This is a genomic window from Agromyces cerinus subsp. cerinus (genome assembly GCF_900142065.1).
Classification (GTDB): domain Bacteria; phylum Actinomycetota; class Actinomycetes; order Actinomycetales; family Microbacteriaceae; genus Agromyces; species Agromyces cerinus.
This window is the reverse complement of the sequence record NZ_FSRJ01000002.1, coordinates 450934-681619: the sequence shown is the minus strand read 5'-3', so window position 1 is coordinate 681619 and position 230686 is coordinate 450934. Positions and strand designations below refer to the sequence as shown.

Here is a 230686-nt window from a genome sequence, read left to right as displayed (position 1 = left end):
GTGAACCTCGTGAGCACGAGGTCGTCCACCGTCCCCGACCGGGACACCTGACACGTCAGTTCACCGCTGATCCAGTTCGCGAACTCGAGCTCTTCGAGCCGGTACTCGGTACCCGCCACGAGGCCGGTGAAGACCGCGACGCCGGTTCCGGCGCTCGTCGCGACCGAGCCCACCATCGCCTCGCCGACGGGATCGATCGGCGTCAGCACGAACTGGAAGGTGCCGTCGCCACCGAGCGCGGTCTTGGTGACCGTGAGGTCGATCGGCTCGGGGGTGTTCGACACCGTGCAGGCGAGGCTGAGCCCCGGCTGCGCCTCGAACTGGAAGCCCGGCACCTCGGGGTCGAGGTCGACGAGCGCGCCCGCCTGGCATTGGATGGTGCCCTCGATCCACCCCGCGGCGTCGGCCTCGGTGAGGGTGTAGGTCTCGCCCGGCAGCAGTCCCTGCCACGTCGCCGACCCGGTCGAGGGCCCGGTGCCGGTGACGGCCTGCTCGGCGCCCGGCGTGACGCCATCGGCCGGATCGAGAGTGAAGTCGAAGCTCCAGTCGAGTGTGTCGGCGACCGCCGTCACGGTCTTCGTGATGGTGACGTCGGCCGGTGCCGCCGTGTTCTCGGCGGTGCACTGGAGGTCGAAGGCCGGCGGCCCGACGAACTGCCACCCTGCGGTGGCCGGATCGAGGTCGTCGAGGCCGGTGCACGAGAGCGTCGAGGTCCAGCCCTCTGCCGACACCTCGTTCAGGGTGTAGTTGACCCCGGGGGCCAGGTCGGTGAAGGTCGCCGTCGGATTCGCCGTGTCGACGGCGAGCGTCTGCACCTCGCCGCTGTCGTCGTTCACCAGGTCGAAGTCGAACGACCAGTCGAAGCCGTCCGCGATGCCGGTCGCGGTCTTCGCGACCGTCGCCTGCCCGGGCGTCGCCGTGTTCGTGAAGCGGCATCCGGCGATGCCGGAGTCGGGCAACTGGATCTCCGCCGTGCCGGCATCGAGATCTGCGGTGAAGCTCCCACCCGGGACATCGCAGGTGATGTCGGTGAGCGCCCAGTCGGGCACGCCCCCGAGCTCGGTGACCGTGTACGTCCCGCCCTCCAGCTGCGGACTCGCCCACGTCGCCTCGTCCTGCACGCCGGCGTTGAGCGTGAACGGCACCGGGGTCGGGTCCGCCTGCGACTCGAACTCGAAGCCGAAGTCCTGGTCGTACTCGAACGGCACGGTCTCCTTCAGCACGAAGATCTGGCCGGGCGACGCGTTCGTGAAGTAGCACGTCACGGTCTCGCCCGGTGCGAGCGTGAAGTCGGCGGTCGCCGTGCCCTCGAAGAAGACGTCCTGGCCGTCGATCGTGCAGAGGAGGGTGACGAGCAGCGTGCCATTGACCGTGTCCGCCAGCTCGGTGACGCTGTAGTCGCCGGGCTCCACACCGGTGAAGGTGGCGAAGTAGTCGATGCCGTCGCCCGTCAGCGCCTCGATCGAGAACTCACCGCCCGGCGGCAGCAGCGGATCCCCCGTCGTCCAGTCGCCGGTGAAGTCGAACGTGCCGCCCGGCGGGCCGAAGAGTTCCTTCGCGATGCGGATGTTGCCGAGCTGCGTGTTCGTGAACGTGCACGCGACGTCCTGCCCCGCCACGGTGGTCACCGTGGCGCTCGGCGCGTCCTCGTCGATGACCGCGGATCCGTCGGTGCAGGTGATCGTCGCACTGTCGAGCCACCCGGCCGGCACCGTCTCGGAGATGTCGACCTGGCTGCCGGGGGCGAATGCGAAGGTGGCGCTCTGCCCGTCGCCGAGCGAGGCCTGCTGCCCGCCGATGTCGAAGTCGAAGAGCTGTTCCGCACCGTCGGGCAGGGTCTGCTTCGTCACCGTCACCGTCGACGTGGCGTTGACGATGCGGCACTGGGTGATGGTCGACGGATACACCGTGAACACATCGGACGCATCGTCGAGCACGAACTCGACGGGCAGCCTGGTGCCCGGTACGAGCGTGGAGCAGAGCATCGACTGCATCGCCCACGGACCTGAGATCGTCTCGACCAGCTGATAGTCGGTCGCCGCGAGCACGCCCTCGTACGTGTTCGTCTCGCCGATTCCGATGTCGTCGACGATCTCGGTCGCGTCGGTCGCGGGAAGCACGATCCCGCCACCGGTGCGGTCGATGACCGTGTCGAAGCGGTCGTCGCTGTCGATGCCGGCGGGCAGCGTCTCCTTCGTGACGCTCAAGGTGCCGCAGTTCGCGATCGTGAGCGCGTCGGCGTCGGGCACGTAGTAGTCCTGCGTCTGGGCACCGAAGTCCGTGCCCGTGCGGGTGAGCATCGTCGACACCTGGAACGTCGTGCACTCCCCCGGGCTGAACAGGCCGGCCTCGGTGAGATCGACGCCGAACTCGCCGAAGGTCGCCTGCGGCTGGTTGCCGACGGGCAGCGGGCCCTCGGTGCGCACGCCGACGGCCCACGCGAAGTCGATCGGATCGCCCGTCGGCAGCCACGCGCCGGGTGCGTTGGGGTTGGCGCACGCATCCCCCAGGGCGGGCGCCCACCTGCGGAAGTGCACCGTCACGGTGGAGGTGTTCGAGTTGTAGTCGAACACCACGAGGATGTCGTCGCAACGCCCCAGCGCCGGCCCCTCGAGGAGTTGGAGCACGCTGACGCTGCCGTTGCCGACGAGCCGGGTCCAGTAGTTGTACAGCACGAGGTGCCGGACGCCGTCGTCCGTCGACACGACCTCATACGCCGACGCCGTGCTGCAGAGGTTGCCCTTGTCGTTGACGTTCGCCGGGCCGGGCGCCCACGGGATGGTGTTGGGCGTCTGGCTTCCGGGGGCGCCCGTGGCATCCGTGGTGGTATCGGAGCAGGATGCGGCGAGCGACCCGTTGTCCCAGTCGAACGTCGCGTCGAGGATGCCGGTCGAGGCGTTGCCGTCGGCCGTGGTGTACGGCCCGGTCGGCGTGAAGGTGTAGGCGCCGTTCGGCTGCGGCGGCGTCAGGAAGTCGTCCCAGTCGAACGTGTCGGGTGGGACGCCGGCCGACTTGTTCCCGTCGAGCTGGAACCCCGTCGACAGCCCCGAAGGAGCGAGCGTGGCCGCGTTCGCGGGTGCCGCCACCGCGAGCGGCGCCAGGGACACCGCGAGCAGCGCGCCGACGGCGACGAGCGAGACGCTCCTGATTCGGGCCATCACGTTCCCCCCAGCGTCGCCGCAATCGCGATCGACGCTCTCGAGCTGTGCTCTCGGACTCTATCGAGTCCGCACGGAAAACGGAATGATCCTCGAGATTGCGGTCGCCCCGCGCTCGCCCCCAGAACGGAGGTGGCGGTCGCCCTCGCGTCTACTGCAGCGCGGAGGAGAGACGCGCGAGGTTGTCGAGCACGGTCGAGCGCAGCGGCTGCTGCATCCACTCGTCGAGGGTCAGCTCGCGGCTGTCGCGTCGGTAGCCGTCTTCGACGGCGCGCATCTCGCGCACGAACGACGCCCCGCGCACGAGGAGCGAGATCTCCATGTTGAGCTCGAACGAGCGGATGTCCATGTTGCTCGACCCGATCACGGCGACGTCGTCGTCGATCGTGAAGTGCTTGGAGTGCAGGATGTACGGCGCCTTGAACATGTAGATCTTCACGCCGGCGCGCAGCAGCGCCTCGTAGTACGAACGCTGCGCGTGGTAGACGAGCGCCTGGTCGCCGATCTCCGACACGAAGAGCTCGACGTGGATGCCGCGCTGGGTGGCGCCGCTGATCGCGCGCAGCATCGCCTCGTCGGGCACGAAGTACGGGCTCGTGAGGATGATGCGCTCTTCAGCCGCGTAGAGCAGTGCGAGGAAGAGCTTGAGGTTGTTCTCGTTCGGGTACCCCGGGCCGCTCGGCACCACCTGGCAGTCGAGGTCTTGGGCCTCGCCGGGCTGGTCGAGCGATTCGGAGAGATCGCGCACCGGCTCCTCGCCGGTCTCGAGATACCAGTCGGTGGCGAAGATGGCATCGAGGCCGGCCACGATGGGCCCCTCGACTCGCGCCACGAGTTCCTTCCACTTCAGACCGCGACGGATGTTGCTGCGCTTGTTGTAGCTGCGGTCGATGATGTTCTGCGAACCCATGAAGCCGACCTCGCCGTCGACGACGAGGATCTTGCGGTGGTTGCGGAGGTCGGGTCGCTGGTACTTGCCCTTGAACGGCTGCACGGGGAGCATGAGCTGCCACAGCACGCCCATCGCGGTGAGTCGCTTGAGCGTCTTGCGGTAGCCCTTCACCCGGAGAGAGGCGACGTGGTCGAGCATGAGCCGGACGTCGACCCCGCGGGAGACCGCCTCGCCGAGGGCGTCGAAGAACGGCGCCGTGGTGGCGTCGAGGGCGAGGATGTAGAACTCGACGTGCACGTAGCGCTTGGCACCCCGCACCGCGTCGGTCATCGCGTCGAGCGAGCCCTGATAGTCGCCGATGAGGCTCGCGCTGTTGGAACCGATGAGCGGCATCGATCCCAGATTGCGATTCAGCCGCACGACGCCCTCGAACCAGGCCGGCCAGTGACCGGGGTCGCTCACCCGCTCGACGCCGTGCGTCGATTCGCGGATGTAGCGGTCGACCTCGGCCTGCTTCTCACGCCGATGCTTCGGCAGCTTGGGATTGCCGATGAGCAGGAAGAAGAACACCCCGATGAACGGGAGGAAGAAGATGGCGAGGAGCCACGCCATGCCCGCCGTCGGGCGGCGGTTGCGCGGCACCACGATGATCGCCGTCACACGGATGATCAGGTCGATGACGACGACGACCCCGGCGAAGGAGAGCGCCGCCTGCTCCGCGGTCATGCCGTCAGGCTGCCGGTCGGTGCTCGGCGAGCTTGGCCCGCTCCTCAGCCTCGATACGGGAGTAGGCCTTGCGCTCGTTGCGATCCGCGTGGATGACCGCACGCATCACGAACCAGAAGATGAGCCCGATGAGCACGGTCGGCGCAAGCGACCAGATCGCATTCGCCCAGAATTCGTCCATAGGACTCCAAGGATACGTTCTTTCCCTGAATTCGCCGCATGGGCCGGTCCGAGCCACGGATGTCGCGGCATCCGCTCGCTCGGCCGGCTGGCCGGTTCAGCCGCCGGCGACGAGGCCCCAGATGCCCGAGACGACCAGGTAGAGGCCGATCGCGCCGACGACGAGCCAGATGCCGAGCCGCATGTTCGACGGTCGCTTCGGATCCTTCTCGGGTTCGAGCTCATCCTTCGGCAGGTAGTCGTTCATGCGCGGTATCCGCTCTCTCGTCGAACTACTTGACCAAGGGGAAGAGGATCGTCTCACGGATGCCGAGGCCGGTGAGGGCCATCAGCAGTCGGTCGATGCCCATGCCCATGCCACCGGACGGCGGCATGCCGAACTCGAGCGCCCGCAGGAACTCCTCGTCGAGGCGCATCGCCTCGGGGTCGCCGCCGGCGGCGAGCTTCGCCTGCTCGACGAAGCGCTCGCGCTGCACGACCGGGTCGACGAGCTCGGAATAGCCGGTGGCGAGCTCGAAGCCGCGGATGTAGAGGTCCCACTTCTCGACCACGCCCGGGATCGAGCGGTGCTCGCGCACGAGGGGCGAGGTGTCGAGCGGGAAGTCCATCACGAAGGTCGGCCGCACGAGGCCCGACTTCACGTGGTGCTCCCACAGCTCTTCGACATACTTGCCGGGCAGCGGGTGGTCGACCTCGATGCCGGCCTCGTCGGCGAGCTGCTTCAGCCGCTCGACCGGGGTCGACGAGGTGATCGTCTCGCCGATCGCCTCGGAGAGCGAGTCGTACATCGAGATGCGCGCCCAGTCGCCGCCGAGGTCGAAGTCGGTGCCGTCGGCCCAGGTCACGACGTGCGAGCCCGACGTGGCGAGCGCGGCGTCTTGGATGAGCTGCTGCGTGAGGTCGGCGATCGTGTTGTAGTCGCCGTACGCCTCGTAGGCCTCGAGCATCGCGAACTCGGGCGAGTGCGTCGAGTCGGCGCCCTCGTTGCGGAAGTTGCGGTTGATCTCGTACACCCGCTCGATGCCGCCGACGACGGCGCGCTTGAGGTACAGCTCGGGGGCGATGCGCAGGTACAGCTCGGTGTCGAACGCGTTGGAGTGCGTGACGAACGGGCGAGCGGATGCCCCGCCGTGCATGACCTGCAGCATCGGCGTCTCGACTTCGATGAAGCCGAGGCCGTCGAAGGTGCGCCGCAGGCTCGCGTTGACCTTCGCCCGGTCGATGACGTTGCGACGGGCCTGCTCGCGCGAGATCAGGTCGAGGTAGCGGCTGCGCACGCGCATCTCTTCCGAGAGCTCGTTGTGCAGGTTCGGCAGCGGCAGGATCGCCTTCGAGGCGATGCGCCACTCCTTCACCATGATCGACAGCTCGCCGCGGCGGCTCGTGATGACCTCGCCGGCCACGAACACGTGGTCGCCCAGGTCGACGAGCTCCTTCCACTCGGCGAGGGACTCCTCGCCGACCTCGGCGAGCGAGACCATCGCCTGGATGCGGCTGCCGTCGCCCGCCTGCAGCGTGGCGAAGCACAGCTTGCCGGTGTTGCGCGAGTGCACGACACGACCGGCGACGCCGACCTGCTCGCCGCTCGCCTCGTCGACGCCGAGCCCGACGAAGCGGTCGCGCACTTCGGGGATCGTCGCCGTGATCGGCAGTCGCACGGGGTAGGCACCGAAGGCGCGGTCGTCGGATGCGGCGTTCAGCCGCTCGCGCTTGGCGAGACGCACGGCCTTCTGCTCGGAGATCTCAGCAGCGCTGATCTCCTCGGCAGTGGGCTCGGGCGTGGCATCCGTCTGATTCTCGGCCATCGTTCTCTCTCGTCGTGCGGCAGTACCGTCTGCACTGCGTGGGTGCGTGCACCAGCCTACTTGGGCGCGCACCGCGCCCGACTCTCGATCGTGGCCTCGGAGATCTGCGCGACTTCGGCGAGATCCTGCCCTCCGCTCCGATGTCGCGCAGATCTCCGAAGCCGTGGCGGGGCGTGCGCAGGCGGGATATCAGCCGAGCGTGATGGCGGCGTTGTCGATGAGGCGGGTCGACCCCACGCGGGCGGCGACGAGCACGACGGCCGGGCCCCGCGCATCGTCGGCCACGGGGAGGAACGTCTCGGGGTCGACGACCACGAGGTAGTCGAGGGTGACGTCGTCGTGGTCGCCGAAGGCGGCGGCCCCCTCGGCGAGCACTTCGGCGAGGCCGTCGGATGCCGCGGCATCCGCTGCCCTGAGCGCCTCGATCAGCGTGAGCGCCGCGGCCCGGTGGCCGGGGTCGAGGAAGCGATTGCGGCTCGAGAGGGCGAGCCCGTCGGCCTCGCGCACGGTCGGCACGACCTCGATCGAGGTGGGCACGTCGAGGTCGTCGACCATGCGGCGCACGAGGAAGACCTGCTGCGCGTCCTTCTGTCCGAAGACCGCGACGTCGGGGCGAACGATGTTGAGCAGCTTGCCGACGACGGTCAGCATGCCGTCGAAGTGGCCGGGGCGGGACGCGCCCTCGTAGAGCGAGCCGACCCGGCCGGCCGTGAGCGTCGTGCCGACGGCCCCGTTCGGATACATCTCGGCGGCGGTCGGCGCGAAGACGAACTCGACGCCGGGCCCGGCGAGTGCTTCGACATCGGCGTCGAGGGTGCGCGGGTAGCGGTCGAGGTCTTCACCCGGGCCGAACTGCAGCGGGTTCACGAAGATCGACACGACGACGACGTCGGCGAGTTCGCGCGCGTGCGCGACGAGTGCCAGGTGACCGGCGTGCAGGGCGCCCATGGTGGGCACGAGGGCGACGGATGCGCCGGCGGCGCGCCGCTCGGCGAGCTGCTCGCGCAGCTCGGCGATGGTCGGCACGACACGCACGCTCGACGTGGACCCGGTCACGCGCCACCCCCCAGCGGCCAGTCGGAATCGGCCTCGTCGATCGTATCGGCCCCTTCGGTGTACGCGCCGCGGTCGTGCCGCGCGAGCGCGTTCTCGACGGCGCTGCGCACGAGCGGCGCCAGGACCGCGCCGGGTCTCGCCACCCCGATGCCGTCGAGGATGCCGCTCGCCTGATCGACGATCGCGCTCGAGAACGAGACCGCCGTGTCGATGGCCTCGCCGTAGGCGGCGCGATCGCGCTCGGCCACGATGACCGGCTCGCCGCCCATCTCGACGACGAGCGCCTGGCCGATCGGCAGCACGGGCGCGGGCGCGGTGACGGCGAACCACGTGCCCGGCAGGCGCGCGAGATCGATGCTCGTGCCCGTGAAGCTCATCGCGGGATGCACGGCGAGCGGAATGGCTCCGGCGAGCCGCGCGGGGTCGAGCACGCTCGTGCCGAACCGGGCGACGGTGTGCAGCACGAGCTGGCCCGGCTGCCAGGCGCCGGCCTCTGCGAGGCCGGCGACGAGCGGGCCGAGCTCGGCCTCGGGCACGGCGAGCAGCACGAGTTCGCTGCGCTCGATGATCTCGGGGATCGGCAGCACCGGCACCGAGGGCAGCATGGTCGCCGCGCGTTCGCGGCTCTCTTCCGAGACTGCGGCGATGCCGGTGAGGGCGTGCCCGGCGCCGGCCAGGGCCGAGGCGAGCACGGCGCCGACGCGGCCGGCGCCGATGGTGCCGACGCCGAGGCGTCCGGGTCGATCAGACGACATGTCGGGGCTCCGTCTCGTCGGCGGGGGCGGCGGATGCCCCGGCCGGCGGCTCTGCCCGTGATGCAGTCGCTCCCGGCACGGCTTCGGCAGGCGCTCCCGGCGCCGCTTCGGCAGGCGCTCCCGGCGCCGTCTCGGCCGCCGCGTCGGGCGCGGCCGCGGCACCCCAATGATGGGAGGTGTCGCTCGCCGCGCGCTCGATCGCCTCGTGCGCGAGCCGCTCGAAGAGCGCCGTCGCGACCGCACGGTCTGCGACGGGCAGCACCGCCGAGACCGGACCGGTCACCGTGTGCAACCGCAGGGTCGCGAGGTCGAGCGCGCGTTCGATCGGGCCGACCGACCGGGCGACCGACTGCATGCGGGCGAGCGGCACGAGGCTGAGGCTGCGGATGAGCGCGCCCCGCCGGATGACCGCGACGCCCGCCGTCTCGGCGAGGCCGATGCGCTTCCACGAGAACGGGCGCAGCCACGCGGCGCGCTTCGGGGTGACGGAGAAGCCGCCGGCATCGCCCCGGCCCACGAGACCGGCGTCGACGAGCGTCTCGACCTCTGCGGCGGCGTCGGGCAGCAGCAGGGCGAGCACGCGGTGCACGTCGGCTGCGGTGCCGACCGGGAGCACGATGGTGCGCTGCGCGGCATCGCCTGAGGCGGAGACCGACTGGCCCGCGACGTTGATGCGCACCGACCACCAGCCGAACGGCCGCCAGAACACCCACTGGGTGGCCTCGACGGCATGCACCCGCCCCGGCGGGATCGTCTGGTTGCCCGTCGACAGCAGGCCGTGCCCGATGCGAACGCCGTCGGGCGTGCCCGCGATCGAGTAGCGCAGCGACTTCGTGATGCGCGACCACATGTAGCTCACGAGACCGATGGCCGCGGGCACGAAGCTGAAGAGCACCCACATCTGGCCGCTCGTGACGCCGACCACGATGATCGCGACGAGGATGATCGCCCAGATCGTCGACCCGCCGAGCACGGTCGATCCGATCACCCGGCCGATCGGCAGGTGCACGACCGACTCGGGCGGCGCGAGGTCGGGATCGAGCTCGGGGGCGAGGAACTCGTCGACGCGCTGGGTGACGAGCGCGCCGGCGCGGGCGCTGACCGGCGTGCGCTGGCCCGTGGCGCCATCGGCACCGGCCGCCTCCGCCGCGGGCTCCTGCACTGCGCCGGGCTCCGCCACGAGCCCGGGCGACACGAGCGCCGAGGCATCCGTTCGCCCGTCGGCTGCGGCGGGCACGGCCGCACCGTGCGCCCGCTCGGCCCTCGCGCCCGACGCGAGGCGCAGCACGTCGGCGCGCAGCGCGTCGGCGAGGGTGGAGCCGAGGTAGGCGAGCTGCACGTTCGCCGACTGCCCGGCGACCGAGATCTCGAGCTTCGCCGTGCCGAAGAGGCGCGCGAACAGCGGCCGGTTGACGTTGATGCCCTGGATGCGATCGAGCCGCGCGCTGCGGTGCGACCGGAAGAGGATGCCGCTGCGCACCTCGACCGCCTCGTGCGTGACCCGGAACGTGTGCATGCGCCACGACAGCCAGAATCCGATGACGACCGTGATGATGATCGCCGCGAGCGCGAGCAGCGCCCAGCCCACGAGGCCGTTCATCACGATGCCGCCGACCGGGTCGTTCGCCCAGTCCTGCTGCCATTCGCCGTACTCGGCGTCGATCGGCGCGCTCGACTCGGGCGCGAAGATCGCGAGGAAGATCTCGATGACCCGCTCGCGCAGGTTCGCGATGATGAAGCCGAGCACGGCGATGAACACGAGGCCGCCGCGCAGCAGCGGACTCGCAGGGTGGAGCCGGTGCCATTCGCCGTCGGCGAGGTTCACCACTCCCTGCGGGCGGGCGACTCCGCTCACAGTCCCGCCCGGCGCGACTCGGCGAGGGCGACGAGTTCGTCGCGGAGGCGATCGGCCTCCGCCATCGGCAGCCCGGGCACGGTGACCGCGCTCGACGCCGCCGCGGTCACGAACTTCAGGTCGGCCAGGCCGAGGGCGCGCGCGACCGGGCCGCGGGTGATGTCGACGAGCTGCATGCGCCCGTAGGGCACGGCGACCTGCCGCTGGAACATGATGCCGCGGCGGAACAGCAGGTCGTCGGCGCGCAGGCGGTACTGGATCGAGCGCACACGACGCGGCTCGAACGCGATGCCCACGAGCGACACCACCGCGATCGCTCCCGCCACCCACAGCGCCCACTCCCAGTGGAGCAGGAAGTGAGCCCCGAGGGCGATGCCCACGAAGATGAGCATGCCGACGATCGAGCCGACCACCTCGACGAGCACGTACTTCGGCGAGACCCGCAGCCAGCCGGTGTCGGATGCCTCGGGCAGCCCCGCCTCGTCGTGCACGCCGTCTTCGGGCTGGAGCTCGGGCGCGGGCGCCTCAGGCATGTGCGTGTTCCTTCTTCTCGGTGTCGGTGTCGTCGGGCGGCAGCGTGCAGAAGAACTCTGCGACGAGCCCGCCGGTCATGAGCAGGGCCGCGCCGATCGCCGTGGCGATGGCGAGCCAGACCGTCGCGGGCGACGGCATGACGCTGCGCGTCAGCAGGAACAGGGTGATGCCGAGGCCGAAGCCGAACATGAGCGCGCCGCTCAGGCTGCAGGCCTTCGCGAGCACCGCGGTGCGCATGGCCCGGAACGGGTCGAGGTGCTTGGTCGCCTTGCCCTTGACGGCCCGCCGGATGGGCCAGGCGAATGCCACGACGAGCGCGGCGACACCCGCGAGGGTGATCGGGAGCGAGAGCGGCGGCACGATCGCCTTCGACCCGTTGGAGACGATCGCGAGGTCGATGAGGTACCCGGCGACGATGCCCGCGAGCACGAAGGCGACGATGGTCGAGGGGTGCGTGCGCTTCATCGGCGCACCACCTCGTCGGTGGCCGCGGCACGCAGCGCGGCGATCGGCCCGCGCCCGGTGAGCTCGGCCTCGGGGTCGACGTCGAGCCACGGAGCGAGCACGAACGCCCGCTGCCAGGCGCGCGGGTGCGGCAGCGTGAGCCGCTCGTCGTCGAGCACGACGCCGTCGACGTCGATGAGGTCGAGGTCGAGCGTGCGGTCGCCCCAGTGCTCGGTGCGCACCCGGCCGTGCTCGAGCTCGATGCGCTGCAGCAGTTCGAGCAGCTCGAGCGGCTCGAGTGCCGTCACGACGACGACGACCCCGTTCAGGTAGCGCGGGGCGTCGACGTCGACGCCCGAGTCCTTGACGGCGGCGGTCTCGTAGACGGGCGACACCGCGACGAGGTCGACTCCGGATGCCTCGGCGATCTCGCGCACCGCTGCGGCGATCGTGGCCTCGCGGTCGCCGAGGTTCGCTCCGAATGCGATGACGGCGCGCGTCATGCCCGGCTCCGTACGATCGTGACCGCGACGTCGTCGAACGGCACAGTGATCGGCGCCTGCGGCTTGTGCACGGTGACCTCGACCTCGTCGACGGCCGGGAAGCCGAGCGCCACTGCGGCGACCCGCTCGGCGACGGTCTCGATGAGATCGACTGGGTCGCGCTCCACCGCTGCGACGACGGCCTCGGCGAGTTCGCCGTAGTGCACGGTGCGATCGAGGTCGTCGGATGCCGCTGCTGCGGCGAGGTCGACGGCGACCGTGACGTCGATCACGAACTCCTGGCCCTCGACGCGCTCGAAGTCGAACACGCCGTGGTGCGCGCGAACCCGAAGCCCCGTGAGGGTGATCTCATCGCCTCGCCCGCGATCGCGCCGTTCAGTCACGTCGTCCACTCTGCCATGCGCCGAGGACGTCGAGGGCGCGGCGCGTGCCCTGCACGTCGTGCACGCGCACCCCCCAGGCGCCCGCCTGCGCCGAGAGCACGCTGACGACGGCCGTCGGCAGGTCGCGGTCGGTGACGGAGGCTTCCTCGGGCAGCATCGCACCGAGGAATCGCTTGCGCGAGGCGCCGACAAGGATCGGCAGCCCGAGCCCGGCGAGCACGTCGAGACGACCGAGCAGCTCCCAGTTCTGGTCGCCGCGCTTGGCGAAGCCGAGGCCGGGGTCGAGGATGAGCTTCTCGGGGGCGACCCCGGCGGCCACGAGGTCGTCGACCCGCTGCGCGAGCTCGTCGCGCACCTCGACGGCGACGTCGGCGTACTCGGCGAGCGAGTCCATGCGGTCGGAGTGGCCGCGCCAGTGCATGGCGACGTAGCGTGCACCGGTCTCGGCGGCGATCGGGCCCATCGCCGCGTCGGCGAGGCCGGCGGAGACGTCGTTGATGATCTCGGCGCCCGCCTCGACCGCGGCCTGCGCCGTGGCGGCGCGCATCGTGTCGACGCTCACCCGGATGCCGCGGCCGGCGAGCTCCCTGATGACGGGCACGACCCGGCGCAGCTCCTCTTCGGGCGCGACCCTCGCGGCACCCGGCCGGGTGGACTCTCCCCCGACGTCGAGGATGTCGGCTCCGGCGGCCACGAGCTCGAGACCATGCGCGATCGCCGCATCGGCGTCGAACCAGCGGCCGCCGTCGCTGAAGGAGTCGGGCGTGACGTTCACCACACCCATGACGAGCGTGCGATCAGGCATTCGTCTGGGCCCCGATGAGCGTGATGATCTCGCTCCGGGCTGCGGGCTCCGAAAGTGCGCCGCGGCTCGCGATCGTCACGGTGGAGCTGCGCTCCTGACGCGAGCCCCGCGTCGTCACGCAGCGGTGCTGGGCGTCGAGCACGACGAGCACTCCCCTGGGGTCGAGCCCCGCGACGAGCGCGTCGGCGATCTCCTCGGTGAGCCGCTCCTGCAGCTGGGGGCGACGGGCGAGCGTGTCGACGACCGCCGGGATGCGGCCGAGCCCGACCACCCGGTCGCCCGGCAGGTAGGCCACGTGCGCCGTGCCGACGAACGGCAGCAGGTGATGCTCGCAGACGGACCGGAACGCGAGGTCGCGGAGCACGACCGCGTCGGACGTCGCCGGCACACCGGCATCCGTCGCCCCGATCGGTACCGTGTCGGCCAGGTGACTCTGCGGATCGACGTCGAGACCGCCGAAGAAGTCGGCGTAGGCCTCGGCGACCCGTTGCGGCGTTCGCTCGAGCCCCGGTCGCGAGGGGTCTTCACCGATCGCGAGCAGGATCTCGTGCACCGCGCGCTGGATGCGCTCGGCGTCCACTCCGGCCATGACTCCCCTTCTTCGGGTCGACTCGCTGCGGCCGCGGCTAGGCGGTCGCGGGGCGCGGGTTCGACTGCGGCGCGCGCGCCGGCGCCTCGTCTTCGACGGGCAGCTCACCGGAGTCGACACCGCCGTCGACGGCACCCTGATCGATCGGCATCTTCTGGGTCGGGAACGCGATCGGCGGACGGTCGGAGACCGGGCGCTTGTCGCTCGAGAGCCACAGCGGGCGCTCGGGCAGCTTCTTGACGTCCTTGAAGATCTCGGCGATCTGCTTGTGGTCGAGCGTCTCGTTCTCGAGCAGCTCGGCGGCCAGCTTGTCGAGGATGTCGCGGTTGTCGTTGAGCACCTGCCAGGCCTCGTCGTGCGCCTGCTCGATGAGGGCGCGCACCTCGAGGTCGACCGTCTCGGCGATCTCTTCGGAGTAGTCGCGCTGGTGGCCCATGTCGCGGCCGAGGAACACCTCGCCCCCCGACTGCCCGAGCTTGACGGCGCCGACGTTCGCGCTCATGCCGTATTCGGTGACCATCTTGCGTGCCGTCGAAGTGGCCTTCTCGATGTCGTTCGATGCGCCGGTCGAGGGGTCGTGGAAGACGATCTCTTCGGCGACGCGGCCGCCCATCGCGTAGGCGAGCTGGTCGAGCAGTTCGTTGCGACTGACCGAGTACTTGTCTTCGAGCGGCATCACCATCGTGTAGCCGAGGGCGCGGCCGCGCGGCAGGATCGTGATCTTCGTGACCGGGTCGGTGTAGTTCATCGCCGCCGCAGCGAGGGCGTGGCCGCCCTCGTGGTAGGCCGTGATGAGCTTCTCCTTGTCTTTCATGACGCGGGAGCGACGCTGCGGGCCGGCGATCACGCGGTCGACGGCCTCGTCGAGAGCGCGGTTGTCGATGAGCTGCGCGTTCGAGCGAGCCGTGAGCAGTGCAGCCTCGTTGAGCACGTTCGCGAGGTCGGCGCCGGTGAAGCCCGGGGTCTTGCGCGCGAGCACCTCGAGGTCGACGCCGTGGGCGAGGGGCTTGCCCTTCGAGTGCACCTCGAGGATCTTCTGGCGACCCTTCATGTCGGGGGCGTCGACGCCGATCTGGCGGTCGAAGCGGCCGGGACGCAGGAGCGCGGGGTCGAGGATGTCGGGGCGGTTCGTCGCCGCGATGAGGATGACGTTGGTCTTCGGGTCGAAGCCGTCCATCTCGACGAGCAGCTGGTTGAGCGTCTGCTCGCGCTCGTCGTGACCGCCGCCGAGGCCGGCGCCGCGGTGGCGCCCGACCGCGTCGATCTCGTCGACGAAGATGATGGCGGGTGCGTTCTGCTTCGCCTGGTCGAAGAGGTCGCGCACGCGGGACGCGCCGACGCCGACGAACATCTCGACGAAGTCGGAGCCCGAGATCGAGTAGAACGGCACGCCGGCCTCACCCGCGACCGCGCGGGCCAGCAGCGTCTTGCCGGTACCGGGAGGGCCGTAGAGCAGCACGCCCTTGGGGATGCGAGCGCCGACCGCCTGGAACTTCGCCGGCTCCTTCAGGAACTCCTTGATCTCGTGGAGCTCCTCGATCGCCTCGTCGGCGCCCGCGACGTCGTCGAAGGTGACCTTCGGGCTCTCCTTGGAGACGAGCTTCGCCTTGGACTTGCCGAACTGCATGACCTTGTTGCCGCCGCCCTGCATGCCCGACAGCATGATCCAGAAGAAGAGGCCGATGAGCACGAGCGGCAGCAGGATGCCAAGCATCGAGAGGAACCAGTTCGGCTGCGGCACCTCGTCGTTGAAGCCGTCTGCCGGGTCGGCCGCGTCGACGGCGGCGACGATGTCGGCGCCGCGCGGGGTGACGTAGTAGAACTGCACCTGCTTGCCGAGCTCGTCGTCCTCCTTCGCGAGCGTGAGGTCGACGCGGTTCTCACCGTCGACGATCTTCACGGCGGCGACCTTGCCGTCGTTGAGGAGGTCGAGGCCCTCTTGCGTCGAGACCTCTTTGAAACCCGATGCGGTGATGAGGCTCGACCCGATCCACACGGCGACGATCGCGAGCAGAATGTAGATGATCGGCCCGCGCAGGATCTTCTTGATGTTCATGGTGCTCACAGGCTACATTGCAGTCGCCGAATGCCGGCCGAGTGTTCGCTGTGGGCTATTCGCGGCGTGCGCCGGCAGCCGTCACTGAGCGGATGCCGCGCGGCGGGTGCCGCGCATTCCGAGCATGTACGGCAGCCCCGGCCCCACCGCGGCGAACGTCTGCCCGATGCGCTTCGGCCACGAGGGCACGGGCAGCGGAGCGGGCGACTCCTCGAGATCGCCGACGTCGACGAAGTACGCCCGCACGGTGCCGAACCCCTCGAGTTCGGGCGAGACCTCGCGCACCGGGGCCGTCACCGCGTCTTCGCCGGTGCGGTAGAGCTCCTCGGAGAGCAGCACGTACTCGGGGATGTCGACCGGGTTCTTCAGCATGCGGTGCACCTGGATGACGTCGATGCCCACGAGCTTGATGCGATCGCGGATCGTCTGGATGGCCACATCGCCGACGTGCGCCACGAACTTCAGCTTGAGGTCGGCCGCCCCCTTGCATCCCTTGCAGGGACACAGGTTCGCCGTGACGTACTGCCGTTCGAGGTGGAACGCGCGGTGCATCGCGACCGCGGCGTCGAGGATCTCGGGGATCGAGGCATCCGCTTCGCTCTCGTCGACCTGCAGCGAGAGGAAGGCGGCGTCGCCCTCGATCTCGATGAGGTCGAATCCGGGCGCGGCGTCGATCATTCGTTCGAGCATGCGGCCGGTGTTCACCTCGGCGTGCGCGAGGCTCATGCGATGGGAGCTCATGTAGTCGGTGTAGCCACCGATGTCGGCGATCAGCAGCACGGCACGGCCGGAGTCCATGCCTCACGATCCCATCAAGACGAGGAGTTCTCAACACCCCTGTTCGGAGGGGGCCGTCAGGAGGGCGGCTCGTCGAATCGCTCCTTCGGCGTGTAGCGGTCGAGCTGGCCGTCGACGACGACGGCGGCCTCCTGCGCGCTCGCCGTGTACCCGAGCACGACGGGCAGGAACCGGTCGGAGCCGAGCGCCCGCAGCGCGAGCACGCTCCTCGCCACGACCGAGGCCGTGCGGCGCGTGCGGCGCAGCAGGGCGATCTCGCCGAAGCCCTCGCCCGGGCCGAGCGTCGCGACCACCCGGCCGTCGCCGACCACGTCTGCCTCGCCCGTCTCGATCACGTAGTAGCGGTCGCCGACATCTCCCTGCGTGAACACGGCGGCACCGGCGGGCACCGCGACCGGCTCGAGCCCGCGAGCGAGCTGCTCGATCGACGGCAGCGGCAGGGTGCGGAACATCGGCACCTGCTGCAACAGCCGGATGTCGCCGTCGATCACGTCGACCGTGCGGTCCATGCCCCGCAGACGCGGGAGCGACACGAGCGCGAGCACCGGGCAGATGAGGCCGATCGCGATGAGCGCGGTCTGCACGCCGAACCACTCCACGAGCGTCGAGGCGACGACGGCGCCGATGCCGATGGAGACGGCGACGAGGCTCTCGAGCACGCCGAAGACCCGGGCGAGCACCTCGTCGGGCGCCATGCGGGCGATGAGCGTGAACCCGGCGACGTCGACCAGCGCGTTGCCGACGCCGACGAAGGCGAGCAGCCCGAGCGCCGGGGCCTCGAAGGGCGCGAGGCCGATGAGGGTGAACGGCAGCCCCCACAGCCCGATCCCCACGGCGAACCAGACTCCCAGGCGGCCGGTGCCGACGAGCAGGGATGCCGCGAGCGACCCCAGCACGGCGCCCACGCCGACGGCGGCCATCAGCGCGCCGACGCCCGGTTCTCCGGTGCCGAGCAACTCGATCGCGACCACGACCGAGAGCACCGTGAGCGCACCCCTGGTGAGCGCCTGCGCCGCGGCGAGCGCGAGGATGAGCGTCAGGTCGCGGTTCGCCACGACGGCACGCACGCCCTCGGCCGCCTCCCGCGCGAGGTTCGGTCGCTTCGGCGCCGACGGGCGCGGCGGGGCGTCGTACTTCAGCCGCGCGAGCAGGGCCGCCGCCCAGAACGATGCGGCCGCCGCCACGGCGAACACGACGTCGACCCCGGTGAACTGCAGCAGCACGGCCGCCAGCAGCGGGCCGACGAGCGTGGCCGCGGAATCGAGCAGGCCCCGCACCACATTGGCGCTCGCGAGCTCGTGCCCGGTGCGGCAGAGCGATGGGAGCAGCGCGGAGTGCGCCGGGCGGTAGAGCGTCGCGGCGATCGTGGACAGGATCGCGAGCGCGTAGATGACGGCCGGCGGCCCCGCCACGGCGGCGACCACGGCTGCCGCGGCGGTCGCGAGGCCGCGCACGATCGACACGATGATGAGCACCCGTTCGCGGCGCCCCCGGTCGGCGATGGGCGAGAGGAGCGGGGCGAGGATCGCCGACGGCACCATGCGGAGCAGCCCGACGAGTCCGAGCGCCACGGCGCCGCCGTCACGGTACGCGACGATGCCGAGCGCGACGGTGAAGGCCCACTCCGCCGTCCATGCGCCGAGGAAGCTCAGCTGGGCTCTGCGGAGGTTGGGATTGCGCCAGTTGCTCGTGAAGGCGGCCGCAGCGTCGCGCACCCTGCCGCGGCGCCGCCCTTCGCCCATGCGAAGACTCTAGGCCTGCGACCGTCGCCGCGCGAGGAACTTCAGGAGTAGACGTGCGGCGCCAGGATCGCGACATCCCGGAGGTTGCGGTAGTTCTCGGCGAAGTCGAGACCGTAGCCGACGACGAACTGGTTCGGGATGTCGAAGCCGAGGTACTTGACGTCGACCTCCACCTTCGCCGCGTCGGGCTTGCGGAGCAGCGCGCAGATCTCGACCGACTTCGCACCGCGCGATTCGAGGTTGCCGAGCAGCCAGCTGAGCGTCAGGCCCGAGTCGATGATGTCCTCGACGATCAGCACGTGACGGCCGGTGAGGTCGGAGTCGAGGTCCTTCACGATGCGCACGACACCCGACGACTGCGTGCCGGCGCCGTACGAGGAGACCGCCATCCAGTCCATGTTGATGTGCGGGCGCAGCTCGCGCGCGAGGTCGGCCATGACCATGACCGCGCCCTTCAGCACGCCGACGAGCAGCAGGTCCTCGCCCTCGTAGTCCGCCTCGATGCGGCGGGCGAGCTCGGCGAGCTTCGCGTGGATCTCGGCTTCGGTGACGAGCACCTCGGTCAGGTCGGCTTCGATCTCGTTCGCGTACATGGCTGCTCTCCTGGGTGGGGCGATCGGGGCACGTCGCCGTGGGTGCGCGGCGAACGGATGCATCGAGCCTACGCGGTGGTTCTTGCGGGTTGAGCCTGCCGAAACCCACAACCGGGCGGTTTCGACAAGCTCAACCAGCAGACTCTCTGCTCAGTGGTCGTGGGGAAGGATCTCCGTCGACCCGGTGGTGCTCAGCACGACGTGCCGGCCGGCCCGCGTCGCGAGCACGCCGCCCGGCAGGTCGATCGGGCCCTGGCCGTGCCAGTCGGTCACGAGCCGGGCGACCTCGAGGGTCTGCGAGCGCGAGAGCGAGACGCCGAACTCGCTGCCGACGACGTGGCGGATGATGCGCTGACGCAGCGCGGCGGGGTTCGCGGCGAGGGCGCCGATCGAGATCGCGATGCCGGCCTCGGCGGGTTCGCAGATCTCCTCGATGAACTCCTCGATCTGCTCGGAGAAGGCGGCCTCGTCTTCGCGGAGGTGCTCGGCGGTGCGTGCGAGCGCCTCGGCGATGCCGGGTCCGAGCTCGGCCTCGAGCACGGGCAGCACGCGTTCGCGCACCCGCACCCTGGCAAAGGCGGGGTCGAGGTTGTGCGGGTCGTCCCACGGGGTGAGCCCCGCGTCGAGGCACGCCTGCCGCGTGGCCGCACGTCGGATGCCGAGCAGTGGCCGTGCGTACCGGCCGGCGCGAGCGGGCATGCCCGAGAGGCTCGCGGCGCCCGAGCCCCGAGCGAGTCCGAGCAGCACGGTCTCGGCCTGATCGTCGAGCGTGTGGCCGAGCAGCACCAGCGCGGCACCGGTCAGGGCGGCAGCCGCATCGAGCGCGGCATAGCGGGCATCGCGAGCGGATGCCTCGGGGCCGCCCTCCCCCGCGACCTCGACCCGGCGAACGAGCACGGGGTCGAGCCCGAGTTCCCGCGCGGTCTCCGCCGCCGCGGCCGCAACCTCGGCCGATCCCGCCTGCAACCCGTGGTCGACGACGACGGCGCCCGCGCGCCATCCCGCCCGCGGCGCCTCGAACGCCGCGGCGGCCGCGAGCGCGAGTGAATCGGCACCGCCCGAGAGGGCGACGAGCACGAGCGGGCCGTCCGTCGACTCGGCCCCCGCCGGAAGCACGCCGCGCACGGCCCGACGCACGTCGGCGATCGAGGGTGTCAGTCGCGGTCGGCGAGCCGCGGCATCCGTCTGCTGGTCAGGAGGCATCAAGTAACCTTATTCCGCCGATCGCGCCCGATTCCGAACCGGGTCGGCCCGCGGGCCAAGCTTCGAGAAGCGCCTTCCAACACAAGGAGAACCAGCATGGGCGAGTACGCCGCCATCATCGAGATCCCCAAGGGGAGCCGCAACAAGTACGAGGTCGACCACGAGACCGGCCGGGTCTTCCTCGACCGCGTGCTCTACACGACCTTCGTCTACCCGACCGACTACGGCTTCTTCGAGAACACCCTCGGCGACGACGGCGACCCGCTGGACGTGCTCGTGCTGCTCGACTTCCCGCTCTTCCCGGGCGTGGGCGTGAAGGTCCGCCCCGTGGGCGTCTTCCACATGACCGACGACGGCGGCGGCGACGCCAAGGTCATCGCCGTGCCCGCGGGCGACCCGCGCTGGAACCACATCCAGGACGTGGACGACATCCCCGAGTTCACGCGCAAGGAGATCGAGCACTTCTTCGAGCACTACAAGGACCTCGAGCCCGGCAAGTGGGTCAAGACCGAGGGCTGGGCGAACGCGGCCGAGGCCGAGTCGCTCATCCAGAAGGCGATCGAGGCGTTCCCCGGTCACTGAGCCGGGCATGAACCGAGCGGATGTCGCGAGCTCGCGACATCCGCTCGCAGCAGGGGCGGGCCTCACGGCCCGCCCCTGCTGCGTGTCAGGACCGGCTCAACCGGCGGGGCGTGCCGCGGCGGAGGGGCTGCCCCAGACCGGCCATTCGCGCACGGGCTTGCCGTAGTCGGAGGCCTCGAGGATGCGACCGCCGCCGAGGTAGATGGCGACGTGGTAGTAGTCGCCGCCCGAGCCCCAGAAGAGCAGGTCGCCGCGCTGCACGTTGCCGAGCGAGACCGCCTTGCCGCGCGCCGCGAGCGTGTAGTACTGGTTCGTCGCGGAGTGCGTGCCGATGCCGATGCCCGCCGCGCCGTATGCCGCGCGCGTGAGGCCCGAGCAGTCCCAGGCGTCGGGACCGGCGCCGCCGAGCTCGTACCGTTCGCCGAGCTGCTGGCTCGCGAACCAGATCGCGGTCTCGACGGCACCCGCGTTCGGCGGGGCCGGGTCGGGGTTCGGTGCGGGCGTTCCGCCGCCGTTGCCGCCGCTGTTCCCGCCGCCGTCGTTCCCGCCGTTGCCGTCCGACGGGGGCGCCGGTTCGGTCGGTCGGCTCGCCTCGAGCGCCGCCTCGGCAGCCTCGCGCGCCTGACCCTCGACCCGCTCGCGCTCGAGGTCGGCGGTGGTGTCCTTGAGCGTCGCGAGCTGTGCGTAGAGCTCCGCCGAGCGCTGCTCCTGCGCGGTCACGGCCGCCATCGCGGACTCCGCTGCCGCGTTCGCCTCGTTCGCCTTCGTCTCGGCGAGCTCCGCGAGACGAGTGCGTTCCGCTGCGGCCTCAGCTGCCTGGGCTCGCAGTGCGTCGGCGGTGTTGCGGTCGGCGATCGCCTGCTCGTAGACGGCCTGCGACTGCTCGCCGAGCTTCGACGCCATGCCGAGCTGCTTCAGCAGGCCGTCGGTGTCCTCGCCCGAGAACACGAGCTCGGAGGTCAGGTCGTTGCCCGCGGTCTTCGCGAGGTGGGCGGCGAGCAGGCCCGCCCGCATCTTGGAGATCTCCGCGACGGCGTCGGCCTCATCCGCCTGCTGCGCGAGCGCGCTCTCGCGTTCGGCCGCACGATCGCGCTGGTCGACGGCGACGCGATACGACTCGGCCGCCATCTGCGACGCCTGGATCGCGGCATCCGCCACCTGCTGCAGGCCTGCCAGCAGGTCGCCGACGCGGGCGATCTCGGCCTGCTTCGTGGCCTCGTTGGTCTTGGCCTGCTCGATCTCGCTCCACGACGGATAGTCGGGCTCGGCCATGGCCGGGCCGCCGCCGGCCACCACCGATGCGGTGACCGCCCCGACGGCGACGGCGGAGAAGACGGTCGCGGGCTTCACGCGCGACACCGGCCTGGTGCGATTCTCAGCCAAAGTAGACCCCCCGGTCCGCCATGAACGGCACCGGATCGATGCGGCTCCCGCCGCTGTAGACCTCGAAGTGCAGGTGGCACCCCGTCGAAGCGCCGGTCGTGCCGCTCGAGGCGATGTTCTGTCCGGCCTCGACCCACTCGCCCGAGCCCACGAACCGGCCGCCGTCGCGGATGTGCGCGTAGCCGGTCGAGATGCCGCCGCCGTGATCGATCTGGATGAAGTTGCCGTAGGTGCCGGAGTAGCCCGAGAACGTCACCACTCCGCTGTTCGCGGCGTAGATCGGGGCGTCGCAGCCGGTGCCGAGGTCGACGGCGTAGTGGAACGAGCCGGAGCACCCGTCACCGGCGCAGATCGGCGAGCGAGGGCCGTAGTCGCCGGTGATGCCGCCCCAGGCCGGCTTCGCCCATCCCGACGATGCCGGGGTTCCCGGCGTGCCGGCGCGCAGGGCCTCTTCGCGGCGCTTGCGCTCCTGCTCCTGCCGGATCCGCTCGCCCTCCTCGTAGGCGGCCGTGGTCTTCGCCTCGGCGTCCTTGAGGAATGCGAGCTGGGCGTCGAGCTCGACCTTCTTCGTCTGCGACTCCGCGAGCGCCGCCTCGGCGGCCGCCTGCGCCTCCTGTGCGGCGACGAGCGCTGCCTCGGCGGCGATGCGCAGCTTCTCGCGTTCGGCCTGCGCGACCTCGGCCTGGTCGCTCAGCGCCTCCGCGGTGTTCTTCTTCTCCTGCGCGCGGTCGTAGATGTTCGAGGTGCGCTCGACCATCTTCTCCATGCTGCCGAGCTTGGAGAGCAGTTCGTCGGTCGCCTGCGCGTCGCCGGCGTCGAGGAAGAGGTTGACCCCGACGTCGCCGCCGCCGCCCGAACGGTAGAGCTGGGCCGCGACCTGACCGGCGTTCGTCTCGGCCGACTGCGCCTCGGCGGCGGAGGCATCGGCCTGCGCCTGGATCTGCTCGGCCCGCAGCACGGCCTCGTCGTACTGCTGCTGCGCCACGAAGAGCTCGTCGGTGCGTCGCTCGGCCTCGGCCCGCGTGACCTCCACGTTCACCTCGAGCTCGGCGATGAGCGCGGTGATCTGCTCGACCGCGGCGGCGCCGGCAGCGGTGTCCGCCTTCGCGGCCTGAAGTTCGTCCCAGCTCGGATAGGTCGCGGCGAGGGCCGGCTGCGAGGGTGCGACGACCGGACCGACGAGCGCCGCGGCGATGATCGCGACGACGGCGACGAGTCGTTGCGTCGTGCGCCGGCGGCCGGAGCTCCGCGCCGCCCGCGCTTCCGCGGGAACCGGGCTCGTTCGAACGCCGTCTGCGGGTGTTCGGTCTGTGGTGCGGTACATCATTCCCCGTCCACGCGGGCTCGGGTCCCCGCGCTCCTGACTCTCGGTTCGGGCATCGGCAGCCCCACGATAAGCGCGAGATCGGCGCATTCCGGGCATTTCAGACGCATGTCCGCGGATGCCGCGTGGCGGGTCCGGAGGCATTCGCGACCCTCGTTTTGCCATCTGCGCCGACTGCACGTATGCTTGGCTGTCGGCGGGCGTGACCCAGGTAACGCCCTCCGGCCCCATCGTTTAGTGGCCTAGGACACCGCCCTTTCACGGCGGCAGCACGGGTTCGAATCCCGTTGGGGTCACTGCACGACCAGCACGTATAATTGAATAACTCGGTGCCGAAAGGCATCACGAGGCCCTGTAGCGCAGTTGGTTAGCGTGCCGCCCTGTCACGGCGGAGGTCGCGGGTTCAAGTCCCGTCAGGGTCGCTCAGGCGACAAGCCCTTTCCCTTACGAGAGAAGGGGCTTTCTCCTTATTCGGAGTGTTTCTTCACTTCGAGGCTCTGTAGCTCAGTTGGTAGAGCGCACGACTGAAAATCGTGAGGTCACGGGATCGACGCCCGTCGGAGCCACCAATGAAACCCCCGGGTAACCGGGGGTTTTCTGGTTTCAGCGGGCGATCTCGCCAGAGCGCCGGTGAGGTTGTGCCATTAATGTGCCATTAACGTCGGCAGGGGCCTGCCGTGTCGTTCGCTGCGAAGGTTCGCCGGCTGCGTTCTTGAACGCGTCGTTCAGAGCCGCACCGGCGCGAAGTGCGACGCCCTCGCGGGCACGCGAGTAGCGCTCGGTAACCTGCAGGCTCGAGTGGCCGAGCGTGGCCTGCACGTCGGGCGCACTGGCGCCGGCATCGAACAGAATCGTCGCGGACGTGTGCCGGAGGTCGTGGATGCGCAGGTCGGGCCGGCCGATCGCCTCGCGAAGCGTCTCCCAGTCGACTCCTCGTCGCGCGTTGTGATTGGTGAGCCGGCCGCCGTCGGGTCCGGCGAACAGCCGGTCGTTCGTCTGCTTGCCTCTCGCGGCCACCTCGGCGTACGGGCGCAGCGCGTCGATCAGCGGGACGTCGCGTGACTTGTGACTCTTGGGCGACTGCTCGATCAGCTCGCCGTGCTGACCAGGGCTCAGCGACCGGCTGACGTGGATGACGCCGCGCCCGAAGTCGACATCGCCGACGCGCAGGGCCGTCGCCTCCCCCGCCCTCATGCCGGTGTAGACGAGCGCCGCGAGGTAGCCGCGATAGGCGCCCTCGGGAACGAGATCGAGGAGCGTCCGGATCTGGTCGAGCGTGAGCGCGCGCGAGACCGGCGAGATGGACTCGCGCATGCTCGGCCGCTTCACCTCGCGGGCCGGGTTGTGATCGATGAACCGGGAGCGTCGCGCGCCATCCAGCAGGCGTGAGAGCACCGCGAGCGCATCATTCTTGGCGGATGCCCCGCCCGGCCACGCCACCATCGCCGACTCGATCATCGGCGAGGTGATGTCTTCGAGCCTGTGCCGGCCCAGGCTCGGCTTCACCCGCAGCCGCCAACCCACACCGTAACCGCGCGCGGTCGCCGGGCGTATGGACGACTCGATCGCGGGCCAGTACTTCTCGTGCCACTGCTCGAGGGTCATCGACCCGTTCGGGTTGCGGCCGGCAACCGCCTTCGCGAGCTCACGCTTGGCTTCGGCGAGCGTCATGAACGTGCGCGATCGCTCGGCCGCTCCCCCGTCGACGCTCGGGCCGACGACGCGGATCTGGTACCGCTGCCGGTCAGCGCGCCAACGGATGCCCTCCGGCAGCGGACGACCCGTGCGCGGATCGACCCGGCTCGGGGTATCGCGGTTGGGCCGCCCGGCCATCAGTGCTCCGTGCCGCCCCGGGCGAGCAGCTCGTCGATCGTGTCTGCGCTCCAGAGCAGGTGCTTGCCCATGCGGGCGTCGGGCTCGGGAGTGAGCCCGTCGTGGCGCAGCTTGTCGAAGCTCGAGACCGGGATACGGCATCGTTCGGCCGCCTCGGCTCGGCTCAGATACTCGACCCTCAGCGCGACGTCGACCATGACGCTCCCCCTCGACTCATCGGCCGCCGGCGGGCATCTCGTGCATGCCGACCCACGCGCGGCTATTTGCAAGTATCTGAGAATAACATCGCTGCGCGCATTTCGGCAAGTACCTGAGTTGAGTGGCTAGACTCGATTCATGCCCGCCTCGACACCCCGCCCCGGCGACCAGTCCTACGACGGCCTGCTTGTCGCAGACGACCTGCCCGAGGGCTGGTACCTGCCCAGCCGGTTCCCCGGCGAGCGCGACGACGACGCGAGCGAGCAGATCGATGCCGTGCTCGGCTACGACGATCAGGGCTCGCCTGCCGACTCCGATCAGAACGAGACCACTGGCGGTCGGTGGCGCTACCTCGAGCACGAAGCCACGCACACGCGCGTGATGATCCGGCTGCAGCGACAGCTGCTCGCCGTGCCCGAGGAGATCCGCATTACTGGGGTGATCTACCTCCCCTGGCTGCCGGGCGACCCGATCACGAGCCAGCTCCTCCGCGAGCTGCCGACCGCCCGCATCGAGGCAGCAATCAACAAGCGCCTCTTCGCGATGAAGCGCACCGAGACCATCACGGGCGGGAAGATCGTTCTGCCGTCAGGGCGGAAAGTGAGCGAGCGGGATCTGCTGAAGCCGCTCGGCGACCCGAAGAAGGTGGCGGACTTCTACGAGCTGGTCGCACTCCAGCACGGCCGGCTGACCCAGCAGGGCGACGCGAACCCGAGCGCGACGATGGCGGAGGTCAACGGCGTGGCGCTCTCGACCGCTCAAGGATGGATCACGAAGGCCCGCGACCGCGGCCTGCTACCACCGGGTCGGCGTGGCAGAGCGGGCTAATGGACGCCGAGACAGAACAGACGTGGCGACGGACGGCGACCCCAGCGGCGCTGTTGATCGCCCATTTGCCGCCAATCAACGGTCTGCACTAGGAGCCGAGGAGCGACGGCAAGGAAACCAAGACAGCTGCGTGAGCGGGACAGGGCTCGAACCAGTCGCGTCTCCCATGATCTCCGGCGTGGCAATACTCGAACGGTCAGAACCGAGGAAGCAGGCTGATTCAGTGACGATAGAACGTTTTTGGGCACCGTCCGTGAAGGAAGTATCGTTCGACGGCGCGGGATGGCTCGTTGATCCGGCCAGCAGCTGGTTCGGAGGGACCAGCCGAAACCCTGAAGCGAAGACATCGCGAACCATTGATGAAGAACAGGCATTGGTCCTTCTCGGAGAGCCGGGAATTGGAAAATCATCAGAGTTGCGGTCCGACGTCCTAAATGGAACTCAATCTGGTTCCACTCGGGTCGCGCGATTCGACATGTCAGAGTTCCCGACTCTCGATCGGTTGGAAGACTTGGTGTTCGCTGGGCCAGAAGTAACGGCATGGCTGGCGTCTGAAGACACGTTATGCCTCATCCTTGACAGCTTGGACGAAGCACGGGCCCAACACAGCGCCGCTCATCGGCTGATCCTCTCCTACGTCCGTCGATGGCCGAAGGAACGGCTCGTACTCAGGATCGCTTGCAGGACTGCTGACTGGCCGCCCTCTCTACTTGACGGTCTCAAATCCGAATTTGGAGAAGTCGGTGTCTATGAGTTGCTGCCGCTGCGACGACTGGATGCAGAACAACTAGTTTCGGACGACCTCCGCGCCGCAACGTTCCTGTCAGCCATCGAAAGCGGGCGTGTAGTGCCGCTCGCTGCTCGACCGCTCCTCCTAAAGCTTCTCTGGCGTCAGTATGAAGTTGATGGCACCCTTCCCGATCAAGCCGTCGAGATCTACGAACGGGGTCTCCTCGCGTTGGCCGACGAGTCCGATCAAGACCGACGCGATGCCCGCAACGATCACATCTCAGCAAAGCGTCAACTGGATATTGCGTCCTGGATTGCGGCGGCTTCGGTCTTTTCGGGAAAGAACAAGTACTGGCTTGGTGGATTCGCTGATGCTCCCGTCGATGCTGCGTTGCCCGATGATCTGGCGGTGTCTCAGACATCATTTGGCGATGTCCAGAACTCAGAAATAGCCGCCGCGCTTCGCACTGGATTGTTCGCCGGCAACGGCTCTGGTCAGCTGGGGTGGGCGCATGAAACCTTTCTGGAGTTCTCGTCCGCGCGCTGGTTGGTAAGTCTCGGCCTCGATCAGCGTCGGCTTCGTGAACTTCTGTGCTTCGAAGACGGTCGAATCTACCCACAAGTTCGTAACACGGCGGTCTGGGCCGCAGCACTCGACGGCCCTGCATTCGGGTGGTTGATCGAGACGGATCCGGCTTCGTTCCTCGGAGGGATCAAGCTTCCGTCTGAAGACCTACGGGCTCTGGTGGTTAGCGAAGTTCTGCGCGCAGTACGATCAGGACGGCTCGCACGCGACTTCGACTTTGATTACTCCACGCTCAAGTACCCCGCCCTTAAAGCCGACCTAGAAGCGGGATTGCTCCTCGAACTGGATGACGTGGATCATGTGATCATCGATATCGCCCGCGGTACGCGGGAAGCATCGCTGGTTCCAGCGCTGACTCGGTTGGCTCTAGCGCAGCACCGCGAACGGTACCTTCGGACTGCCGCGATTATGGCCATCTACGATCTAACGAAAGACCAATCGGAACCTGTCGATGATTTTCTAGATCTCCTACGGAGTGACCCGTCGATTGACGAAGAGCTCCAGGCGGCCGCCCTCCTCGTGTCTTGGCCCAAGGCGATCTCCACGAACGAGGTCTTCGACCTTCTCGGGCCATTCGGACGCAAGAGCAACTTCGGCTTGAAGTACCTCTTTCTTACGCAGCTCGCCGCTGGAATCGGCCCTGAAGGCGTACTCTCTGGGCTCCACTGGCTGATCGGACAGTCAGATTTGGGAGAAGATTCGCGCCTCGAACAATTCACGCGTTCCCTTCTCGATCTCGCATTCGATCAACTCGACGACGATCTCGTCCTGGTGGCAATGGCGGGCGTCATTCAAGCTCTGCTTCAATCGCACGTTTCCTGGCTGGGTGAGCAGTTCGAAAGACTAACTCCATCGGCCAGGCTTCGCTTAGGCTTCGCCGTTGTTGCGGCACTTGCGGAGGAAGACACGTTCTATGCGCTGTACCCAACTTCCGGCAAGCCGCTATTCGCGCCCGAAGACTTTCCTTTTTTGGTCGGCGCCTACCCGAACCTTGCAACACCTTTGCGCCAGCGCGTGGGCGAAGTCATCAGCCAAGTCTTCCGACCAGACGATCCCGATCACTCCGAAATTCTGCTTTCCCTACCGCTTGATCACCCGGTAGTACAAGACGTGTTGGGGCGATGGACAGGGTCCGTTGACTTGACGTCCCCCGAAGCGACTGCGGCGAGAGAATTTCGTGCACAGCTGAGCGAACGCATGGCCAAAAAGGACGGAGACGAGGACGATCACTCCGGGTCCTGGATTGAGCAGCGGATTGAAGAACTCGTGGAGAGCGCCTCGCAGGGCGACTCCAACGCGTTCTGGATCGCGGTCCGGCTCATTACGGTCCGGCCAGGCACTGACCAATATTGGGACGAGCACGAGCCTGACTTGACGAAGCATGCGCGGTGGGGCTCGCTCGCTGACAAAACAAAGCGACAATTGGTCACCGCTGCAGCTCTGTATATCGCCGCTGGCGACCCTGATCCAGAGAGATGGCTCGGGACAAACACTTCGTACTTCCCCTCGCTGGCAGGGTACCGAGCGTTAGTCCTCCTCCTTCACGAATCTCCGGGTGCTCTAGATGAGATCGAGGGTGAGTACTGGCGCAGGTGGGCACCGACAATCGTCGATTGGGAAGCGCTCAGCGATGAGCACGCGCGCAATCTCAAGGCTGAGATCTTGCGACGGGCCGTCGTTCATGCCCGGCCTGATCTTGAGACGGCGGTAGTAGTGCTCATCGATGCGGCCTCCGCGTCTGAGAAGCGGTCCTTCTTGACTTTTGAGATTGGCGAACTCTGGTCACCGACGCTCGAACTGCAACTACTTGATCGTGTTCGAGCCGGCCTTGCACACGAGACGGAATCAGAGGTTCTCGACGTGTTCGACGCTAAAGCCCCTGCGTCAATCTCGAGCATCCTGATCGAGCGCCTATCTAACGACAACTGGCGTCGAGAAGGCAGGATCGACGCGGGCGCTCGGCTCATTCGCAAGCAGGCCGGCGCGACTTGGAACGAGCTGACTCGCCTCATGGATGACGAGCCCGACCTACTGGGCGAGATCCTGCTGGGTCTCGGCTATCACGCTCCAGTTCCAGATCTAGATGACTCGAGGGTCGCAGTTCTGTTCTTGTGGACCCTGCGTTGGTTTCCAATGAGCGATGATCCAGCCTTCGACGGCGCGCACATGGTTGGACCCCGGGAAGAACTGACGAGATGGCGGGATTCACTTCTGAATCACCTAATCAAGAGTGGGACCCGGGCCTCGGTGGAGGCTATCCGAGAGATCGCGCGCGACCGACCAGACCTCGAGTGGCTCTCAGTTTCGCTCCTTCAGGCTGAGGCGAGTCTCCGTCGTGAGAGCTGGATCCCCCTAACCCGAATCCAACTGCGGGATCTAATTGGCCAAGCAGATGCGCGGCTTGTCCGGAGTCCGCAGGATCTCCTGAACTTGGTGCTATGGGCTCTCGCGCGCATCCAATCGCGCCTGCAGTCGGACACGCCCGAGTCGCACTTGTTGTGGGACACGCATTCTCGGCGGCCAAAATCTGAAGACGAAATCTCCGACTACGTTCGCAACGCGTTGCTACAAGAGGTTGCTGGGAACGGAATAGTCGTCAACCGCGAGGTGCAAGTGCGACGCAATAGGCCGTCAGGCGTCCCCGAGCGAACGGATCTCCGGATTGACGCGCTCCGATCGGAGTCTGCGTCTGGCGATGCCACGCTGACCGTAATCGTCGAATCGAAAGGGTCATGGAACGCCGAACTGGTCGACGCACTCGAAGGCCAGCTGGTGGATCGCTATCTTCGAGATCACCCAGGGGCGGGTGGTGTTTACCTCGTGTTTTGGTTCGATGGCGACTATTGGTCCGATCAGGACCCACGTCGGGCGCCCGCTCTGTCGCGAACACGAGAACTCGTCGAAGCGCGACTCAGTGCCGCACATGCCGCGCTAGCGGATAGCGTCCGCGAGCGTGTTCGCTTGTACATCCTCGATGCGAGCTACCATCGGCCATCCGCCAACGATGCCAACGCCTTCTGAAATCACGCGCCGAATCCAGATGTCGACCAGGCTCCCTCTTGGAGCGCACCGGACGTCCAGTTGCCTGCCTCTGCTTCCAACGAAATCAAGTACGGCCCGTATGGACGTATGCTACCGTAGATAGTTGCAAGAACCTGAGCTAGCTCGGAGGAAGGCGATGCGAGGTGGAGTGATCCTGTACCGAGGTTCCGGCGCCGACGCGCGCCGGTACCTCGAGTCAGATCGCTCCCGCGCCGACGACTACTACCTCGAGGGCGGCACGGCGCTGGCTGAGTTCTCCGTCGTCGACGGCGATGGTGACCTGATCGGCGAAGGCGCACTCACCCCCGACCAGTACGCCCAGTGGGTCGACTGGATCAACCCGCTCACCGGCGAATCGATGGGCACCCCCCGCCATGCCGGCGACGCTCGCCATGGATCGCCACGGTTCGCCGAGATGGTCGTCAACGCGCCGAAGTCGCTGTCGATCGCCGCGGCGCTTCACCCCGAGATATCCGATGCGCTCGATGTGGCGCAGCGCGATGCGGTCGCCGAGATCCGTGTCTGGCTCGGCCAGCACTCGGTCACGCGTGTCGGCCCGCGCGGTGCGCAGCGGGTGGCGCCGGCCGAGCAGCTCGAGACGGTCGCGGTCTCGCACAAGACCTCGCGGGCAGGCGACCCGCACCGGCACATCCACTTCCAGATCGGCACGCGGGTGTGGGCGGATGCCGCGTGGCGAGGTCTCGACACCGCGGCGCTGTTCCGGCAGCAAGGCGCGATCCGCGCGCTCGGCACGGCGGTGATCGCGGCGCACCCGCGGCTCGCGGCCACGCTCGATGCGCATGGCCTCACGCTCCATCCGGTGACAGCCGAGGTCACCGAACTGCAGCCGTTCAACGCGGCGATGAGCAAGCGTGCCGAGCAGGTCGCGCGCAACCTGGCGCACTTCGAGAAGGACTGGCGCGCGGCGCATCCGGACCAGGAACCCGGGCCCGCCGCGATGTCGCGACTGACCGCGATGGCATGGGATCACGAGCGGCCGCACAAGAAGCCGACCCAGCTCGGCAGCGAGGAACTGTGGCGACGCGAACTCGAGGCATCCGGCTATCAACCTGATCTCGAACGCGTGCGAGGACAACGGGCCGTCGCGCTCGATGAACTGAGCGTGCAGGATGTCGCGTCCCGCGCGCTCGATCGCTGCGCGGCCGCCGCGTCGACGTGGACGGTGCACGACATCCAGGAGCACGTGTCGCACCTCGTCACCGAGGCCGGCGTGCGTGCCGACCCGACGCTGCTGCGCGAGTTCGTCACACTCGCCACGCGCCTCGCGGAGGAGGACTGCCTGTCGGTGCTGCCGCCCGACGGGCCGCATCCCGAGCACGTCGCACATCTGACGAGCATGCACGTCCTCGCCGTCGAGACCCGGCTGCGCGATCTGCTCACGGCGCGGGCCGAGCGGCCGCAGGTACGCACGCCGGACCTGTCGCGCATCGCACAACGGCTCCGACTCGACCCGGCACAGGCGCGCGCGGCTGCGGCCGTGGCATCCGCTCAATCGCTCGTCGTCGTGGAGGGTGCGGCCGGCGCGGGCAAGACGACGATGCTCGCCGCGGCAATTAATGCGGCGGCAATGCAGGGTCGCAGGACTCGGGTGGTCACGCCGACGAGGAAGGCGGCCGACGTTGCGCACCAGGAGCTCGGAGTTGCGGCCGACAGCGTCGCCAAGCTCGTGCACGAGCACGGGTGGCGGTGGAATCGCGACGGCGTGTGGACGCGGCTCGCGATCGGCGACCACGACCCAGATACGGATGCCGTGTACGCCGGCCCCGCGGCATCCGCTCGACTGTGTCGCGGCGAGCGAATCGTCGTCGACGAGGCGGGCATGCTCGACCAGGACACCGCCCTCGCGCTGCTGACCGTAGCCGACGAGGCGGGCGCCACTGTTGCTCTGGTCGGTGACCGCGCGCAGCTCGCCGCCGTCGGACGCGGCGGTGTGCTCGACATGGCCGCGCAACTACTCCCCCGCGCGTATCGCATGACGGCCGTGCACCGATTCGTCGACCCCGAGTACGCCGCGCTCACTGTGCAGATGCGGCGCGGGGATCATCCGGAGGCAGTCTTCGACCGACTATGCGCGCTCGAACTCGTTGCGATTCATGAGAGCCCGGATGGGCAGCTCGAGGCGCTCGCGCGCGAGTGGCGCGACGACTGCGCGATGACCGTTGCAACGAACGACGAAGCGCGTGAGCTGAATGCGCGGATTCGCGAGGAGCGGGTGCGGGCCGGCGATGTCGATGACAGCCGCACCATGATCGGGAGCGATGGGCTGAGCATCGGGCGCGGGGACGTGATTCAGACTCGGCGAAACGACTCCGGCCTGCGAGTAGCGAATCGTCAGGTGTGGGTCGTTCGGAGCGTCGATGGAGATGGCACGGTGTGGGCGACGGAGCACGCCGCCGGCCATCGGCAGAGATCAGTTCAACTGCCGGCCGAGTACGTTGCCGAGCACGCGCATCTCGCGTATGCGGCGACGGCCCACGGGGTGCAAGGCATGACGGTGGACGAGTCGCACACGGTGGTCGGCGATGCGATGGGGGCAGCGAGCGTCTACGTGGGGATGACGCGCGGGCAGAACGTAAACCGTGTGCATCTCGTGGCAGCGAATGCTGATGAGGCGCGGGAGCAGTTCGTGCTCGCGGCGGAGCGCGACCGCGCTGATCGCGGACTCTCTCACGCCATAGCCGCTGCGCGAAAGTCTGTGGATAGTCTCACGCCCGAGAGCTTGAAGCGACGGTACAAGTCAGGCCCAACAAGCTACACCTACTCCAGCCGAGGCACCCCATCCTCGAGATCGCGCGAAGTGGGCCTGGGCCGATGAAGAATTCGCTCCGACGAATTCACTCATGATGGCGATTGTGCGACGGACTGGCTGCTCCGGAAAGATTCTGGCCAAGCGCGCATACGGACCGAGGGTTCTCGGTTGTTGACAGGCGGCGCACCTGGCGTCCTGCTTGATTTGCACAGACCGAGATCCGGTGAGGATCGCCGCGCACACTGACCAATCAGTGTCGATCTGAAGGACGAGCCGTGCAAGGGAACCTAACCAGGCAACGCGCCAACGGCTTCACGGACCGCAACACGCAACTCACTGTTCTCCGTAATCTGCCGTCGTGCAGCTCGCTCGTAGAGCGCGAATGATCCGAAGCCCATGGCGCGCGCGACGGCCGCTCGCGCTGAACTGTCCCGAATCGAGACTTCCTTCACCATGCCTTCGTAGTCGCCTGACGCAAGAATGCTCTCGAGCTTGTCACGAATCTCATTGAATGGCGATGGCACGGAGATCTGGATGTCCTTCTCTCCGAGGACTTCAGGGATGTGGTCAACCACTTTTCGACGCACTTCCGCTAGAGCTAGCTTGCGCGCAAATCGATCGACAGTTTCCGGTTGGCTGAGCGATTGCAGCAACGCAGACTTTGCAGCGTCCATGAGCGACGTCGCGGATGCGTCGATTACCGCTGCCTGCGCTCCTGCGACCGCCTCCAGGACGCTTGAGAGGTAGTACAGACTCTCGACCTCGTTCACCGGTAGGGCGAGCACGCTCCTGCTTCGAAGCGCCGCGCGCTCGGCCTCGGATCTGCCGTCTCCATCGACGATTCCTACGGCACGCACCCAATGGAACTGCGAGCTCGCGCGGATACCGGCGACAGATTTGATTACCGAGTCGCAACCACCGGCTGGGGCGCAGGTCCAGTCGGGATATAGGACCCGGTATAGAGGTAAATCGAGACTCCCGACGTCACCCTCAATGAACATGACTTGCTTACGCCCACCGAGTATGGCTTGACGAGCGAGCTCCGAAACAACTCCGCCGTCGGCAACCAGATTTACCTCCCACGTGGCTACGGTTTCGCCCGACCACTCGCACCCAGTCAACGTGACGACTGTGCCGTGAGCCCCAAGTGCGGATGCAAGCTCGAGGTCATGCGTCAACAACACAAACGCTGCATCCGAGCGTTCAGCGACGATTGCATCCACCAGCCCTGCGGAGATGGATCTGTGAAGGTGCCTCTCGGGCTCGTCGATCACGATCACCTGCCCTACTGGCGCGGTTAGGACTTCCGCTGCCAGTAAGAGCGCGCTCTTCTCACCGTCTGACATGTGGAAGATCGGAAACTCGACCCCCAAGTCGGAATGGCGCGCCATGAAGGTCTGAGATGCGGTTAGCGCGATCGAAATGTGTAGGCCGGCGTTCGCAAGGATCCGGTTCAACTTTGGAAGGAGCCGTTCGCCAGCTTCGCTGAGAACCTCGTCTCTTGTTCGCCCTCCGTCGTACATCTCAACGGCTTTGCGGTTTTGATCGTTGATCATCCCGAGGAGGTCGAAGAGCGCAATGTTGGCTCGATTCCCATCGAGGTGATCCGCGTACCTCGAGTCGCTCCTTCGATCCCACTGTTCAGCGTTTTGACCGTGCCGCTCTCGCTGAGCGGGATTAATCTCTGGCCCCGACGAACTGAACCAGATCTTTCGGTGGGCAATAAGCCTCCGGACGGTGCCCGAGGGCATCTGTGCGACCAGCCATGTCGCGAGCGCAGACTTGCCGGCGCCGTTGGCCCCGACGATCGTCGTTACGCGCCCCGCGTGCGCCGTGATCGCAACGGCGGCGCTATCTCGGGCGGGTACCGACCACGTCATCACTGGTGGCACTGTCGTTTCCGGCATGTCTTGATTGGGCGCAGTCACAATGGCGATCGTACGGCCAACCACTGCAACTACTCGTCGCCCAGCGCCTAACCGCAACCCACCAGGACGGGGCGAATCATCGGCCCCAAATCACGACATCGCGCTGCAGACTGCCGGGTTTTTCGTCTTGCTCTTGGTCCGAGACTTGCTCCTGTGGGCCCTCATCCCCGTCGGGTTCATCGCGTGGCTGTTGACAGGCTGGATCGTTGGACGTCAAACTCGGCTCCGTCATCGGCTGGCTCGACCTGAATCTGATCGCCGTACTTCAGCGAATTCTGATTCGGGAACGAAGCAACGACAAACCGTCGGTGGAAAGTCGACAGTCTTCGAACGATTCGATGGGCATAGCTCGCTTCGGTCTGGCCTCCGCAACAGAGAAGCCGGAGGCAACCATGATCCGATGATCGTCGTCGAGATTCCGGCTGGACGTGCCTGGCAAGTTCCACGCGACTGATGCCGATCGCGGGTTATCCAAGTGCTCGATACCAAGCGTCAGAGGGGCTCGACAGACCCGCCTTCGAGCCAGACTTCAGCGCGACGGTTCAGCGCGTTGAGCAGCACAAGCCCATTGACCAGGTCCTCTCTTGGAATCTGCTGCCCGTGTGCGACGGCGTTGCGAAGGTCGCGGACGGTCCGGATTTGTGGCTCGAAGTCTGCAATGAACGCCCGTTGCAGGCTTCGAGTGCGTTGACGAACTTCCGCATCTAGCGGATCGTTCTCGCGGAGGCGACTTGGTCGAAGGTCAAGCCGTCCGCTGAGCGATTCCCACTCCCGGATGACCGTCGTCTGGAGCTTGTCGTCACTCATGTTCTCGAGCGGGCCGCGCCCACTTTGCGCTTCGGCCCCGAACTCACCTGCCTCAGCTGCCTGTCGCTGGATCCGTTCCGATTCTGTGGGCGTCCATTCGCGACCGAAGTAGATATTGTTTGACGCCGAGGCATTCGAGAACGCGAAGGTATCGATTCGGGCCTGAAGTATCTGAATGGTCGTGGCCAAACTTTCCGCTTTCTCCTTCGCATCAGTTGCCTTCTGGGCAGCCTCTGCGACTTTTCGCTTGAGAGTCACTCCCCCCACAGTGAGCTCTGTTAGGTCCGGCCAGAGGAGCAGGCCAACGAGTAGGAGGAGAAGGATGAGCGAAGCACTGGTCAAGGATGGCGGCGCACACGCGATCACAGTGGATATGTCACCGTTGGCGGCGGTCGTCGTCGTTTCTGAGCACTCTCGATATCTGGAAGCTATGACAGTGATCACGGCGCATATCGCCGCGACCGCGAGCGCCCATCTGATCCAGCGCCAAGCGGTTCCCGAGGATGACTCTCTCGTCGTGGTCTCGTCACGGGTTGCCTCATCGGTCACTGCGCAATCTTGGCCAACCCACCGGGGCCTTCGCAACCATGACATTCCGCGAGGAGCCGCGACTGTCGTCTGCGGAGAGCGACATCATGGAACCCCGAGGCTCCGCTAAACGAAATCATCATCGATAGCGGGGCTGCTGCCTCCCGAACTAGAGAAGCGCGAAGAAGACACCAACCACCGCGCCGGCGAGCGCGACAACGGCTGCAACGATGCTAAACGCGTGCTGGAACCGATCAATCTGGCGAAGGCTCTCTTTCGCCTTCTCATTGACGAAGTATGGGACTGGGATCGGCTCGCCACCGGCGAACGAAACAAGAATCGTGTCCAGATCCCGAGTTGACACGTCCTTGTACTCTGAGCCGCCTTCTGCGCGCAGCGTCTTCCGGCCCTTGCTTCGAGCGACCGCACGAATGACTAGGAGAAGGGTCACGTAAACGATCAGAACGACGAGAAACAGCCCAAATCCGATGAGGGCCGGGGCCACCATGTCCCAGGTTAGGACCCCGGAGAGTGCGGCCCAGATGAGCGCGGGCACGCCGACGATAAGGATTGTCAGTACGCCCGCGATGGTGCGCGCTGCAACCTCGCGCCAAAAGGCCCGCTCCACGGCCCACTCAGCTGGCCAGTTCCAAGCACTCGACTTGCCGGGCGGCTCGTTACTAACGGTCACCGCATCAGCGTACTGATCGCCCGCGTTGTACCGTCGCACAACGCATCCATACCGCAATGTGGACGGGCTCCGATCTCGCATGCGCAGTCACGCGTTGCACTCGACCGCCTCTTCTCGACCGACGACAGCACGAGAAGGCAGTGTGACGTGACAAGTCGACCGACGGCACGGGCACTCTCTCGTCTGTAAGCATCACCCGGCAACGGTAACTTCGGAGCATGGCGAAACCGCTCGGAGCCTTGTCGGGCTGGCTAAACGAAGACACCTGGCCTCGAGTGCTGTGCCCGGAATGCCTTGAAGGCACGTTAGCGCTCAAGTCGACGACCCAATACCCGGACGCGAGATCGCGCGCTCACATCGAGTTGGTCAGGCGCCACTTGGACGGCCCCGACGAGCTCGGCGGAAGCTTCACCGGTGTGCTCGAATGCGACAATCACGGCTGCAAACGCGAGGCGGCTATTGCTGGCGACTGGGCGTACTTATGGTCCTTCGACGACGTTCAAGAACGCGAACGTCTCACGGATTTCTTCGCGCTGCGTCACATCAGCCCCGCTCCGCAGCTGCTGCTCACGCCACAACGCACACCAACAAAGGTGGTCGAAGCCATCGCAATGGCGTCCTCAGTGCTCTGGACGAGTCCGGACTTGGCGGCTACCCAGCTTCGACTGGCCGTCGAGGAGTTGCTCACCGCGCGCGGTGTGAAGCGAACGTTCATCACCGCCAAACGAAAGCGAAAGCGACTTTCAGCCCAGGAGCGATTGGACATCTTCGCTAGCACCCACCCGGAAGTAGTTCACGCGCTCGAGGCCGTGAAGTGGATCGGGAACACTGGAACCCATGAGAGTGGGCTGTCCATAGATGATGTGGTGACAGGTGCGAAGTTTCTCGAACTTGCGTTACGACGTCTGTACGACACGAACGAGGCCGACCTTCTAGCGACGGCGAAGGACATCAACCGGCGGCGAGGATTGCCTCGGGTCCGATGAGGCCTGGTGTTTGGCGACCACGATCACGTGGGCCATGCGCCTCAATGTCGCGCCCGTTTAGGCACATGGAGGGCCTCGGAAGCGAGATCTTGTGCCATTAATGTGCCATTAAATGCGCGAAAACCATCTGAAACCAACTGTGACTGTTTTGTAGAACCCCTGATCAGCGCGATATCGCGACCATAAGAATTGAGCGAAAACCGCCCAGGCTCACTGAAAATCGTGAGGTCACGGGATCGACGCCCGTCGGAGCCACCATCGATTGAGAAAGCCCCCGGTTCGCCGGGGGCTTTCGTCACTTCCCCTCCAGCCGCAATACGGTTACGGACATGGACATCAGCCAACAGCTCATCCTCGCCTCCATCGCCGGCTGGGCTGCAGCCGCGCTTGGACTCGTCGTCAGCCTGCTGCTGCTGTACATCGTGATCCGCCAGGGAGTCTTCCACGGGCTCCGCGCACACACGCGCTGGATCGACAACGGCAAGCGATAACTCAGCGACGTCCGCTCGCGTACGCCGCAGCAGCCGCTGCGCTCGCCCAGCTCGCCTGGGCGGCGCTCGAGTCGGCGAGCTGACGCCCTCAGCCGGCGCGCTCGGGGACTCGTGAGGCGAGCGCGAGCGGGCCGACGCTCAGACGGCTGCCGGCCCACACGAGCGCGCCGGCAGCGAGCATCGCTCCGAGCAGCCCCACGACGTGCAGGGCAAGCGAGAGGGGTCCTCGTTCGGGGAGCAGGAAGCCGTACGGAACCCATCCGTCGGTGATGCCCCGAACGAGGACGACCCCCAGCCACGCGATCGGATACGGGAGCACGAGCCAGAGCTGGCGCCAGGGAAGAGGCGGTCGATCTCCGACGAGCAGCCAGTCGAGCACGACGACGAGCGGGAACACGATGTGGAGAACAGCGCTCACCCAGGGCGGCGCCGACCCCGTGCCCGGAACGAGCACGTTGTAGACGACCGCGACGACGACGAGGCACGCGGTCGCGATCCCGCGAACGGTCGACAGCCATGCCGGCACACGTCGCCCGAGCACGGCGAGCGCGCCCGAGCCGATCAGCACGACGCTCGTGAACAGGCTCGTCTGGTTGGTGAAGTATCCGAAGAAGTCGAGCGGGCTGCCGTCGCCGACCTCGATGCGCAGACCGTAGGCGTAGCCGAGCACGGTGATGCAGAGCACGCCCCCGACGATCCTGGCCAGCCCGACTGCATCGGTTGCGGTCGGGAACCGGCGGCCCTGAGTCATCCGGTCAGCCTAGCGATCACCCGCCGAGCCGGATCGCGACGATCCCCGAGACCGCGACCACCGTCGCCGTGAGCCGCCACCTGCTGAACGGCTCGCGGAAGACGAAGTAGCCGATCACCCCGGCCGCGAGCACGCCGGTCTCGCGCAGCGCGGAGACCACCGCGAGTGGCGCGAGCGACTGCGCCCAGACGACGATCGTGTAGGCGGCGAGCGAGAGGATGCCGCCGAGCGCGCCCATCGGTGCGTGCTCGCGCATGCCGAGCAGCATCTCGCGGCGGTCGCGCGCCAGCAGGAAGCAGACCAGCGGGATCGTGATGCCCTGGATGAGGAACAGCCACGACGCATAGCCGAACGGCTCCCCCGACAGTCGCACGCCGATGCCGTCGATGACCGAGTAGGCGGTGATCGTGACGCCGACGGCGACGGCCATGAGCGTTCCGGCAGGGCCGCCTCGACCCTTCGGCGACCACGACAGCGCGAAGAGCGCGATCGCGACGACGGCGACTCCGGCGATCTGGGCCGGCGTCATCACCTCGCCGAGGAAGGTCGTCGAGATCAGCGTGATGCCGAGCACGGCGATTCCACGGGTCAGCGGGTACGTGCGGCCGAACTCGCCCTTCGCATACGCCGCCGTGAGCAGCACGAGGTAGAGCGTCTGCACGGCGGCGGAGATCAGCAGGTACGGCCACACCTCCTGGGGCGGGAGCGGGAAGACGAGGCATCCGATCGCCCCCACCACCAGGTAGACCAGCCCGATCAGCGCCGAGGAGACGAGCCGGGCGGGGATCGCCTTCGCGATGGCGTTCCAGGTGCCGTGCAGCAGCGCGGCGCCGAGCACGGCGACGAGGACGGCTGCGCTCACGCGATGAGACCGCGGGAATCGTCGTCGTCGATGCGCACCGCTCGCAGCAGCACCGCCTGCTCGGGGCGGAGTCTCGGCATCACGACGCCGATCGAGTCGAGCGCCACTCCCGTGAGCTCGAGCGGCCCGAGCTCCCACCATGGCGCCGCGTCAGCCCCGTGCGGCAGCCCGCCGACGAGGGCGGGTTCGACCCGGTACGTCGCCGTCGGCAGCAGTCCGGGCAGGCGGATGCGTCCGGGGCTCGCCACCGACGCCCGCGCGAGCGACACATACGCGAACAGGCCGGCCGAGCCGTCCGCCGCGACGATGCCGTTGAGCGAGAGCGAGGCGTCGGGGTGGTCGAGGCGCACGAGCTCGCCGCCGTGGAGCAGCTCGCGGTTCGCCTTGTGCAGCCGGATCCATCCCTCGAGCTCGGCGAGTTCGGCCTCCCCCGCGTGGCGCAGGTCCCACTCCACTCCGAGGTGCCCGAACAACGCCGTGACGGCGCGGAACGAGAGCGCGTGGAGTCGGTTCGTCGTGTGCGAGGCGCCGGAGGCGATGTGGTTGCCCATGAGTTCGGGCGGCACCAGCTGGGTCGTCCATCGGTTCGACTGCTGGCGGTCGATGGGGTCGTTGTTGTCGGAGACCCAGACCCGGTCGGTGCGGTCGAGGGCGCCGAGGTCGACGCGCCCGCCACCCGACGAGCACGACTCGATCTCGAGCTCGGGGTAGCGCGCCTTCAGCTCGTCGACGAGCCGGTAGAACGCGAGCGTCTGCTCGTGCACGCCGGCCCGACCGAACGGCTGCGTGCCGGCGTCGACGAGGTCGCGGTTGTGGTCCCACTTGATGTACCCGATGTCGTACTCGTCGAGGATCGCGCACATCGCGTCGCGCACGTGAGCGTACGCCTCGGGAATGCCGAGGTTCAGCACCTGCTGGTGCCGTGACTCCACCGGCAGGCGGTCGCCCGTCGCCATGATCCACTCGGGGTGAGCGCGGGCCAGGTCGGAGTCGATGTTCACCATCTCGGGCTCGAACCAGAGGCCGAACTGCATGCCGAGGCCGCGGACGCGGTCGACGAGCGGATGCAGCCCGTCGGGCCACACCTCGCCCGAGACGGTCCAGTCGCCGAGGCCCGCACGATCGTTGCGACGTCCGCCGAACCATCCGTCGTCGAGCACGAACCGCTCGATGCCGATCTCGGCCGCGCGATCGGCGAGCTCGAGGAGCGTGTCGACGTCATGGTCGAAGTACACGGCCTCCCAGACGTTGAGCGTGACCGGCCGGACCGAGCCGGGGTGCTGCGGACGGGCACGGAGATGGCGGTGCATGCGCTTGGCCGAGTCGTCGAGGCCCGCGCCGTAGATGCCGTAGACCCAGGGGCTCTCGTACCGCTCGCCCTGCGCGAGGCGCACCTCGCCGGGCAGCAGGAGCTCGCCGCCGCCGAGCAGCTGCTCGCCGCTCAGCACCCGCTCGACCTGGTGCACGTGGTTGCCCGACCATGCGGTGTGCACGCCCCACACCTCGCCGTGGGCGAACCCGAAGCCCGGCGTGCCGACCGAGAGGATCATCGCCGCGTCGAGTCCGGTGCGGCCGCGACGCCCCTCGCGCCGGTGGGCGCCGATCGCCATGGCGCGACGCTGGGGCGCCCGCTCGCCCGCCCAGCGGCCGGCGAAGTCGAGCACCTCGCTCGCGATGGCCGGGGTCGGCAGGCAGAGCAGGAGCTCGTCGACCTGGTAGGCCTCCTCGCCGAGGTTCTGCACCTCGGCGCGCGTGCGCACGATGCCGGCCCGGCTGAGCTCGACCGTCAGGGTGACGGCCAGTCGGGCGTCGTCATCGGCCGCGGTGACGACGAGCGTTCCGGCGCCGTGGTTCACGACGCCGGCAGCGGATGCCCCGGCGACGACGGTGCCGTCGAGCGTGGCCCCCGTGACGCGCCAGAGCGGCGACCACGCGGCACCGCCCCTCGACCCGCTGAGCCCGGGGCGTCCCATCCAGCCGCGGGTGTGCTCGGGGAGGATCGAGATGCGCACCGGCACGTCGACCTCGCTCGGGGCGACCGGGAGCACCCCGGTCGCGAGCAGCGCCGAATACCCCTGCTGGTCGAGAGCGCCGCAGTCGGCACCCCAGTGCACGACGGCGGGCAGACCACCCTCGCTGAGGTCGAGTACGAGGGCGACGCCGCCCGAACGCATCACCAGGCCGAAGTCGGGGATCTCGGTCATGTATTGATTCCTTTCAAGGGAGACGGCTTCGGGGTAGTGTTTACGTCACCATGACGTACGCATCGAACGGTTTGTCCGGCCACGCATCGCAGCCCAGAGCACGGGCGTCGATCAACGACGTCGCCGTGCATGCCGGTGTCTCGGCTCAGACCGTCTCGCGAGTCGCGAACGGTCAGACCAACGTCCGGCCCACCACGCGCGACAAGGTGCTCGCGTCGATGCAGGCCCTCGGGTACCGCCCGAACAGCGCCGCGCGCAACCTGAAGTCGGGACGGTTCCGGAGCATCGGCTTCGTCACCTTCAACCTCGCCACGCTCGGCAACGAACGCACGCTGAACGCCGTCGCCGAGGCATCCGAGGCCGCGGGCTACACGACGACGCTGCTGCCGGTCATCGACCCGACGCAGCTCGACGTCGCCGGCGCCTTCGGCCGCCTCGAGGAGCAGGCCGTCGACGGCATCATCCTCGTCATGTCCTCCGAGGTCGGCTCGCTCGACGAGCTGGGCATCACGGCAGGCCTCCCGCTCGTGATCGTCGACTCCGACGCGAACCTGCCGTACACGATCGTCGACACCGACCAGGAGCAGGGCGCGAAGATCGCCCTGCAGCACCTGCTCGACCTCGGGCACCGAGACATCGTGCACATCTCGGGGCCGGCCGACTCGTTCTCGTCGCGCCGCCGCGCCGACGCCTACCGGCAGACGATGGCCGACGCGAACCTGCCGGCACGGCCCGTGCTCGTCGGCGACTGGCGTGCCGCCTCGGGACTCGCGCTCGCGCGCGAGCTCTTCGCGGCCGAGAACCCGCCGACGGCGGTGTTCGCCAGCAACGACCAGATGGCCCTCGGCGTCATGCATGCGATCCACGAACGCGGCTGGACCGTGCCCGGCGACATCAGCGTGGTCGGCTTCGACGACACCGAAGAGGCCGAGGTCTACTGGCCCGCGCTCACCACCGTGCACCAGAACTTCGACCAGGTCGGTCGTCACGCCACGACCCTGCTGCTCTCGCTCATCGACGGCGAGCCCAACACCAAGGAGAAGATCCTGATCACGACGCGTCTCGTCGTGCGCGACAGCACCGGCCCGGTGCGACCCGCCTGATACGGGCAGCACCGGCACGAGCCGCCGACGCGGCCGACGCCGCGTGAGCACGGTCACGCCTCGGTCTGGCCGAGCTCGGGACGAGCGACGAAGCGGACGGCCGCCGATGCCGCACCGACGGTCTCGAAGATCACCAGCTCGTTCTCGCCGGAGCGCACGACGGGCGCGGGCACGTACATCGTGCGCTGCGGCCCGCGGCTCCAGTACCGCCCGAGGTTCACGCCGTTCACCCACACGACGCCCTTGGTCCAGCCGGGCAACGACAGCTGCAGGTCGGCGGCCTCGTCGAGCGTGAACGTGCCGCTCGCGAACACCGGGCCCGAGAGGGGCGCCGCGCCGCGGGCGGAGTCGGCGACGGGCGCGGAGTCGAGCACCGCGCGAACGGGCTCGAGGTCGTCGAGCAGGATCGAGCCGGCCGACCAGCCGGTGAGCGGCACGCCGTCGAGCGTCGCGGGTGCGATGAGCCCCTTGGCCTCGCCGAGTCGGGGTCCGTAGTTCACCCCGCCGAGGTTCTCGACGAGCACGGTCAGCTCGCCACGTGCCCCGTCCGGCAGCGGCAGCACCCGCTCGTGCAGTTCGCGGTCGAGCGTGCCGACCAGTGCCCCGTCGAAGTAGACCTGGGCACGGTCGCGAACCTCGCCGAACGCGAGGAGGCCGCCGTGCTCGATGCGCGTCGAATAGCACGAGAAGCCTCGCGTCGACTCGAACTCCGCCGCGACCGGCAGGTGCTCGAAGGGCCGCGACGCGACGATCGGCACGGACCAGAGCGCGGCGCTCCGGTCGAGGAGCACGTCGAGCTCGGGGGCATCCGCTCGCTCGGCCGGCACCTCGTCGGGAACGGGCCCGTACTTCGCGATGACCTCGCGGAACCGCCAGTACTTCTCGGTCGGCGTGCCGTCTTCGGCGAGCGGGGCGTCGTAGTCGTACGACGTCGCGATCGCGCGGTAGGTGCCCTTGTCGTTCGCACCGTTGGTGAAGGCGAAGTTCGTGCCGCCGTGGAACATGTAGACGTTGACGGATGCCCCGGCCGCGAGCAACTCGTCGAGCTCGCGGGCCGATTCCTCCGCCGAGGTCGTGTGGTGGATCTCGCCCCAGCTGTCGAACCACCCGCACCAGAACTCGGAGCACATGAGCGGTCCGGTCGGCTGATGGCGCCGCAGGGTGGCGAGCCGCTCCCCGACGCGAGAGCCGAAGGATCCGGTGCGGTGCAGGCCGTCGAGGCTGCCGTGCTCGAGCATCTGCTCGAGCGGCTGGTCGACCGTGGTCAGCGGCACGTCGATGCCGTGCTCGCGCGTCAGCTCGGTGAGCCGGCGGAGGTAGTCCTTGTCGGCGCCGTACGCGCCGTACTCGTTCTCGACCTGCACGAGGATCACGGGGCCGTCGTGCTGGACCTGGCGCGGCTGCACGATGGCGTAGACCGCATCGAGGTACTCGGTCACGGCGTCGAGGTACGCGGCGTCGTGCGAGCGCAGCACGATCGCGTCGTCGGCGATGAGCCAGGAGGGCAGGCCGCCGTCGTGCCACTCGGCGCAGATGTAGGGGCCGGGGCGCACGATCGCGTGCATGCCCTCGGCGTGAACGAGGTCGAGGAAACGTGCGAGGTCGAGCTGGCCCGAGGTGCGGAACTCGCCGCGCGTCGGGGAGTGCTCGTTCCACGGCACGTACGTCTCGATGGTATTCAGGCCCATGAGCCGGGCCTTGCGGATGCGATCACGCCACTGGTCGGGGTGCACCCGGAAGTAGTGGAGTGCACCGGCGAGCACGCGGTACGGCGAGCCGTCGAGGAGGAAGTCGGTGTCACCGATGGAAAACGTGGGCATTTCGCTGATCCTGGTTCGAGAAACGGACCGCGGGGCAGCCGCCGTGACGGCGTCTGCCCCGCGGAGTGATGCGTTGGTGCTACTTGTTGACCGAGAAGCCCTGCTCGTTGCCGTACTCGACGAGCGTGTCCTGCCAGGCGACGAGCGCCTCGTTCAGGTCGCCGCCCGAGCCGAGCGCCTTGCCGACGGAGTCGGAGAAGACGTTGTTGGCGTAGCCCTGGTAGGGCAGGTACTGCCATCCGGTGATGACGGACTCGGCAGAGGCCGCACCGACCTGGTTGGCGGGCTGGTCGCTGTACCCGGGGAACGGAGCGTCGAGCCACTCGGGGTTCTCGAGGTCGGCGATGGTCGACGGGAAGCCGTTCGCGTTCAGCAGTGCACGACCGTCACCCTCGGCGAGGTACTTGAGGATGCCGGCTGCTGCAGCCTTGTGCTCGCTCTGCGAGGTGACCGAGAGTCCGCTGCCGCCGTTCTCGGCGGAGGCCGGCTGACCGTCCCACGTCGGCATCGGAGCGACCTGGAAGCGCCCTGCGGGGCCGTAGTCCTCCATGCCGCCGCTGATCATCCAGGAGCCCATGAGCAGGGTGCCCAGCTTGTCCTGCGTGAGGGCCTTGGTCCACTCGTCCGACCAGGTCGCGAGACCCGAGAGCTCGCCGGCGTTGAGACGGTCGCTCCAGAAGTCCGCGAACTTCTTGGTGCCCTCGTCCTGCAGGTCGATGGTGACGTTCTCGCCGTCGGTCTTGAACGGCTGGCCGCCCGACGCCCAGATCATGCTGGTGAAGAAGCCCGCGTCGCCGCTGTTCGCGATGTAGGCCTCGGGGTCTGCTGCGTGGATCGCCGCGGAAGCCGTTGCGAACTCGTCCCACGTCGTGGGGGCCTCGGTGATGCCGGCCTTCTCGTACAGGGCCTTGTTGTAGATCATGACCATGGGGCCGGAGTCGCCGGGCAGGCCGACGAGCTGGTCCTGCACGTTCACCGAGTTCCACGTCGACGCCGTGAAGGCGTCCTCGTACTCGGCGAGGCCGTACGGGGTCAGGTCGGCGAGGGCCTTGCCGAGGGTCAGCTGCGGCATCGTCTGGTACTCGACGGGCACGATGTCGGGAGCGCCCTTGCCCGCCTTGATGGCGTTCTGGAGCTTCGTGACGACGGCGTCGGGGTTCTCGAGCTTGACGACGTCGAACGTGACGTTCGGGTACACCTCGGAGATGGCGTCGGCCTGCTCCTGGGTGGTGTCGCTCCAGGTCCACCAGGTGAGCGTGACGTCTTCCTTGAGCGCCGCGTCGGTGTCGGTCGAGCCGCTGTCGGCGCCCGGAGCTGCGCCACTGCAGCCTGCGAGCACTCCGACGAGCAGTGCACCGGTGCCGACGACGGCCCCGAGACGCGCCCATCGGCGGGTGGTGATCTTTTCCATTGCTGTGATTCCCTTTCGCTTGGTGTGTGAGGGTGGTGCGCCGGACGGACCGGAGGTACCGGGTCGGGCCGGTGGTACCGGTCGAGCCGGACTACTTGACGCTTCCGGCGGTCAGACCCGACTGCCAGTAGCGCTGGAGATAGAGGAACGCCGCCGAGATCGGGATGACGGTGAGCAGGGACCCCGTGATGACGAGGTTCGGCACGGCCTGGCCGCCGATCGCGCTCGACTGCGCCGCCCACTGGGCGAGGCCGACCGGCAGCGGGTACCACTGCGCGTCGCTCAGCATGATGAGTGGGAGGAAGTAATTGTTCCAGGTCGCGACGACCGTGAACATCAGCACCGTGATCAGTGCCGGCGCGAGCTGGCGCAGCGCGATCACGAAGAAGATGCGGATCTCGCCGGCGCCGTCGAGGCGGGCGGCCTCGAGCAGCTCGTCGGGGATCGCCTCACGGGCGTACACCCACACGAGGTAGAGCCCGAAGGCGCTGACCATCGAGGGGATGATGACCGACCACGGCGTGTTCGTCAGTCCGAGCCCGCTGAAGAGCAGGAACTGCGGCACGGCGAGCGCGGAGGCCGGAATCGCCATGGCACCCAGGATGATCGCGAACACCCACTTGCGGCCCGGGAAGTTGTACTTCGCCAGCCCGTACCCGGCCAGCGTCGCGAGCAGGGTGGCCCCACCCGCACCGACGACGACGTAGACGAGCGTGTTGCCGAGCCAGCGCAGGAAGATGCCGTCCTTGTAGGTGAACGTGTCGACGATGTTCTGGAAGAGGGCGAACTCGCCGCTGAACCAGAAGGCGAAGGAGTTGTAGAGCGAGTCCATCGTCTTCGTCGAGTTCACCACGAGCCACCACAGCGGCACGAGGCAGTAGAGCAGCATCAGCGTCATCAGGATGCCGAGCGTCACGGAGGCGCGCTTGTGGCGGGGCGTGACCGTCTTCGCCCGCTTGGTCTCCGTGCGCGCGACCTTGCCGCTCGCGAGCCGGCTCGGTGCGCGGCCCGACCGGGCCGCCGTGTCGACGGCGCTCATGACTTCGTCTCGTTCTTCTCGCCCGCGAGCTGCACGAGGTAGGCGACGACCATGGTGATGACTCCCGAGACGATCGCGATCGCGGCGGCGTAGTTGAACTGCGAGCCGGCGAACGACAGGTTGAAGGCGTAGAGGTTCGGCGTGAAGTAGGTGGTGATCGAGTTGGGCGCGATCGTCTGCAGGATCGACGGCTCGTTGAAGAGCTGGAAGCTGCCGATCACCGAGAAGATCGTGGCGATGACCATCGCGCCCCGGATCGACGGGAGCTTGATCGAGAAGATGGTGCGGAAGGTGCCTGCACCGTCGATCTCGGCCGCCTCGTAGAGGTCTTGCGGCACCGCCTTCAGCGCGGAGAAGAAGATGAGCATGTTGTAGCCGACGAACTCCCACGTGACGATGTTGCCGATCGACAGCAGGATGAAGTTCTCGGCGAGCGGAGACGGCAGCTCGACGCCGAAGAAGCGGTTGATGTCGGCAACGAGTCCGAACTGCGAGCCGTACATGTAGCCCCAGATCATGACCGCGACGACGCCGGGCACCGCGTAGGGCAGGAAGATCGACAGGCGGTAGAACGGCACCCAGCGGAGCCGCGCGCTGTCGAGCGCCAGGGCAGCGAACAGCGCCAGCCCGAGCATGATCGGCACCTGCACGAGCAGGAAGATCGAGACCCGGAGCATGGCCTCCCAGAACTTCGGGTCGACCATCGCCTTCGCGTAGTTCTCGAGCCCGACGAACGAGTTGCCGCCCATGAGGGTCTCGCGGAACAGCGACAGGTACATCGCATACAGCAGGGGCGCGACGAAGACGAGCCCGAAGATGAGCATGAACGGGCCGACGAACCACCAGCCCGCCCAGTCGCGGCGCGCACGCCTGCGGCGACCGCCCTTTGACGCGGTGCCGGTCGTGGCAACCGTCGCGTACGTCTCGGTCGAGACACCTGCAGGGGGTTGGGCGTGAACATGGGCCACGGTCATCGGTGGCCTCGTCTCGCGCCTCGGGTAGGCGACGTCTTCGTCATGCGCGTACGCACTCCTTCGTGAATGTTTGCGTTCCCATCGGAGTATAGGCGAAGATGATGTTTGCGCAAACAGACTTGAGGAATCCAAAGGTCACAATGACGTCACGCAGCTCGCAGATCCGCGTGGCCACAGGGATCCACCAGCCTCCTCCGGCCTTGTTCTGCGATTGAATGACGAGTGGCGATTCCCGCTCGCCGCCACACCAGGTCCGTAGACAACCTCCGACACCGCCGTTTGGATGCACGCATGATCACCACCCTCCACGTCGTCTTCAAGACGCACCTCGACCTCGGCTTCACCGACACCGCCGCGAACGTCACCGACCGGTACGTGCACGAATACCTGCCGCGCGCGATCGCGCTCGCCGAGGAGCTCGAGCGCCGGGGCGGGCCCGCTCGCTTCATCTGGACCACGGGGTCCTGGCTGATTCACGAGGCGCTGCGCCTCGGCGACGCCGACGAACGCGCGGCGCTCGAGGCGGCGATCCGCGCCGGTCACGTGACCTGGCACGGCCTTCCGTTGACGACGCACACCGAGAGCATGGACGCCGGCCTCGTCGAACACGGCATCGCGATCGGCCGCAAGCTCGACGCCCGCTTCGGCCACCGCACGCTGGCGGCGAAGATGACGGATGTCCCGGGCCACACGATCGGCCTCGTGCCCTTCCTCGCCCGGGGCGGCCTCGACTTCCTGCACCTCGGGGTCAACGGGGCGTCCGCGGTGCCCGACGTGCCCGAGTTCTTCGTCTGGCGTGCCCCCGACGGCAGCGAGGTGGTCGTCAACTACGCGCAGAGCTACGGCGCCACCGAGCTCGGCGTGGCGGTGGTGCCGGGTGGCACGTCCGCCCTCCACCTCGCGCACACCGGCGACAACTTCGGCCCCCCTCCGGTCGAGGAGGTCGAAGCGCTCTTCGCCGAGCTCCAGGCCGCCTATCCCGGTGCGGAGGTGATCGCTTCGACGCTCGACGCCTTCAGCCGCGAGGCCGTGGCATCGCGTGCGAGCCTGCCGGTGCTCGAGCAGGAGATCGGCGACTCCTGGATCCACGGGATCGCCAGCGACCCGGTGCAGACCGCACGATTCCGCGCGCTGCTGCGGCTGCGCACCGCGTGGATCGCGGCCGGCGCGCTCGTGCCCGGCACCGAGGAGTGCGACGCGTTCAGCGACGGGCTGCTGCTCGTGCCCGAGCACACGTGGGGCGAAGACCTGAAGACCTACCTGCCCGACTACGTGAACTACGAGAAGGCCGACTTCCAGCGCGCCCGTGAGGCCGACGTCGTCGACCCGGCCGCGAACCCCGCCGAGTTCGACGAGTACGCCTGGGCCTACACCGAGCACCCGAGCCCGCAGGGGCTCGCGTACTCGGCCTTCGAACGCTCGTGGGCCGAGCAGCGCGCCCACCTCGACCGCGCACTCGCCGCGCTCTCGCCCGAACGCCGGGCCGAGGCCGAGGCGGCGATCGCCGGGACCGTCCCGCACGACGTCGACCCGAGCGCGACGGCGAGCGCCGAACCGATCGGCCTCGACGCCGAGCTGAGCGTCGGCCGCTTCCGCGTGCGCTTCGGCGACGACGGGTCCCTCGTCTCGCTGATCGACGGCGACGGCACGGAATGGGCGGGGCCGGAGCATCCGCTCGCCGCCTACCGCTACGAGACGTTCGACGAACGCGACGAGGCGCGCTGGATGCGGGAGTACTGCCGTGACATGAAGGCGAACGGCATGTGGGCGGTGCCCGACCAGTCGAAGCCGGGCCTCGCGATCGCCGAGACGCTGCCCGCCACGACGTTCGCGCCGCGCGTGACGTCGGCCGAGCGGTTCGACGACGGCACCGACACGGTCGTGGTGCTGCGCCTCGCGCTGCCCGACGCGGCGTGCGAGGCATGGGGCGGGCCACGCGACATCCGTCTCGCCTATCGCTTCCCGGCCGAGCCGGGCCCCATCGAGGTCACGCTCGACCTCCGCGACAAGGACGCCTCGCGTCTGCCCGAGGCGAGCTGGCTCGGCTTCCGCCCGCTCACCGAGCCCGGCGCGTGGCGGCTCACGAAGCTCGAGACGCCGGTCGACCCGCAGTCGGTCGTGCGGAATGGCAACCGCAGCCTGCACGCGGTCGCCGAGGTCGCGCACACCGCGGCGAAGACCTTCTCGCTGCGGCCCGTCGACGCCGCACTCGTCGCGGTCGGCCGCCCCGCGCTCTACCGGTTCGACAACACGGTGCCCGACCCGAACGACGGCATGCACGTGAACCTGCACAACAACATGTGGGGCACGAACTTCACGATGTGGTTCGACGACGACCTGCGATTCCGCTTCGTGCTCGACCTCGGCACCGGCGCCGGAGTCGCACGGTGACCGCCTCGATCGTGACCAGTCCCCCGGTCGTCATGGCGCCGCGCTCCGACGGCTTCGAGGTCGTCTGGGGCGTCGGCCGCCTGAGCCGAGGGTGGCTCGAGTGGGAGGCCGACGGGTCGCACGGCACCGTGACGGGTGATGCGTTCGGCATGGTCGCGCAGGGCGACCGGGTGCTGCGCGTGCGCTCGAGCGGATGGCCCGCCGGCACGTCGCTTCGTGTGCGCTCGATCACCGAGGCGGTCGAGGGGCCGGCCGAGCGCTACGAGAGCGAGTGGAAGACGGTGCGCACGTTGGACGCGGCGTCCGACACCGCTCGCTTCGCGGTGTGGAACGACACCCACCAGCGCGACGACACCCTGCAGGCGCTGCACGAGGCCACGCCCGAGGTCGACGTGCTCGTCTGGAACGGCGACCTCTGCAACGACTGGACGGACCCGGCGGAGTTCCCCACGACGGTGCTGAACCCAGCCGGCCTCGATGTGAGCGCGGGCCGACCCCTCGCGATCGTCGTGGGCAACCACGACGTGCGCGGCACGTGGGCGTACCAGCTCGAGGACTTCGTCGCCACACCGGAGGGGCGGCCGTTCACGGCCTTCCGCATCGGGCCGGTCGCGTGCATCGTGCTGCACACCGGCGAGGACAAGCCCGACGACCACCCGACCTTCGAGGGCCGGGTCGCGTTCGATCCGCTGCGCGCCGAGCAGGCGGAGTGGCTCCGCGAGGTGACGGCCCGGCCTGAGATCGCGGATGCCCCGTACCGCGTGGTCTTCTGCCACATCCCGCTGCGCTGGACCGACGAGACCGTGGTCGACTACGACGCCGACGGCTACGACTGGTTCAGCCGGAGGAGCCGCGATGCCTGGCACGACTCGCTCGTCGAGTGGGGCGCCCAGATCATCGTCTCGGGTCACACGCATTACCAGACCTGGCTGCCGGCGACCGAGGAGTTCCCGTACGCCCAGCTCATCAGCGGCGGCCCCGATGCCGAGACGACCTCTGACGAGGCGGCCGCGTGGATCGACGGCGAGGCGAGCGCCGACGAGCTCGTGCTCACCATGCGCGACCTCGGCGGCGCAGTGCTGCACGAGGTGCGCCTCGCGCCGCTCGCCTGACGGCGGAACGAGCAGGGGCCGGGTCGCAGCTGCGACCCGGCCCCTTCCGTCATCCGCCGATCAGCTCAGCGGCTTGCAGAGCAGCGCGTCGGGCACGCCGCCGTGGTTCCACCGGTAGGTGAACGCCACCCCGGCGATGTACTCGCTGTCCTTGCACTGGCCCTTGTAGTTGCCGGGGGCCCAATCGCTCGCGGTCGAGCCGCCACCGGCCGGGCGGTTGTCACCCTTGTCGAACCAGATCAGGCGGCCCTGGTTCGCCGGCAGCGCCGTGGTGCTCGTCGCGCAGACGAGGTTCCACATCGCGGCCTTGGTGCCGCCGCTCGTGCCGAGACTGTAGCCGACTGCGACCTCGCCCGGGTTGCACTGCAGCTTGCTGTAGCCCGAGGCCCAGTCGCTCGTGATGTTGCCCTCGCCGCTCTGCACGCGCGGGTTCGAGGTGGTGATGCCGCCGACGTCGGTGCAGAGCGCCCGGTTGGTGCTCCGCGCGATGCCCTGGAGGCGCTGGCTGTCGGGGCAGGTGCCCTTCCACTGACCCGGCGACCAGTCGCCCGCCTGCAGCATTCGCAACGACGACTGGCTGTCGACGAAGCTGCCGCTGCCGAGCATGTTCCAGCGCGGCACGGATGCCACGGGGCCGGTCTTGCCCGTCGAGTTCACGAGCTTCTTCCACTGCGGGTAGCGCCAGTCGTCGGCGATGCTCAGCTTGGTGCCGTCGGCCTTGTACGCCAGCAGCGAGAAGGTGTCGACGAAGCTGCCGTCATCCCTGGCATGCGCCACGAGCGGCCAGGCCGCGAAGTCGCTGTCGTTCTCGATCAGGATGTCGGTGAAGTTCGCCCACCACGCCTTCTCCTTGTCGTTCGTCTGACCGGCGCCGGTGGTGCCGAACTCGCTGAACCACACGGGTGCGGTGTAGTGCTGGTTGGCCGTGTTGACGAAGGCCGCCCCCTCGGTGACGGAGGCCTTCAGCTCGGCCGCGGTCATGTCGCGGTAGCGCGGGTCGGTGGTCTCGCCGAGTCCGGTCGCGCCGGTGTGGTTCGGGCCGGTGAATCCGTAGATGTGCGCGGCGTAGACGAGCTTGTCGGGGTACGGCAGCGCGTTGGAGAGATTCGCGACCGGCTTCAGGTGCGGCCGCTCGTGGGAGGTCAGGTCGGTCGGGATGCCCTGCCAGTTGATGCCCTCCATGATGACGAGCACCTCGGGGTTCGCCTTCTGGATGGCGACCCCGGCGCGCTGGTACGCCTGGTACAGGTCGTAGTCGTTGCCCCAGCCCCAGTTCGCGTCGTTCAGGATGTCGCGCCGCACCTCGTTGCGGAGGTCCATGCCCACCACGCGCGCGTTGTCCTGGTAGCGCGTCGTGAGCATGACCCAGTCGCTGATCCACTTCTCGGTGGTCTGGCTGCTGTTCCAGCGCTCGTTGCCGTCGTTGGTGCCGCAGCACCAGTGCGAGGTGGTCGTGTGGTTGTTCAGGATGACGGCGAAGCCGTCGGCGGTGAGTGCCGCGACGACCGCGTCGAAGACCTGCAGCGGCGTCTTGCCCTTCAGCTGGGGGTTCGCCGCCACTGCGACATCCGGAACCGGCGCCGTCATGCCGAGCATCTCGTTCGAGAACGACAGGCGGACGCTGTTGATGCCGACGCCGTGGAAGTCGCTCATGAGGGTCGCCATGGGCGCCCGGTCGAGGCCCATCGGGATGTCGTAGCTGATGCCGCTGTTGTGGTTTGCGGGGTCGTTCTTGTCGCCGCTGCCGCTCCAATGGCCCTGCGCGCCGTCCCAGTTCGCCGACTGGAGTTTGAACCGGTCACCGTCGGCGTCGACGATGTACCGGCCGACGGTGCTGAGCGGCCCCGTCCATGATGCCGCGAGCTCGGGACCCGTGAGCACGTCGATCGGATCCTCTGGCGTTGCTGCGTACACGGGACTCGCGACCGAAATCGCGAGGGCTGCGGTCGTGAGTCCGACCGCGACCCGTAGGGTACGACGATGCATTCTGCGAACCTCTCTGTTCTGCCGTTCGCGGCGCCCTTGCCGTGTTGCGAGGCCGCGGCTCCCGACGCTTGACTCCGGTCAGGCTATGGGCGGGAACGAGGCAATGTCAACGCAAACATTCCGTGTTAAGGGAACGTAAACATTCCGGATGCCCCTGACCCGTGCGTTCGTCGCACCGTCGACGTCCACTGGCGCGCAACCGGAGCTCGCCGCCGACTCGTTGACTGGTAAACCGGCGACGAGGATGATCGACGACATGGGCACGAGAACTGCCGCACGACGGCCGCCCCGGCGGCCGGAGTCGAGTCTGACCGAGCGATGGACCACGGTCGACGGCATCGAGCTGTTCTACCGCGAGTCGCCCATGCCACCGGATGCCCCGGCGATGATGCACCTGCACGGGTTCGGCCTCTCCGGCCGGTACCTGCTGCCCACCGCCGAGCGCCTCGCCGATCAGTTCCACACGTTCGTACCCGACCTGCCCGGCTTCGGCCGCAGCGGCAAGGCCGCCGACGCGCTCGACGTGCCCGACCTCGCGCACGCCGCGGCCAGGTTCCTCGACGACCGCGGCATCGAGAAGGTCACGCTCGTCGGCAACTCGATGGGATGCCCCGTCATCCTCGAGTTCGCGCACCACTACCCCGAACGCATCGAACGCGCGGTGCTCGTCTCACCGGCGGGCGGGCTGTACAACCAGCCGCTCCGCCGCGCGGTCGGACAGCTCACCCGCGACGGCCGACGGGAGCCGCCCCGCATGATGAAGGTCGCGGTACCCGACTACCTGCGCTTCGGCGTACCGAGCACATTCAAGATGTTCCGGTCGCTGACGCAGTACCCGACACTCGAGCGACTGCTCGAGCTGCACATCCCGACGCTCGTCGTGATCGGCGACCGGGACCCGTTGATGCCCACCCCCGCCCGCGTGCGGGAAGTCGCCGCCGCGACCGACAGCCACGTGCTGCTCGTGCGCATCGAGGGGGCGGCGCATGCCATCAACTTCAGCCACTCCGGCGAGCTCGCCCACCTGATCCGACTGTTCATGGCCGACCGGCCGATCGTCGACGATCCGGCCTCCCCGGGGCACGCGAGCCTGACCGAGATCCATCGCGGCAAGCACCTGCCGCCGTCGAACGACCCTCGGAACGAGGGCTAGTCGGCGCGCGCCGTGGTCACGCCGTCAGTCGCGCGGCCGTCGCGTCCGGGACATCCGACTGCGCGGTGCTGCGGAAGGTCCACCAGACTGCGACGAGGGCGAACAGGCCGACGACGAGGTAGAGGATGGCGGTGAGCCCGACCAGCGGGGAGGTCTCGCCGTAGCCCGACGAGAACGTCGAGAAGTCCCAGAAGCCGTGCAGCACCATCGCCCACACGAGGGACCCGGTCGTGCGCCGCAGGATGTAGAAGATCGTGCCGCCGAGGAACGCGAACCCGACCTGCTGGGTCGTCGGCAGGAAGCCCTGGCCGGCGAGCACGTTCACGTAGTGCATGAGGGCGAATGCGAGGGTGCTGAGCAACCAGACCCACGGCTCCGAGAGGCGACTGCGCAGGCCCACGAGCAGTAGGCCGCGGGTGGTGAGCTCCTCGGTGAACCCGACGAGCAGCAGCACGATCGATGCGCCGAAGAAGGCCACGTCGTACGCCGCCCAGTCGGTCACCGCGAGGTTCACGACGACCAGCACCGCCATCGCGATCGGGGCGATGATCGGCCAGCGGTGACGACTGCGTGCCGCATCGAAGAGGGCCGGGCGCCACCACCCGAGGAGCGAGGTCGTGATCGCGAGCAGCACGGTGCCGACGATGAGCGAGAGTCCGGCTCCGAGGAACAGGTTCTCGCCGCTGTCGCCGAGCTCGGTGTAGGGCACGCCGGTCAGCCGCTGCATCACGAAGATGACGAGGATGTACCCGACCCAGATCGCGAAGCCGATCCAGACCCGAGGGGTGACGCGCAGCGTGTTGGGCATACTCGAATCCTGCCATGGACGGCGGCACGTCTTTGCACGAGTGCCCAGCGACACCTCGCGCCGCCGCGTCAGCCGGTGACCGGCTCCAGCCGGAGCGTCGTCGCGACCACCTTCGGCCCGACGACGGTGCCGACGATCTTCGGCCCGTACCGGTCATACTTCGCGTGGTACGCAGCGTCGACGGCCTCGTGCACGTCGGCGGGCGGCTCGACGAACGCGACGTCGCGCTCGACACCGCCGGCCCGGATGCGACCGGTGCCGCTCGCCTGCGCACGGCGGAACCACGGGTTGCCCGGCCCGTAGGCGGAGCGCACGTACAGCTCGTCGCCGGCCCTGACGACCCAGATCGTCACGAACGGCCGGAGCGACCCGTCGGCGCGGCGGGAGGCGATCTGCAGCTCCTCGGCGCTGCCGACGCCGTCGAGTTCTTCGGTGGTCCAGGTGGCCATGGGGGTTCCTTCCTCCAGACATGGGGTTCCTTCCCCCAGAACGGATGTCGCGGTGCTCGTGTTCCATCTCACGCCGGAACCGACGCGCGCGGGAGTGACGGGCGTTCCGGGTACCGTCAGCGCCTCCCTGCTCACGCCCCGCGGTCGCGACTCCACTCGAGCAGCCGATCGACCGGCCAGGTCGTGACGATGCGCTCGGCGGGCACTCCGTTCGCCGCGGCCCGTGCGGCGCCGAGCTCGAGGAACGTCAGGTGCCCCGGCGCGTGGGCGTCGCTGTCGATCGAGAACAGGCAGCCCGCGTCGAGCGCGATCGCGATGAGCTCGTCGGGCGGGTCCTGCCGCTCGGGCCGCGAGTTGATCTCGACGGCGACGCCGCGCTCGGCGCACGCCTCGAAGACGGCCCGCGCATCGAAGGTCGACTGCGGCCGGGTGCCGCGCGCGCCCTCGACGAGTCGGCCCGTGCAGTGCCCCAGCACGCTCGTGTGCGGGTCGGCGATGGCGCGCAGCATCCGCTTCGTCATCTCGGGTGCCTCGGTGCGGAGCCTGGAGTGCACGCTCGCGACCACGACGTCGAGGCGGTCCAGCATCTCGGGGGTCTGGTCGAGGGCGCCGTCGAGCAGGATGTCGACCTCGATGCCGCGGAGCAGGCGGATGCCGCTGACCTCCGCCTGCACGTCGGCGATCGCCTGCTGCTGCGCGGTGAGCCGCTCGACGCTCAGACCGTTGGCCACCCGGAGGTTCGGCGAGTGGTCGGTGATCGCGAGGTACTCGAGCCCGAGCGCCTCGGCGGCGCGCGCCATCGTCTCGAGGCTCGTCGTGCCGTCGGACCAGTCGGTGTGGCTGTGCAGGTCGCCGCGCAGTTGCGCCCCGAGACCGGTGCGCGCGCCCTCGGGCGAGAGACCCGCGCGGGTGCGGAGGTCGGCGAGATAGTCGGGCACCGCGCCGTCCGCGGCCTGGGCGATGACGGTGAACGTCGTGTCGCCGATGCCCTTCGCGCGCTGCAGGCGCCCGTCGCCGACGCGCGCCGCGACCTCCTCGGCGCTGAGCGGCCGGATGACCTCGGCCGCCCGCCGGAACGCCTTCGACTTGAAGGCCGATGCACGGTCGCGCTCGAGCAGGAACGCGATCTCCTCGAGTGCCGCCACCGGATCCATCGCCCCATTCTGGCGCGTCGGGAGCGCCCCGGCCAGAGTGCGGCGTCGGCAGCGCCTCCCGTCACACGAGCCGGTGCCGCTTGACACGGCCGCTTCGGTGTCGGTATATCTATACCCCCTAGGGGTATTTAGAAAGGGAGTTCTCATGTCCGCATCCAATCCGCCGACGAAGCGCCGGTGGTTCGGCCTCGCGCTCATCGCGGCGGCCCAGTTCGTCGTCATCATGGACACGTCGATCATCGGCGTCGCCCTGCCCGACATCCAGGCCGAGCTCGGGTTCACGCCGGAGTCCCTGTCGTGGGTGTTCAACGCCTACGTCATCGCCTTCGGCGGCCTGCTGCTCCTCGGCGGCCGGCTCTCCGACGTGTTCGGCGCACGCCGCGTCTTCATCGCCGGCTGGCTGACGCTGGCCTTCGGCAGCGTGCTCGCCGGCGCCGCGAGCGACGTCGGCCTCGAGATCGCCGGTCGCGCCGTGCAGGGCGCGGGCGCCGCACTCATCGCACCTGCCGCACTCACCCTGCTCATGACGCTGTTCGGCGGCACGGCCGACCTCCCGCGCGCCTTCGCGGTCTACGGCGCCGCTGCGCCGATCGGCGGCACCGCCGGGGTCTTCCTCGGCGGCGTGCTCACGGAGTACGCGAGCTGGCCATGGGTCTTCTACGTGACCGTGCCGATCGCCCTGCTCGTCATCGTCCTGACGCCGTTCGCACTCCCCCGGGTCACTGGCGGGCGCGGCCGGGTCGACCTCGCCGGTGCGTTCACCGCGACCGCGGGACTCGCCGCGATCGTCTACGGCGTCGTGCGCGCGCCGGAGGTCGGCTGGGCGTCGGCCGAGACGGTCATCGCCCTCGGCGCCGGCGCCCTGCTGCTCATCGCGTTCTTCGCGATCCAGGCCCGCAGCCGCACGCCGCTGCTGCGCCTCGGCATCTTCCGGGCCCCGCAGCTCGGCGCGGCGAACCTCGCGCAGCTCCTGCTCGGCGCCGCCTGGGTGTCGATGTGGTTCTTCCTGAACCTCTACCTGCAGCAGGTGCTCGGGGCGGGCGCCTTCGCCTCGGGCGCCGCGCTCCTGCCGATGACCGCGCTCATCGTGATCGGCATGGTCGCGGTGGCGCCGCGACTGCAGGCGCGGTTCGGGGCGAAGCCGCTCATCGTCGGCGGGTTCGCGCTGCTCGCGGTCGGACTCGGCTGGCTCGCGCTCGCGCGACCCGACGGCAGCTACGCCGTCGATGTGCTGCCCGCCTCGCTCGTCGCCGCGCTCGGCATGGCGCTCGCGTTCGTGCCGTCGCTCGGCACGGCGATCGGCGCGGCACGCCCGGAGGAGACCGGGGTCGCTTCCGGTCTCGTCAACACCAGCTACCAGATCGGCTCGGCGATCGGCCTCGCGGTGCTGACGGCGGTCGGCGCGGCGGTCACCGGTGCGGTCGCGGGCGGGGCCAGTGGCGCCCCTGCCGGAGCAGCGGATGCCGCCGCGCTCACTGCCGGCTTCTCCTCGGCGTTCATCGGCGCCGCCGTGCTGGCGGTTGCGGGGCTCGTGACATCCGCTGTGCTGCTGCGCAGCGCACCCCGCCCGACGAGCGCACCGGCGGAGGAGCTGGTGGAGGCCTGACCCGGCCGCGTGCTCGTGGGGGCCGCCATCGGCCTCCACGAGCACGGCCCGTCATCAGTAGGTGGGGTACATCTCCATCGCGGTGTCGAAGATGGTGATCATCATCACGACGGTCCACACGACCACGCCGATCGTGATCACCACGGTGAGCGCGATCGCCGCGGCCATCGGCAGGTAGCCGCGACCGGCCTGTCGCCGCACCACGACCGAGCGGCCGATGACGTAGACGAGCGACGAGAGGAACGCCCAGGCCCAGTGGAAGCGGCGCTGGTAGCCCATCCGCGCGAGGGCCGCGTTGTCGAGGGCGGCGAACCAGACGGCGAGGCCGTAGACGATCCATCCGCCGAACGTCGCAGCGAGGTACCACGGGTCGGTGTACGGGCCGAGCGCGGTGAGCATCGGGTCCGTCGACGGCGACATCGACTGCTCCATGTACGCCTGGAAGTCCCAGAAGAAGAGCGGCAGGATCCCGAGCACGGGCAGCGCCACGATCAGCCAGATCCAGATCGTGTCGACCGGGGTGCCCTCGGGCACACGAGCCGTCGGCGCAACGCCGCCGTACGGCGCCGGCTGCCCGGCGTTCGGCACCTGCTGTGAGGCGTACGCCGGCGCGGAGACGTACGCGGGTGCGTACGCCGGAGTCACCGGGGCGACGTACGCGGGTGCGACGGCCTGGGGTACGACGACGGGAGCCACGACCGGCGGAACCGACACCGCCGGTGCCACCTGCTCGACGGGGGCGACGGGCGCCGCCTGCGCGACATGCTCCGTCCACTGCACCCCGTTCCACCAGCGCTGCGCAGCGGTGTCGCTCGGGTCGGGATACCAGCCTGCGGGGGTCGCACGACCTTCGCTCATCGATTCCTCCAGTGGGTTCTCGGACATGCTACGGGTACGCCCGCGGCCGGCCGACGAGCAGACGGATGCCGCTACAGCTCGACGACCGTCATGCCCGAGCCGGCGCCGCCGGCCGTGCCCATCGCCGCGAGAGCGGCGGGCACCTCGTCGAGCGTGATGCGCCGGCCGACGAGCTCGATCGGCCGGAAGTCGCCCGACGCCACCGCGCCGAGCATCGAGGGGTACTCGTGCGCGGCCATGCCGTGGCTGCCGAGGATCTCGAGCTCGCCCGCGATCACCGCGTCCATCGGCATCGCGGCGAGCGCGGAATCTCCGACCATGAGCCCGATCTGCACGTGACGGCCGCGCTTCTTGAGGCTCCGCACCGAGGCGAACGAGGTCTCCGTCGAGCCGAATGCGTCGACCGAGACGTCCACTCCCCCGCCCGAGGCCTCGAGGATCCGCTCGGCCGCACCCTCGCCGCCCTGCAGCGGCACCGCGCCGAGCCCCTCGGCCGCGGCGAGCGCCCCATCCGAGACGTCCACGCCGTAGACCTTCACGCCCGCAGCGACGGCGATCATGATCGCGGAGAGGCCGACCCCGCCGCATCCGTGCACCGCGATCTGCTCGCCCGGGGCGAGACGCGAGCGCGAGACGATCGCCCGGTAGGCGGTCGCGAAGCGGCAGCCGAGCGAGGCGGCTTCGACGAAGCCGAGCGACTCGGGCAGTCGGATGAGGTTCAGTTCGGCCTCGTCGATCGCCACGAACTCGGCGAACGAGCCCCAATGCGTGAACCCGGGCTGCGACTGCTGGTCGCAGACCTGCTCGTTGCCCGTCAGGCATTCGTGGCATCGGCCGCACGCGCAGATGAACGGTGCGGTGACGCGGTCGCCGACGGCCCAGCCCGCCTCGGGGTCGATCTCGGAGCCGAGCACGGCGATCTCGCCGGCGAACTCGTGGCCCGGCACGTGCGGCAGCGACACGGTGTCGTCGTGGCCCATCCAGGCGTGCCAGTCGCTGCGGCAGACCCCGGTGGCGCGAACCCGGATCACGGCGCCGCGCGGCGGGCACTCCGGCTCCGGCACGTCGACGAGTTCGGGGTTCTCACCGAAGGCGTTGAAGAGCACGGCGCGCACAGGAGTCCTTTCCGTTCCGGGTCACGGATGTCGGCGGCACTCACGGCATCGTCGCCGGATCGCGCGCGCGACATCCGCGAGCTTATCGGCCTGCGGAGGCGTGCTCGTACGGCGGCGGCAGGTCGACGCACCGTTCGGGGGCCGGAACGCACGTCCCGCCTCCTCCCGATCGTTCGAACTCCTCCTCACGGCTGGGGCCGGATTGTGTAACAATATGCCATGCGATTCGTGACCGCCGTGCTGCTCGCGGCCGTCTGCTTCGGCACCACGGGCACCGCGCAGGCGCTCGGGCCCGAGGCGAGCGCGGCCTCGGTCGGGGCGGCGCGAATCCTGATCGGCGGCGGCGCCCTCGGGCTGCTCGCGCTGATCCCGATCTTCGCCGGGCGCCGGCGCGGTGCGGCCGGGACACCCGCCGCGCCGGTGGCCGACGTCGCCACGCGGCATCCGCTGCCCGCCTGGCTGCTCGTCGCCATCGGCGCGGCGGGCGTGCTCGCCTACCAGCCGGCCTTCTTCGCCGGCACCGCCGCGAACGGCGTCGCGGTCGGCACGGTCGTGGCGCTCGGCTCCGCGCCCGTCATCACGGGCGGGCTCGACTGGGCGCTCCGGCGCCGCTACCCCGGTCACCGCTGGGCGATCGCCACCGCCGTCGCGACGCTCGGCGTCGGCATCCTCGCCGCGGCGACCGGCGGCGGAGGAGCCGCAGGCGCCGACCCGTTCGGCCTCGCGGCCTCGCTCGGCGCCGGCGCCTCGTATGCGGTCTACACCCTGGCAGCGAAGGCCCTGCTCGACCGCGGCTGGAGCGGAACCTCCAGCATGGGCGCGCTCTTCGGCACCGCAGCGGTCTTCAGCGTCCCCCTGCTCGCGACGACGGATGCCTCGTGGCTCGCGACCGGGCCGGGCCTCGCGATGGCCCTCTGGCTCGGCCTCGTCACGACGACCGTCGCCTACCTGCTCTTCGGCTACGGGCTCGGCGGACTCGCCCCGGCGACGGTCGCCACGCTCACGCTCGCCGAGCCGCTGACCGCCGGCGTGCTCGGCGTCGCACTCCTCGGCGAATCCCTCACCGTCGGGGCGGTGCTCGGGCTGCTCGTGCTCGCGACCGGCATCGTCGTGCTCGCGACGGCGAATCCGGGCCGGCGACCGCGGCTCGTCACGACCTGACCTGCGGACCCGTCGGGGGCTGCGGGGCCATCGCGGGCTGAGACCGGTCCGCGCGTCTCGGGCGACGCGAGTGCGATGCCGGGTGCCCGGGTGCATCGTGTGCCCGGGTACATCGTGTGCCCCGTTTTGGGTAAGGTGCGGATCCTAGCAGCCGAGTAGCGTCAGGGGCAACTTCCTCCCAGAGGAACAAGTCACCGGCTCGTCGACGTGGTTCAGTCGCGAGTCGGCACCGATGCCGGGGCGACCCGGCATGCCCCCGATCGCCCGTACCCGAAGATCGAACCTGCCATGCCTGCATCCCGCCGGCGTTCCCGTCGGCCCCGTAGCGGCCTCTCCGCCAACAGAGAAGCGTCGTCGCGCTCATGACCGGCGTCCCCTCACCGGTGGAACCGCCCGCGAAGAACCTCGCGCGGTTCGACGGTTCCGGTTCGCCCGTCGCCGTCGCCGTCACCGACCATGCGGTCTCGACCTCGGGCATCCGGTGGGTCCGGCAGTATCGCGACCGTCTGCGCGTCACCGACGCGATGATCGTCGCCGTCGCCATGCTCATCGCCGTCGCGGTGAGATCGGCCATCATCGGGCCGGACATCCTCCATGAGGCGGCGACCGAGCGGATCGGAGCCCCCGTCGCCATCGCGGCGGCTTGGCTGCTCGCCCTCGTCGCGTTCCGTACCCGCGAACCGCACGTGCTCGGTGTCGGCGCGCTCGAGTACAAGCGGGTGCTCAACGCCAGCGCGACCACCTTCGGTGTCGTGGCGATCGTCTTCCTCGTCGCGCAGCCCCCGAACGCGCGGTGGTATCTCGTGGTCGGTGCCCCCATCGGCGTCGCCGGACTGCTGGCAGGCAGATGGCTCTGGCGCAGATGGCTCGTCGCCGAGCGCCGCCGCGGCCGCTTCCTCTCCCGCGCGATCGTGGTCGGCTCCCGAATCGACGCGGAGTACGTCGCGTGTCAGATCGCACACGACACCGGCGCCGGGTTCGTCGTCGTCGGCGCGGCGATCGACGGTGACGACCGTTCCGAGTTCATCGCCGACGGCACGTCGATTCCCGTGCTCGACGGCATCGGCGCGGCGGCGGCGGCGGCCGTGGCCCTTCATGCGGACGCGGTCATCGTCACCGGGCAGTACAACTCGGCGGGCGATGCCATCCGACAGCTCAGCTGGGCCCTCGAAGGCACGGCCACCGAGCTCGTGCTCTCGTCGCGGCTGACCGACGTCGCCGGACCCCGCATCCACTTCCGCCCGGTCGCCGGGCTCCCCCTCATCCAGGTGGAGATCCCCCAGTTCGACGGCGGCAAGCACGCCCTCAAGCGAGGGTTCGACGTGTTCGCGGCCTCGATGGGCCTCATCGCGATCGCGCCGATACTGATCACGATCGCGATCGCGATCAAGCTCGACGGTCCCGGCCCGATCCTCTACCGGCAGGAGCGCATCGGCCGCGACGGCAAGACGTTCAAGCTGCTGAAGTTCCGCTCGATGATCCCAGGGGCCGATCGAGTGCGCGCCGAGCTTCTCGAACGGAACGAGGCCGCCGGCCTGCTGTTCAAGCTGAAGAACGACCCACGGGTCACTCGCACCGGCCGATTCCTGCGGCAGCACTCGCTCGACGAGCTCCCGCAACTCTGGAACGTGCTCCGCGGTGAGATGAGCATGGTCGGCCCCCGGCCGCCGCTCGCGGAGGAGGTCGACGGGTACTCCGCGCAGGTGCACCGCAGGCTCCTCATCAAGCCCGGGCTCACCGGCCTCTGGCAGGTCAGCGGGCGATCCGACCTCAGCTGGGAGGAGAGCGTGCGCCTGGACCTCTACTACGTCGAGAACTGGTCCCTCACGGGCGACCTCATGCTCATCTGGCGCACGCTGCGTGTCGTGCTGCGACCCGTCGGCGCGTACTGATCGTCAGCGTGCTCCGACGGCGAACTGTCCGGCAATGAGCCGGCCGATCGGGATCGCGGACGTCGCCGCGGGCGAAGGCGCGTTGCAGACGTGCAGTTGCCGTGCCGTGCGCTCGAAGAGGAAGTCCTCGACGAGCGAGCCGTCGGGACGCACCGCCTGCGCCCGGACCCCCGCGAATCTCCTGCCGAGATCTTCGAGGCGCAGACCGGGCGCATACCGACGACACGCGGCGAGATAGCTGCGGCGGAACATCGAGTTCCGAGCCTCGATCGCGGCTGCTCGGCGGTGCCGGAACGCCATCCGCCAGAACCCGGGAAACCGGAGGTAGTCGAACATGTCGGCGGCGGAGATCGCCCCCCTCGGGTAGCGTTCGCGGGCGAAGCCGAGCACCGCGTTTGGCCCGACGGTGATGCGACCGTCGATCGTCGGGCTGAGATGCACGCCGAGGAACGGCATCGACGGATCCGGCACCGGATAGATGAGGTGTCGCACCAGGCTCGCCTGACCGACGAGCTCGAAGTACTCGCCGCGGAACGGGATGATCCGGAAGTCCACCGGCAGCCCACCGAGGCGGGCGATCCGGTCGGCCTGCAGCCCGGCGCACGCGACCAGTCTCCTCGCGCGGTACTCGGCACCGTCGGCCGTGCGCACGCGCACCTCTCCCGCGCCTGCCGAGCCGTGTTCGTCGATCGACCTCACGTCGGCGCCGAAGACCAGACGCACGCCTGCAGCCTCGAGTCGCGCCTGCATGGTGCGCGCCACGAGGCCGAAGTCGACGATGCTCGTCCCCGGCGAGAAGACGGCTTGGACGCCGCGGATGTTCGGCTCGCGCCTGCTGATCTCGGCCGCATCGATCCGTTCGATGTCGATTCCGTTCGCCACCGAGCGATCGGCGAGGGCATCGAGGCGCGCCCGCTCCCGCTCATCGGTCGCGACGACGAGCTTGCCGACCCGGCCGAGCGGCACGGCGTTCTCCTCGCAGAACTCGATGGTCGCGAGCCTGCCCGCCCGGCAGAGCTCGGACTTCAACGATCCGGGTTCGTAGTAGAGACCCGCGTGGACGACCCCCGAGTTGTGCCCGGTCTGCCCCGTGGCGACGGCGTCGGCCTTCTCGACGATCGTGATGCGGGTCCTCGGCTCGCGTTCGAGGACGGCGCGCGCCGTCGCCAGGCCCACGATGCCCGCCCCGATGATGATGAGGTCGTCCATGCGACGTCATCCCGACGGCGTCGCCGACGGCGACTGGCCCGTGCCACTGGCCGCCGCACGCCTCCGGCGGGTTCTGGAATGCAGGATCGCAAGGGCGATGAGGCAGCCGATGGCCGCGCCGAGGACGTTCGCGAGCACGTCCCGAAGGCTCGCCACACGCGAGGGGAGGATGAGCTGCACCAGCTCGACCGACGCCGACAGCACCAGGGCCGCCGTCAGGCCGATCCAGAATCGTCGCGTCGAGAGGCTCAGGAGCAGCCCGAACGGAACGAAGAATGCGATGTTCGCAGCGAACTCGACCATTCCGTCGCGGACTCCGGCGAGTCCGAGTTCCTCGTTCGCCCAGGTGGCGATCGCTTGGGTGATCGCACCGTACGACAGCGGCGACATCAGCACGACCGCCGCGAGCAGCAGGTAGACCGCCAACACCCAGAGAGCCCACTGGGAACGCATCCGCTCCACAACCCGCCTCGCTTCGAACCTGGTCGCGCGCAAGCCTCGGAACGCTGAGGATTCCGCAATCCGGCCCGGCCCCTCAGCGTAGCGCGACGGCTCTCGTCGGCGACTCCCCCTGACTGGGGGAGGCGGGCGCCGGTGCTGCACGAGTAGTTTCTGGAGTGGGCGAGTGGTTGCGATGCCGATCGGTCGACCGCATCCAAGGGGAACCGCGACTCGGTGAATCATCCGACGCTCCATGATCCCGAATCGGTCACGATCGTCGCCGTCGCCGGCGCCTCGCCGTCGCCGAAGGAGCGTGCTGAGATGGTTGTCGCCTCGTCGCCGTCTGATGCCGGATCCCTCGTCGCCGTCGCCGCGAGCGCTCAGATCGACCCATCGGCGACCATCGGCGACGGCACTCGGATCTGGCACCTGTCGCAGCTCCGGGAGCACGCCGTCGTCGGGTCGGACTGCACCATCGGGCGGGGCGTCTACATCGGTCCGGGGGTCGTCATCGGCGACCGGTGCAAGATCCAGAACTCCGCGCTCGTGTACGAGCCGGCCGTGCTCGAGGACGGCGTCTTCATCGGACCGGCCGTCGTGTTCACGAACGACGAGTACCCGCGTGCCGTGAATCCCGACGGCACGCCGAAGTCGGCAGACGACTGGCACGCGGTCGGCGTCACCGTTCGGGAGGGTGCATCGATCGGCGCTCGTGCCGTGTGCATCGCACCCGTGACGATCGGGGCCTGGTCACTCGTCGCGGCGGGGTCGGTCGTGACGAAGGACGTCCTGGCGCATGCGCTCGTGGTCGGCACTCCGGCCCGGCAGGTGGGTTGGGTCGGGAGGGCGGGCGTACCGCTCTTCGAGGAGCCCGAGGGGCGCTGGACCTGTCCCCGCACCGGAGAACGCTATACCGAGATCGATGGCGTGCTTTCGGAGCAGGGTCGCTGAACGGATCACGGTGCGACCATCGAGCTCGACACCCGACCCGAGTCGCCGACGTCTCCTCGTCGTGGCACTGGCCCTCATCGCGGCCGTCGCCGGAGTCGTGGGCCTCACTGTTCTGGCGACGACGAGGGCAGCGACCGCCCCGACCACGATCTGGGGTACCGAACGGCCGCCCGGTGTGGAGCTCCACCCCGATCCGCAATCGGCCGAGCTGGGCACCATGTTCATTCCGACCGTCGGCGGACTCGCCACCGGCATCCGCTTCTACAAGGCGGAGGGGGCCACTGGGAAGCACACGGGAACCCTGTGGACGGAGGACGGCGAGAAGCTCGCCGAGGCCGACTTCGTGTCCGAGACCTCGTCGGGCTGGCAGACCGCCGCGCTTGCGAAGCCCGTCGAGCTCGAGGCCGACCGGACGTACGTCGTCTCGTACCGAGTGCCGGAGGGCGGCGGCTACGGAGTGACGGTCGATCACTCGGGCGGCTCGCACAGCGATGCGCTCGACGTCGGCCTCACGGACTCCGGTGTCTTCGACTACGAGTCGCACAGCGCCGTTCCGCGCTCGACCTGGCGTTCCAGCCAGTACTGGGTGGACGTCACCTTCGTCGCCGACGCGACGCCGCCGCCGCAGGCCGCGCTGGGCGTCTTCCCGACGCGTGAGACCGTCGGCCTGCCCGATGGCTGGGCCCCGGAGCGCGAGATGACGGGGGAAGTCTGGATCCGCGAGGCGGGCGCTGTGATCGAAGACGTCCGGTACACCGACGCCACGATCTACGTCGAGGCACCGAACGTGACCCTGCGCCGCATCCAGGCCGTCGATGCCCGCATCGTCAACGATTACGACGACGTGTGCAAGAACGGCCTGCTCGTCGAGGACTCCGAGTTCACCTCGAGCGGCGCCAACGGCTTCGAGGTGATCGGCCCCGGCGGCTACACCGTTCGGAACACCGCCATCGACGGCGTTCCCGAAGGACTCCGCGCGGGTGGCAAGGGCGCCGGCTGCGAGACCGTGACCGTCGAGTTCACCTTCATCCGCATCACGCCGCCGAAGGTCTGCGGCGACTGGCACGGCGACGGCATCCAAGGCTATGACGGACCGCATCTCATCGTCCGACAGTCCACGATCCTGATGGAGGAGGAGGACGGATGCCACGGAACCGCGCCGTTCTTCTACCCCAGCGGCCAGGAGAACACCTCGGTCGACATCGACGGATTGATCGTCAGCGGTGGCGGGTACTCGTTCCGCAACGGCATGCCGGGCTCGATCCGGAACCTCAACGTCGTCGACGGAGGTTGGGGCTACGCTCCGGTCGACGTTCGGTGCTCGGTCGTGCAGACCTGGCAGGCCCGGGTGGTCACGCTCGACGCGGCCGGACAGCCGGTGCCGGTCAGTCGTCTGCGGTGCTCGGGCGACGGCGGGTGACCGCAGCGTAGAGCGCCGTCATCCGCTCGAGACGGTGCGTCCAGAGGTGCGTCGATGCCGCCCGTGCTCGAGCCGCCGCTCCCATGCGGCGGCGGAGTTCGGGATCCAGTGCAAGTGCTCGCAACGCGGACGCGCACTCCGTCGCCATCTGCGCGGGCGAGACCGCCGGGATCCGGAACGCGCACGACTCGTCGACGTTGGCGGCGGGGCCGCCGCGGTCGCAGACCACCAGCGGCAGACCGAACGACATGGCCTCCAGCACGACGCTCCCCCCGGGCTCGCGGTAGCTCGGGAAGACGAACACGTCGGCCCGCTCGTAGAATCCGTCGACGACCGCGCGAGGCACCTGTCCATGGAACGCGACGCGGTCGTCGAGTCCCAGGTCGTGCACGAGCTCCTCGCACGCCTCGCGGTCGTTGCCCTCGCCGAGGACGTCGAGCGCGAGGTCGAGATCGCGCAGGAGGTGAAGGGCTCGGATGACGTCGCGCAGGCCCTTCGTCCTGACGATGCGTCCGACGTGGAGCAACCGCACGGGTCCGCTGCGTCCCGCACGATCCACCGGTGGATGCACGTCGTGCATCGCAACGTCGCTCATCGTCTCGAAGCGCCGGATCGACAGGCCGGCGAGCAGGTCGCGCACGTAGGGCGCGATCCCGACGACGCAGTCGGCCGATTCGAACGACCGTCGAAGCAGCGGGTCGTGTCGCAGGCGGAACCCGTCGATGCTCCTCAGCCGCTGGTACCACGGAATCGCGCCCTCCTCGGATGCGAACGCGGGCGGCGACTCGAGACTGCCGCCGAGCGGTCCGAGCACGAGCGGGATCCCGAGGCCCGCCGCAGGCGACGGGTACCGCATCGACGCCGGGATGACCTGGTGCGCGATGTCGAACTGTTCGCCTTCGGCGAGCCGGGCGCGGATCCACCGCCGCGCCTTCACGTAGAACGGCAGGTAGCCCGGCTCCATCAGGCTGTTGAGGCGCTCGAACCGACCGACACCCGGGGGCTCGGCCCACTCGATCACCCGGATTCCGGGAAGCTGCAGTGATGCCGGCACATGGCCGCGCTTGAACGTCGTCAGGAGCGTCAGTTCGAAGCGCTCCGACAGGAGGCTCGCCCATTGGTGTGCGAGCCACGCCTCGCCCACGTCCGATCCATCACAGGTCGGCGCGATCATCAGGACCCTCGTCATGGCAGCCGCCGCTCGCGCCCCGACGCGCCTTCGCCGTTCATCCCGGCAGCAGCGTGTCGTTCGCGCCGAGTGCGACCGGACGCTCCGCCGGGTGCAGCAGTGCGCGCACGGTCGGCCAGGAAGCGCCGTGCCAGCGGATCGCGCGACGCATCTCGATGAGCACGGTCATCGAGAAGTACAGCCATGCCCGCAGCGGCCCGGCGTGCCGATGGTAGACGCGCACCCTGTTGACGGCCTTCATCGTGTGGGTCGTGACACTCTCGCCGGACCCGCCGCCGATGTGCATGGCGCCGGCGACGGGTGTGTAGACCGTCGCCCCACCGGCATCGCGCGCCCGCAGGCAGAAATCCGTCTCCTCCGAGTAGAGGAAGTACGACTCGTCGAGCCCGCCGAGGGCCTCGTAGCAGGGCCGGCCGACGAGCAGGATGGCGCCGACCGCCCAATCGACCTCATGCTCGCGCTCGTACTCTCGCGCATCCTCGACGCGCTCGGCGAACGACGCGAGGCCGGTGAAGCTCAATCCGCCGACGCGACCGAGGGTCGGCGCCCTCCGGAGGGTGCGGGAGAGGCTGCCGTCCTGCTCCCGGATGCGCGGCGCGACGATGCCCACCCCCGGCTTGTGCAGCACCGCGAGCATGCGGGGCACGGCATCGGGGTCGAGCTTCGCGTCGGGGTTCAGGATGAGGATCGCCGCGGCGGCGGGAGACGAGCGGACGGCGAGGTTGATTCCCGCCGCGTAGCCGACGTTCGTCGAGCGCACGACCGTGCAGTCCGTGCGGCGGTCGAGCAGGTCGATCGTGCCGTCGGTCGAGCCGTTGTCGACGACCACGACGGAGTACGAGGTCGTCGCGAAAGCGGCAGGGAGAGTGTCGAGCAGGTCCGAGATGTGCTGCTCGCTGTTGTACGTTACGACGACCGCGGCGACATCGACTGTCACGCCGTTCATCCTAGGCCGCGGGCCCTCGGCGCTCTCGCCCCAGAACGTGGGGCGAGAGGGGTGCGACCGGCACCGTTGTGCCCTACTTTGAGGTTGTGGACCGGTCCCGTGCTCCAGCGACGTCGTCGTCGAGGAGCTCCACGCGGCCGCTGGTGGTCGTGCTGTACGACGATCGGCCCGAGGCGTTGACCGGCCTCAAACTCGCCGCCCTCAGCCTCAGGGCCACGAGTCCGGGCCTCGACATCCGCGCGATGGTGCCCGGCGCCTCCGACCGTTTCCGGACGTGGGCGACGGCTCACGGCATCACCGTGATGGACGCGCCGGACTCACTTCGTGCGACCGGGTGGGACGTCAAGCCGACCGTGCTGATGCACCTGCTCGACGAGGGAGCCGATCCCGTGCTGTGGTTCGACACCGACATCATCGCCACTCGCGACATCCGCCCCCTGCTCGACCCGCACCCGGGAGAGGTGCTCATCGCCGCAGAGGAGTACTACTGGGGCTACCACCAGTGCTCCCCGGTGCGAACGACGACGCTCGGTCTCGAGGTCGGCCGCGTGCTGCCAAGGTCGATCAACTCCGGTGTGCTCCGCGTCTCGGCGGTGCATCGGCCCCTGCTCGAAGCCTGGGCTGCGGTGCTCGCGACCCCGGAGTATGCGGCGGCGCAGGATGCCCCGATCCCCCGTCGCCCGATCGCCTACCTCGGCGACCAGGAGGTGCTCGGCGGGCTGCTCGGCTCGAGCGGATACTCGGGCGTGCCGCTCGTACAGCTCCGCCGCGGGGTCGACATCGCACAGTGCTTCGGGCCGTCCGGGTTCACCGTGAAGGAACGCTGGGCCGCCCGGCGCAGGCTGCCGGCGCTCGTGCATGCCATGGGCCGCAAGCCCTGGTCGCGCCCTGAGCGGGGCACGGGGGGTCTCCGCCGACGCCTCGGGTCCGAGTGGGAACAGCTGCACCTCGACCTCACCCCGTTCGTCTCGGCCGCGCGACCGCATGTCGCCGATCTGGATGAACCCGCCGACTGGGTGGAACCTGCCACCGGGGTCGGGCGACTGTTCGCCCATGTCGGGTCACCGGCGCTGCGGGAGGTGCCGCTCGCCCTCCTCGACACGGCGCAGCGCGGGGTGCGCCGAGCGCTCCGCATCCGCCAGGTGCCTGCCTGAGATCCTCGATGGCGTGCCGCGAGGCTCATCGGGCCGATGCGAGGCTCATCCGAGGTAGCGGAACCTGCGCCACCGGTGCCAGCGCGTCCACGCGGCGAGCTCGCGGCCGGCGGAGCGCACGGCCGGTGAGATGCCGCGCGGCCGACCGCCTGCGCGCCGCACCTGCGCGTCGGCCCATGGCCCGCGACCGACGACGTCGGGGTCGATGCGATGCGCGAGCTCCAGTATCCAGTCCACTCGCTCGGCGGGCAGCTCGACGCGGTCGAGATCTCGGAGCAGGTCGAACAGCACCTCGTCCGAGAGGCGCCGACGCATCACTGCGCCCAGACGGACAGCGTCGTCCGTCCGCGACCAGTCCGAGAGGAACCCCTCGTAGGCCCGCCAGCGTTCCTCGATGTCCCGATAGCCGCTGTAGCCCGTCGAGAGGTTCGATGCGTGGCGACGGTAGTACGCCTGGTCGACGCCGTTGACATGGCCGACGTCGGCGACGGCCGCGATGCGCAGCCACATCTCGACGTCACCCGAGTGCGGGAGATCGGGGTTGTAGTACCCCACCGCATGCTGCACCGTCGTGCGGACGACCACCTCGGGCGAGGAGATGTTGTTCCACCCTCGTCGCATCTGCAGCTCGATCCACTCCTCGCCGAGCCAGGTCGCCCAGGTCACGGCGGGCATCGGCGCGCGAGGCGACGGCTCGGTGGCGAACTTCTGGGCATGGCCGAACGTGAAGCCGACCGTCGGGTGCGCCTCCATGAGCGCTGCGGCCCGCCAGAGCGCCCCGGGAGCGAGCATGTCGTCGGCCGAGAGCAGCACGACGTAGTCGGAGTCCGCCTCCCGCAGGCCGACGTTGTAGGTACGGATGTGGCCGAGGTTCGTCTCGTTCCGGATGAGTCGGACCCCCGGGTGCGCACCGGCGAGCCGTTCCGCCACGAGGACCGAGTCGTCGGTCGACGCGTCATCCACGATCGTCACCGTCGTGCGCACGCCCGCCTGACGCAGGATGCTCTCGACGCACTGGGGCAGGTAGTGGCCGTAGTTGTAGCACGGCACGACCACCTCGACGTGCGGTGTCGCACCGGCGGGGAGCTGAACGAACCGGCTCAACTTCATCGTGACCCCCGAACCGCGTGGATCCGACCGAATCTCAGCGATGCTCGGTCGAGGCTAACCGAGCCGGCAACGCCCTCGCGACGCCCAGTCCGGGGGACGCTCCCACGTTCAACCGATCCCAAGGGTGCCGCCATCGCGTTCGAGGCGGTGCAGCGCCCCGCACACGCCGAGCAGCAGGAACAGCGCGCCCATCGTCATCGGGAACGCGAAAGCGTCGAAGAAGGAGAGGCTGACGAACCCGACGGAGACCGAAGCGACGAGGGTCAGCGCCAGATCCCGTGTCCGATCATCCGAACTGGCGCGTCGGAGGCGCAACATCGTGATCGCCGCCACGACGCCGAGCGCGACGAACACCACGGTGCCGATGATGCCGATCGTGACGAGGAGGACCAAGTACTGGTTGTCGAAGATCCGGTACTTGGGCAGGAACGTACCCAACCCGCGGCCGAACAGCGGGAGTTCGGCGATGAACTGGAACGCCACGTCGAAGCTCCCGGTGCGCGATCCCACGCTCGGATCCTCGGGAGCCCCCACGAACAGGTTGACGATGGAGTTGAGCAGGTTGGGTGTCACGACCGACATCGCCGCGACACCTGCCACGGCGAGCAGGGCGATCACCCGTCGGCGCATCTTGGGCCACCCGAGCATGACGATCGCCAAGCCGATGACGGCCCCGATGTAGGCCGACCGCGACGACGTCAGCGGGATGACGGCCGCGAGCGCCAGGGCGGGAAACCAGCGGATGCGGCCGCGCTCGACCTGGTTGAACGCCACGTACAGCGCGAGCGGGAGGAGCATCGACACGAGCACCCCGTATTCGATCGGATGCACCGCCGTGCCCGACGGGCGGGGGAAGGAGCCGCGGGTGAACAGCGTGGGCACCTCCGTCACGGTCAGGCCGGGGATGGAGATCCGGTCGACCCATGCCTGCCCGGTGAGCACCTGGACGATGCCGAGACCTGCGAGGAGCGCACCGCAGACGGCCAGGCGCCAGAGGAACGTCTCGAGTCGATCACGGCTGGGAATTCCGTCATGGGCGAACAGCAGGGTTCCGGTCCATGACGCGGCGGCGAGCAGCGCGACGTCGGCGGGACTGATCTCATCGGGACTGATCGGGCGCGACATGGCCAGCGCGTACGTGACCCCGATGCAGAAGAGGAAGACCCAGAGGGCGGTGCGGATCGGCTCGCGGTGCGCTGGAGCGCGTCGTCGGGGGTGGTCGAAGCGGAGGAGGGACCAGAGCCGGAACAGGAACCACAGCACGAGGCTCACGAGGCCGAAGATCATCGAAGGGGCGCCGGCGCTGCCGAGGGCTCCGATGACGAGCTTCGACGGGATGAAGAAGAGCAGCAGCACGTAGACGCTGAGCCACGTGACGGCATCTCCGCTCGTACGCGTCGTGCGCTCGATGCCGACTCGGGATGTCACCGAGACTGCTCGAGATTCTCCGGGACTTGCAGCACGAGATCGGCATCGGGCTCCCGCACCACGACGGACGGCTGATCTTCGACGACGTCGTCACCGTCGACGACCTCGGTGCCGTCGGCGGGCTCCGCGCCCTCAGCCCCCGCAGCGGCATCCGCGCCCTCATCGCCCTCGGTGACGTCGGCCGCGTCGGCGGACTGCAGCGCGTCGTCCCTTCGCCGTTGCGCCCGCCTGAGGATCAGGCGATCGATCGTGAAGGTCAGGGTCACCGTGCCGAGGAGTCCGACGGCGACCGCGACGATCATCATGCGGATCGTGCCGTCGGTGTGCTCCGTCGCCTCCGAGTCCATGGTCAACGGCATCGAGGTCACCGTCGACGCCGACGGCGCTCCGACCTCCTGCTGCAGTCGTTCCAGATTCGACGGGATCGCGCCGGCCAGGTAGTCGAGCGTGGTGAGCGCACCGTCAGCCGTCACGTCCGTGACGTCGATCGACATCAGAGGACCTCGCGTGGAGGCTTCGATGGCGACCGAGTACTTCGCCTCGGGAGACAGTTCGGCGACCTGCGCCTGGACCGAGGAACTCTGGAAGTACGCTGCCAGGATCGAGGCCGGCAGCCCCAGGTCGCCCATCGCGAGGAACGGGTTGCCGCCCTTGCCCACGACGTCTTGAGAGGGCAGCAGCAGCACCAGCCCTCGCGCCGTGTACTCGGGCGGAGTCATGGCGACCGCGGCATATCCCAGCCCTGCCGTGGCGATGAGACCGACGATCAGCACGTACCATCGTCGCCCCATTGCGCGAAGGAAGTCGGTCATCACCATACGGACAGAGTGTACCCGCCCAAGGCCGGCGCGACCCCTCCCCCCTATATCATGTTTCTGCAACCTTCCAAAACCCACCCACCGAAGAGATCCCGCGGGAAGCATTCGTGACACTGCCAGAACTCATCCGCTCGATGATCCGCCGCTGGCCGATCGTCGTGGCGGGAGCCATCTGCACCGTCGCGCTCGGCTATCTCGCGGTGAGCGACGACGGCGTCTCCTACGCCCGCACCGAGGTGGTGTTCCTCGCCCCGACGAGCGAGCTCAATCCGAACTCACTGAAGACGACCTCGGAAGACCTCATCATCACCGCGGGCGTCGTCTCGAAGGCGATCTCCGGGCCGGGCAAGGTCACGAAGTTCGCCGACCCGAGCGTCACCCTCGTCGGGCTGGGCGTTCGCGACGGCTGGGCGGTGCGCCTCCCCGACACGGGGGGACAGTGGGCGTCGAACTTCTCGAGCCAGTCGCTGATCGTGGAGGTCGTTGCGCGTGACCGCGAGGCGGCGCTCGCGAAGCAGCACGAACTGGTCGACCGCATCGAGCTCGAACTGGCCTCGCTGCAGCGCGATGCGGGCGTCGATCCGGTGAACGACATCACCGTGTCCGTGGTTCCGGAGTCGGGCGTGGTCCGCGACCTCAACGGCAGCTCGATCAGGGCGCTGGCCGTCATCGGCGTGCTCGGCGTCAGCGCGACCACCGCCTGCGTCCTCCTGGTCGAGCACCGCGCGCGTCGACGCGTCGGGCCTGCGGGCGCGAACGGCCCCGAACCAGCCACCACGGGCGTCGCCGGCGTCGGTGCGGTGCAGTGACGCCGTCCCGACCGCTCATCGGATGCGCTTCGCGAGGCACGCGGCGCGGTTGCGGGTCTCAGCGAACCGGTGCGGACGGGTGACCATGGAGCGCACCGTCTCGACGGTGTCGCCCGCGGTCACGCTGTAGCGGGCCTGGAGCCAGGCCGTGGGGCGCGCCGGGAAGCGATCGCTCGTGTACACGGCGCGGTAGCCGTACCGACGAAGCCGCGCCAGCAGCTGACGATCGTAGCGGCCGAGCGGGAGTGCGGCCTCGTCGATCGGGCCGCGGCTGGCCTCCGCGAGGGCGGTGCGGGCCTCCACGAGTTCTCGCCGTTCGTCGTCGGGACCCATCCCGCGCCACTGGACATGAGACCAGCCGTGGCTGCCGACCCCCATTCCCGCGTCTCTCAACAGCCGCAGCTCCGAGTCGCTCAGACTCACCGGATCGCCCAGGCGACCGGCGAGGACGAAGAAGGTGGCGCGCAGCCCGCGCTCCTGGAGCGCGGGAAGCGCCACCGCGACATCGGATCGGTTGCCGTCATCGAAGCTCAACCGGACCTGGGGATGAGAGCCGACCTCGTCGAGGATGCGGAGGAAGAGCTCGTCGGTCACCCAGTACCCGGCCTCACCCGGTTCACGCTCTCGAACGCAGGTTCCGACCCCGTGGAAGCAGAGATTGACGGTCATGTGCTGCCGACCTCCTCTCCCGGCCGACGAGGTCCGCGGGTGCTCTCATCCCGGCCCCACTCGCGGCCGGCCTTCACCGGGCGGCGGGCGAGCAGGGCCGCCATCACGGTGATGATCAGGTACGGGATGGCGGCCGATGCCAGACGGGGTTCGGGCACCACTGCATCGCGGAGCCACCCCCAGTGGTCGACCGGTCGCACCTGCGCGGCGATCCGCCCCGCCTCGGCCGAAGCGCGCAACTGCCGGTTGCCGCGGCGCACGCGAACCAGGCGACGCAGGAGGTCCGAGGTCGTGAACGGAGCCTCGACGACGACCTCGATCTCGCTCGCCTCCGCCTTCTCGGCGTCCGAGAACTGCGAATCGACGAACAGGTCGTCGGCGATCACCGCCGGGAAGACGTCGAACCGTGCACGACCCTGTTCGGACAGGGCGATCATGCCGCGACCGAACAGCCCGTTCCGGAAGGGCGACATCCGCTCGTTGATCGAGAAGTACGCTCGGACCGGCCACGGTCTGCCCGCGGTGTTCAGGCGCCGCCGGGGCACGACCGCCAGCGACCGGGGTGACGCGTCGAAGCACGCCAGGATCGCGGCGATGCCGCCCGGCGGCACGACGATGTCGGCATCCAGGTAGATCCTCGGGAATCCGGTCGCCACCTCGTCGGCGGCATTGAGTGCGGCGGTCTTGCCCGCCTCGGCTCGATCGATGACCGTCACACCGGGCCGGGTGGCCGCCGCCGCGGTGCGGTCGGTGCAGCCGTTGGCGCTCACCACGATGCCGATCGGCTCCGGTCCCTGCCGGCCGAGCAGTGCGTCGAGGCACGCACCGATCACGTGCTCCTCGTTGTGCGCCGCGATCACCACGCTGGTCATCGTGCGCCCCGATCGCCGTTGCCGCCCTCGACCCGAGGTGACATCGCGACACCTCCCCTGCCGAGCAGGATAGTCCGCTTCATCGCGGACGGGGAGCGGTCGCCGACCCCCCGATATGGGCTGCCCACGCGGGGAATCCGCCGCGTAGGCTGAGCGGCATGGCAGGATCGGCCGTCGAAGTTCGTCCCATCCTGGCCGCCGATCTCGAGCCGGTCGGCAGGTTCCTCCATCAGCACCTCAACCGGAACGTCTCGGCCGAGGCCTGGGCGAGCGTCGTCGCGCCTCCGTGGGAGGACTCGGCCCCCAATCACGGGTTCCAACTCGTGGGCGACGAGGGCGTCGTCGGCGTCTACGCCGCCGTGTACTCGCTGCGAGACGTCGGTGACGAGCAGGTGCGGGTCTGCAATCTGGCGGCGTTCTGCGTGCTGGAGGATCACCGCGTGCACGGTCTCCGGCTCGTGCGAGCGCTCCTCTCGCAGCAGGGCTACGAGTTCACCGACCTCTCCCCCAGCGGGAACGTGGTCGCGCTGAACGAACGCCTCGGATTCCGGCGACTGGACACCAGCACGAAGCTCGTACCGAACCTGCCGTGGGTCCCGCGGCGCGGAACCCGCGTCACGAGCGATCCGGAGGCGATCCACCGGGTGCTCCGCGGGCGGGACGCCGAGATCTACCGGGACCATCGGCGCGCGCCCGCGGCCCAGCACCTGCTCGTGACGCACGCCGATGAGCACGGGTACCTCATGTACCGGCGGGACGCCAGGAAGGGGGTCCGCACGTTCGCCTCGCCGCTGTACGCGGGCGGAGATCCCGGATGTCTCGAAGCCGCCTGGCCGAGCGTCGGCGCCCACCTGCTGCGGCGCGGGCTCGTCGCCACCCTTGCCGAACGGCGGGTTCTCGGGTTCGCACCGCGACCCGGAATCGAACTCCCGCGGCCTCGACCGAAGATGTTCCGCGGGAGCCGGCTCGAAGCCGACACCGTCGACTACCTGTACAGCGAACTGACCCTGGTCCCCTGGTAGCAGGCTCGCACCCGGTGGTAGGCGCCAGGGCGACGGCAGGCTCACCGGAGGCATGGAGCACCATCACGCGGCCGCGAGCTTCGCGTCGACGAACTCGGTCAAGGTGCCCACCGTCTCGAAGAGCTCGGCCCCGAACTCGTCGTCGTCGACGGTGATGCCGAATCGTTGCTCGAGCGCGGCCACGAGCTGCACCACTCCGAACGAATCCAGTTCCGGCAGCGAACCGAAGAGTGCGGTGTCGGCGTGCAGGTCGTCGGGGCGCTGCTGCAACTCGAGCGTCTCGACCAGCACCTCGCGAACGGCGTCGAACGTGTCATCCATGCTTGCTCCCTGTCACCTGATCAGACGAGGACCTCCACCGGAGCCGGATGCCCCAGGAATGCGGTCGGGCTCGCGGTCAGGCCGTACGCCCCGGCCTGGAAGATCACGATGAGATCGTCGATCTCCGCGGGAGGCAGCTCGACGTCGTCGCCCAGCAGGTCGAGCGGCGTGCAGAGGCACCCCACCACCGTGACGCCGCCCCCGGCTGCGGCGTCGGCGCGGTTGCCGACCGCGACGGGGTAGTTGCGACGGATCGCCTGCCCGAAGTTCCCGGATGCAGCGAGCTGATGGTGCATCCCGCCGTCGACCACGAGGTAGGTCCTGCCGCGCGACACCTTGCGGTCGAGCACCCGGGTGACGTACACACCGCACTCCCCGACGAGGTAGCGCCCGAGCTCGATCACCGGCGTGGCATCCGGGAGCCGTTCCGCGATGACGCCGTCGACCAGCTCGTGCAGCCCTGCTGCAACCTCGTCGAGATCGAGTGGGCGATCCCGATCGACGTACGGGATGCCGAACCCTCCACCGAGGTTCAGATACCGGAGCGGTGCCGGCAGATGCTCCGCGAGCTCGGTCACGAGGTCGACGGTGCGTCGCTGGGCCTCGGTGATGACCGCGGCGTTCAGGTTCTGCGAACCGGCGAAGACATGGAATCCGAGGATGTCCACCCCGGCCGCTGCGAAGTCGTGCAGCACTGCGGGGACCTGCTCGGCGTCGATGCCGAACTGCTGCGGGCCTCCGCCCATCCGCATCCCCGAACCCTTGACTGCGAAGTCCGGATTGACCCGGACGGCGACGGTCGGCACGATGCCGAGCTCATCGCCGGCGGCGACGACCCGGCGGAACTCGGTGGCGGACTCGATCTCCACGATGATCCCGGAGGCGACCGCGCGGCGGATCTCGGCCGGTGCCTTGCCGGGCCCCGCGAAGCTGACCCGGTCCGCCGGGAGCGTCGTGTCGAGCGCCGTCAGCATCTCTGCCGACGACGCCACGTCGATCCGATCGACCCGGCGCGCCAGATGCTGGACGATCGCCGGCATCGGGTTGGCCTTCATGGCGTAGCTGAGTTCGATCCGCGCCGGAAGCGCTGCGCGCAATCGATCGACGCGCCGGTCCAGCAGCGTGCGGTCGTAGGCGAAGAACGGCGTCGAGCCGACGCGGGCCGCGAGCCTGCTGAGCGGCATTCCGCCGACCCCGAGCTCGGCGTCGATCGTGCCGAATTCGGCGATGTGCTCGTTCGGTTTCATCCGGCGACCTCCGCCCTGATGAGCTTGCGGTCGAACTTGCCGTTCGGGGAACGAGGCAGCTCCGCGCGGATCTCCACCCGGGACGGGACCATGTACAGCGGGAGGAGCGGTCGGAGCGCCGCGATGAGCACGGGTGCACCCCCGTCGAGTCCCGTGCCCGCCGGTGTGGCGACGAGGACGATCCGCTGGCCCAGGGCAGGATCATCGACGCCGAACGCGACGGCGTCGCGAACGAGCCCGGTGGCGTAGGCGGCCTCCTCGATCTCGGTCGGGCTCACCCGATATCCCGAGGTCTTGATCATCTCGTCCGCGCGACCGACGAAGTACAGGAAGCCCTCCTCATCGGCCACCACTGTATCTCCCGACCACACGGCCATTTCGAGGGCGCGCCAGGGCTGGTCGGCATGGTCGACCGGGCGGAACCGTTCAGCCGTCCGAACGGGGTCGTTCCAGTAGCCGAGTCCGACGAGGGCCCCGCGGTGCACCAGCTCGCCTTCCTCGCCGACGGAAGCCGGCGAGCCGTCGGGTCGCATCACGACGATCTCGGCATTCGGGATGGCTTTGCCGATCGAGTCGGGGCGACGATCCACCTCAGCCGGGTCGAGGTACGTCGAACGGAACGCCTCCGTGAGTCCGTACATGAGGTAGGGCTTCGCCTCGGTGAAGGTCTCGCGGAGTCGGGCGAGCGTCGTGCGCGGCATCCTTCCGCCCGTGTTCGCCCAGTAGCGGAGCCGGTGCGCGGTCTCCTTCGGCCACGGGACATCCATCAGCTGCTGCCAGAGCGGCGGAACGCCCGTCAGCCCGGTGACGCCGTACTGCTCGCAGAGCTTCGGAACGTCTCTGGGCAGCAGGTAGTTCATGAGCACGCAGTGGGCGCCGACCGAGAACGCCGTCGTGACCTGGCTCAGACCGGCATCGAAGCTCAGCGGCAGGGCGCTCAGGATGACGTCGTCGCCGTCGTTCTCCAAGTAGGAACTCACGCTCTCGGCGCCGGCGATCAGGTTGCGATGACTCACGACGACGCCCTTGGGCCCGCCGGTGCTGCCTGAGGTGTAGAGGATCGCGGCCGGATCGATATCGATCCGAGCGGATCGGCCGGCCTCTCCGCCTGCACGCTGCCCGTCGCGCCAGCGGTGCACCCGGGAGTGCACGGCCGGGGCGGCGCCGTCCGTGCGGCCGGCGTCGGCGGCGCCGATCAGGATCACGTCGGCGATCGCGGTGCCCGGCAGGATCGAGATCAGCTGGGTGAGTCGGTCGGTCGACGTGATGAGCACTCGGGCACCGCTGTCGACGAGGATGTGACCGACCTGCGCCGGCTTGAGGACGGGGTTGATCGGGACGAACAGCCCGTCGGCGGCCGAGGCGGCGAAGATCGCGACGACGGTCTCGATCCGCTTCTCGAGGGAGATCGCCACGCGATCGCCACGTCCGAGGCCGAGAGCTCGCAGATGATCGGCGACGGTGCAGACGCTCCCCCAGGTCTCGGCGTAGGAGACCGTGCGGTTCCGGTAGCTCAGCGCGGGCGCATCGGGAGTGCCTGCGGCCGCGTGCGCCAACAGGTCGTGGACGGCGGTTCCGACCGGAGTCATCGCGCTCTCCGTTCGATGAGATACCGCCGGAACTCCTCGGGATCGTCGAGGTCGACGTAGCTCCGACCCTGCGGGTCGGTGTCCGGCGCGCGCTCGGGCTCGGGGACGGCCGCGACCCGGTCCGCGCGCCCGGTGCGCGAGTCGAGGTTGCCGAATCCGGAGAGACCGTCGTAGACGGAGACGTACGCCGCCGCCTGAGGGCGCCAGTCCAGGACCGCGGCGACGCGAGCCCGCGCCTTCGCTCCGAGTTCGACGCGCCGCTCGGGGTCGTCGATGAGCCCCTCGACCACGTCGGCCAATGCCCTGAGGTCGCCCGATGCGACGTACTGCACCGTGTCGGCACCGGACACGCGTGTCTCCCGCAGGTCGAACGACACCGCGGGCAGTGCATACGACATGTACTCCATCGTCTTGTTCATCGTGGACAGGTCGTTGAGCGGGGTCTTCAGGTCGGGGCAGACCCCGATGTCGGCGCGGCTGAGGTACTCGGCGATCGCCACCCGGTCGACCCGCCCCGTGAAGGTCACGTGGTCGTCGAGTCCGAGCGACGTCGCCTGCGCCCTGAGCTGCGCGAGGCAGTCGCCGAACCCGAGGAGCGTCGCGCTCACATTCGCCCGTCCCCGCCGATGCACGAGCTCGTCGACCAGGAGCAGCACCTGGTCGACCCCGTCCTGCGGCCCCATGATGCCGAGATACACGAGGTTGATCCCGTCGAGGGGGCGCGGATCGTCGGGGTAGATCGGGCGCATCTGCCGGGTGTCCGGCCCGCTGCGGACGACGGTCACGTCCGTCGGGCGCCGCTGCCCCCGCTCGACCGCGATCGCCTTGTACGAGTCGTTCGTCGAGATGACGCGATCGGCAGCACGGAACGTGCGCCGCTCGAGCCATCGCAGCACACGGTACTCGAGGGCCTTGAGCCCGCCGGTGGGCGCACCGAACCGGGAGAGGAAGAGCTCGGGATTCAGGTCATGGTGGTCGAACACGAACCTGACCCCGAACGGCCGCCACAACAGGGCGAGCAGCCAGAACGTGTCCGGCGGATTGCAGGCCTGGATGATGTCGAACCGGCGATTGCGTCGCACTCGAAGCGACAGCCACGCAGTCCGCACCCAGCTGTAGGCGAACTCCCACGCGAACCCTGCCAGCCCGCCCGCCTCGGGCGCAGGCTGGTACTTGTAGATGTCCACGCCGTCGAGGCGCTGGCGGGCGGGATCGCCCGGTCCTTTCGGACAGATCACGCTGACCCGGTATCCGCGAGCGATCAGGGCCCGGCATTCCAGCCACACGCGCCGGTCCAGCGGGACGGGCAGGTTCTGCACGATGATCAAGATGTGCGGAGGAGGGGCGGCTGCAACGGTCATCCTCATCCCTCCTTCTGCGGAGAGCGGATCCGGTTTCCCCGACCGAACCGGGACAGCACCTCGACCAGGTCGTCGAAGACGGAGCGGGCGAACACGCGGACCAGCACGAGGTCCGCCGCCAGAACCGCGAAGCCCACGATGAGGATCCTGACGATCGGGAGAAGCCCGTCCGACAGGGCGAGCGCCGCCCACCCGGCGCCGAAGCCGACCACGACCGAAGCGATGAGGAAGCCGAACGGCCCCGCCGCCGTCCTCGGCGACGCCTCGAGCAGCCTGCCGACCAGGAACCAGCGGCTCACCGTGGCGAGACCGGCGATCACGAGGAATCCGAACGCGACGGCCTCGAGTCCCCATCGGGCCGTGATCGCCGTCGTGGCGACGGTGCACGCATCGACGATGACGGCGTAGACGAACCACCTGCCGGGCTTGCCGAGTCCGTAGAAGAGCCCGTGATCGAGCGTCGCGCCGACGACGATGATCCCGGCGAGTGCGAGGATCTGGGCGACAGGCGCGCTCTCCGCCCATCCCTTGCCGAAGACGATCGGGATGATCAGCGGCGAGGCCACCGCCACGACCGTGAGCGGAGGGGTCATCAGGGCGTAGGTCATGCGCAGCGCGCGCACGTACGCCCGCCGCAGACGCTCGGCGGAATCGCGGATCTTGGAGAAGGCGACCGATGACACCGGCAGGAGCGCCGAACCGGTCAGGTCCTGCACGATCTGGACGAGTCGCTGCGCGATGTTCAGGTACCCCAGCGCCGCCATGCCGAGCACACCCGAGATGATGGCGGTCTCGGCGAACACGCGGCACATGCCGACGAACTCGACGCCGAGCACCTGACTGCCGAACCGGGCCATCGTCGTGAACTCCGTGCGCGAGAACTCGAACGCCGGACGCCAGCCGGCCGTGACCCACGCGAGCACGGCGGTCACCAACGCGGTCACCAGCACCTGGCCGACCAGGGCCCAGACGCCGAAGCCGGTGAACGCCATGGTGACGGCGACCACCTGAGCCGCGAGCGCGGCGATGGCCCCCTGCACTGCCAGCGCACGGAACCGCATGGCTCGCCGAAGCAGCGCGATCGGCACCGAGGCGACGGCGACGAGCACCACTGCGAGGGCCATGACCTGCAGGACGGGAACGACGTCGTCGGAACCGAACACGGACCCGAAGACCGGGGCGAACCCGATGACGAGGCCGCACAGCAGGAGACCGGCCAGGGACGAGAACCAGAAGCCCGTGCTCAACATGCGCCGGTCGGTGGTGTCGGCCTGCACGATGTACGCGGAGAATCCCAGATCTGCGAGCAGGTAGAAGAACGGCAGCACGCTCGACGCGGCGGCCACGACACCGAAGTCCTCCGGCGTCAGAAGTCTGGTGAGGATCGCGATCATGACGAAGCCGAAGAGCCTGATCACCCATTTCTGGACCGTCAGCCAGAACACGCCCGATGCCGCCTGTCGACCGACGGACCCGATGGGAGAGTCGTGGGTCCGGGGTTCGCGCTCCGCGGGTGTCATGATCCGTACACCTCGTCCTCGAGGATCCGCACGACATCGGACTGCGCCTTCGTCCAGCCGAACGGACGCACCGACTCCGACGCGCTCCGCGCTGCCGCGTCCCGATCCGCGCGTGCCACGACATCGCCGAGTGCCGCGGCGATCCCATGGGGCGTCGGGTTCGCCCACGCGACGTGCCCGTTCACGAGATCCGCGCGCGAATGCGAGGAGTCGTTCACGACGGGGATCGCACCGGCCGCCAGCATCTCCTCGGCGACCAGGGAGATGTTCGTGAACGACATCGCGAGCCCGGCGATGCTGCGGTTGTAGAGTTCGTTGAGTTCCGCCGGGGTGAGCCGGCCGTGCTGAGCGACCGGGAACGGCAACCCGTTGATCTCCGCTCCGTACATGTGGATGTCGATCTCGGGGTGGAGTCCGTGGAACTGCTCCAGCGCGAGCCTCGCGAGCCAGTAGCCCCGACGCGGCACGTCGGGGCGCGCGTACGCCACCACGCCGGTGCGTGCACGTCCGGGGAGCAGTCGATACACCGAGGTGTCGCATCCGAACTCGGTCGTGTCCGGAGCGATGCCGACCTCCGACCGGAGGAGTTCGGCCACCATCTCGCCCAGCGCGATGCAGCGGAACCCGAACCGATACGTGTCCTCTGCCAGGGCGTACATCGACCCGCGTGCGTAGAAGAACGGCTCGAAGTCCTGGATGAAATAGAGCCGCCGCATCGGTGCCGTGCCGCGTCGGGCGAGCACGTGCGCGGTGTCCCACGACGAGGCGACGCTCGCGTCGACCCCCGAGATCCCGGCGGACGCGTCGTGCACGCCGGCCCCGATGTTCGGCCACCAGCCGCGGATCACGCGCTCGTGCTCGCGCACGTCGCCGCCGTACCGGTCGTAGAGGAAGAGTTCGCAGCGATGACCTGCGCGCTCGACCGCCTCCACCATCCGGAACAGCGTCGTGTGGCCCCCCGAGCCCGCCCGCGGCGGCGTCGTCACCCACCCGATGCGCAGCTGCTCCGATCGCAACGGTCGACGCTCGGGAGTCGCCAGGTTCAACCGCGTCGAATCGGCGACATCGCCATCCAGCAGCGGCTCGTCGAGGCTCGGATCGTGCAGTCGATGGAACGCGTGCCGCGCCAGACGCTGGGCGAGCGCACGCGGGCCGCCGGCGCGAAGGATGCCCGCTGCCTTGGCCGCCCTCGCCCCGGTTCGGCGAGCAGCACTTCCCTGGGGCTCCTCGGCGTTCATCGCGTGGTCCGCTCCACCATCTGCAGCGTCCCGTCCGGACCGTGCCGGTTCCACGCGAGGGATGCCGAGGCCCGCCCGCCCGAGAACCGGCCGCCGCTCATCCGACCGGCCGTCCGCTCCGCCTTCGCGGCGAGTATCCGAGCCTCCATGCGCAGGTCCCCCAGCCACGCCGAGGCCGACCTCGACTCCAACGCGCCTTCGTAGACGCCCGCCAGGCGGAGCGCCATCGTCGGCAGTCCGAAGTGCTCCTCTGCGAACTGCCGTGCCGTTCGTCCGAGCGCGACGCGGTCAGCTGGGTGGTCGACGAGTTCGCGGATGTGCCCCAGGAGCATGCCGGCCCCGTCGGTCACGCTCTGCGGACTCCAGAAGTTGTTGTGCAGGATGGCTTCGGTGTCGGGCGGACGGAAGATCGCACTCCAGCCGCGCTCGCCCAGCACGATGAGCGGCTTGCCGAAGGCGAGCCCCCGTGCAGCGGAGCTGCCCATTCCGAGTACGACGTCGGCTGCGTCGTACACGGGCCGGGGGTCCGACATCGGCCCGAAGAACACGATCGCGGACCGTCCGAGCCGCGCATTGACCGCTGCGGCCCGACCGCGCAACCGCTCCTCGGCATCACCGGTGCCTACCACGATCAGGTGGATCCGAGGGTCGTTCGCGGATTCGACCGCGCAGATCGCGTCCTCGATCCCCCGGCCCTTCAGCTCCGTGGCGACTCGGCTGACGATGACCAGCACGACCGCGTCGCCGGCCACGCCCAGCCTGCGTCGGAACGATTCGCGATCGGTGACTCCGGATGCATCCCGCGACGTGTCGACCGGAGGGCTGATGAGGATCGCACCGCCCGGGCGGTCCGCCAACTGGTCCCGCAGATAGCCGGTACCGATCACCACCGGCACGGAGGGATGCGTCCTCGGGTCGTACGAGTTCTCGTAGATCGTACGGACCAGCGCGCGCCGCCCGAACAGCCCCGCGCCCCAGTACGCGGCCCGCTCCGAGGAGCTGAACGCGTGCACGAGGTCGGCCTCCCAGCGGTCGGCGAGCCTCGAGATCGTGCGCGCGTGGGCCATCAGCGGCGCCGGTCGCCGATACACCTCGAGCTGCACCCCGTAGTCCCGTGCGATGTCCAGCAGAGACGGCCCTTCGACGGGGAGGGTGTCCTCCGGGCCGATGAGGAGGCTGTCGAAGCCGTGCACCGACACTGCGGCGGACAGCTGGACCGCGTTGATCTGCGCCCCGCCGAGCTCGAGATTGTCGAGCTGCACGAGGACGCGGGGACGCGCGTTCATGGCCGTCGGACCATCGCGGGACCGGGTGCGACGACCCGGCTCAGCGCATCGACCACGATCTCCTGCTGCCCTGCAGTGAGGTGCGGGAACATCGGCAGCGAGAGGATCCGAGCTGCAGCCGCCTCCGCCACCGGGAACTCGCCCTCGCGGTACCCGAGTTCGGCGTATGCGGCCGTGAGGTGCAATGGCGCGGGGTAGTGGATCGCGAACCCGACGCCTGAGGCGCCGAGCTCGGCGAAGACGCGGTCCCGTTCGTCGACCCTCACGACGTAGAGGTGCCAGACATCGTCGTTTCCCGGTCGGACCACCGGCGCACGCACACCCGACACGTCGGCGAGCAGTTCGCCGTATCGGGCCGCGGCGGTGCGGCGCGCCGCATTCCAGTCGTCGAGACGGCGCAGCTTCGCGCGCAACAACGGCGCCTGAACCGCGTCGAGGCGCGAGTTCGCCCCCGCGCGGTCGTGAACGTACTTCACCAGGCTGCCGTGGGCTGCGAAGTTGCGCACGAAGTCCGCCACGACCGGGTCGTCCGTCAGCACGGCGCCGGCGTCGCCCCCGGCACCGAGGTTCTTGCCCGGATAGAAGCTCGTCGCCGCGACCCGCCCGAGCGCGCCGGCGCGTCCGAATGCCGACGAGGCGCCCTGCGATTGCGCAGCGTCCTCGACGATGGCGAGGCCGTGGCGCTCGGCGATGGGCTGGAGATCCTCGACGGGCGCGGTCTGCCCGTACAGGTGCACGGGAACGATCGCACGCGTACGCGGGGTGATCGCAGCCTCCACGGCGGACGGGTCGATGAGCAGGTGCTCGTCGTCGACGTCGACGAACACCGGCGTCGCACCGATGCGCGTCGCCGCCTCGGCCGTGGCGATGAACGTGTTGACGGGAATGATCACCTCGTCACCCCGCCCGACGCCGACGGCGCGCAGCGCCAGCTCGACCGCGTCCGTGCCGTTGCCGACGCCGATGCAGTGCTCGACGCCGATGTACGCGGCGTAGTCGCGCTCGAACGCGGCGACCTCGGGACCTCCGATGAACGACGCGGACTCGAATTGCGCACGCCACACGGGCAGCACCTCATCGGCGACCTCGGCCTGCTGCGCCGCGAGGTCGAGGAACGGCACCCTCGTCGTCGGGATGCTGCTCATGCCGACCCTCCCAGCCGTCGCGCCGGCACGCCGGCCCAGGTCTCGTCGTCCGGCACGTCGGCGAGCACGACCGCGCCCATGCCGACGGTCGCACCCGAACCCACGGCACAGCCCGGCAGCACCGACGCGTTCATCCCGAGGTACGCTCCGCGACCGATGCGGACACCGCCCCCGAGCGACACGCCGGATGCCAGGGTCGCGAAATCGTCGACGCGGCAGTCGTGGGTGACGGTGACCCCGGGCATCGCCACGACGTGCCCGCCGAGCACCGCGTCGGCGGTGATGACCACGTTCGCGAGCAGGATGGACCCCGCGCCGATCGCGCAGCCGCCGGGATTGCGCACCGACGGGTCGATCAGGGTGACGTAGCGCGAGGGATCCACTCCGGCGCGCGACATCCGCTCGACGATCGCCGCGCGCACGAGCCCCGAGCCGACGCAGACGAGCACGTCGGCATCGGGATGGCCCACGACGTCCTCGACACCGCCGAGCACGGGCACGCCGCCGACCGTGCGAGGAAGCCCGGCGTGCCGGTCGTCGAGCACGCCGACGATGTCGCGTCCGGCCTCGCGCAGCACGGGCACGACCTCACGGGAGAGGCCGCTCGACCCGACGAGCACCAGACCCTTCACGGTCGGAAGCGCCCGGCCTCGAGCACGACGGCCGTGACGCGGTCGAGTTCGTCGTCGGTCATCTGGTGGAAGAGCGGGAGGACGATCGTGGCGTCGGCGAGGCGTTCGGTCACGGGCAGCGCCGCAGCGCCGGTGTCGCGGTCGGCGTACGCGGGCTGTCGGTGCGCGGCCATGATGCCGCGCCGTGCGGAGACGCCCGCCTCGGCGAGCGCGACCAGCAGACCCTCCCGGTCGATCGGGTACTCGGGCAGCACCTCGAGCCAGAGCGACTGGAAGTTGCTCGTTCCCCAGGCGGGGTCGCCGACGAGCCGCACGCCCGAAGCGTCGGCGAGCGCCGAGCGGTAGCGCCCCGCGAGCTCGCGCCGTCGCTCGACGACCTCGGCGAGCCTGCCGAGCTGTACGAGCCCCACGGCGGCCTGCAGGTCGGTCATGCGGTAGTTGAAGCCGATCTCGCCGTACTCCTCGGGCGGCGAGACGAGACTCGCGTGCCGCTCGGCCGCCGAGACGCTCATCGCGTGCTCGCGGAGCCTGCGGGCACGCTCGGCCCAGTCGGCACGACTCGTGGTGATCATGCCGCCTTCCCCGGTCGTGAGGATCTTCCGCGGGTGGAACGACCATGCGGAGATCTCGGCGCCGGCCCCGACCGGTCGACCGCGGTACGTCGACCCGGCGCCGCAGGCGGCATCCTCGATCACCACGATGCCGAGCGGATCGCACAGCGCCCTGATCGGGGCGAGATCGACCGGGACACCGCCCTGATCGACGACGATCACCGCGGCCGTCTCCGGCGTCAGGGCGGCCGCGACGGTCTCCGCGGTGAGATCCCCCGTCTCGGCGTCGACATCGGCGAAGACGGGGCGCGCGCCCACGTACGTCGGCGCGTTCGCGGTGGCGATGAACGAGAAGGACGGGACCACGACGTCGTCTCCGGCGACGACGCCGGCGACCACGAGCGCAAGGTGCAACGCGGTCGTGCAGCTCGAGGTCGCGACGGCCTCGGGCGCCTGCATCGCGGTCGCGAAGCCGTGCTCGAACTCGGCGACCCGCGGACCCTGGGCGACCCAGCCCGACTCGATGACCTCGGCGAGCGCCGCCGCCTCCTCGGCGCCGAGCCACGGCTTCATCACATTGATCCGCGCGGGTGCTCCGGTGTTCATGCGATCGCCGTCGTCCTCCCAGCGGCGATCGCCTCACGCTGCGGTCGCCACCACTCGACGAGCTCGGCGAGCCCCTGCTCCAGCCCGACCTCCGCGACGAAGCCGAGGTCTCGGCTCGCCGCCGAGGTGTCGGCGAGCCGCCGCACGACACCGTTCACTGCGCGGTCGGGTCCGTGCTCGACCGCGAGATCGGAACCCATCACGCGCAGCAGTGCCTGCGCGAGCTCGAGCAGGCTCGTCTCGCGGCCGCTCGCGACGTTGTAGACGCCCTCGCGGACGTCGCTCGCGGCGGCCAGCACGTTCGCCCGCGCGACGTCGCGGGTGAACACGAAGTCCATCGTCTGCAGTCCGTCGCCGAAGACGAGTGGCGGCTTCCCGTCGGCGATCCGCTCCATCCAGCGCACGAGCACCTCGGTGTAGAGACCGTGCACGTCCATCCGCGGCCCGTAGACGTTGAAGTATCGGAGCATCACGTGATCGAGGCCGTACATCGCGTGGAAGCTCCGGAGCATGCCCTCGTTGAACGACTTCGCGGCACCGTAGAAGGTGTCGTTGTTGTGGTGGTGGTGGCGCTCACCGGTCGGGAACTCCTCGGCCATCCCGTAGACCGACGCGCTCGACGCCGACACGAGCTTGGCGACCCGATGCTCGGCTGCGGCCTCGAGCACGTTGAAGGTGCCGTCGACCAGCACCTCGAGCGCGAGACGCGGTTCCTCCGCGCACTGCGTGATCCTGATCGCCGCCTGGTGGAAGACGAGATCCTTGCCCCGCGTGAGGTCGTGCACCAGGTCCCGATTCCGGATGTCTCCGTCGACGAGGGTCACGCGCTCGGACGCGAGCGCCGGCGCGATGTTCTCGAGACGACCGCGCACGAGGTTGTCGAGGATCTCGATGCGTTCGACGCCGGCATCGAGCAGCTGGTCGACGAGCGTCGACCCGATCGTGCCGGCACCGCCCGTGACGAGTACGGTCGCCCCCTGCAACTGCGTCATGCCGGTTCTCCCGCAAGCTGAACCGAACGCGCTCCGTCGAGTGCCGTCGGCGCCGTCGGGTCCGCAAGGGCGACGACCTTGCCCCCGCCGCCGAGACTCTCGGATGCCGCCTCGAGCACACGCAGCACCCTGAGCCCCGAACCGCCGTCGGTGCGCGCGGTGCGCCGTTCGCGAATCGACTCCGCGAACTCCGACACCATCGAGGCGAGCGCCTCGCGTTCCTGGAGCGCCGGGGACCACGTGTCGCCGAGTCGGTACGAGATGGTCACGGCGCTCCGATCGGCCTCGTCGATCGCCTGCTGGCCGAGATCGACGCCCCGGTCGAAGACGCTCACCCGCTGCTGGGGATTGAGATCGTCCCAGACGAGCGTGCGCTTCGCGCCGCCGATGATCATCTGCCTGATCTTCGTCGGGCTCAGCCAGTTGACGTGGACGTGCGCGACCGCGCCGCCTTCGAGCGGCAGCGAGAGGTAGCCGATGCAGCTCTTGCCCGCCTTGAGAGGGTCGGCACCGTGCGCAGCCACCGACATCGGGTGCAACCCGCCCGGGAGGATGAAGTCGATGATCGACAGGTCGTGCGGCGCGAGATCCCAGAACACGTCGACGTCGGGTTGGATCAGACCGAGGTTGATGCGAACCGAGTCGACGAAGAGGATCTCGCCGAGCTCGCCCGCCCGGATCAGTTCGCGGATCTTGAGGACGGCGGGGGCGTAGCAGTAGGTGTGGTCGGTCATGAGCACGACTTCGGCCTCGCCGGCGGCGCGGATCATCTCGACCGCCTTCTCGCTGCTGTCGGCGATCGGCTTCTCGACGACCACGTGCTTGCCCGCCCGCATCGCGGCCGTCGCGATCGCGAAATGCGTCCTGGCGGGCGTCGCGATCGCGATCGCATCGATCTCGGGGTCTGCGAGCAGCTCCTCGAGGTCGCTCGTTCCGCGCACATCCCGGAACTGCGACGCGAGCGCGGCCGCGCGGTCGACGTCGAGATCGCAGATTGCGGCCAGGCGCCAGTCGAGGCTCAGGTTGAAGTTGCGAGCCAGGTTCGGCCCCCAGTAGCCGGCTCCGACCACAGCGACCGTCAGCGGGTAGGACATGGAGTGTCCTCCTTGCAGGGCGGATGCACCGCACCATTCGGGGTTCGGGTTCTCACTGGTGCACCGCGTCGGAGGGGTGCCGATGCACCACGGCGACGCGGTTGCTCTCCGAGAGTCGCATACGGCCCTATGGCCGACAATCCCCCAGTGCGGGGGCGACAGACCGGGCAGCGCCCCGTCGAATCGGGCCGTGGCCTCTGAAGTGGGGGGAGCGCCGAACGGCGATCTGCGGTAGGTGTGGAACCGAGGGCCGCTGCCCGTACGGGCGGCGTGAGCCACCAGGGTGAGGATACCCAACCGTGAATGCAATCCACGATCAACAGCAGACTGGCGCGAACCCGGGTTCGAAGACCGTTCGGCGCCTCCTCGCCCTCACGGCCGTCGTCGGACTGACCGCCACGCTCGGCATCACCACCTCCGCGACGAGCGCCGACGCGGCCGCCTGTGCCAACCCGATCGCCTGCGAGAACGCGCTCCCCGGCACCGACCCGTCCGTCTGGCAGATCGACGGTGCCGGCGATGACTCGATCCAGGGATTCGCCACCGACATCAGCGTGAACGTCGGCAGCACCGTCGACTTCAAGATCGATACGAACGCGCGCGCCTACACGATCGACATCTACCGCACGGGCTGGTACCAGGGCCTCGGTGCGCGCAAGATCGGCAGCGTCGCACCGAAGGTGACGCTCCCCCAGAGCCAGCCCCAGTGCATCACGGATGTCAGCACCGAACTCTACGACTGCGGCAACTGGCGCGTCTCCGCCTCATGGGCGGTGCCGTCGACCGCCGTGTCAGGCGTGTACGTCGCGCTGCTCACCCGTGCCGACACGGGCGGACAGAGTCACATCACGTTCATCGTGCGCGATTCAGCGAGCACCGCCGCCGTCATGTTCCAGACCTCCGACCCGACCTGGCACGCGTACAACCTGTACGGCGGATCGGACTTCTACGCGGGCGCGGCGAACGGTCGCGCCTACAAGTTGAGCTACAACCGTCCGTTCTCGACGCGGAACGGCGTGACGACCCGCGACTTCTACTTCTCGGCCGAATTCGCGATGGTCAGGTTCCTCGAACGGAACGGCTACGACGTCACCTACGCGAGCGGGGTCGACACCGCGCGCAACGGGGCGGCGTTGCTGAAGCACGAAGTGTTCCTCTCCGTCGGGCACGACGAGTACTGGTCGGGCGCGCAGCGGGCGAACATCCAGGCGGCACGGGACGCGGGCGTCGACATCCAGTTCCTCGGCGGCAACGTCGGGTACTGGCGCACCCGGTACGAGCCCTCGGCCGATGCCTCAGCCTCGCCCTATCGCACGCTCGTGAGCTACAAGGAGACGTGGTCCAACGGGAAGGTCGACCCCTCGCCCGAGTGGACCGGAACCTGGCGCGACCCCCGGTTCGCGACGACGGCGAACGGCGGGAACCTCCCGGAGAACCAGCTCCTCGGCACGATGTACATGTCGAACCACTCCGATCTGCCCGTCACCGTGTCCGCCCAGGAGGGGAAGACACGGCTCTGGCGCAATACCGTGCTCGCGACCAAACCGGCGGGGAGCACGACACAACTGGCCGCCCATACCGTGGGCTACGAGTCCGACGAGGACATCGACAACGGTCGGCGGCCACCGGGCCTGATCCGTCTCTCGACGACGACCGGCGCTGTTCCGGAGTACCTCCAGGACTTCGGCAATCGCGTCGCGCCCGGTGTCACCGAACACCACGTGACCCTGTACCGCGCGAAGAGCGGGGCGCTGGTGTTCTCCTCGGGAAGCATCCAGTGGACCTGGGGACTCGACCAGGGGCACGACGGAGACGGCGCCGCCGCCGACCCCAGGATGCAGCAGGCCGAGGTCAACCTGCTCGCGGACATGGGCGCGTTCCCGGCCTCCCTGCAGTCGGGGCTCGTGGCTGCGACGCGGAGCACCGACACGGTCGCCCCGACCCTGACGATCAGCTCACCTGCTACAGGGACCCAGGTCGCGAACGGGTCGATGGTCACCCTCACCGGCACGGCGAGCGACACGGGCGGCGTGGTCGCGGGAGTCGAGGTCTCGACCGACGGCGGCGCGTCGTGGCACCCCGCCACCGGGCTCACGAACTGGAGCTACTCGTTCGCGCTGCACGGCATGGGCGAGGTCTCCGTGCTCGCCCGCGCCATCGACGACAGTGCCAACTTCCCCGCCGCCGGCACCGAAGTGAAACTGCGGGTCACCGGCCCCTACTCCGCGTTCGGCGCCGAGACGCCCGTCGTGCCCGATGCAGGTGACGGATCACCGGTCGAACTCGGGCTGCGGTTCACCCCCATGGTCGGCGGGTTCGTCCAGGGCGTCCGGTTCTACAAGAGCAGGGCCAACACCGGCACCCACACCGGTTCGCTGTGGGCCCCCAACGGGACGCTGCTGGCGACGGGGACGTTCACGGGAGAGAGCGCGGAGGGGTGGCAGGTGCTCCGCTTCGCCACACCGGTCGAAGTGAGCGCCGGAACGACCTACACCGCGTCCTACTGGGCTCCGAACGGCCACTACGCCGCGGTGCCGCACGCGTTCACCGCGAGCGGTCTCGAGCGGGATCCATTCCTGCTGCCCGGCGGGCTCGGCGGTCAGCCGGCAGGGGTGTTCGGCATCCAGGGCTGGATGCCTGCAGAGTCCTGGGACGCCTCGAACTACTACGTCGACGTCCTCTTCGACACGAACGACACCTCCCCGGTCACCGCCGTCTCGCGCTGGCCGCTGCCCGGTTCGTCCAGTGTCGCCACGAACACGACGATCTCGGCCACGCTGTCGAAGCCGGTGACCAGTTACGAGGTCCGCGTCGTCGACGAGCTGGGGTCGGTCGTGGCAGGTGCGACCGTCTACGACGCGGCGACCCGGACACTCACCTTCACCCCGACCAACCGGCTCGCCGGTTTCGTGAACTACACCGTGCAGGTGACCGCCACCACCGCGACCGGGCTCCCGCTCGGAGCAGGGGCGACCTGGACCTTCCGCACGGCGAAGCCCGATCCCGTGCCCGGCGCCTGCCCGTGCGGCCTCTTCACCGACTCGACGGTCCCGGGCGTCCTCGACAATCCGGAGCAGGTGAGCCTCGTGCTCGGCACCGCGTTCAAGACGGCCGTCAACGGCAAGGTGACCGGAGTGTCGTTCTACAAGGGAGCGGCCAACACCGGAACGCACACGGGGAGCCTGTGGACGGCATCGGGCACGCTGCTGGCGACCGGCACGTTCACCGCGGAGACGACGAGCGGCTGGCAGACGCTGACGTTCGCCACCCCCGTCGCCGTCACCGCGGGCACGGAGTACATCGCGGCGTACCGCGCTCCGGCCGGCCACTACTCGACCACGATCGGCGCGCTGGCGTCGCCGCTCAGCGTGGGCCCGCTCTCGACGACCGCCGGGGCCGGGGCCTACAGCTACGGCGGCGACTTCCCCTCGAGCCGCAGCACGTCGAGCTACCTCGTCGACGTGGTCTTCGATCCGGCCCCCACGGCGCTGGCCGTCGTCTCGACGACTCCCGCCGAGAATGCGACGGATGTCACGGTCGGTTCCACGATCTCGGTCGCGTTCAACGCGAAGATCGCCGACGGCTACTCGCTCACCGCCAGTGCGGCGGGCACGTCGATCACCGGAACGACCACGTTGTCCGCGGACCGGAAGCTCCTCACCTTCGACCCGGCCGCGGACTTCGCTCCGGGTGCCACCGTCACGGTCTCGCTCAAGAACGTGACCGCATTCGACGGCCCCGGTTCGCTCGCCGATCGGACCTGGAGCTTCCAGGTCACGGCGCCGGTCCCCCCTGACGTGTTCCGCCTCTTCAGCGATCGGACGCCCGAGGTCCCCGCGGCGAACGACCCGTCGTCTGTCGAACTCGGGGTCGCGTTCACGTCGACGACGAACGGCGAGGCCACCGGCATCCGCTTCTACAAGGGCGCAGGCAACACCGGGACGCACACGGGATCGCTGTGGGACGCGGCGACCGGGCAACGCCTCGCGACCGTGACGTTCGCGGCGGAATCGTCGAGCGGATGGCAGCAGGCCTCGTTCGCGACGCCGGTCGCGATCCAGCCCGGACGCGAGTACGTCGCGTCGTACCTGGCACCGAACGGGAACTACGCCTACACGTCGAACGACTTCGCCGTCGCCCAGGTGAAGGGCCCGCTCACCGCGGTCGCCGAGCTCAACGGCCGGTACCGGTACGGGGCCGGTGCCGAGATCCCGGCCTTCAGCTGGAATCGCACGAACTACTTCGTCGACGTCGTGTTCCGCGATCTGCCCGATCCCCCGAAGCCGGCCGTGCTCGTGAGTTCCGTGCCGGCGAGCGGTGCCGCCCTCGTCGATCCCCTGACCGTCGTCCGTGCGGTGCTCGGCGGCGACCTGCTCGGCGGTACGCCGCAGATCGCGCTGAGCGGACCCGGCGGCGCCGTCCCCGGCGTCTCCGCGTGGGACGCCGGAGCATCCACGGTGCGATTCACACCCACAAGCCCGCTGCCGGCGTCGACCAAGTTCACGGCGACGGTGACGGTCGCCGGCGGGACCGGCAACGGCAGCGTCGGCGGCGGCACCTGGTCGTTCACGACGGCCTCGGCCGTGACGGGCCCCGTGTTCTTCGCCGGTCAGACGCCCTCGAACACCTCGTGGGACGACGCCACCACCGTGCAGCTCGGCGTGCGGTTCACCACCTCCGCCCCGGTGCGGGTGTCGGCCATCCGGTTCTACAAGGCGCCCGGCGATGCCGCCACCCATCAGGTGTTCCTCTGGGGCGCCAACACCGTGACCCCGCTCGCGACCGCGACCAGCACGACGGAGACCGCCTCGGGCTGGCAGACCGTCCAGTTCCCCACCTCGGTCGTGCTCGAGCCGGGCGTGGAGTACCGCGCGACGTACCTCACCACCCGTGGTCGCTATGCAGCGGATCTCAACGCACTCGCCGCATCCGTCGTGCGCGGCTCGCTGGCGACGCTTCCGAACGGCGGGGTCTACACCTACGCCGGTACGAACTACCCGGGCCAGATCACGGCCCACAACCTCTGGGCGGACATCGTCGTCAGCGGCTGAGGCTCCGACAGCGGCTGAGGCTCCGACACCGCGGGCCGCCGGCTAACGGACGACCGAGGGCGACCAGGCGTGCTCGATGAGCAGCTCGGGCTCCCCGCCGCCGTCGGCGGCGATCGCCCAGACATCGCTGTCTCCGGCGGCGGCCCGTGGGAGACCGTAGACGATCGTCTCGTCGTCGAGCCACTCCACCTGGTCGTCGACGTTGCGCGACTCGGGCAGGACGACCTCCTCGCCCGTCGCGAGGTCGAGCACGGCGATCGTCCACGTCTTCGTCGGCGCCTCGCCGACGGGCTTCTTGAACGCGATGCGCTCGCCGTCCGGGGAGAGCGAGGGGCACTCGACTGCGTCATGGATGGCGACGAGGGTCCGATCGCCGAGATCCCCGCGGACCAGCCAGGTGCGCCCTCCTGCGGCGGCCGTGGCGAAGAACCCGTCGGTACCGGGCACGAAGGTCACACCCCAGAAGTTCCGGTCGACGGAGGTGACGGAATCGCCGTTGACCGTGAAGGCGAAGTCCTCGAGGTTGCCGTACTCGGTACCGTCGGCGCCGACGATGACCGTCGCGGTCGAGAAGCCCACGGTCGCGTAGGTGTGGCCCGTGACGAATGCCGTCGATGCCCAGTAGCTCGAGTCATCCGCGACCCGCGTGCGGCTCGGGACGCCGGGCAGCGGAGCTTCCCATCGGGCGTCGAACCGTTCGTCGAGCACCTGCCATTCGAACCTCGTCACGATCCCGCGCTGCGTGCGCAGGCACGAGACGAGCGCGGCGCTCGCGTCGACGCGATCGCACGTGAGCTCGGCGACGGCACGCGCCGCGCCCGGTGCTCCGATCGGCACCGAGGCGACGTGGCCGTACTCGGTCCCGGGATCGGTCGATCGGAAGACGATCTGTCCCGGCTCGATCGCGGTGAGTGGTGGGCCGCTGCGTTCGCCGGCGGTCGACGCGACGGCCTGGAATCGGAGGAAGGCCGAGATCGCGTACGCGAGCGACCCGCCGAGCAGGACGATCGCGGCCACGACGACGATCGTCCACTTCAGTCTCGGCGTCATTCGGCGGGCTCCGCACGGCCTTCGTCGTGCAGGGGCGGACTGTCGGATGTCGCGTCGGCCGCGACGACGGCTGCCGGCACGTCATCGTGCGGCGGGCCTCCCGTCGACCTCCCCTTCGCCCCCAGCAGCAACCAGGCCGCGATTGGGATGAGGACCGCGAGGATGACGGCCACGACCATGACCGCTTCCGTCCGTCCGATCGTGTACCAGAGCAGGCCGAAGCCGACGGAGGCGATGAGACGCGTGACCGCGACCACCGTCTGCGCCGCGGCGATGCCGCTCGCGCGTGCGGCCACCGGGGTGCACTGGCTCGCGAGTGCGGCGAGGATGCCGTCGGTCGCCGCGTAGAAGGCGCCCAGCAGCACGAGGCACGCGATCGTGATGAGCGCACCGCTGACGGGGATGGCCGCGAGGACATAGGTGCCGAGGAGGGCGACGTGCCCGATGACGAAGATCCGGGCGCTGCCGAACCGGTCGGACAATCGCCCGAACGGCACCGCCAGGGCGAGGAAGGCGATGTTGGTGCCCACGTAGAACAGCGGAAACCACTCCGCGGCGAAGGCTCCACGACTCTGCAGCACGAGGTAGACGAATCCGTCGCCGATCGTGACCGATCCGAACAACGCCGCGACGAGGAGCAAACGGGTGAGCCTGGGGTCTCCGAGGTGCTTCCATCGGAACGGCGCCGGGCGGCCGTCGCCGGCGGCGCGTTCCGCACGCGGTCGCTTGTTCGGCACGAAGATTCCGAGGACGATCACCCCGAGCACCGCGAACGCGAGCGACACCACGAAGACGGTCGTGTACCCGTCGGGGATGAACAGGAGGATGACGAATGCGAGGAGGGGCCCGACGGCGGCGCCGACCGTGTCGAGCATCCGATGCACGCCGAACGAGCGGCCGAGGGAGGAGGGTTCGGATGACGCGGCGATGAGCGCGTCGCGCGGTGCCGTTCGTGCCCCCTTGCCCAGTCGGTCGACGACCACGACCGCCGTGAGCGCGGCGAACCCGCTGGCGAAGAGCAGCCCCACTCGCGCGATCGCCGAGATGCCGTACCCGAACATGGCGACCCACTTGGGCTGATCGCCGCGGTCGGCCGCGTACCCGGCTGCGATGCGCACGATGGCGCTGACCCCTTGGTAGAGGCCGTCGATGAATCCGTACGCGACCGTGGAGAGGCCGATGACGCCGGTGATGTAGAGCGGGAGGATCGCCGCGGTCGCCTCGGACGAGATGTCGGTGAACATGCTGACGATGCCGAGGGCGATGACGACCGAGGAGACGCGTGCCGACGCGACCCGGACCGTCGGCGATATCCCTCCTGGTGCGCCGGCCGACGTGTCGGCACCGTCGGCACCGTCGGCTGCGCCCTCCGTCTCGGTCTCGGCGTCGGGTTGCTGCTTCGCCTTGCGCAGATCCGAGAATGAGAGGTACACGGTCATCCCTGCGCGGTCAGGGTCGCGAACACCGTGTAGTCGGTTCCCGCCGAGCCGCCGGTCACCGTCACGACGAGGGAATCGCCGCCGTTCGCGAAGCTGAGCGCCCGGGAACCGCCGACGGCCGGCGCGATCGTCGAGGTGAGTCCGAGCGACCCGAAGTGCTGCGAGTAGAAGTCGAGCACGGCCTGCGGTCCGGCCTCGGTTCGCGCTGCGAGCGTCGCCTGCAGGTGCTCTCCCGCCGAGCTCACCGAGCTCGAGACGATTTCGGATGCCTCGTACACGGCGATGCCCGCCGGAAACCCGTCGACGAGACCACCGGACACCGCGGCGTCGGGTGGCAGCGGACTCGAGACGAACGGCGTGGGAACGACGGGATCGGGCAGCCCCGACATCGGTTCGAGGGGCGGAAGCACCTCGCTCGCGTTCCCGTCGTCACCGGACGACCCGGGCGGCTCGGACGCCCCGGCCGCGGAGTCGTCGCCGTTCGGGCCGGTGGCCGTGCCCGGTGCATCGGCGCCGTCCGTTGCGACGGAACTGGGATCAGCGGCCCCGCCATCGGCGGCGAGCCGGTCGAGGGTGACGGCGACCGCGAGGATCACGACCGTCGAGACGCCGACCGCGATGAGGATGCGCCGCGTCGTCCACGCCATGTCCCCCTCCTCGGCTCAGCGTCTCGTCCGAGTGTGTTCGACGAGGCCCGAGGAGCGTGCGCGATGTCGTCTGTCTGTTCCGCCTCGGTGCTCGTTGCGCAGGGAGTGCACTCCACGGACGTGCACCACGTTACGACCGTTCAGCCGCGCGCGCTTCCCCCATTTCCGGGGGCGACCCCGGTGGGTCGCACGGCGCACGCACGCACCGCGCAACGTTCACCAGGCCGGGCGGGCTCCGTCAGGCGAACGTCGCAGCGCTCGCAGACTGAGCGCCGGTCCCCCCGGTTCGGGCGTCGTAGTCTTCCCGATCCTCGCACCGAGCTGCGTGCCCTCGTTCCGAGGCGCACCGTCCATCGGCTCCGCGTACCAGTGGTCGGCGCCGCGGCTGCAGGTGCACGAGAGCGCAACCGTCTCGTCGATCGTCACCGCGCGGAAGAACTCACGGTGAGGAGTCGGGGTGTCACGTCGTCGTCGTGCCATGATCGTCGCTCCGTCCTGCGCACGTCACGGTGCGCTTACTGGAGAGACGGCGGACCGACCGGATCATGACGCCGATCGGGCGAATTCGTTCGCGCCGTGCGGTCAGAGGCTGCCGGCGCCGACCGAGAACGTGTCGCAGGCCTGGGCACCCTGCTCGAAGCCGGCCTCGAACCAGTCCTTCCGCTGTTCGCTCGTGCCGTGCGTGAAGGAGTGCGGGTTCACCTGGCCCTGCGTCGCCTGCTGGATGTGGTCGTCGCCGACCGATGCGGCGGCGTCGAGCGCGTCCTCGCGTTGCGCCACGGTGATCTGCTGCAGGAACGGCACGCCGTTGTCGTCGGGCACCGTCGAGGCGTTCGCCACCCAGGCGCCGGCGAAGCAGTCGGCCTGCAGCTCGACCCGCACGGCGTTCGACGCCGGACCCGTCTGCCCGTCCTGCGTGCGCCCGAGCACTCCCGCGAGGTTCTGCACGTGGTGGCCCCACTCGTGCGCGATCACGTACATCTCGGCGAGCGTGCCGCCGTTCGCGCCGAACCGGCTGCGCAGCTCGTCGTAGAACGTCACGTCGATGTAGATCGTCTGGTCGGGCGGGCAGTAGAACGGCCCGGTCGCCGACGAGGCGCTGCCGCAGGCGGTCGTCGTCGCCTGGTCGAAGAGCACGAAGTCCTGCGGGGCGTTGTAGTTCACGCCGATGGCCGGCGCCTCTTCGACCCAGTACGACTCGAGCGAGGCCGACGCGCCCTTCATGCGGCACTCGACGTCCTCGTTCGCGTCCTGGCCGGTGAGACACTTCTCGAGGGTCGAGTCGCTCGCCTCGGGCTGGCCGCCGCCGCCGCCGCCGCCGCCGACGATCCCGGTCAGGTCGACGCCCAGGAACTGCGAGATCAGGAAGATGGCGAGCGCGCCGATTCCGCCGCCCACGACGGCGATGCCCGTGTTGCGGCCGCGCTTGGATGCCTTGCCCTTGCTGATGTCGGCGTCGGGATTGAACGTCATGGTCAGACGCTACCGGGTGCCGGGGCGGTCGTCGTGGTCGGTGCGCCGGTCGGCATCGTCATCGTCGTCGTCGTCGTCATCGTCATCGTCATCGTCATCATCATCGTCGTCGTCGTCTTCGACTTCGTCTTCGGCGTCGTCTTCGGCGTCGTCTTCGGCGTCGTCATCGTCTTCGGCGTCGTCGTCGTCGTCATCGTCGTCATCGTCGTCATCGTCGTCATCGTCGTCATCGTCGCGACGCTCGTACACGACGGCGTCCCCGCCGAACCCGTCTCCACCGGCGAAGCGATCGGTCGCCGTGATGAGCGCGTCGAGGATGCCGGGTTCGTCGAAGGCGTGACCGGCGTCGTCGATGATCGTGAGTTCGGCCTCCGGCCACGCGCGGTGCAGGTCCCATGCGGTCATCGCGGGCGTGCACATGTCGTAGCGCCCTTGGATGATCACGGCCGGGATGTCGCGGAGTCGCGATGCATCCCGGATCAGCTGTCCCTCGTCCCACCAGCCGCCGTGCCGGAAGTAGTGATTCTCGATGCGTGCGAACGCCGTGGCGTACTCGGGGGCCGTGTAGCGCGCGACGTTCGCAACCTGCGGCAGCAGCGTGATCGTCGAGGACTCCCACCGTGCCCACGCGATGGCGGCGGGCTCGTGCACCTCGGGGTTCGGGTCGGCGAGCAGCCGCCCGTACGCCTCGACGAGGTGCGTGCGCTCGAGCGCCGGGATCGGGGCGATGAAGTCCTCCCACAGGTCGGGGAACACCGCCGAGGCGCCGCCCTCGTAGAACCAGTCGAGCTCCTGACGGCGCAGGGTGAAGATGCCGCGCAGCACGAGTTCGGTGACGCGCTCGGGGTGGGTCTGCGCGTACGCGAGCGCGAGCGCACTCCCCCACGAGCCGCCGAACACCTGCCAGGTGTCGATGCTGAGATGCCCGCGCAGCCGCTCCATGTCGGCCACGAGGTGCCATGTCGTGTTGGCGGCGAGGTTCGCGTCGGGCTCGCTCGCGTGCGGGATCGAGAGACCGCAGCCGCGCTGGTCGAAGAGCACGATGCGATAGCGCTCGGGGTCGAAGAGCCGGCGGTGATCGGGCGCGGTTCCGGCGCCGGGTCCCCCGTGCAGGAACACGACCGGCTTCCCCCGCCGATTGCCCGACACCTCCCAATAGATGTGCTGGCCGTCCCCCACGTCGAGCATGCCGGTCTCCAGCGGCTCGATCTCCGGATACATCTCTCTCATGGCGCCACGGTATCGACCACCGGATGCCACGGCCGGGTGCCGCGCCGGAACCGCATGGCGGCTCGCAACATGCCGACCACCGGATGCCGCGGCCGGGTGCCGCGCCGGAACCGCATGGCGGCTCGCAACATGCCGACCACCGGATGCCGCGGCCGGGTGCCGCGCCGGAACCGCATGGCGGCTCATCGCCGTCCGTTCCGGCGACGGATCGGATGCCGCGAGGCGGTTAGGCTCGGAGCATGGCCGCGAAGAAGCCGATCACCGTCACGCTCACGGGCGCGGGCGGCCAGATCGGGTACGCACTCCTGTTCCGCATCGCCTCGGGCGCCATGCTCGGGCCCGACACCCCGGTACGGCTCAACCTGCTCGAGATCCCGCAGGGCCTGCGCGCCGCAGAGGGCGCGGCCCTCGAGCTGCAGGACTCCGCCTTCCCGCTGCTCTCGCACGTCGAAGTCTACGACGACGCGAACGCCGCCTTCGCCGGGTCGAACATCGCCCTCCTCGTCGGCGCCCGCCCGCGCACCGCCGGCATGGAGCGCGGCGACCTGCTCAGCGCGAACGGCGGCATCTTCGGCCCGCAGGGCGCCGCGATCAACGCCGGCGCGGCCGACGACATCCGCGTCGTCGTGGTCGGCAACCCCGCGAACACGAACGCCCTCATCGCCTCGGCGCACGCACCGGATGTCCCGGCCGAACGCTTCACCGCGCTCACACGGCTCGACCACAACCGTGCGCTGGGTCAGCTCGCGGCCACCGTCGACACCCCGGTCGGCGACATCCGCGGCGTCACCATCTGGGGCAATCACTCGGCGACGCAGTTCCCCGACATCGCGCACGCCACCGCGGCGGGCGACTCGGTTCCGGGGCTTCTCGCCGGCCGCCTCGGCGGTCCCGACGGGGTCCGCGAATGGCTCGTCGACGAATTCATCCCTCGGGTGGCCAAGCGAGGCGCCGAGATCATCGAGGTGCGCGGCTCATCGTCGGTCGGCTCTGCCGCGAGCGCGACGATCGACCACGTGCACGACTGGGTGCTCGGAACTCCCGACGGGTGGACGAGCGCTGCGGTCGTCTCCGACGGCTCCTACGGGGTGCCCGAGGGACTCGTCTCCTCGTTCCCGGTCGACTCGGTCGACGGCGCCTGGCGCATCCGCCAGGGACTCGAGGTCGACGACTTCGCCCGGCGCCGCATCGAGGCATCCGTCGCCGAACTCGTCGAAGAACGCGACGCGGTGCGCTCCCTCGGGCTGCTCTGACGACCTCCGGCGCCGACGTAGGCTGAGGGCATGGCCGAGCAGACCCCCTCACGCAATGCCCGTCGCAATCAGCTGATCGTCGGGCTCATCGTCGGCGTGCTCGTCGGCGTCGGCGTGAGCCTCTGGACGAGCTTCTGGCTGTGGCTGCCCGCGGGCATCGTGGTCGGCGTCGTCACCGGCCTCCTCATGCGGCCGCCCGCCGAGAAGTGAACGGACGCGAGCGGTCCTGGCGCCGCTCGTCTCGCCCGATTCATCGCTCGGCCGTGACCCCGATGTAGTCCACGATGCCGTCGATCAGGCGCGCGAGTCCGAACTCGAAGCCGTCCGACGGGTCTGCGGGATCCGCCGCGCCCGCGGCCTGCCCGACCCGTGCCGACACGGGATAGCGCTCCGCATCGAGGATCTCGTCGAGCAGCGGCTCGTTGCGCTCCCACCAGTCGACGGCCGACTCCTGGTCGGCCGCGCGATGCCGCTCTGCGTCGAGATGCGCGCGCGCCGGCCCGGTAACGAAGCCGAGCAGCAGCGTGACGATGCGGTCCATGTCGAGGTCGGAGAGTCCGAGGCCGTCGATCGCACGCAGGCACCACTCCCAGTGGTCGGAGACGTTCGGCCCGAGGGGCGGCCTGCTGGTGTCGATCGAGAGCAGCCACGGATGCCGCAGGTACTCGTTCCACTGCTGTCGCGCGATCTGTGCGAGGCGCTCGCGCAGGTCGCCGTCGAGGCTCGGCAGCGCCATCTCGCCCGCGACGCGATCGACCATGAGGTCGACGAGCTCGGCCTTGCCCGGCACATAGGTGTAGACCGACATCGGCTTCAGCCCGAGACGGTCGGCGATGCGCCGCATCGACACGGCCTCGATGCCGTCGACATCGGCCAGTTGCACCGCCGTCGCGACGACCTCGTCGACGCTCGATCGCTGCTTGGGACCCCTGGATCCGACGGGCTCGCCGAAGTGCGACCGCCACAGGAGCCGAAGGGTGCGGTCCGGTTCGCTGCCTGTGGATTCTCCCGCCATGCCGGACAGCCTATATTCTCCGTACACCTTACGGACGTCCGGCCCGATGCCCTCGAACCCGCGAACGGGCACGACGAAGGCCGGGGGCCGACGGACCCCCGGCCTCCTCGATACGCGCTACTTCTTCTTCGACTTCTCGGGCACGGGCAGCGTGCCCGCTGCGCGCTGCGCGGCGTAGTAGGCGCGTGCCTCGTCCTGCCGCTCCTGCTCGGCGCCCGACGCGATCTTCGCGCGCAGGTGCTCGGGGCCGTAGCCGAACGCGTCGACGAGGTCCTGGGCGTGGGGACGCAGCCGTTCGAGCAGTCGGTCGATGTAGGCGGTGACGGCCTGCGCCCGCTGCGGCGAGAGCCGGCCGTTGATGAGGTACCACGCGAGGTGCTTCTCGACGAGGCCGAGCCCGAAGAGGTCGCGCACCCACGTGAGCACCTGCTTCGTGCCGGGGTCGGTCGTCTTCGCGAGCGCGCGGGTGAACGCCTCCCACTGCAGCAGTTCGCCGTGCGCGCGTGCCGCCTCGATGAGCTCGTTCTGGTTGCGGTTGAAGGCTGCGGCCGCATCGGCCTTCGGGAGCTTCCGCGCATCGCGCAGGCGACCGGCGATCTCGGAGATCATCGCCTCGACCCGGTCGGTCAGCAGCTCTCGCTGCGTCTGCTCGTCGCGGAGCTCGGAGACCGAGCGGGCCGTCGAGCCGAAGTCCGCGATGGTCTGCGCCAGTCGGCGCAGCCCGGTGCCGTGATACGCGCGGTCGGCCGTCTGGGCCACGACGTAGCGCGCCATCACACCGGCGTCCGCCTTCGCGAACTGCTTCGAGAAGTCGGTGAGCAGGCGCTTCGCGACGAGCTGCAGCAGCACGTTGTTGTCGCCCTCGAACGTCGCGTAGACATCGAGGTCCTGACGCAGCCCGACCATGCGGTTCTCGGCGAGGAATCCGGCCCCGCCGGATGCCTCGCGCGTCTCCTGCAGGGTCTCGAGCGCGTGCCAGGTCGAGAGCGGCTTCAGCGCTGCGGCGATCGTCTCGAGGTCTTGACGGTCGTCGTCGGTGTCGGCGGCGCCCGAGAAGACCGCGTCGAACTTCACGAGGAACTCATCGTGCGCGAAGATCTGCGCGTACGTCGTCGCGAGCTTCGGCAGCAGTCGGCGCTGGTGGCGCTGGTAGTCGAGCAGCACCTCTTCGTCGGTGTCGCTCGCCGCGTTGAACTGGCGGCGCTGGTTGCCGTACGTGATCGCGATCGTCAGCGCCATCGCGGCGGCGGTCGTCGCCGCGCCGTCGAGCGAGACGCGACCCTGCACGAGCGTGCCCAGCATCGTGAAGAAGCGGCGACCCGGGCTCGAGATGGGGCTCGAGTAGGTGCCGTCTTCGGCGACCGAGCCGTAGCGGTTCAGCAGGTTCTCGCGCGGCACGCGCACGTTCGTGAAGTGCAGACGCCCGTTGTCGATGCCGTTGAGGCCGCCCTTCAGGCCGTCGTCCTCACCGCCGATGCCCTTGAGGAATCCGCCCTTGGTGTTGCGAAGCGGCACGTAGAAGGCGTGCACGCCGTGGTTGACGCCCTTCGTGATGAGCTGCGCGAAGACCACGGCGGCGGTGCCGTGCAGCGCCGCGTTGCCGAGGTAGTCCTTCCACGCGCCGCGGAACGGCGTGTTGATGACGAACTGCTGCTTCGCCTCGTCGTAGGTCGCGGTCGTGCCGATCGCCGCGACATCCGAACCGTGACCGGTTTCGGTCATCGCGAAGGCGCCGGGCACCTTCAGCGACATGATGTCGGGGAGGAACGTCTCGTGGTGGAACTCGGTGCCGAGGTGCAGCACGGCGGCGCCGAAGAGGCCCCACTGCACGCCCGCCTTGATCTGCAGGCTGGGGTCGGCGATCACGAGCTCTTCGAACTGGGCGATGTTGCCGCCGTGGTCGTCGAACCCGCCGAGCGAGGTGGGGAAGGCGCGGTGCACGGCGCGCTGGTCGACGAGGATCTTCAGCTGCCCGAGCACGCGCTCGCGGTGCTCGGCCATCGACTGCCCCTCGATGCGCTGCAGGTCGGGGTGGGCGGCGCGCTCGCGGGCGCCGAGCCGGAGGTCGGCCCAGGTGCCGAGCAGCTGCCGGCCGAGCGTCGCCACATCGATCGACGGCTGGGCGGGCGGGGCGGGCTGCGGGGCGGATGCCGCGGTGCGCGCGGACTTCGGCGGCGAAGTCTCGGCCGAGCGCTCGGGGGCGGCCTTCTGCTGCTTCGAGGCGGTGCGGGGTGCCGTGTCAACCATCGTCGGTGTCTCGTCCTTCGTGTGCGGTCTGGGCTTCATTCCACGGTAGGTCGAGGGCATACGGCGAGGAAACCCTGCATCCGTGCCCTACAAACGGGCGCGGCGGCGCGTCGGACCGCACTGTGAGGACCCTACAAAAGGCACTTGTGGCATCGATGGGATACCGACAACGGATTCAGTCCCGGAAGAAGGCGTTCGCTCGGCCCGACCAGAGGAACGCGAGCACGATCACCGAGATGACCACACTGAAGTACTCGCCGATCGCTCCCGCCGGGTAGGCGATCGCGAGGAAGATCGAACTCGCGATCGAGAGCACCTGCAGGATCGTGATGAACATGCGCGCGCCGGAGCTGCCGCGGAGCAACCCGCCGGCCACGGCGATGACGACGACGCCGATGAGGATCGAGATGATCGCCGAGGCGATGAGCTGGCTCGCGCCGCCGAACTGCTCCACCGTGGCCGCGACGCTCGTCTGGAAGAGCAGGATCGTACCGCCGATGGCGTCGAGGAAACCCGAGATCCAGGTGAGCACCGCGATGAACGTGACGCCGCCGGGGCGGCCGACCGCATTCACTCAGGCCTCCGGCTGCCGGCTACCGAAGAACACACTCGACTTGTGCCCCCAGAGCAGGAAGAGCACGATGAGCGAGATGACGATGCCGAGCCACTCGCCGACCGCACCGCCCAGGTACGCGAAGGCGAGGAAGAGCGAGCCGATGATCGAGAGCACCTCGACGACCGTGATGATCATGCGCGACACCCAGCTGCCGGTGAGCAGCCCAGCGGCCACGGCCACCACGATCAGGCCGAGCACGATCGAGCCGATCGCGGCGACGTAGAGCGGGCCGGTGCCGCCGAGACCGTCGGCGACGGATTCGACGCCCGCCTGGAACAGCAGGATGGTGCCCGACACGATGTCGAGCGCCCCCGCGATCCACGCGAGGATCGCGACGATGGTGACGCCCATCGGCCGAGTCATCTGATCGGACATGCCGAACCCCCTTGCCCCATGCGCCGTCGATACGGCGCCCCTGGGCTGATGCTAGCGCCGCCGGGGCACGCGTGTCTCGATTTCGGCCGGGTCGGGGCCGAAACACTCGAGACCCCCGTCGAATCGGCGGGGGTCTCGAGGCGGCGCGATCGGCGGGGCCGACCGGGCGGGATCAGGCGGAGTAGCTCAGGCCGTGGCCGAAGCGGAACAGCGGGTCGGCCGTGTCGAACGGCACGTCGGAGCGGTTCGCCTCGACGGCGGCCATGCTCGACGGCAGGTCGAACGGCATCCTGCCCTTCGGCGCGGCGTCGCCCACGAGCACGTCCAGCACCGCACGCGGGCTCGCGCCCCAGTTGGCGGTGAGCGCTGCGAGGCCGTCGACGAACGGCGTGAGGATCGCGGGCCGGTCGAGGAACACGTCGACCACGGTCGGCACCGCCGCGGCGACCTCGCGCACGTGCGCGATCTGCTCCGCGGTGTAGTCGAGCGAACCCGAGTGGAAGAAGTTCTCGAACACCGTCGGGCGCTCCTCGAAGGGAGCCTGCAGGCGGAGGATCGCGACATCCGCTTCGGCGGGGGTCTCGACGACCTGGCCGTACTCCGCCGCGACCTCGGGGGCGATGCCCTCGACGTAGAGCCGCAGGCCCCGCGCGAGCGGCAGGGTGGGGCGCTCGACGCCCGAGGCATCCGTCTGCTCGCGGTTGACCAGCAGGGTGATCGCGGCACGCTGCGCAGCCTCGCCGGCAGCGACGAACTCCGGCGAGCCGACGACGCGGCCGGCGCGCTCGACATCGACATAGGGCTGCTCGAAGAGGCCGAGCACGAACTTCTCGCGGAGGAGGCGTCGGGCCGAGACGTCGAGGCGCTCCTCGGTGATCTCGCCGGAGTTCACGAGGTCGACGAGCATCTCGGGGTCGGCTTCGCCGCCGAACTGGTCGACGCCGGCGTCGATGACCTTCTTCATGCGCTCGCGCGGGGTGAGGTGCTCGACGCCCCAGGCGCGGGCCGGGAAGGGCTGGCCGAAGATCGCGGCGTCGTTGATGAGTCCCCAGTCGGTGCAGACGATGCCATCGAAGCCGTAACGCTCGCGCAGCAGGCCCGTGATGACCGACTTGTTGAAGCCGAAGCCGACCTCTTCGTACTCGGTGCCGACGGGCATGCCGTAGTAGGGCATGATCTGGCTCGTGCCGGCCTCGAAGGCCGCCTCGAACGGCTTCAGGTGCGTCTCGAACTCGCCGCCGGGGTAGACCTGCTCGCGACCGTGCGCGAAGTGCGGGTCCTCGCCGTCCTTCTGGGGGCCGCCGCCCGGGAAGTGCTTGGTCATCGTCGCGACGGAGTCAGGGCCGAGCTCAGCGCCCTGGAAGCCGCGGATGTAGGCGGCGCCCATGCGGCCCGAGAGCTCGGGGTCTTCGCCGAAGGTCTGCAGCGCGCGCGACCAGCGGGGCTCGGTGGCGAGGTCGATCTGCGGGTGCAGCGCCACGCGGATGCCGACCGCCGTGTACTCCTGACGGGCGATGTCGCCGAACTGCTCGACGAGCGCCTCGTCGCCGACGGCCGCGAGGCCCATGGTCTCGGGCCAGACCGAGAACGACCCGGCGAGCATGCCCGAGAGGGGGTTGTCGGTGTACGAGTGGCGCGGGTCGGTCGAGACCGTCACGGGGATGCCGAGGCGGGTCGCCGCTGCGGCCTCCTGCAGGCGGTTGTGCCACTCGGCGATGAGCTCCGCCGTGGGCGGGGTCTGCAGCACGTTGAAGTGGTTCATGAGTCGGCGCCCGACGTAGTCGTCGGTCGCGGGCAGGCCGAACATGTCGTCGCCCTGCGAGAGCGTGCCGTCTTCACCGGCGGCGATCATCGTCTGGAAGAACAGGCCGGCCTTCTCTTCGAGCGTCATCTGCGAGAGGAGGATCTCGACGCGCTCTGCGACGGGCAGGCTCGCATCACGGAAACGCAGGTCGAGGTCGCCGGCGGTGTCGACGGGCGCCGCGGCTTCCGTCTCGTAGTTCAGCTGATCGGTCATGCCAGCACTCCTTCATGCTTCGATATGGGGCCGCTGCGCGGCATCCGGATCATCATAAACCGAATGTCGCTTGGTTTTCGAGTCTCCCCGACAACACACAGGCACGGACGCATCGAGATGCAGCCGTGCCTGTGCGGTCGAGCGGTGGGCGGGTCGGCCGATCAGTCGGATCCGGCCTCGACGTAGCTCAGGTCGTTGATGGTCTTGATCGTCCACTCGCCGCGGCGGTAGACGAGCTCGCTGACCGCACCGTTCTCGATGCCGCTCGTGAGTTCGCTCACGTCGGCCCCGAGCGTCTCGAGCGCGAGCATGATCGTGATGCCGCTCGAGACCACGAGCACCTCGCCGCCGCCGTGCTTCGCCTGCTTGGCGGCGATGTCGTCGAGCGCCTCCACCGCACGTGCGGCGACCTGTTCGGGCGTCTCGGCGACGAGGCCGCTGCCCTCGCTCAGGCGGGCGACCGCGCTGAGGCCCTCCATGAAGTCGAAGTCGGGGTCGGAGAACAGCTCGCCGACGTTGGCGTAGCCGAGCTCGGTGGCGATGGCCGCCCACATCTCCATGTTCTTCGCTCCCTCGAACTTGCCGAAGGAGATCTCGCGGAGTCGCTCGTCACGGGTCGCCTCGTCCTTCGCGTCGAGCTCGTCGAGCGCGAGCGAGACCGTCTCCCAGTGCCGCACCATGTCGGCCGAATAGGCGGCCTCGAACTTCACGCCGGACTCGGCGAGGCCCGCGCCGAGGTGCTCGGCAGACAGGCGGCCCTCTTCGGTGAGCGGCGAGTCGGACCAGCCCTGCGCTCGCTCGAGGGTGTTCAGCATCGTCTCGCCGTGGCGCGTGAGGTAGATCGTGACCGTGCCGGGCTTCGGCTTCTTCGGCTCGGCGGCCTGGGTGGCCGGCACGGCCGAGAAGGCGGCGAGCGTGGCGAGGGTGGTGATGGCGAGGGCGCCGGCCGTGACGGCGCGCGCGGTGCGGTTCATCGGGACTCCTTTGTGGCGATGTAGGCGGGGCGGATGCCCGGTGTCAGCATATGGGCGCAATACCGACCGTGCGGTAACAAAATGGATTCGATATCCGCGGGTAGGCTGAGCGCCGATGCCGCCGAACAGCTCCGGACCAGAAGCCGCGCCGCCCACGGCGTCCGCTGGGTCCGCGCGGCCCGCGGCGTCTGCGCAGCCCGCGGGGTCCGCGCGGCCCGCGGCGTCCGCACGAGGCCGCGCGACGCGCGAACGCATCGTCGCCGCCGCCGCACGGTGCTTCGCGGCATCCGGCTACCGCGGCGTCTCGCTTCGGGACGTCGCGGCGGAGGCCGGACTCTCGCACCCCGGCGTGCTGCGGCACTTCTCGTCACGCGAGCAGATCCTCGACGCCGTGGTCACCCGGTTCGAGCTCGAGAACGAGCACTGGCTCGCCGCGCGCACCGACGTTCCGCCGCACCTGCTGATCGCCCTCGCCGAGCACAACCAGTCGAAGCCGGGCTACCTCGAGCTCTTCTCCGCCCTGGCCGGCGAGGCCGTCAGCCCGGAGCATCCCGCACACGGCCGGTTCGCAACCCGCTACCGGGAACTGCGCGAAGAGAGCCTGCGGCAGCCGCCGGCGACCCCGTGGTCGCGCGACGATGCGACGCGAATGCTCGCCGGGTGGGACGGCCTCCAGCTGGCATCGCTCTACAACCCGGGCGAGGTGGATGTCGCGGCGGAACTCGCGCAGCAGCTGACGGGCAGGCGCGAGCAGGCGGGGGCAGAACCCGAGGCCGGGGCAGGCGCCGAGGCCGGAGCGGGCGACGGCCCGACGGCGGCGGCTTCGGCCGCGGACACCCGCCCGGCGTCCCACGCGACCCCGGCCGACGAGCCGCAGCCCTCGACTCCTGCGACCGCCCCATCGGCCGGCTACGCGGTCGGTCGCGCTCGGCAGGCCCGCATCATCGCCGACGCCACCGAGCTCTTCGCGCGCCGCGGGTTCCACGACACGAGCCTGCGAGAGGTCGCCGAGGCCGTCGGCATCTCGAAGTCGGCGCTCCTGCACCACTTCCCGACGAAGGACGCGCTGCTCGTCTCCGTGATCGCCGAGCGCGACCGCCGCACGGTCCCGAGCTCGGAGGAGCTCCTGGCGGCCTCCCCCGCCGAGACGATCGAGCTCATGGTGCGAACGGCCCGCCGATCCGAACTCGACACGCCGGGTCTGGTCGAGGTCTACACGGTGCTCACGAGCGAAGCGGCCTCACCGGGGCATCCGGCGCACCGGTTCTTCGCCGAGCGGTCGCGGCGCACCATCGCCGACGTCACCGTGCTGTTCGAACTGCTCGCCGCAGACGGTCTGCTCGCCCCCGGCCGGGATCCGAGGCACGAGGGACGCTGGGTGCCCGCCATGTGGGACGGCCTGCAGGTGCAGTGGGGCTACGACCCGTCGATCGACGTCGCGGCCCTCCTCGCCGACTACTTCGACGCCGCGGTCACCTTCTCGGTGCAGGCACCGCCCCGGGTCTCGCCGCCCGCCTGAGACGTGCCCATCTGCGCCAGTGCGGACGGATGACGCGACACGCCGACCCCGGGCCACCGGGATCGGCGTGTCGCGGCGCGGATCCGCCGACTCGCAGGCTCGCTCGCGGTCCCACGAGCGGATGCCGCGTGCCGCCCGCTGCCGAGGGCTACGCGCTGCGCTGGTAGACGCGGAACGCCCGCGTCGCCACCCAGGCGAGCACCGCCGTGAACACCGCGAGGAGGCCCAGGTGTCCCCACACGCTCGCCCAGTCGGGGTCCGCGCCGAGCGCCTCGCGGCCCGCGACGACGGCCCACTCGAACGGGTTGAACCGCGCGACCTCCGCGACCCAGTCGGCCGAGAGGCTCGTGTCCATCAGCGCAGAGCTCAGGAACATCAGCGGGATCGTGATGAGCTGCGAGATGCCGATCAGCACGTTCTGATTGCGCGCGAGCAGCGCAGCAGCGTTCGACAGTGCCGAGAACGATGCCGTGAGCAGCATCGCAGCGAGCAGCATGATCAGGATGCCGCCGATGCCGCCGTCGAACCGCGCCCCGCCGAGCCAGGCGACGCCGAGCACGATGAGCGACTGCACGAGGGTGAGCAGCGCCTGGTAGACGAGCGTCGAGACCATCATCGCGCCGCGGCTCGTCGGCGACGTGAGGAAGCGGTCCATGACGCCGCGATCCATGTCCTGGATGTAGCTCGTGCCCGCCCAGGCGCTGCCGAACAGCGCCATCATCATGACGATGCCCGGCGTCAGGAACTCGAGGTAGTTGTCACCGCCCGTGAAGCCCGGGATGTCGACGACCGAGGTGAAGAGCTGCCCGAACAGCAGCAGCCAGATGAGCGGCTGCACGACGTTCATCACGATGAACGCCGGCACCCGCATCGCCGCCCGCAGCTGCCGGAGTGTGAGGTAGGCGGTGTGGCGGAAGAAGCTCGGCCGGGCGTACGCCGGCTCGGCTGCGACGCGGGCCGGGTTGGTGAGCGTGGTCATGACGCAACCTCCTCGAGATCGGTGCGGGCGTCCGCCGACGAACCGGCGTGCACCGCGGCGAAGGAATGCCCGGTGTGGGCGAGGTAGACGTCGTCGAGGCTCGGCCGCGACACGGTCGCCGAGGCCACGGCGATGCCCTCGGCGTCGAGCGCCGCGAGCACGAGCGGCATCGCGGCGCCGCCGTCGTCGACTCGGGCGCGCACTGCACGCCCCTCGGCCGCGACCTCGCGGAAGCCGCCGAGGCGGTCGAGCGACTCGAGCACCGGAGCGATGACGGATGCCTCGTGCAGCTCGATCACCACGGCATCGCCGCGCAGCTCGCTCTTCAGCTGTTCGGGTGTGCCCTCGGTCACGACCCGCCCGGCATCGACGATCGCCAGTCGGCTCGCGAGCCGATCGGCCTCCTCGAGGTAGTGGGTGGTCAGCAGCACGGTCATGCGCTCCTCACGGGACATCCGCTCGATCTCGGCCCACATCTCGGCGCGCGCCTCGGGGTCGAGACCGGTCGTCGGCTCGTCGAGGAAGAGCACCCTCGGCCGATGCATCAGGCCGATCGCGACGTCGAGCTTGCGCGCCATGCCGCCCGAGTAGGTCTTCACCTGGCGTCGGGCCGCGCTCGTGAGCGCGAACCGCTCGAGCAGCTCCCCCGCCCGGCTGCGCGCGGCGCGCGTCGACATGCCGTGCAGCTGGCCCGCGAGCACGAGGTTCTCGACCCCCGTGTCCATGGGGTCGGACACCTGCTTCTGGGCGACGAAGCCGATCGCGCTGCGTGCGCGACCGGGGTGGCGTCCCACGTCGATACCGGCCACCGTTGCGGTGCCGGAGTCCGGGCGCGCGAGGGTCGAGAGGATCTTGACGGTCGTCGACTTGCCGGCGCCGTTCGGCCCCAGCAGGCCGAAGACCGTGCCCTCCTCGGCCTGGAACGTGAGCCCGTCGAGAGCTCGGAGCGGGGGCTTGCCGCGCCCCTGCGAATAGGTCTTGACGAGATCGGCGGCCACGAGGGCCATCCCGTCGGGTGATGCAGCCATGAGGCTCTCCTTCGGTGGGGAGCCGTTCGGTCGTGAGGGCGCGCCGATAGAATGGCGGCACGCGCTGGGATGGATTCGATTCACGTTGAACGACTCGGTTGCGAGATGGCTCGGGTGTTGCCGCATCCGGGCCATCGATCTGTGTACTGGTCAGTGCTGCTGCTGGTCTGCGGCTCCTTCCGCCAGGTAGTGCGCGAGCCGCGCTTCGATCTCTTCGGCGCTCGCGCCGGATTCGATCAGCTCGTGCATGGCCTTCCACGCCTCGAGACCGCCGAGCTCGCCGGCCTCGAGCCGCTCGAGCATGCCGGCGACGAACTCGCGCTCGGCGCGGGTCATGGCGACGCGGTAGTGGAACTCGACGAGGAACAGCTCGGGCAGGCCGAGCTCGTCGGACTGCTCGGCGAGCTGCGCCCGCGAGGCGAGCTCGGCATCGAGGCGCTCGAGGCGTTCGCGCAGCAGGGAGATCGCCTCGTCGGGTGCGAGCAGCGCGATGAGCGAGAGACCCGACTCGAAGGCCGGGTACTCCTTGACCGGCACCGCGATGAGCTCGCGCATCCAGTCATGGGCCTCGGCGCGACCCGCATCGGTGATCGCGTAGACGATGCGCTCGGGTCGATTGCCCTCGCGCTCGACGCGCGCCTCTTCGATGAGGCCGTGCTTCTCGAGCGACTTGATGATCGCGTAGAGCGAGCCGAAGTTCAGCTTGATGCTGTCTTCCTTGCCGCGCTCGCGCAGCGTGGTCGTGATCTCGTAGGGGTACATCGGGCGCTCCCACAGGCTCGCCAGCACCGCGAGTGCGAGCGGGTTGCTCACCGGCCGACGCGACATACTCACCTCCAAATACTCTGTTCAGAGTATATCGCGAGTGAGGATCCGTCAAGGGTCGCCGGACACCGGTCGGGGCGAGCGGTGGTCAGGTGCTCGCCAGTCGGGCGCTCACCGGTCGGGCGCTCGTCGGTCAGGCGCTCGCCCGGTCAGGCGCGGACGGGGGCGGCCGGGGCGACGAGGCCTGTCAGGCCGAGGCGACGACGGAGAGCAGCGCCTCGCCGTAGGCCTCGCGCTTCTTGGCGCCGATGCCCGTGATGCCGTCGAGGTCGGCGAGGCTCGCGGGCTTCGCGACCGCGACCGCACGCAGGGTCGCGTCGCCGAAGACGATGTACGCGGGCACGCCCTGCTCCTTCGCCTCGCCGGCACGCCACGAGCGGAGCTGCTCGAAGAGCTCGGCCTGCGCCGGCTCGAGGTCGGCTGCGGCCGTGGCCGCGCGCGTGCTGCGTGAGCGCGACACGCGCTCGGGTTCGGTGCGGAGCTTCACGACCCGCTTGCCCGAGAGCACGTCTGCCGCGGCATCCGTCACCGTCAGGGTGCCGTACTCGCCGTGCGTGGCGAGGAGCCCCTGGGCGAGCAGTTGCCGCACGACACCGCGCCACTGCTGGTCGCTGAGGTCTTGACCGATGCCCCAGGTTGCGAGCGCGTCGTGGCCGTACTGGCGCACCCGCGGCGTCTCCTTGCCGCGCAGGATGTCGACGAGGTGGCCCGCGCCGAACTTCTGCCGGCGCTCGCGCTGCAGGCGCACGATCGTCGACATGAGCTTCTGCGCGGGCACCGTGCCGTCCCATGACGCGGGCGGCTCGAGGCAGGTGTCGCAGTTGCCGCAGGGCTGGCTCGGCTGGCCGAAGTAGCCGAGCAGGTTCTGGCGACGGCACTGCACCGTCTCGCAGAGGGCGAGCATCGCGTCGAGGTGCTGCGCGAGACGGCGCCGGTGGGCGAGGTCTCCTGGGCTCTCGTCGATCATGCGCCGCTGCTGCACGACGTCTTGCAGGCCGTAGGCGAGCCAGGCGGTGGCGGGCGCGCCGTCGCGGCCGGCACGACCCGTCTCCTGGTAGTAACCCTCGACCGACTTCGGCAGGTCGACATGGGCGACGAAGCGCACGTCGGGCTTGTCGATGCCCATGCCGAACGCGATGGTCGCGACGACGACGACGCCCTCTTCACGCAGGAACCGTTCCTGGGTGCGGCGACGAACCGAGGCATCGAGGCCCGCGTGGTACGGCATGGCGTTCACGCCGTGCTCAGCGAGGTATGCGGCGATCTTCTCGGTGCTCGCCCGTGAGAGCGCGTAGACGATGCCCGCCACCGGGTTGCCGGCGGCGTCGCGCCCCTCGCTGCGGATGAACTCGAGCAGCTGCTTGCGCACCTCGAGCTTCGAGTCGATGCGGTACTGGATGTTCGGCCGGTCGAAGCTCGAGACGAAGTGCTCGGCTCCCCCGAGGCTCAGCCGCTCGGTGATCTCGCGGTGCGTCGCCTCGGTCGCCGTGGCGGTGAGGGCGATGCGCGGCACGTCGGGCCAGCGCTCGGCGAGCTCGGAGAGCGCCAGGTAGTCGGGCCGGAAGTCGTGCCCCCACTGCGCGACGCAGTGGGCCTCGTCGATCGCGAACAGTGCGATCGTGCCCTGCGCGAGGAAGCGCTTGGTCGCCTCGTTGCCGAGCCGCTCGGGGGCGACGTAGAGCAGGTCGAGTTCGCCGGCGAGGTAGGCGCGCTCGACCTCGGCGCGCTCGTGCGACTGCTGGCTCGAGTTCAGGTACGCGGCGCGCACACCGTTGCGCACGAGCGCGTCGACCTGGTCGTGCATGAGGGCGATGAGCGGCGAGACCACGATGCCCGTGCCCTCGCGGAGGAGCGACGGGATCTGGTAGCAGAGGCTCTTGCCGCCGCCGGTCGGCATGAGCACGACGGCGTCGCCGCCGCCCGCGACCTGCGCGATGATCTCGGACTGTTCGCCGCGGAAGCTGTCGTAGCCGAAGACCGTGTGCAGCGCTTCGGCCGCCGAGGCGAACCGTGCCGGCGCTGCGGCTCGTCGATCCGCCGCGACGACTCCGGACGACGCACCGGCGGAACCGGCCGAGCGCTGTTGACCGGTCGTTCGCGCGGCGCCGGACTGGGCGTCGTCGACGGGCGGCACCCACTCGTCGTCGGGCGGCGGGGCGAGCTCGTCGGGGTCCCACGGGACCTCGTCGGTCCAGGCGGGTTCCGCGTTCCAGCTCATCCGTCGAGTCTAACGACGGCAGCGGACACGCTCCGCCGGGTCGCAGACGGGCCCCGCAGCCTGAGCTGTCGAGGAGGAGTGCGGGCGCGAACGGAAGGGGCGAGCGGATGTCGCATCCGCTCGCCCCTGGTCGGCTCCGCCGTCGCTAGCCGATGTTGAGCACGAACGAACTCACTGTGCCCGTCGTCGGCACCGTGACGTCGAATCGCGTCGGCCCGCTCGTGCCGGCCGGGACGACGAACTGCATCGTCGCCTTGCCGATCTCATCGAGCGTCGCCGTGTACGCACGATCGACCGGCGAGGTGTCGAGCTGCGCGCCGCCGAACGAGACGACGACGGTGCCGGCAGCCGGCTCGTTGCGGCTGAAGTCGAGCGACGACAGCTTCACGGTGACCGATTCGCCCGGCGCGTACACGCCGTCGCCCTCGACGTCGACGCCGACCGCGCGCTGGGCGTTGTCAGGCGCGATCTCAGGGTTCACCTCGAAGTAGTCGACCATCGATTCGAGGTCGATCTTGCCGGTGTCGGCGCGCCCCGTACCGAGGCCCAGGGTGGTGAAGTTGTCGCCACCCGCAGCGAGGAACGAGTTCGCACCCACGAGGTAGTTCGCGGCCGGGTCGATCGGCTCGCCGTTCAGCAGGATCTCGGTGATGTGCGATCCGGCCGGTGCGGTCGGGTCGTACGTGTACGTGAGCTCCTTGTTGACGCCGAGCTTCAGGAACGGACGCGACGCACCCGCGGGCTGCCACTGCTCTTCCAGCACCTTCTTGACCTGCGCGCCGGTGAGGTTCACCGTCACGAGGGTGTTCGCGAAGGGCTGCACGTTGGCGGCCTCGCGGTAGGTGACCTCACCCGAAGCCAGGTCGGCGCGCAGGCCGCCCGGGTTCATGAAGGTGATGTCGACCGCGCGGGTGCCGTCGACGTTGAGCGCCCACTGCTGCACGTCGGCGACGAGGTTGCCGAGCGTCGACTCACCGCCCCGGTTCTCGGGGAACGACGAAGCCCCGTCGGGATTCGACGCCACCGCGCGACCGAAGTCCGCGCTCGCGGTGCCGAGCACGACGTTGCCGAGCTCGTTCGCCACCACGACCGCGTCATCGACGATCTTCTTGACCGTCGGGTCATCGGGGAAGAGCGCCGTCGTACCGTCCATGAGGTTGAAGATCTCGTTCTTCATGGTGAACGACTTCGTCTTGCGGTCGTACTGGATGTCCATCTTGCTGAACCGCTCGCCGTACTGGCCGCTCGAGATGACGGGCATCGGAGCGTGATCGAACAGCGCCGAGTCCGAGCTCGTGACCACGTGGTTGTACGCGAGGTGGGTGTGACCCGAGACGATCGCATCGACGTTGGCGTCGACGCCGAGCACGATCTCGCCGAAGCGCGACCCCGCATCGACCGCCGACGACTTGTCGGTCGTCGACGCGCCCTCGTGCACGAGCGCCACGATGATGTCGGCCTCGCCGTTCTCGCTCTTGCCGTCGCTCAGCTGGTCGGCGACCCGGTTGATCGCCTCGGTCGGATCCTCCACCGTGATGTCGGCGATGCCCGCCGGGCTCACGAGGGACGACAGCTCGTCGGTGACCGCACCGACGAAGCCGATGGTCACGCCGTCGAACTCCTGGGTGTAGTACTCCGGCAGGGCGGCAGCACCGGTCTCCTTGTCGCGGATGTTGGCGCCGAGGTACTCCCAGTCGGCCATCGGCATCACCCGATCGGTGAGGTCGGCGAAGCCCTGGTCGAACTCGTGATTGCCGACCGAGCTCACGTCGAGACCGGCCGCATTGAGCGACTCGATCGTCGGAACGTCGTACTGGATGAACGACGTGAACGTCGAAGCCCCGATCATGTCGCCCGCTGCGGCGAACACCGTGTTCGGGTTCCCGGCACGGATCTGCTTCACGGCGCTGGAGAGCGCCGCGATGCCGCCCGACGGGGCCGACTGCTCGATGCGACCGTGGAAGTCGTTGACGGTGACGAGGTCGATGTCGACCTTGCCGGGCACCGCCTCGGAACCGACGCCGACGAGGATCGGGTCGTGGTCGCTCGAACGGAACGGCGTGGCCTCCGCGACCGTCTCGGCAGCGGGGCCCCAGTACTCGCGGCCCGCCCACTCGGGAGAGTTGATCGACCAGACCGCGGTCTTCGTGACGCGGCTGTTCGCCGCGGGCGACGCGATGACGTGATCGAGCGAGCCGAGCTCACCGTCGAAGCTGTAGGTGTACTGGCCGCGCGCCTTGCTGAAGACGAGGTCGCTCCAGCCCGCGTCGATGAACACCTTGATCGGATCCTCCTTGGCGTAGGAGTTGAAGTCGCCGACGAGGTAGACCGCGTTCTTGCGCCCTTCGGAGAGCTCGTCCGCGAAGGCGAGCAGCGACTCGGCCTGTGCCGTGCGCTCGTCGTTGAAGGCGTCTTGACCGGGCTGCGGCGAGGGGTCGGTGCCGCTCTTCGACTTGAAGTGGTTCGCGATCACGGTCACGAACTGCTTGCCGTGCTTGAAGGTCTGGGCAATCGGCTCGCGCGCGATGTCCCACACGGTCTCGTCGATGATCGTCTGCGCCTCGCCGCTCGGCTTGACCGATGCGGGCTTGTAGATGATCGCGTTCGTGATGACGTCGGTGATCGCGGGGTCGTGGAGCGCCTCGGGCGTCTTCACGTACTTCCACGTTCCGGCACCTGCCGCGGCGTTGAGGCCGGCGACGAGGTCGGCGAGCGCCTCATCGGGCTTCTCGCCGAGCGCGACCGAGTTCTCGATCTCCTGGAGCGCGACGACATCGGCGTCGAGGCCGTTGATCGCCTTCACGATCTTCGCCTTCTGCACCGCGAACTCCTCGGCGGTGTCGGCGCCGCGGGCCTCGGGGTTCTCGGACGTCAACGTCGTGAAGTAGTTCAGCACGTTGAACGCGGCGACCGTGATGTCGCCGCCGACGGCGGGTGCCGCGGTCGGCCGCGGGTTGCCGATGACCTTGCCCGCGGCGTCGAGGCTCGCGAACGTCGGCTTGACCGATGCGGGGCTCGCGTCGTTGATCGGCCGAGACGGCTGCAGGCGCCACTCGTTGAAGCCGAAGCCGAGCACGTAGCCCGAGGTCGGGAACGTCGCGACGTCGCCGTTGCGGACGACCGTGCCCTTCGTGAAGTAGGGCTGGTCTCCCGGGTGGGCCGGGTTGTCGGTGCCGTTCGAGTTGCGCACGGCGATGCTGTACCCGTCGTCGAGCAGGATGCGGCTGGCCTTGTTCGCGGCCGCGATGTCGCTCGCGCCCTTCGAGCCGGGCAGTTGCGTCTCGGTCGACTTCACCGGCATCGCGGCACCGGCGTTCAGCCAGAGCTCGCCGAATCGGTTGAGGTTGTGGCTCGAGACGACCTTGTAGGTGCCGCTCGGCGCGATGAGCATGCCCTCGAACGCCTCGCGGGCCGTGTTGCCGACGGCGGTGGCGGGCAGCGGCGTCAGCGCGGGCAGGCCCGCCGTCGCTTGCACGAGTTCGACGTTCGCGGCCGTCTCGGGTCGGATCTGGGTGAGGCCGTTGAACTCCTCGACGAGACCGGTGACGCGCACCTTGTCGCCGATCGAGACGGCGGGGTTCTCGCCGTGGAGGTACACGAACACGCCGTCCGAGGCCTTGGGCGTGGCATCCGTCGAACCGCCCGAACCTGCCGTCTGGATGTAGATGCCGTCGTAGCCCCCGACGCGGTGGTCGGCCGTGACGATGCCCTCGGTGACGACGGCCTGGCCGACGAGCGGGCTCGCGGCCACGTCGGTGCCCTGGATCTGGGCGATCGTCTTCGAGACGGGCAGAACGGGTCCTCCAGGGCTGCCGGAGTTCTGGGGCGTCGGCGTCGCCGTGAAGGCGAAGTCCTTCGAGTTGTCGTCGCTGTCCTTGAAGCCGGTGCGCACGATGCTGCCGGGGACGGCGTTGTCGCCCGGGTACGCGGCGGCCGCGGTCTCGAAGTTCGCCGAGGTGCCGTAGCCGACGTAGTCGGCCACCTGCGGGTTGTTCACGACCGATCCGTTGCCCGGGTTGATCGCACCGGGCACCTTGGCGAGGAACAGCGAGCCGTTCGTGCCGCTCGGCGCCACTGAGAACGAGGCGTCGGCGGTGGGCAGCGCCGCACCGGTTCCGCCGTTGCTGTTGAGGCCGATGAGGTAGTAGCCGCCGGACTTGATCGTGCCGCTCAACGCACCGACGCCGCTCGAGGCGCCCGTGCTCGTGGCCGAGCGGTACTGCAGCGACCATCCGGCGAGGGAGACGTCGGCGTTCGTCGGGTTGTAGAGCTCGACGAACTTGTTCTGGTACGGCTGGTTCGCGCTGCCTCCGCGCGCGTAGACCTCGTTGATCACGACGCCCGAGCCGTCGACCGCGGCGAACGCGGGCGCGGCGCCGAGAAACCCGGCGACGAGCGTGCCCGCAGCGGCGAGCGCCACCCCGGACAAGCAGTTTCTGGTGCGACGTTGCATGACTCTCCTCATCGAACGACCACACCCCACCTCGGATTCGACGCTGCAGCGAGCACGCCGGCGGCGGGACGATTGCTCCGTAGCATAAGACCGCGCTGTGCCGCTGCCAAGGGCTTCACACCACCCGCTCGCCCCGATTTCACGCGGAGTTCACAACCAGTGCTCAGATGAGCAGATGACCGGGTGACAGCCGCACGGATGAGCAGATCCGACCCCGAGGGCGGTGCCCGATACGCTGAGCAGCACCATGCTCACCGCCGTCCTCTCGCTCACCGGAGCGTTCGTGTTCGGGGCGGCGGACTTCCTCGGCGGGCTCGCCGCGAAACGCATCGGCGCCGTGCTCGCCACCGCGGTCGCCTCGGTCGCCGGCTTCATCGGGCTGGCCGTCGCGACACCGCTGTCGGGCGGAGTCTGGACTGCTGCCGATCTCTGGTGGGGCGCTGCGGCGGGTGTCGCCGGCGCCGTCGCGATCGGCCTCCTCTACGCCTGCCTCGCGATCGGCCCGATGTCGATCCTCTCGCCGCTCACCGCGGTGGTCTCGGCGATCGTGCCGATGCTCTGGGGCCTCGCGACCGGCGCACGGCTCGGCCCCCTCGCGCCGTGGGCGCTCGGCCTGGCGCTCGTCGCGGTCGTGCTCGTCGGCTTCGTGCCCGAACGCGGTGCCGTCAGGCCGAGCCTCACCGGCATCGCCATGGGCATCGGATCCGGCACCGCGATCGGCGCGTTCTTCATCCTCATCGACCGGACCTCCGACGAGAGCGGCCTCGCACCCCTCGCGGTCAACAGCGCGGTCACCGCGGTCGTCATGTTCGCCGTGGTCGGCGGGCTCGCACTCCGCGCGCGGGCGAAGCGATCGAGGATGCCGCGCGCCGACGAGTCGACGGACGCCCTCGACGCTCGCGACCGGGCACGGGGCATCCGCCTCGCCGTCGTCGGCGGGCTCGTCAATGCGGCGGCGAACGCCCTGATCCTCTTCGGCATCCGCGCCGGCGAGCTGGCGATCGCCGCCGTGCTCGGCGCGATGTACCCGGCCGGCACGATCCTGCTCGCGGCGATCGTGTTGCGGGAGCGCATCGCACCGGTGCAGTGGGCCGGCCTCGTGCTCGCGCTGGCCGCGGCGGCCATGCTCGCGGTCTCCTGAGCCCCGCTGCGGGTCAGAGCCGGACGACCTCGTTGACGTGCACAATCGCCGCCCCCTCATCGGCGGACGCGTCGAGGTCGACCTCGGCCCTGATGCGCCAGTCGTGATCGCCTGCCGGGTCGTCGATCGTCTGCTCGACACGCCACATGCCGGCTGCGGCATCCGACTCGTCGATCGCGACCAGGCGCGGTGAGCGGGCCGCCGGCCCCGTGCCGATCTCGTCGTGCTCGGCGTAGTACCGGTCGAGGGCGTCGGGCCAGCCGGCGTCGGGGTCGAGCTCGGCGAGCTCGTCGTCGCGCTCGAGGGCGGCGAGCTGCACGCGCCGGAACAGCTCGTTGCGCACCAGCACTGTGAATGCGCGCCGGTTGGTCACGACCGACGGCGGGGCCGGCGGCACGACCGCGGTCTCGTCCTCGGGCAGGTGGGCCGCGGGGTCGATGAGCTCGTTCCACTCGTCGACGAGACTCGAGTCGACCTGGCGCACGAGTTCGCCGAGCCATTCGATGATGTCGAGCAGTTCTTCGTTCTTCGCCTCGGTCGGCACGGTCTGGCGAATCGCCCGATACGCGTCGGAGAGGTAGCGCAGCACGAGTCCCTCGCTGCGGGCGAGCTGGTAGAAGCCGACGTATTCTCCGAACGACATGCTGCGCTCGAACATGTCGCGCACGACCGACTTCGGCGAGAGCTCGAAGTCGCGCACCCACGGCTGGCTCGAGGCGAAGACCTCGAACGACTGTGCGAGCAGCTCGTCGAGCGGTTTCGGCCAGGTGACCAGCTCGACGAGCTCCATGCGCTCGTCGTACTCGATGCCGTCCTGCTTCATACGGCCGATGGCCTCGCCGCGCTCCTTGAACTGCTGCTGCGAGAGGATCGGGCGCGGGTCGTCGAGCGTCGACTCGATGACGCTCACGACATCGAGGGCGTAGTGGCCGGTGCCGACGCCTCCTGAGCCTGTCGAAGGGCCGGCCGGTTCCTCGGGGTCGAGCAGCTCGATCGCGGCGAGCGCGAACGGCGACAGCGGCTGGTTGAGCGCGAAGTTCGGCTGCAGGTCGACCGTGAGGCGCACGATCGGCAGGCCGTCGCCCGCAGGGGGCAGCAGCTCCACGACACCGGCGTCGCGCAGCGTGCGGAAGATCTCGAGCGCCCGCCGCGCGAGCTCGAACTGCCGAGCGCGAGGTTCGTGGTTGTCGAAGACGAGCGAGCGGATGTCGCCGATCACGTCTCCCCCGCGGGCGATCACGTTGATCAGCATCGCCGCGGTGAGCTTCAGCTGCGGCACGAGCGGCTCGGGCTCGGCGGCCACGAGTCGCTCGTACGAGGCCTCGCCCCACGTGATCTGACCTGCCGGCGCCTTCTTGCGCACGATCTTCTTGAGCTTCTTCGGGTCGTCGCCCGCCTTGCGGACGGATGCCTCGTTCTCGATCTCGTGCTCGGGTGCGAGCACCACCACGGTGCCTGCGGTGTCGTAGCCGGCCCGCCCGGCCCGCCCCGCGATCTGGTGGAACTCGCGCGCGGTGAGCTGACGCATCCGCTGCCCATCGAACTTCGCGAGCGCGGTGATGAGCACCGTGCGGATCGGCACGTTGATGCCGACGCCGAGCGTGTCGGTGCCGCAGATGACGCGGAGCAGCCCACGTTGCGCGAGCGTCTCGACGAGACGCCGATAGCGCGGCAGCATGCCGGCGTGGTGCACGCCGATGCCCGCGCGAACGAGTCGCGAGAGGGTCTTGCCGAATGCGGTGTTGAAGCGGAACCCGCCGATCGCCTCGGCGATCTCGTCGCGCTGCTCGCGCGTGACGACGCGGATCGACGACAGCGCCTGCGCCCGCTCCATCGCCGCAGCCTGGGAGAAGTGCACGATGTAGACGGGCGCCTGCCGGGTCTCGATGAGCTCCTCGACCGTCTCCTGCACGGGCGTCTTCGCATACGAGAAGTGCAGCGGCACCGGCCGGTCGACGCCCGTGACGAGCGCGGTCTCGCGGCCGGTGCGCCGCTTCAGGTCGGCGGCGATCGCGGTGACGTCGCCGAGCGTGGCCGACATGAGCACGAACTGCGCCCGGTGCAGCGTCAGCAGGGGCACCTGCCAGGCCCAGCCGCGGTCGGGGTCGCCGTAGTAGTGGAACTCGTCCATGACGACCTGGTCGACGTCGGCGTCGGGTCCGTGCCGCAGCGCGAGGTTCGCGAGGATCTCGGCGGTGCAGCAGATGATCGGGGCATCCGGGTTCACCGAGCTGTCGCCCGTGACCATGCCGACGTTCATCGCGCCGAAGATCTCGACGAGCTGGAAGAACTTCTCGGAGACGAGGGCCTTGATGGGCGCCGTGTAGTAGCTGCGGCCGCCGCGGGCGATGGATGCCGCGTGGGCCGCCACCGCGACGAGCGACTTGCCGGTGCCCGTGGGCGTGGAGAGGATGACGTTCGCGCCCGAGACGATCTCGATGATCGCCTCGTCCTGTGCAGGGTAGAGCGACAGGCCACGGCCCTCGGCCCAGCCGACGAAGGCGTCGTACATCGCGTCGGCGTCGTACGGGCTCGGCGCGAGCTCAGGCAGGGTCGGGGTCATCCGTCGAGTCTGTCACGCGGGCGCGATCGCGCGCGTCGCGAGCAGTGGGCGGCGCCCGCGACCGGGCTCGGCGCTCAGCCTCCGGGCGCGAAGTCGGGCCGGAGCCGGTCGAGCGTGTTCTCGTCGACGGCGTCGAGGACGCCGACCGAGTCGGGACTTCCGGGCGACGGATGTATGACGACGACCGGCCCGGTCGACGACGACCACTCCACCGTGCCGTGCTCGAAGACGCCGCGGAGCACGCCCGTGCCCGGCTCGACGTCGACGTCGAGCACCGGGAGCCCGAGCGCCGAACGCTCCCACCCCAGCAGCGCCCAGATGTCGCGCACCATGCCGAACACGATCGCCGGGCCGTGACCCGGGCTCCAGTAGATCGAACCGCCCTCGAAGTGCGCGAAGCCGCCGGCGATCCTGCCGCCCGACTCCGATGCGGCGAGCGGCTGTTCGTCGGTCGTCGGGAAGCCGAGGAACGACGTCTCGGCGCCCACGCCGTTCCAGTGCTCGGCGATCGCCCCGTGCACCTCGTGGGCGCCGGTGCGCGCCGACCAGTACACGGCACCGCGCTCGTACTCGCGGCGGTACATCTCGCCCTCGCCGAGACGGGTGTGCGGCGTCGTCGCCGAGCCGAGCCATGCGTGCTCGGCGCGCTTCGCGCTGATCGCGGGCACGGCGAGCAGCAGTCGGTTGGCGGGGTCGAAGCGCACTGCGGTGCGGAAGTCGCTCCAGCTGAGCGCGCGGTCGACGTGCGCGGAGCGCACCTCTTCTCGAGCCGGCGCGGCCTGGCGCTGTCGCGTGAGGTGCATCTTCCGCTCGTTCATCGCGCCTGCCCTTCCCTGCGTGCGCCGACGGCGCCGAAAATGGGGGAAGCCGGCCTGCACCTCGTGTTCGGGACGCGGTGCTGACCGGCTTTCCGATCGCCACCTCGCGGTGACAGTTCCCCCTGCAGTCCGCGGAGCGGCGATCGGTACTCACACTACGAAGCGCCGCCGACGCCGCAGATCAGGGTTATCCCTGAACTCCTGGTGGATCTCGGCGATCCGCACCCGACCGGTCGCCCCCGGGCGACCGGCGCAGCGCCGCCTCGGCGAGGAGCTCGACCGTCTGCACGATCGAGGCTCGTCGGGCGGCGCGGCGATCAGCCGCAGCGTCGTCGGCGCCGACGAGCAGCGCGTCGAGGTGACCGAGCACCGGCCAGGCGTTCACGAGCGTGACGATCGTGAGCAGGAGTTCGGCCGCGTCGCGCCGATCGACGCCGGGCAGGAGCTTCTGGAACCCTTCGACCTTGACGCGGTGGTACTCGGCGCGGGCGGCATCGGCCGCTGCGCTCTCGCCGCGCTCGAGCCCCTCCCAGAAGACCAGGCGAGGGATCGTCGCCTCGGCGATGTGGTGATCGAAGAGCCGTCCGGCGTAGTCGCCGGCTGCCGCCGGGCCCGCTCCGATCATCGGAACCGCGTCCATCGTGCTGCGCAACTGCGTGCCGAGCACGGTGGCGAAGAGCTCGTCCTTCTTGCCGAAGTACTGGTAGATGCGCTCCTTGTTGACGCCGGCGTTCGCCGCGATGCGATCGATGCGCGCACCGGCCAGCCCGTGTTCGCTGAACTCCGCGGTCGCCGCATCGAGCAGGAGGCGTTTCGTGCGCTCGACATCCCAGGCCATGTTGCCATCCTAGCAATTTTCCAACTGAACGGTTGCGGATCCGCGACCGGCATGGTTCGATTACAACCGTTCAGTTGGAAATCTTCGGAAGGAACCATCGATGAGCAGCACCGACCCCGCCACCGCAGCGGCCGCCCCGACCCCCGCGGCACCCCCTGGGCCGCCGTCGGTCCACGTGCGCGCCGTTATCACCTGGCTCGCGATCTTCCCCCTCGTCGCCGTCGGAATGGTCGTCATCGGGCCGATCTCCGAGTCGTGGCATCCGGTGCTCCGAGCCTTCGCACTCACCGTGGTGGTCGTGCCGCTCGCCGTGTACCTCGTCGTGCCGCGCCTGCTCGCCGCCTACGGGGGGATGCGCCGCCGCAGCATCGCGCGATCGGGTCAGGGTCTGCACTGACGAGATCTCCGCGATGACACAGGCGACACGGGGCGGGTCGAGCCGCTAGCGTTCGCTCAGACGCACTCGCTCGAGGAGAATCCATGCGGATCGCACCCAGCCCCACGCCAGACGAATCGGCAGTCCCCTCAGATGCGGACCGCGGTGCAGCCGACGCCCTCGACGGAGCCGAGAGCCCCGAGAGCAGCGGCGCCGGCCCCGCCGACGGCGCGGAGTCGACCGAGCGACGCCGGCCCGAGGCATCCGACGACCAGTCGTTCGACCGCGCGCTCGTGGTCGTGCACGGCATGGGCAACGCCTACCGCAGCCAGATCCTGCTCGAATGGGCCGAGCCGCTGCTCGGACGCATGGACTGGCTCGCGCGCGACCGGGTGATCGGCGCCGATGAGCGCCACGGGATCGCGATCCGCACGTCGGACCTGTCGGGCGACCTGCCGATGATCACGGCGACGGTGCGGTACCCGGGCCCCCTCGCACAGGCGGCGGGCGCACCGGCCGACGAGACCGACGACGTCGTGCAGAAGATCGCGATCATCGAGGCGCGCTGGTCGGAGTCCTTCGTGCCGATGAATCGCGGCGAGATCTTCCAGTGGGCCGTCGTCTTCATGTGGCGCGCGATCTGGCGCGTCCTCGACCTCTTCCTCGGAACCATGGTGCTCGTGCCGTGGTACACGCTCGTGCGGCACTGGACCAAGGCGCCCGGTGAGCCGCGAACGCTCCCGAAGGGCGTGGACCTCGCCATCGACTCCGTGCGGCTCGTCGTGTGCTCGATCGCCTTCGGCGTCACGTGGGTCTTCCTCGTACTGCTCGCCGCCGTGCTGACGCCGATCCTGCCGCTCATCAGCCCGCTCCTGCTGATCCCGTGGTTCAAGAACGTCGCTCAGGGTGTCATCGACGGCATCGTCGAATCGATCGGCGACGTCGCCGCCTGGAAGGAGCGCCCCGTGCGCGCCTCGGCGATGCGCCTCGTCGTGCGCGACGCCCTCGCCAAGGCGAAGGAGCTCGTCGGCGACCACGGCGACGTGCACCTCTTCGCCCACTCGCAGGGCGCGGCCGTCGCGACGTACGCCCTCTTCGAGGAGCTGAAGCCGAGCGAGTTCAACGTGAACCGCCTGACCACCGTCGGTGCGGCGGTCGTGCTGCTCGGACGCGATCGCTGGCTCGGCCGGCCCGACGAGTATCGGCCCGTGCAGAAGTGGATCGATCGCAACGCCGAGCCCGACGCGGGTGACGGCGTGCAGTGGACGAACCACTGGGCCATCTGGGATCCGTTCTCGGCGGGCCCGATCGCCGACTCGGCGCCCGGCCGTCGCGAGCGCTGGCGGAACGCCTACTTCCCCGGCGGCTCCAACTCGACGGGGCCCGAAGAGCACGCGGTGCACAACACGAGCCAGCCCTTCCTCGACCACTCCGTCTACTTCCAGAACACGATCCAGGTCGTCGAGCCCACCGCGCGCCAACTGCTCGGCCCGGGCTTCCCTGCGGCTCCCGCCGCCGTCCTCGCCGTCGAGAACCAGCTCTCGGTCATCGACAAGAAGTCGCTCGGCATCAACATGCTGGCCGCCGTCGTGATCGCCGCGATCCTGCCCGGGTTGCCGGGCGTCTACGCCGCCTTCGCGACCTTCGCGAGCTGGGTCGCCGGTGCGATCGGCTTCATGATCGGGGTGTTCCCGGGCGGTCGGGATGTCGCGGAGGCGGTGCCCGCCGCCATCGAATCTGCCTCGTTCGTGACCGACCCCGACGGCCTGAACCCGTGGAGCTGGCTCATCGCCTCGGGGCTCGTCCTTGCTGTGCTGATCTGGCTGAACCAGCGCCTCTCGACGGTCACCCGACGGTCGCGGGAGTGGGACCGATGCCCGATCGAGCCCCGCGACTGGCTCGTGCTGAGCTCGATCCCACGCGCGTTCTACGTCGGCGGCGCCGTCGTCTGCGCGTGGTTCGCGATCTACGCCTGGGCTCATCCCGCGCTCGAATGGCTGATCGTGAGCGCCGTGATCCTCCTCATCGTTGCGATCTTCGTCTTCGTCGAACCGCTCTACTCGCCGGTTCCGATCATCGTGGCGGCACGCACGGACGTCGCCGACGTCGACGCTCGGGCGTTCGCCGCGATCCCCGCTCGGATGAAGCTCCGCGATGCGGTGCGCACCGATGCCTTCACGAAGGATCTCGCGGCGCGACGAAAGCTGCTCCGACCGCAGGGATGGCGCGCGGAGCGCTGGGCGAGGTGGTTCCACCATTGGCCGGCGTCGGCCGAGGCCGTCGCCGCGACCCCGTCGCCGACCACGTCACCGGGCCCCTCGACCCCGCGATAGGGGTCCCGCGCCGGTCGTCGGGACTCGGGGCACGTGGCACGTGGTGCTCCGCGGCTCAGCCGAGCAGGAGCGCCACTGCGAGCAGCACCGGCACCGAGCCGATCGTCGTCAGGAATACCGTGTCGCGGGCCACGACCTCGGCGGTCTCATAGCGCTGGGCGTAGACGAAGACGTTCTGCGCCGTCGGCAGCGCGGCGAGCACCGTCACCGCGTAGAGCTCGTGGCCGTCGAGGCCGAAGACGAACGCCCCGACGGCCCACGCGGTGACGGGCATCGCGACGAGCTTCAGCACGGTCGCGAACGCGACCTCGCGACGACCGCTGCCCGGTGCGAAGAGCCGCTGCCCGTGCAGCGACAGGCCGTAGGAGATGAGCATGAGCGGCACCGCGGCGTGCCCGATGAGTTCGATCGGCTCCATCACGATGGGCGGCAGCTCGAGGCCCGACACTGCGACGAGCACGCCGGCGAGCGAGCCGAGGATGATCGGGTTCGTGAAGGTCGTGCGCACGATCGCCGCCACCGAGGTGTTGCCGTGCACTCGGGCGCCGAGGATGGCGAGCGCCACCGGTGCGAACAGCAGCAGCTGCAACAGCACGACGGGCGCCGAGTACGCCGCGTCGCCGAGCATGTAGACCGCGATCGGGATGCCGAAGTTGTTGCCGTTCACGTAGCCCGACGCGAGCGAACCGATGACCGTGTGCTCGAGGCGTCGCCGCCAGAGCAGCATCGCCACGAGGCCGAACACGAGCATCATGGCGACGGCCGCGATCGCGGAGACCGGGAGCAGCACCGAGAAGAGCGCGCCGACGTCGGCCTTCGCGAGCACGGAGAACAGCAGGAACGGCGCGAGCACGCTGAAGTTCAGCCGGGCGAGCATCGGCCGGGCCTCGGGCCCGAGCACGCCGGTGCGCCCGGCGATCCAGCCGACGAACACGGCGAGCGCGATGACCGCGAAGCCGGTGAAGATGTCGATCATGCACGCCTGTCGCGGTCGTCGGGGTGCGAAGCAGGGCTCATCGTCTTCGACCCTATCGGTGGTGCCCGCCTCGCGACCGACCTAGGCTCGAAGGACACTCGAGCCGACAGGGGAAGCCATGTCCGAGGCAGGCGAGCACGACCACGAGCACGAGCACGAGCACGAGCACGAGCAGCATGGGCGCGGGACATCCGTGCCGCTCGAGATCGTCGACGCCTGGTGGCGTGCCGCGAACTACCTGAGCGTCGGCCAGATCTACCTGATGGCGAACCCCCTGCTCGCCCGGCCGCTCGAACCGGCCGACATCAAGCCGCGCCTGCTCGGTCACTGGGGAACCTCCCCCGGACTGAACCTCGTCTACACGCACCTCAATCGCGCCATCGTCGAACGCGGCACGCCGACGCTCTACGTCTGCGGCCCGGGTCACGGCGGCCCGGCCATGGTCGCCAACACGTGGCTCGACGGCACCTACTCCGAGCTCTTCCCCGCGATCGGCACCGATGCAGAGGGCATGCGGCGGCTCTTCCGCCAGTTCTCGTTCCCGGGCGGCATCCCGTCGCATGCGGCGCCCGAGACGCCCGGCTCGATCAACGAGGGCGGCGAGCTCGGCTACTCGCTCATGCACGCCTTCGGCGCGGCGCTCGACAACCCCGGCCTCGTGGTCGCGTGCGTCGTCGGCGACGGCGAGGCCGAGACCGGCCCGCTCGCCGCGAGCTGGCGCGGGCACTCCTTCCTGAACCCGGTGACGGATGGCGCGGTGCTGCCGATCCTGCACCTCAACGGCTACAAGATCGCCAACCCGACGCTGCTCGCGCGCATTCCTGAGGCCGAGCTCGTCGACTTCTTCCGTGGCAACGGCTACGAACCGCTGCTCGTGACCGGCGGGTTCGACGGCGAGGACCCGATGGCCGTGCACGGCCGCATGGCCGACGCCGTCGACGTCGCCTACGAGCGCATCGCCGCGATCCGGGCGGATGCAGCAGCCGGCGCGTTCGCCGATGCGGCGCCGCGCTGGCCGGCCATCGTGCTGCGCACGCCGAAGGGGTGGACCGGTCCCCGCATGGTCGACGGCGTGCAGGTGGAGGGCACCTTCCGCGCGCACCAGGTGCCGCTCGCCGCCGTGCGCGAGAACCCCGAGCACCTCGCGATGCTCGAGGCGTGGCTGCGGTCGTACCGTCCCGAGGAGCTCTTCGACCGGGACGGACGGCCGGTCGCCGACCTCGACGCACTGCGGCCGCACGGCGACCTGCGGATGAGCGCGACCCCGATCGCGAACGGCGGCATCGTGCGGTCGCTCGACCTGCCGCGGCTCGACGACTTCGCTCTCAACGTCGATCCCGGCGACCGGGGCGACTCGGCGGAGTCGACGAGGGTCCTCGGCGAATGGTTCGCGGAGCTCATGCGCCGCAATCCCGACGACGTGCGGCTCTTCGGCCCCGACGAGGTGCTCTCCAACCGACTGGGTGCCGTGTTCGACGTGACCTCGCGCGTCTGGGCGGAGGCGTTGGACCCGCTCGACGAGCACCTCGCCCGTGAGGGCCGCGTGATCGAGGCGCTCAGCGAGCACCTCATGCAGGGCATGCTGGAGGGGTACCTGCTCACCGGGCGGCATGGGCTCATCACGAGCTACGAGGCGTTCATCCACATCGTCGATTCGATGGTCAACCAGCACGCGAAGTGGCTCGAGTCGGCGAGCCGGGTGCCGTGGCGCGGCGACCTCGCGTCCCTCAACTTCCTGCTCTCCTCGCACGTGTGGCGTCAGGACCACAACGGCTTCTCGCACCAGGACCCGGGCTTCCTCAACATCGTGGTGAACAAGCAGGCCGACGTGGCGCGCGTCTACCTTCCACCCGACGCGAACACGCTGCTCGCCGTGATGCGGCACGCCTTCGACACGCAGAACCGGGTGAACGTGATCGTGGCGGGCAAGCAACCGGCACCGCAGTGGTTGACCCTCGCGGAGGCGGAGGCGCACGTCGAGCAGGGCATCGGCATCTGGGTGGAGGCGGGCAACGAGCCGGGCTACGACGCGGCCGACCCCGGGGCATCCGTGCCCGACGTCGTCATGGCCTGCGCGGGCGACGTGCCGACCATGGAGACCGTGGCGGCGGCGCAACTGCTGCGCGAGCGACTGCCCGACCTCCGGGTGCGCGTCGTGAACGTGGTCGACCTCATGCGCCTGCAGGACCCGTCGCACCACCCGCACGGGCTCCCCGACCGGGCATTCGACGCGATGTTCACGACCGACGCCCCGGTGATCTTCGCGTTCCACGGGTACCCGTCGGTCATCCACCAGCTCACCTATCGGCGCGCCAACCACCGGAACCTGCACGTGCGGGGCTTCATCGAGAAGGGCACGACGACGACGCCGTTCGACATGCTGCACCTGAACGACCTCGACCGGTATCGACTCGCGCTCGACGTGCTGCACCGCGTGCCGGGCCTCGAAGGCGGCACCGGCGTCGCGGAGATCGCCGACGAATGGCGCGCGGCGCGCAGCGGTGCCCGCGAGTACGCATACGAGCACGGCGAGGATCCCGACTGGATCACGGCCTGGCGTTTCGCCACGCCTCCCCAGGCATAGCGACCAGACCCTCGAAACGACGGCGGGCGCCCGGTCTCCCGAGCGCCCGCCGCACCGATCCGTTCCGATCAGGCGTCGCAGCCCCACACGTACGAGCCGTTGTAGTACACGGGCACCATCTCCTTGCCGGTGCACGGCCCGCAGTCCTCGTCGCGCGGTGCGGGCGGAAGGCCCGGGTAGTACTCGGAGGTGTACGGGTCCGCTGCGGGAGCAGCCGCCGGGGCTTCTTCGGTCGCCCCGCTCGAAGCGGATGCCGCGGCATCCGACTCGCCCGACCAGTCATCGCCCTCGTCGGCGACCTGCTCGGCTTCGGCTTCGGCTGCCGCTGCCTCGGCTGCCACAGCCTCGGCTGCCGCGGCTTCGGCGGCGAGCTTCGCAGCGGCTGCCGCCTGTTGAGCTTCGACCGCCTCGCGGTGGGCGGCGAGCGCACCGCGCAGCGCCTCGGTCGCCGAGTGCGCGGCCGCGGCATCCCGCAGCGCAGCGATGTCGACGCCCGCCGCGCCGATGCCGACCTGGCCGCCGACCTCGGCGACCGCGAGCCGCTTGGCGTGCTCGAGATCCGCCGCCGCCTCGGCGCTCTGCGCCTGGCCGGCGATGCCGAGCGTGACCACGATCAGGCCGGCGAGCGCGAGACCGAGCATCCGGTCGCCCCTGCGCCTGCCCGCGCCCCCCTCGAGATGCACCGCGGCGGCCCCGCTGCGCCCGAACGTCATGACTCGTTTGGTGATCATTCGATTCCTTCCTTCGTACGGACCGAGTGTTCGGATCTGCCCGTCGGTTCGACGGGTCGAAGGAGGGTCGTGGCGACGCCGAGCTCGTTCGCAGGGCGCGGCGAACAGTCGCCGTGCCATGCACCCGGAATCGTCACTGTCAGCCCCCCGCTAACACCACACCTGTGCAGCGTATCGACGTTGTGCCCTGAAATGGGGGCATCTCCGCCGATTTTCCGCCGGGGTGTCGCGGAGCGGCCGGCCGACTACCAGCGCTCGTGCACCGCCGCGCGGATCTCACGGTCGTAGAGCTCGCGCACCGCCTCGTCGAACGACGGCGGCAGACGCAGCGATCCGGCTTCGGCGTTCGCCCGCGCCTGCTGCGGCGAGCGCGCACCCGGGATCACCGAGCTCACGCCCGGCTGCGCGGCGATCCAGGCGAGCGCGACCTGGGCGGGCGAGGCGGACGGCGCCGCCTCGCGGGCGAGCGCGGTGAACTCGGATGCCGCCCGCACGCCCGTCTCGTAGTCGACGCCCGAGAAGGTCTCGCCGACGTCGAACGCCTCGCCGTGACGGTTGAAGCTGCGATGGTCGTTCGCGGCGAAGATCGTGTCGCTCGTGTAGCGCCCCGAGAGCAGGCCGCTCGCGAGCGGCACCCGGGCGATGATGCCGACGCCCGCCGCGACGGCGGCCGGCAGCACCTCGTCGAGCGGCTTCAGCCGGAACGCGTTCAGGATGATCTGCACGGTCGCGACATTCGGCCGCGCGATGGCCGTGAGCGCCTCGTCGACCCGTTCGACGCTCACGCCGTAGGCGGCGATCGAGCCGTCGTCGACGAGCGCATCGAGCGCGTCGAAGACCCGGTCGTCGCCGTACACCGATGACGGCGGGCAGTGCAGCTGCACGAGGTCGAGCGTCTCGACGCCGAGGTTCGCCCGCGAGCGGTCGATCCATCCACGGAAGTGCTCGGCGGAGTAGTTGGCGTGCTGCTGCGGCATCCGCCGGCCCATCTTCGTGGCGACCGTGACTCCGGAACCGGGGTTCGCGCGGAGCCATGCGCCGATGAGCGACTCGCTCCGGCCGTCGCCGTAGACGTCGGCCGTGTCGAAGAAGGTGACGCCGGCATCGTGCGCCGCGTCGAGCACGGCGAACGCGTCGCCCTCGGCGACCTCGCCCCAGTCGGCGCCGAGCTGCCAGGTGCCGAGGCCGATGACCGAGACCATGCGGGCGGTGCGGCCGAGGGTGCGAGTCTGCATGATGCTCCAGTGCTGGTCGGGGGAAGATCGCGCGGGACGGCTGCCGAGATGGATCGTCACGGCCGGTCCGCCTCCGATGGTGTCATGCGGGTGCGCGCGCCGCACGCTGCGCCGGTGCGTCCGGCTCCATGTCGGTGGTGCGCGCGACGCTGTGTGCATGGCCGACAAGTACGACGTGAAGCGCGAACTCGCCTGCTACACCGCCCCGCGAGGTCGATTCGAGATCATCGAGGTGCCCGAGCTCGCCTACTGCATGGTCGACGGGCACGGCGACCCCAACAACGCCCCCGAGTACGTGGCCGCGGTCGAGGCGCTCTACGCCGTGTCGTACGCCGCCAAGTTCCAGAGCAAGCGCGAGCTCGATCGCGACTACGTCGTCGGGCCGCTCGAAGGGCTCTGGAGCGCCGACGACCCGGCGACGTTCGTCACCCGCGAGAAATCGGCCTGGTCGTGGACGATGATGATCTGGCAGCCCGACTGGCTCACGCCCGAGCTCGTCGCGGAGTCCGTTGCGAAGGCGGCCGCGAAGGCACCGGCCGCGAACCTCGTGCGCTTCGAGCGCCTCTCAGAGGGGCGTGCGGTGCAGACCCTCCATCTCGGCTCGTACGACGCCGAGGGCCCGACACTCGCACGGCTGCACGACGAGTTCATGCCCGAGCAGGGCCTTCGGTTCAACGGGCGCCATCACGAGGTGTATCTCGGCGACCCCCGGCGCACGGCCCCCGAGAAGCTCCGAACGATCCTCAGACAGCCGGTTGCGCCGGCCTGACCCGCAGGACGCTGCGGGCTCCTGATCGCGCCGAAGCGCGTCAGGCGTACGGATGCCGCGGGGCGCCGCCCTCGATGAGGGCCGCCCCGCGGCATCCGATCGATCGGTACGGCTGCTCGCTCAGACCTCCTGCTCGGCGCCGAAGCGCTGGCGCGCGTCGAGCGGAATGAGCGGCTTCTCACCGCGGGCCTTGATCTGCTGCACGGCCCAGGTGTTGCCGTCGGGGTCGGCGAAGCCGAAGAAGGTGCCGCCGTCGCGCTCGTCGAAGACGGTGATCTCACTCGCCTCGACACCGCGCGAGATGAGCTCGTTGCGAGCGGCCGCCGCGTCGGCGACGACGAGCTGCAGGCCGTGCAGCGAACCCGGTGCCATCTCGTTCTGCGACGGCAGCGAGCCGATCACGATCGAGCAGCCCGAGCCGCGCGGCGTGAGCTGCGCGATGTGCATGCTGTCGCTGCGCGTGTCGTGGTCGAGGGCGAAGCCGACCTGGTCGCGGTAGAAGGCGATCGATCGGTCGAGGTCGTTCACCGGCACGATGACGACTTCCAGTGTCCAGTCCATGAGGTGCTCCGTTCCGTGCGATGTTCGTGGGTGACCGAGGGCGGCGGGGCGGGTGCGAGTGGCGACCGCGCCCCGCGCCATCCGGTCGATCGACATGGTCGCTCGGTCAGGCGGCGAGCACGCCGTCGAGTCGTGCGTAGCCGTCGCGGAGACCCACCTCCATGTTGCTCTGGACCATGCCGTCGCGGGCCGCGAGGCTCGGGTAGGTGGAGTGGATGCGGAGCAGCGTGCGCCCGCCGCCGAGGTCTTCGAACGCGATCGACTCGACGGCGACGACGTCGGGGAAGCCCTCGTACTCGAAGGTCTGCACCGCGAACTCGTTCTCGCGCACCGAGTGGAAGGTGCCGTTGAAGGCGTACTCCTCGCCCTCGGGGTCGACGTGCAGGTAGCGGTAGCCGCCCTGCGGCTCGAAGTCCCAGCGCTCGACGCGCATCTCGTAGCCGTCGGGGCCGAGCCAGCGCTTGACGAGCTCGGGGTCGCGGTGCGCGTTGAAGACGGCGGCGACGGGTGCGTCGAACTCTCGCTCGATCTCGATGAAGGGCAGGCCTTCGGGGGCGGTGATGGTGACGGGGTTCGTCATGATTCGTTCTCTTCTCCGGTGCGGCCGGCAGAGGTGCCGACTTCTGGGACGTCGTCACGATGCGGGGTCGCATCGGGGGCGACGGATGCCCCGGCGTCCGGGCCGGGGGTTTCGGCGAGCAGTGCGTCCAACGTGCGGAACTGCTGCTCGTGGATCAGCCGGTAGCGGTCGATCCACGCGGTGAGGGCTTCGAGTTGGGCCGCGTCGAGGTGCACGGGTCGGCGCTGCGCGTCACGTGTCCTCGTGACGAGCCCCGCGTGCTCGAGCACCTGGATGTGCTTCGAGACGGCCTGCTTGGTGATCGCGAACGGTTCGGCGAGCTCGTTGACCGTGGCCGGCCCTCTGCTCAGTCGGGCGATGATGCCGCGGCGCACCGGATCGGCCAGTGCCATGAAGGCGCGGTCGAGGCGGTCGTCTGCGCCCGGGTCGAAGATCATCAGCCTGTTTCCAACTCATTCATTGATCAACCATTTGATTGATTACAACCTACGGCGAGTGGATGGCGCTGTCAAGACCCCGGTCCCGTGGACCGTCGCCGCACGCCGCGGAGCGAACATCCGCGCCAGCGGCGGAGGCATCCGCTGCGGGGGTTGCCGCGGGCCGCACGAGCGACGAGTATCTGCTTCGACAGCCACGTCGAGATCGAAAGGGTCGCACCATGGTCACGCTCAACCCGTACCTCAACTTCCCCGGCAACGCGAAGGAAGCGATGGAGTTCTACCACTCGGTGTTCGGCGGCGAGCTCACGACGAGCACCTTCGCCGAGTTCGGCCAGGCCGATGACCCTGCTGACGCCGACAAGATCATGCACGGCCAGCTCGAGGGCGACGGCGGCGTCGTGCTGATGGGGGCCGACACGCCGAGCTCGATGGGCGACCCCGGCACCGGCGGGCCGATCTCGGTCTCGCTGTCGGGCGGGCGCGACGAAGACGCCGTGCTCCGCGGCTACTGGGCGAAGCTGCTCGCCAGCGGGTCGGAGATCGTGCCGCTCGAGGTGGCGCCATGGGGCGACGCGTTCGGCATGTGCACCGACCGCTACGGGGTCACCTGGCTCGTCAACATCTCCGCGAACGCGACCTGACCCGCGCGGACGCCACGCCCCTCGCCGCGGTGCGCCGACGGCTGACGCTCAACCGACCGTCGCAGGCAGCGCCACCCCGTGCAGCGCCTCGACGACGGGCGCGAGCTCGGGCTGATCGCCCGCTTCGGCGAGCACCCGCTCGAGTGTCTCGTCGTGGATCGGCCTCGCGCGCTCGTACAGCGAACGCCCGGCGGCCGTGAGCTCGGTGTAGATGCCACGCCGGTCGTCTGCGCAGAGGATGCGCGTGAGCAGCGCTCGGTCTTCGAGTCGGTTCACGAGCCGCGTCGTCGCGCTCGGGCTGAGCGCCGCGGCACGAGCGAGCTGCTGCATGCGCATGTGCCAGCCGTCTTGACGGTTGAGCGCGTCGAGCACCGTGTACTCCACGACCGAGAGGTCGACGGATGCCGCGAGCGAGCGCTCGAGCTCGGCCTCGATGAGTCCGTGCAGTGCGGCGAGCGTGCGCCAGCCCTGCGCGCGCACCTCGACGGCGTCGTCGGCGATGCCCATGTCTCCTCCTCGGTCGATTTAGTTGCTTGCGCTTTCTAATTGCGCGTGCAAGTATTAATGCTCGTCGTGCAATAGAGCGCGTCTGCAACTATTCGTACGAGTGTAACAGGAGAACCACGAATGCCCCTCGGACTCATCGCTCTCGCCATCGGGGGCTTCGGCATCGGGCTCACCGAGTTCGTGATCATGGGCCTGCTCCCAGAGGTGGCCGCCGACTTCGGCGTCACCGAAGCCGCAGCAGGCTGGCTGATCTCGGGCTACGCCCTCGCGGTGGTCGTCGGCGCCCTCGGCCTCACGGCCGCCACGACCCGGCTCCCCCGCAAGCCGGTGCTCACCGGCCTGCTCGTGCTCTTCATCGCGGGCAACGCGATCTCGGCGATGGCCCCGACATACGAGCTCATGATGACCGGCCGCATCATCGCGGCGCTCTGCCACGGCGCCTTCTTCGGCATCGGCTCGGTCGTCGCCGCCGGCCTCGTCGCGCCCGAGAAGGCCGCCGGAGCCATCGCGATCATGTTCACCGGCCTCACCGCGGCCAACGTGCTCGGCGTGCCGTTCGGCACGTTCCTCGGCCAGGAGTTCGGCTGGCGCTCGACCTTCTGGGCCATCTCGGCCATCGGCGTGATCGCTCTGGTCGGTATCGCGACGCTCGTGCCCAACCTCCGCACCGACGGGCCGGCGCCGAGCCTTCGCCGCGAACTCACCGCGTTCCGCTCCGGTCAGGTGTGGCTGTCGCTCACCGTGACGGTGCTCGGTTTCGGCGGCATGTTCGGCGCATTCACCTACATCGCGTACACGCTCACCGAGGTGAGCGGCTTCGCCTCGAGCGCCGTGCCGTGGCTGCTCGTGCTCTTCGGCGCCGGCCTCGTCGTCGGCAACTGGATCGGCGGGCGCCTCGCCGACCGCTCGATCGACGGCACCCTGCTCGGCTTCATCTCGGCGCTCCTCGTCGTGCTCGTGCTCTTCGCCTGGCTCGCCCCGAACCCCGTCGCCACGATCGTGCTCCTGACGGCGATGGGCGGCTTCGGGTTCGGCACGGTGCCCGCCCTGCAGAGCCGCGTGATGCGGTACGCCGACGGCGCCCCGACCCTCGCCTCCGGGGCGAACATCGCCGCGTTCAACCTCGGCAATGCGCTCGGAGCCTGGACCGGCGGCCTCACGATCGCGGCAGGCCTCGGCTACACCTCGCCGATCTGGGTCGGCGCGATCATCACCGCCGCCGCCCTCGTCGTGATGGTCATCGCCGCCGCGAATGCGCGCCGACACCCCCGAGCGGATGCCGCGGGCCCCGCCCGCCTCGACACGTCCTCCACCGCGGCATCCGCCGCCTGACCCTCCATCACACTCAGAACCCCGAAAGCGAGACCATGACCGACCTCACCACCGTGCCCGCCGTCACCCTCAACAACGGCGTGCGCATGCCCCAGCTCGGCTTCGGCGTCTACCAGGTGCCCGACGACGAGACCGCCGCCGCCGTCACCACTGCCCTCGACGCCGGCTACCGCAGCATCGACACCGCCGCGATCTACGGCAACGAACAGGGCGTCGGCCGGGCGATCGCCGACTCGAGCGTGCCCCGCGACGAGCTCTTCATCACGACGAAGATCTGGAACTCCGACCAGGGGTACGACTCGACGCTGCGCGCGTTCGACGAGAGCCTCGCGAAGCTCGGGCTCGAGCAGCTCGACCTCTCCCTGATCCACTGGCCGACGCCCGAGCGCGGGCTCTACCTCGACACCTGGCGTGCACTGGAACGCCTCCACGCCGAAGGGCGCGTCCGCGCGATCGGCGTCTCGAACTTCGAGCCCGACCACCTCGAACGACTCGTGGCCACGAGCACGGTCGTGCCGGCGGTGAATCAGGTCGAGCTGCATCCCGCGCTGCAGAATCGCGCCACGATCGCCGCGAACGAGCGGCATGGCATCGTCACCGAGGCGTGGAGCCCGCTCGCGCAGGGCGCCGTGCTCGGCGAGTCATCCGTCATCGCCATCGCAGTGCGCCACGAGGCGACGCCCGCCCAGGTCGTACTGCGCTGGCACCTGCAGCAGGGACGCGTCGTGATTCCGAAGTCGGTGACGCCGAGCCGCATCGCCGAGAACCTCGACGTGTTCGGCTTCGAGCTGGCGGCCGACGAACTCGCCGCGATCGACGCGCTCGAGCGCGACGGTCGCACGGGCCCGCACCCCGTCGAGTTCAACGTCGCCTGAGCACCGAGCACCCCAGCGACCCCGCACCAGCCAACGAAGGGAACCACGAATGAGCAACATCCTGATGATCGTCACCGGCGCGAACGCGCTCACGATGAAGGACGGCTCGGAGCATCCGACCGGATTCTGGGCCGAAGAGCTCGTGACCGCGCACCGCGACCTCGTGGCCGCCGGCCACACCGTCACGATCGCCACGCCGGGTGGCGTGACGCCGACCGTGGACGCCGGAAGCCTCGACCCGTCGCAGGCAGGCGGCGACGAGCAGGCGCGCGAGCTCGCCGAGTACCTCGACGCGATCGCCGACGACCTCGCGGGGGCCGTTCCCGTCGCCGATGTCGACGCCGCCGACTACGCCGCGATCGTGCTGCCGGGCGGCCACGGGCCGATGACCGACCTCGCCTTCGACGCGAACGTCGGCCGGGTGCTCATCGCGGCGAACGAGGCCGGCGCGGTCATCGCACCGTTCTGCCACGGCCCCGCCGCCCTGCTCGCGGCGAAGCTCGCCGATGGCACGAACGCATTCGCCGGTCGCACGCTCACCGTCTTCACCGACGAAGAGGAGCGCACCGGCGGCACCGGCGAGAACACGCCGTGGTGGGTCGAGTCCGCACTGCGCGAGGCCGGCCTCCTCATCGACTCGGCCGGGCCGTGGAGCGACCATGTGGTCGTCGACGGCAACCTGGTCACCGGCCAGAATCCGCAGTCGAGCGCGTCGGTCGCGCGCCGGGTCGTCGAGGCGCTCGCCTCCTGACCGCGAACGGCTCCGCCTCCACTCGGGAGGCGGAGCCGGCGGTGGATCAGTCGAAGAGCTCGGAGAGCCAGCTCTCCTTCTTCTTCTTGCGGTAGTCGCCCTGGCCGCGGTTGTCATAGCCGCGGTCGTACCCGCGGTTGTCGTACGGCTGCTGGTACGAGGGCTGGCCGTAGGCCGGCGGCTGCGGCTGAGTCGGAGGCGCGGGGGCGGCAGGAGCGCTCGCGGCCGGCGCAGCGAACTCGCGCGCTGCGCGCTCGACGATCTTGTCGAGCTCACCCCGGTCGAGCCACACACCACGACACGTGGGGCAGTAGTCGATCTCGATGCCGCTGCGTTCGCTCATCACGAGCACGGTTCCGTCGGTGGGGCACTGCATGTGGGGGGCTCCTTCTTCGGGGCCGACCGGGATCGATCGGGGGTGGTTCGACATGGTCGAGCCTAGAGAGCGAATCTTCGAAGAAGCCCAGTGGAATGCACAGAGCGGATGCCGCGGCGCCTGCCTCACGAGGAGGCGGCTGCCGCGACATCCGCTCGTGGATCAGGTGCCCGCGCGCTCAGCGCGCAGACACCCGATCGAAAGGGATGCGAGAACTTACGAAATGACCGTGATGTTCTCAGCCTGCAGGCCCTTGGGGCCGCGGGCGGTCTCGAATTCGACCTTCTGGTTCTCCTCGAGCGAGCGGTAGCCGCCCGATGCGATCGCGCTGAAGTGCGCGAAGACGTCGGCCGAGCCGTCGTCAGGAGCGATGAAGCCGAAGCCCTTGTCGGCGTTGAACCACTTGACGGTTCCGGTAGCCATATTCTTTTCCTTCTGTAAAGCCGAGCCGCCGAAGCGGCTGCGACGTGCACGACCTCAGGTCGTGCAGGGTTCCGACGGCGACGTCCGCCGCCGGAAGTTCATGGTGGTGCGAGCGAATCGCACGGGGTACGCGGCCGAACAGCCCGGCGTGCGAGACGCCGCGATCAGTGACCTGCGGGAGGAACCGGTGCGGGGCTTCGTCGCCGTCATCGCACCGAATGCTTCGGCGTGAGAGATGTTGCTTCGTCCCGACTGGTCATCGGCTTCCCAGCCGTGTCATGTGGGAGAGAACCCACTGCAGATACTTCGACTCTAGTCGCTTCTCATGTGCAAGCGCTGAGAAACTTTCGGGATGGCCCGGCCTCGCACATGATGAACGCCCCCGCAGCCTGCGCTGCGGGGGCGTTCACGTGGTGCTTGCCGAGGCCTAGAGGCCGCGGATGTTCTCGGCCTGCAGACCCTTCGGGCCCTGTGCGACCTCGAATTCGACCTTCTGGCCCTCTTCGAGCGAACGGTAGCCGTTGCCCGAGATGGCGCTGAAGTGCGCGAAGACGTCGGCCGAGCCGTCGTCGGGAGCGATGAAGCCGAAGCCCTTTTCGGCGTTGAACCACTTGACGGTTCCGGTTGCCATACTGCTGTCCTTCTGTCCTATGGGCTGCTGGTGCGGCCCGATGCGATCGACGGTCGATCGCTGCCCCGCGCGGCGGGTTGCCGACGGAGCGGGGGCGAGGGGCGGGAGTGCGCTCAGGCATCCGCCGTCTCGTATCGGGTCATGCCACGCGGATCGGTCCGCCTCCGGGCAATCAGGTGGAGGCACGGGCGAGCGCCCGCTTGATGGAGGAATCAGTGAACATACCCTATCGGGTGACGTTCAGCTTCACACGCTACGCGACCGAATCGTGACCTGGGAAGACCTTCGTCGGAATTCGTCGCGATCAGAACGAATTCGGCAGGTTGCCAGCGCACTTGCATCGAATGGGTGGAGAATCGGGGCATGAACCGCCGCCCCCTCGGTCTCGTCGCTGCTGCATACGCGGCAGTCGTGCTGTGGGTCACCATCGGTCCGGCGCCGTGGCGCACGGAGGGGCATCAGCTCGACGGCGGCATCCTGAACCCGGAGGCGTGGACGGCTCCCGTCACCTGGACGACCGGGTACCTCGCCGAGATCGCCTTCAACGTGGCGATCTTCCTGCCGGTGGGCGTGCTGGCCGCGCTGCTGACCCCCCGACGCCGGTGGCCCCTCGCCATGGCCGCGGGCTTCGGCTTCACGGTCTTCATCGAACTCGTCCAGGTGCTCGAGCCCGCTCGCATCTCCGATCCCCGCGATCTCGTGATGAACACGACGGGCGCGGTGCTCGGCGTGCTGATCGTCGTGTTCGCGCGCGGCGTGCGACGGGCGGGCCTCGTCGCGGCGGCGCTGGTCGAGCAGGTCCCCGTCGCAGCAGCGGATGCCGCGGCGCACGCCGCCGCCATCGACTCGGTCGTCGCAGAGCACGAGCACGCGCAGGAGCACGCCCTCGCGACCGCGCAGGTCGACCGGGCGGCGTAGGCGCACGACACTCCCGGCCCTCGGCCGCGCGCGCCAGTACAGTAGGCGGGTGACTTCAGCCGACTCGTCTGCCGCCGAGACCGATCGGCGTGCCGGCTGGGCGCGCCTCGCCGTCATCGGCGCGGTCGGAGGGCTGCTCTCCGGCGCGTTCGGCGTCGGCGGCGGCATCCTCATGGTGCCCCTGTTCGTGACCTTCGCCGGCATGGACCAGCGCCGTGCCTCGGCCACCTCGCTCGCGGCGATCGTGCCGACGGCGATCGTCGGCTCCATCGCGTACTTCATCAGCGGCGAGGTCGCCGTGATCCCCGCGCTGTTCGTCGCCGCCGGCGGCATCATCGGCTCGTGGATCGGCGCCCGCCTGCTGCGGCGTCTCCCCCTCGGCTGGCTGCGCTGGATGTTCATCGCGCTCCTCGTGGCGGTCGCGGTGCGCATGCTGGTGTTCGTGCCCGAGCGCGCCGCAGCGCATCTCGAACTCGACGCGCTCACGATCATCGGCATGGTCGCGCTCGGGCTCGTCATCGGCGTGGCATCCGGTCTCTTCGGCATCGGCGGCGGACTCGTCATGGTGCCGGCGTTCATGCTCTTCTTCGGCATGAGCGACCTCGTCGCCAAGGGCACGTCGCTCGCCGTGATGATCCCGACCGCGATCAGCGGCACCGTCACGAACGCCCGGGGCGGGGTGGTCGACGTCCGCGCGGGCGTCATCGCCGGCCTCGCGGCGACCGCGGCCTCGTTCGGCGGGGTCGCCTTGGCGCACCTGATGTCGCCCGAGGTCTCGACGTGGCTGTTCGCGACCCTCGTCGTGATCGCCGCCGTGCAGCTCTCGGTGCGCGCCGTTCGACTGCAGAAGAAGGAGAGGAGCGAACGTGTCGCTTGAGGCCGGCTGGTACGACGACGAATCGGATGCCGCGCTGCTGCGCTACTGGGACGGCACCGCCTGGACTCCGCACACCGCCGCGAGGCCGGCCGATGCCGCACCAAACCCGCTGCCCGCGGCCACGACGCCGGGCCCGACTCCCGCACCGCCTGCGCCGACCGGGGCTCCGATGACCGCGACGCCGCCGGCGCCGGCCGGCCCGCCGACCCCCGCGTTCGGCGCCGCTCCCGCGTTCGACGGCATCGACGAGTCGACGACGGCGCGGCCCGCAGGGTCGGCTGCCCCGTGGCCGCCCGCCGCCGGAGCGGCCCCGGCCCAGCCGGTGCCTCCCGCTCCTCCCGCACCCGTGGCGCCTACGCTCGGCGCGCCGGCCCCCTTCCCGGCCCCGCCCGCCGCTTCGGAGTTCCCGTCGTACACGCTGCCCGCCCCTCCGGGGTATTCCCTCGAGGAGCAGACGACCGCTCCGTTGCCGCCCGCATACGGCACGGCCGCCCCGGTCGGCCCGCAGTTCTCCTACGAGCCCTACCGCACCACCGGTCGCACCTTCGTCGCGACCTGGCTGTTCGCGATGCTGCTCGGATTCTGGGGCGCCGATCGCTTCTACCTCGGCAAGGTCGGCACGGCGATCGCGAAGCTCCTGACGCTGGGCGGCCTCGGCGTCTGGGTGCTCGTCGACCTCGTGCTCGTGCTCACCGGCTCGCAGCGCGACCGCGACGGGCGCACGCTCGAGGGATACGACCAGCACAAGCGCATCGCCTGGATCGTGACGGGTTGCCTCGTGGGCCTCTCAGTGCTCACGAGCATCACGTCGGGCGTCGTGAGCCTGTTCGTGCGCTGAACACCCGCGTTCAGCTGCCCGGTTCAGCGGCCGGGCTGAGCGGCCGGGCTCAGGTCATCGCCCGGCCCGGAGCCGTTCGGCCTTCACCGCGAGGTAGCGCTGCTCGGGGCCGTTGAGTGTGCGGCGTGCCGCCTCGGTGTACGCGAGCGACGCGGCATCCGTCGCCCCCACCCGCTCGAGCAGGTGGCCGCGCACCGCCCACGTGCGGTGGTGCTCGGCGAGCGCGCCACCGGCCGCCGACTCGGATGCCTCGAGGGCCGCGAGCCCCGCCTGCGGCCCCTCGACCATGGCGAGCGCGACGACGCGGCCGAGCGCGACCATCGGCCCGGGAGCGAGCCGCCCGAGCAGGTCGTAGAGGCCGAGGATCTCGATCCAATCGGTCTCCTCGGTCGAGGGCGCCTCATCGTGCACGGCGGCGATCGCGGCCTGCAGTTGGTACGGGCCGATCGGAGCGCGGTCGAGCACCTCGGCCACGAGGGCGACGCCCTCGCCGATCATGGCCGCGTCCCATCTGGAGCGATCCTGCTCGTCGAGCGGCACGAGGGCGCCTGACGCGTCGGCCCGCGCGGCCCGGCGGGCGTCGGTGAGGAGCATGAGGGCGAGGAGCCCGGTCGTCTCCCCCGAAGCATCCGCGTCGGCCTCGCGCAGTTGCCGGGCGAGCCGGATGGCCTCGGCCGAGAGGTCGACGCGCGCGAGCTCGTCGCCGGAGCTCGCCGTGTGGCCCTCGGTGAAGACGAGGTACAGCACCTGGCGGAGGGCGGCGAGCCGCGCCGCGGTCTCCTCCGGCCGCGGCATGCGGAATCCTTCGCCGCTGGCCTTGATGCGCGCCTTCGCCCGCGAGATGCGCTGCGCCACGGTCGGTTCGGGCAGGAGGAGCGCCCGGCTGATCTCGGCGGTCGTGAGCCCGCCGACGGCCCGAAGGGTGAGCGCGAGCTGCGCGGGTCGACCGAGGGCGGGGTGGCAGCAGAGCAGGAACAGCGTCAGCGTGTCGTCGACGGCCGGCACCTGCGCGTGCTCGGGTTCGAGCTCGACGGCTCGGGACTCACGGCGTCGGCGCGCGACATCCGACCGCACGTCGTCGATGTGCCGGCGTGACGCCACGCGCACGAGCCAGGCCCGCGGGCTGTCGGGCACCCCGCTCGTCGGCCACTGCTCGGCGGCGGCGATGAGGGCCTCCTGCATGGCGTCCTCGCACGCGGCGAAGTCGCCGTAGCGCCGCACGAGCACTGCGAGCGCCGACGGTGCGGCGGCTCGCAGTGCCCGAACGGCGTCGGATTCGGGCATCGTCCGTCAGACGTCGGAGCCCGACGCCATCTCGAGCACCGGGCGCACCTCGATGAGGCCGAACTGCGCCTCGGGGAACCGCCCCGCGATCTCCACCGCACGCGCCTCGCTCTCGCAATCGACGAGGTAGAAGCCGGCGAGCAGCTCCTTCGTCTCGGCGAAGGGGCCGTCGCTCGCGACCGTGCCGTCGTCGCCGTTCGTGACCCGCTTGGCGAGCGAGATGTCGGCGAGCGCCTCTGCCGCGATGTACTCGCCGGTCGAGGCGAGCTCGGTGCTGATGGCCTCGTAGAACTCGTAGCCCTCGGCCTGCTCCTCGGGCGTGAAGGCGCTCCACACGGCGCGCGACTCGGGGTTGCTGTAGATCTGGATCAGGTACTTCATCGGAATCGCTCCTTCGATCTGGGGAGGCTGAACCGCGCTCCCATCAGTATGTCGAGGCTGCGCCCGGAATTTCGACACGATTCGTCACCCCGCATTCACGGGGGTTGACACCGATCCCCGCGATGAGGAGAGTTCCATCAGCACTCGGGGGAGGCTCATGGTCGCGGAACCGACGACGTTCGGCATCGAGGAGGAGTTCGTCTTCCTCGATCCCGTGACGATGAAGCCGGTGGATGTCGCGGCCGGTGCGTTCGAGACGCTCTCGGCCCGCCCCGCTTGGGCGCCGATCACCCATCGTGAGTTCCTCGCCTCGCAGGTCGAGCACGCCTCCACGGTGTTCACCTCGAGTGCGGCGGCGCTCGCCTCGCTCGTCGGCTTCCGGCACGAGCTCGCGGAGGAGGCCCGACGACTCGGCGTCGTCGTCGCGAGCGTGGGAGCACCTCCCGATGCGCACGGGTTTCCGACGGTCACCGACCTGCCGCGGTATCTCAGGATCGTCGACGAGATGGGCGGGGTCATCGCCGACCACCAGATCCAGGGGCTGCACGTGCACGTCGGCGTGGTCGATCACGACGCCGGGGTGCGCGCGCTCAACGTCACGCGCAACTGGCTGCCCCTCTTCTCGGCGTTGACCGGCAACTCGCCGATCTGGCGCGGGCACGACACGGGCTTCGACAGCTGGCGCAACGTCTCCCAGCGACGCTGGACCACGACGGGCTGCCCGCCCCTGTTCCGTGACGGCGCCGACTACGACCGTCGTCTGGAACGACTCATCGGCATCGGCGGCATGCAGGACCAGGCGATCATCATGTGGAACGCGAGGCTCTCGTCGCACGTGCCGACGATCGAGGTTCGTGTGGCGGACGCACAGCTCGAGGCGTGGTCGTCGGTGCTGCTCACCGCGCTCTTCCGTGCCCTCGTCAGCTGCGTGCTCGACGACTCGCTCGGCCGCTCGGCGTCGGTGCAGCCCACTCCCGAGGCGGCACCCGACCCGGAGCTCCTGAACGCCTCGCTCATGCATTCCGCGCACTTCGGTCTGAGCGGCGAAGTGCTCGACCCGGTGCTCGTCGAGCTTCGGCCGGCCGCGGAGACACTGGACCGATGCATCCGGGTGCTGCAGCCCGCGCTCGAGGCGGCGGGAGACCTCGAACTCGCTCGCGACGGTGTCGCACGGCTCCTGCGCGACGGCACCGGAGCCGCACGGCAGCGCGCGGCATTCACTGCCGACGGCATGTCGGGTCTGCGCGAGTTGTACGCGTCGACGTTCTCAGCATCCCCCTGACAACCCCTCGGTTGTCCGTGGGCCCGCCGATACCGACGCGCCCGCGTCAGGCGTGAGGGGGCGGGTCCTCGGGGGTCGGGGCTCCGCTCTGCTGCTCCTCGATCGGGGGCTTCTTCGCCGCCCCGAATGCCAGGGCGAACGCGAGGCCGATGGCCATTCCGATGGCGATGCCGACCCCGAGGTTGTCGAGCGCGACGCCGATCGATACCCCGATGCCGCTCCCGAGTGCGAGACCGATCCCCCAGCCCTCGACGGACCGAGGCGGCGGCTTCGGACCCGGCGGGGTCTGCGGAGGCTCGGTCATGAAGCCATCTCACCCCATCGTGCACACCGCCGCCTCCACCGAGCGACGGAGATCTCGCTCAGCAGCCCGGGCCGGAGGGGTTCGCGTTGCAGTCGCCGTTCGTGAGCACGGTGTCGAACTCGCCCACGAGCACGCGCTGCGGATCTCCCGAGACGGCGAGCGTGCCGGCGATCGAGCGCCAACCCGAGCCGCCGAACCGATACTCGGCGCGCAGCACGGCCTCGAGGGTGACGGTGTACTCACCCGACTCGGCGTAGACATGGCTCGTGCCGGTCGGCGTGAACTCGCGCTGCCCGAGCGCGACCCAGGTCGCACCGGCTGTGCCGCTCTCGACGACCCCGCCGTCGCTGTGCCGCCACCGGTAGCCGATCGGCGTGAACCGCACGTCGGCGGGTTGGCCGAGCAGCGTGCCCGACACCACCTGAGCGGATGCCTCGGCCACGAAGTTCGCCGGAAGGTCTTCCACCGCCCAGCCGCCGGGCTCCATGGTGTTGCCCGGCTTGGCGGGGATGAACGAGGCGATGTCTCGGAGGGTGACGGTCACGGCCGGGGCTGGTGAGGCCGGGGTTTCGGGTGTCGTCGGTGGAGTCGCGCAGAGCGCAGCGTTCAAGGGGCTGCAGTTCTCGGGCATGGTTGGCTCTTGTGCTGAATCCGTGGAGCCGACCTGGACGCCAGACTCAACTGCGTCGGGTTCCACTTCCTCAAGTGGGCCGCCTGTGTCACCAAACTCGGCGTCTCCGATGAGGTCGATCTGGCTAAGGTCCGTATTGACCACACTCGACGCACCACAGGTTCCCGCAATGATCTGTTCCTTCGAACAACTCGGTGCAGCCGCCGCAGGCATCGCGTCCGACGCAGCGAGTGCGATGGCTATGAGAGCTACAGACAGAAGTTTTCCCGCTCCCACAGCGCCCTCTCCACCACCTTCATCGACTCGGGCTGCTCTCCTTGAACCACGACCGTGTAGGGGATCTTGACGACTCTGCCATCAAGGACCAGCGACGATCCGCTGGAATCGAGCAAGTCGAGTCCACTGATGTCGTCACATACATATGCGCTTACCCGCGCACCCTTCGCGTAGTCCGTTGACTGAAGTTCTTGAATCGAGAACTCGATGGTCCCCGAAGTTCGCAGGCCGTCCGCAGAAAAGCGTTCAGCTGCGGATAGCTCATCCTGAAGCGCGGCGCCGTCGGCAACCGCCTTCAGTCGTTCTGGCGATGCGCCACTTTCCGCTGTCACCGCAGTCGAAACTGCAAGGAACGAGCCATATGCAGTCTCAAGAGCCGCGAGCGCCTCCTCGTCCGACGCGAAGATCGGCTTCGCGGCATCCGCTGACGGACTCGGCGATGGTGCCGGAACGCCGCCGGCGCATCCGCTCAGCAGCAGCGCGATGGCGCCGGCTGCGGCGAGCGCGGTACCCGCGCCGCGGCGACCGTGCGCCGGCGTTCGAAACAGGGACATGGCGAACACCCTAGGCGAGCAGGTGCGACCTGCCACGGATTATCCACAGCCCCGGTCCGCTCACGCCCGCGCGAGGATCCCCGCGACATCCGTCCCGCGCGGCAGCACCCCGTACTGCCGACCGCCCTCGTCGCCGAGTCGCGTGCGCACGAACGCGTCCGCCACGCTGCCGGGCGAGTACCGCAGCATGAGCGAGCCCTGCAGCACGAGGGCCAGCCGCTCGGTGAGTTCCCGTGCGAGGGACGCGCCGCCCGCGGCATCCGTCGACGTCATCTCGCGCACGAGCGATCGCACCCCTTCGAGCGCGGCGTCGAACACGTGCGACTCCCCCGCCGCCGACCCGACCTCGCCGAAGAACGCCTCGAACGCCTCGGGCGCGCGCGAAAGCACGCGCAGCACGTCGAGCGCGATCACGTTGCCCGAGCCCTCCCAGATCGCGAGCAGCGGCTGCTCCCGGTAGCGCCGCGCGAGCGGGAACGCCTCGGTGTACCCGTTGCCGCCGAGGCATTCGAGCGCCTCGGCCGCGTGCCCCGCGCCGCGCTTGCACACCCAGTACTTCGAGACCGCCGTCGCCAGGCGCCGGAAGGCCTGCTCCGCGTCGTCGGCATCGCTGTCGTAGGAACGCGCCAGGCGCATCGAGGTGAGCGTCGCCGCCTCCGACTCGAGCGCGAGGTCGGCGACCACCGCCGCCATCGCGGGCTGGTCGACGAGCAGCTCACCGAACGCACGGCGGTGCCGCACGTGCCAGGCCGCCTCGGCGACGGACTGCCGCATGCCCGCCGCCGTCCCGATGACGCAGTCGAGCCGGGTGCGCGTCACCATCTGCACGATGGTCGCCACCCCGCGGCCCTCCTCGCCGATGAGCCAGCCGGAGGTGCCGTCGAGCTCGATCTCGCTCGACGCGTTCGACCGGTTGCCGAGCTTGTCCTTCAGACGCTGGATGTGGAACACGTTCCGCGAGCCGTCGGGCAGCACACGCGGCACGAAGAAGCAGCTGAGCCCGTGCTGCGCCTGCGCCAGCACGAGGAACGCGTCGCTCATCGGCGCGCTGCAGAACCACTTGTGCCCGGTCAGGCCGTACTCGGCGCCCCACGAATCGAAGCTGCCGCTCGAGCGCGATCCGACCCGCCGTTCCGCTCGAGTCGTGTTCGCCCGCACGTCGGAGCCGCCCTGCTTCTCGGTCATCGCCATGCCCACGAGTGCCGACGGCTTCGTCGCGCCGCCGCCACCGCCGCCGAGCGCCGGGTCGTACGAACGGCTCAGCAGCCGAGGCATCCATTCGTCTCGCAGGCCGGATGCCGCGAGCTCGAGCGTCGGCACCGCGGCGTGCGTCATCGACACCGGGCAGGCGTGTCCCGGCTCGACCTGCGCGAACAGCAGGAACGCCGCCGCGCGGTCGACGTTCGCACCGGGACCCGGCGCCGCAGCGGCACTCGTGTGCGCGCCGGCGGCGACCGCCGCCCCGATGACGCGGTGGTAGGCCTCGTCGTACTCGACCTCGTCGACGCGACGGCCCCAACGGTCGAACGTGTGCAGGACGGGCGGGCGCGTGTTCGCCTGCTCGGCATCGCGCTGGAACGTCGCAGACCCGACGAGCGAGCCGATGCCCGCGAGCGAGCCGTCAGCGGATGCCTCGGCCCCGCCCCTCCCCCAGCGCGCGACCGCCTCGACGAGCGGCACATTCGACGTGTACTCGTCGACGTCTTCGCGCGCCGGCACCTGGTTCTCGACCTCGTGGGTGTTGATCATCATCGACCTCCGCGCCTATTCTCGCGCCAATCCAATGTGCTGATCGCCTCGGATTTCGCTCTCGGTGAACGTGGGCGACGGATGGCCCCGTGTCGCTTGCGTCGCCCTGCCCGCCGTGTGAGGCTGAAACGCTGCAATGTCGTACGGGGGTGCGATGCTGCAGGTCGAGCGAGGGGTGTGGCTGCCCTGGCCGGTGCTGTGCGCGCATGAACGCGCCTCGGCAGGCGGTGTCCGCTCGATTCCCTGACTCCTCGTAACGGAGACGCCATGCTCGGAAAAATCCTTGTCCGCTATCTCAAGCCCTACAAGTGGCTCCTGCTCGGTGTGCTGATCTTCCAGTTCATCTCGGCACTCGCCACCTTCTATCTGCCGCGCCTCAACGCCGACATCATCGACAACGGCGTCAGCAAGGGCGACACCGACTACATCTGGTCGACCGGCTCGTTGATGCTCCTGATCTCCCTCGGGCAGATCACGGCAGCGATCATCGCCACGTACTTCGCGGCGCGCGCCGCGATGAGCGCCGGCCGCGACATCCGCGACAGCGTCTTCGAACGCGTCTCGGGCTTCTCGGAGCGCGAGGTGTCGAGATTCGGCCCCGGCTCGCTGATCACCCGCAACACGAACGACGTGCAGCAGGTGCAGATGCTCGCGATGATGGGCGCCACGATGCTCGTCACCGCTCCGATCCTCGCGATCGGCGGCATCATCTTCGCCCTGCAGCAAGACGTCGGCCTCAGCTGGATCATCGCGGTGGCCGTACCCACGCTGCTCATCATCGCGACGATCGTGATCAGCCGCATGGTGCCGCTCTTCCGCAGCTACCAGCACAAGCTCGACAACGTGAACCGCATCATGCGCGAACAGCTCACCGGCGTTCGCGTCGTGCGCGCGTTCGTGCGCGAGCCCATTGAAGAGGAGCGCTTCCGCGGCGCGAACACCGACATCATGGTCGTCGGCCGCAAGGTCGGTTCGCTCTTCGTGCTGCTCTTCCCGCTGTTCATGCTCGTGCTCAACGTCACCGTGGTCGGCGTCGTGTGGTTCGGCGCGTTCGCCGTCGACGCCGGTGAGGTGCAGATCGGCACGCTGTTCGCCTTCATGCAGTACGTGATGCTCATCCTCACGGGTGTGCTCATGGCGAGCTTCATGACGATCATGATCCCGCGCGCCGCGGTCTCGGCCGAGCGCATCGGCGAGGTGCTCGACTCGACCTCGACGCTGGCCCGCCCCGAGAACCCGGTGACGGTGTTCCCGGCTCCGGGCTCGGTCGAGTTCACGGATGCCGCGTTCACCTACCCCGGCGCCGAGCACCCCGTGCTCTCGGGCATCACGTTCGGAGCTGCGCCCGGTGAGACGGTCGCGATCGTCGGATCGACGGGTGCCGGCAAGACGACCCTCGTCTCGCTCATCCCGCGTCTGTTCGATGCAACGGGCGGCAGCGTGAAGGTCGGCGGCGTCGATGTGCGCCAAGCCGACCTCGACCACCTCTGGTCGTCGATCGGACTCGTGCCGCAGCGCCCGTTCCTCTTCACCGGCACGGTCGCGTCGAACCTTCGGTACGGCCGTGAGAACGCCACCGACGACGAGCTGTGGCACGCGCTCGAGATCGCCCAGGGCCGCGACTTCGTCGAGGCGATGGACGGGCAGCTCGACGCGAAGATCTCCCAGGGCGGCACGAACGTCTCGGGTGGCCAGCGGCAGCGACTCGCGATCGCCCGTGCGATCGTGCACCGCCCCGACATCCTCGTCTTCGACGACTCGTTCTCGGCGCTCGACCTCACCACCGACGCGAGACTCAGGCAGGCGCTCTGGCGCGAACTGCCCGAGGTGACGAAGATCGTCGTCGCCCAGCGCGTCTCGACCATCACCGATGCCGATCGCATCATCGTGCTCGACGACGGCGGCATGGTCGGCGTCGGCACGCACGAACAACTGCTCGAGACCTCGCAGACCTACCGCGAGATCGTCGAATCCCAGCTCGGAGTGGAGGCCGCCCGATGACCGCCCAGACCCCCCTCTCGGCAGAAGAACAGCTCGAGCTCGAGCTCGGCGAACAGGCGCGCATCAACGCCGACGACTGGAGCGGCGCCGTCGCTCCGGGCAAGGCGAAGAACTTCGGACAGAGCTTCGGTCGCCTCATCGGCCTCTTGAAGCCGCACGCCTTCGGGTTCACCCTGGCCTCGGTCCTCGGCGCCCTCGGTGTCGTGCTCACGGTGTGGGCGCCGAAGGTGCTCGGCGAAGCGACGAACATCATCTTCGCCGGGGTGATCGGCCAGCAGCTCCCCGCGGGCTCGACCACCGAGCAGGCCGTCGAGGGGCTGCGGGCCGCCGGTCAAGACGACCTCGCCAACGTCGTCGCCACCGCGGGCGTCGTGCCCGGTGAGGGCGTCGACTTCGTGCGCCTGAGCCAGGTCATCATCCTCGTGCTCGCGCTGTACATCGTCGCGTCCGTGCTCACCTGGGTGCAGGGCTACGTGATCAACGTCATCATGGTGAAGACCATGTGGCGCCTGCGCGAGTCGGTCGAGGCGAAGATCAACCGCCTGCCGCTGAGCTACTTCGACAAGGTGCAGCGCGGTGAGCTGATCTCGCGTGTCACGAACGACATCGACAACATCACGCAGGCGATGCAGCAGTCCCTGTCGACCGTGGTCACCTCGGTGCTCACCGTCGTCGGCGTGCTCATCATGATGTTCACGATCTCGTGGCAGCTCGCCCTCGTGGCGCTCGTGTCGCTGCCGCTCATGGCCGTCATCTTCGGCATCATCGGCCCGAAGTCGCAGAAGGCCTTCGGCATCCAGTGGCGCAAGGTCGGTCGACTGAACGCCCGCGTCGAGGAGTCCTTCTCGGGCCACGCCCTCGTCAAGGTCTTCGGCCGCGAAGAGGACTCGCGTGCGAAGTTCAAGGCCGAGAACCAGGAGCTGTACGAGGCATCCTTCAAGGCGCAGTTCCTGTCGGGCATCATCATGCCGGGCATGATGTTCATCGGAAACCTGACCTACGTCGGCATCGCGGTGCTCGGCGGGCTCATGGTCTCCACCGGTCAGCTGCGTCTCGGCGACGTGCAGGCGTTCATCCAGTACTCGCAGCAGTTCACCCAGCCCCTGTCGGAGCTGGGCGGCATGGCTGCAGTGGTGCAGTCGGGCACGGCTTCGGCCGAGCGCGTCTTCGAACTGCTCGACGCCGAAGAGCAGGAGCCCGATGCAGCGGATGCCCCGGCGCCCGCCGACGGCGATGGCACGATCGTGTTCGAGCACGTCGCGTTCTCGTACACGCCCGAGCGCCCGCTCATCACGGACCTGTCGTTCCAGGTGGAGCCAGGACAGACGGTCGCGATCGTCGGCCCGACCGGCGCCGGCAAGACGACGCTCGTGAACCTCATCCTGAGGTTCTACGAGCTCGACGGCGGCCGTATCCTCGTCAACGGTCAGGACATCGCGGATCTCACGCGTCACGACGTGCGTGCGCGCACGGGCATGGTGCTGCAGGACCCGTGGCTGTTCGCGGGCTCGATCCGCGACAACATCCGGTACGGCCGCCAGTCGGCGACCGACGACGAGGTGCTGGCTGCGGCGCAGGCGACCTACGTCGACCGCTTCGTGCACTCGCTTCCCGACGGGTACGACACCGTGCTCGACGAGGATGCGTCGAACGTGTCGGCCGGCGAGAAGCAGCTCATCACGATCGCTCGCGCGTTCGTGGCGCAGCCCTCGGTGCTCATCCTCGACGAGGCGACCTCCTCGGTCGACACCCGCACCGAGCTGCTGCTGCAGCACGCGATGGCGGCGCTCCGCGAGGGGCGCACGTCGTTCGTGATCGCGCACCGCCTGTCGACGATCCGCGACGCCGACCTCATCCTCGTGATGGAGCACGGCGACATCGTCGAGAAGGGCAACCACGAGGAGCTCATCGCTGCGAAGGGCGCGTACTACCGCCTCTACAACTCGCAGTTCGAGCAGGCGGCGACCGACATCGACGCCGAACTCGCGGCGGGAGACGACACGGTGGTCACGTCGAGCGTCGAGGCGGGCGAGTCCGAGACCGACGACGCGATCGTGTAGTCCGCGCACGCGTACGCGCACGGCGATGCCCGCCAGCACCTCGGTGCTGGCGGGCATCGCCGTCTCCGCGGGCGACGCGCGACGGGCGACGGACGACGGACGACCGTCGACAGCACCGAGGTCAGCGGATGCCGCGGGCGAACAGCAGCAGTGGCGTGCGCGCCGCGTACGCGCGGTACTCGTCGCCGTACGCGTCGGCGAGGCGATGCTGCTCGACATGCGCCTTCATGATCAGCACGGCGGCAAGGAGTACCCAGACCACGATGAGTTCGATGCGTCCGCGCCACAGGACCCAGCCGGCCGCGCCGATCAGGATGCCGAGATAGATCGGGTTCCGCGTGAACCGGTAGACACCGTCGACGCGCAGCGGCGCACCGGGCTTCGGCGCCACCCAGGGCACGAGGTCGCGCCCGAGCACCGCCACGCCCGCCACCGCGAGGGCAGCCCCGGCGAGCGCGAGGAGCACCGCGACGATCGTGACCCAGGGCGCACTCCAGAGCGGGTCGCCGGGCAGGAGCAGCAACGCCAGCAGTGCGAACTGCGCCCACACCAACCAGTTCGCGCGGTCCGACATCGTCGCCTCGCCTCCTCGCATCCATCCTCCTCGCCGAAGCGGTCGCGCGCACTCGGTCGTTCGGGGTCAATCGCTCAGGGGACTTGACAGCCGCGGCGGGTCGCAGGAGGCTAACCCCTGAGGGTCCGCAGTGAGCACAGACTTGTGACGAGCATCTGGTACCCGAGACGACGTCGTCACTCCCGTTCTGGCCGAAGACGGACCAGAGGAGTCGTCATGGCCGGAACCCATCGCATTCCCAATCGCCTCGTCTTCGGGGTCGCCGCCCTCGGGCTGATGATGGCGATGCTGAGTCCTTTGGGCGCAAGTGCCGTCGACAACGACGCCGGCGCCCTCGACATGTACACGGCCGACGTGAGCGCTGCCGACGCGGCTGAGATCGCCGCCGGCGGCTTCGACGTCGCCGACAGCAGGGTCACCGATGCCGGGGTGAGCCTCGACATGGTGCTCACCGCCGACGAGGCGAAGGGCCTCCAGGCCCGCGGTCTCGATGTCAAGGTCAAGAAGAACAAGAACGGGAAGTCGGCGAAGCAGCTGGCGACCGAGCAGGCGGCGAACGGCTACAACGTCTGGCGGTCGTGGGATGAGCAGGGCGGCATCCGCGATGAGCTCTACCGTCTCGCGAAGCAGAACCCGCAGCTGGTCAAGCTCGAGGTGCTCGGCCACACCTACCAGGGCCGCGAGATCATCGCGCTGAAGCTGACCCAGGGCGCGCGGGGCCAGGCGGACGGTACGCGTCCGGCGGTGCTGTACAGCTCGACCCAGCACGCTCGGGAGTGGATCTCCACCGAGGTGAACCGGCGGCTGCTGAACTCGTTCATCGACGGCTGGCGGGCCAACGACAAGGCGACCAGGGACCTCCTCAGGAACAACGAGCTGTGGTTCGTGCTCGTGGCCAACCCCGACGGCTACCAGTACACGTTCGACCACGAGCGCCTGTGGCGGAAGAACCTGCGCGACAACGACGGCGACAACGAGATCACGCGTGCCGACGGCGTCGACCCCAACCGCAACTACCCGGAGCACTGGGGTTATGACGAGGAGGGCTCGTCGTCGCAGATCAGCAGCGACACCTACCGTGGTCCTTCAGCCGGATCCGAGCCCGAGACGCAGGCGATGATGTCGCTGCTGGACCGTGGCCGATTCGAGTTCCAGGTCAACTACCACTCGTTCGGACAGTGGCTGCTGTACGCCGAGGGCTGGCAGACCGGCACGCCCACCGCGGACGACCCGATCTACTACGCGTTGTCGGGCAACCGCGACAACCCGGCGATCCCGGACTTCGAGCCGGGCCTCTCGTCCGACGTGCTCTACGTGACCAACGGTGAGACGACCGACTTCGCGCATTCCCAGAACGGAACGCTGGCCTGGACGCCGGAGCTCGGCGAAGGCGACGACGACGGCGGGTTCGTGTTCCCCGACGACGAGGCGCAGGTGCAGGCGGAGTTCGAGCGCGCCCTGCCCTTCGCACTCGATGTGGCCAAGTCAGCCGCCGATCCGGCCAACCCGGTGTCGCACCTCGGCCTCGAGACCAAGCCCTTCTACCTGGAGAGCGACGACACCTACAAGGACGGTCTGCCCCAGGTGAACTACACGTTCGACTATTCGTACGGCGACCCGCAGGAGGTGCGCGTCATCGCCAAGCGCAGCCTGGGCGACGTGACGTTGATGTACTCGATCAACGGCGACCCTGCGATCGGCGTGCCGACCGAGGAGTGGACAGGCGGTGATCGCTACGGCGGCAAGACCGGTGTCTACTTCCACACCATGAGCGGCCTCGTCACCGGCACCACTCCGGGCGACGACGTCGAGGTCTGGTTCGAAGGCGGTGGAGAGACGAGCGAGTCGTTCACCTACCGGGCCGTCGAGGAATCCACCGACGACGTGCTGATCATGGCGGCGGAGGACTATACGGGTGCCTCGCCGGCACAGGCCGGCGGGCCGAACTACCTCGGCTACTACCAGGACGCCCTGGACGCCAACGGCACGGGCTACGACGTCTACGACGTCGATGCGCGCGCCCGGACCGCACCCGACGCCTTGGGCGTGCTCTCGCACTACGACGCCGTCATCTGGTACACCGGCGAGGACATCATCACCCGCGAACCCGGCTGGGGCGGCGGCAACGCCTCCCGCTTGGCGTTGGACAACACCCTCGAGGTTCGCGACTTCCTCAACGAGGGCGGCCGCGTGCTCTACACCGGGAAGTACGCCGGCACCCAGTACACGGGAACCGACCAGTTGTACGACCCGACGGCGGCGAATGCGCAATGCCGGGCCGACGCGGCGGTGCAGGAGCGGTGCCGGCCACTCGGTGGGTCGGGCGACTTCACCAACGACATGATGCAGTACTGGCTCGGCGCGTACCTCACCGTCGACGATGCCGGCACGGCGGAGGACGGAGGCCTCCTCGACGTCCTCGGCGTCGACACCCCGTTCACGGGTCTGGACTGGGGCTTCAACGGCGCCGAAAGTGCCGACAACCAGGACCACAGCAACTCGTTCATCACGACGAGCGGCATCCTCGACCCGGCCGTGTACCCGCAGTTCGACAGCTGGGTCGCGGGCAGGTGGGATCGTGAGGGCGGCCCGTTCGAGCCGCACACGGGCGACGCGTACGCCTACTCGCAGATCGGCGACGTGTCGTACAAGCGGTTGACGAACACGATCGACGTCCCGGCCGGTGGCGCCACGATGTCGTTCTGGACGTCGTACGACACCGAGGCGAACTGGGACCACATCGCCGTCGAGGCGCGTCCCGCTGGCGGAGAGGACTGGACGACCCTGCCCGATCTCAACGGGAACACCACCCAGAGCACTGGAGACAGCTGCCCGGCCGGCTGGCGCGACCTGCACCCGCAACTCGACCACTACCAGACGCTCGACGCCGAGACGACGACCTGCACCCCCACCGGCACCACCGGTGAGTGGTGGGCCGACTCCGGCAACTCTGCCGGCTGGCAGCAGTGGTCGGTCGACCTGTCGGCGTATGCCGGCGGCCCGGTCGAACTCTCGATCGCGTACGTCAGCGACTGGTCCAGTCAGGGGCTCGGCGTCTTCGTCGACGACATCGAGGTGTCGACGGGCGAGGGCACGACGTCGTTCGAGAACGGTGACACCGGCGGATGGACCATCGCCGGGCCGCCGCCCGGCAGCGCGCCGAACCCGAACAACTTCATCATCACGACGGCCGCAGGGTTCCCCGAGGCCGCGGTGGTGGCGACGCCGGGTTCGCTGACGGCCGGCTTCGGGTTCGAGGGCATCACCGACGCGGCCGCCCGGGCCGCGTGGATGAGCCGCGCACTGGATCACCTGCTCGACTGACGGGCGCTGGTCGATGACCGGATGCCTCGCCGCGACACGTTCGCGGCGAGGCATCCGTTCGTCGGGGATACGCTGGAACCGACGGCCCGTACTACTCGTCGTCTCAACCGACGAAGTGAAGGCCCCGTGACGTTCGACCTCAACCCGGTGCGCCCCTGGCGCCTGTGGCTCGTCTGGGGAGTCGGCGTCGCGGCCTACATGCTCTCGGTGACCAACCGCACCTCGCTCTCCGCCGTGGGCGTCGATGCCGCCGTGCGGTTCGATGCGGATGCCTCGACGCTGTCGATGTTCGCGGTCATCCAGCTCTTCGTCTACGGCGCGATGCAGATTCCCGTCGGCATCCTGCTCGACCGCTTCGGCGCCCGCCCGATCATCACCATGGGCATGTTCCTCATGGCCGTCGGCCAACTCGTGATGGCATTCGCCCCCGACGTTGGCACCGCGATCTTCGCCCGGATCCTGCTCGGCGCAGGTGACGCCGCGATCTTCCCGAGCGTGCTGCGCGTCGTCGCCGTCTGGTTCCCCACGCGGCAGGCACCGTTCATGGTGCAGTTGACCGGAATCGTCGGCCAGGGCGGCCAACTGCTCGCCATCCTGCCGCTCGCGGCGCTCATGCACGCGACGAGCTGGACCATCGCGTTCGGCAGCCTCGCCGGCCTCGGCGTGCTCTTCACCGTGCTGACCTTCGCCGTGATCCGAAACCGCCCACCCGGTCGCGATGCCGATGTGAGCGTCGACACGAAGACCGGCGCCATCCAGGCCGTGACCTCGTCGGCCGACCTCCGCCAGGGATTCACGGAGTCATGGGCGCACCCCGCGACCCGTCTCGCGTTCTGGTCGCATTTCACGACGCCGTTCTCGGGCACCGCATTCGTCCTCCTCTGGGGATTCCCGTTCCTCACGGTCGGCGAGGGTCTCTCGGCCGCGATGGCGTCGCTCATCTTCAGCGTCTACGTCGTCGCCGGCATGGTGGTCGGTCCGGTCATCGGGGCGCTCTCGAGCCGGCACCCGATGCGGCGCTCGCGCATGCTCGTGCTGCCGATCATCGCCGTCCAGGTCGTCGCGTGGCTCGCGGTCATCCTGTGGCCGGGCCCGGCGCCGCTGTGGCTCCTCTTCGCGCTCGCGCTCGCCCTCAGCACCGGCGGCCCGGCGTCGATGATCGGCTTCGACCACGCCCGCACCTACAACCCAAGCCACCGACTCAGCACCGCGACGGGCATCGTGAACGTCGGCGGGTTCCTCGCCGCGCTGCTCGCGATCCTGTTCATCGGCATCGCGATGGACGCGCAGGGCGCTGGCACGCCCGACACGTACAGCCTCGAGGCGTTCCGCATCGCGTTCCTCACCCAGCTGCCGCTCTGGGCGCTGGGCGCGGGGTTCATCGTCTTCGAGCGCAAGCGCACCCGCGTGCACCTCGGGCTCGACGAGCCGCGCCGGCGGCGTAGCCCGGGCACCGGTACCGGTACCGGCACCGGCACCAGCACCGGCCCAACCGACGACTGAGGCCCGAGCGACGCATCGCTCGGGCCCCAGTTCGATCACCGGTTCACCGGTTCATCGTGGGTTCAGTGCCGGCCGCCCTTCTTCACGGCGGCGACCTCGAACGCCCGCTCGATCTCCTGGCTGAAGGTCGAGCCCGCGGCATCCGTCGCCGTCACTCGCAGGTCGACCCACGCACCCGCGTCGGGCACGCGGATCTTCGCGGCGTACGCCGTGACGACATCGCGCCCCTCCGAGAACATCGGCGGGCCGTCCTCCGACGGCTGGTCGACCGTGTCGTCGGCCGAGGTGACGTCGAGGGTGACGGGCTGCCATTCGCCGCCGTCGACCCGCATCTCGAGCGTCGCGTCCGAGATGGCCGCGATGCCGGATGCCTCGGCGATGTGCCCGAGTTCGAGCTCGAGCTTCACGGGGGCACCGCGCTTGCGCCCGGCACCGGCCACGCCCGACTCGTCGAGATCGACGTCGTAGTACGCCTGCATCATCGGCAGCAGCTGCCGACTGAAGTCGTCGACCGAGCCCGTCGACGTGAACGTCCACTCGCTCCTGGTCGACGTCGACGACTCGAGATAGGTGCCGTCGTGCGTCGCGGTGTCGACGACCCGCCATTCGGTTTCGCCGTCGGGGATGTCCCAGACGGTCGCCGACTGGTACGTCGACGACTTCGCGAGCGCGCCGTCGATGTACACCTCGATGAGCTGCGACCGGTCGGTGGCACCGGAGTAGGTGCCGAACGAACCGGTGCGGTCAGGGCTCGCGCCGTCTGCCCACGACGGCAGGTTGACCTGCGCGTAGTCGCCGTTGCGGACCGGCGCCCAGTAGCCCGGGCCCACGTAGGGTCGCACGATCGAACCGAAGTAGCTCGACTCGATCTCCTGACCCGGTTCGTAGCCGCGCTTGTCGTCGCGGATCTCCCAGTCGGGTTCGATGACCGTGGCCTGCTGGTACCACTCCACCTGGTCGGTGTTCACCCATTCGGTGCGCTCGATGCCACGCGTCGCGCGCATCGGGTAACCGGTGCCGAACTCGACGCCCGGCACGAAGTCGAACCGGAACTCGCCGACGAGGGCGGGCTCTCCGTAGTAGGTCGTGTCGATCCGGGCGAGGTCCTTCGGCCGGTAGTCGAGGTCGTCGGGCACGGCGCCGTCGCTGTAGCGGGCGATGTCCCAGATCTCGTCGGCATCGACGATGCCCTCACCGGTGATCGTGACCTTCTTCTGCGCGATCCGCTCGAGCAGCCCGCGCCCCTGAACACCGCTGATCGCGGCGACCGGGATGGACGTGTCGGACTCGTAGTCGGCGGAGCCGACCCACTCGCTGAGCTCGCCGTCGGCGTCGTTCACGACGAGGAGGAGTGCGGCACCGGCGGCGACGGCGTTCGCCGACCGCTCCGGAGCCGAGACGACGTCGGAGCGGGTCACGACCGCGACCTTGCCCTTCACATCGACCGCGGCGAACTCCTCGACGCTGCCGAGGCCGACGTCGACCGCAGCCCCCCGCATCTCACCGTCGAGGAGCGTGGACCCGGCCTGCGGGATGACGTCGAGCGACTCCTTGCCGGCGTTCAGCGAGAGGGTCGGCTCCTGCAGCCGCCACCGCGTCGTGAAGTCGAAGCTCTCGGCCTCGGGTGCGTCCATCGGCTGGGCGTACAGTTCGTCGACCCAGACGGGGGCCATGGCGCTGCCGGTGAAGCCGTCGACCGTGAAGTCCATGCGCCGCACCGTCGCCTGGAGGTCGTCCTCGCCGACGTCCACGGTCACGGGCTCGGTGGCGCGGGCGTCGAACGCGACCGATGCCGAGCCGTCGAGCACGACGTCGGGGTCGCCGACGAGTGCGATCGTCTCGGTGTCGGCGTTGCGTGCGACGTCCATGAACGACATCACCGAGTAGAGGCCGGAGGGCAGTCGCAGTGTCGTCTCGCCGTCGACGGGGAACGGGGCGAACCAGCCGGTCTCGGCGTTCCAGATCCATCCATAGGTGCCGAGCGGTTCGCCGTCGAAGTCGGTCGCCGTGACCGTGAGGTCGTAACGTTCGGCTTCGGCGATGACGCCGAGCGCCGTGCGGGCGACCCCCTCGTCGTCGATCGTCGCGGTGAGCGCACCCGAGAGCTGGGCTCCCGCGGGCACCTTCGCCGGGTCGGCGGTCAGGGTGACCGAGCGGGTCTCACCTGCGGGGATCGTGAGCGAATCGGCATCCATCGTCAGCACATCGGATGCCTCGGCGACCGGGCCGCCCGGTGTGGTGTCGGTGAGCGTCGTCGTCAGTTCGATCGTCGCCTCTGCGGCACCTCGGTTGGTGTACTCGATCGTGCGTGTGATCGGGGCGTCGTCTTCACCCCACGACAGCATGCCGAAGTCACCGGAACCGGAGGCCAGGATGTCGGCCTCGATCGCCTCGCCGACATCGACCACGCCCGAACCGACCTGGTAGGGCGTGAGCCCGACATCCGTCGCCGTGCTCGTGAGCGCCGCTCGCAGCTGCGCGCCCGTGTACTCGGGGTGCTGCTGCTTCACGATGGCTGCGGCGCCCGCGACGTGCGGGGTCGCCATCGAGGTGCCGCTCATGCTGACGTACGACCCCGAACCGTCGCTGTCGGCGGAGCGGGCGGCGGTCACGTCGTTGCCGGGGCCCGCGAGGTTCGGCTTCATGTCGCCGGAGCGCACGAGGGGGCCCTGGCTCGAGAACCACGACAGCTCGCCGCTCGGGTCGTCGACCGAGCCGATGGTGAGCGCGCTCGCGGCGGAGCCGGGCGAGCCGACCGTCTCGGGTGCCGACGAGTTGCCGGCGGCGACGATGAAGAGTGCGTCGGTCTCGGCCGAGATCTCGTTCAGCGCGACCGACATGAGGTCGGTGCCGTCGTCGCCGTAGCGGGTGCCGAGGCTCATCGAGATGATGTCGGCGCGATCGGCGGCCCACTCCATCGCGGAGATGATCCACGAGTCCTGACCTTCGCCGGCGTTGCTCAGCACCTTGCCGACGAGCAGGTTCGCGCCGTCGGCGACGCCGCGGTGGGTGCCGCCGCTCGCGGCACCGGTGCCGGCGATGGTCGAGGCGACGTGCGTGCCGTGGCCGTTGGGGTCGTCGGAGACCGGCTCGTCGGGCACGAAGCTCGTCGACTCGGCGAGCACGCGGCCCTCGAGGTCGGGGTGGGTGTCGTCGTAGCCGGTGTCGAGCACCGCGACGGTCACGCCGTCGCCGGTGAACCCGGCCGCCCAGGCCTCGGGTGCGCCGATGTAGGGGACGCTCTCGTCGAGCGTCGCCTGCACCTTGCCGTCGAGGTGGATGGCCGCGACCCCGCCGCCGAGACTCACCGCGTCGGGCTCACCGGCGGCGAAGCTGCGGGCATCGGATGCCGCGGCATCCGTCAATGCCGCCCAGGTCGATGCGGCGCTCGCGTGATCGGCCGACGCGGCCGCGCCGCCGATGCTCGCGAGGGGCGTGCCGAGCGCGACGCCCGGCACGGGGGCCGATCGGCGCGATGCGGCGTCGCCCTCGAGTTCGAGGATGACCGGGGTCGCGTCGACGGAGGCGTCGTCGTAGCCGTACTCGATGAGCCGGCTGACGTTGAAGAGGTCGCGGTCGACGACTCCTGCCGCGAGGTAGGGCATCGCACCGCGGGGCAGCACGTGCAGCTCGCCGGCGACATCGAGGGTCTGGAACCCCTCACCGGGATCGACGGGGTCGACCTCGACCGTGTGCGTACCGTCGGCGAGGTCGGTCACGGTGACCCGGTCGCCGGTGATGAGGGTGACGGTGTGCGATCCGCCGGCGGACGCCGGGGCCGCAGGCGAGGCGGCCGGTGGCGGCGTGCCGCCTCCGGTCGGGTCTGCGGTGGCCGGGAGTGCGGCCGCGCCGACCCCAGCGACGCCGATCGCGAGGCCGCTGATGGCGGCCGCGATCGATCGGCGACGATGTGCGGATGGTCTGATGCTTCGTGGCATAGGGATACCTCTCACGCGTTCGGACTGACTTGCCAAGCAACCTCTCACGGGCTGGTGGCTAGTGTGGTGGCGGAGAGATGCCATGGCCTCCATCCGCCATGCCGGCGGCTCGGCACGAGGCGGAACGGAAGGCGTGCGTGATCGAAGCGATCGGACTGGATGACGAGCACACCTCGCTCTATCGGCTCATCCTGCAGTCGCCATCGGCGAGCGTCGACGAGCTCGCGGCATCCGTGGCGAAGTCGCCCGTCGAAGTGCGCGCGATCGTCGCCGAACTCGAGCGTCTCGGACTGATCGCGAGGCAGGCGGCCGCACCCGACCGGGTCGTCGCCTCGCCGCCGTCGCTCGCGCTGCAGCCGATGCTCCTCGATCGAGAACGACGCCTCACCCAGGCGCACGAGGCGCTCGTCGAGCTGAGCGAGCTCTACCGGCGCGGTGCGGCTCAGCGGGAGACGCCCGACGTCGTCGACGTCGTGCTCGGTGCGGATGCCGTGCGCCAACGATTCGCGCAGTTGCAGGCGTCGGCCAAGCGCCGGGTGAGCGTGTTCGTGCTGAGCGACATCGCGTTCCTCGACGCCGACGAGAACCACGCTGAAGACGATGCCCTCGCGCGCGGGGTGCAGTACCGGGTCATCGTCGAGAAGGCCGTGCTCGAACGGCCGGGCTTCATCGACTCGGCGCGCGAGGCAGCGCCGTTCGGCGAGGAGATCCGGGTGCTGCCCACGCTGCCCACGCGGCTCATCATCGCCGACGACGACATGGCGCTGCTGCCGATGCGATCGCACGGCGAAGATCGCTCCTCGGGCGCATTGCTGGTCCATCCGAGCGGCCTGCTCGACCTCGTCATCGCGATCTTCGAGGAGTACTGGGCGACCTCGACCGAGTTCATCTCGACCGGCGAGCTGCCGGGGGCGCACGACGCCGTCGACCGCGACCTGCTGAAACTCCTGCTGCTCGGGCTCACCGACGCGGCGGCCGGGGCGCAGCTCGGCATCTCGGTGCGCACCGTGCAGCGCCGCGTCGCCGAGCTCATGGAGACGGCGGGCGTCTCGACCCGCATCCAGCTGGGCGCCGAGGCCGTGCGGCGGTCGTGGGTCTGACCCACGACCGACACGGCCTGCGGCGCTTCGCCTACTCGCCCTTCGGGTAGCTGTAGAAGCCCTCGCCGGTGGCGACGCCGAGCTTGCCCTGGTCGATGTAGCGCTCCTTGATGAGCGCGGCGAACGCCTGCTGCTTCGCGCCGCCCATCATCGAGATGTTGTAGGCCGTCGTGAGGCCGACGATGTCATAGATCTGGAACGGACCCATGGGGGCGCCGGTGCCGATGCGCCAGGTCTTGTCGATCGCGTCGGGCTCGGCGATGCCGTCGACGAGCAGTTCGCCGGCGGCCTGCAGGAACGGCACCAGCAGGGAGTTCAGCAGGTAGCCCGCCTTCTCCTTCTTGATCTCGATCGGCACCATCCCGATCTCGGCGGCGAACTCGACGACGGCCTGGAACGCCTCGGGGCTCGTGGCCTCGGTGCCCATGACCTCCGCGGTGTTGTGCACCCAGACCCGGTTCGCGAAGTGCAGCGCGAGGAAGCGGTCGGCGCGACCGGTGAACGACGCGAGGTCGCTCGGCAGCAACGTCGAGGAGTTGGTGGCGAAGATGGTGCGCTCGGGCGCGAGCGTGGCGAGCTGCTCGTACGTGGCGCGCTTGATCTCGAGGTTCTCGGGGATCGCCTCGATCACGAGGTCGGCCTGCGCGACGGCCTCGCCGAGGTCGGACGAGCGGGTGATGCGGCCGAGCGCCGCTTGGGCCTTGCCATCAGCAGCGCCCTCGACGCCCTCCGACACGTAGGTGTCGGCGAGTCCGGCGAAGCGCTGCTTCGCCGCCTCGAGGGCGGCGTCGTCGATATCGTAGGCGACGACGTCGAAGCCGCGGTAGGCGGTCTGGTACGCGATCTGCGAGCCGAGCACTCCGGTGCCGAGCACGGTGATGTTGCGCAGTGCGGTCATTGCTGTTCCTTCTTTCCTTCCGTCCCTTGTGGGGCACGGTGCCTCATGGGGCACTGTCGAGAGGCGCGGGAGGCGCCTCGAGCGGATGCCGCGGGCGGGTCTCCCCCGCGGCACCGGTGTTGAATCGCTGCAGGTCGTGCGCGAAGCGGGCCACCTCGGCGTCGGTCCAGTCGTCGAGGTTCTCGTCGACGACGCCCCGCAGGATGCCGATCGCCTCGTCGTAGGCGGCCCAGCCCGAGTCGGTGAGTTCGAGCGGGCGGCCTCGGCCCGAGGCATCCGCCTGCTCGCTGACGACGCCGAGCTGCATGAGGCCGGCGAGCTGGCGCGAGACGGTGGAGCGGTTCAGGCGGAACGCCTGCGCGATGTCGGTGGAGCGGCAGCCGGGGTGGTCGACGATGTAGCCGAGGATCGACTGGTCGGTCATGCTCAGGCTGAGGTTCGCGATGCGCGCGTCCGCGACGCCGCGGCGGCTGATGACGATGAGCGCGCGCAGAACGTCGGCGGTCGCGCGTTCGCGCTCTGCCGCGGTGCCGTTGTTCGAGCCGCTGTTCGAGCCGTTGTTCGATTCGCCGACCATCATCGCCTCCTGTTGCTTATTGCAACAATAGACCCGCCTGTTGCATTCCGCAACGAATGATCGTTCGAGCGGCGGTCGCATCGCCCAGGGATCGGCGGCGGCCGGTAGCGTCGGAGCACGCCGCCGACCGAAGGAATCACGATGAACGATGCCGCCCCGCTCGTGCTCGACCCCGCAATCGATCTGCACGCGCGTGCGCTCGCCCGCCTCGCCGGCGAGCGCATCGCCTGGTTCACGAGCACGAGCCGCAGCGGCTTCCCGCACGCCGTGCCCGTCTGGTACCTCTGGCACGACGGCGCCGTCATCATGCTGAGCGAGCCGGGTGCGGTGAAGGTGCGGAATGCCAAGCGCGATCCGAAGGTGCTCGTGCACCTCGAGTCGGGCGCGGACGAAGAGCAGCTGACGGTGCTGCAGGGCACCGTCGAGGTCTTCGACGGCGCCTCGCCTGATTGGATGCCTCGCATCGGCGACGCCTACTTCGCGAAGTACGCCGACGACCTGCCGCCGCTTCAGCTCACGCCCGCCTCGATGGCGGAGCGCTACAGCACCGTGCTGCGCGTCACCCCGGTCAAGCTCATCGCCTGGTGAGCCTGCCGGGGTGCGCGGTGTTCGGCTCGGGCCGGATTACCGCTCGGCCCAGACGCCGAGCTCGTTGCCGCTCGGGTCGGTGAAGTGGAAGCGACGGCCGCCGGGGAACTCGTACGGGCCGTTGACCACCGTGCCGCCGGCAGCGGTGACCGCGGCCGCGGTGGCATCGAGGTCGTCGCTGTAGAGCAGTACGAGCGGGCCGCCCTTCGGGACCTCGGCGGCGAGGGTCAGCCCTCCGGCCTCTTCTCCCTCGCCCTCGGCCGAGGTGCGGATGCCGGCGTACTCGGGGCCGTACGGCGTGAACTGCCAGCCGAACGCCTCGCCGTAGAACGCCTGCGCGACGGCCAGGTCGGTGACGGAGATCTCGACGTAGTCGATGCTGAGCGGGATCCGGTGCTGATGGGTAGCCATGTTCGAAGGCTGCCACCGGCCACCGACAGGCGTGAGCCCGACGTCGTTCGCTAGCATGCTCGAATGCAGGTCACGCGTCTCCGGATCCACCCCGTCAAGTCATTCGCCGGGGTCGATGTCGACTCCGCCGAGGTGCTGCCGTGGGGCCTCGCGGGCGATCGCCGGTGGGGCGTCGTCGATGCATCCGGCGCCCCGGTGACGGCTCGCGAGAAGAACCACATGCTCGCGCTCACCGCCGAGCTGCTCGCCGACGGCGGCCTCCTGCTCGGCGAGCGCAGCGGGGCCGGCGACCCGCTCCGGGTCGATCGCCCGACGGATGCCGCGCCGATCCCCGTCGGACACACCCGACAGGGCACGGCGCTGCCCGCCGGCGATGAGGCCGACGCCTGGATCAGCGCTCGTCTCGGCATCGACGCACGGCTTGTATGGCAGCCCGACCCGCGTGAGCGCACCGTGAACCCGAAGAACGGGGGCCTGCCCGACGACCGGCTGACGCTGGCCGATTCCGCCCCACTGCTGCTCGCGAGCGAGGCATCCCTCGCCCAGCTGAACGCCTGGACCGATGACGAGACGCCGCACCTCGACATGCTGCGCTTCCGCCCGAACGTCGTGATCGACGGCGACGAGCCGTTCGCCGAAGACGCCTGGCCGTTCGTCGACCTCGGCGACGTGCGCTTCCGCATCACGAAGGTCTGCGACCGCTGCGTGATGACCTCGATCGACCCCGAGACGCTCACCCGCGGCAAGGAGCCGATCCGCACGCTCGCGAAGCACCGCCGCTGGGACGGTCAGACGTGGTTCGGCGTGCTCATGGTGCCGCAGTCGGCGGGTTCGATCGCGGTCGGCGACGAGGTGCGACCAGTCACCCGAGCGGTGGCCCAGACGAACGGGCACGCCTCGTAGAAGACATGCTCCGTCGGCGACGCGCGAACCCGCCGAGGGGCAGACAGCACCCTGCCCGGGTGACGTCTCCGTCACCCGGGCAGGTGCCCCCGGTCATCCCCCGATCAGCGGCCGCGGCCCTTCGCCGGGGCGATCTCGAGCGCCCGCTCGATCTCCTGGCTGAAGGTGTTGCCCTCGGCGTCCTCGGCCGTCACCCGCAGGTCGATCCACCCGCCGGCATCGGCGACCGGAAGGTCCGCCCCGTAGACCGTGACGTGGGCGCGCCCGTCGGCGAAGATGCCCGTCGGCGGGTTGCCGGCGCCCGAGTCGGGCGTCACCACGTCGAGAGGCACGGCGACCCATTCACCTCCTGCAGCGCGGATCTCCAACGTCGCCGCGGTCATCGCGCCGCTGTCGACGGCACCTTCGACGTGGCCGAGTTCGAGTCGCAGCGGAAGGTCGGAACCCTTCTTGCGCCCGGAACCGGCCGTGCCCGAGGCATCCAGTTCGACGTCGTAGTAGGCCTGGATCATCGCTTCGAGTCGCGTCGTCCAGTCGCCCCGCTTGCCGGAGGTGGTGTACGTCCATTCCGACACGGTGCGGGTCGACGAGGGCAGCGCGCTGCCATCCTGCACCGCGGTGTTGACGATGCGCACCTCGGCGTCGCCGTCGGGAAGGTCGGTCGTGTTGACGCCCTGGAACGGCGACGACTTCACGAACTCGCCGTTCAGGTAGTACTCCGTGTTCTGCGAGAAGCGCGGGTCCCCGCTGAACACGTCGAACGCGCCGGCGTGCTCGGGTTCGCCGCCGTCGCCCCACGAGGGCAGGTTCACCTGCGAGAAGTCGCTCTGACGGTACGGGGCGAAGTAGCCGGTGGCCACGTACGGGCGCACGATCGAGCCGAAGTAGCTCGTCTCGTCGCGTTCGCCGGGTTCGTACGAGCGGACGATGTCGCGCACCTGCCAACCGACGTCGGCGACCTCAGCGGTCTGGTACCAGTCCATGCTCGAGTCGACCCACTCGGTGCGCTCGATGCCTCGGCCGAGCGCGAACGGCAGGCCGAAACCGAACGTCCGGTTCGGAGCGACATCCCAGCGGAACTCGCCGACCAGGTCGGCCTGCTTCCCGTAGTAGGTGGTGTCGACCCGTGCGAGATCCTTCGGCTGGTACGAGAGGTCCTCGGGGATCGAGCCCTCGACGTACCGCGCGACGTCCCAGATCTCGGGAGCGTTCGCAACGCCCGTGCCGGTGACTGTGTACTTGCCCTTCGACGCGGCGAGCGCATCGAGGACCGCGCGGCCCTGCACGCCGCTGATCGCGGCGACCGGGATCGCGACCGAGCTGCCGTCGTCGGCGCCGACCCATTCGCTGAGCTCGCGATCGGCGTCGTTCGCGACGAGCAGCATCGTCGCGCCCGCGTCGAGGGCGTTGACCGCACGCTCATGCGGCGACACGGCGTTCGACCGCGTCACGATGGCGACCTTGCCGCGCACGTCGACGGCGGCGAACTCCTCGACGCTGCCGGTGCCGACGTCGACCGCTTGCGCCTTCAACTTGCCGTCGTACCGCGTCGAACCGGCCTGCAGGAGCAGGTCGAGCGATTCCTTGCCGGCCGACATGGTGAGCGGCGGGGTCTGCAGCCGCCAGCGTGCGGTGAAGTCGAACCGCTCGGTGCCCGGCTCCTCCATCGGCTGCGCCCAGAGTTCGTCCATCCAGACGGGTACGAGCACACCGGTGCCGTAACTGTCGGCGTTGACGTCCATGCGACGCAGCACGGGCGACACGTGCTCTTCACCGACGTCGACGGTGACGGGGTTGGCTTCGCGCGCATCGAACGCGACCGCCACGTCGCCGTCGAGCTCGAAGTCGGGGTCGCCCACGAGCACATCGGCACGCACATCGGCTTCGCGATCGAGGTCGAGCGTCGTGGTGAGCGCATAGCGCCCGGCGGGCAGCCGCAACGTGGCTTCGCCGTCGACGGCGACGAAGCCGAGCACCTCTTGCGCGTCGTGCGAGTAGAGCACGCCGAAGGCCGCGGTCGGCTCGCCGTCGAAGTCGGTGGCGGTCACGGTGAGGTCGTGGCGTTCGGCCTCCGACGCGATGCCGAGCGCCGTGCGCGCCACGGTGCGGTCGCCGATCGACGCGCTGAGCGCGCCGGAGAGCTGCGTGCCGGCGGGCACCTTCGCCGGGTCGGCGGTGAGCGTCGCTGAGCGGGTCTCCCCCGCCGGAATCGTCAACGATTCGGTGTCGAAGGCGAGCACATCGGATGCCTCGACCTCAGCCGAGCCCTCGAGCGTCGCCGTGAGGTCGACGACGACCTCGTCAACGCCGCGGTTGGTGTACGAGACGGTGCGCGCCACGGGTGCGGGTTCCTCGCCCCAGGCGAGCATGCCGAAGTCACCCGACCCGGCGGCGATGACCGGTGCCTCGACGGCCTCGGCGACATCGACGACCCCGGTGCCGACCTGGAAGGCGGTGAGGTCGACGGCGGTCGTCGTGCTCGTGAGCGCGGCCCGGAGCTGCTCGCCCGTGTACTCGGGGTGCTGCTGCTTGACGATCGCGGCGGCACCGGCGACGTGCGGGGTCGCCATCGAGGTGCCGCTCATCGTGACGTACGCCCCCGAGCCGCTGGAGTCGGCCGACCTGGCTGCCGTCACATCCGATCCGGGACCGGCGATCTCGGGCTTCAGTGCGCCCGAGCCTGCGAGCGGGCCCTGGCTCGAGAACCACGAGAGCTCACCGCTCGGGTCGACGACCGAGCCGACGGTGAGCGCGCGCGCGGCGGCTCCGGGTGCCCCGATGGTTTCGGGGGCGCCGCTGTTGCCCGCGGCGACGACGAAGAGCGACCCCGTGTCCTCCGCGATGCCGTTGAGCGCTTCGGACATGAGGTCCTTGCCGTCGGAGGGCTGACGGGTGCCGAGGCTCATCGACACGATCGGTGCCCGCTCGGCGGCCCACTCCATGGCGTCGATGATCCAGGAGTCCTGACCCGAGCCGTCCTTGTCGAGCACCTTGCCGACGAGGAGATTCGCACCGTCGGCCACGCCGCGTTGTGCGCCGTCGCTCGCGGCACCGGTGCCGGCGATCGTCGAGGCGACGTGCGTGCCATGCCCGTTCGGGTCCCAGGTGACCTCTTCGCCGGGCACGAAGCTCGTCGAATCGGGAAGCACCCGGCCCGCGAGGTCGGGGTGGGTGTCGTCGTAGCCGGTGTCGAGCACCGCGACGGTGACGCCGGTGCCGGTGTAGCCCTTCGCCCAGGCGTCGGGGGCGCCGATCCACGGCACGCTCGAGTCGAGCGTCGCCTCGACCTTGCCGTCGAGATGGATGGCGGCGATGCCGCCGCCGAAGGAGGCGGTCGACGGGTCGGCCGCGACCGCTCGCGCATCGGGTGCGCCGGCGTCGTCGGTGAGCGCCGCCCACGTCGCTGCCGCCTCGGCGTGCGCAGCAGTGGCCGCTTCGGCCCCGATGCTCGCGAGTTGCACGCCGACGGTGAGGCCCGGTGCGGGCGGTTCTGCACTGAACGCAGCAGCCCCGCTCTCGAGCTCGATGATCACGGGGGTCGCATCGACGGAGGCGTCGTCGTACCCGTACTCGATGAGCTGCGTGACGTTGAACAGGTCGACATCGAGCGCACCCGAGGCGAGGTACGCCTGCGCCGTGTCGGGGATGATGCTCAGCTCGTCGCCCGCGGTGACGGTGCGGTAGCCGGCGCCGGGCACCACGGTCTCGACCTCGACGGTCTGCGTGCCGCCGGGGATCGCGGTGACCGTGACCCGGTCGCCGGTGATGAGCGTGACCGAGTGCGAACCACCGGGGCTCGTGGATTCGGTCGTGATGGCACCGCCGGGCGGGACTCCGTCGTCCACCGCAGGGCCGGCGATCGCCGGAAGGCCGGCGACGCCGACTCCCGCGATGCCGATCGCGATGCCGGCCGCCGCGGCGACGACGCGTCGGTGTCGTCTGGGCGGGTTGCTTGGTCGTTGCATGAGCATTCCTCTCGTGCCGATCTGGACTACTCAGCACGGTTCCACATCCCCCCGTTAGGGTGGTGGCGGAGGCGCGCCTTGGCGGGCATCCGCCAGTTCGCCGCGCTGACCCGCCCATCCCGTGCGGCAGAGTGAAGGGGTGCTCGTGCTCGAGGCCATCGGAATGGACGAATCCCATACCGCCGTCTATCGCTTGCTCCTCGGCCTGCCGTCGGCTGATCTCGAGGAGATCGCCCGCGGCGCCTCGCTGTCGATGCGGGCCGCCCGCGGGATACTCGACGACCTCGAGGCGCTCGGCCTCATCGCCCGGCAGGCCTCCGCCCGCGACCGGGTCGTCGCATCTCCGCCGTCCGTCGCGCTGCGACCGATCCTGCTCGAGCACGAACGTCGTCTGAGTTCGGCGCACGAGGCGCTCGTGCATCTCAGCGACGTGTACCGCGAGGGCACCGCCCAGCGGGCGACGCCCGAGGTCATCGACGTCGTCCTCGGCGCGGATGCCGTCGTTCAGCGCCTCGGTCAACTGCAGGCCTCGGCCGAGCGGGAGGTGCGGGTGTTCGTGCTCGAGCAGATCGCCCTCGTCTCTGGGCCTGAGAACGTCGAGGAGGATCGGGCGCTCTCGCGCGGCGTGCGATACCGGGTGATCGCCGAACGAGCCGTGCTCGAACGGCCGGGTTTCATCGAGACCGTGCGCGGGCTCGAACCGCTCGGCGAAGAGGTCCGGGTGCTGCCACGCCTGCCGACGAGGCTCTTCATGGCCGACGACACCTTCGCGCTCCTGCCGATGCACACGCCGGGCGACGAACAGGTCTCGGGCGCCCTGCTCATCCATCCGAGCCCGCTGTTCGATCTCGTGCAGACGATGTTCGAGGACTCGTGGAACCGGGCCGCGCGGCTCTTCGCCGACCGCGCCGAGGTGCAGGAGCTCGATCAGGAGGAGGCGATCGATCGCGACCTCCTGCGGCTGCTGCTCCTCGGCATGACGGATGTCTCGGCGGGCGCCCAGCTCGGCCTGTCGCTCCGCACGGTGCAGCGACGGATCGCAGGCCTGCTCGACCGGGCCGAGGTCACCACCCGCATCCAACTCGGCGCCGAGGCGATCCGGCGCGGCTGGGTGTGACGGGCGGCGCTGCGCGCCTCAGAAGAGCCGCGCCTGCGCGACCACCGGGGCTCCCTCGAGCTCGAGCAGGTGGCGCTTGCGCTCGAGTCCCCCGGCGTAGCCCGTGAGGGATCCGTCGGCGCCGACCACCCGGTGGCACGGCACGATGATGCTGAGCGGATTGCGCCCGACCGCGTTGCCGACGCGGCGCGCGAGGTTGCGGTCGCCGAGCCGCGCGGCGAGTTCGCCGTAGCTCGTCGTCGTGCCGATCGGGATGTCGCGGAGCATCGCCCAGACCGCCTGCTGGAACTCGTCGCCGTTCGGCGCCATCGGCAGGTCGAAGATCGTGCGCTCCCCCGCGAGGTACTCGCCGAGCTCGACGCCGAGCCGCGTGACGAGCGGGTCGGTGCGCGAGTCGACCTCGATCCCGATGGCGTCGGATGCCGGTGGGTGCCAGTGGCCCGGAAAGTAGATGCCGACCAGCGCCTCGCCGTCGGCGACGACGAGCAGCTCGCCGAGCGGCGTCGGCAGCGTGGCATGGCGTCGGGTCATGAGTCCATCTTCGTCGCTCCCAGGCGCCCGACACCCGGTGATGGTCGCGGAAATCGGACGTGATGGTCTCGCCGATCGGACTGCCAGTTCCCCCTCATCGATGAGGGGGAACTGGCATACGAAATCGAGGACGATGATTCGAGCTTCACTGGCGACGAGCGTTGCACTCGACTCGATCAGCCACGCCAGATCAGCGCCGCCCGATCAGCGCCGCGCGGTTCGCCTCGTACCTCGGCTTGCCGACCAGGCGCCAGATGAGGCGCACCGGCGCCGGCAGGTGGTTACGCTGCCACTCGGCGCCGCCGTCGGGCTGCGCCGCGAGGATCGCGCCGAGCTGCTCGAACGTCTTGCCCTTCGGGGTCGCCTTTCGGCCGTGATCCGCGAGAGCGTCGACCTCCTTGGGCGTGAGCGTCACCTCCATGACGGGCACGATGTTCGCCTCCTCGTCGGGCAGGTGCACGGCGAGCGCGGCGGTGATGCCGTCGAGGGCGGCCAGCACGCCCGCGGCATCCGTCGACCGGCCGCTCGCCCGCCACGCCGGCAGCGCGGCATCGAGCGCATTCAGGTGCACGAGCATGAGCGCGTGCTGCTCCTTCATGCGCGCAACGTGCACGGCGCACGAGGGCGCGCGCTGCTCGAGTTCGCCCCACAGCAGGATGTCCTCGCCCTCATGATGCCCGTGCAACCCGACTGACAGCATCGAGAGATGGTCGCCGACGACGTCGGCGTGCGCGGCATCCGCTTCGGTGACGCCCTCGACGAGCGTGCGACCCTCGCCGAACCCGGCCCGGAAGAAGCGGTGGATCTCGGCCATGCCGCTCGCGTCGCACGTCTTCGGGCCGCTCGGGCGGCCGGACGAATCACCGCTGGAGGGAAGGGCGGTGGCGGGCATGTCGGCTCCGATCGTCGGTGAGCAGCGCAGTCGCACGCGACCTTACGACCAGCCGGATGCCGCGGCAAGACCCCGCCCGAGGGGTGCCCGCCGCCATCGCGCGTCATGCGCCGCAGCGCCGATCTACGATGGCTGGATGTCTGAACTCCCCCGCGTCGCCGGTGCCCACCTCGTCGGTTCGATCAACCAGCCCACCGCCGAGGCAACCTTCCGCGTCGTCGCAGATGAGCTCGGCGGCGAGCTCGCGCGCATCCCCGACGGCGAGGTCGGCGAACGGTTCCACTGGATCCTGTTCCAGGGCGCGGCGTTCGACGCGGTCGACGGGCTCAACCGACTGCCGATCGACCCGATCATCGTCGCGGGATTCGACCTGCGCCCGCTCGTGCTCGACGGTTCGGTCGATGCATCCGACCTCGTGTTCGGCTCGCTCGGCTACGCGGACGCCGCGGCCGCGAGCTACGCCGACTTCACACGTCTGCGCGACGCGGGCGCGATCCCCGCGGGCACGCGGTTCCAGGTGTGTCTGCCGTCGCCCCTCGCGCCCATCACGACCTACGTGGCTCCGGTCGACCGTGCCGCCGTGTACCCGGCGTACGCCGCGGCCCTCGCGGCCGAGGTCGATCGCATCGCCGCGGCGATTCCGGCCGGCGATCTCGCCGTGCAGATCGACATGGCGACCGAGTTCGCCTACCTCGAGGGCGTCAGCCTCGGCGGCGGACCGCTCGAGGCGTTCTTCGCCGAGGGCGGTGCGGACGCCCCGGAACTCGTCGAGGCCATCGCTGCCCTCGCCGCCGAACTCGCGACGCGCGTGCCGGCCGGCGCACAGCTCGGGTTCCACCTCTGCTACGGCGACGTCGCCGAGAAGCACTTCGTCGAGCCGACCGATGCCGGCAAGCTCGTCGCGGTCGCGAACGCCCTCGCGGCGCAGCTCGACCGGCCGATCGACTGGGTGCACCTTCCGGTGCCGATCGAGCGCACGGATGCCGCGTACTTCGCGCCGCTCGCGGGCTGGGCGCTGCCCGCCGAGACGACCCCCTTCCTCGGCCTCGTGCACCACGAAGACGGCGTCGACGGCGCGCTCGCCCGCATCGCTCCTGCCCGCGAGGCGTTCGCCGCAGCCGGCATCGACACGTTCGGCGTCGGCACGGAGTGCGGCTTCGGCCGCGGCCCCGCCGACCGCACGGCGAGCCTGCTCGCACTGCACCGCGAGGTCATCGCGGCCGCGGGCTGACCTGACGCACAGATCCGGCCCGCGCCGATGCGGCGGGGCCGGAGCTGTGCGGATGATGCGGTCTCCCCGATCAGTGCGCCGCCGGGAGGCCGTGGATGCGCTGCCGCGAGCGCCCCTGGCGCCACTCCGCAAACCGGCCTGCGAGGCCGTGGCGGCCGTCGGCGCGCTCGCCCTCCTGGGCCAGGCGGTCGGCGGCGTTCCGGCGCCGCTCGTTGACGCGCCCCGCTTCGAGCTCGTCGTGCATCTGCAGCGTCTGTGCGACGTAGCCGTATGCGAGGTTCATGATTCCGATCCCTTCGAGACCTGCCGGGCCGGGTTCCGGCCACTGAGACCAGATTCCTCGCTGAGGTAGGGGTCGCGTATCGGGCGTGTGCCTCATCTTCGGGCCGGATTCGGCACCTCAGACGGGCCGCATGGCCTCAGACGAACCGCCCTACCTTAGACGCGACCCGAGCTCGCGTCACCGGCACGCATCACCGGCCCGGAACCGCGTGCAGAAGGTCGCGCGACGGTCGCGAGCGTCGCTACGCGGAGGCCCTGAGGGGCTCGAGGGCGGCGAGGACGAGATCGAGGCCGAAAGCGAACTCCTCGGATGGGTCGTAGCCGGCAGCGACGAGCGCCGCGGCGGACTCGTTGAGGTAGGGGAACTCGTCAGGAGGAAGCTGGGGCAGGTAGACGCCCTCGGTCATGTCCGCGAGCTCGTCGGCGGTGTCGAAGGGCAGGCTGGCTTCCTGCAGGGCGTGACCGTAGACGTAGCTGTTGAGCAACCAGTTGGCGTGCGTCGCCGTCAGGACCGAGAAGCCGGCCCTCCGCAGGCAGGCGGTGACCGCTTCGCGGTGGCGGAGATTCGCGGGCCCCGGCGTTGTCCGCGACTCCATCAGGCCGATCGCCCATGGGTGGCGTGCGAGAACCTGTCGGGTGGAGAGCGCCTCCTGTCGCATCGCCGACTGCCAGTCGGCTTCTTCGGGCGGGAGTTCGATCTCCTCGAACACGATGTCGATCATGGCGTCCAGCAGCTCGTCCTTGCTCGCCACGTAGCGGTAGAGCGTCATCGCGCCCGCGCCGAGCTCGCCGGCCAGCCGGCGCATGCTCAGCCCGTCGACCCCGTCGCGGTCGGCGAGCCGGACCGCCTCGACCACCACCCGCTGCTTGCTCAGCCCCGCGTCTGGCGCGACCTGATGTTGTTCCCTCGCAGACACGGGTCTCCTCGCTCTCTCGACCGACTTGACAAGCGTACAGCGTACGCGCCATAGTACAGCGTACGCGTACACCGTACGCGTACGCTGTATCGCCCCTTTTGGAAGGAAGAACGATGACCATCCGAACGAATACCCGGAACCTGCTCGACACCCCGCCGGTCCCCGTGCAGGCCAAGCTCGCCGCCGCGTGGACCAGCTTCATGTTCCTGTACCTCTACGTCGACTTCTTCAACCTCTACAAGCCCGGCGTCCTCGACGGCATCCTCGACGGCCTCGTCTGGAGGTTCGACGTCAACCCGACGTTGTTGACCGTCATGCTCGCGTCCGTGGCGATCCCCGCCCTGATGGTGATGCTCTCCATGACGCTGCCCGCCAGGGTGAACCGCGCCACGAACCTCGTCGTCGCATCGCTCTACATCCCCTACTCGATGTTCAACGCGGCAGGGGCGTCCTGGGACTGGGCCTTCTTCTACGGCCTCTCCATCGGAGTCGAGGTGCTGCTCCTGGCCTTCATCCTGCGCTCCGCCTGGACCTGGCCTCGAACCCCCGCCGTCCCAGCCGGTCCCGCGACGCCCGACCTTCGACAGGACGTTCGACAGTAGGTATCCGTGGAACGCCCCACGACGTGAAGCCCGCCGCGGCGGGCTTCACTGGTCACCAGGCCCGAGTCACCGGCCGCGGGTACGATCGCGACATGCGCATCCGCTTCACTGCCGCGATCTACGAATGGACGGCGCGACGCAACTGGTTCTTCGTCGACGTTCCGCCCGAGCTGGGCGCCGACATCTCCGACCAGCCGCGGATGCCGCGCGGCTTCGGCTCTGTTCGCGTGGTGGCGACGCTCGGCGGCACGACGTGGAGCACCTCGATCTTCCCGCTCGGCGAGACCTACGTGCTGCCGCTCAAGAAGGCCGTGCTGAAGGCGGAGGGCATCGGCGAGGGCGACGAGATCGTGGTCGACCTCGACGTGCTCGACGGCTGACGCGAGGTCAGATCCAGCCCTGCTGCCACGCCTTCTCGGCGGCCTCGTGGCGCGACGACGCGTCGAGCTTCGTCATCGCCGACGAGAGGTAGTTGCGCACGGTGCCCTGCGCCAGGTGCAGGCGTTCGGCGATCTGCTGCACGCTCGTCGTCGAACGACTGAAGCGCAGCGCGTCGAGCTCGCGGTCGGTGAGCGGGCAGCGCTCAGCCGTGAGCGCGGTCGCGGCGATCTCGGGATCGATGTATCGGCGACCCGCAGCCACGTCGCGGATGACGTGGGCGAGGTCTTCGGCGGGCGTCGACTTCGGCACGAAGCCCGAGACCTTCGAGGCCAGAGCACGGCGCAGCACGCCGGGGCGCGCGTGCCGGGTCACGATCACGACACGCGTCGGCACCTCGGCGAGGATGCGTGCGGCCGCCTCGAGCCCGTCGGCGTGCGGCATCTCGAGGTCGAGCAGGCACACGTCGGGCACGGTCGCGATCGCCTGTTCGACGGCGGTCACGCCGTTGTCGGCACTCGCCACCACCTCGATGTCGGGCTCGAGGTTGAGCAGCGCCACGAGGGCGCCGCGGATCAGGTGCTCGTCGTCGGCGATGAGCAGACGGATGCCGCCGCTCACGCCGTGACCCGCGCCCCGACGGGCACCGTGGCCCGCAGTTCGAAGCGGGCGCCCGAGGCATCCGTCGCCGTCTCGAGCGTGCCGCCCACGGCGGCGAGCCGCTCACGCAGTCCGGCGAGTCCCGAGCCGGGCGCGCGCGACACGGCAGAGCCGGCCGAGCCGGGCGCCGAGGCATCCGTCACCGGCACGCCGTCGTTCACGATGGCGAGCTCCGTGCGCTCACCCGTCGTCGTCAGTTCGATCGTCACCGTGGTCGCCTCGCTGTGTCGCAGGATGTTGGTCGTCGCCTCGCGCACAACCGACGCGAGCGCGCTCTGCGCGAGGGCGTCGGCGGGCAGCGGGCCGAGTCGCAGCGCGCACTCGGCGCCCGACGCGGTGAGCACCTCGCGGGCGTTCTCGAGCTCGTCGTCGAACGCGACATGACGGTAGCCGGCGACGAGCGAGCGGGTCTCTTCGAGCGCCTGCTTCGCGATCAGTCGGGTCTCGTGCACCAGCTCGCGGGCCGCGGCCGGGTCGATCTCGAGCATGCGCTCGGCGAGCTCCGACTTCAACGAGATGACCTGCAGGTGGTGGCCCTGGATGTCGTGCAGGTCGGAGGCGAAGCGCAGCCGCTCCTGCGTCACGGCGAGCTCGGCGGCAGTGCGACGGTGCCGGTCGAGCTGCACGACGACCTCCCACCACCACATGCTCGTCAGCAGCATGACCGGCAGCATCGCCACGAAGATCGCGATCATCCAGGTGTCCGATGCGCGGCCGAACGCGAACGGCACACCCGTCACAGCCGTGGCGAGCATCGGATGCGCGATCACGGTGATCAGGCCGACGAGCAGCACGAGGCGGCGCTGCGGCTTCGGCAGCAGGCAGGCGATGAGAGTCGCCGCGGCCCAGAGCGGCACCGCGGCCGCGAGCTCGTCGCCCGGTGAGAAGAGGCCAACCACCCAGACGGCCGCGGCGGGAGCGACGAGCGCCGCCGTCCACCACGGGCTCGGCAGGCCGCCACCGCGTCCGACGCGCAGGAACCAGCAGTACCGCAGCTGCATGGCCGTCGCGACGAGCAGGAGCACCACGAGCACGGCGGTCACTGCGTCACCGGTGCGCAGGTACGTGTCGAGCATCGACAGCACGACGATGAGGTCGAGGAACCCGAAGAAGAAGACGATCGACCCGAGCGTGTACAGCCACGTGGTCTGCACGCTGCGGGCGGGTTCGGCTGGCATGGATCCGAGCCTAGGCCAGTGACATTTGTCACGGTCCGGCGTGCGGAATCGCACGCGATCACCTGACACCGCGGCACTGCCGCCGATGGCCGGCGCCGCGAAGGATTGGACCGAACCAACCACCCCACGAAAGGACTCGTCGTGATCGACGCCCTGCAGGACTTCGCCGCTTCCCTCCCCTCCTTCCTCCAGTGGTTCGGGGTGATGATCGTCGCCGCGATCCCGTTCGTCGACTCCTACTTCGGTTCGGTCATCGGGGTGCTCATCGGGCTGCCGACCGCGGTCGCGATCGGTGCCGCCGTGGCCGGCAACATCATCTCGATGCTGATCTTCGTGATGACGGCGCACGGGGTGCGGGGCAGGGTCGTCGCCGGCAAGGCCGTCGCGGGCAAGGCCGTCGCGGGCGGCGCCGGTGAGGAACCCGTCGAGTCGCCGCGCCGCGAGAAGGTCCGCCGGGCGTTCGACAAGTACGGCGTCGCCGGGGTGAGCCTCGTGGGCCCGGCCATCCTGCCGAGCCAGTTCACCTCGGCCGCGATGGTGTCGTTCGGCGCGAACCGCAACGCGGTGATCCTCTGGCAGATCATCTCGATCGTGCTGTGGGGCGTGGTGTTCGGGGTCCTCACCACTCTGGGGGTCTCACTCGCGCGCTGAGGCGCCGCCTCGGCGCGCGTCAGTACGGTCACGCGACGGCACGGGCACCGTCGCTCGACGCGATGAGGCGGTCAGACGACGGTATGCCCTGCCGCGTCACGCGACGGCAGCAGATTCTTCGCTCGACCCGGTCGGCCAATCTCGTCGGCGACTTCGTGCTCCGCCGCCACCCGCCGCCCGGGTCGAGCCACGCGGGCGGGCGCACCTGCGGAACCCCGCCGATCATGCGGATGCCCCACCCCGAGGTCTCGATCGTGCGGTGATGGAACCAGCAGAGCAGCACACCGTTGTCAGTGTGAGTAGGGCCGCCCTCGACATCGGGCACGACATGGTGGATCTCGCACCATGACGCCGGCACGGTGCACCCGGGGATCAGGCAGCCGCCATCGCGCAGTGTGATCGCCCGGCGCTGGTGCGGGGTGAAGCAGCGCTCGGGCGAGCCCAGCGCGATGACGCGGCCGGCGCCGTCGAAGGTGATCTGCCGCGTGCCGCCCGTGCAGATCAATTGCCTCGCCGCACGGATCGACACCGGAATCTCGACACCATCGGCGTGCGCCACACCGCGCCCGGCCGTGAGATCGGCGGCGCGAACGCTCACGAGCACGGTGGGTGCCGCGCCGCCGATCGTCGGATGCTCACCCGAGCGGGCCGCGGTCGCGATGATCGCCGCCAGGATGTCGTGACGCTGATGGTCGGCGGTTCGCTGCTCGCCGTTGCGGGCGAGGTCGGCGCGCTCTTCGGCGGTCATGAACCCGCCTCCCGATCGCGGCGCGAGATGCGCATCGAACAGCCGACGCAGCCCCGCTGCGACCTCGGGAAGCAGTTCGCCGCCGACCGGGATCAGCCCGTCGCGAGCCCGGCCGAAGCGGAAGCCTCGCCGCCGCATCGCTCGCTCGTCGTCGGGCTCGGGCCCGTCTTGGTCGAGGAACGCGGCCCAGACCTGCGCCTGTACCCGCAACTCGTCGGCAGTGCACCGCACCGGTGCGGCTTCTCCGGCTGCGAGCGCCGCCGCCACGAGTTCGTGCTCGGCGGAGCGGAGGGCGACGGGGTCGGCAACACGCCGAGTGTCGTCGAGTTCGCGCACGATCGTGCACGCCGAGTCGGCTCCGAGTTCTCCTTCGGCGAGCGCCGCGCCGACTTCTGGATAGCGCGCCTCCAGAGGATCGCCGGTCAATCCTCGACGGGTCCGAGTGGCCGCACCGAGCGCGATGCGGCGCCTGGCCTCGGCGCCCGACACCTGCGTGACCCGCTCGAGGAGCTCGCCAGCGGAGCGGCATCCGCGCCGGGTCGACAACCGCTCACCGCCCAGCTCGACCCGCGAGCGTTCGCCGACCTCGCCGGCGCAGGCGACGCGACGCGCGTCGACCGCCCGGCCGACGGCCTCGATCGCGGCCGTCGCAGCGAGCAACTCGTGATCGGACCACCCCGCGGGATCGTCGAACGCCATGACGTCGAGGAGCGACGATCGCACCTGCTCGAGCGCCTCGACGATTCCGTTCATGAGCCCATCCTGCCGCGACCCACCGACATTCGAGTCACCCTGAAACCGCAGGTCAGGCTGTGAATAACTCCATTAGGCACGGCCTGTGAAGGAGGAGTCGATTCCCAGGTCCCACTGCCAGAGGTCTCGCCCGCAGCGCTCCCCCGGTCGTATGCTGACCCCATGGCCGCCGATCTGCGAGATCCGGTACGACACGCCCTCGACTCCGTGCTCGAGGCGGTGAGGGAACGAACCGACGGCGCGGTCGCGAGCTACATCCCAGAGCTCGCGACGGTCGAACCCGAGCAGCTCGGAGCGGCACTCGCCAGCACCCACGGGGTCGTGCACGAGTCCGGCGACGCCGACGCGGAGTTCACGATCCAGTCGGTGTCGAAGCCGTTCGTGTTCGCCCTCGCGGTCGACGCGCTCGGGCTCGGCGAGGTGATCAAGCACGTGGGCCTCGAACCGAGCGGCGAGCCCTTCAACGCGATCAGCCTCGAGGCCACCACCGGGCGGCCGCTGAACCCCCTGATCAACGCCGGAGCGATCGTCACCACCTCGCTCATGCGCGGCGACACCGCTGCCGAGAAGTTCGACGCCGTGCGAGCCGGCATCGAGAAGTTCGCCGGGCGCGACCTGCAGGTCGACGAAGAGGTCTTCTCGTCAGAGGCATCCACCGGCGATCGCAACCGCGCGCTCGCGTACCTGACCCGCTCGGCCGGCACGCTCGGTTCGACGGCGGATGTCGCGACGACCGCGTACTTCCGCCAGTGCTCGCTCACCGTGAACGCGAGAGACCTCGCGATCATGGCGGCGACACTCGCCACCGGCGGCGTGAACCCCGTGACCGACGAACGCGTCGTCAGCGAGAACGCCGCCCGCTGGACCACCGCCGTCATGACGAGCTGCGGCATGTACGACGCATCCGGCGACTGGCTCGTGCGGGTAGGCCTGCCCGCCAAGAGCGGGGTCGGCGGCGGCATCGCGGCCGTGCAGCCGGGTCAGTTCGGCATCGGCACGTTCAGCCCCCGCCTCGACGAACGCGGCAACAGCGTGCGCGGCGTCGCGACCCTCGAACTCCTCTCGGAGCGACACGGCCTGCACATGCTGCAGCACCACGGCGTGCCGCTCTCGCCGATCGCCTCGCTCGAACGCGAGGGCGCCGACACCGTCGCGGTGCTGCGCGGCGAGATCATGTTCTCGGGCGCCGAAGAGGTGCTGACCCGCCTCGCCCCGTTCGTCAGCGACGAGGCATGCCTCGTGCTCGACTTCACGGGCGTGACCCGGGTCGGCGACGGCTCGAAGCGCGTGTTCGCGGCAGCGCCCGAACTCGTCGGCCGCGCGCCCGACGGCAGGGCCCGCGTCGCGGTGCGCGATCCCGAGGGCGTGCTCGAGTTCGACTGAGTCGTCGACCGGCCGAGCCGTCGACGGGGACATGCCACGGCGCCGGCCGATCCGAGGATCGACCGGCGCCGCAGTCGTGCGGTCGACACCTCACGGCGTCGACGAGCCTCACTTCTCGAGCGTCAGCGTGACCTTCGAGCCCGGCTTCGCGGTGATGCGCAGCGTCTGCTTCTTCGCGTTGTAGTGCGCCTTGCCGCCCGTGATCGACACCTCGGGCGCCTGCGCATACGTCGTCGTCGGCACCCAGATCTCGCTGGGGCCGGCACCGGCGGTGAAGGTCACCGTGTAGTCGCCGCTCGTCGCATCGAAGTGCTCAGCACCGGGAGTGCCGGCGATCGCCCGCGCATACGGTCCGTACGCGGGTTCGTTGCCGGGTGCGGCTCCGCCCGCGGCATTCATCGCGCAGTAGCCGCCGCCGTCGCTGCGGCAGTAGTACCAGATCGACCAGCCGCTCGCGAAGCGCTCCATGGCCGCGACCTGCGCGGCGACGAGGGCCGCGTTGCCCGGCGTGCGGGAGTTCGGAACGCCCCACTCGCCGACGATCATCGGCATGCCGTTCGCGGTCGGGTAGGCCGAGATCGCGGCTTCGTAGTTCACCACGAAGTCGTCGCCGGTCCAGTCGCCGCCCTCTTCGACGCCCGTGTTGTAGAAGTGCGGCGCGTAGCCGACCTTCGGGTCGTCGAAGCTGCGCAGCTGCGTGGGCACACCGTAGCCGACGAGCACGGTCGGCTCGACGAAGATCCACGAGTCGTCGTCGACCGAACGCACCGATTCGATCAGCCGGTCGTACATGTCGCTGATCTTGGTCGACTCGATGCGCGCCGACGCAGTGACCCAGTCCTCGCCCTCGGCGAACTCGCCGAACGGCTCGTTGAACAGGTCGTAGCCGAGCAGGCTGTCGTGGCCTTCGTAGCGGTCGGCGACCTCCACCCACAGCTGCTGCTGCGCCGCGCGCAGGTCGGCGTCGTCGTAGAGGTGCGTGAACGCACGCATCACCGCGGGCTGGAAGTAGTTGTTGAACCAGTTGGCCGGGTCGTCGACGAACGGCAGTCCGTCGGTGCGGGTCGCCCACTCGGGCGCGCCCGAGGCACCGAACACCGGGCCGTACACGTCTTGGTGCATGTCGAGCATGACGTGCACGCCCTCGCGGTCGGCCGCGTCGAGCACCGATTCGACGTAGTCGAAGTAGTCCTCGTCGTACTCGCCCTGCTCGGGCTCGAAGTACTGCCACTGCACGACGAGCCGCAGGAAGTTGAAGCCCTGCTCGGCCATCGCCTCGATGTCGGCCGGCTTCAGCCGGTCGTGCACGTACTTCGCCGCGTTGTAGCCGCGCAGCTGCAGGGCGCGGCCCTGCTCGTCGGTGATGTAGACCTGACCGTCGGCGGTCGTGATGGTGCTTCCGTCATCGGATGCCGCGGGGGCGGGCTTGGCGGTACTGCGACCGCTGCTCGCCTCCGTGGTCGCGGGCGCGGCCGCTGCCGCGGCGGCCGGAACGAGGGCGAGTGCGGCCGCCGTCGCGAGGGCGAACCCTGCGGCGGCGCGGTGCAAGAGGGTGGGCATGGGCGCTCCTTTGCGCGATGTTCGACCGGGTTGCGAGTGAGCATACGTGAAGTGGGTCAAATGACCTAGTAATCCGGAGAACTGACTCCCACTTGCTGCTTCTCGGGCGCGCTCGTCGCTCGCGGCAGTCGTACACTGGGCGAGTGCGCGACCCTGCGGCTCCAACCGGCACCGATGCCGAGGCCCGCTCGCGCGAGGTGCTCCGCCTCCCCGCCTTCGCACTCTTCTGGAGCGCCTCCACGATCCGCGCCTTCGGGAGCGCGATCGCCGGTGTCGCCTTCCAGGTGCTGATCGTCACGGTGCTGAACGCCACGCCGCTCGAGATCAGCATCCTGAGCGCACTCGGCGTCGTGCCGTATCTCTTCCTCGGCCTGATCATCGGCGCGCTCATGGATCGATGGCGGCGTCAACGGGCGCTGATCATCACCAGCGTCGCGCGAGCGATCGTGCTCGGGTCGATCCCCGTGCTCCTGCTCCTCGACGCCCTCACCTTCTGGTCGCTCGCAGCCGTCATCCTGACGCTCGGCATCCTGACCCTCTTCGCGGACTCCGCCGCACAACCGTTCCTGCCCAACATCGTTCCGCGAGGCTCGCTCGTGATGGCCAACGCGCGGCTCGGCCAGAGCGAGACCGTCGCCGGCACGGCGGGGCCCGCGCTCGGCGGCGCGCTGCTCAACCTGCTCGGTGCACCTTTCCTCTTCGCCTTCGACGCGGTCATCAACGCCGTGGCGGCGGTGCTCCAGTCCCGCATCACGGTCGAGGAGGCGGTGCCGCAGCGCCGCCCCGAGGGGCGTCACATCGGGCACGACATCGTCGAGGGCATGCGTTACACCTATCGGCACCGGACCCTCCGCCCGCTCGCGCTCTCCATCCACGTCTGGTTCCTCGCGAACAGCATCGTGTCGACCGTGTTCGCCGTGTTCGTGCTTCGAGAGTTGGACCTCGCGCCGTGGGCGTTCGGCGTCGCACTCGCGTTCGGGGGCGTCGGCGGCTTCCTCGGAGCCCTCTTCGCTCCGCGCCTCGGCATGCGGCTCGGCGCCGGACGGGCGATCCTCCTGGGCCGCGCCCTCGCCGTCGTGCCATGGCTCGCGCTGGCGGTGATGCCGCTCGACGCCTCGAGCGGCATCGGCGTGCTCCTGCCCGTCGTCTCAGCCGCGCAGTTCGTCTTCGGCCTCTCGATGGGCATCGAGGACGCGAACGACACCGGCTACCGGCAGGCGGTCGCACCCGATGCGATCCAGGGCCGCATGAACTCGACCATCCGAACGGTCAACCGAGTCGTCTTCTTCGTCGGCGCACTGCTGACCGGGCTGCTCGTGACGTTCATGGGCTACCAGTCGACCCTCGCAATAGCCGCGACCGTCTTCACGATCGCCGCCCTGATCGTCGCCTGCTCGCCGCTGCGCACTGCTCGCCACGAGGACGCCGCGGACACGAATCCGGCGCTTCGCAGCTGAGGGTGCGATCGCTGCCGTCGGCGAACCCGCTCAGATCGGCGAACGGCGCACCCGGCACCGCAGGTGAAGCACCCGGTCGCCCTGGAGCACCACGTCGGGATCCTCCAGCAGGTGCGGGGCGCGGACCGACCCGAAGTAGCGCTTGCCGGACCCGAACACGACGGGCACGACGTCCATGCGCACCTCGTCGACCAGGCCCGCGGCGAGCATCTGGCCACCGACATCGCCGGCGGCGACCTCGACGATGCGATCGCCCGCACGTTCTTGCGCCGTGGCCATCGCCGCCTCGACGCCGGCGACGAAGTGGAACGGCGCCTCAGGGTCCCAGCCCTCTGGCGGCGGCCGGTGCGTCACGACGACCACGTGGTCGATCCCGCTCGGCGGCTTCCCGTCCCAGCCGTCCGTCAGGTCGAAGACGTGGCGGCCGGCGATGGTCACCCCGATCTGGTCCCAGTACGGGCGGGTGTAGTCAAAGGAGGTCTGCGACACCGTCACAGAGCCGCTCTCGTCCAACGGGACGTCGCCGTTGGTCAACCAGTCGAACAGCGGCCCGGGCTGGTCGCTCTCGTCGGCGATGAAGCCGTCCAACGACACCGAGGCGTACATGACCACCTTGCCCACGGGGTTCTCCTCTGCTTCGGGGTGCCCGTAGGTTACTGCGCGTCGTGAGCCGTCGCATCAATCGTCCGGCAGCGGCCGGCCAGCCAGCCGGCCAGCCAGCCAGCCGGCCAGCCAGCCAGCCAGCCAGCGCGAGCGTGCGCGAGCGTGCGCGAGCGCCCCGCGCGCTACCGCTCGCCGAGCAGCAAGCCGCGCTGCATCGTCTCGGCGCGCATCGCGTTGACGAAGTCGGCGTACGCGTTCTTGCTCTTCGCGTAGCCGATGGCGCCGCCCTTGACCGCCCCGAGAGCGCCGTCCTGGTCGAAGCGCAGCCACGTGTTGCCGTGCTGGTCGACGCCGATGTCGAAGGTGAACGAGATGTGGAAGTTCTTGCCGGCCATCGCCCCGAGCAGCAGGGTCTTGGTCAGGTTGCCGCGCTCGAGCTTGATGCTCGTCTGCGAGGGCTGCGTGGCCTCGTAGCCGAGGCCCTGTGCGATCGAGATCACGACGGGCACGGTCTGCTGTTCGCTGCCGGAGAGGATGAGTTCGGGCATGGAAGTAGGGCTCCTTCTGGGTGGTCGGCCAGACGACGATACCGCGGCCCCGAACCCGGTTGCTCCCCATCCACAGGTCGAATCCCCCGCCCGGTTCCGATCCTGCCCGCTGGCGGGCACGGAACCCGAGGAGTAGCTTGGCGGAATGACCGTGGCGGTCGATGCAGCCGCGCTCAGCGAACTGGAGTCCGGGTTCGCTGGCGAGTTGGTGCGGCCTGACGACGGCACCTACGACGAGCACCGCAAGGTCTGGAACGGCTCGATCGATCGCCGTCCCGCCGTGATCGCGCGATGCACCGGGGCCGACGACATCGGTGCCGCGCTCCTGTTCGCCCGCCGCACGGGTCTGCCCGTCGCCGTTCGCGGCGGCGGTCACAGCTTTCCCGGCCTCTCGGTGTGCGACGACGGCATCGTGATCGACCTCGCACCGATGCGGGCGGTCACCGTCGACCCCGAGGCTCGCACGGTCCACGTGCAGGCGGGCGCGCTGCTCGGCGACGTCGATCACGCCACGCAGCCCTCGGGGCTCGCAGTGCCGAGCGGCATCGTCACGCACACGGGAGTGGCCGGCCTGACGCTCGGCGGCGGCATCGGGTGGCTCATGCGCAAGCACGGCCTGAGCATCGACCAGCTGTCGTCGGTCGACCTCATCACCGCCGAGGGCGAGCGCGTCGTCGCGAACGAGGCCGAGAACGCCGAGCTCTTCTGGGGCGTGCGCGGCGGCGGCGGCAACTTCGGCATCGTCACCGCGTTCGACTTCAACCTGTGCGAGGTCGGCCCGACGGTGGTCGCGGGCCCGATCTTCTGGCCGATCGAGCAGTCGCCGCAGGTGCTGCGGTTCTACCGCGACTGGATCGCCGACGCACCCGACGAGCTGATGACGATCGTGCTGCATCGAAAGGCACCGCCGCTCCCCTACGTTCCGCCCGAACTGCACGGAAAGCTCGTCGTCAGCGTGGTCTGCTGCTACACCGGCGACATCGAAGAAGGCGAGCGGGTCGTGCGCCCGATGAAGCGATTCGGTGCACCGGTGCTCGACCTGTGCGAGCCGAAGCCCTTCCTCCAACACCAGTCGATGTTCGATCCCTCCTTCCCTCCCGGTCGCTGGTACTACTTCCGCTCCTGCGACGTCGCCGAGCTGAGCGACGAGGTCATCGACATCACCGTCGAGCACACGCGTCGCATCCAGTCGCCGCTGACGAGCTTTCCCATCTGGCAGATGGGCGGCGCGGTCGCCAGGGTCGGCGAGAACGAGACCGCGTTCAACGGGCGCAGCGTCGGGCACACCTTCAACATCAACGCGGCCACCGCGACATCCGAGGGGTTCGATGCCGAGCGCGAATGGGTGCGCGACTTCTGGTCGGCGCTGGAGCCCTTCCACACGAGCGTCTACGTGAACTTCCTCATGGAGGAGGGCGAGGAGCGCATCCGCCAGGCCTACGGACCGGAGAAGTACGACCGCCTCAAGGCGCTCAAGCGCGCGTACGACCCCGGCAACCTCTTCCGCCTGAACCAGAACATCCCGCCGGATTGAGGGGCTGAGCACCGACATGCGCAGGATCACCGTGACGAACCACCTCTCGCTCGACGGGGTGATGCAGGCCCCGATGTCGCCCGAGGAGGACACCCGCGGCGGGTTCGCCGACGGCGGCTGGGCGCTCGGCGCGAACGCCGACCCCGAGCTCGGCGCCGAGATGGGCAAGGGCATGGCCAACACCGGTGCGATGCTGTTCGGCCATCGCACCTACGACCACATGGCCGCCTACTGGCCGCACCAGACCGACGGCAATCCCTTCACCGAGCACCTCAACCGCGTCGAGAAGTACGTCGTCACGCGCGACCCGTCGCTCGAACTCGACTGGCAACACTCCACGGTCGTCGCGGGCGACGCCGCGCAGACGGTCGCCGAGCTGAAGGCGACGGATGACGGTGACCTCTCGATCCTCGGCAGCGGCGAGCTCGTGCGCGCGCTCGCGAAGGTCGGGCTCATCGACGAGTACGTGCTGATCATCCACCCCGTGCTGCTCGGCAGTGGGCAGCGCATGTTCGAGGGCGTGCACCAGGAGTTGACGCTCCTGAGCAGCATGACGACGGGCATGGGCATCACGCTCGCGCGGTATGCGCCGCGCGACCCCGCGCTCCACTCGCGCTGACGCCACCGAGGCGGCGCCGGCACCTGCAGGAGCCTCGGCGTCAGGCCGACTCGCGCCGCACGAGCTCGGTCGGCAGCGTCATGCGCCCGGCCGGCCGGCCGTCGATCACGTCGAGGAGCATGCGCACCATCTCGTGGGCGATGCGCTCGAACGGCTGGCGCATCGTCGTGAGCGCGGGCTCGACGCGCGTCGCGATCGGCGCGTCGTCGAACCCGGCGACCGCGACGTCGTCGGGCACGCGGCGCCCGCGCGACTGCAGCACCTCGACCGCGCCGGCGGCCATCACGTCGTTCGCCACGAACACGGCGTCGAGATCGGGCACCCGTTCGAGCAGCTCCGTCATGGCCTGCGCCCCGCTCGCGCGCGAGTAGTCGCCCTCGGCGACGAGCTGCTCGTCGAACGCGTCGCCGAGTTCGAGGCGGTACCCCTCGAGTCGGCCGATGCCGCCCGAGGTATCGACCGGCCCGCTGATCGTGGCGATGCGCCGCCGACCCGAGTCGCGGAGGTAGGCCACCATGTCGCGGGCGCCCTCGAGGTCGTCGGCGGCGACGTAGCCGATGCGGCGCTCGTACCCGAGCGGCACCCCGCACGCGACGACGGGCACCTCTGCGTCGACGAGCGACTTCAGGAATCCCTCGCGGCCGAGGTGCGACGAGACGAGCAGCGCGCCGTCGACGTGTCCGGCGGTGATGAACTCGGTCGCCCGTCGCTGCTCGTCGTCGGAGCCCGCCATGAGCAGCACGAGCGGCAGGTCGCGTTCGGCGAGCGCATCGGCCGCCCCGCGCATGAGCACGGCGAAGTTCGGGTCCTCGAAGAGCCGGTCGTGCGACTCGGTGAGCAGGAACGCGATCGAGTTCGCCCGGGCCGTCGCGAGGTTCCGCGCGTGCGGGTTGATGCGGTACCCGGTCTTCTTGATGGCCCGCTCGACGGCCTCGCGGGCCGTGGGGCTCACCCAGTGACCGCCGTTCAGCACTCGGGAGACCGTGCCGCGGGACACCCCGGACTCGCGGGCGACGTCCTCGATGGTGGGACGTCGGCGAGGCGCGTTCTCAGTCACGTGGCCAGTGTATGAGTGGTCATGCCTTCACGGCACCGGCGGCGAGGTCGACGCGCCAGTACCGCTGCAGCACGAGGAAGAGCACGATGAGCGGAATGATCGACAGCAGTGCTCCCGTGATCACGAGCGTGTACATCGCCGGCAGCGACGCCCCCTGGTTCAAGAGGCCCGAGAGCCCGACCGTGATCGGGAACAGCTCGTCGTTGCCGAGCATGATGTACGGCAGCATGAAGTTGTTCCACACGGCGACGAACTGGAACAGGAAGATCGTCACGAGCCCCGGCCCCATCATCGGCAGCGCGATGCGGTGGAAGATGTAGAGCTCGCGCGCGCCCTCGGTGCGTGCCGACTCGATGATGTCGGTCGGCACGGCCGCCGCCGCGTAGATGCGGGCGAGGTAGATGCCGTAGGGGCTGATGAGCTGCGGCAGCAGCACCGACCAGTAGGTGTTCGTGAGCCCGACCTGCGCGAGCAGCAGGTACTGCGGGATCGCGACGATGACGCCGGGCACGAGCACGCCCATGAGCAGCACCCGGAACACGACGTTCTTGCCCGGGAACACGTACTTCGCGAGCGCATAGCCAGACAGTGCCGACACGTAGGTCGAGACGATCGCGCCGAAACCGGCGTAGAGCGCGGTGTTCGCCATCCATCGCCAGTAGAGGCCGTCGCGGTAGTTCGTCAGCTCGACGATGTTGTCCCACAGGTGGGTGCTCGGCGCGAAGGTGAACGTCGAGAAGAGCTCCGACGCATCCTTCGTCGAGGCGATGACGACCCAGGCGACGGGCAGCAGGCAGTACAGGGCGCCGAGCAGCAGCACGGCGGTGGAGCCGATGGCGAGCGGCATCCGCTGGTCGCCGTTTCGGCTGCGCCGGTCGGATGCCTCGTGGAATTCGGGCACGACCATGGCGCGGGTCTGGTTGGTGATGGTCACGGCTCAGTCCTCCTGGCCGAAGGCGCGTCGCTGCACGACGCGGAGGAACAGGAAGGAGATGGCGAACGTCGCCACGGCGATGATCACCGAGGTGGCCGCGGCCGAGTAGATGTCGTCGCGCGTGAACGCGTCGCGATAGACGTACATGAGCGGCGACCAGGTCGTCGAGAGGCTGTTGGTGAGCGGGCGCAGCGTGGTCGGCTCGGCGAACACCTGCAGCGTCGCGATCATCGAGAACAGCGCGGTCATGATGAGCGCGGGCATGATGATCGGCACCTTGATGCGCAGCGCGATCTGGCGCTCGCTCGCACCGTCGATGCGCGCTGCCTCGTAGATCTCGGTCGGCACGGCCTTCAGCGAGGTGTACATCACGATCATGTTGAAGCCGACACCGCCCCAGAGGCCGATGTTCGCGATGGCGAACACGACGAGGCCGGGCGAGAGCAGCGACGGCACGTCGTCCCAGCCGAGCTGCTCGAAGATCCAGTAGAACGGGCTGACCGCCGGCAGGTAGAGGAAGCCCCAGAGCAGCGACGAGATCACCGCGGGCACCGCGTAGGGCAGGAAGATCGAGACCCGCGAGAAGCCCTTCGCCCCCGTGCGCCGGGCGTCGAGCAGCAGTGCGAAGAGCAGTGCGAGGCCGAGCATCGTCGGCACGAGGATGAGCCCGTAGACGAGTACCCGGCCGACGCTCGCGAGGAACTCGGGGTCGGTGAACGTGGCGACGTAGTTCTCGAGGCCGGCGAAGGTGCGGGTGCGCGAGCCCGAACCGAGACCGAGTCCCGACACGAGCTCCTTCTGGAAGGAGAGCACGAAGGTGTAGAGGATCGGCGCGGCCATGAACAGCGTGAAGAGCACGATGCCGGGCGCGAGCATCATCCACGGGGTGACGTGACGGCGGGCGGCGGTGCGCCGTTTCACCGGATGCCGCGGCGCACGCCGGGCCGGCCGGGTGTCGCCGCTCGGGGCTTCGACCGTTGCGGTCATGTGTCGGTCCTTCCAGGGGCGGGTGGAGGTGCGAGGGGGCGCCGCGGCGCGGCACCCCCTCACGCGCGAACTAGTCGGCGACGGTGAAGCCGCTGGACTCCAGGTCGTCGACGGTGATCTGCTGCATCGCCGCGACGGCGTCGAGGAACGCCTGCCGGGTCTTCGACTCGGCGGCCTTCGCGAACTCATCGTTGTAGGCGCTGAACGCGACGTTCACGTTCGGGCCGTACTGGAAGGGCGCGACAGACTGCGCAGCCTCGGCCGCGACGTCGTAGAAGTCGGGCTGGTTGCTGAAGAACTCGGGCGCCTCCGAGAGGGTGGATGCCGCGGCATCCGTCGAGGCCGGGTAGATGCCCGTCTCGGTGACGAGCGCCTGCACGGCGTCGGGGTCGGTGTTCAGCCAGGTGGCGAACTTCACCGCGGCGTCGACGTGCTTCGACTGCGAGGTGACCGCCGTCGACGAGCCGCCCCAGTTGCCGTTTGAGGCGTCGGAGCCCCAGTTGGGCAGGGTCGCGGCCTTCCACATGCCCGCGGTGTCGGCGGCGTTGCCGCTCAGCACGCCCGGCCCCCAGACGGCGCCGAGCCAACCGGCCTGCGTGCCGTCGTTGAGGGCCGCGTTCCACTCGGGGGTGTACATCGGCTTGTTGTCGATGACGCCCTCCTCGACGAGTCCGCCCCAGTAATCGGCGACCTTTTGCGTGGGCTCCTCGTCGATGCCGACGCCCCAGGCGTCGCCGTCGATCGACCACCACTCGGCCTCGGCCTGCTGCGCGAGCCCGGCGAACCAGCCGGCGTCGTTCGACGAGAAGGTGCCGAGGTACTTGCTCGGGTCGGCCGCGTGCAGCGCGCGGGCCGTCTCGGCGTATTCCTCCCACGTGGTGGGCACGGTGAGTCCGAACTGGGTGAAGATGTCGTCGCGGTAGTAGAACATCATGGGCCCGGTGTCCTGCGGGATCGCGTAGAGCGCGTCGCCGCCGAGGGTGACCGAGTCCCACACACCCGACGGGAACTCGCCCGAGAGGTCGGCGGCGCTCGTGCCGGCGAGGTCGGCGAGGGCGTCGGACGAGACGAGCGTCGGGATCTTCTGGTACTCGGCCTGGATCAGGTCGGGTGCACCGCTGCCGGCCTTGATCGCCGTGAGCAGCTTGGTGATCGCGGGGTCGCCGCCGTCCTGCTTGTTGACGGTGACCTGGATGTCGGGGTTCTCGTCGTTCCAGAGGTCGACGACCTTGTCGAGGTTCGGCGCCCAGGCCCAGTAGGTGAGTTCCACGGGATCGTCGGCGCTGCCCCCGGAACCGGCATCGGCCGAGCAACCGGTCATGATCAGCGCTGCTGCGGCAACGGCTGCAACGGCGCCGGTGCGGAATGCTGCACGCATTCGTCCTCCTTGTCGAAAGCTGTGATTGCGGATGCCCCGTGGCCGCACGCGATCGAGAGAGGACCACGTTGTGCCTGTGAGCGATCCCAGTAACGCACAGCCCAGCTTTCATGTCAACTCCGGGATCAGCAGATGGCGTAACGATCTCAACCTGTGTTAGAACTGTGACCGCACACAGTTTCAAGGGAGAACACTCCATGCCTTCGCAGCCTGCGCCGACTTCACGCCCCGCCCCCGTCACGGGCGCCGAGGCGACCGCCGCTCCCGCTTCCGCGGCCTCGACTTCGACGGCCGCGTCGCCGTCGCCGACGCCCGCGGCGCGCAGCGGCTGGATGCCCGGCACCTCGGCGATCCGCTTCGGCGGCGACTACAACCCCGAGCAGTGGACCCGCGAGACGTGGCTCGAAGACATCGAGCTCATGCGCGAGGCCGGGGTGAACCTCGTGAGCGTCGGCATCTTCTCGTGGGCGCTGCTCGAGCCGCGCGAGGGCGAATACGACTTCGCCTTCCTCGACGAGGTGCTCGACCTGCTCGCCGGCGCCGGCATCGACGTCGACCTCGGCACGCCCACGACCGTGCCGCCGGCCTGGTTCTGGAGGGCGTACCCGCAGGCGCGGCCCGTGACCCGCGACGGCGTCGCCCTCGGCTTCGGCTCGCGCGGCATCGTGAGCCCGAGCAGCCCCGAGTACCGCCGGGCGGCATCGGCCATCGCCGAGCGGCTCGCCGAGCGCTACGCGCAGCACCCCGCGGTCGTCATGTGGCACGTGCACAACGAGTACGGCGCCCCCGTCTCCGAGAGCTTCGACGAGGCATCCGTCGCCAACTTCCGCCACTGGCTGGCGGAGCGCTACGGATCGCTCGACGCGCTGAACCGCGCGTGGGGCACGACGTTCTGGGGGCAGGTCTACGGCGAGTGGAGCGAGATCGACGCACCCCGCCAGTCGGCGAGCGTCTCGAACCCCGCCCACCAGCTCGACTTCAAGCGGTTCAGCTCCGACGCGCTGCTCGAGTGCTTCGTGCTCGAGCGCGACGCGATCCGCCGGCACGCCGCGCAGCCCATCACGACGAACTTCATGGCCACGAGCTGCCCCTCGGTCGACTACTGGAGGTGGGCGCCCGAGGTCGACATCGTCTCGAACGACCACTACCTCACGGCCTCGCGCATCGACGCCCACGTGATGCTCGCGATGGATGCCGACTTCACCCGCTCCCTCGCTGCCGGCCGCCCGTGGGTGCTCATGGAGCACTCGACCTCGGCGGTCAACTGGCAGCCGCGCAACGTCGCGAAGCGCCCCGGCGAGCTCGCGCGCAACAGCATGGCCCACCTCGCCCGCGGCGCCGACGCGATCATGTTCTTCCAGTTCCGCGCGAGCCGCTTCGGCGCCGAGAAGTTCCACTCGGCGATGCTCCCCCACGCCGGCCGTTCGTCGCGCGTATGGAAGGAGGTCGTGGGGCTCGGCGAGCTCGTCGGCGACCTCTCGGAACTGCGCGGCAGCCGGGTCGAGGCATCCGTCGCCGTGATCTGGAGCACCGAGTCGTTCTGGGCGCAGGAGCTCGAGTGGCGGCCCTCGGTCGACCTCTCGCACCGCGAGCGGCTCGAGGCGTTCTACTCCGAGCTGTGGAAGCTCGGCGTGACCGTCGACTTCGTGCACCCTGGCGCCGACCTCTCGGGCTACTCGGCCGTGTTCGCGCCGTCGCTGTACCTGCTCGACGAGGCCTCGACCGCGAACCTGCGGGGCTACGTGGCCGGCGGCGGCGTGCTCGCCGTGTCGTACTTCTCGGGCATCGTCGACGAATTCGACTCGGTGCCGGCCGGCCCGTTCCCGGGGCGCCTGCGCGAGGTGCTCGGCCTCGCGATCGAGGAGTTCCAGCCGCTCCGCGAGGGTGGTCTCGTCGCCCTCACCAACGGGTCGCGCGGTGCGGTGTGGACCGATGAGATCCACCTCGAGGGCGCGGCCGCCGTCGAGCGATTCGTCGACGGACCGGCGGCGGGCCTGCCCGCCGTCACCCGCAACGCGCTCGGCGACGGCGCCGCCTGGTACCTCTCCACGAGGCTCGACGGCGACGAGCTCGCCGCGTTCATCGGCGGCGTGCTCGCCGACGCCGGCCTCGAGGCCGCGGCGCCACCGGCCGGGCTCGAACGCGTCATCCGCGTCGCGGGCGACGGCACCCGCTACCTCGTCGCCATCAACCACGCCGAGACCGATGCCGTGATCGCTGCGGCGGGCGTCGATGTCGCGACCGGTGCGGCGACGGATGCCTCGGCACTCGTGCCCGCCGGCGGCACCCGCGTCATCCGGCTCGCGCCGACCGAGGAGTAGCCGGCACCGCTCCACCAGACCAGCACCACCAGAACCGAACACCGCAGCGCCGCGGATCCGTTCGCCCGGCTCGGGCGGCGACCCCTGAGGCTGCCTGATCGAGAGGGAAACGGATCGTGCAGAGACAACCAGGAAGGGCCGGGGCGACAGCCCTTGCGGCGACGCTCGCCGCCCTGATCGCGATACCCGCCGGGGCTGCGGCGGCCGCGGCATCCGAATCGGGTGACGGGCCGGGCGGCGGCCCGGTCGAGGCGGGCATCTCCGTCGCGAAGGTCGACGGGCTCTCCCCCGACTTCGTGAACGGCGTCGACGTCTCGACGGTGCTCTCGCTCGAGGAGAGCGGCGTGGTCTTCCGCGACGCGTCGGGCACGCCGGCCGACCTCTTCGACGTGCTCGCCGCCGACGGCGTGAACACCGTGCGCGTGCGGGTCTGGAACGACCCGTTCGACGCGACCGGCCGTGGGTATGGCGGCGGCAACGTCGACGTCGCACGCGCCGTCGAGATCGGGCAGCGGGCGACCGCGGCGGGCCTCGAGGTGCTCGTCGACTTCCACTACTCCGACTTCTGGGCGGACCCCGGCCGACAGCTCGTGCCGAAGGCGTGGGCCGGGCTCTCCGATGCCGCGACCGTGACCGCCCTGCACGACTTCACGGTGTCGTCGTTGCAGGCGTTCGACGCCGCCGGCGTCGACGTGTCGATGGTGCAGATCGGCAACGAGACGAACAACGCCATCGCCGGGCACACGCGGGCCGGCACGGCGATCGACGCGCAGTTCGCAGCCCTCGTCTCGGCGGGCAGCGCCGCCGTGCGCGAGACGCTGCCCGACGCGCTCGTCGCGGTGCACTTCACCAACCCCGAGACGCCCGGCCGCTACGCGACCTACGCCGCGGGCCTCGCGCAGTTCGGCGTCGACTACGACGTCTTCGCGAGCTCGTACTACCCCTACTGGCACGGCACGACCGAGAACCTCACGGCGGTGCTCGACGACATCGCGACGACGTACGGCAAGCAGGTCATGGTCGCCGAGACCTCGTGGGCGCGCACCCTCGATGACGGCGACGGGTACGGCAATGTCATCGGCGCGAGCGGCATCACCGGGCAGTACCCCGTGAGCGTGCAGGGCCAGGCGACCCAGCTGCGCGACGTGATCGCCGCGGTCACCGCCGTCGGCGACGCCGGCATCGGCGTCTTCTACTGGGAGCCCGCGTGGCTGCCCGTCGGCCCCGCTGCAGAGGTCGAGGCGAACCGCGTGCTCTGGGAGCGCGACGGCTCGGGCTGGGCGACGAGCGCCGCGAGCGACTACGACCCCGTGCACGTCGGCGAATTCTTCGGCGGCTCGGCGTGGGACAACCAGTCGCTCTTCGCGTGGAACGGCACGCCCCTCGAGTCGCTGCGCACCTTCGAGTACGTCGTCACCGGTGCGGTCGCCCCGCGCGCGATCACGACGATCGAGCAGGTCGCACTGACGGTGACGGATGGCTCGGCGGTGACCCTGCCCGACACGATCGCCGTGGAGTTCAACGACGGCACCACGGAGCATCCGTCGGTCGACTGGAGCGGTGCGGTCGACTGGATCCGCGGACCGGGCTCGTACGAGATCCCCGGCACGACCGACTCGGGCCTGCAGGTGACGGCCACGGTCGACGTGGTCTCCCCGAACTTCGTGCAGAACCCGGGCTTCGAGAGCAGTGACATGGGTGCGTGGCAGCTCACCGGGCCCGCCTCGCGCCAGGAGAGCGCCGATGCATCCGCCGGTGACTTCGCCGTGACGTTCTGGAACGGCTGGGCCTACGAGACCTCGGCGACGCAGACCCTCACGGGCGTGCCCGCCGGCACCTACGTGCTCGAGGCGACGACGCAGGGCACGAACAGCCCGTCGACCGACACGCGCGTGCTCTCGGCGACGACCTCGGCCGGCTCGTGGAGCGCGCCGCTCGAGTTCACGGCATGGAACGAGTTCCACACCGCGTCGGTGCCCGAGATCGTCGTCGGCGCCGACGGCGTCGTCGAGATCTCGGCTGAGTTCTCGCTCTCGGCGGGCGCGTGGGGCGTGCTCGACGAGGTGCGCCTGGTCGCTCCCGAGTCGTCGGCCGCCCCGGTCGACACGGCCGCCCTTGAAGCTGCACTCGCACGTGCAACGACGGTCGACCGGTCGAAGTACACGGATGCCTCGCTCGCGAACCTCGACGACGCCGTCGCGACCGGCGAGGTCGTGCTCGCGGGCTCGCGGGCCACGGCACGAGACGTGAAAGACGTGACGAAGCTCGTCGAGAAGGCGGTGCAGCAGCTCAAGCGGCTGAAGCAGCAATAGGCGGAACGACGAGGTGGGCGGATGCCGCGGCATCCGCCCACCTTCGTCGTGTCGGCCGTCTCACTCGCCGTCTCACCTCCCGCTCAGGGGCGACAGGTCGTCGTCGACGACGACGGCTCCCTCGACGCTCTCGGTCGCGGGGGCGTCTCCGGCATCGTCGCAGAGACCTTCGGGCGCCCGGTCGCGAATGTAGCCGGCCATGTGACACACCTCGGTCGACGGCATCTTCACTCGGGTGGTGCCGGTTCCCGCGCCGGCTCCGCCATCGGTCTGGCCGCATCCGGCCAGCACGCCCAAGACCAGCACGGCCGGGACGATGAGGAACGCGCGTGCGTTCATGATCTGTGTCCTTCCCTGGTGCGGTCTTCTGGAGGAGTACCGCTGATGCTCACGGTAGGAACGTCGTGACCACGCCGCATGACGAGGCCGGCCCATCTTCGTGCGGCCGTGCTCGTAGTCAATTCGGGTCATCGCCGCGCGTTCGGCCGCGGACTATCGTGAGGGGCATGCGGGATTGGTCCGCCCCGGCGCTGCCGGCGGTTTGGACGACCTCCGGCCAGCCTCCGTTCATCGCGCGACACGACGAGGTCGCGGCGCTCGATGCCGCGTGGGCCGATGCGCTCACCGGCGCCGGGCGGGCGGTCTTCGTCAGCGGCGACGCGGGCTCGGGCAAGTCGCGACTCGTGAGCGAGGTGTGCACCCGACTCAGCGCGGGCGGCGCCGCCGTGCTCGCCGGCTCCTGCATCCAGGAGATCGGCGCCCCGTTCGAACCGTTCGACGAGCCGCTGCGCGCAGTGCTGCCCGCCTACCGAGCGGATGCCGCCGCGGCATCCGCCCTCGAATCGGCCGAGCTGCTCGAACGCGTGCTCGAGCAGACCGATCAGGATGCCGCCGACCGCTCGACCGGGCAGGAGCGCGTGTACTCCGCAGTCGTCGACGTGCTGCGCGCGGCGGCGGAGCGCCGACCGATGGTGCTCGCCCTCGACGACCTGCACTGGGCGGGGCCGGCGGCCATGCGGCTGCTCAGCCGCGTCGTCGAGGGCACGACCGGCAGCCGGATGCTGCTCCTCGGCGGGTTCCGCAACTCCCCGCCCGATCGCTCGGAGCCGCTCGCCGACTCCCTCGCGCCGCTCGCGCGACTGACCGGCGTGCAGCGCATCGAGCTCTCGCCCTTCACCCTCGACCAGATCGCCGACTACGTCGTGATCCGTGCCGGCCTCTCGCGCGAGCGCGCCCTCGACTCGGCCGAGGTGCTTCGCGAGCTCACGGGCGGCAACCCGTTCCTGCTGCGCGCGATGTGGCGGCCGGTCGTCGAGGCAGAGCAGCGCGGCCACCAGCGGGTCATCGAGCTGCCCGACACGGTGAGCGACATGGCACGGTCGCGCATCGCCGTGCTCGACGAGACGCAGCGGTCGGTGCTCGTGCTCGCCGCCGTGCTCGGGCAGGAGGTCGACCTCGCCGAGGTGCTCGGCATCAGCGAGGCATCCGTCGAGGTCACGCTGGGGGCGATGGATGCCGCGGTGCGCGGCGGTCTCATCGAGCCGCCGCGCCGCGCGGGCGACCACTACCGGTTCACGCACGCGATCGCGCGGCAGGCGATCATCGACGTGATTCCCGCGACCGAGGTGCTGCGCACCCACGCGCGCATCGCGCAGACCCTCGAGGCCGACTTCCCGGCGGCGCCCCGGCTCGTGCAGCGGCTCGCTCACCACTATTCCGCGGCGCGCGCCCTCGGCTTCGGCGATCGCGCGGTGACGTACCTCGCCCGCGCCGCCGAGCTCGCCGAGGGCCGCATCGCCCACGACGATGCGGGCACGCTCTTCGTGCGCGCCGCCGAGATCACCCCCGACACCGAAGAGCGTGCCGAGCTGCTGCTGCGCGCCGCGGAGAGCTGGGATCTCGCTGCCGACACCGCCCGGGCGCGCGCCATCTTCGAGGAGGCGAGCGAGGTGGGCAACGCCCGGCAGCGCCTGCGCGCCGCGATCGGCTACGAGGATGCCTCGTGGCGCCCCGGCCTGCTCGGGTTCCGTGCTCGCGACATGCTCACCACCGCGCTCGCGGCCGTACCGGCCGATGACGAGGACCCGCTCTACATCGAGGCGCTCGGCGCGCTCGCCCGGGCGACGGCGTTCACCGGCGCCGTCGACGCGGCCGAGCCGATCGCCGCCAGGGCCGTCGCACTCGCCCGCGCACGCGGCGACCCGCACCTGCTCGCGGCGACCCTGCGCGCCTCGATCACGCTGACGCTGCGCCCGCGCGACGTCGCCGGTCGCCTCGACCGTGCGACCGAGCTCGTGGGGCTCACCCGTTCGGCCGAGAACGACTGGCTCGGCGCCGCGGCGATGCACCGGGCGGCGTTCTCGTACCTCGTGGGCGACCGCGTCGGCCTCGACGAGTCGGAGCGCCACCTCGACGAGATGAGCCGCAACTGGGAGCGGCACTGGAACTACTGGATCGAGTGCGTGCGGTTCACCCGGGCGCTCGCGGCGGGCGACCTCGACGGCGCCGCGGCGGCCGCACGCCGTGCGCAGCACCGCGAGAGCATCTTCCGCGACGATGCGACGTCGGGCGCGAGCTCGCTGCAGAGCTACATGGTGCGCCGTGAGGCGGGGCTGCTGGGCTCCGTGCGGCCGCTCATCAGCGGCAACGAGTCACCGACCGACCGCTGGGCGCCGGGGCTGCTCGCCATCTACACCGAGCTCGAACTCGAGCGCCCCACCCGCCGAGCGCTCGCCTGGGTGCTCGAACACACCGAGGCCCAGCCGAGCGACTCGAGCGATTGGCCGGCCCGACTCGTGTTCATGACCGAAGCTGCGCTGTGGCTCGGCGATGTCGACACCGCCGAGGTGCTGCACCCGTGGCTCGCCGAGTACGCCGGGCTGAACCTCATGTCGGGGTTGTTCGTCGCCCCCTTCGGCGCCGCCGACTGCTACCTGGGCCAGGTCGAGTCCCTCTGCGGCTTCGGCCTGCCCGCCGAACGCTTCGACGCCGCGTTCGAACTCGCCGAGCGCAGCGACGCACCCCTGCATGCCGCACGCGCACTCGCTGCCCACGCGGCGCACCTGCGCCGATCAGACCCCCGATCGCCTGCGGCGAGCGCGCTCGCCACCCGGGCACGCGCGATCGCCGAGCCCGCCGGGTTGATGAAGGTGCTGCGGTCGCTCGACGCGGGCGCCGGGGCATCCGCTGCACTGAACGGGCTGACCGCGCGCGAACGCGAGGTCATCGCGCTCATCGCCGAGGGGCGCAGCAATCGCGACATCGCCGCTGCCCTCGTGATCAGCGAGCACACGGCGGCGAACCATGTGCGCAACATCCTCACGAAGATCGGGGCGGTCAACCGCACGCAGGCGGCGATGTTCGCGCGCGAGCACGGGCTGGCGGGCGACGGCGGCTAAGGCGTATCCGGCGAATGTCTGGTGCCGCGAGCGACGACCCCGGTCTCGTAGGCCAGCACCACGGCCTGGATCCGGTCTCGGAGGCCGAGTTTGCTCAGGATGTGCCCGACATGGGTCTTCACCGTGGTCTCGGACAGGAACAGCTGCGCCCCGATCTCCGCGTTCGAGTCGCCGCGTGCGAGGCCGAGGAAGACATCGCGCTCCCGGTCGGTGAGCCTGCGCAAGACGGCGTCGGGGTCGCCGGTCGGAGCGGTCAGATGGTCGATGAGGCGACGGGTGGTCGCCGGAGCGATGACGGCATCGCCGCTTGCGACGTGCCGAATCGCGGCGATGATCTCCTCGCCCGGCGCATCCTTCAGAATGAACCCGCTCGCTCCGGCACGGAGCGCGTCGAACGCGTACTCGTCGAGGTCGAAGGTCGTGAGCACGAGCACCTTCGGAGCGTCGACCAGCTTCTGGATCTCGCGCGTGGCCACGATGCCGTCCATGACCGGCATGCGAACATCCATCACGACGACGTCGATCTGCTCGGTCTCGAGCACCCGGAGCGCCTCGCCGCCATGACCGGCTTCTGCGACGACGTGCATGTCGGGTTGGGACCGCGCCACCATCGCGAGGCCCTGGCGCAGGAGTTCTTGATCGTCGACGATCAGCAGGCGGATCACGGCAGGCTCCCGTCGTCGTAGGGGATGGTCGCGGTGAGGGTGAACCCCTCGCCCGCGCGCCCATTGGTCTCGAGCGAACCGCCGATGATCTGCAGTCGCTCCCGCATGCCCTCCAGCCCGGCACCGCCCGGATCACCGTCGACGTGCGGGCCGGCGCCGGAGTCGTGGACGCGGATGACGAGCCGGTCATCCGTCCAGTCGAGGCTGAGACCGGCAGCCGGTGCGGGTCCTGCGTGCTTGAGCACGTTGGTCAGCGCTTCCTGCACGACACGGAACGCGGCGAGATCGGCGGCGGGGCGCAGCCGTCGCTGATTGCCGGATGCCTCGTCGACGAGCTGCACGCCCGCTGCCCGCACCTGGCTCACCAGCGACGGCAGATCTGCCAGGCCCGGTTGGGGCACTCGCGCGGTTCCGGCATCCGACCTCAGCACGCCCAGCAGTCCGCGCATGTCCCGCAGGGATTCGCGCCCGATGCTCGAGATCGTGGCGAACGTCGCAGCAGTGGGCGCGGCCGGATCCGAGAGCCGGCCGCCTTCGGCCTGGCTCACCATGACCGCCAGGGAGTGGGAGACGATGTCGTGGAGTTCTCGGCTGATGCGATCCCGCTCGGCGCGAGCCGCCTCCGCCTGTTCACGCGCCCGGTCGGCATCGGCCCGTTCCGCCTTCTCCCTCAGTTCTGCGACATGGGCGTCTCGCACTCGGGCGAGCCGGCCCAGCGCCCACAGGCAGAGGATCGTCGCCGTGATGCCGAGCGTCAGCGCCGCGCGCCAGAGGATGAGCTCGCCGTCGTCGGATGGCCTGCCCCAGACCTCCGGGTTCCAGAGCCGAACCACGACGACGGCGGCCACGGCGAGCGCGACGGCCAGGCAGGCCCAGCTGGCCCGTGCATCGAGCACACGCGCCGCAGTGAACACGAGCACCCCGAAGACGAGGATGCTCGGCAATGCGAACGCCGGAAACGCGTTCCCCGCGGCGTCCTGCAACGGAGGAAGCAGCGAAAGCACCAGGGCCATTCCCGCGCCGATGCCGAACGCGACTCGAGGCCACCGGCGCCGCAGCGCCGTCGCGACATGCAGCACGACCACCGCGACCCCCGCGAGAACCCGCCACCCGAGCGGGCTGTCGGAGAGCTGCAGCAGGCGCAGTGACACGAGGCCGAGCGGGATCGCGTACACGGCCGCCACGATCAGGTCGGTGAGCGCCGGATTCCTCCGAAACGGGCCATCCCGCCGCCCGTCGGCCCTGGGCCCCGCGTCGACGATGGAGGTCATCCGCTCACCAGGCCTCGTGGGCTTGTGGATCGGCTCACCAGCTCCTGGCCGGCCGTTCGCCTCTGGAGGTAGGCGAGCGCTGCGATCGCCAGCGCCGCGCCCCACACCGGGAAGAACATCTCGGGCAACCACGCTCCCGGCTCGTGCTCCGCCCCGGTCGCTCCGAACTCCTCGCCCGCGAGTTGCTTCCTCACGTACATCAGACCGGCCGACATGATGGGCAACGAGATGGCGATCGCGAGGGAGGCCGGGAGCCGCGGCGGAATCGCCCGCCCGCGCAGGAACGGCACCCAGCGCGGCCAGATTTCGCCCCAGGGGCGGACGAGGCCGAGGGTCAGCACGGCTCCGAGGAGTGCGACGCCGCCCAACCCGGCCCCGATGGGCGCTGCCTGGGCGTCGACGAGCTGCTGCATGAAGCTCGGGCTGATGCCGATCGGCACGCCGGCGAACCATCCGATTCGCGTGACCGCGTACCCGACGGGAATGACGACCGCGATGCCGGTGGCCCAGCGGCCCACGCGACGTGCGGTCGCTTCGCGAAACCTCGGTGCAGCGTCATCCGTCGTCGTCTCGCCTGCACTGCTCCGAGCCATCAGGCCGCGAATGCCGAGGGAAGCCAAGCTGGCACCGGCGATCATCAGAACCATTTGGTTGATGTTCGGCCAGATGAGCATTGTCGCCATGATATGCGGGTCGACGTGACCGAGGAGGGCCGCAACGGCCATCACCGGCAAGTAGGCGGCGAACACCAGCACCCGGAAGTCGGTGAGTACGACCGCCAGCATCACCCCGACGAGCACCGCGGCGGCCGCCGGAACGCGAGCAGCCGGACGACGCGCGATCAGCACGACCAGCACCCCGGCGAGCGCGGCCGCCCCAGCGAGGATCCAGCCGCCGACATGGCTCGGAACGGGATCCATCACCGAGGCACGTGGACCGGGCCCGCCGCCGGAGAACGGGTAACCGGATGCCCCGAGACCCCATGCCGTACCCGCCGCGAGATAGCCGACGGACCATGCGGCCGCGATCCACCACGGCGCGGACCGGAGCGCCCGGAAGCTCCGCTGTGACGCTGCTCCACCGTTCCGGTCCGTGGATGAGCTGTGCTCCACGGGTCTACCTCACCCGCACCGGCAGCAGTGCCGCCGTCAGAAGCGCCGGGCCGCCGATGAGCGACCACAGTCCGGGTCCGGCGGGCGAGAGGATGATCTCGGGGTGCACTCGCAGTACGTTGGCGGCCATCAGGCAGAGGAGCACGCCCACGACCGCGATGATCACGCGCATGACGCGTCCGACCCCGCGACGCGAGAAGCGCCACACGATGACGGCGATCACCCAGAGCACGAGGCTGACGCCCACCCCGAAGATCAGGAACAGCGGCCACGAGGCATCCGGGTCCGCCGCGAAGCCGCCGGCGTTGGTGATCGTGTGCGCCGCGCCCAGGCCGATCAGGGCGAGAGCGCCGATGGCGCCCAGCAGGCGGCGGGAGCGGAAGAACCGGATCGTCGGGGTGGTCGTTCTGTTCAGGAGGTTCGTGCGAGTGCGTGTCGGTGTGTCCATGCCTTCAGGCTGACCGGGCCAGCGCCGCTCGACCATCCTCCGCGGGTATCGGCGCCTTCCTCCTCGCGAACGAGATGCGGGTCGGCGCCGTCGATGTCATCCACGAGCTCGAAGCAGGATTTCCTGATGCCGCTGCGCCGCCACAGGGCTACACTCCGCGACATGGACATGCTGATGGGCGACCAAATCGCCGCGGCCCACCTGACCGATTGGCGCAAGCTCGCCCAGGGACTGCATGCCCGGTACCTGATCGACGACTTCGGCGCCGGAGCCAGGTTCGTCGTCGCCGTCGGTGAGGCGGGCGACGCGCTCGGCCACCACCCGCGCGTCTCGATCGGCACCGGGTACGTCGATCTCGAGCTGGTCAGCGACGACGCCATCTACCGCGACGACGACGGCACCGAATACGTCGTCGAATGGGTGACCCAGCAGGACGTCGACCTCGCGCGACGTATCACGTCGATAGCTGCCGATCACGGGCTCGACGCCGACCCGGCGTCGGTCAGCGAGACCGAGCTCGGCCTCGACACCGCCCGCTCGGCGACCATCGCCCCAGTGTGGGCGGCCCTCTTGACCGGCAGCGCCGAGTCCCAGGGCCGCGGCTCCCCCGGCGACGAGATCCGGGATGCCACGGTGCGGGTGCCGAACCTGTGGTTCGAAGAGACCGACGCGCATGAGGCCCCGCGTCAGCGATTCCACCTCGAGGTCTACGTGGCGCCCGAGGCTGTGGAGCAACGGATCGCCGCCGCGCTCGCTGCGGGCGGCACCGTCGTTGACGACAGCGACTCGCCATCGCTCACGGTGATCGCCGACCAAGACGGCAACCGGGGAGTCATTGCGACGAAGGGGTGATGGGCCGGCTCAGCGGCCGCGAGCGACGGCTCAACCGCGGGCTCGGGGTGACGTGGCTAGCTCACCGCGGCGAGCTGGCCGGTCGGCATCATGCGGCCGTCGACCTCGGTGATGACGTCGGCTGGCATTCCGGCGCGCACCGCCGCCGCGCGGATCGCCTCCATCGACGCGGCCTCGTAGAGGCAGTAGCTCCTGCGACGGTCGACCGAGAGGAAGGAGTAGAGCCACCGCACCTCCTCCTCGTCGTTGATGAGGTTGATGTCGGCGGCGGCCTCGAGCGGCACCGGAACGTCTTCGGCGTAGTTGCGCTCGATGATGAAGTACGGCATCGGCGTTCCCCCTTTGCACGTGTGCGGCACAGGCTACTCCTGATGCGGGGCGGCGGCCTCCGTGCGGATACGCAGGCGTCAGCTCGCCTTAGCTCGCCTCAGCTCAGTAGCCGCCGACACCCCGACCACGACCACGACGGCACCACCCGCGTCTGGTGAGTGCCGTCGCCGTCGTTCGCACCTACTTGACTGCGACGAAGACCTCGTCGGCCAGCATGCCCGGGGACACTCGGATCACGCCGTCACCGGCTGCGGGGATCTCGAAGACGATGTTTCCGGTCGTCGATCCACCGTTGTAGAGCTCGCCGGAATCCAGGATCGGCTCCGGTCCGATCACGAAGCTGTCCCACGTCGAGATCACTTCGCCGCCAGCGGTGACGTAGTCGAGTCCGACCATCGCGGCGTAGCTGGAGTCGGGGCCGGTGTAGGTGACGGTCACGTTCGCGACGGCGTAGACGTTGCCGTCGGCGGGCGCATCGTTGAACTCGTTCGCGGCCGCCACGGTGTCGGTCGCGTTGAGCGTGATGCTGTTGACCACGACGTCCCACTCATCGCCGCTGATCACGCTGCCCAAGGGCACGGGGTTCTCGCGAGAGCCCGCTTCGGCGCCGGGTTCCGCTTCGGCGTCGGGCGCGGTCTCGGCACCGTCATCGCTCGGCTGCGTGACGGTCGAGTCCGTTCCTCCAAATGCGTCGGAGAATGAGTTCGCCGCCGTCGTGAAGAACACGACGAAGCCGACGATCGTTCCGACGACCGCCACGATGAGCGCCGCGATCGCGAGACCCTTCGAACCTTTCAGGAAGAGCGCCACGATCGACAGGATGAATCCGATCGGCAGGGCGATCCAGCCGATGATGAATGCGCCTGGCACCATCGCGAAGATGAACCCGATGCCCGCCACGATCAGGGCGACGAGGCCGAGCACGTTGAGCGGCTTCTTGCCGGTCGACTCTGTCGCGATCGCCGGCTTCTCAGCGGTCGCGACCGCCGGGCTCGTGAGCGTCGAGGTTTGAGCGGAAGCGGGTGCCGTGTGGTTCGTCCACTGCTGCCCGTCCCAGTACCGCTGTCCCCCATTGCCATCGTCGTACCAGCCGGCAGGTGCATTCGTCGGATTCGTCATGAATTCGAGCCTGACAGAGCAGGGAACGCCGACTGTGTGTTTCCTGTACCCCAAAAGGGGGCACGCGCGCCTCGCCCAGTGTGCGGGATCGTCGGCTCAGTTGCCCCCGCCGCCGTCGCCGCCACCGAAGCCGCCGTCGAAGCCGCCTCCGCCATCGAAGCCACCGCCTCCGCCGTCGAACCCGCCGCCCCCGCCGTCGCCGTATCCGCCGCCTCCTCCATCGCCGAACGTGCCGTCTCCGCCGGCGAGGTACCCGCCGCCCCAGCCCTTGGTGTCGGCGATCATGGGCACGCCGAACCGGGAGTCCTCAGTGCGCTGCAGCCGCCCGCCGCCCACGCCGATCGGTTGCACGAGTTCGGCGGCGACGATCGCGAGGCACGACGCGAGTCGGTCGACCGAAAGCGGCGCCGTCGAGTGATACCAGGTGGGCGGGGTGCCCGACGTCGCCGCGACCTCCGCGAAGCTGCGCACCACGGATGTCTCGCCGAACAGCACCGCCCACGGCAGCAGCTTCTCCCCTTCGGCGACGGACGGGACATCCGCCCCCTCGATCGCCGCCCGCAGTTCGTTCGCCCGCGCTCGCAACTGCATGCCGGCCGCGTTCAGCGGAATCGCCCGCGGCAGGAACACGCGCACCGCGACCGCCGCCGCGCCGATCACGATCGCGCTCCAGGCGACCGACCTCGAGGGCGCATCGGGCAGGGTGAGGCTGATGGCTCCGAGCACCACACCGGCGAGGCCTGCATACGTCGTCACCCTGAATCGCATGCCGGGGCGCTTCTCGCGATACCAGACCGCGGCGTCGCGGAACCCGTCGCGCGTGACCGCGAGCAGTTGCCCGTTGTTCTTCACGACCCGGTCGACATCGACGCTCGTGCCGCGCGCGAGCGTGCGCGATCCGCCCACGAGACCGGGCGCGAGCATGGCGATCACCGTGCCGTCGGCACCCTCGTTCTCGACATCGGTGCGAGCCGCCAGCGGGTAGTCGCCGTCGAACACCAGGCGGATGTCCTTCGCCCGCCGCTGCTCCCCTTCGGGCAGGTCGGCGGCTTCACGGATGTCACGGCGATCCTCGATCGCAATGACCCCGTTGACGGCGAGCAGCACGACCGTCGCGGGCAGCCACCGCGTCGCGGCCTCCCCCGAGACGAACCCGACCGGCAGGATGCCGGCGGTCTCAGCGTCGACGATGGCCAGCGCGTCGCCCGGCGGGGGCGGCCGCAGCCACGCGACGACGAGCGTGCCGACGCAGACCGCGGCGGTCAGCGATGCGACGAGCGCGATGATCGGCAGAATGGCCGTGCTGAGGCTGCTGCCCGGCGTTGCCGCGAGCAGCTCTGTGTCGGCGCCGGCATCGGCCAGGTCGACGATGACCTGGTGCAGTGCCGGGACGAAGAATCGCCCCATGGGGGTGAGATTACTCCTGCTGCGGGCGTTCGGGGCAGGGCCCGACCGCAGACAAGTCGGAATTCTCTCAGCAGCGTGCTCTCCCGACATCGCCGCGTCTCTGCACGTTGAGACGATCGGAGCAATGCTGCCGTGGGATGCTGAGATCGCCACGCGAACAGGAAACGTGTACGGACGGCTCTGAGGTTCAGAGGTTCAGAGGTTCAGTCCCGCGATGTTCGCTGACTGAATTCCAATGGAGGAGCTTGAGTTGCATACCGAATCACTGCCACCGGATGCGCACCTCTTTAATTCCATGCGTGCAGTCGGGTATTCACTTCCAACCGCCATCGCCGACATCGTCGACAATTCGGTCTCAGCACGAGCCGCGCGCATCGACATCACGTTCAACGGCGAAGTTCCTGTCCCATTTGTGTCCGTCCTCGACAACGGTCAAGGTATGAGCGCTGCTGCCGCTCGGGACGCGATGCAATTGGCCGGCATGAGCTCGACAGCCTTCCGTCGCCCCGGAGACCTCGGGCGCTTTGGACTCGGTCTTAAGACAGCATCTCTCTCGCAATGCAAATGCCTCACGGTCGTGACAAAGCAAGGAAGCGACATCGTCGCCCTGCGCTGGGACCTGGACCACATTGCCAAAGTCCGTGCTTGGGAGCTCATCGTGCTCGACGACAACGAAGTCGCAGAGGTTCCGGGATCGGAGCACCTGGTTGCTCTGGAGTCCGGCACGCTCGTGGTGTGGCAGGTCCTCGACCGGCTATACGAGCAAGCGAGCCATTTCCCGAGTTTTCTCGACAAGCAGATGATCGATGTCGCGAACCACCTGGAGTTGGTGTTTCACCGCTTCCTCAGTGGCGATGGCTTGAGGAAGACCAAGATCGCAATCAACAGCGTGGAATTGGAGCCCGCTGACCCATTCCTTTCGAAGTCACCACGCACACAGCGATCAACCGTCGAGACGATCAACCTCGAAGGCGCAGATGTCGTGGTGCAGGCATACACTCTTCCGATCATCGCCAAGATGTCGTCCCGGGAGTTGAAGCTTGCGCAAGTCCCGGGATCTCTACGCGACTCGCAGGGGTTCTACGTTTACCGAGAGGGCCGTTTGGTTATCTGGGGAACTTGGTTTCGATTGATGCCTCGAGCCGACATGACCAAATTGACACGAGTGAGGGTTGAGATCCCGAACACTTTGGACCATCTGTGGAGTCTCGACATCAAGAAGTCGTCTGCGGTGCCGCCGGAGATTGTCAGACAGCGATTGCGGACTCTCGCCGGGACGTTGGCGAAGCCCAGCGAACGAGCTCAAGTCTTCCGTGGTCGCAAGTTCGCAATTGACGAAGAGATCATCCGCCCGTGGGAAGTCATACAGGAGCGGGATGCTGTCAGCTACGCACTGAACCGTGAGCACCCAGTTCTCAAGGCGCTAAGCGACGGGCTCGACAAGGCTGGTTTCGCGCAGCTCGAAGATGCCCTTCGCATGTTTGAAGCAACACTCCCACTCCACGACATCTACAACCGAATGTCAACGGACATGAAGATCGAAAACGAGAACGAGATTGCCAAAATGTCGACTCGGTGGCGTGACGCCCTGCATCATCTCTGGTCGCTGTCGGAAGAGTACGAGCCTCCGACCGAATTCGTTGATCGCATGCTCATGGTCGAGCCGTTCACTGCTTTGCGGGCCGAACGCGACAAACTCGTGGAATCGTTCACTTCTACGAAAGCAGGGACTTAACGATGTCGAACGTCGAGAATGAACGCGCGCAGATCACCAGCATGCTTCTCGCGTGGGCAGCGAAGCGGGATGGTGTTCCAAGCGAAAACGATCTCGCGTCAGCCCTGATGGGGCTGGCTCCCTTGTTTGGCCCAAACCTGAGTGACCAAGACATACAAGACATCATGGACGAAATCGCAAGAGTCTTCGCGATTGATATGGATCTTGGGGTTCTGATCGAGGCGAAGGGTCATCAACCGTGGTTGCTCGCACGTCAGGACTCAATCGACTGGCAACTGTGGAACGCCTACTCGCAGTTTCTGCTCAACGATGGCCGATCTCCCGTGGTCTTGGACAAGCTGAACTCCTCGCTCGACCGTATTCTCGACCACCTTGGTGATCCATTTGATTCCGGTCCGTGGAAACGCCGCGGCTTGGTAATCGGCGATGTCCAGTCCGGCAAGACAGGCACGTATATCGGTCTCATGGACAAAGCGGCCGACGCAGGTTATCGAATCTTCGTAGTGCTAACCGGCAACACCGAGTCGTTGCGTCAACAAACTCAAGGCCGTATTGACGAGGGTGTGTTGGGGCAGGACACAAAGCCGTTGATCAAGGGAAAGGCCCACATCGCCAACAAGCCAACCGCCATTGGTGTGGGCCTGCTCGCAGACCTTAAGAACTCAGTTGCATCGATGACCACGATGACCACCGACTTTCGAAAGACCGGCTTGGAAGCGATGGCGTTTCGCCCCGGTCAAGACACGCTCATGGTCTTCATCACAAAGAAGAACAAAACGGTGCTGGACAATATCGGTGAATGGCTAGGCCGACAGGCGAACGTTGACGGGAAGATTCAGGTCCCGCTTCTCCTCCTCGACGATGAGGCTGACTTCGCCTCGATCAACACAAAAAGGGACGATGAGGATCCAACCGCAATCAACGCGGCGATACGAAGGATCCTTAGTCAGTTTGCGCGAAGCTCGTACGTGGGATTCACCGCGACCCCCTTCGCGAATATCTTCATCAACGATGAGATCGAGGAAGATCTCTTCCCGAGGGATTTCATTTACGGATTGGATTCGCCCAGCAACTATGTGGGCCCGTCGTCCTTGTTCAGTAGCACATCGGTCGACGCAGGTGACAAGACCCTGTGCATCCTTGACGACGCTGAGGCAATCTTCCCCCTGGGGCACAAGAACTCGCTCGAAGTATCGGCCATACCGGAGAGCCTGAAGCGAGCAATCAGGGTCTTCCTTTTGGCAAACGCAATCCGTGACATTTCAGGTCACTCCAAGGCACCCCGTTCGATGCTCGTTAATGTCTCTCGCTTCAACCTGGTCCAGGCGCAGATTGGTCGTTTGGTCGAAGACGAGCTCGCCCGCTACCGCAACACCATCCGACTCCACGGCCGAATGTACGCGACGGGCGTTCCCAACCGCGACCTTGATCTGCTGCGCGAGACGTACGAGCTCGAGTATGTGGGAGAAGCCGGGACTACGTGGGACGACGTGTTGAGGCAGCTCCCCGTATCTGTCGCCGAAATTGGGGTCAGAGTCATGAACTCGAAACGTGACAAGGAGCTTGAAGCCCGCATGCTGCGCGCGGAAAACCCTCCGCGCACCATAGCGATCGGGGGTGATCTTCTGAGCCGAGGTCTCACACTGGAGGGACTGATGACGAGCTATTTCTATCGCAAGGTTGCTGCATCCGACACGCTGATGCAAATGGGGCGTTGGTTCGGATACCGCGACAACTACTCGAGTCTGACGCGAATTTGGATTACAGCCGAAATGGTGGCTGACTATGCCTCAACAGCTGATTCCCTAGAAGAGCTTCGGCTCGAACTCCTCCGAATGAGCGATCAGGGCCTTACTCCCAGACAATACGGGTTGGCGGTGAAGAACCATCCGAGTGCGCTCCTGATCACGGCACGAAACAAGATGCGTACCGCCGTGATCGGAAAGAAGTCGATATCGCTGCGTGGTAGAGCAATAGAGACACCGAAAATCTCGGCGTCGGACGCCGACATCAGGGCAAATTACAACGCTCTGTCCGACTTGGTGAGCGAGCTTCGCTCCAGGCATGCAGGTACCGAAGAGCGCGCACCGAAAGCGAATCGAGTGATCTGGAGGGGTGTTAACAAGGCAGTCGTCGCGAAGATGCTGAGCGCATACGAGGCGCCCGTGACCGTCCCATTGTTTGCCAAGAGCTCGATTTCAGATTTTGTAGCAGGAGCAGAGGCCGAAGACCTTCAAACGTGGGATGTTGCTTTGATCGGAGGTTCAGGCAGACCGGCGCAAATCTCGAACCTAGACATCAACTGCGCACGAAGGAAGCTAGAGCGTGGGCTTGGGAGCTACCTCGTTTCAGGTCGGCGCCAACGTGTCGCGGGCACCGGCGACGTCGCGGTTACGCAGTCCGAAGCACGACGCGCGTTGGCTACTGAGAGCTTCCTACGAGCGAGTTCCAATAAGGGTAGAACTGTTCCCGATAGGGAATACATCCCATACTTGGAGCGTCCCCTTTTGCTGCTCTATCCGATCCATGGCTCCTTCGATGACGGTGACGACCAAGCCCTTCCAGATATCCCTCTAGTCGGCTTGGTAGTTGCAATCCCGGAGCGGATCGGCCCCGATGGGCTAAGACCGCCAAGCGAAGATCGCTCGGCCGATGTCACCTACATGCTGAACACACCGGCGCAACGGCTGTTGCTCGAGGACTTCGACGATCTCGATGAAGGTGAGTTCGGTGTCTGAGGCAGTGATTGAGGCTTGGAAACAAATCCTGGCCTCAGCCGAAGCGGGTCAGAGGCTCCTGCCGGGCAACTCACTCCACCTGTATTTTGGCGCCGACCATACATCTCGCCCGGTGTTCTTTCTTGTCACCGAGTTGTCATCAAGAGCCCCTAAGCTCGCCGAGCTTGTGCAAGTCGAGCACGGTCGTCGCCCGGATGGGAAATGGACGGTAGTGCTGACCCTAAAGGACACCGAGTTCTTGGAGACGTTCATGGGCATGTGCCTTGAGCTAGCTCGTCGAACGTCCACGGCCGAAAACGAAGCCGACGGTCTTGCCATTTTCGATGAGACCATCAAGCAGTGGCGGCGGCTCTTAACCTACAAGGGTGCGCGTCGGCTTACCGAGCAAGAAGCTCAAGGCCTAGCCGCAGAGCTCTGGTTTCTACTTGAGCTGTCAGCGTCAGTTGAGAGTCCTAGCATTGCGGTGGACGCATGGAAGGGGCCCCTTGGAGCTCCGCACGACTTCCGGGTGTCCAGCGCCCAAATGTTCGAGGTCAAGGCGATTCGGGGCGGGGCAGCTTCTGTTCACATCTCGTCGCTTGAACAGCTCGAGACTGAATCTGATGAGCAGTTGGAGCTTGTGCTCGTGACTATCAACGACAGTTCCGACATGCAAGCTCGCAGTACCCTCAGTCTGATTCAGTTAGTAGCGGCGATTCGAAAGCGCTTGAACGGCGACGAGATAGCTCTCGATAGTTTTGAGACGAAACTTGCTCTGATTCAATTCGACCCAACGGATCAGTACTATGCCAGCCGCGGCTTTGAGGTCGTTCGAAGCCGTCATTTCGCAGTGCGCGATGATTTCCCACGCATTCGCAAAGACTCAGCGCCGCTCGGCGTGGTTCGAGCCAGGTATCAACTCGAGATAGCCGCACTTAACGCGTTCTTTGTGCCTAACGGCCTCAGCGACCAAGCTGCACACGGCATGAGAGGACCGGCATGATTCGCAGCGCGACCGACTTTCACCAAGATCTGCTCAACTCAATCAGAACGGCCGCCGCGGTTGAAAGAACCTTCACTGGCGAAGCCTTCGTCGATGAGGCCGGTCGCCGCCTAACAGAAGCCGAAGAAGTCGATTCATTGATTCAAGGTCATTTCGAGGGGACCGGGCTGAGGAACAGGCGAATCGGGTTCGACGGCTTCGATTTCGGCGACGAAGATGGTCATGTTGTTCTTGCGGTCTCGCGATTCACGAACAATGACGAGCTTCAGACTCTTACCGAGAGCGACGCGAAACGACTATTCACACAAACTCTCGGATTCGTCGAGGCGGTGCTCAAGGGCAAGCTGACGGAGACCTTGGAAGAGACTTCGATCGGCTATCAGGTTGCGGCGCAACTGATGGAACAGCGTCATCGAACTTTCAAGATCCGCATTTATCTCATAACCAACGCAAAACTCAGTACTCGCGTCAAGAGTTTCCCGAGCGAAGAGCTTGAGGGTATGACGATCGAGTTTCATCCATGGGACATCAACAGGTTCCAGAAGGTCGAAGAATCAAGGCTCGGTCGTGAAGAGATCGACATCGATCTTCGAGAATGGGCGGCGGATGGAATCCCCTGCCTGAAGGCGGCCATCACGTCGGCAAGCGTTGAAACCTACTTGGCGGCCCTTCCAGGTGACGTGCTCGCGGGAGTTTATCGAAAGTACGGCGCGCGGGTCCTTGAATCAAACGTGCGGTCATTCTTGAGCGTTCGAGGCAACGTGAACAAGGGAATCCGAGGGACAATTCTGCAACAGCCAGAGATGTTCTTGAGCTTCAACAACGGAATAACCGCCACTGCAACAGAGGTGAAGACTGAAATACGGCGAGGAGAAACTCGACTCATCGGAATCAGGGACCTCCAGATTGTGAATGGCGGACAGACCACTGCTTCGATCTTCTACGCGTCTCGTGAGGACAACGAGGTCGATCTCGCAGAAGTATTCGTTCAAACCAAGCTGATCGTCGTTTCGGAGGAGCAAGAAGCGGATATAGTCCCGAAGATCAGCCGATTCGCCAACACGCAGAACCGGATTAGTGACGCAGACTTCTTTTCCAACCACAAGTTCCATCAACGGATGGAGGAGAAGTCGCGGCGAATTCTTGCACCGCCGCAACCCGGTTCACACTTCCAGACGAAGTGGTTCTATGAGAGAACTCGAGGCCAGTATCTGACTGAGAAGTCACGGCTGTCTCCTAGCATGTCGCGCCAATTCGAGGTGGAGTACCCTCGCTCCCAGCTCATCACGAAGACCGACGCAGCCCGATACTTGGTCTCGTGGAGTCAGTTGCCGCATGTCGTCAGCAGCGGGGCGCAGAAGAACTTCATCCAATTCGCTCGAGAGATAGATGCGGAATGGACTAGGAACGACGAGCAATTCGGCGACGAGTACTTCCGTAGTTTGGTCGCTAAGGGCATCCTCTTCAACGGCGTGCGTGGCCGTGTCCTCCGGACCGATTGGTATCGGTCCTCGCCCGGATACTTGGCCAACATTGTCGCCTACACAATCGCAAAGCTGACACAGATCGCTCAGACCGAATACGGTGATTCGAGTTTTGATCTAGACGCAATTTGGGCTGCCCAACGAGTGACGAACGAGCTTTGGGCAGCGATCGAACCGATCGCGCTCGCCGTTCGTCTCGTGCTAACAGCCGAGGACCGCCCCGTAACCAACGTTACGGAGTGGGCAAAACGAGAGAAAGCATGGGAGCAAACGAAGCTCCTAAATGTCAAGGAAGCTAAACTCGCTGACTTCGTGATCGCCGCATCTGCGAGCGATGGCGGGCACCGCGCTGCAAAGAAGGAGCAGCGCCTTCTCAACGGCATTGAGGCCCAGATAGTTGTAAATGATCGGGGCTCGAGGTATTGGAGCGAGCTTCGTGACTTCGCCCGCCGGCTTCGAGCTGTCTCCCCTAAGGAACTGGGGATACTTAGCGTTGCCGTCGGGGAAACGGGGCGCATCGTGACCGAGGCGCAGGCTATGGTCTTGGTCGCTTTGGAGGCAAGGATGACGGACGCTGGCTTCAAGCCTCGGTAACCAAAGAACTTGTCGCGTCAGTACGAGGTTCAGTCGAGAGCGGCCACGGTGCTACGGCGGCAGGACCAAGCAGTTGGCTGCCTTCGTAAACCGACCCCACCGTCCCGGCCTGCAGTTGGTCGGCGGGTTGCCTTCCCTCACCGAGGCCAAGCATCAACGCCACCTTTTCCGCGATTTGCCGCGCGAGAAGTGGTGGCACTGCATTCCCGACTTGCGAGTACTGCTGGGTCCGGCTGCCCTTGAAGAAGTAGTTGTCCGGAAAGCTCTGCAGGCGCGCTGCTTCTCTCACGGTCAGGCTTCGCATCTGCTCCGGATCCGGATGGATGTAGTAGTGACCATCTTTTGCGATGTGGGATACCACCGTCGTTGCCGGTGTCTCCCACAGTTGGACCCGGAAGCGATCGAGAAACGGGGTGTCCTCCTTGCCGACATTCTCATGGGCTGGTTGAAGGGTCTCGGGCAAGTCCAACAGAGTCGGGTTCCGCTTTAGCTCCATCGCCCGATATGCGAGATACCCATAGCGCTCGAGATCCTTTTCCATGTGACGACGCGCTTCATGGAGTGTCACCCCTGCAATGGCCGGGTCCAGAATCCACTTCTCGTACTCGGTCGGGTCATGCGGCGCAATGTAGCTCCGAAGAAAGGGAGCCCCCGTCGTGAGCACCTGACGCCTATTTGCTATCCGTAGTGCCACGCCGCTCTCTTTGACGCGATCACGCATCCGCCGGCGGACACCCCGCCAGTAGTCCCAGCTGTTGTCCCGCACCGGTGCAATTCCAGAGCGAATCTTCGGCAGCCCCTCGATCGCATCTCGAACGCTGACGCTTTCGCGGGCGGTTAGCGTCGCGGTGGGTGAGCGGTCGGCGAGATCCTTTCGCACTCCCACGAGTATGACGCGATGCCGGCGTTGCGGAATACCGTAGTTCTCCGCCCTAATGACGAAGTCCTGCGGTCGAAGACTCCCAGACTGGTTGTCCACGACCATCGACCGTATCTCGTACTCGAGCCCCCCCTTTAGACGCGTGAGGTCCTCAAGGATCAGCTCGAACACTTTGCTTCCCGCGTTCGTGGAGGACAGCAGGCCCTTGACGTTCTCCATCACGAAGATCGAAGGTGCGAACTCACCGATGATCCTCAGGTACTCCCTATAAAGGAAGTGCTTCTTGTCCTTTTCGAAGTCCTTGTCCTTCGTGCGTCGCGAACGACCGACTAGCGAGTACGCCTGACACGGAGGGCCACCGATCAGTACCCAATCATCCTTCTCGTCCTTCAGCGCGTCAGCTAGAGCGCTACGGATGAGCGAGTCGGTGAGACTCTGCGTTTCGGGACCCAGCTCGATCTGGTGGACTTCTGCGCTTACTTCTTCAAGCAGAGCTGCAATTTCTGGAATGGATGAGAATTGCGCCCAAGTCTTCGAGCCCCGAATGTACTCGTAGTAGCTCTGAGGTATTTCGCCATGCCTCTTCAACCTTCGGTACACACCGCGAAGGACCAACGTTTGGTGAGCGTATTTGTCCATTTCGAATGAAGCGACAGTGTTGAATACTGGCTTTGAATTCTCCTCACCTACGCTCGAGAATCCCTCGTTGAGTCCCCCTGGGCCTGCAAACAGATCAACTACGGGGATCATCTACCACCAGCTTTGCGAAGAATCAGGACGGGGCTTTGGCCCAGGCTAACAGGTCCTGGATGCGTCACTTCTCCAGGCGATCAAATCAAACTGGATGGCGCCAAAGCGCCCAGATGAATAGCGTAGAGGAGCGGGCCGTCATCAGGTCGCACGATCCTCCTATCTCGTCCGCTCAGCCCGTCTTCTTCGTCGGAAGCGGTCGACAAATCGGTGGTCCGCGCTCGTAGTGTGGGATGGTGACCAAGACATCGTCGTGGGCATCCACTCCAGCGATAGCGCGAACCATGCGCTCGAATCGGAGTCGGGACACGAAACCTGAACTCGCGCTGAGGCGCCTCCTTCACGCGCGCGGGTTCCGCTATCGAGTCGATTACCCACCCCTCAAGGGAATCAGACGCCGTTGCGACATCGCATTCACACGACTCAAGATCGCAGTCTTTGTCGACGGCTGCTTTTGGCACGGGTGCCCGGAGCATGCGACCTACCCCAAGTCGAACGCAGAATATTGGCTCCCGAAACTCGCCCGGAACATCGAACGTGATAGGGACAGTGACGCGGTACTTAGAGCGGCTGGCTGGACGGTCATTCGGCTATGGGAGCACGAGTCGGCCGAATTGATGGCGGGTGTGGTGGTAGCAGAAATTGAACGATGCCAGAGCAAAGAGTGACCCCACCACCCGGCAGCACGATCCCCCCTTCGCGATCCGCCTGCTGACAAACCGCCGGCGGCACCGAGTGCCTACCGCCGAGCGCGTGCGCCCGGGCGACCAGAGCCGCGATGACGGCGTCGAATGAGTCATCCGATCGGATCATCTGACTCGAGGCCGAGCCACCACGCACGCTCCCGAAGGCTCGCGATGAGGCCGCCCCGCACTTCTGGGTCGACCTTGTAGTTCGGCCGGATCAACTCCCAAGGTGCGATGCGGCGGCCGAGTAGACCTCGACGGCGCGACCGGAGGCCACGCGGGATCGGCCCGATGCTGTCGAACAGCACTCGAGTCACTCAGCCGACGAGGCGTCGGTCGTCCGTGAGCGATCCGGCCCGGCCACGCGACCCGAGCGGTCGCGCATGACGCCGCGCCGCTTCGATGTCGTGCCGAGCCCGCTGCAGGCACTCGCTCGCGAGCGACGCGACCCGCCGGGCCATCGCGATCACCTGCTCTCGGCGCTCCTGATCTGTCGTGGCGATGACCGCCCCCGAGCCGCCGAGGAAGTGGCCGAGGTCGATCCGGGCGTGCTCGGACTCGGCCAGTCTCGTGTGCGCCTCGGGGCTGATCCAGCCTGGGTGGGCGGCGATGGCATCACGAGCGATGTCGAGCTGTCGGTCTGCGTCCTTGATTGCATGGGGCAGGTCATCCACCAGCGGAATCAGATCCGATGCGCGCTCGTGGGCTGACGTGATGGCGGCATCCAACACCGCGCGAGCCTCGCGCAGTCGGCTCAGGTGGGCGAACGGGTCGGTGTTGACACCGGCCGGCGGGAGGGCGGCGAGGGCTGCCTGCAGCTCGCCGATCGCATCTGCGACGCGGCGAGAGGGGGGCTCGTCGAGCGCAGCGGCAACGTCCCGACGGGACTCCTCGACGATCGCAGCCAGCGCGGACTCCGCTCGCAACGCCTCCACCTCGAAGGCCTCAACCGCATCGAGGAGGGTCACTGCTCGGCGCACCGATTCGACGGATGCCTCGAGCGCGACGCTCGCCTGCTCGCGCTGTCCGGCCGATCGCCGCCGCTCGGCCACGCGCACGCTGTGCGCGGCGAACCCGAGCAACTGGTCGGCCTCCGCAGGGTTCGCCTCGATCTGGCTCAGTGCCTCGGGGGCATAACGCGCGGCAAGTCGTTCGACGGTGTCGCCGGCGACGGGGATGCGTGGGCGCAGGCTCTCGATATCCCGGCGCACACCGGCGATGATCTCGGGGGCGCGCCGCGCCCGCCGCATCCGGTCGGCGAGCCCTGAAGTGTGCTCTTCGAGCACGTCGTCGACCCATCCGCACAGCTCCACGATGCGCAGGTAACGGGCACGCACCTCGTCAGCGGTGCCGGGGATCGCATCGTGATTGAGCCGGTTCAGACGGAACGCGTCGCTCAGGCGTCTTCGCACCGCGACGAGCGCCTCGCTCAGCGGTGTAGTGGCATCGGCCCCCAGCTCGGCCTCGGCGAAGGCGAGCTCTTCGGCGGCGATTCGAATGCGGTCGTCTGTGACGACAAGAACCTGTCCAGCCTGCTTCGCCAGATCAGCGTCGTGGACCTCGAGAAGTTGCGCAGGGCGTCTGCGCCCGATCCGGAACCCGGCCATGATCCATCGTAAGTTCGCCGCTCGGAGCGCGCTACGGCGAAAGTGAATCACGCACGCCACAACCTGGCGTGGCAGGTGCCCCGGGCGGCAACCGCCTCAGTCGAACATCCCGTCGACCTAGTCGAACATCCCGTCGAGGATGCTCCCGATCACGAGCCCGCCGAGAATCCCGCCCATCACATCCGACGACCCGCCACCGCGTCGGCCGCCGCCGCCCCAGTTGTCGCCACCCCACTGACCGCGATCCTGCGGGCGTGACGAGTCGATGTCGCGCTGCGCGAGCTGCAGCGCCTCGGCCGCGAGGTGCGCGACGCGTCGGGCCATCAGCATCGCCTGCTCGCGATGATCCTCGTCGATGACAGAAACGGTCGCCGCGGGCGTGCCGAGGAAGCGGTCGAGGTCGACCCGCACGCGCTCGGACTCGGCGAGGCGGGTGCGGGCGTCGGCGCCGATCCAGCCGCGGTGGCCGGCGATGACGTCGCGGGCGACGGCGAGCTGGCGGTCGGCGTCATCGATGGCGTGGTGCACGTGCTCGAGTGGCGGGATCGGGCGGGCAGCGCGCTCGCGGGCCGCGACGATCGCGGCATCCAAACCGGAGTTCGCGTCGCGCAACTGGCTGAGCTGGGCGAAGGGGTCGGTGTTGACGCCGGCAACGGGGAGAGCGGCGAGCGCGCCCTGCAGCGCGGCGATCGCAGCTGTGACGGCGGGCGTCTGCGGCTCCTTGAGCGCGACGGCGAGGTCGCCGCGGGAGTCCTCGATGATCGCCGAGAGCGTGGACTCGGCGCGCAGGGCCTCGACCTCGAAGGTCTCCACGGCATCGAGCAGGGTCGCGGCGCGACGCACCGACTCGGTGGATGCCTCGAGCGCGAGGTTGGCCTGCTCGCGCTGCCCGGCCTCGCGGCGGCGCTCGGCGACACCGGCGCTGTGCTCGGCGAACCCGAGCAGCTGCTCGGCCTGGGCGGGGTTGGCCTCGACTTGGGCGAGCGCCTCGGGCGCATATCGGGCGGCGAGCCGGTCGATGGTGTCGCGGGCCTGTGGGATGCGGGTGCGGAGGCGCGCGGCATCCGCTCGCACTCCGGCGATGATCTCGGGAGCCCGGCGCGCCCGCGCGATCTTGTCGGCGAGGGTCGACATGTGGTCGTCGAGCACGTCTTCGGCCCAGTCGCAGAGCTGCACGATGCGGGCGTTGCGGGTGCGCAGCTCTTCGGCGGTGTCGGGGATCTCGTCGTGGTTCAGCTGGTTCAGCCGGAATGCCTCGCCGAGGTGCTGCTTCACCGCGGCGAGCGCCGTGCTCAGCTCGGCGGTGGCGTCGTGGCCGAGCTCGGCGTCGGCGAAGGCGAGCTCGTCGGCGGTGACGCGCACGCGCTCGTCGGCGGCGACGAGAGCCGTGCCGGCCCGCTGCGCCAGAACGGCATCTTGAGCGTTGAGTTCTTGCTCTTCACGCTTGCGCTTGCCCCAGAATCCGGCCATGCCATTGATCCTATGGGCGCGACTGGGAGGCCGCTGGAGAGCCGCGAATCGTGCACCGACTTCTCCCCAGTTCGGCATCGCCACGGGGGTGCGGACGACCCAACCCATAGGCTCGACGTCGTGCGCCGACACCTCACGTGGATCATTCCTGTTGTCCTGCTTCCCGTGATCTACTTCGCATGCGGGCTCGTCGGGTGGGCACTGAACCTCTGGGCGACCAGCGATCCCTCGATCGTGGGATGGGCCGGGCTGATCTCGGTGGTCCTTCTGCTCGCCTCGCTCACCGGAATCGTCTTCTGCATCGTCTTCGCGATCCGCAACGGTCACCGCACGTACCGCGCGTGGCAACGAAGCAAAGGCAGGCTCACGAAGCGCGAGCGAGCCGAAGCGGCTCGGCTCGACGACGCTCAACTTGCGTGGAACGCCGCGGTCAGTCTGGTCGGCGACCTCCAGCAGGAACGATTTCCCGAGCCGGTGCAAGTCTGGGGTCTCATCCCAAGACCGGGCGAGCAGTTCTTCTACGACGTCGATGCCCAGTACCAGCGCTTCTACGGCACGACCGCTCAGTGGTCGCAACGATCCGGTTTCTACATGGGCCGGCCCGGCTTCGTCGTTGCGGGACTCGTGACCGATGCGATCGCGAACTCCACCGCGAAGTCGGCTGCCATGCGTGCTGCGGCCGAACAATGGCGAGAGCACCAGCAGGCGCGAATCCTCATTTCGAATCAGAGGCTCGCGATCAATGTGAACGGCCAGTGGCTGAGTTTCGACTTCGCTGCGATGACCGCGTGCTATCCCGACCTGGACCATTGGGCCGTCACGTTCGAGTTCCCTTCGGCGGAGCCGTTGCGCCTGATCGGCAAGGGGTCGCCACTCGTGGCGGTGTGGTCCGTGCTCGCGACCCACGGGCGCAGCGGGGTCCTCGAGCATCCGTCGCTCGCGCTCGTGCGACCGGGCTGACGCGCTCGAGCAGCCAGGGCGTGCGTGCCACGTGCTGACAGCAGACGCGTACAGCGCCGCGCTATAGGTGTCTGCATGAGGAGTGCTCGGTCACGCCCCGACCGGCACCAGGCCCTCGGCACCCGCAACGGCACCCTCGGCGGACTCGGTTTCGACGGGCTTGGTTTCGACAGGCTCAACCAGCAGAGCTTCGGCAGGCTTGGTTTCGACAGGCTCAACCAGCAGGGGTTCGGCAGGCTCGGTTTCGACAGGCTCAACCAGCAGAGCTTCGGCTGGCTCGGTTTCGACAGGCTCAACCAGCAGAGCTTCGGCAGGCTCGGTTTCGACAGGCTCAACCAGCAGGGGTTCGGCAGGCTTGGTTTCGACAGGCTCAACCAGCAGCGGATGCGCGATCTCGTCGCGCGTCATCCGCGCCGCCACGATCGCGACCACGCCGATCACGAGCGGGGCGACCCCGGCGATCAGGAACACCACGGGCAGTCCGATCGTCTCCCCCGCCGGCCCGGCGATGGCCATCGACACGGGCATGAACGCGAGCGAGACGAAGAAGTCGAGGCTCGAGACCCGCCCGAGCATGGCCGGCGGCACCCGGCGCTGCAGCAGCGTGCCCCAGATCACGACGCCGCCGTTGAAGGCCGCACCGACAGCGAACGCCGCGATCACCATGAGCCAGATCTGGTCGGTCAGTCCGAAGACGGCGAGCGGGAGGCATCCGAATGCCCACAGCAGGTTCATGACCGTCAGGTAGCGACGCGGCAGCTTGAGGGAGGCGACGACCATCGAGCCGACCGCGCCGCCGATGCCGAACGCCGCGAGAATCAGCGCGTGCTCCTGCGGGCCGCCGCCCGCGGAATCCTTGATCACGAACGGCACGAGCACCTCGAACGGCCCCATGATCAACAGGATGAGGAGCGACGCAAACCCGAGCGTGCCGAGCAGCCACGGAGTGCGGGCCATGTAGACGAAGCCCTCGCGCACGTCGACGAGCAATGCGAGAGCCGGATGCCGCGTGCCGCCGCTGCTCGCGTCGGGCTGCTCGCCGTGGTCGCCGGCCTGCTCGCCCCGCAGCGGCAGGTCGGGCACCTTCACGAGGAATCCGACTGCCGCGGCACCCGTCAGTGCGGCGACCGCGAGTGCGGCACCGGGCGACGAGACGGCGATGAGCGCGCTCGCGAGCGCCGGGCCGGCCGCCTGCATGAGCACGGGCCGGGCCATGCCCTCGAACCCGTTGGCGGCGAGCAGCTGGTCTTCGGGCACGACGCTCGGCAGCAGCGCCGAATACGCCGGGTAGTAGAGCCCGGCCATCACGCCACCGACGAGCGCGACCGCGGCGAGCTGCCAGACCGCGAGGGCGCCCGTGAGCGAAAGCAATGCGACGATGCCGACGCTCGCGGTGCGCACGACCTCGACGACGAGCAGGATCCTCCGCTGCGGGATGCGGTCGGCGAGCGCGCCGCCGAGCAGGGTCGTCAGCAGCATGCCGATCGCCGACGCGCCCGCGACGAGCGAGAGCTCGGCCGCACCGCCGCCGATCGCCACGATCTGCCAGACGAGCGCGACCAGCCAGATGCCGGAACCGACGAGGGATGACACGAGGGCCGCCGCGAGCCAGCGATAGGCGGGGTTGCGCAGCGGCCGAAGAGCCCGGGGAGTCGACACGATCTTCTCCTACGACATGAGAGCGGATGTTCCAGAAGCGGATGCCTCTACTCATGCGTCGATCCGCAGCGGGCGAGATCGACATCTCGACCGAATGGACGGAGCCTCGGGTCCCGGTCTACATATGTCGGTGCCGTGTATTGCACTGAATGCATGACACCAGCCAGCGCCGCCGCATTGGGCACGATCGTGTGCCTGTTGGTCGCGACGGTCGTCCTCTCGATGTTCATCCGCCGCCAGCGGACCCGCACCGCGGCAGCGCTGCACGACGCCGAAGCCGCTCGTCTCGGTGAACTCGAGTCTGCCCGCGTCGCGCACCAGCGTGAGGTCGATGCGCTGACCTCCACACAGGTCGCACTCCGAACCGAACACCTGGCGGCGCTCGACCGCGAAGCTGCCCGAACCGAAGTCCTGCGCAAGAAGCTCGCACAGGGTGAGAAATGGGAAGCAGCATCGCGCGCATCGATCCTGAAGGCCTGCGCTCACCTCAATCTCGACGCGATCGTCGCGACCAATGTCATGTTCCTCCACGAGGAAGACGGCAAGGAACCGTTCGTCACCCAGCTCGACCACGTCGTGTTGACCGAACGTGGGTGCCTCGTCATCGAGAACAAGGGCTGGGCCGGAGTCGTGATCGAGAGTATCCAACCCCACGACGTGCACCCCGCACTCGGTGTCCTCGTTGCGACCGTCCGCAACGAGGAGGACCCACCGCTCACTCCGCCGTTCACGATTCAGCTCGCCGCCACCAGACCTGACGAAAAGCACGACGCACCACTCAGCATCCGCATCCACACGGCCGGTGGCGCGCCCGCCAAGCAGGTTCGCAACCAAGCGTGGCGCCTCGGTCAGATGCTCAAGAGCGAAGAGCTTGCAGCGCCGTTCTTCGTTCCCTGCGTCTTCTACTCCAACCCTGCTGCTGAAGTCCACGCGGCGAAGCTACCGATGACCAAAGCGACGACCACCCACATCATCGCCGGCCAGGCCGAATTACGCCGAACGCTCGACCTCCTTTTGAATCCTCGGCGTGCCACGGCTGTGAACCGTCAGGCAGTCAATGAGATCGCCGCGAAGTTTCACGAACTCGGCGCCGATATCAGAGCAACGGGTCACTTCCGCGCCGACCAACGAGTGGTCTCGTAGTCAGAATTCTGTTGGCTCGCGCAGAATTGTGTTGGGCCGCATGCGACCGTTTCGAGATCGACATGCGACTCACCTCACCGGAACACTGACCCGCCCTTCCGTCTCCTCGAGCACGAACACGTCGGTCGCCGCGCCACGTACAGGCGGTGCGGTGCATCGCCGGTGACCGTCGAGGCATCCCAAGCCGGAAGCTCTCGCTCCACCGACCGCCCGCTGTAGACGGCGAGCGCTGCGGCGAGATCGGGGGTCATCGACCTGCCCGGCGAGCAGGGCGATGCGCGGGGAGAGAACCCGAACCCCTCCCCGCGCGCACACCATCCCGCCTCGGCTGCGAGCCGAACCGTCCCCCGAAGGTCGATCGCACGTGCGATCCGGCGATGATGGATCCGCGCGCCCTATGTCGCGCATTCGTCACCGTACGACCGCCCGCGCGCCACGGCAACGCGAAGATTTCAGATGATGAACAGCGGATGCCGCAGCCGCGAGCCGAGGCATCCGTCGCCGCCCGTCAGGCCCCGGAGTTCCCCAGGCGATCGGTGCCGAGCTGCAGCGCGAGACCGGCCGCGGCGACCTGCAGGCGGCGCACGAGGTTGGGATCGGCGTGCGCGGCGACCGCGCTCGGCAGCGACACGGCGAGCGAGGCGGTGATGCCCGCGGCGCTCACGGGCACGGCGATGCAGGTGTAGCCGATCGCGTACTCCTCGCGGTCGACGACGCTCTCGCGCGAGCGCTCGAGCTGGTCGAGCAGCACGCGTCGGTCGCTGATCGTGTGCTGGGTGAGTTCGGCGAGCGGATGCCTCGACACGTAGTCGAGACGCTCCTCTTCAGGCAGCACGGCGAGGATCTGCTTGCCGAGCGCGGTCGCATGCGCGCTGCTGTGCAACCCGACCCAGAGCTCGACGCGCGGATTGTGCACGGCATCGACGATGTCGACGAGATGGACCTCGCCGTCTTCGAACCGCGAGAGGTAGGCGGTCGCGCCGAGCTCCTCGGTCACACCGCGGAGCGCGGTTCGCACCCGCGAGAGGAACACGCCGTGCGAGGCATCCGCCGTGACGAAGGCGGGGAAGCGGGTGCCGAGCAGCAGTCCGTCGGGTTCGCGGGCGAGGTAGCCCTCGTGCACGAGCGTGCGCACGAGGTTGTACGTCGTGCCCGGGGTGAGCCCGCTCGCCGCGACGAGCGCCTTCACCGGCATGGGCCGCGGCTCATTCGCGACGATGTCGACCAGCCGCAGTGCGCGTTGCACCGACCCGATCAGAGTCGGATCCGTGTCTCGGGCGTCGGGTGACGACATCGGTGCTCCCCCTGCGCCAATGGTAGCCCCGCGCAGCGGCATCGAGTTAGATGGACGGAAGCCGTGCGGCGATGCGATTGCAGTACACGCCGGCGCCGGCGGATGCCCTTCGACGAAGACGAGGTAGATGGATGACGGTTGTCGAACGCTCCGGCCCGGTCTGCATCGCGCTCGCGCTCGCGCTCGGCCTGGCCGCATGCACGGCCGGCACCCCCGAGGTCGCACCGACGAGCCCCGTCGTGCAGCTCGGCGCCCCGGGCGAGGAGAACCACACCCTCTCCCCCGACGAATCGCTGAACCTCGAGTCGCCGAAGCACACCGAGGCCGACGAGCAGTTCATGCTCGACATGATCCAACACCACGACCAGGCCATCACGATGACCGGGTTCGT

General features: G+C 69.1%; 191 protein-coding genes, 3 tRNA genes and 1 pseudogene (2 of these 195 running past the window's edge). 67 read left to right on the top strand and 128 right to left on the bottom strand.

The window, feature by feature from the left end:
* From BUR99_RS09080 to tilS, 19 genes are all read right to left on the bottom strand, one after another.
* Positions 1–3158 carry the 5' portion of an MSCRAMM family protein gene (locus BUR99_RS09080; protein WP_074260011.1) on the bottom strand. The gene continues 928 nt to the left of window position 1, outside the view, so only the first 3158 of its 4086 coding nucleotides appear in the window; the start codon lies at positions 3156–3158; its stop codon lies off the left edge, out of view.
* 151 nt (positions 3159–3309) lie between these two features.
* Positions 3310–4776 carry a cardiolipin synthase gene (gene cls, locus BUR99_RS09075; RefSeq protein ID WP_074260010.1) on the bottom strand — a complete coding sequence of 489 codons (1467 nt, stop codon included), beginning with the start codon at positions 4774–4776 and terminating at the stop codon, positions 3310–3312.
* Between the two features lie 4 nt (positions 4777–4780).
* Positions 4781–4957 (bottom strand): hypothetical protein, encoded by a 177-nt coding sequence (locus BUR99_RS20420; RefSeq protein WP_056011093.1) that lies wholly within the window; start codon positions 4955–4957, stop codon positions 4781–4783.
* Between the two features lie 96 nt (positions 4958–5053).
* Positions 5054–5203 carry a hypothetical protein gene (locus BUR99_RS20255; RefSeq protein WP_159440976.1) on the bottom strand — a complete coding sequence of 50 codons (150 nt, stop codon included), beginning with the start codon at positions 5201–5203 and terminating at the stop codon, positions 5054–5056.
* Positions 5204–5228: 25 nt separating this feature from the next.
* Entirely contained in the window at positions 5229–6761 is a 1533-nt protein-coding gene (lysS, locus tag BUR99_RS09070) for a lysine--tRNA ligase (protein WP_074260009.1), read from the bottom strand.
* A gap of 189 nt (positions 6762–6950) precedes the next feature.
* Positions 6951–7817, bottom strand: a complete 867-nt coding sequence (gene panC / locus BUR99_RS09065; protein ID WP_074260008.1) for a pantoate--beta-alanine ligase — start codon at positions 7815–7817, stop codon at positions 6951–6953.
* Entirely contained in the window at positions 7814–8572 is a 759-nt protein-coding gene (locus BUR99_RS09060) for a Rossmann-like and DUF2520 domain-containing protein (protein ID WP_074260007.1), read from the bottom strand. The genes panC and BUR99_RS09060 overlap by 4 nt, the downstream gene beginning before the upstream one ends.
* Entirely contained in the window at positions 8562–10427 is a 1866-nt protein-coding gene (locus tag BUR99_RS09055) for a PH domain-containing protein (RefSeq protein WP_074260006.1), read from the bottom strand. The genes BUR99_RS09060 and BUR99_RS09055 overlap by 11 nt, the downstream gene beginning before the upstream one ends.
* The gene (locus BUR99_RS09050) at positions 10424–10960 is read right to left on the bottom strand and encodes a PH domain-containing protein (RefSeq protein WP_084183855.1); all 537 of its coding nucleotides are present in this window, start codon (positions 10958–10960) and stop codon (positions 10424–10426) included. Before BUR99_RS09050 ends, BUR99_RS09055 begins: the two co-directional genes overlap by 4 nt.
* A complete protein-coding gene (locus BUR99_RS09045; protein WP_074260005.1) occupies positions 10953–11426 on the bottom strand; it encodes a DUF3180 domain-containing protein in 474 nt (157 codons plus the stop codon). Before BUR99_RS09045 ends, BUR99_RS09050 begins: the two co-directional genes overlap by 8 nt.
* Entirely contained in the window at positions 11423–11908 is a 486-nt protein-coding gene (gene folK, locus BUR99_RS09040) for a 2-amino-4-hydroxy-6-hydroxymethyldihydropteridine diphosphokinase (RefSeq protein ID WP_074260004.1), read from the bottom strand. Before folK ends, BUR99_RS09045 begins: the two co-directional genes overlap by 4 nt.
* The gene (gene folB, locus BUR99_RS09035) at positions 11905–12291 is read right to left on the bottom strand and encodes a dihydroneopterin aldolase (RefSeq protein WP_074260325.1); all 387 of its coding nucleotides are present in this window, start codon (positions 12289–12291) and stop codon (positions 11905–11907) included. Before folB ends, folK begins: the two co-directional genes overlap by 4 nt.
* On the bottom strand, positions 12284–13096 hold the full coding sequence (gene folP, locus BUR99_RS09030) for a dihydropteroate synthase (RefSeq protein ID WP_074260003.1): 813 nt from the start codon (positions 13094–13096) through the stop codon (positions 12284–12286). The genes folB and folP overlap by 8 nt, the downstream gene beginning before the upstream one ends.
* The gene (gene folE / locus BUR99_RS09025) at positions 13089–13685 is read right to left on the bottom strand and encodes a GTP cyclohydrolase I (protein WP_074260002.1); all 597 of its coding nucleotides are present in this window, start codon (positions 13683–13685) and stop codon (positions 13089–13091) included. Before folE ends, folP begins: the two co-directional genes overlap by 8 nt.
* Positions 13686–13722: 37 nt before the next feature.
* Complete coding sequence (gene ftsH, locus BUR99_RS09020; RefSeq protein WP_074260324.1) at positions 13723–15741, bottom strand: ATP-dependent zinc metalloprotease FtsH; 2019 nt, start codon at positions 15739–15741, stop codon at positions 13723–13725.
* Positions 15742–15822: 81 nt separating this feature from the next.
* On the bottom strand, positions 15823–16539 hold the full coding sequence (locus BUR99_RS09015) for a DUF2652 domain-containing protein (RefSeq protein WP_074260001.1): 717 nt from the start codon (positions 16537–16539) through the stop codon (positions 15823–15825).
* 56 nt (positions 16540–16595) lie between these two features.
* Positions 16596–18281, bottom strand: coding sequence for an MFS transporter (locus tag BUR99_RS09010; RefSeq protein ID WP_074260000.1), 1686 nt, complete (start codon positions 18279–18281; stop codon positions 16596–16598).
* A gap of 41 nt (positions 18282–18322) precedes the next feature.
* A complete protein-coding gene (gene hpt / locus BUR99_RS09005) occupies positions 18323–18874 on the bottom strand; it encodes a hypoxanthine phosphoribosyltransferase (RefSeq protein ID WP_074259999.1) in 552 nt (183 codons plus the stop codon).
* 150 nt (positions 18875–19024) lie between these two features.
* Entirely contained in the window at positions 19025–20077 is a 1053-nt protein-coding gene (gene tilS, locus BUR99_RS09000) for a tRNA lysidine(34) synthetase TilS (protein ID WP_074259998.1), read from the bottom strand.
* Positions 20078–20173: 96 nt separating this feature from the next.
* On the opposite strand from tilS, the gene ppa reads away from it, so the two are divergent.
* A complete protein-coding gene (ppa, locus tag BUR99_RS08995; RefSeq protein WP_074259997.1) occupies positions 20174–20659 on the top strand; it encodes an inorganic diphosphatase in 486 nt (161 codons plus the stop codon).
* Between the two features lie 96 nt (positions 20660–20755).
* On the opposite strand, the gene BUR99_RS08990 is transcribed toward ppa, so the two are convergent.
* Positions 20756–22018 carry a C40 family peptidase gene (locus BUR99_RS08990; RefSeq protein ID WP_074259996.1) on the bottom strand — a complete coding sequence of 421 codons (1263 nt, stop codon included), beginning with the start codon at positions 22016–22018 and terminating at the stop codon, positions 20756–20758.
* Positions 22019–22034: 16 nt separating this feature from the next.
* Positions 22035–23366 (bottom strand): M23 family metallopeptidase, encoded by a 1332-nt coding sequence (locus tag BUR99_RS08985; protein ID WP_084183908.1) that lies wholly within the window; start codon positions 23364–23366, stop codon positions 22035–22037.
* 223 nt (positions 23367–23589) lie between these two features.
* Here BUR99_RS08985 and BUR99_RS08980 point away from each other — a divergent pair.
* The 3 genes from BUR99_RS08980 to BUR99_RS08970 all read left to right on the top strand — a co-directional run bounded on the left by BUR99_RS08980 (position 23590) and on the right by BUR99_RS08970 (position 23935).
* Positions 23590–23662 (top strand) — tRNA-Glu (locus BUR99_RS08980).
* A 52-nt stretch (positions 23663–23714) separates the two neighbouring features.
* Positions 23715–23788 (top strand) — tRNA-Asp (locus tag BUR99_RS08975).
* 71 nt (positions 23789–23859) lie between these two features.
* Positions 23860–23935: transfer RNA gene (locus BUR99_RS08970), tRNA-Phe, on the top strand.
* A 34-nt stretch (positions 23936–23969) separates the two neighbouring features.
* Here BUR99_RS08970 and BUR99_RS08965 read toward each other — a convergent pair.
* Both BUR99_RS08965 and BUR99_RS20250 read right to left on the bottom strand, forming a co-directional pair.
* On the bottom strand, positions 23970–25199 hold the full coding sequence (locus BUR99_RS08965) for a tyrosine-type recombinase/integrase (RefSeq protein WP_074259994.1): 1230 nt from the start codon (positions 25197–25199) through the stop codon (positions 23970–23972).
* Positions 25199–25396: a hypothetical protein gene (locus BUR99_RS20250; RefSeq protein ID WP_074259993.1), complete on the bottom strand. Its 198-nt coding sequence runs from the start codon at positions 25394–25396 to the stop codon at positions 25199–25201. Before BUR99_RS20250 ends, BUR99_RS08965 begins: the two co-directional genes overlap by 1 nt.
* Positions 25397–25535: 139 nt before the next feature.
* Here BUR99_RS20250 and BUR99_RS08955 point away from each other — a divergent pair, with 139 nt between their 5' ends.
* From BUR99_RS08955 to mobF, 3 genes are all read left to right on the top strand, one after another.
* Complete coding sequence (locus tag BUR99_RS08955; RefSeq protein WP_074259992.1) at positions 25536–26225, top strand: hypothetical protein; 690 nt, start codon at positions 25536–25538, stop codon at positions 26223–26225.
* Between the two features lie 223 nt (positions 26226–26448).
* Complete coding sequence (locus tag BUR99_RS19985; RefSeq protein WP_143231555.1) at positions 26449–30561, top strand: NACHT domain-containing protein; 4113 nt, start codon at positions 26449–26451, stop codon at positions 30559–30561.
* A 157-nt stretch (positions 30562–30718) separates the two neighbouring features.
* Positions 30719–33418, top strand: coding sequence for a MobF family relaxase (mobF, locus tag BUR99_RS08945; protein ID WP_084183853.1), 2700 nt, complete (start codon positions 30719–30721; stop codon positions 33416–33418).
* A 221-nt stretch (positions 33419–33639) separates the two neighbouring features.
* On the opposite strand, the gene BUR99_RS08940 is transcribed toward mobF, so the two are convergent.
* A complete protein-coding gene (locus BUR99_RS08940; protein WP_084183852.1) occupies positions 33640–35259 on the bottom strand; it encodes an AAA family ATPase in 1620 nt (539 codons plus the stop codon).
* Positions 35260–35486: 227 nt separating this feature from the next.
* On the opposite strand from BUR99_RS08940, the gene BUR99_RS19980 reads away from it, so the two are divergent.
* Positions 35487–35684: a hypothetical protein gene (locus BUR99_RS19980; protein ID WP_143231554.1), complete on the top strand. Its 198-nt coding sequence runs from the start codon at positions 35487–35489 to the stop codon at positions 35682–35684.
* A gap of 88 nt (positions 35685–35772) precedes the next feature.
* Here BUR99_RS19980 and BUR99_RS19975 read toward each other — a convergent pair whose 3' ends face one another.
* Positions 35773–36636: a hypothetical protein gene (locus BUR99_RS19975; RefSeq protein ID WP_159440975.1), complete on the bottom strand. Its 864-nt coding sequence runs from the start codon at positions 36634–36636 to the stop codon at positions 35773–35775.
* A gap of 148 nt (positions 36637–36784) precedes the next feature.
* Positions 36785–37306 carry a hypothetical protein gene (locus BUR99_RS08935; protein ID WP_143231552.1) on the bottom strand — a complete coding sequence of 174 codons (522 nt, stop codon included), beginning with the start codon at positions 37304–37306 and terminating at the stop codon, positions 36785–36787.
* Between the two features lie 218 nt (positions 37307–37524).
* Between BUR99_RS08935 and BUR99_RS08930 the strand changes: the two genes are divergently transcribed.
* Together BUR99_RS08930 and BUR99_RS20245 are read left to right on the top strand one after the other, a co-directional pair.
* A complete protein-coding gene (locus BUR99_RS08930) occupies positions 37525–38292 on the top strand; it encodes a DUF4145 domain-containing protein (protein WP_084183851.1) in 768 nt (255 codons plus the stop codon).
* Between the two features lie 329 nt (positions 38293–38621).
* Complete coding sequence (locus BUR99_RS20245) at positions 38622–38783, top strand: hypothetical protein (RefSeq protein ID WP_159440974.1); 162 nt, start codon at positions 38622–38624, stop codon at positions 38781–38783.
* Between the two features lie 88 nt (positions 38784–38871).
* Here BUR99_RS20245 and BUR99_RS08925 read toward each other — a convergent pair whose 3' ends face one another.
* The 3 genes from BUR99_RS08925 to BUR99_RS08915 are packed head-to-tail and all read right to left on the bottom strand — an operon-like array spanning position 38872 to position 42600.
* Positions 38872–39534: a Pr6Pr family membrane protein gene (locus tag BUR99_RS08925; RefSeq protein ID WP_074259986.1), complete on the bottom strand. Its 663-nt coding sequence runs from the start codon at positions 39532–39534 to the stop codon at positions 38872–38874.
* A 16-nt stretch (positions 39535–39550) separates the two neighbouring features.
* Positions 39551–40396 (bottom strand): DMT family transporter, encoded by an 846-nt coding sequence (locus BUR99_RS08920; RefSeq protein ID WP_074259985.1) that lies wholly within the window; start codon positions 40394–40396, stop codon positions 39551–39553.
* Positions 40393–42600 carry an alpha-galactosidase gene (locus BUR99_RS08915; protein WP_074259984.1) on the bottom strand — a complete coding sequence of 736 codons (2208 nt, stop codon included), beginning with the start codon at positions 42598–42600 and terminating at the stop codon, positions 40393–40395. The genes BUR99_RS08920 and BUR99_RS08915 overlap by 4 nt, the downstream gene beginning before the upstream one ends.
* Before the next feature lie 50 nt (positions 42601–42650).
* Between BUR99_RS08915 and BUR99_RS08910 the strand changes: the two genes are divergently transcribed.
* Positions 42651–43703 carry a LacI family DNA-binding transcriptional regulator gene (locus BUR99_RS08910; protein ID WP_074259983.1) on the top strand — a complete coding sequence of 351 codons (1053 nt, stop codon included), beginning with the start codon at positions 42651–42653 and terminating at the stop codon, positions 43701–43703.
* Between the two features lie 53 nt (positions 43704–43756).
* On the opposite strand, the gene BUR99_RS08905 is transcribed toward BUR99_RS08910, so the two are convergent.
* From BUR99_RS08905 to BUR99_RS08890, 4 genes are all read right to left on the bottom strand, one after another.
* Entirely contained in the window at positions 43757–45523 is a 1767-nt protein-coding gene (locus BUR99_RS08905) for a glycoside hydrolase family 35 protein (RefSeq protein WP_074259982.1), read from the bottom strand.
* A gap of 79 nt (positions 45524–45602) precedes the next feature.
* Positions 45603–46934: an extracellular solute-binding protein gene (locus BUR99_RS08900; RefSeq protein ID WP_074259981.1), complete on the bottom strand. Its 1332-nt coding sequence runs from the start codon at positions 46932–46934 to the stop codon at positions 45603–45605.
* A gap of 91 nt (positions 46935–47025) precedes the next feature.
* Entirely contained in the window at positions 47026–47973 is a 948-nt protein-coding gene (locus tag BUR99_RS08895) for a carbohydrate ABC transporter permease (protein ID WP_084183850.1), read from the bottom strand.
* Positions 47970–48947, bottom strand: coding sequence for a carbohydrate ABC transporter permease (locus BUR99_RS08890; RefSeq protein ID WP_074259980.1), 978 nt, complete (start codon positions 48945–48947; stop codon positions 47970–47972). The genes BUR99_RS08895 and BUR99_RS08890 overlap by 4 nt, the downstream gene beginning before the upstream one ends.
* 291 nt (positions 48948–49238) lie before the next feature.
* On the opposite strand from BUR99_RS08890, the gene BUR99_RS08885 reads away from it, so the two are divergent.
* Together BUR99_RS08885 and BUR99_RS08880 are read left to right on the top strand one after the other, a co-directional pair.
* A complete protein-coding gene (locus tag BUR99_RS08885; protein WP_074259979.1) occupies positions 49239–51338 on the top strand; it encodes a DUF5054 domain-containing protein in 2100 nt (699 codons plus the stop codon).
* Positions 51335–52450: a metallophosphoesterase family protein gene (locus tag BUR99_RS08880; protein WP_074259978.1), complete on the top strand. Its 1116-nt coding sequence runs from the start codon at positions 51335–51337 to the stop codon at positions 52448–52450. The genes BUR99_RS08885 and BUR99_RS08880 overlap by 4 nt, the downstream gene beginning before the upstream one ends.
* Positions 52451–52510: 60 nt before the next feature.
* Here the strand turns inward: BUR99_RS08880 and BUR99_RS08875 are convergent, their stop codons facing one another.
* On the bottom strand, positions 52511–54436 hold the full coding sequence (locus BUR99_RS08875) for a glycoside hydrolase family 5 protein (RefSeq protein WP_074259977.1): 1926 nt from the start codon (positions 54434–54436) through the stop codon (positions 52511–52513).
* Positions 54437–54692: 256 nt separating this feature from the next.
* Between BUR99_RS08875 and BUR99_RS08870 the strand changes: the two genes are divergently transcribed.
* Positions 54693–55589, top strand: a complete 897-nt coding sequence (locus BUR99_RS08870) for an alpha/beta fold hydrolase (protein ID WP_074260322.1) — start codon at positions 54693–54695, stop codon at positions 55587–55589.
* A 16-nt stretch (positions 55590–55605) separates the two neighbouring features.
* Here BUR99_RS08870 and BUR99_RS08865 read toward each other — a convergent pair whose 3' ends face one another.
* The 3 genes from BUR99_RS08865 to BUR99_RS08855 form a co-directional block, all read right to left on the bottom strand.
* Entirely contained in the window at positions 55606–56397 is a 792-nt protein-coding gene (locus BUR99_RS08865; RefSeq protein WP_084183848.1) for a CPBP family intramembrane glutamic endopeptidase, read from the bottom strand.
* Positions 56398–56465: 68 nt separating this feature from the next.
* Positions 56466–56846, bottom strand: coding sequence for a DUF2255 family protein (locus tag BUR99_RS08860; RefSeq protein ID WP_074259976.1), 381 nt, complete (start codon positions 56844–56846; stop codon positions 56466–56468).
* 131 nt (positions 56847–56977) lie between these two features.
* Complete coding sequence (locus tag BUR99_RS08855) at positions 56978–58000, bottom strand: PHP domain-containing protein (protein WP_074259975.1); 1023 nt, start codon at positions 57998–58000, stop codon at positions 56978–56980.
* Between the two features lie 145 nt (positions 58001–58145).
* Here BUR99_RS08855 and BUR99_RS08850 point away from each other — a divergent pair, with 145 nt between their 5' ends.
* Positions 58146–59606 (top strand): MFS transporter, encoded by a 1461-nt coding sequence (locus BUR99_RS08850; RefSeq protein ID WP_074259974.1) that lies wholly within the window; start codon positions 58146–58148, stop codon positions 59604–59606.
* 54 nt (positions 59607–59660) lie between these two features.
* Here BUR99_RS08850 and BUR99_RS08845 read toward each other — a convergent pair whose 3' ends face one another.
* Positions 59661–60464 (bottom strand): DUF2510 domain-containing protein, encoded by an 804-nt coding sequence (locus BUR99_RS08845; RefSeq protein ID WP_074259973.1) that lies wholly within the window; start codon positions 60462–60464, stop codon positions 59661–59663.
* Positions 60465–60535: 71 nt separating this feature from the next.
* Positions 60536–61579, bottom strand: coding sequence for an alcohol dehydrogenase catalytic domain-containing protein (locus tag BUR99_RS08840; protein WP_074259972.1), 1044 nt, complete (start codon positions 61577–61579; stop codon positions 60536–60538).
* Positions 61580–61798: 219 nt separating this feature from the next.
* Here BUR99_RS08840 and BUR99_RS08835 point away from each other — a divergent pair, with 219 nt between their 5' ends.
* Both BUR99_RS08835 and BUR99_RS08830 read left to right on the top strand, forming a co-directional pair.
* Complete coding sequence (locus BUR99_RS08835) at positions 61799–62740, top strand: EamA family transporter (protein ID WP_074259971.1); 942 nt, start codon at positions 61799–61801, stop codon at positions 62738–62740.
* A 362-nt stretch (positions 62741–63102) separates the two neighbouring features.
* Positions 63103–64632 (top strand): sugar transferase, encoded by a 1530-nt coding sequence (locus BUR99_RS08830; RefSeq protein ID WP_084183846.1) that lies wholly within the window; start codon positions 63103–63105, stop codon positions 64630–64632.
* Positions 64633–64635: 3 nt separating this feature from the next.
* Here the strand turns inward: BUR99_RS08830 and lhgO are convergent, their stop codons facing one another.
* Positions 64636–65841: an L-2-hydroxyglutarate oxidase gene (lhgO, locus tag BUR99_RS08825; protein ID WP_074259970.1), complete on the bottom strand. Its 1206-nt coding sequence runs from the start codon at positions 65839–65841 to the stop codon at positions 64636–64638.
* A gap of 6 nt (positions 65842–65847) precedes the next feature.
* The gene (locus BUR99_RS20240) at positions 65848–66294 is read right to left on the bottom strand and encodes a VanZ family protein (protein WP_074259969.1); all 447 of its coding nucleotides are present in this window, start codon (positions 66292–66294) and stop codon (positions 65848–65850) included.
* A 309-nt stretch (positions 66295–66603) separates the two neighbouring features.
* Between BUR99_RS20240 and BUR99_RS08815 the strand changes: the two genes are divergently transcribed.
* Positions 66604–67233 (top strand): acyltransferase, encoded by a 630-nt coding sequence (locus tag BUR99_RS08815; RefSeq protein WP_074260319.1) that lies wholly within the window; start codon positions 66604–66606, stop codon positions 67231–67233.
* Between the two features lie 10 nt (positions 67234–67243).
* On the top strand, positions 67244–68653 hold the full coding sequence (locus BUR99_RS08810; protein ID WP_159440973.1) for a DUF4082 domain-containing protein: 1410 nt from the start codon (positions 67244–67246) through the stop codon (positions 68651–68653).
* On the opposite strand, the gene BUR99_RS08805 is transcribed toward BUR99_RS08810, so the two are convergent.
* Positions 68619–69842 (bottom strand): glycosyltransferase family 4 protein, encoded by a 1224-nt coding sequence (locus BUR99_RS08805; protein ID WP_074259967.1) that lies wholly within the window; start codon positions 69840–69842, stop codon positions 68619–68621. The genes BUR99_RS08810 and BUR99_RS08805 overlap by 35 nt on opposite strands.
* A gap of 37 nt (positions 69843–69879) precedes the next feature.
* Positions 69880–70779, bottom strand: coding sequence for a glycosyltransferase family 2 protein (locus BUR99_RS08800; protein WP_159440972.1), 900 nt, complete (start codon positions 70777–70779; stop codon positions 69880–69882).
* Positions 70780–70937: 158 nt separating this feature from the next.
* Here BUR99_RS08800 and BUR99_RS08795 point away from each other — a divergent pair, with 158 nt between their 5' ends.
* On the top strand, positions 70938–71942 hold the full coding sequence (locus BUR99_RS08795; RefSeq protein ID WP_143231551.1) for a nucleotide-diphospho-sugar transferase: 1005 nt from the start codon (positions 70938–70940) through the stop codon (positions 71940–71942).
* Between the two features lie 45 nt (positions 71943–71987).
* On the opposite strand, the gene BUR99_RS08790 is transcribed toward BUR99_RS08795, so the two are convergent.
* The 3 genes from BUR99_RS08790 to BUR99_RS08780 all read right to left on the bottom strand — a co-directional run bounded on the left by BUR99_RS08790 (position 71988) and on the right by BUR99_RS08780 (position 75253).
* Positions 71988–73052 carry a glycosyltransferase family 2 protein gene (locus tag BUR99_RS08790; RefSeq protein WP_074259965.1) on the bottom strand — a complete coding sequence of 355 codons (1065 nt, stop codon included), beginning with the start codon at positions 73050–73052 and terminating at the stop codon, positions 71988–71990.
* Positions 73053–73160: 108 nt separating this feature from the next.
* On the bottom strand, positions 73161–74480 hold the full coding sequence (locus tag BUR99_RS08785) for an O-antigen ligase family protein (protein WP_084183842.1): 1320 nt from the start codon (positions 74478–74480) through the stop codon (positions 73161–73163).
* Positions 74477–75253, bottom strand: a complete 777-nt coding sequence (locus BUR99_RS08780) for a hypothetical protein (RefSeq protein ID WP_159440971.1) — start codon at positions 75251–75253, stop codon at positions 74477–74479. Before BUR99_RS08780 ends, BUR99_RS08785 begins: the two co-directional genes overlap by 4 nt.
* Before the next feature lie 152 nt (positions 75254–75405).
* Here BUR99_RS08780 and BUR99_RS08775 point away from each other — a divergent pair, with 152 nt between their 5' ends.
* The gene (locus BUR99_RS08775; RefSeq protein WP_074259963.1) at positions 75406–76107 is read left to right on the top strand and encodes a hypothetical protein; all 702 of its coding nucleotides are present in this window, start codon (positions 75406–75408) and stop codon (positions 76105–76107) included.
* Between the two features lie 15 nt (positions 76108–76122).
* Here the strand turns inward: BUR99_RS08775 and BUR99_RS08770 are convergent, their stop codons facing one another.
* The gene (locus BUR99_RS08770) at positions 76123–76776 is read right to left on the bottom strand and encodes a polysaccharide deacetylase family protein (RefSeq protein WP_074259962.1); all 654 of its coding nucleotides are present in this window, start codon (positions 76774–76776) and stop codon (positions 76123–76125) included.
* Entirely contained in the window at positions 76773–77648 is an 876-nt protein-coding gene (locus BUR99_RS08765; RefSeq protein ID WP_074259961.1) for a glycosyltransferase family 2 protein, read from the bottom strand. The genes BUR99_RS08770 and BUR99_RS08765 overlap by 4 nt, the downstream gene beginning before the upstream one ends.
* Before the next feature lie 158 nt (positions 77649–77806).
* Between BUR99_RS08765 and BUR99_RS08760 the strand changes: the two genes are divergently transcribed.
* Positions 77807–78670 carry a hypothetical protein gene (locus BUR99_RS08760; RefSeq protein WP_074259960.1) on the top strand — a complete coding sequence of 288 codons (864 nt, stop codon included), beginning with the start codon at positions 77807–77809 and terminating at the stop codon, positions 78668–78670.
* Between the two features lie 63 nt (positions 78671–78733).
* Here the strand turns inward: BUR99_RS08760 and BUR99_RS08755 are convergent, their stop codons facing one another.
* Genes BUR99_RS08755 through BUR99_RS08700 form a run of 12 tightly spaced genes read right to left on the bottom strand, consistent with a single transcriptional unit; the run spans position 78734 to position 92252 of the window.
* Positions 78734–78991 carry an acyl carrier protein gene (locus BUR99_RS08755; RefSeq protein WP_074259959.1) on the bottom strand — a complete coding sequence of 86 codons (258 nt, stop codon included), beginning with the start codon at positions 78989–78991 and terminating at the stop codon, positions 78734–78736.
* 20 nt (positions 78992–79011) lie between these two features.
* On the bottom strand, positions 79012–80238 hold the full coding sequence (locus BUR99_RS08750) for a pyridoxal-dependent decarboxylase, exosortase A system-associated (protein ID WP_074259958.1): 1227 nt from the start codon (positions 80236–80238) through the stop codon (positions 79012–79014).
* Positions 80235–81827: an acyl-CoA ligase (AMP-forming), exosortase A system-associated gene (locus BUR99_RS08745; protein ID WP_074259957.1), complete on the bottom strand. Its 1593-nt coding sequence runs from the start codon at positions 81825–81827 to the stop codon at positions 80235–80237. Before BUR99_RS08745 ends, BUR99_RS08750 begins: the two co-directional genes overlap by 4 nt.
* A complete protein-coding gene (locus BUR99_RS08740) occupies positions 81824–83188 on the bottom strand; it encodes a glycosyltransferase family 4 protein (protein WP_074259956.1) in 1365 nt (454 codons plus the stop codon). The genes BUR99_RS08745 and BUR99_RS08740 overlap by 4 nt, the downstream gene beginning before the upstream one ends.
* 2 nt (positions 83189–83190) lie before the next feature.
* Positions 83191–84708, bottom strand: a complete 1518-nt coding sequence (locus BUR99_RS08735) for a lipopolysaccharide biosynthesis protein (RefSeq protein WP_074259955.1) — start codon at positions 84706–84708, stop codon at positions 83191–83193.
* The gene (locus BUR99_RS08730) at positions 84705–85946 is read right to left on the bottom strand and encodes a rhamnosyltransferase WsaF family glycosyltransferase (protein WP_074259954.1); all 1242 of its coding nucleotides are present in this window, start codon (positions 85944–85946) and stop codon (positions 84705–84707) included. Before BUR99_RS08730 ends, BUR99_RS08735 begins: the two co-directional genes overlap by 4 nt.
* The gene (locus BUR99_RS08725) at positions 85943–87232 is read right to left on the bottom strand and encodes a glycosyltransferase family protein (RefSeq protein WP_074259953.1); all 1290 of its coding nucleotides are present in this window, start codon (positions 87230–87232) and stop codon (positions 85943–85945) included. The genes BUR99_RS08730 and BUR99_RS08725 overlap by 4 nt, the downstream gene beginning before the upstream one ends.
* Entirely contained in the window at positions 87229–88377 is a 1149-nt protein-coding gene (locus tag BUR99_RS08720; protein WP_074259952.1) for a DegT/DnrJ/EryC1/StrS family aminotransferase, read from the bottom strand. Before BUR99_RS08720 ends, BUR99_RS08725 begins: the two co-directional genes overlap by 4 nt.
* Positions 88374–89009, bottom strand: a complete 636-nt coding sequence (locus tag BUR99_RS08715) for a NeuD/PglB/VioB family sugar acetyltransferase (protein WP_074259951.1) — start codon at positions 89007–89009, stop codon at positions 88374–88376. Before BUR99_RS08715 ends, BUR99_RS08720 begins: the two co-directional genes overlap by 4 nt.
* Positions 89006–90166, bottom strand: a complete 1161-nt coding sequence (locus tag BUR99_RS08710; RefSeq protein WP_074259950.1) for a DegT/DnrJ/EryC1/StrS family aminotransferase — start codon at positions 90164–90166, stop codon at positions 89006–89008. The genes BUR99_RS08715 and BUR99_RS08710 overlap by 4 nt, the downstream gene beginning before the upstream one ends.
* A complete protein-coding gene (locus tag BUR99_RS08705; RefSeq protein WP_074259949.1) occupies positions 90163–91158 on the bottom strand; it encodes an NAD-dependent epimerase/dehydratase family protein in 996 nt (331 codons plus the stop codon). The genes BUR99_RS08710 and BUR99_RS08705 overlap by 4 nt, the downstream gene beginning before the upstream one ends.
* A complete protein-coding gene (locus BUR99_RS08700) occupies positions 91155–92252 on the bottom strand; it encodes a Gfo/Idh/MocA family protein (protein WP_074259948.1) in 1098 nt (365 codons plus the stop codon). The genes BUR99_RS08705 and BUR99_RS08700 overlap by 4 nt, the downstream gene beginning before the upstream one ends.
* Positions 92253–92551: 299 nt before the next feature.
* On the opposite strand from BUR99_RS08700, the gene BUR99_RS08695 reads away from it, so the two are divergent.
* Entirely contained in the window at positions 92552–97303 is a 4752-nt protein-coding gene (locus BUR99_RS08695; RefSeq protein ID WP_143231550.1) for a DUF4082 domain-containing protein, read from the top strand.
* A 42-nt stretch (positions 97304–97345) separates the two neighbouring features.
* On the opposite strand, the gene BUR99_RS08690 is transcribed toward BUR99_RS08695, so the two are convergent.
* The 5 genes and pseudogenes from BUR99_RS08690 to pip form a co-directional block, all read right to left on the bottom strand.
* A complete protein-coding gene (locus tag BUR99_RS08690) occupies positions 97346–98353 on the bottom strand; it encodes a TolB family protein (protein ID WP_074259947.1) in 1008 nt (335 codons plus the stop codon).
* On the bottom strand, positions 98350–99786 hold the full coding sequence (locus BUR99_RS08685; RefSeq protein ID WP_234980799.1) for an MFS transporter: 1437 nt from the start codon (positions 99784–99786) through the stop codon (positions 98350–98352). Before BUR99_RS08685 ends, BUR99_RS08690 begins: the two co-directional genes overlap by 4 nt.
* A gap of 2 nt (positions 99787–99788) precedes the next feature.
* Entirely contained in the window at positions 99789–100439 is a 651-nt protein-coding gene (locus tag BUR99_RS08680; protein ID WP_074259945.1) for a hypothetical protein, read from the bottom strand.
* A gap of 582 nt (positions 100440–101021) precedes the next feature.
* Positions 101022–101912 (bottom strand): KPN_02809 family neutral zinc metallopeptidase, encoded by an 891-nt coding sequence (gene ypfJ, locus BUR99_RS08675; protein WP_074259944.1) that lies wholly within the window; start codon positions 101910–101912, stop codon positions 101022–101024.
* A gap of 279 nt (positions 101913–102191) precedes the next feature.
* Positions 102192–103142: pseudogene (pip, locus tag BUR99_RS08665) on the bottom strand (prolyl aminopeptidase); the annotation flags it as partial.
* A 239-nt stretch (positions 103143–103381) separates the two neighbouring features.
* On the opposite strand from pip, the gene BUR99_RS08660 reads away from it, so the two are divergent.
* Together BUR99_RS08660 and BUR99_RS08655 are read left to right on the top strand one after the other, a co-directional pair.
* Positions 103382–104395 (top strand): malate dehydrogenase, encoded by a 1014-nt coding sequence (locus BUR99_RS08660; protein WP_074259943.1) that lies wholly within the window; start codon positions 103382–103384, stop codon positions 104393–104395.
* Positions 104396–104425: 30 nt separating this feature from the next.
* On the top strand, positions 104426–104605 hold the full coding sequence (locus BUR99_RS08655) for a hypothetical protein (RefSeq protein ID WP_074259942.1): 180 nt from the start codon (positions 104426–104428) through the stop codon (positions 104603–104605).
* 40 nt (positions 104606–104645) lie between these two features.
* Here the strand turns inward: BUR99_RS08655 and BUR99_RS08650 are convergent, their stop codons facing one another.
* The 6 genes from BUR99_RS08650 to BUR99_RS08625 form a co-directional block, all read right to left on the bottom strand.
* The gene (locus BUR99_RS08650; RefSeq protein ID WP_074259941.1) at positions 104646–105410 is read right to left on the bottom strand and encodes a TetR/AcrR family transcriptional regulator; all 765 of its coding nucleotides are present in this window, start codon (positions 105408–105410) and stop codon (positions 104646–104648) included.
* A 117-nt stretch (positions 105411–105527) separates the two neighbouring features.
* Complete coding sequence (locus BUR99_RS08645) at positions 105528–107657, bottom strand: acyl-CoA dehydrogenase family protein (protein ID WP_074259940.1); 2130 nt, start codon at positions 107655–107657, stop codon at positions 105528–105530.
* Positions 107658–107832: 175 nt separating this feature from the next.
* The gene (locus BUR99_RS08640; protein WP_074259939.1) at positions 107833–108231 is read right to left on the bottom strand and encodes a DUF7144 family membrane protein; all 399 of its coding nucleotides are present in this window, start codon (positions 108229–108231) and stop codon (positions 107833–107835) included.
* Positions 108232–108648 carry a hypothetical protein gene (locus BUR99_RS20235; RefSeq protein ID WP_159440970.1) on the bottom strand — a complete coding sequence of 139 codons (417 nt, stop codon included), beginning with the start codon at positions 108646–108648 and terminating at the stop codon, positions 108232–108234.
* Between the two features lie 172 nt (positions 108649–108820).
* Positions 108821–110665: a glycoside hydrolase family 3 protein gene (locus BUR99_RS08630; RefSeq protein WP_074259937.1), complete on the bottom strand. Its 1845-nt coding sequence runs from the start codon at positions 110663–110665 to the stop codon at positions 108821–108823.
* Between the two features lie 161 nt (positions 110666–110826).
* Positions 110827–111639 (bottom strand): histidine phosphatase family protein, encoded by an 813-nt coding sequence (locus tag BUR99_RS08625; protein WP_084183840.1) that lies wholly within the window; start codon positions 111637–111639, stop codon positions 110827–110829.
* Positions 111640–111754: 115 nt separating this feature from the next.
* Here BUR99_RS08625 and BUR99_RS08620 point away from each other — a divergent pair, with 115 nt between their 5' ends.
* The gene (locus tag BUR99_RS08620) at positions 111755–113158 is read left to right on the top strand and encodes a TetR/AcrR family transcriptional regulator (RefSeq protein WP_084183839.1); all 1404 of its coding nucleotides are present in this window, start codon (positions 111755–111757) and stop codon (positions 113156–113158) included.
* Positions 113159–113306: 148 nt separating this feature from the next.
* On the opposite strand, the gene BUR99_RS08615 is transcribed toward BUR99_RS08620, so the two are convergent.
* The 5 genes from BUR99_RS08615 to BUR99_RS08595 form a co-directional block, all read right to left on the bottom strand.
* Positions 113307–114137 (bottom strand): ABC transporter permease, encoded by an 831-nt coding sequence (locus BUR99_RS08615; RefSeq protein ID WP_074259936.1) that lies wholly within the window; start codon positions 114135–114137, stop codon positions 113307–113309.
* Positions 114134–115165: an ATP-binding cassette domain-containing protein gene (locus tag BUR99_RS08610; protein WP_074259935.1), complete on the bottom strand. Its 1032-nt coding sequence runs from the start codon at positions 115163–115165 to the stop codon at positions 114134–114136. The genes BUR99_RS08615 and BUR99_RS08610 overlap by 4 nt, the downstream gene beginning before the upstream one ends.
* A 150-nt stretch (positions 115166–115315) precedes the next feature.
* Positions 115316–115978 (bottom strand): PadR family transcriptional regulator, encoded by a 663-nt coding sequence (locus BUR99_RS08605; protein ID WP_234980798.1) that lies wholly within the window; start codon positions 115976–115978, stop codon positions 115316–115318.
* Between the two features lie 199 nt (positions 115979–116177).
* Positions 116178–118208 (bottom strand): DNA helicase RecQ, encoded by a 2031-nt coding sequence (recQ, locus tag BUR99_RS08600; RefSeq protein ID WP_074259933.1) that lies wholly within the window; start codon positions 118206–118208, stop codon positions 116178–116180.
* A gap of 145 nt (positions 118209–118353) precedes the next feature.
* A complete protein-coding gene (locus tag BUR99_RS08595; RefSeq protein WP_159440969.1) occupies positions 118354–122661 on the bottom strand; it encodes an ExeM/NucH family extracellular endonuclease in 4308 nt (1435 codons plus the stop codon).
* A gap of 247 nt (positions 122662–122908) precedes the next feature.
* Here BUR99_RS08595 and BUR99_RS08590 point away from each other — a divergent pair, with 247 nt between their 5' ends.
* The gene (locus BUR99_RS08590; RefSeq protein WP_074259931.1) at positions 122909–123802 is read left to right on the top strand and encodes an EamA family transporter; all 894 of its coding nucleotides are present in this window, start codon (positions 122909–122911) and stop codon (positions 123800–123802) included.
* Positions 123803–123815: 13 nt separating this feature from the next.
* On the opposite strand, the gene BUR99_RS08585 is transcribed toward BUR99_RS08590, so the two are convergent.
* The 3 genes from BUR99_RS08585 to BUR99_RS08575 all read right to left on the bottom strand — a co-directional run bounded on the left by BUR99_RS08585 (position 123816) and on the right by BUR99_RS08575 (position 128021).
* Positions 123816–126365, bottom strand: coding sequence for a DEAD/DEAH box helicase (locus tag BUR99_RS08585; RefSeq protein ID WP_074259930.1), 2550 nt, complete (start codon positions 126363–126365; stop codon positions 123816–123818).
* A gap of 74 nt (positions 126366–126439) precedes the next feature.
* Positions 126440–127168: an LGFP repeat-containing protein gene (locus tag BUR99_RS08580; protein ID WP_159440968.1), complete on the bottom strand. Its 729-nt coding sequence runs from the start codon at positions 127166–127168 to the stop codon at positions 126440–126442.
* 202 nt (positions 127169–127370) lie between these two features.
* Positions 127371–128021: a TetR/AcrR family transcriptional regulator gene (locus BUR99_RS08575; RefSeq protein ID WP_074259928.1), complete on the bottom strand. Its 651-nt coding sequence runs from the start codon at positions 128019–128021 to the stop codon at positions 127371–127373.
* A 100-nt stretch (positions 128022–128121) separates the two neighbouring features.
* On the opposite strand from BUR99_RS08575, the gene BUR99_RS08570 reads away from it, so the two are divergent.
* Both BUR99_RS08570 and BUR99_RS08565 read left to right on the top strand, forming a co-directional pair.
* Positions 128122–128418, top strand: a complete 297-nt coding sequence (locus BUR99_RS08570; RefSeq protein WP_074259927.1) for a putative antibiotic biosynthesis monooxygenase — start codon at positions 128122–128124, stop codon at positions 128416–128418.
* Between the two features lie 83 nt (positions 128419–128501).
* Positions 128502–130730, top strand: coding sequence for a hypothetical protein (locus tag BUR99_RS08565; RefSeq protein WP_074259926.1), 2229 nt, complete (start codon positions 128502–128504; stop codon positions 130728–130730).
* 55 nt (positions 130731–130785) lie between these two features.
* Here BUR99_RS08565 and BUR99_RS08560 read toward each other — a convergent pair whose 3' ends face one another.
* Positions 130786–131706, bottom strand: coding sequence for an AEC family transporter (locus BUR99_RS08560; protein ID WP_074259925.1), 921 nt, complete (start codon positions 131704–131706; stop codon positions 130786–130788).
* A 118-nt stretch (positions 131707–131824) separates the two neighbouring features.
* Between BUR99_RS08560 and BUR99_RS08555 the strand changes: the two genes are divergently transcribed.
* Entirely contained in the window at positions 131825–134290 is a 2466-nt protein-coding gene (locus BUR99_RS08555; RefSeq protein ID WP_084183837.1) for a phosphoketolase family protein, read from the top strand.
* Positions 134291–134358: 68 nt separating this feature from the next.
* Here BUR99_RS08555 and BUR99_RS08550 read toward each other — a convergent pair whose 3' ends face one another.
* Positions 134359–135021, bottom strand: a complete 663-nt coding sequence (locus BUR99_RS08550; protein WP_074259924.1) for a hypothetical protein — start codon at positions 135019–135021, stop codon at positions 134359–134361.
* Positions 135022–135266: 245 nt separating this feature from the next.
* Positions 135267–136256, bottom strand: coding sequence for an aldo/keto reductase (locus BUR99_RS08545; RefSeq protein WP_074260312.1), 990 nt, complete (start codon positions 136254–136256; stop codon positions 135267–135269).
* A gap of 157 nt (positions 136257–136413) precedes the next feature.
* On the opposite strand from BUR99_RS08545, the gene BUR99_RS08540 reads away from it, so the two are divergent.
* A complete protein-coding gene (locus BUR99_RS08540; RefSeq protein ID WP_074259923.1) occupies positions 136414–137025 on the top strand; it encodes a GyrI-like domain-containing protein in 612 nt (203 codons plus the stop codon).
* A gap of 120 nt (positions 137026–137145) precedes the next feature.
* On the opposite strand, the gene BUR99_RS08535 is transcribed toward BUR99_RS08540, so the two are convergent.
* From BUR99_RS08535 to BUR99_RS08525, 3 genes are all read right to left on the bottom strand, one after another.
* Positions 137146–137586 carry a VOC family protein gene (locus BUR99_RS08535; RefSeq protein WP_074259922.1) on the bottom strand — a complete coding sequence of 147 codons (441 nt, stop codon included), beginning with the start codon at positions 137584–137586 and terminating at the stop codon, positions 137146–137148.
* A gap of 106 nt (positions 137587–137692) precedes the next feature.
* On the bottom strand, positions 137693–138166 hold the full coding sequence (locus BUR99_RS08530; RefSeq protein WP_074259921.1) for an SRPBCC family protein: 474 nt from the start codon (positions 138164–138166) through the stop codon (positions 137693–137695).
* Positions 138163–138603, bottom strand: coding sequence for an ArsR/SmtB family transcription factor (locus BUR99_RS08525; RefSeq protein ID WP_074259920.1), 441 nt, complete (start codon positions 138601–138603; stop codon positions 138163–138165). The genes BUR99_RS08530 and BUR99_RS08525 overlap by 4 nt, the downstream gene beginning before the upstream one ends.
* 221 nt (positions 138604–138824) lie before the next feature.
* On the opposite strand from BUR99_RS08525, the gene BUR99_RS08520 reads away from it, so the two are divergent.
* Complete coding sequence (locus tag BUR99_RS08520; RefSeq protein WP_074259919.1) at positions 138825–139247, top strand: VOC family protein; 423 nt, start codon at positions 138825–138827, stop codon at positions 139245–139247.
* Positions 139248–139295: 48 nt separating this feature from the next.
* Here BUR99_RS08520 and BUR99_RS08515 read toward each other — a convergent pair whose 3' ends face one another.
* Positions 139296–139754 carry a MarR family winged helix-turn-helix transcriptional regulator gene (locus BUR99_RS08515; protein ID WP_074259918.1) on the bottom strand — a complete coding sequence of 153 codons (459 nt, stop codon included), beginning with the start codon at positions 139752–139754 and terminating at the stop codon, positions 139296–139298.
* Positions 139755–139874: 120 nt separating this feature from the next.
* Here BUR99_RS08515 and BUR99_RS08510 point away from each other — a divergent pair, with 120 nt between their 5' ends.
* The 3 genes from BUR99_RS08510 to BUR99_RS08500 are packed head-to-tail and all read left to right on the top strand — an operon-like array spanning position 139875 to position 142712.
* Complete coding sequence (locus BUR99_RS08510) at positions 139875–141086, top strand: MFS transporter (RefSeq protein ID WP_074259917.1); 1212 nt, start codon at positions 139875–139877, stop codon at positions 141084–141086.
* 35 nt (positions 141087–141121) lie between these two features.
* Positions 141122–141961 carry an aldo/keto reductase gene (locus BUR99_RS08505; RefSeq protein ID WP_074259916.1) on the top strand — a complete coding sequence of 280 codons (840 nt, stop codon included), beginning with the start codon at positions 141122–141124 and terminating at the stop codon, positions 141959–141961.
* 49 nt (positions 141962–142010) lie between these two features.
* A complete protein-coding gene (locus BUR99_RS08500; RefSeq protein ID WP_074259915.1) occupies positions 142011–142712 on the top strand; it encodes a type 1 glutamine amidotransferase domain-containing protein in 702 nt (233 codons plus the stop codon).
* 46 nt (positions 142713–142758) lie between these two features.
* On the opposite strand, the gene BUR99_RS08495 is transcribed toward BUR99_RS08500, so the two are convergent.
* The 3 genes from BUR99_RS08495 to BUR99_RS08485 all read right to left on the bottom strand — a co-directional run bounded on the left by BUR99_RS08495 (position 142759) and on the right by BUR99_RS08485 (position 144142).
* Positions 142759–143088, bottom strand: a complete 330-nt coding sequence (locus BUR99_RS08495; protein ID WP_074260311.1) for a TFIIB-type zinc ribbon-containing protein — start codon at positions 143086–143088, stop codon at positions 142759–142761.
* Between the two features lie 216 nt (positions 143089–143304).
* A complete protein-coding gene (locus tag BUR99_RS08490) occupies positions 143305–143511 on the bottom strand; it encodes a cold-shock protein (protein ID WP_022893778.1) in 207 nt (68 codons plus the stop codon).
* Between the two features lie 427 nt (positions 143512–143938).
* On the bottom strand, positions 143939–144142 hold the full coding sequence (locus tag BUR99_RS08485; RefSeq protein WP_022893782.1) for a cold-shock protein: 204 nt from the start codon (positions 144140–144142) through the stop codon (positions 143939–143941).
* 363 nt (positions 144143–144505) lie between these two features.
* Here BUR99_RS08485 and BUR99_RS08480 point away from each other — a divergent pair, with 363 nt between their 5' ends.
* The 3 genes from BUR99_RS08480 to BUR99_RS19610 are packed head-to-tail and all read left to right on the top strand — an operon-like array spanning position 144506 to position 146775.
* Entirely contained in the window at positions 144506–145060 is a 555-nt protein-coding gene (locus BUR99_RS08480) for a VanZ family protein (RefSeq protein ID WP_074259914.1), read from the top strand.
* 49 nt (positions 145061–145109) lie between these two features.
* Complete coding sequence (locus tag BUR99_RS08475) at positions 145110–145937, top strand: sulfite exporter TauE/SafE family protein (protein WP_074259913.1); 828 nt, start codon at positions 145110–145112, stop codon at positions 145935–145937.
* Positions 145927–146775, top strand: coding sequence for an NINE protein (locus tag BUR99_RS19610; protein WP_084183835.1), 849 nt, complete (start codon positions 145927–145929; stop codon positions 146773–146775). The genes BUR99_RS08475 and BUR99_RS19610 overlap by 11 nt, the downstream gene beginning before the upstream one ends.
* Positions 146776–146829: 54 nt before the next feature.
* Here BUR99_RS19610 and BUR99_RS08460 read toward each other — a convergent pair whose 3' ends face one another.
* Both BUR99_RS08460 and BUR99_RS08455 read right to left on the bottom strand, forming a co-directional pair.
* On the bottom strand, positions 146830–148059 hold the full coding sequence (locus BUR99_RS08460; RefSeq protein ID WP_074259912.1) for an RNA polymerase sigma factor: 1230 nt from the start codon (positions 148057–148059) through the stop codon (positions 146830–146832).
* 6 nt (positions 148060–148065) lie between these two features.
* Positions 148066–148440: a YciI family protein gene (locus BUR99_RS08455; protein WP_074259911.1), complete on the bottom strand. Its 375-nt coding sequence runs from the start codon at positions 148438–148440 to the stop codon at positions 148066–148068.
* A gap of 157 nt (positions 148441–148597) precedes the next feature.
* Between BUR99_RS08455 and BUR99_RS08450 the strand changes: the two genes are divergently transcribed.
* The gene (locus BUR99_RS08450) at positions 148598–149722 is read left to right on the top strand and encodes a carboxylate-amine ligase (protein ID WP_074259910.1); all 1125 of its coding nucleotides are present in this window, start codon (positions 148598–148600) and stop codon (positions 149720–149722) included.
* A 46-nt stretch (positions 149723–149768) separates the two neighbouring features.
* Here BUR99_RS08450 and BUR99_RS08445 read toward each other — a convergent pair whose 3' ends face one another.
* The 4 genes from BUR99_RS08445 to BUR99_RS08435 all read right to left on the bottom strand — a co-directional run bounded on the left by BUR99_RS08445 (position 149769) and on the right by BUR99_RS08435 (position 153239).
* The gene (locus BUR99_RS08445) at positions 149769–150026 is read right to left on the bottom strand and encodes a hypothetical protein (protein ID WP_084183834.1); all 258 of its coding nucleotides are present in this window, start codon (positions 150024–150026) and stop codon (positions 149769–149771) included.
* A gap of 58 nt (positions 150027–150084) precedes the next feature.
* Positions 150085–150570 (bottom strand): PKD domain-containing protein, encoded by a 486-nt coding sequence (locus BUR99_RS08440; RefSeq protein ID WP_074259909.1) that lies wholly within the window; start codon positions 150568–150570, stop codon positions 150085–150087.
* A gap of 335 nt (positions 150571–150905) precedes the next feature.
* Positions 150906–151487: a hypothetical protein gene (locus tag BUR99_RS19965; RefSeq protein ID WP_143231547.1), complete on the bottom strand. Its 582-nt coding sequence runs from the start codon at positions 151485–151487 to the stop codon at positions 150906–150908.
* 60 nt (positions 151488–151547) lie between these two features.
* Entirely contained in the window at positions 151548–153239 is a 1692-nt protein-coding gene (locus BUR99_RS08435; RefSeq protein ID WP_074259908.1) for an acyl-CoA dehydrogenase family protein, read from the bottom strand.
* 264 nt (positions 153240–153503) lie between these two features.
* Between BUR99_RS08435 and BUR99_RS08430 the strand changes: the two genes are divergently transcribed.
* Positions 153504–155237: an ABC transporter ATP-binding protein gene (locus BUR99_RS08430; protein WP_074259907.1), complete on the top strand. Its 1734-nt coding sequence runs from the start codon at positions 153504–153506 to the stop codon at positions 155235–155237.
* Positions 155234–157297 carry an ABC transporter ATP-binding protein gene (locus tag BUR99_RS08425; RefSeq protein WP_074259906.1) on the top strand — a complete coding sequence of 688 codons (2064 nt, stop codon included), beginning with the start codon at positions 155234–155236 and terminating at the stop codon, positions 157295–157297. The genes BUR99_RS08430 and BUR99_RS08425 overlap by 4 nt, the downstream gene beginning before the upstream one ends.
* A 121-nt stretch (positions 157298–157418) precedes the next feature.
* On the opposite strand, the gene BUR99_RS08420 is transcribed toward BUR99_RS08425, so the two are convergent.
* Positions 157419–157892, bottom strand: coding sequence for a methyltransferase family protein (locus BUR99_RS08420; protein WP_074259905.1), 474 nt, complete (start codon positions 157890–157892; stop codon positions 157419–157421).
* A 195-nt stretch (positions 157893–158087) separates the two neighbouring features.
* On the opposite strand from BUR99_RS08420, the gene BUR99_RS08415 reads away from it, so the two are divergent.
* Together BUR99_RS08415 and BUR99_RS08410 are read left to right on the top strand one after the other, a co-directional pair.
* Entirely contained in the window at positions 158088–161195 is a 3108-nt protein-coding gene (locus BUR99_RS08415; RefSeq protein ID WP_074259904.1) for a M14 family metallopeptidase, read from the top strand.
* A 198-nt stretch (positions 161196–161393) separates the two neighbouring features.
* Positions 161394–162698, top strand: a complete 1305-nt coding sequence (locus BUR99_RS08410) for an MFS transporter (RefSeq protein ID WP_234980811.1) — start codon at positions 161394–161396, stop codon at positions 162696–162698.
* A gap of 62 nt (positions 162699–162760) precedes the next feature.
* On the opposite strand, the gene BUR99_RS08405 is transcribed toward BUR99_RS08410, so the two are convergent.
* The gene (locus BUR99_RS08405) at positions 162761–166636 is read right to left on the bottom strand and encodes a S8 family peptidase (RefSeq protein ID WP_084183832.1); all 3876 of its coding nucleotides are present in this window, start codon (positions 166634–166636) and stop codon (positions 162761–162763) included.
* A gap of 137 nt (positions 166637–166773) precedes the next feature.
* Here BUR99_RS08405 and BUR99_RS08400 point away from each other — a divergent pair, with 137 nt between their 5' ends.
* A complete protein-coding gene (locus BUR99_RS08400) occupies positions 166774–167736 on the top strand; it encodes a helix-turn-helix domain-containing protein (RefSeq protein ID WP_074259902.1) in 963 nt (320 codons plus the stop codon).
* 31 nt (positions 167737–167767) lie between these two features.
* Here the strand turns inward: BUR99_RS08400 and BUR99_RS08395 are convergent, their stop codons facing one another.
* On the bottom strand, positions 167768–168634 hold the full coding sequence (locus tag BUR99_RS08395) for a 3-hydroxyacyl-CoA dehydrogenase (RefSeq protein ID WP_074259901.1): 867 nt from the start codon (positions 168632–168634) through the stop codon (positions 167768–167770).
* 43 nt (positions 168635–168677) lie between these two features.
* The gene (locus BUR99_RS08390) at positions 168678–169211 is read right to left on the bottom strand and encodes a MarR family winged helix-turn-helix transcriptional regulator (protein ID WP_159440967.1); all 534 of its coding nucleotides are present in this window, start codon (positions 169209–169211) and stop codon (positions 168678–168680) included.
* 141 nt (positions 169212–169352) lie between these two features.
* On the opposite strand from BUR99_RS08390, the gene BUR99_RS08385 reads away from it, so the two are divergent.
* On the top strand, positions 169353–169799 hold the full coding sequence (locus BUR99_RS08385) for a pyridoxamine 5'-phosphate oxidase family protein (protein ID WP_074259900.1): 447 nt from the start codon (positions 169353–169355) through the stop codon (positions 169797–169799).
* Positions 169800–169835: 36 nt separating this feature from the next.
* On the opposite strand, the gene BUR99_RS08380 is transcribed toward BUR99_RS08385, so the two are convergent.
* On the bottom strand, positions 169836–170210 hold the full coding sequence (locus BUR99_RS08380; protein ID WP_074259899.1) for a VOC family protein: 375 nt from the start codon (positions 170208–170210) through the stop codon (positions 169836–169838).
* A 63-nt stretch (positions 170211–170273) separates the two neighbouring features.
* Here BUR99_RS08380 and BUR99_RS08375 point away from each other — a divergent pair, with 63 nt between their 5' ends.
* Positions 170274–171113 carry an MOSC domain-containing protein gene (locus BUR99_RS08375; protein WP_074259898.1) on the top strand — a complete coding sequence of 280 codons (840 nt, stop codon included), beginning with the start codon at positions 170274–170276 and terminating at the stop codon, positions 171111–171113.
* A gap of 104 nt (positions 171114–171217) precedes the next feature.
* Here BUR99_RS08375 and BUR99_RS08370 read toward each other — a convergent pair whose 3' ends face one another.
* Entirely contained in the window at positions 171218–175078 is a 3861-nt protein-coding gene (locus BUR99_RS08370) for a S8 family serine peptidase (RefSeq protein WP_159440966.1), read from the bottom strand.
* Positions 175079–175241: 163 nt separating this feature from the next.
* Here BUR99_RS08370 and BUR99_RS08365 point away from each other — a divergent pair, with 163 nt between their 5' ends.
* Positions 175242–176195, top strand: a complete 954-nt coding sequence (locus tag BUR99_RS08365) for a transcriptional regulator TrmB (RefSeq protein WP_234980797.1) — start codon at positions 175242–175244, stop codon at positions 176193–176195.
* Positions 176196–176213: 18 nt separating this feature from the next.
* Here the strand turns inward: BUR99_RS08365 and BUR99_RS08360 are convergent, their stop codons facing one another.
* Complete coding sequence (locus tag BUR99_RS08360; RefSeq protein ID WP_074259896.1) at positions 176214–176726, bottom strand: methylated-DNA--[protein]-cysteine S-methyltransferase; 513 nt, start codon at positions 176724–176726, stop codon at positions 176214–176216.
* 190 nt (positions 176727–176916) lie between these two features.
* Positions 176917–177618, bottom strand: a complete 702-nt coding sequence (locus BUR99_RS08355; RefSeq protein ID WP_074259895.1) for a hemerythrin domain-containing protein — start codon at positions 177616–177618, stop codon at positions 176917–176919.
* A 136-nt stretch (positions 177619–177754) separates the two neighbouring features.
* Here BUR99_RS08355 and BUR99_RS08350 point away from each other — a divergent pair, with 136 nt between their 5' ends.
* Positions 177755–178849, top strand: coding sequence for a hypothetical protein (locus tag BUR99_RS08350; RefSeq protein WP_074259894.1), 1095 nt, complete (start codon positions 177755–177757; stop codon positions 178847–178849).
* Between the two features lie 70 nt (positions 178850–178919).
* Here the strand turns inward: BUR99_RS08350 and BUR99_RS08345 are convergent, their stop codons facing one another.
* On the bottom strand, positions 178920–179132 hold the full coding sequence (locus tag BUR99_RS08345) for a hypothetical protein (protein WP_074259893.1): 213 nt from the start codon (positions 179130–179132) through the stop codon (positions 178920–178922).
* Positions 179133–179373: 241 nt separating this feature from the next.
* On the bottom strand, positions 179374–180048 hold the full coding sequence (locus BUR99_RS08340; RefSeq protein ID WP_074259892.1) for a TetR/AcrR family transcriptional regulator: 675 nt from the start codon (positions 180046–180048) through the stop codon (positions 179374–179376).
* A gap of 113 nt (positions 180049–180161) precedes the next feature.
* Here BUR99_RS08340 and BUR99_RS08335 point away from each other — a divergent pair, with 113 nt between their 5' ends.
* Both BUR99_RS08335 and BUR99_RS08330 read left to right on the top strand, forming a co-directional pair.
* The gene (locus BUR99_RS08335; RefSeq protein ID WP_074259891.1) at positions 180162–180650 is read left to right on the top strand and encodes a DUF6326 family protein; all 489 of its coding nucleotides are present in this window, start codon (positions 180162–180164) and stop codon (positions 180648–180650) included.
* Positions 180651–180742: 92 nt separating this feature from the next.
* Positions 180743–181030 carry a DUF1905 domain-containing protein gene (locus BUR99_RS08330; RefSeq protein WP_074260305.1) on the top strand — a complete coding sequence of 96 codons (288 nt, stop codon included), beginning with the start codon at positions 180743–180745 and terminating at the stop codon, positions 181028–181030.
* Positions 181031–181037: 7 nt separating this feature from the next.
* Here BUR99_RS08330 and BUR99_RS08325 read toward each other — a convergent pair whose 3' ends face one another.
* Together BUR99_RS08325 and BUR99_RS08320 are read right to left on the bottom strand one after the other, a co-directional pair.
* Positions 181038–181649 (bottom strand): response regulator transcription factor, encoded by a 612-nt coding sequence (locus BUR99_RS08325; protein ID WP_074259890.1) that lies wholly within the window; start codon positions 181647–181649, stop codon positions 181038–181040.
* Positions 181646–182866 (bottom strand): sensor histidine kinase, encoded by a 1221-nt coding sequence (locus BUR99_RS08320; protein WP_074259889.1) that lies wholly within the window; start codon positions 182864–182866, stop codon positions 181646–181648. Before BUR99_RS08320 ends, BUR99_RS08325 begins: the two co-directional genes overlap by 4 nt.
* 141 nt (positions 182867–183007) lie before the next feature.
* On the opposite strand from BUR99_RS08320, the gene BUR99_RS08315 reads away from it, so the two are divergent.
* Complete coding sequence (locus BUR99_RS08315) at positions 183008–183517, top strand: hypothetical protein (RefSeq protein ID WP_074259888.1); 510 nt, start codon at positions 183008–183010, stop codon at positions 183515–183517.
* 28 nt (positions 183518–183545) lie between these two features.
* Here the strand turns inward: BUR99_RS08315 and BUR99_RS08310 are convergent, their stop codons facing one another.
* A complete protein-coding gene (locus tag BUR99_RS08310) occupies positions 183546–185018 on the bottom strand; it encodes an HNH endonuclease signature motif containing protein (protein ID WP_074259887.1) in 1473 nt (490 codons plus the stop codon).
* A 162-nt stretch (positions 185019–185180) separates the two neighbouring features.
* Between BUR99_RS08310 and glsA the strand changes: the two genes are divergently transcribed.
* Positions 185181–186401, top strand: a complete 1221-nt coding sequence (glsA, locus tag BUR99_RS08305; protein ID WP_074259886.1) for a glutaminase A — start codon at positions 185181–185183, stop codon at positions 186399–186401.
* A 108-nt stretch (positions 186402–186509) separates the two neighbouring features.
* Here the strand turns inward: glsA and BUR99_RS08300 are convergent, their stop codons facing one another.
* Positions 186510–187961: a cellulase family glycosylhydrolase gene (locus tag BUR99_RS08300; RefSeq protein ID WP_074259885.1), complete on the bottom strand. Its 1452-nt coding sequence runs from the start codon at positions 187959–187961 to the stop codon at positions 186510–186512.
* Between the two features lie 143 nt (positions 187962–188104).
* Between BUR99_RS08300 and BUR99_RS08295 the strand changes: the two genes are divergently transcribed.
* Positions 188105–189418: an MFS transporter gene (locus BUR99_RS08295; protein WP_074259884.1), complete on the top strand. Its 1314-nt coding sequence runs from the start codon at positions 188105–188107 to the stop codon at positions 189416–189418.
* Between the two features lie 30 nt (positions 189419–189448).
* Here the strand turns inward: BUR99_RS08295 and BUR99_RS08290 are convergent, their stop codons facing one another.
* Entirely contained in the window at positions 189449–190039 is a 591-nt protein-coding gene (locus BUR99_RS08290) for a dihydrofolate reductase family protein (protein WP_074259883.1), read from the bottom strand.
* Between the two features lie 164 nt (positions 190040–190203).
* Positions 190204–190569 carry a hypothetical protein gene (locus BUR99_RS08285; protein WP_074259882.1) on the bottom strand — a complete coding sequence of 122 codons (366 nt, stop codon included), beginning with the start codon at positions 190567–190569 and terminating at the stop codon, positions 190204–190206.
* A gap of 145 nt (positions 190570–190714) precedes the next feature.
* Between BUR99_RS08285 and BUR99_RS08280 the strand changes: the two genes are divergently transcribed.
* Entirely contained in the window at positions 190715–192103 is a 1389-nt protein-coding gene (locus BUR99_RS08280) for an FAD-binding oxidoreductase (RefSeq protein ID WP_074259881.1), read from the top strand.
* A 31-nt stretch (positions 192104–192134) separates the two neighbouring features.
* Positions 192135–192722 (top strand): dihydrofolate reductase family protein, encoded by a 588-nt coding sequence (locus BUR99_RS08275; protein WP_200802706.1) that lies wholly within the window; start codon positions 192135–192137, stop codon positions 192720–192722.
* 40 nt (positions 192723–192762) lie between these two features.
* Here BUR99_RS08275 and BUR99_RS08270 read toward each other — a convergent pair whose 3' ends face one another.
* The 4 genes from BUR99_RS08270 to BUR99_RS08255 form a co-directional block, all read right to left on the bottom strand.
* Positions 192763–193779: a LacI family DNA-binding transcriptional regulator gene (locus BUR99_RS08270; RefSeq protein ID WP_074259879.1), complete on the bottom strand. Its 1017-nt coding sequence runs from the start codon at positions 193777–193779 to the stop codon at positions 192763–192765.
* A gap of 19 nt (positions 193780–193798) precedes the next feature.
* Positions 193799–194626 (bottom strand): carbohydrate ABC transporter permease, encoded by an 828-nt coding sequence (locus BUR99_RS08265; RefSeq protein WP_074260304.1) that lies wholly within the window; start codon positions 194624–194626, stop codon positions 193799–193801.
* A gap of 90 nt (positions 194627–194716) precedes the next feature.
* A complete protein-coding gene (locus BUR99_RS08260; RefSeq protein WP_074259878.1) occupies positions 194717–195700 on the bottom strand; it encodes a carbohydrate ABC transporter permease in 984 nt (327 codons plus the stop codon).
* Positions 195701–195770: 70 nt separating this feature from the next.
* Positions 195771–197078, bottom strand: coding sequence for an ABC transporter substrate-binding protein (locus tag BUR99_RS08255; protein ID WP_074259877.1), 1308 nt, complete (start codon positions 197076–197078; stop codon positions 195771–195773).
* Between the two features lie 332 nt (positions 197079–197410).
* Here BUR99_RS08255 and BUR99_RS08250 point away from each other — a divergent pair, with 332 nt between their 5' ends.
* Both BUR99_RS08250 and BUR99_RS08245 read left to right on the top strand, forming a co-directional pair.
* On the top strand, positions 197411–199399 hold the full coding sequence (locus BUR99_RS08250; protein WP_074259876.1) for a beta-galactosidase: 1989 nt from the start codon (positions 197411–197413) through the stop codon (positions 199397–199399).
* Positions 199400–199515: 116 nt separating this feature from the next.
* Positions 199516–201711, top strand: a complete 2196-nt coding sequence (locus BUR99_RS08245) for a glycosyl hydrolase 53 family protein (protein WP_234980796.1) — start codon at positions 199516–199518, stop codon at positions 201709–201711.
* A gap of 72 nt (positions 201712–201783) precedes the next feature.
* On the opposite strand, the gene BUR99_RS08240 is transcribed toward BUR99_RS08245, so the two are convergent.
* Positions 201784–202050, bottom strand: coding sequence for a hypothetical protein (locus BUR99_RS08240; RefSeq protein WP_074259875.1), 267 nt, complete (start codon positions 202048–202050; stop codon positions 201784–201786).
* 167 nt (positions 202051–202217) lie between these two features.
* Here BUR99_RS08240 and BUR99_RS08235 point away from each other — a divergent pair, with 167 nt between their 5' ends.
* Entirely contained in the window at positions 202218–205109 is a 2892-nt protein-coding gene (locus BUR99_RS08235; protein WP_074259874.1) for an ATP-binding protein, read from the top strand.
* On the opposite strand, the gene BUR99_RS08230 is transcribed toward BUR99_RS08235, so the two are convergent.
* The 4 genes from BUR99_RS08230 to BUR99_RS08215 form a co-directional block, all read right to left on the bottom strand.
* Entirely contained in the window at positions 205106–205774 is a 669-nt protein-coding gene (locus tag BUR99_RS08230; RefSeq protein ID WP_268755253.1) for a response regulator transcription factor, read from the bottom strand. The two genes, BUR99_RS08235 and BUR99_RS08230, sit on opposite strands and share 4 nt — an antisense overlap.
* Positions 205771–207045, bottom strand: coding sequence for a sensor histidine kinase (locus BUR99_RS08225; RefSeq protein ID WP_143231545.1), 1275 nt, complete (start codon positions 207043–207045; stop codon positions 205771–205773). Before BUR99_RS08225 ends, BUR99_RS08230 begins: the two co-directional genes overlap by 4 nt.
* Positions 207042–207845 carry a hypothetical protein gene (locus BUR99_RS19960; RefSeq protein WP_143231544.1) on the bottom strand — a complete coding sequence of 268 codons (804 nt, stop codon included), beginning with the start codon at positions 207843–207845 and terminating at the stop codon, positions 207042–207044. Before BUR99_RS19960 ends, BUR99_RS08225 begins: the two co-directional genes overlap by 4 nt.
* Before the next feature lie 316 nt (positions 207846–208161).
* Positions 208162–208605 (bottom strand): hypothetical protein, encoded by a 444-nt coding sequence (locus BUR99_RS08215; RefSeq protein WP_074259872.1) that lies wholly within the window; start codon positions 208603–208605, stop codon positions 208162–208164.
* 162 nt (positions 208606–208767) lie between these two features.
* Here BUR99_RS08215 and BUR99_RS08210 point away from each other — a divergent pair, with 162 nt between their 5' ends.
* On the top strand, positions 208768–209457 hold the full coding sequence (locus BUR99_RS08210; protein ID WP_074259871.1) for a VOC family protein: 690 nt from the start codon (positions 208768–208770) through the stop codon (positions 209455–209457).
* Between the two features lie 56 nt (positions 209458–209513).
* On the opposite strand, the gene BUR99_RS08205 is transcribed toward BUR99_RS08210, so the two are convergent.
* The 3 genes from BUR99_RS08205 to BUR99_RS20415 all read right to left on the bottom strand — a co-directional run bounded on the left by BUR99_RS08205 (position 209514) and on the right by BUR99_RS20415 (position 212313).
* Positions 209514–209786, bottom strand: coding sequence for a DUF4242 domain-containing protein (locus BUR99_RS08205; protein ID WP_074259870.1), 273 nt, complete (start codon positions 209784–209786; stop codon positions 209514–209516).
* Positions 209787–209967: 181 nt separating this feature from the next.
* Positions 209968–210906 (bottom strand): DUF2510 domain-containing protein, encoded by a 939-nt coding sequence (locus BUR99_RS08200; RefSeq protein ID WP_084183827.1) that lies wholly within the window; start codon positions 210904–210906, stop codon positions 209968–209970.
* A gap of 96 nt (positions 210907–211002) precedes the next feature.
* Complete coding sequence (locus BUR99_RS20415; protein WP_200802705.1) at positions 211003–212313, bottom strand: hypothetical protein; 1311 nt, start codon at positions 212311–212313, stop codon at positions 211003–211005.
* Positions 212314–212548: 235 nt separating this feature from the next.
* On the opposite strand from BUR99_RS20415, the gene BUR99_RS08185 reads away from it, so the two are divergent.
* Genes BUR99_RS08185 through BUR99_RS08170 form a run of 4 tightly spaced genes read left to right on the top strand, consistent with a single transcriptional unit; the run spans position 212549 to position 219846 of the window.
* On the top strand, positions 212549–214048 hold the full coding sequence (locus tag BUR99_RS08185; RefSeq protein WP_084183826.1) for an ATP-binding protein: 1500 nt from the start codon (positions 212549–212551) through the stop codon (positions 214046–214048).
* 2 nt (positions 214049–214050) lie between these two features.
* Positions 214051–216786, top strand: a complete 2736-nt coding sequence (locus BUR99_RS08180; protein ID WP_074259869.1) for a Z1 domain-containing protein — start codon at positions 214051–214053, stop codon at positions 216784–216786.
* Positions 216779–217768 (top strand): PD-(D/E)XK motif protein, encoded by a 990-nt coding sequence (locus BUR99_RS08175; protein WP_159440965.1) that lies wholly within the window; start codon positions 216779–216781, stop codon positions 217766–217768. The genes BUR99_RS08180 and BUR99_RS08175 overlap by 8 nt, the downstream gene beginning before the upstream one ends.
* Entirely contained in the window at positions 217765–219846 is a 2082-nt protein-coding gene (locus BUR99_RS08170) for an AIPR family protein (RefSeq protein ID WP_074259867.1), read from the top strand. The genes BUR99_RS08175 and BUR99_RS08170 overlap by 4 nt, the downstream gene beginning before the upstream one ends.
* On the opposite strand, the gene BUR99_RS08165 is transcribed toward BUR99_RS08170, so the two are convergent.
* Positions 219833–221476 carry a DNA cytosine methyltransferase gene (locus tag BUR99_RS08165; protein ID WP_074259866.1) on the bottom strand — a complete coding sequence of 548 codons (1644 nt, stop codon included), beginning with the start codon at positions 221474–221476 and terminating at the stop codon, positions 219833–219835. The two genes, BUR99_RS08170 and BUR99_RS08165, sit on opposite strands and share 14 nt — an antisense overlap.
* 233 nt (positions 221477–221709) lie before the next feature.
* On the opposite strand from BUR99_RS08165, the gene BUR99_RS08160 reads away from it, so the two are divergent.
* The gene (locus tag BUR99_RS08160; RefSeq protein WP_074259865.1) at positions 221710–222144 is read left to right on the top strand and encodes a very short patch repair endonuclease; all 435 of its coding nucleotides are present in this window, start codon (positions 221710–221712) and stop codon (positions 222142–222144) included.
* A 335-nt stretch (positions 222145–222479) separates the two neighbouring features.
* On the opposite strand, the gene BUR99_RS08155 is transcribed toward BUR99_RS08160, so the two are convergent.
* Positions 222480–223829, bottom strand: a complete 1350-nt coding sequence (locus tag BUR99_RS08155) for a hypothetical protein (RefSeq protein ID WP_143231542.1) — start codon at positions 223827–223829, stop codon at positions 222480–222482.
* A 57-nt stretch (positions 223830–223886) separates the two neighbouring features.
* Positions 223887–225239 (bottom strand): coiled-coil domain-containing protein, encoded by a 1353-nt coding sequence (locus BUR99_RS08150; protein WP_074259863.1) that lies wholly within the window; start codon positions 225237–225239, stop codon positions 223887–223889.
* 120 nt (positions 225240–225359) lie between these two features.
* Between BUR99_RS08150 and BUR99_RS08145 the strand changes: the two genes are divergently transcribed.
* The gene (locus BUR99_RS08145) at positions 225360–226199 is read left to right on the top strand and encodes a hypothetical protein (RefSeq protein ID WP_143231541.1); all 840 of its coding nucleotides are present in this window, start codon (positions 225360–225362) and stop codon (positions 226197–226199) included.
* A 90-nt stretch (positions 226200–226289) separates the two neighbouring features.
* Here BUR99_RS08145 and BUR99_RS08140 read toward each other — a convergent pair whose 3' ends face one another.
* Positions 226290–227858: an MFS transporter gene (locus BUR99_RS08140; protein ID WP_074259861.1), complete on the bottom strand. Its 1569-nt coding sequence runs from the start codon at positions 227856–227858 to the stop codon at positions 226290–226292.
* Between the two features lie 153 nt (positions 227859–228011).
* On the opposite strand from BUR99_RS08140, the gene BUR99_RS08135 reads away from it, so the two are divergent.
* On the top strand, positions 228012–229001 hold the full coding sequence (locus tag BUR99_RS08135) for a nuclease-related domain-containing protein (RefSeq protein ID WP_084183822.1): 990 nt from the start codon (positions 228012–228014) through the stop codon (positions 228999–229001).
* 508 nt (positions 229002–229509) lie between these two features.
* On the opposite strand, the gene BUR99_RS08130 is transcribed toward BUR99_RS08135, so the two are convergent.
* Positions 229510–230247 (bottom strand): IclR family transcriptional regulator, encoded by a 738-nt coding sequence (locus tag BUR99_RS08130; RefSeq protein WP_234980795.1) that lies wholly within the window; start codon positions 230245–230247, stop codon positions 229510–229512.
* A 179-nt stretch (positions 230248–230426) separates the two neighbouring features.
* On the opposite strand from BUR99_RS08130, the gene BUR99_RS08125 reads away from it, so the two are divergent.
* A protein-coding gene (locus BUR99_RS08125) for a DUF305 domain-containing protein (RefSeq protein ID WP_074259858.1) crosses the window boundary here: on the top strand, positions 230427–230686 show its 5' end (the start). The gene runs 412 nt beyond the window's last position; 260 of the gene's 672 nt are visible here — the first part of the coding sequence; its start codon is at positions 230427–230429; its stop codon lies beyond the right edge, outside the window.

Excerpts from the sequence above, each read along its gene's own strand:
- BUR99_RS08335 (WP_074259891.1), top strand. The coding sequence starts at position 180,162 with ATGACCATCCGAACGAATACCCGGAACCTGCTCGACACCCCGCCGGTC.
- BUR99_RS08450 (WP_074259910.1), top strand. The coding sequence starts at position 148,598 with ATGGTCGCGGAACCGACGACGTTCGGCATCGAGGAGGAGTTCGTCTTC.
- BUR99_RS09045 (WP_074260005.1), bottom strand. The coding sequence starts at position 11,426 with ATGAAGCGCACGCACCCCTCGACCATCGTCGCCTTCGTGCTCGCGGGC.
- BUR99_RS08735 (WP_074259955.1), bottom strand. The coding sequence starts at position 84,708 with ATGACACCCGCGGAGCGCGAACCCCGGACCCACGACTCTCCCATCGGG.
- BUR99_RS08620 (WP_084183839.1), top strand. The coding sequence starts at position 111,755 with ATGCCGCCGAACAGCTCCGGACCAGAAGCCGCGCCGCCCACGGCGTCC.
- BUR99_RS08345 (WP_074259893.1), bottom strand. The coding sequence starts at position 179,132 with ATGAACCTCGCATACGGCTACGTCGCACAGACGCTGCAGATGCACGAC.
- BUR99_RS08480 (WP_074259914.1), top strand. The coding sequence starts at position 144,506 with ATGAACCGCCGCCCCCTCGGTCTCGTCGCTGCTGCATACGCGGCAGTC.
- BUR99_RS08240 (WP_074259875.1), bottom strand. The coding sequence starts at position 202,050 with ATGAACGCACGCGCGTTCCTCATCGTCCCGGCCGTGCTGGTCTTGGGC.
- BUR99_RS08395 (WP_074259901.1), bottom strand. The coding sequence starts at position 168,634 with ATGACCGCACTGCGCAACATCACCGTGCTCGGCACCGGAGTGCTCGGC.
- BUR99_RS08520 (WP_074259919.1), top strand. The coding sequence starts at position 138,825 with ATGGTCACGCTCAACCCGTACCTCAACTTCCCCGGCAACGCGAAGGAA.
- BUR99_RS08745 (WP_074259957.1), bottom strand. The coding sequence starts at position 81,827 with ATGACTCCGGTCGGAACCGCCGTCCACGACCTGTTGGCGCACGCGGCC.
- BUR99_RS08180 (WP_074259869.1), top strand. The coding sequence starts at position 214,051 with ATGTCGAACGTCGAGAATGAACGCGCGCAGATCACCAGCATGCTTCTC.
- folK (WP_074260004.1), bottom strand. The coding sequence starts at position 11,908 with ATGACGCGCGCCGTCATCGCATTCGGAGCGAACCTCGGCGACCGCGAG.
- BUR99_RS08850 (WP_074259974.1), top strand. The coding sequence starts at position 58,146 with ATGTCCGCATCCAATCCGCCGACGAAGCGCCGGTGGTTCGGCCTCGCG.
- BUR99_RS08150 (WP_074259863.1), bottom strand. The coding sequence starts at position 225,239 with ATGGCCGGATTCTGGGGCAAGCGCAAGCGTGAAGAGCAAGAACTCAAC.
- BUR99_RS08370 (WP_159440966.1), bottom strand. The coding sequence starts at position 175,078 with ATGCAACGACCAAGCAACCCGCCCAGACGACACCGACGCGTCGTCGCC.
- BUR99_RS08560 (WP_074259925.1), bottom strand. The coding sequence starts at position 131,706 with ATGATCGACATCTTCACCGGCTTCGCGGTCATCGCGCTCGCCGTGTTC.
- BUR99_RS08755 (WP_074259959.1), bottom strand. The coding sequence starts at position 78,991 with ATGGATGACACGTTCGACGCCGTTCGCGAGGTGCTGGTCGAGACGCTC.
- BUR99_RS09060 (WP_074260007.1), bottom strand. The coding sequence starts at position 8,572 with ATGTCGTCTGATCGACCCGGACGCCTCGGCGTCGGCACCATCGGCGCC.
- BUR99_RS08350 (WP_074259894.1), top strand. The coding sequence starts at position 177,755 with ATGTCTGAACTCCCCCGCGTCGCCGGTGCCCACCTCGTCGGTTCGATC.
- BUR99_RS08170 (WP_074259867.1), top strand. The coding sequence starts at position 217,765 with ATGATTCGCAGCGCGACCGACTTTCACCAAGATCTGCTCAACTCAATC.
- BUR99_RS08410 (WP_234980811.1), top strand. The coding sequence starts at position 161,394 with ATGCTCTCGGTGACCAACCGCACCTCGCTCTCCGCCGTGGGCGTCGAT.
- BUR99_RS08705 (WP_074259949.1), bottom strand. The coding sequence starts at position 91,158 with ATGACGCAGTTGCAGGGGGCGACCGTACTCGTCACGGGCGGTGCCGGC.
- BUR99_RS08655 (WP_074259942.1), top strand. The coding sequence starts at position 104,426 with ATGGCCGAGCAGACCCCCTCACGCAATGCCCGTCGCAATCAGCTGATC.
- hpt (WP_074259999.1), bottom strand. The coding sequence starts at position 18,874 with ATGTACGCGAACGAGATCGAAGCCGACCTGACCGAGGTGCTCGTCACC.
- BUR99_RS08255 (WP_074259877.1), bottom strand. The coding sequence starts at position 197,078 with ATGCGTGCAGCATTCCGCACCGGCGCCGTTGCAGCCGTTGCCGCAGCA.
- BUR99_RS19965 (WP_143231547.1), bottom strand. The coding sequence starts at position 151,487 with ATGTCCCTGTTTCGAACGCCGGCGCACGGTCGCCGCGGCGCGGGTACC.
- BUR99_RS08650 (WP_074259941.1), bottom strand. The coding sequence starts at position 105,410 with ATGGCGGGAGAATCCACAGGCAGCGAACCGGACCGCACCCTTCGGCTC.
- BUR99_RS20245 (WP_159440974.1), top strand. The coding sequence starts at position 38,622 with ATGGACATCAGCCAACAGCTCATCCTCGCCTCCATCGCCGGCTGGGCT.
- BUR99_RS08490 (WP_022893778.1), bottom strand. The coding sequence starts at position 143,511 with ATGGCTACCGGAACCGTCAAGTGGTTCAACGCCGACAAGGGCTTCGGC.
- BUR99_RS08570 (WP_074259927.1), top strand. The coding sequence starts at position 128,122 with ATGAGCAGCACCGACCCCGCCACCGCAGCGGCCGCCCCGACCCCCGCG.
- BUR99_RS08235 (WP_074259874.1), top strand. The coding sequence starts at position 202,218 with ATGCGGGATTGGTCCGCCCCGGCGCTGCCGGCGGTTTGGACGACCTCC.
- BUR99_RS08435 (WP_074259908.1), bottom strand. The coding sequence starts at position 153,239 with ATGATGATCAACACCCACGAGGTCGAGAACCAGGTGCCGGCGCGCGAA.
- BUR99_RS08420 (WP_074259905.1), bottom strand. The coding sequence starts at position 157,892 with ATGCGAGGAGGCGAGGCGACGATGTCGGACCGCGCGAACTGGTTGGTG.
- BUR99_RS08495 (WP_074260311.1), bottom strand. The coding sequence starts at position 143,088 with ATGCAGTGCCCCACCGACGGAACCGTGCTCGTGATGAGCGAACGCAGC.
- BUR99_RS08375 (WP_074259898.1), top strand. The coding sequence starts at position 170,274 with ATGCAGGTCACGCGTCTCCGGATCCACCCCGTCAAGTCATTCGCCGGG.
- glsA (WP_074259886.1), top strand. The coding sequence starts at position 185,181 with ATGGCCGCCGATCTGCGAGATCCGGTACGACACGCCCTCGACTCCGTG.
- folP (WP_074260003.1), bottom strand. The coding sequence starts at position 13,096 with ATGCCTGATCGCACGCTCGTCATGGGTGTGGTGAACGTCACGCCCGAC.
- lysS (WP_074260009.1), bottom strand. The coding sequence starts at position 6,761 with ATGGCCGAGAATCAGACGGATGCCACGCCCGAGCCCACTGCCGAGGAG.
- BUR99_RS08310 (WP_074259887.1), bottom strand. The coding sequence starts at position 185,018 with ATGAACGGAATCGTCGAGGCGCTCGAGCAGGTGCGATCGTCGCTCCTC.
- BUR99_RS08505 (WP_074259916.1), top strand. The coding sequence starts at position 141,122 with ATGACCGACCTCACCACCGTGCCCGCCGTCACCCTCAACAACGGCGTG.
- BUR99_RS08390 (WP_159440967.1), bottom strand. The coding sequence starts at position 169,211 with ATGGTCGGCGAATCGAACAACGGCTCGAACAGCGGCTCGAACAACGGC.
- BUR99_RS08540 (WP_074259923.1), top strand. The coding sequence starts at position 136,414 with ATGGCCGACAAGTACGACGTGAAGCGCGAACTCGCCTGCTACACCGCC.
- BUR99_RS08160 (WP_074259865.1), top strand. The coding sequence starts at position 221,710 with ATGGTGACCAAGACATCGTCGTGGGCATCCACTCCAGCGATAGCGCGA.
- BUR99_RS09050 (WP_084183855.1), bottom strand. The coding sequence starts at position 10,960 with ATGCCTGAGGCGCCCGCGCCCGAGCTCCAGCCCGAAGACGGCGTGCAC.
- BUR99_RS08885 (WP_074259979.1), top strand. The coding sequence starts at position 49,239 with ATGATCACCACCCTCCACGTCGTCTTCAAGACGCACCTCGACCTCGGC.
- folE (WP_074260002.1), bottom strand. The coding sequence starts at position 13,685 with ATGGCCGGAGTGGACGCCGAGCGCATCCAGCGCGCGGTGCACGAGATC.
- BUR99_RS08530 (WP_074259921.1), bottom strand. The coding sequence starts at position 138,166 with ATGACGAACCCCGTCACCATCACCGCCCCCGAAGGCCTGCCCTTCATC.
- BUR99_RS08210 (WP_074259871.1), top strand. The coding sequence starts at position 208,768 with ATGGACATGCTGATGGGCGACCAAATCGCCGCGGCCCACCTGACCGAT.
- BUR99_RS08445 (WP_084183834.1), bottom strand. The coding sequence starts at position 150,026 with ATGACCGAGCCTCCGCAGACCCCGCCGGGTCCGAAGCCGCCGCCTCGG.
- BUR99_RS08845 (WP_074259973.1), bottom strand. The coding sequence starts at position 60,464 with ATGAGCGAAGGTCGTGCGACCCCCGCAGGCTGGTATCCCGACCCGAGC.
- BUR99_RS08555 (WP_084183837.1), top strand. The coding sequence starts at position 131,825 with ATGTCCGAGGCAGGCGAGCACGACCACGAGCACGAGCACGAGCACGAG.
- BUR99_RS20240 (WP_074259969.1), bottom strand. The coding sequence starts at position 66,294 with ATGCGTTCCCAGTGGGCTCTCTGGGTGTTGGCGGTCTACCTGCTGCTC.
- BUR99_RS08205 (WP_074259870.1), bottom strand. The coding sequence starts at position 209,786 with ATGCCGTACTTCATCATCGAGCGCAACTACGCCGAAGACGTTCCGGTG.
- ftsH (WP_074260324.1), bottom strand. The coding sequence starts at position 15,741 with ATGAACATCAAGAAGATCCTGCGCGGGCCGATCATCTACATTCTGCTC.
- BUR99_RS09010 (WP_074260000.1), bottom strand. The coding sequence starts at position 18,281 with ATGGGCGAAGGGCGGCGCCGCGGCAGGGTGCGCGACGCTGCGGCCGCC.
- BUR99_RS08815 (WP_074260319.1), top strand. The coding sequence starts at position 66,604 with ATGGTTGTCGCCTCGTCGCCGTCTGATGCCGGATCCCTCGTCGCCGTC.
- BUR99_RS08905 (WP_074259982.1), bottom strand. The coding sequence starts at position 45,523 with ATGCCCACGTTTTCCATCGGTGACACCGACTTCCTCCTCGACGGCTCG.
- BUR99_RS08280 (WP_074259881.1), top strand. The coding sequence starts at position 190,715 with ATGACCGTGGCGGTCGATGCAGCCGCGCTCAGCGAACTGGAGTCCGGG.
- BUR99_RS20250 (WP_074259993.1), bottom strand. The coding sequence starts at position 25,396 with ATGGTCGACGTCGCGCTGAGGGTCGAGTATCTGAGCCGAGCCGAGGCG.
- mobF (WP_084183853.1), top strand. The coding sequence starts at position 30,719 with ATGCGAGGTGGAGTGATCCTGTACCGAGGTTCCGGCGCCGACGCGCGC.
- BUR99_RS08855 (WP_074259975.1), bottom strand. The coding sequence starts at position 58,000 with ATGGATCCGGTGGCGGCACTCGAGGAGATCGCGTTCCTGCTCGAGCGC.
- BUR99_RS08730 (WP_074259954.1), bottom strand. The coding sequence starts at position 85,946 with ATGAACGCCGAGGAGCCCCAGGGAAGTGCTGCTCGCCGAACCGGGGCG.
- BUR99_RS08510 (WP_074259917.1), top strand. The coding sequence starts at position 139,875 with ATGCCCCTCGGACTCATCGCTCTCGCCATCGGGGGCTTCGGCATCGGG.
- BUR99_RS08965 (WP_074259994.1), bottom strand. The coding sequence starts at position 25,199 with ATGGCCGGGCGGCCCAACCGCGATACCCCGAGCCGGGTCGATCCGCGC.
- BUR99_RS08835 (WP_074259971.1), top strand. The coding sequence starts at position 61,799 with ATGCGATTCGTGACCGCCGTGCTGCTCGCGGCCGTCTGCTTCGGCACC.
- BUR99_RS08860 (WP_074259976.1), bottom strand. The coding sequence starts at position 56,846 with ATGGCCACCTGGACCACCGAAGAACTCGACGGCGTCGGCAGCGCCGAG.
- BUR99_RS08625 (WP_084183840.1), bottom strand. The coding sequence starts at position 111,639 with ATGAACCGCACCGCGCGCGCCGTCACGGCCGGCGCCCTCGCCATCACC.
- BUR99_RS08740 (WP_074259956.1), bottom strand. The coding sequence starts at position 83,188 with ATGACCGTTGCAGCCGCCCCTCCTCCGCACATCTTGATCATCGTGCAG.
- BUR99_RS08930 (WP_084183851.1), top strand. The coding sequence starts at position 37,525 with ATGGCGAAACCGCTCGGAGCCTTGTCGGGCTGGCTAAACGAAGACACC.
- BUR99_RS08595 (WP_159440969.1), bottom strand. The coding sequence starts at position 122,661 with ATGCAACGTCGCACCAGAAACTGCTTGTCCGGGGTGGCGCTCGCCGCT.
- BUR99_RS08360 (WP_074259896.1), bottom strand. The coding sequence starts at position 176,726 with ATGACCCGACGCCATGCCACGCTGCCGACGCCGCTCGGCGAGCTGCTC.
- BUR99_RS08485 (WP_022893782.1), bottom strand. The coding sequence starts at position 144,142 with ATGGCAACCGGAACCGTCAAGTGGTTCAACGCCGAAAAGGGCTTCGGC.
- BUR99_RS08700 (WP_074259948.1), bottom strand. The coding sequence starts at position 92,252 with ATGTCCTACCCGCTGACGGTCGCTGTGGTCGGAGCCGGCTACTGGGGG.
- BUR99_RS08925 (WP_074259986.1), bottom strand. The coding sequence starts at position 39,534 with ATGACTCAGGGCCGCCGGTTCCCGACCGCAACCGATGCAGTCGGGCTG.
- BUR99_RS08870 (WP_074260322.1), top strand. The coding sequence starts at position 54,693 with ATGGGCACGAGAACTGCCGCACGACGGCCGCCCCGGCGGCCGGAGTCG.
- BUR99_RS08765 (WP_074259961.1), bottom strand. The coding sequence starts at position 77,648 with ATGACCAGCGTGGTGATCGCGGCGCACAACGAGGAGCACGTGATCGGT.
- BUR99_RS08405 (WP_084183832.1), bottom strand. The coding sequence starts at position 166,636 with ATGCCACGAAGCATCAGACCATCCGCACATCGTCGCCGATCGATCGCG.
- BUR99_RS08590 (WP_074259931.1), top strand. The coding sequence starts at position 122,909 with ATGCTCACCGCCGTCCTCTCGCTCACCGGAGCGTTCGTGTTCGGGGCG.
- BUR99_RS08630 (WP_074259937.1), bottom strand. The coding sequence starts at position 110,665 with ATGACCGATCAGCTGAACTACGAGACGGAAGCCGCGGCGCCCGTCGAC.
- BUR99_RS08875 (WP_074259977.1), bottom strand. The coding sequence starts at position 54,436 with ATGCATCGTCGTACCCTACGGGTCGCGGTCGGACTCACGACCGCAGCC.
- BUR99_RS08690 (WP_074259947.1), bottom strand. The coding sequence starts at position 98,353 with ATGACGCCGAGACTGAAGTGGACGATCGTCGTCGTGGCCGCGATCGTC.
- BUR99_RS08790 (WP_074259965.1), bottom strand. The coding sequence starts at position 73,052 with ATGAAGTTGAGCCGGTTCGTTCAGCTCCCCGCCGGTGCGACACCGCAC.
- BUR99_RS08285 (WP_074259882.1), bottom strand. The coding sequence starts at position 190,569 with ATGCCCGAACTCATCCTCTCCGGCAGCGAACAGCAGACCGTGCCCGTC.
- BUR99_RS08865 (WP_084183848.1), bottom strand. The coding sequence starts at position 56,397 with ATGCCCAACACGCTGCGCGTCACCCCTCGGGTCTGGATCGGCTTCGCG.
- BUR99_RS08260 (WP_074259878.1), bottom strand. The coding sequence starts at position 195,700 with ATGACCGCAACGGTCGAAGCCCCGAGCGGCGACACCCGGCCGGCCCGG.
- BUR99_RS08165 (WP_074259866.1), bottom strand. The coding sequence starts at position 221,476 with ATGATCCCCGTAGTTGATCTGTTTGCAGGCCCAGGGGGACTCAACGAG.
- BUR99_RS08725 (WP_074259953.1), bottom strand. The coding sequence starts at position 87,232 with ATGAACGCGCGTCCCCGCGTCCTCGTGCAGCTCGACAATCTCGAGCTC.
- BUR99_RS08225 (WP_143231545.1), bottom strand. The coding sequence starts at position 207,045 with ATGACCTCCATCGTCGACGCGGGGCCCAGGGCCGACGGGCGGCGGGAT.
- BUR99_RS08680 (WP_074259945.1), bottom strand. The coding sequence starts at position 100,439 with ATGGCGTGGACGACGCGGCGCATCCTCATCGCGGTCGGCGTCTCGACG.
- BUR99_RS08580 (WP_159440968.1), bottom strand. The coding sequence starts at position 127,168 with ATGCACCTCACGCGACAGCGCCAGGCCGCGCCGGCTCGAGAAGAGGTG.
- BUR99_RS08500 (WP_074259915.1), top strand. The coding sequence starts at position 142,011 with ATGAGCAACATCCTGATGATCGTCACCGGCGCGAACGCGCTCACGATG.
- BUR99_RS20415 (WP_200802705.1), bottom strand. The coding sequence starts at position 212,313 with ATGGGGCGATTCTTCGTCCCGGCACTGCACCAGGTCATCGTCGACCTG.
- BUR99_RS08460 (WP_074259912.1), bottom strand. The coding sequence starts at position 148,059 with ATGCCCGAATCCGACGCCGTTCGGGCACTGCGAGCCGCCGCACCGTCG.
- BUR99_RS08895 (WP_084183850.1), bottom strand. The coding sequence starts at position 47,973 with ATGAGCGCCGTCGACACGGCGGCCCGGTCGGGCCGCGCACCGAGCCGG.
- BUR99_RS08805 (WP_074259967.1), bottom strand. The coding sequence starts at position 69,842 with ATGACGAGGGTCCTGATGATCGCGCCGACCTGTGATGGATCGGACGTG.
- BUR99_RS08645 (WP_074259940.1), bottom strand. The coding sequence starts at position 107,657 with ATGGTTGACACGGCACCCCGCACCGCCTCGAAGCAGCAGAAGGCCGCC.
- ypfJ (WP_074259944.1), bottom strand. The coding sequence starts at position 101,912 with ATGACGTTCAATCCCGACGCCGACATCAGCAAGGGCAAGGCATCCAAG.
- BUR99_RS08955 (WP_074259992.1), top strand. The coding sequence starts at position 25,536 with ATGCCCGCCTCGACACCCCGCCCCGGCGACCAGTCCTACGACGGCCTG.
- BUR99_RS08750 (WP_074259958.1), bottom strand. The coding sequence starts at position 80,238 with ATGAAACCGAACGAGCACATCGCCGAATTCGGCACGATCGACGCCGAG.
- cls (WP_074260010.1), bottom strand. The coding sequence starts at position 4,776 with ATGACCGCGGAGCAGGCGGCGCTCTCCTTCGCCGGGGTCGTCGTCGTC.
- BUR99_RS08615 (WP_074259936.1), bottom strand. The coding sequence starts at position 114,137 with ATGACCACGCTCACCAACCCGGCCCGCGTCGCAGCCGAGCCGGCGTAC.
- BUR99_RS08525 (WP_074259920.1), bottom strand. The coding sequence starts at position 138,603 with ATGATCTTCGACCCGGGCGCAGACGACCGCCTCGACCGCGCCTTCATG.
- BUR99_RS08185 (WP_084183826.1), top strand. The coding sequence starts at position 212,549 with ATGGAGGAGCTTGAGTTGCATACCGAATCACTGCCACCGGATGCGCAC.
- BUR99_RS08565 (WP_074259926.1), top strand. The coding sequence starts at position 128,502 with ATGCGGATCGCACCCAGCCCCACGCCAGACGAATCGGCAGTCCCCTCA.
- BUR99_RS08760 (WP_074259960.1), top strand. The coding sequence starts at position 77,807 with ATGGCAGGATCGGCCGTCGAAGTTCGTCCCATCCTGGCCGCCGATCTC.
- BUR99_RS08430 (WP_074259907.1), top strand. The coding sequence starts at position 153,504 with ATGCTCGGAAAAATCCTTGTCCGCTATCTCAAGCCCTACAAGTGGCTC.
- BUR99_RS08380 (WP_074259899.1), bottom strand. The coding sequence starts at position 170,210 with ATGGCTACCCATCAGCACCGGATCCCGCTCAGCATCGACTACGTCGAG.
- BUR99_RS09015 (WP_074260001.1), bottom strand. The coding sequence starts at position 16,539 with ATGGACTCCGGCCGTGCCGTGCTGCTGATCGCCGACATCGGTGGCTAC.
- BUR99_RS08515 (WP_074259918.1), bottom strand. The coding sequence starts at position 139,754 with ATGGGCATCGCCGACGACGCCGTCGAGGTGCGCGCGCAGGGCTGGCGC.
- BUR99_RS08710 (WP_074259950.1), bottom strand. The coding sequence starts at position 90,166 with ATGAACACCGGAGCACCCGCGCGGATCAATGTGATGAAGCCGTGGCTC.
- BUR99_RS08720 (WP_074259952.1), bottom strand. The coding sequence starts at position 88,377 with ATGAGCAGCATCCCGACGACGAGGGTGCCGTTCCTCGACCTCGCGGCG.
- BUR99_RS08265 (WP_074260304.1), bottom strand. The coding sequence starts at position 194,626 with ATGCCGCTCGCCATCGGCTCCACCGCCGTGCTGCTGCTCGGCGCCCTG.
- BUR99_RS08610 (WP_074259935.1), bottom strand. The coding sequence starts at position 115,165 with ATGGCTGCATCACCCGACGGGATGGCCCTCGTGGCCGCCGATCTCGTC.
- BUR99_RS08215 (WP_074259872.1), bottom strand. The coding sequence starts at position 208,605 with ATGGACACACCGACACGCACTCGCACGAACCTCCTGAACAGAACGACC.
- BUR99_RS08915 (WP_074259984.1), bottom strand. The coding sequence starts at position 42,600 with ATGACCGAGATCCCCGACTTCGGCCTGGTGATGCGTTCGGGCGGCGTC.
- BUR99_RS08985 (WP_084183908.1), bottom strand. The coding sequence starts at position 23,366 with ATGTACCGCACCACAGACCGAACACCCGCAGACGGCGTTCGAACGAGC.
- BUR99_RS08455 (WP_074259911.1), bottom strand. The coding sequence starts at position 148,440 with ATGAAGTACCTGATCCAGATCTACAGCAACCCCGAGTCGCGCGCCGTG.
- BUR99_RS08365 (WP_234980797.1), top strand. The coding sequence starts at position 175,242 with ATGGACGAATCCCATACCGCCGTCTATCGCTTGCTCCTCGGCCTGCCG.
- BUR99_RS08355 (WP_074259895.1), bottom strand. The coding sequence starts at position 177,618 with ATGCCCGCCACCGCCCTTCCCTCCAGCGGTGATTCGTCCGGCCGCCCG.
- BUR99_RS08550 (WP_074259924.1), bottom strand. The coding sequence starts at position 135,021 with ATGATCACCAAACGAGTCATGACGTTCGGGCGCAGCGGGGCCGCCGCG.
- BUR99_RS08135 (WP_084183822.1), top strand. The coding sequence starts at position 228,012 with ATGACACCAGCCAGCGCCGCCGCATTGGGCACGATCGTGTGCCTGTTG.
- BUR99_RS08320 (WP_074259889.1), bottom strand. The coding sequence starts at position 182,866 with ATGCCAGCCGAACCCGCCCGCAGCGTGCAGACCACGTGGCTGTACACG.
- tilS (WP_074259998.1), bottom strand. The coding sequence starts at position 20,077 with ATGCCTCCTGACCAGCAGACGGATGCCGCGGCTCGCCGACCGCGACTG.
- BUR99_RS20255 (WP_159440976.1), bottom strand. The coding sequence starts at position 5,203 with ATGAACGACTACCTGCCGAAGGATGAGCTCGAACCCGAGAAGGATCCG.
- BUR99_RS08415 (WP_074259904.1), top strand. The coding sequence starts at position 158,088 with ATGGCCGGAACCCATCGCATTCCCAATCGCCTCGTCTTCGGGGTCGCC.
- BUR99_RS08545 (WP_074260312.1), bottom strand. The coding sequence starts at position 136,256 with ATGCAGACTCGCACCCTCGGCCGCACCGCCCGCATGGTCTCGGTCATC.
- BUR99_RS08890 (WP_074259980.1), bottom strand. The coding sequence starts at position 48,947 with ATGACCGTGGCCCATGTTCACGCCCAACCCCCTGCAGGTGTCTCGACC.
- BUR99_RS08385 (WP_074259900.1), top strand. The coding sequence starts at position 169,353 with ATGAACGATGCCGCCCCGCTCGTGCTCGACCCCGCAATCGATCTGCAC.
- BUR99_RS08770 (WP_074259962.1), bottom strand. The coding sequence starts at position 76,776 with ATGACCGTCAATCTCTGCTTCCACGGGGTCGGAACCTGCGTTCGAGAG.
- BUR99_RS20420 (WP_056011093.1), bottom strand. The coding sequence starts at position 4,957 with ATGGACGAATTCTGGGCGAATGCGATCTGGTCGCTTGCGCCGACCGTG.
- BUR99_RS08940 (WP_084183852.1), bottom strand. The coding sequence starts at position 35,259 with ATGCCGGAAACGACAGTGCCACCAGTGATGACGTGGTCGGTACCCGCC.
- BUR99_RS20235 (WP_159440970.1), bottom strand. The coding sequence starts at position 108,648 with ATGTCCGATCAGATGACTCGGCCGATGGGCGTCACCATCGTCGCGATC.
- BUR99_RS08250 (WP_074259876.1), top strand. The coding sequence starts at position 197,411 with ATGCCCGGCACCTCGGCGATCCGCTTCGGCGGCGACTACAACCCCGAG.
- BUR99_RS08575 (WP_074259928.1), bottom strand. The coding sequence starts at position 128,021 with ATGGCCTGGGATGTCGAGCGCACGAAACGCCTCCTGCTCGATGCGGCG.
- BUR99_RS08425 (WP_074259906.1), top strand. The coding sequence starts at position 155,234 with ATGACCGCCCAGACCCCCCTCTCGGCAGAAGAACAGCTCGAGCTCGAG.
- BUR99_RS08300 (WP_074259885.1), bottom strand. The coding sequence starts at position 187,961 with ATGCCCACCCTCTTGCACCGCGCCGCCGCAGGGTTCGCCCTCGCGACG.
- BUR99_RS08200 (WP_084183827.1), bottom strand. The coding sequence starts at position 210,906 with ATGACGAATCCGACGAATGCACCTGCCGGCTGGTACGACGATGGCAAT.
- BUR99_RS08585 (WP_074259930.1), bottom strand. The coding sequence starts at position 126,365 with ATGACCCCGACCCTGCCTGAGCTCGCGCCGAGCCCGTACGACGCCGAC.
- BUR99_RS08900 (WP_074259981.1), bottom strand. The coding sequence starts at position 46,934 with ATGGAAAAGATCACCACCCGCCGATGGGCGCGTCTCGGGGCCGTCGTC.
- ppa (WP_074259997.1), top strand. The coding sequence starts at position 20,174 with ATGGGCGAGTACGCCGCCATCATCGAGATCCCCAAGGGGAGCCGCAAC.
- BUR99_RS08830 (WP_084183846.1), top strand. The coding sequence starts at position 63,103 with ATGACCGGCGTCCCCTCACCGGTGGAACCGCCCGCGAAGAACCTCGCG.
- lhgO (WP_074259970.1), bottom strand. The coding sequence starts at position 65,841 with ATGGACGACCTCATCATCATCGGGGCGGGCATCGTGGGCCTGGCGACG.
- BUR99_RS08660 (WP_074259943.1), top strand. The coding sequence starts at position 103,382 with ATGGCCGCGAAGAAGCCGATCACCGTCACGCTCACGGGCGCGGGCGGC.
- BUR99_RS08535 (WP_074259922.1), bottom strand. The coding sequence starts at position 137,586 with ATGGACTGGACACTGGAAGTCGTCATCGTGCCGGTGAACGACCTCGAC.
- BUR99_RS08330 (WP_074260305.1), top strand. The coding sequence starts at position 180,743 with ATGCGCATCCGCTTCACTGCCGCGATCTACGAATGGACGGCGCGACGC.
- BUR99_RS08910 (WP_074259983.1), top strand. The coding sequence starts at position 42,651 with ATGACGTACGCATCGAACGGTTTGTCCGGCCACGCATCGCAGCCCAGA.
- recQ (WP_074259933.1), bottom strand. The coding sequence starts at position 118,208 with ATGAGCTGGAACGCGGAACCCGCCTGGACCGACGAGGTCCCGTGGGAC.